The organism is Variovorax robiniae (assembly GCF_037889955.1).
Lineage (GTDB): Bacteria > Pseudomonadota > Gammaproteobacteria > Burkholderiales > Burkholderiaceae_C > Variovorax > Variovorax robiniae.
In genome coordinates this window covers 390,542-615,771 of record NZ_JBBKZS010000002.1, presented here as the reverse complement: position 1 = coordinate 615,771, position 225,230 = coordinate 390,542, and the positions used below count along the sequence as shown (strand labels likewise).

Annotated in this window: 219 protein-coding genes and 1 pseudogene (2 of these 220 running past the window's edge); 123 read left to right on the top strand and 97 right to left on the bottom strand. The window is 66.1% G+C overall.

What is annotated here, in order from left to right:
- On the bottom strand, positions 1-207 hold the beginning of the coding sequence (locus tag WKW79_RS07120) for a polyprenyl synthetase family protein (RefSeq protein ID WP_340334642.1). 723 nt of this gene lie to the left of the window's left edge; only the first 207 of its 930 coding nucleotides appear in the window; it begins with the start codon at positions 205-207; its stop codon lies off the left edge, out of view.
- A gap of 268 nt (positions 208-475) precedes the next feature.
- Between WKW79_RS07120 and rplU the strand changes: the two genes are divergently transcribed.
- The 4 genes from rplU to proB all read left to right on the top strand — a co-directional run bounded on the left by rplU (position 476) and on the right by proB (position 3,460).
- Positions 476-787 carry a 50S ribosomal protein L21 gene (rplU, locus tag WKW79_RS07115; RefSeq protein WP_213953195.1) on the top strand — a complete coding sequence of 104 codons (312 nt, stop codon included), beginning with the start codon at positions 476-478 and terminating at the stop codon, positions 785-787.
- Between the two features lie 9 nt (positions 788-796).
- Complete coding sequence (gene rpmA / locus WKW79_RS07110; RefSeq protein WP_007833244.1) at positions 797-1,057, top strand: 50S ribosomal protein L27; 261 nt, start codon at positions 797-799, stop codon at positions 1,055-1,057.
- Between the two features lie 93 nt (positions 1,058-1,150).
- Positions 1,151-2,248 (top strand): Obg family GTPase CgtA, encoded by a 1,098-nt coding sequence (gene cgtA, locus WKW79_RS07105; protein ID WP_340334397.1) that lies wholly within the window; start codon positions 1,151-1,153, stop codon positions 2,246-2,248.
- 69 nt (positions 2,249-2,317) lie between these two features.
- Positions 2,318-3,460, top strand: coding sequence for a glutamate 5-kinase (gene proB / locus WKW79_RS07100; protein WP_340334396.1), 1,143 nt, complete (start codon positions 2,318-2,320; stop codon positions 3,458-3,460).
- A gap of 220 nt (positions 3,461-3,680) precedes the next feature.
- Here proB and WKW79_RS07095 read toward each other — a convergent pair whose 3' ends face one another.
- Positions 3,681-4,112, bottom strand: coding sequence for a CNP1-like family protein (locus WKW79_RS07095; RefSeq protein WP_340334395.1), 432 nt, complete (start codon positions 4,110-4,112; stop codon positions 3,681-3,683).
- A 112-nt stretch (positions 4,113-4,224) separates the two neighbouring features.
- On the bottom strand, positions 4,225-4,890 hold the full coding sequence (locus WKW79_RS07090; protein ID WP_340334641.1) for an RNA pyrophosphohydrolase: 666 nt from the start codon (positions 4,888-4,890) through the stop codon (positions 4,225-4,227).
- Positions 4,891-5,009: 119 nt separating this feature from the next.
- On the opposite strand from WKW79_RS07090, the gene WKW79_RS07085 reads away from it, so the two are divergent.
- Positions 5,010-6,755, top strand: a complete 1,746-nt coding sequence (locus WKW79_RS07085; protein ID WP_340334394.1) for a proline--tRNA ligase — start codon at positions 5,010-5,012, stop codon at positions 6,753-6,755.
- 76 nt (positions 6,756-6,831) lie between these two features.
- A complete protein-coding gene (locus WKW79_RS07080) occupies positions 6,832-7,413 on the top strand; it encodes a lytic transglycosylase domain-containing protein (RefSeq protein ID WP_340334640.1) in 582 nt (193 codons plus the stop codon).
- Positions 7,414-7,442: 29 nt separating this feature from the next.
- Here the strand turns inward: WKW79_RS07080 and WKW79_RS07075 are convergent, their stop codons facing one another.
- From WKW79_RS07075 to hemA, 9 genes are all read right to left on the bottom strand, one after another.
- Positions 7,443-8,393: a glycosyltransferase family 2 protein gene (locus WKW79_RS07075; protein ID WP_340334393.1), complete on the bottom strand. Its 951-nt coding sequence runs from the start codon at positions 8,391-8,393 to the stop codon at positions 7,443-7,445.
- The gene (locus tag WKW79_RS07070; protein ID WP_340334392.1) at positions 8,387-9,574 is read right to left on the bottom strand and encodes a DegT/DnrJ/EryC1/StrS family aminotransferase; all 1,188 of its coding nucleotides are present in this window, start codon (positions 9,572-9,574) and stop codon (positions 8,387-8,389) included. Before WKW79_RS07070 ends, WKW79_RS07075 begins: the two co-directional genes overlap by 7 nt.
- Positions 9,575-10,208: 634 nt before the next feature.
- Entirely contained in the window at positions 10,209-11,504 is a 1,296-nt protein-coding gene (gene paeA, locus WKW79_RS07065; protein WP_340334391.1) for a polyamine export protein PaeA, read from the bottom strand.
- A gap of 102 nt (positions 11,505-11,606) precedes the next feature.
- The gene (locus tag WKW79_RS07060) at positions 11,607-12,602 is read right to left on the bottom strand and encodes an AAA family ATPase (protein ID WP_340334390.1); all 996 of its coding nucleotides are present in this window, start codon (positions 12,600-12,602) and stop codon (positions 11,607-11,609) included.
- A gap of 133 nt (positions 12,603-12,735) precedes the next feature.
- Entirely contained in the window at positions 12,736-13,239 is a 504-nt protein-coding gene (locus WKW79_RS07055; protein ID WP_340334389.1) for a cupin domain-containing protein, read from the bottom strand.
- A 13-nt stretch (positions 13,240-13,252) separates the two neighbouring features.
- Positions 13,253-13,576 (bottom strand): Grx4 family monothiol glutaredoxin, encoded by a 324-nt coding sequence (gene grxD / locus WKW79_RS07050; protein ID WP_340334388.1) that lies wholly within the window; start codon positions 13,574-13,576, stop codon positions 13,253-13,255.
- A 34-nt stretch (positions 13,577-13,610) separates the two neighbouring features.
- Positions 13,611-14,444, bottom strand: coding sequence for a peptide chain release factor N(5)-glutamine methyltransferase (gene prmC, locus WKW79_RS07045; RefSeq protein ID WP_340334387.1), 834 nt, complete (start codon positions 14,442-14,444; stop codon positions 13,611-13,613).
- Positions 14,444-15,535 (bottom strand): peptide chain release factor 1, encoded by a 1,092-nt coding sequence (gene prfA / locus WKW79_RS07040; protein ID WP_340334386.1) that lies wholly within the window; start codon positions 15,533-15,535, stop codon positions 14,444-14,446. Before prfA ends, prmC begins: the two co-directional genes overlap by 1 nt.
- A 180-nt stretch (positions 15,536-15,715) precedes the next feature.
- Positions 15,716-16,987 carry a glutamyl-tRNA reductase gene (gene hemA, locus WKW79_RS07035; protein ID WP_340334385.1) on the bottom strand — a complete coding sequence of 424 codons (1,272 nt, stop codon included), beginning with the start codon at positions 16,985-16,987 and terminating at the stop codon, positions 15,716-15,718.
- Positions 16,988-17,081: 94 nt separating this feature from the next.
- Here hemA and WKW79_RS07030 point away from each other — a divergent pair, with 94 nt between their 5' ends.
- A complete protein-coding gene (locus tag WKW79_RS07030; protein WP_340334384.1) occupies positions 17,082-17,360 on the top strand; it encodes a hypothetical protein in 279 nt (92 codons plus the stop codon).
- Positions 17,361-17,364: 4 nt separating this feature from the next.
- Here the strand turns inward: WKW79_RS07030 and WKW79_RS07025 are convergent, their stop codons facing one another.
- The 6 genes from WKW79_RS07025 to ugpB form a co-directional block, all read right to left on the bottom strand.
- On the bottom strand, positions 17,365-19,818 hold the full coding sequence (locus WKW79_RS07025) for a DUF3772 domain-containing protein (RefSeq protein ID WP_340334383.1): 2,454 nt from the start codon (positions 19,816-19,818) through the stop codon (positions 17,365-17,367).
- A gap of 43 nt (positions 19,819-19,861) precedes the next feature.
- Positions 19,862-20,596, bottom strand: a complete 735-nt coding sequence (gene ugpQ / locus WKW79_RS07020) for a glycerophosphodiester phosphodiesterase (protein WP_422823829.1) — start codon at positions 20,594-20,596, stop codon at positions 19,862-19,864.
- Positions 20,597-20,601: 5 nt separating this feature from the next.
- A complete protein-coding gene (gene ugpC / locus WKW79_RS07015; protein ID WP_340334382.1) occupies positions 20,602-21,609 on the bottom strand; it encodes a sn-glycerol-3-phosphate ABC transporter ATP-binding protein UgpC in 1,008 nt (335 codons plus the stop codon).
- A gap of 5 nt (positions 21,610-21,614) precedes the next feature.
- Positions 21,615-22,466 (bottom strand): sn-glycerol-3-phosphate ABC transporter permease UgpE, encoded by an 852-nt coding sequence (ugpE, locus tag WKW79_RS07010; protein ID WP_340334381.1) that lies wholly within the window; start codon positions 22,464-22,466, stop codon positions 21,615-21,617.
- A 26-nt stretch (positions 22,467-22,492) separates the two neighbouring features.
- The gene (ugpA, locus tag WKW79_RS07005) at positions 22,493-23,374 is read right to left on the bottom strand and encodes a sn-glycerol-3-phosphate ABC transporter permease UgpA (RefSeq protein ID WP_340334380.1); all 882 of its coding nucleotides are present in this window, start codon (positions 23,372-23,374) and stop codon (positions 22,493-22,495) included.
- Positions 23,375-23,436: 62 nt separating this feature from the next.
- A complete protein-coding gene (ugpB, locus tag WKW79_RS07000) occupies positions 23,437-24,747 on the bottom strand; it encodes a sn-glycerol-3-phosphate ABC transporter substrate-binding protein UgpB (RefSeq protein ID WP_340334379.1) in 1,311 nt (436 codons plus the stop codon).
- 179 nt (positions 24,748-24,926) lie between these two features.
- Between ugpB and serA the strand changes: the two genes are divergently transcribed.
- Both serA and WKW79_RS06990 read left to right on the top strand, forming a co-directional pair.
- Positions 24,927-26,156, top strand: coding sequence for a phosphoglycerate dehydrogenase (gene serA / locus WKW79_RS06995; RefSeq protein ID WP_340334378.1), 1,230 nt, complete (start codon positions 24,927-24,929; stop codon positions 26,154-26,156).
- A 742-nt stretch (positions 26,157-26,898) separates the two neighbouring features.
- Positions 26,899-30,783: a DUF3683 domain-containing protein gene (locus WKW79_RS06990; protein WP_340334377.1), complete on the top strand. Its 3,885-nt coding sequence runs from the start codon at positions 26,899-26,901 to the stop codon at positions 30,781-30,783.
- Positions 30,784-30,790: 7 nt separating this feature from the next.
- On the opposite strand, the gene WKW79_RS06985 is transcribed toward WKW79_RS06990, so the two are convergent.
- A complete protein-coding gene (locus tag WKW79_RS06985; protein WP_340334376.1) occupies positions 30,791-31,543 on the bottom strand; it encodes a TrbL/VirB6 family protein in 753 nt (250 codons plus the stop codon).
- 75 nt (positions 31,544-31,618) lie between these two features.
- Here WKW79_RS06985 and WKW79_RS06980 point away from each other — a divergent pair, with 75 nt between their 5' ends.
- The 17 genes from WKW79_RS06980 (at position 31,619) to WKW79_RS06900 (ending at position 45,574) form a co-directional block, all read left to right on the top strand.
- Positions 31,619-32,032 carry a gamma-butyrobetaine hydroxylase family protein gene (locus tag WKW79_RS06980; protein WP_340334375.1) on the top strand — a complete coding sequence of 138 codons (414 nt, stop codon included), beginning with the start codon at positions 31,619-31,621 and terminating at the stop codon, positions 32,030-32,032.
- Between the two features lie 87 nt (positions 32,033-32,119).
- Positions 32,120-32,851 (top strand): bifunctional demethylmenaquinone methyltransferase/2-methoxy-6-polyprenyl-1,4-benzoquinol methylase UbiE, encoded by a 732-nt coding sequence (gene ubiE, locus WKW79_RS06975; RefSeq protein WP_340334374.1) that lies wholly within the window; start codon positions 32,120-32,122, stop codon positions 32,849-32,851.
- A 38-nt stretch (positions 32,852-32,889) separates the two neighbouring features.
- Entirely contained in the window at positions 32,890-33,909 is a 1,020-nt protein-coding gene (locus WKW79_RS06970) for a Tim44 domain-containing protein (RefSeq protein ID WP_340334373.1), read from the top strand.
- Positions 33,910-34,017: 108 nt separating this feature from the next.
- Complete coding sequence (locus WKW79_RS06965) at positions 34,018-34,572, top strand: hypothetical protein (protein WP_340334372.1); 555 nt, start codon at positions 34,018-34,020, stop codon at positions 34,570-34,572.
- Positions 34,569-36,134, top strand: coding sequence for a ubiquinone biosynthesis regulatory protein kinase UbiB (ubiB, locus tag WKW79_RS06960; protein WP_340334371.1), 1,566 nt, complete (start codon positions 34,569-34,571; stop codon positions 36,132-36,134). The genes WKW79_RS06965 and ubiB overlap by 4 nt, the downstream gene beginning before the upstream one ends.
- A 39-nt stretch (positions 36,135-36,173) precedes the next feature.
- Entirely contained in the window at positions 36,174-37,622 is a 1,449-nt protein-coding gene (locus tag WKW79_RS06955) for a high affinity choline transporter 1 (RefSeq protein ID WP_340334370.1), read from the top strand.
- 80 nt (positions 37,623-37,702) lie between these two features.
- Positions 37,703-38,056: an FmdB family zinc ribbon protein gene (locus WKW79_RS06950; protein ID WP_340334638.1), complete on the top strand. Its 354-nt coding sequence runs from the start codon at positions 37,703-37,705 to the stop codon at positions 38,054-38,056.
- Positions 38,057-38,067: 11 nt separating this feature from the next.
- Positions 38,068-38,688 carry a DUF502 domain-containing protein gene (locus WKW79_RS06945; protein WP_340334369.1) on the top strand — a complete coding sequence of 207 codons (621 nt, stop codon included), beginning with the start codon at positions 38,068-38,070 and terminating at the stop codon, positions 38,686-38,688.
- A 34-nt stretch (positions 38,689-38,722) separates the two neighbouring features.
- Positions 38,723-40,528 (top strand): aspartate--tRNA ligase, encoded by a 1,806-nt coding sequence (gene aspS, locus WKW79_RS06940; protein ID WP_340334368.1) that lies wholly within the window; start codon positions 38,723-38,725, stop codon positions 40,526-40,528.
- 57 nt (positions 40,529-40,585) lie between these two features.
- Positions 40,586-41,047, top strand: a complete 462-nt coding sequence (gene nudB / locus WKW79_RS06935; RefSeq protein ID WP_340334367.1) for a dihydroneopterin triphosphate diphosphatase — start codon at positions 40,586-40,588, stop codon at positions 41,045-41,047.
- A gap of 2 nt (positions 41,048-41,049) precedes the next feature.
- Entirely contained in the window at positions 41,050-41,790 is a 741-nt protein-coding gene (locus tag WKW79_RS06930; protein ID WP_422823827.1) for an endonuclease/exonuclease/phosphatase family protein, read from the top strand.
- 42 nt (positions 41,791-41,832) lie between these two features.
- Positions 41,833-42,567: a GTP cyclohydrolase I gene (gene folE / locus WKW79_RS06925; RefSeq protein ID WP_340334365.1), complete on the top strand. Its 735-nt coding sequence runs from the start codon at positions 41,833-41,835 to the stop codon at positions 42,565-42,567.
- 2 nt (positions 42,568-42,569) lie between these two features.
- On the top strand, positions 42,570-42,992 hold the full coding sequence (locus WKW79_RS06920; protein ID WP_340334364.1) for a BLUF domain-containing protein: 423 nt from the start codon (positions 42,570-42,572) through the stop codon (positions 42,990-42,992).
- 3 nt (positions 42,993-42,995) lie between these two features.
- The gene (locus WKW79_RS06915; protein WP_340334363.1) at positions 42,996-43,877 is read left to right on the top strand and encodes an EamA family transporter; all 882 of its coding nucleotides are present in this window, start codon (positions 42,996-42,998) and stop codon (positions 43,875-43,877) included.
- The gene (locus WKW79_RS06910) at positions 43,878-44,702 is read left to right on the top strand and encodes a DUF429 domain-containing protein (RefSeq protein ID WP_340334362.1); all 825 of its coding nucleotides are present in this window, start codon (positions 43,878-43,880) and stop codon (positions 44,700-44,702) included.
- Between the two features lie 115 nt (positions 44,703-44,817).
- Positions 44,818-45,015, top strand: coding sequence for a CsbD family protein (locus tag WKW79_RS06905; protein ID WP_340334361.1), 198 nt, complete (start codon positions 44,818-44,820; stop codon positions 45,013-45,015).
- Between the two features lie 70 nt (positions 45,016-45,085).
- A complete protein-coding gene (locus tag WKW79_RS06900) occupies positions 45,086-45,574 on the top strand; it encodes a BON domain-containing protein (protein WP_340334360.1) in 489 nt (162 codons plus the stop codon).
- Positions 45,575-45,797: 223 nt separating this feature from the next.
- Here WKW79_RS06900 and WKW79_RS06895 read toward each other — a convergent pair whose 3' ends face one another.
- The 6 genes from WKW79_RS06895 to WKW79_RS06870 form a co-directional block, all read right to left on the bottom strand.
- Positions 45,798-46,343 (bottom strand): ferritin-like domain-containing protein, encoded by a 546-nt coding sequence (locus WKW79_RS06895; RefSeq protein ID WP_340334359.1) that lies wholly within the window; start codon positions 46,341-46,343, stop codon positions 45,798-45,800.
- Complete coding sequence (locus tag WKW79_RS06890; protein WP_340334358.1) at positions 46,340-46,795, bottom strand: hypothetical protein; 456 nt, start codon at positions 46,793-46,795, stop codon at positions 46,340-46,342. Before WKW79_RS06890 ends, WKW79_RS06895 begins: the two co-directional genes overlap by 4 nt.
- Entirely contained in the window at positions 46,785-47,168 is a 384-nt protein-coding gene (locus WKW79_RS06885) for a phage holin family protein (RefSeq protein WP_340334357.1), read from the bottom strand. Before WKW79_RS06885 ends, WKW79_RS06890 begins: the two co-directional genes overlap by 11 nt.
- A 62-nt stretch (positions 47,169-47,230) precedes the next feature.
- Positions 47,231-47,602, bottom strand: coding sequence for a hypothetical protein (locus WKW79_RS06880; RefSeq protein ID WP_340334356.1), 372 nt, complete (start codon positions 47,600-47,602; stop codon positions 47,231-47,233).
- Positions 47,603-47,665: 63 nt separating this feature from the next.
- Positions 47,666-47,830 carry a DUF1328 domain-containing protein gene (locus tag WKW79_RS06875; RefSeq protein ID WP_340334355.1) on the bottom strand — a complete coding sequence of 55 codons (165 nt, stop codon included), beginning with the start codon at positions 47,828-47,830 and terminating at the stop codon, positions 47,666-47,668.
- A gap of 157 nt (positions 47,831-47,987) precedes the next feature.
- Positions 47,988-49,328: a CHASE3 domain-containing protein gene (locus WKW79_RS06870; RefSeq protein ID WP_340334354.1), complete on the bottom strand. Its 1,341-nt coding sequence runs from the start codon at positions 49,326-49,328 to the stop codon at positions 47,988-47,990.
- Positions 49,329-49,435: 107 nt separating this feature from the next.
- Between WKW79_RS06870 and WKW79_RS06865 the strand changes: the two genes are divergently transcribed.
- A complete protein-coding gene (locus tag WKW79_RS06865; RefSeq protein ID WP_019656595.1) occupies positions 49,436-50,068 on the top strand; it encodes a response regulator in 633 nt (210 codons plus the stop codon).
- Between the two features lie 13 nt (positions 50,069-50,081).
- On the opposite strand, the gene WKW79_RS06860 is transcribed toward WKW79_RS06865, so the two are convergent.
- The gene (locus tag WKW79_RS06860; RefSeq protein ID WP_340334353.1) at positions 50,082-50,480 is read right to left on the bottom strand and encodes a response regulator; all 399 of its coding nucleotides are present in this window, start codon (positions 50,478-50,480) and stop codon (positions 50,082-50,084) included.
- Between the two features lie 221 nt (positions 50,481-50,701).
- On the opposite strand from WKW79_RS06860, the gene WKW79_RS06855 reads away from it, so the two are divergent.
- A complete protein-coding gene (locus tag WKW79_RS06855; protein ID WP_340334352.1) occupies positions 50,702-52,687 on the top strand; it encodes an AsmA family protein in 1,986 nt (661 codons plus the stop codon).
- Positions 52,688-52,697: 10 nt separating this feature from the next.
- Here WKW79_RS06855 and WKW79_RS06850 read toward each other — a convergent pair whose 3' ends face one another.
- The 3 genes from WKW79_RS06850 to gpmA form a co-directional block, all read right to left on the bottom strand.
- Positions 52,698-53,453 carry a HesA/MoeB/ThiF family protein gene (locus WKW79_RS06850; RefSeq protein ID WP_340334351.1) on the bottom strand — a complete coding sequence of 252 codons (756 nt, stop codon included), beginning with the start codon at positions 53,451-53,453 and terminating at the stop codon, positions 52,698-52,700.
- Positions 53,454-53,517: 64 nt separating this feature from the next.
- Positions 53,518-54,960 (bottom strand): S41 family peptidase, encoded by a 1,443-nt coding sequence (locus tag WKW79_RS06845; RefSeq protein WP_340334350.1) that lies wholly within the window; start codon positions 54,958-54,960, stop codon positions 53,518-53,520.
- Between the two features lie 110 nt (positions 54,961-55,070).
- Positions 55,071-55,814 (bottom strand): 2,3-diphosphoglycerate-dependent phosphoglycerate mutase, encoded by a 744-nt coding sequence (gene gpmA / locus WKW79_RS06840; protein WP_340334349.1) that lies wholly within the window; start codon positions 55,812-55,814, stop codon positions 55,071-55,073.
- 93 nt (positions 55,815-55,907) lie between these two features.
- Between gpmA and WKW79_RS06835 the strand changes: the two genes are divergently transcribed.
- From WKW79_RS06835 to WKW79_RS06815, 5 genes are all read left to right on the top strand, one after another.
- A complete protein-coding gene (locus tag WKW79_RS06835) occupies positions 55,908-56,315 on the top strand; it encodes a rhodanese-like domain-containing protein (protein WP_340334348.1) in 408 nt (135 codons plus the stop codon).
- Between the two features lie 8 nt (positions 56,316-56,323).
- Positions 56,324-56,584, top strand: a complete 261-nt coding sequence (grxC, locus tag WKW79_RS06830; RefSeq protein WP_340334347.1) for a glutaredoxin 3 — start codon at positions 56,324-56,326, stop codon at positions 56,582-56,584.
- Positions 56,585-56,697: 113 nt separating this feature from the next.
- Positions 56,698-57,153 carry a protein-export chaperone SecB gene (secB, locus tag WKW79_RS06825; protein WP_340334346.1) on the top strand — a complete coding sequence of 152 codons (456 nt, stop codon included), beginning with the start codon at positions 56,698-56,700 and terminating at the stop codon, positions 57,151-57,153.
- Between the two features lie 23 nt (positions 57,154-57,176).
- Positions 57,177-58,178 carry an NAD(P)H-dependent glycerol-3-phosphate dehydrogenase gene (locus tag WKW79_RS06820; protein WP_340334345.1) on the top strand — a complete coding sequence of 334 codons (1,002 nt, stop codon included), beginning with the start codon at positions 57,177-57,179 and terminating at the stop codon, positions 58,176-58,178.
- 179 nt (positions 58,179-58,357) lie between these two features.
- Positions 58,358-59,026: a hypothetical protein gene (locus WKW79_RS06815; RefSeq protein ID WP_340334344.1), complete on the top strand. Its 669-nt coding sequence runs from the start codon at positions 58,358-58,360 to the stop codon at positions 59,024-59,026.
- Between the two features lie 133 nt (positions 59,027-59,159).
- Here WKW79_RS06815 and WKW79_RS06810 read toward each other — a convergent pair whose 3' ends face one another.
- Positions 59,160-60,005 (bottom strand): segregation and condensation protein A, encoded by an 846-nt coding sequence (locus WKW79_RS06810; protein ID WP_340334343.1) that lies wholly within the window; start codon positions 60,003-60,005, stop codon positions 59,160-59,162.
- Between the two features lie 62 nt (positions 60,006-60,067).
- Positions 60,068-60,274, bottom strand: a complete 207-nt coding sequence (locus WKW79_RS06805) for a DUF3460 family protein (RefSeq protein ID WP_340334342.1) — start codon at positions 60,272-60,274, stop codon at positions 60,068-60,070.
- Between the two features lie 86 nt (positions 60,275-60,360).
- On the opposite strand from WKW79_RS06805, the gene WKW79_RS06800 reads away from it, so the two are divergent.
- Positions 60,361-60,834, top strand: coding sequence for an outer membrane protein assembly factor BamE (locus tag WKW79_RS06800; protein ID WP_340334341.1), 474 nt, complete (start codon positions 60,361-60,363; stop codon positions 60,832-60,834).
- 42 nt (positions 60,835-60,876) lie between these two features.
- Here WKW79_RS06800 and WKW79_RS06795 read toward each other — a convergent pair whose 3' ends face one another.
- From WKW79_RS06795 to metG, 3 genes are read right to left on the bottom strand one after another with little or no spacing between them, the layout of a single operon-like run.
- Positions 60,877-62,574: a SulP family inorganic anion transporter gene (locus WKW79_RS06795; protein ID WP_340334340.1), complete on the bottom strand. Its 1,698-nt coding sequence runs from the start codon at positions 62,572-62,574 to the stop codon at positions 60,877-60,879.
- Positions 62,575-62,610: 36 nt separating this feature from the next.
- Positions 62,611-62,826, bottom strand: coding sequence for a hypothetical protein (locus WKW79_RS06790; protein WP_340334339.1), 216 nt, complete (start codon positions 62,824-62,826; stop codon positions 62,611-62,613).
- A 16-nt stretch (positions 62,827-62,842) separates the two neighbouring features.
- Positions 62,843-64,981, bottom strand: a complete 2,139-nt coding sequence (metG, locus tag WKW79_RS06785; RefSeq protein WP_340334637.1) for a methionine--tRNA ligase — start codon at positions 64,979-64,981, stop codon at positions 62,843-62,845.
- 113 nt (positions 64,982-65,094) lie between these two features.
- Between metG and WKW79_RS06780 the strand changes: the two genes are divergently transcribed.
- The 4 genes from WKW79_RS06780 to WKW79_RS06765 all read left to right on the top strand — a co-directional run bounded on the left by WKW79_RS06780 (position 65,095) and on the right by WKW79_RS06765 (position 67,845).
- Positions 65,095-65,631 carry a DUF1697 domain-containing protein gene (locus tag WKW79_RS06780; RefSeq protein WP_340334338.1) on the top strand — a complete coding sequence of 179 codons (537 nt, stop codon included), beginning with the start codon at positions 65,095-65,097 and terminating at the stop codon, positions 65,629-65,631.
- Between the two features lie 84 nt (positions 65,632-65,715).
- Positions 65,716-66,747: an isocitrate/isopropylmalate dehydrogenase family protein gene (locus WKW79_RS06775; RefSeq protein WP_340334337.1), complete on the top strand. Its 1,032-nt coding sequence runs from the start codon at positions 65,716-65,718 to the stop codon at positions 66,745-66,747.
- A 7-nt stretch (positions 66,748-66,754) separates the two neighbouring features.
- Entirely contained in the window at positions 66,755-67,429 is a 675-nt protein-coding gene (locus WKW79_RS06770) for a YceH family protein (RefSeq protein WP_340334336.1), read from the top strand.
- Positions 67,426-67,845 carry a nuclear transport factor 2 family protein gene (locus tag WKW79_RS06765; protein ID WP_340334335.1) on the top strand — a complete coding sequence of 140 codons (420 nt, stop codon included), beginning with the start codon at positions 67,426-67,428 and terminating at the stop codon, positions 67,843-67,845. The genes WKW79_RS06770 and WKW79_RS06765 overlap by 4 nt, the downstream gene beginning before the upstream one ends.
- 9 nt (positions 67,846-67,854) lie before the next feature.
- Here the strand turns inward: WKW79_RS06765 and WKW79_RS06760 are convergent, their stop codons facing one another.
- Positions 67,855-69,345, bottom strand: a complete 1,491-nt coding sequence (locus WKW79_RS06760; RefSeq protein WP_340334334.1) for an extracellular catalytic domain type 2 short-chain-length polyhydroxyalkanoate depolymerase — start codon at positions 69,343-69,345, stop codon at positions 67,855-67,857.
- A 146-nt stretch (positions 69,346-69,491) separates the two neighbouring features.
- Between WKW79_RS06760 and WKW79_RS06755 the strand changes: the two genes are divergently transcribed.
- Positions 69,492-69,920, top strand: a complete 429-nt coding sequence (locus tag WKW79_RS06755; RefSeq protein ID WP_340334333.1) for a hypothetical protein — start codon at positions 69,492-69,494, stop codon at positions 69,918-69,920.
- Between the two features lie 26 nt (positions 69,921-69,946).
- Here the strand turns inward: WKW79_RS06755 and WKW79_RS06750 are convergent, their stop codons facing one another.
- From WKW79_RS06750 to WKW79_RS06740, 3 genes are read right to left on the bottom strand one after another with little or no spacing between them, the layout of a single operon-like run.
- Entirely contained in the window at positions 69,947-70,744 is a 798-nt protein-coding gene (locus WKW79_RS06750) for an SDR family NAD(P)-dependent oxidoreductase (RefSeq protein WP_340334332.1), read from the bottom strand.
- An 18-nt stretch (positions 70,745-70,762) separates the two neighbouring features.
- Entirely contained in the window at positions 70,763-71,185 is a 423-nt protein-coding gene (locus WKW79_RS06745) for a VOC family protein (protein ID WP_340334331.1), read from the bottom strand.
- A gap of 23 nt (positions 71,186-71,208) precedes the next feature.
- Positions 71,209-71,619, bottom strand: a complete 411-nt coding sequence (locus WKW79_RS06740; RefSeq protein ID WP_340334330.1) for a VOC family protein — start codon at positions 71,617-71,619, stop codon at positions 71,209-71,211.
- Positions 71,620-71,709: 90 nt separating this feature from the next.
- Between WKW79_RS06740 and WKW79_RS06735 the strand changes: the two genes are divergently transcribed.
- On the top strand, positions 71,710-72,360 hold the full coding sequence (locus WKW79_RS06735) for a TetR/AcrR family transcriptional regulator (RefSeq protein WP_340334329.1): 651 nt from the start codon (positions 71,710-71,712) through the stop codon (positions 72,358-72,360).
- 11 nt (positions 72,361-72,371) lie between these two features.
- Here the strand turns inward: WKW79_RS06735 and WKW79_RS06730 are convergent, their stop codons facing one another.
- Both WKW79_RS06730 and ppc read right to left on the bottom strand, forming a co-directional pair.
- The gene (locus tag WKW79_RS06730; RefSeq protein WP_340334328.1) at positions 72,372-80,621 is read right to left on the bottom strand and encodes a GH36-type glycosyl hydrolase domain-containing protein; all 8,250 of its coding nucleotides are present in this window, start codon (positions 80,619-80,621) and stop codon (positions 72,372-72,374) included.
- Positions 80,622-81,036: 415 nt separating this feature from the next.
- The gene (gene ppc, locus WKW79_RS06725; RefSeq protein WP_340334327.1) at positions 81,037-83,859 is read right to left on the bottom strand and encodes a phosphoenolpyruvate carboxylase; all 2,823 of its coding nucleotides are present in this window, start codon (positions 83,857-83,859) and stop codon (positions 81,037-81,039) included.
- A gap of 81 nt (positions 83,860-83,940) precedes the next feature.
- On the opposite strand from ppc, the gene hemC reads away from it, so the two are divergent.
- From hemC to WKW79_RS06690, 7 genes are all read left to right on the top strand, one after another.
- Positions 83,941-84,864, top strand: coding sequence for a hydroxymethylbilane synthase (gene hemC, locus WKW79_RS06720; protein ID WP_340334636.1), 924 nt, complete (start codon positions 83,941-83,943; stop codon positions 84,862-84,864).
- A 10-nt stretch (positions 84,865-84,874) separates the two neighbouring features.
- Complete coding sequence (locus tag WKW79_RS06715) at positions 84,875-85,636, top strand: uroporphyrinogen-III synthase (RefSeq protein WP_340334326.1); 762 nt, start codon at positions 84,875-84,877, stop codon at positions 85,634-85,636.
- Positions 85,633-86,700, top strand: coding sequence for a uroporphyrinogen-III C-methyltransferase (locus WKW79_RS06710; protein WP_340334325.1), 1,068 nt, complete (start codon positions 85,633-85,635; stop codon positions 86,698-86,700). The genes WKW79_RS06715 and WKW79_RS06710 overlap by 4 nt, the downstream gene beginning before the upstream one ends.
- 2 nt (positions 86,701-86,702) lie before the next feature.
- Positions 86,703-87,986: a heme biosynthesis HemY N-terminal domain-containing protein gene (locus WKW79_RS06705; protein ID WP_340334324.1), complete on the top strand. Its 1,284-nt coding sequence runs from the start codon at positions 86,703-86,705 to the stop codon at positions 87,984-87,986.
- Positions 87,987-88,275: 289 nt separating this feature from the next.
- Positions 88,276-89,439: a polysaccharide biosynthesis/export family protein gene (locus WKW79_RS06700; RefSeq protein ID WP_340334323.1), complete on the top strand. Its 1,164-nt coding sequence runs from the start codon at positions 88,276-88,278 to the stop codon at positions 89,437-89,439.
- Positions 89,440-89,453: 14 nt separating this feature from the next.
- Positions 89,454-89,894, top strand: coding sequence for a low molecular weight protein-tyrosine-phosphatase (locus WKW79_RS06695; RefSeq protein WP_340334635.1), 441 nt, complete (start codon positions 89,454-89,456; stop codon positions 89,892-89,894).
- Positions 89,895-89,932: 38 nt separating this feature from the next.
- Positions 89,933-92,158 (top strand): polysaccharide biosynthesis tyrosine autokinase, encoded by a 2,226-nt coding sequence (locus WKW79_RS06690; protein WP_340334322.1) that lies wholly within the window; start codon positions 89,933-89,935, stop codon positions 92,156-92,158.
- A 149-nt stretch (positions 92,159-92,307) separates the two neighbouring features.
- Here WKW79_RS06690 and WKW79_RS06685 read toward each other — a convergent pair whose 3' ends face one another.
- The 7 genes from WKW79_RS06685 to WKW79_RS06655 form a co-directional block, all read right to left on the bottom strand.
- On the bottom strand, positions 92,308-93,534 hold the full coding sequence (locus WKW79_RS06685) for a glycosyltransferase WbuB (protein WP_340334321.1): 1,227 nt from the start codon (positions 93,532-93,534) through the stop codon (positions 92,308-92,310).
- On the bottom strand, positions 93,531-94,730 hold the full coding sequence (locus WKW79_RS06680) for a glycosyltransferase (protein ID WP_340334320.1): 1,200 nt from the start codon (positions 94,728-94,730) through the stop codon (positions 93,531-93,533). Before WKW79_RS06680 ends, WKW79_RS06685 begins: the two co-directional genes overlap by 4 nt.
- Positions 94,727-96,079 carry a hypothetical protein gene (locus WKW79_RS06675; protein WP_340334319.1) on the bottom strand — a complete coding sequence of 451 codons (1,353 nt, stop codon included), beginning with the start codon at positions 96,077-96,079 and terminating at the stop codon, positions 94,727-94,729. Before WKW79_RS06675 ends, WKW79_RS06680 begins: the two co-directional genes overlap by 4 nt.
- A complete protein-coding gene (locus WKW79_RS06670; RefSeq protein ID WP_340334318.1) occupies positions 96,076-97,374 on the bottom strand; it encodes a glycosyltransferase family 4 protein in 1,299 nt (432 codons plus the stop codon). The genes WKW79_RS06675 and WKW79_RS06670 overlap by 4 nt, the downstream gene beginning before the upstream one ends.
- A 65-nt stretch (positions 97,375-97,439) precedes the next feature.
- The gene (gene fcl / locus WKW79_RS06665; protein WP_340334317.1) at positions 97,440-98,417 is read right to left on the bottom strand and encodes a GDP-L-fucose synthase; all 978 of its coding nucleotides are present in this window, start codon (positions 98,415-98,417) and stop codon (positions 97,440-97,442) included.
- 247 nt (positions 98,418-98,664) lie between these two features.
- Positions 98,665-99,267: a sugar transferase gene (locus WKW79_RS06660; protein ID WP_340334316.1), complete on the bottom strand. Its 603-nt coding sequence runs from the start codon at positions 99,265-99,267 to the stop codon at positions 98,665-98,667.
- A gap of 547 nt (positions 99,268-99,814) precedes the next feature.
- Positions 99,815-102,769, bottom strand: coding sequence for an Rne/Rng family ribonuclease (locus WKW79_RS06655; protein ID WP_340334315.1), 2,955 nt, complete (start codon positions 102,767-102,769; stop codon positions 99,815-99,817).
- 547 nt (positions 102,770-103,316) lie between these two features.
- Between WKW79_RS06655 and WKW79_RS06650 the strand changes: the two genes are divergently transcribed.
- The 4 genes from WKW79_RS06650 to WKW79_RS06635 are packed head-to-tail and all read left to right on the top strand — an operon-like array spanning position 103,317 to position 106,437.
- Positions 103,317-104,330 carry an RluA family pseudouridine synthase gene (locus WKW79_RS06650; protein ID WP_340334314.1) on the top strand — a complete coding sequence of 338 codons (1,014 nt, stop codon included), beginning with the start codon at positions 103,317-103,319 and terminating at the stop codon, positions 104,328-104,330.
- On the top strand, positions 104,323-104,991 hold the full coding sequence (locus WKW79_RS06645; protein ID WP_340334313.1) for an HAD family hydrolase: 669 nt from the start codon (positions 104,323-104,325) through the stop codon (positions 104,989-104,991). The genes WKW79_RS06650 and WKW79_RS06645 overlap by 8 nt, the downstream gene beginning before the upstream one ends.
- Positions 104,992-105,011: 20 nt before the next feature.
- Complete coding sequence (locus WKW79_RS06640; protein WP_340334312.1) at positions 105,012-105,380, top strand: Rieske (2Fe-2S) protein; 369 nt, start codon at positions 105,012-105,014, stop codon at positions 105,378-105,380.
- A 13-nt stretch (positions 105,381-105,393) separates the two neighbouring features.
- Complete coding sequence (locus WKW79_RS06635) at positions 105,394-106,437, top strand: S49 family peptidase (RefSeq protein WP_340334311.1); 1,044 nt, start codon at positions 105,394-105,396, stop codon at positions 106,435-106,437.
- Between the two features lie 3 nt (positions 106,438-106,440).
- Here the strand turns inward: WKW79_RS06635 and WKW79_RS06630 are convergent, their stop codons facing one another.
- The 3 genes from WKW79_RS06630 to WKW79_RS06620 are packed head-to-tail and all read right to left on the bottom strand — an operon-like array spanning position 106,441 to position 108,932.
- Positions 106,441-107,592: an MFS transporter gene (locus tag WKW79_RS06630; protein ID WP_340334310.1), complete on the bottom strand. Its 1,152-nt coding sequence runs from the start codon at positions 107,590-107,592 to the stop codon at positions 106,441-106,443.
- A gap of 3 nt (positions 107,593-107,595) precedes the next feature.
- Positions 107,596-108,354 (bottom strand): SAM-dependent methyltransferase, encoded by a 759-nt coding sequence (locus WKW79_RS06625; RefSeq protein ID WP_340334309.1) that lies wholly within the window; start codon positions 108,352-108,354, stop codon positions 107,596-107,598.
- A complete protein-coding gene (locus WKW79_RS06620) occupies positions 108,351-108,932 on the bottom strand; it encodes a Maf family protein (RefSeq protein ID WP_340334308.1) in 582 nt (193 codons plus the stop codon). Before WKW79_RS06620 ends, WKW79_RS06625 begins: the two co-directional genes overlap by 4 nt.
- Before the next feature lie 110 nt (positions 108,933-109,042).
- Between WKW79_RS06620 and WKW79_RS06615 the strand changes: the two genes are divergently transcribed.
- The 24 genes from WKW79_RS06615 to WKW79_RS06500 all read left to right on the top strand — a co-directional run bounded on the left by WKW79_RS06615 (position 109,043) and on the right by WKW79_RS06500 (position 130,515).
- A complete protein-coding gene (locus WKW79_RS06615) occupies positions 109,043-109,591 on the top strand; it encodes a YceD family protein (protein WP_340334634.1) in 549 nt (182 codons plus the stop codon).
- Positions 109,592-109,790: 199 nt separating this feature from the next.
- A complete protein-coding gene (gene rpmF, locus WKW79_RS06610) occupies positions 109,791-109,973 on the top strand; it encodes a 50S ribosomal protein L32 (RefSeq protein ID WP_213959550.1) in 183 nt (60 codons plus the stop codon).
- 61 nt (positions 109,974-110,034) lie between these two features.
- Entirely contained in the window at positions 110,035-111,123 is a 1,089-nt protein-coding gene (plsX, locus tag WKW79_RS06605) for a phosphate acyltransferase PlsX (protein ID WP_340334633.1), read from the top strand.
- Entirely contained in the window at positions 111,123-112,100 is a 978-nt protein-coding gene (locus WKW79_RS06600; RefSeq protein ID WP_340334307.1) for a beta-ketoacyl-ACP synthase III, read from the top strand. Before plsX ends, WKW79_RS06600 begins: the two co-directional genes overlap by 1 nt.
- Positions 112,101-112,149: 49 nt before the next feature.
- Entirely contained in the window at positions 112,150-113,109 is a 960-nt protein-coding gene (fabD, locus tag WKW79_RS06595) for an ACP S-malonyltransferase (protein WP_340334306.1), read from the top strand.
- A complete protein-coding gene (fabG, locus tag WKW79_RS06590; protein WP_340334305.1) occupies positions 113,106-113,849 on the top strand; it encodes a 3-oxoacyl-ACP reductase FabG in 744 nt (247 codons plus the stop codon). Before fabD ends, fabG begins: the two co-directional genes overlap by 4 nt.
- Positions 113,850-113,953: 104 nt before the next feature.
- The gene (acpP, locus tag WKW79_RS06585; RefSeq protein ID WP_140843300.1) at positions 113,954-114,193 is read left to right on the top strand and encodes an acyl carrier protein; all 240 of its coding nucleotides are present in this window, start codon (positions 113,954-113,956) and stop codon (positions 114,191-114,193) included.
- Positions 114,194-114,287: 94 nt separating this feature from the next.
- Positions 114,288-115,532, top strand: coding sequence for a beta-ketoacyl-ACP synthase II (gene fabF / locus WKW79_RS06580; RefSeq protein ID WP_340334304.1), 1,245 nt, complete (start codon positions 114,288-114,290; stop codon positions 115,530-115,532).
- Between the two features lie 157 nt (positions 115,533-115,689).
- Entirely contained in the window at positions 115,690-116,040 is a 351-nt protein-coding gene (locus WKW79_RS06575; protein ID WP_340334303.1) for a hypothetical protein, read from the top strand.
- Complete coding sequence (gene rpoE / locus WKW79_RS06570) at positions 116,037-116,714, top strand: RNA polymerase sigma factor RpoE (protein ID WP_340334302.1); 678 nt, start codon at positions 116,037-116,039, stop codon at positions 116,712-116,714. The genes WKW79_RS06575 and rpoE overlap by 4 nt, the downstream gene beginning before the upstream one ends.
- A gap of 14 nt (positions 116,715-116,728) precedes the next feature.
- Complete coding sequence (locus tag WKW79_RS06565) at positions 116,729-117,400, top strand: sigma-E factor negative regulatory protein (RefSeq protein ID WP_340334301.1); 672 nt, start codon at positions 116,729-116,731, stop codon at positions 117,398-117,400.
- 23 nt (positions 117,401-117,423) lie between these two features.
- A complete protein-coding gene (locus WKW79_RS06560; protein ID WP_340334300.1) occupies positions 117,424-118,491 on the top strand; it encodes a MucB/RseB C-terminal domain-containing protein in 1,068 nt (355 codons plus the stop codon).
- Between the two features lie 86 nt (positions 118,492-118,577).
- Complete coding sequence (locus WKW79_RS06555) at positions 118,578-120,062, top strand: DegQ family serine endoprotease (RefSeq protein WP_340334632.1); 1,485 nt, start codon at positions 118,578-118,580, stop codon at positions 120,060-120,062.
- 522 nt (positions 120,063-120,584) lie between these two features.
- Complete coding sequence (lepA, locus tag WKW79_RS06550) at positions 120,585-122,396, top strand: translation elongation factor 4 (RefSeq protein WP_340334299.1); 1,812 nt, start codon at positions 120,585-120,587, stop codon at positions 122,394-122,396.
- A gap of 10 nt (positions 122,397-122,406) precedes the next feature.
- Positions 122,407-123,396: a signal peptidase I gene (gene lepB, locus WKW79_RS06545; RefSeq protein WP_340334298.1), complete on the top strand. Its 990-nt coding sequence runs from the start codon at positions 122,407-122,409 to the stop codon at positions 123,394-123,396.
- Positions 123,397-123,554: 158 nt separating this feature from the next.
- Positions 123,555-123,914 carry a DUF4845 domain-containing protein gene (locus WKW79_RS06540; RefSeq protein ID WP_340334297.1) on the top strand — a complete coding sequence of 120 codons (360 nt, stop codon included), beginning with the start codon at positions 123,555-123,557 and terminating at the stop codon, positions 123,912-123,914.
- Between the two features lie 18 nt (positions 123,915-123,932).
- The gene (gene rnc / locus WKW79_RS06535) at positions 123,933-124,616 is read left to right on the top strand and encodes a ribonuclease III (RefSeq protein ID WP_340334296.1); all 684 of its coding nucleotides are present in this window, start codon (positions 123,933-123,935) and stop codon (positions 124,614-124,616) included.
- A 113-nt stretch (positions 124,617-124,729) separates the two neighbouring features.
- Positions 124,730-125,698, top strand: a complete 969-nt coding sequence (era, locus tag WKW79_RS06530) for a GTPase Era (RefSeq protein ID WP_340334295.1) — start codon at positions 124,730-124,732, stop codon at positions 125,696-125,698.
- 3 nt (positions 125,699-125,701) lie between these two features.
- The gene (gene recO / locus WKW79_RS06525; RefSeq protein WP_340334294.1) at positions 125,702-126,481 is read left to right on the top strand and encodes a DNA repair protein RecO; all 780 of its coding nucleotides are present in this window, start codon (positions 125,702-125,704) and stop codon (positions 126,479-126,481) included.
- A complete protein-coding gene (locus tag WKW79_RS06520; protein WP_340334293.1) occupies positions 126,478-127,251 on the top strand; it encodes a pyridoxine 5'-phosphate synthase in 774 nt (257 codons plus the stop codon). The genes recO and WKW79_RS06520 overlap by 4 nt, the downstream gene beginning before the upstream one ends.
- Positions 127,252-127,297: 46 nt before the next feature.
- Complete coding sequence (gene acpS / locus WKW79_RS06515; protein ID WP_340334292.1) at positions 127,298-127,690, top strand: holo-ACP synthase; 393 nt, start codon at positions 127,298-127,300, stop codon at positions 127,688-127,690.
- Positions 127,687-128,757 carry a beta-N-acetylhexosaminidase gene (gene nagZ, locus WKW79_RS06510; protein ID WP_340334291.1) on the top strand — a complete coding sequence of 357 codons (1,071 nt, stop codon included), beginning with the start codon at positions 127,687-127,689 and terminating at the stop codon, positions 128,755-128,757. Before acpS ends, nagZ begins: the two co-directional genes overlap by 4 nt.
- A 14-nt stretch (positions 128,758-128,771) precedes the next feature.
- Entirely contained in the window at positions 128,772-129,569 is a 798-nt protein-coding gene (locus WKW79_RS06505; protein WP_340334290.1) for a 2-keto-4-pentenoate hydratase, read from the top strand.
- 16 nt (positions 129,570-129,585) lie between these two features.
- Positions 129,586-130,515 carry a glycosyltransferase family 2 protein gene (locus WKW79_RS06500; RefSeq protein ID WP_340334289.1) on the top strand — a complete coding sequence of 310 codons (930 nt, stop codon included), beginning with the start codon at positions 129,586-129,588 and terminating at the stop codon, positions 130,513-130,515.
- A gap of 100 nt (positions 130,516-130,615) precedes the next feature.
- On the opposite strand, the gene WKW79_RS06495 is transcribed toward WKW79_RS06500, so the two are convergent.
- The 5 genes from WKW79_RS06495 to WKW79_RS06475 all read right to left on the bottom strand — a co-directional run bounded on the left by WKW79_RS06495 (position 130,616) and on the right by WKW79_RS06475 (position 135,620).
- Positions 130,616-131,413, bottom strand: coding sequence for a class I SAM-dependent methyltransferase (locus WKW79_RS06495; protein ID WP_340334288.1), 798 nt, complete (start codon positions 131,411-131,413; stop codon positions 130,616-130,618).
- Between the two features lie 43 nt (positions 131,414-131,456).
- Entirely contained in the window at positions 131,457-131,981 is a 525-nt protein-coding gene (locus WKW79_RS06490) for a YgjP-like metallopeptidase domain-containing protein (RefSeq protein WP_340334287.1), read from the bottom strand.
- Positions 131,982-133,253 carry an Hsp70 family protein gene (locus WKW79_RS06485; RefSeq protein WP_340334286.1) on the bottom strand — a complete coding sequence of 424 codons (1,272 nt, stop codon included), beginning with the start codon at positions 133,251-133,253 and terminating at the stop codon, positions 131,982-131,984.
- The gene (gene lysS / locus WKW79_RS06480; protein ID WP_340334285.1) at positions 133,253-134,812 is read right to left on the bottom strand and encodes a lysine--tRNA ligase; all 1,560 of its coding nucleotides are present in this window, start codon (positions 134,810-134,812) and stop codon (positions 133,253-133,255) included. The genes WKW79_RS06485 and lysS overlap by 1 nt, the downstream gene beginning before the upstream one ends.
- A gap of 154 nt (positions 134,813-134,966) precedes the next feature.
- Positions 134,967-135,620, bottom strand: a complete 654-nt coding sequence (locus WKW79_RS06475; RefSeq protein WP_340334284.1) for an LON peptidase substrate-binding domain-containing protein — start codon at positions 135,618-135,620, stop codon at positions 134,967-134,969.
- Between the two features lie 216 nt (positions 135,621-135,836).
- Between WKW79_RS06475 and WKW79_RS06470 the strand changes: the two genes are divergently transcribed.
- The 8 genes from WKW79_RS06470 (at position 135,837) to WKW79_RS06435 (ending at position 143,051) form a co-directional block, all read left to right on the top strand.
- Positions 135,837-136,388, top strand: coding sequence for a YggT family protein (locus WKW79_RS06470; RefSeq protein WP_340334283.1), 552 nt, complete (start codon positions 135,837-135,839; stop codon positions 136,386-136,388).
- Between the two features lie 134 nt (positions 136,389-136,522).
- A complete protein-coding gene (locus tag WKW79_RS06465; protein ID WP_340334282.1) occupies positions 136,523-137,437 on the top strand; it encodes a dihydrodipicolinate synthase family protein in 915 nt (304 codons plus the stop codon).
- A 42-nt stretch (positions 137,438-137,479) separates the two neighbouring features.
- Positions 137,480-138,610 carry a branched-chain amino acid ABC transporter substrate-binding protein gene (locus WKW79_RS06460; protein WP_340334281.1) on the top strand — a complete coding sequence of 377 codons (1,131 nt, stop codon included), beginning with the start codon at positions 137,480-137,482 and terminating at the stop codon, positions 138,608-138,610.
- Positions 138,611-138,615: 5 nt separating this feature from the next.
- Positions 138,616-139,560: a 4-hydroxyproline epimerase gene (locus WKW79_RS06455; RefSeq protein WP_340334631.1), complete on the top strand. Its 945-nt coding sequence runs from the start codon at positions 138,616-138,618 to the stop codon at positions 139,558-139,560.
- A gap of 132 nt (positions 139,561-139,692) precedes the next feature.
- A complete protein-coding gene (locus tag WKW79_RS06450) occupies positions 139,693-140,799 on the top strand; it encodes an NAD(P)/FAD-dependent oxidoreductase (protein WP_340334280.1) in 1,107 nt (368 codons plus the stop codon).
- Between the two features lie 5 nt (positions 140,800-140,804).
- Entirely contained in the window at positions 140,805-141,056 is a 252-nt protein-coding gene (locus WKW79_RS06445; protein ID WP_340334630.1) for a (2Fe-2S)-binding protein, read from the top strand.
- On the top strand, positions 141,053-142,357 hold the full coding sequence (locus tag WKW79_RS06440) for an FAD-dependent oxidoreductase (protein WP_340334279.1): 1,305 nt from the start codon (positions 141,053-141,055) through the stop codon (positions 142,355-142,357). Before WKW79_RS06445 ends, WKW79_RS06440 begins: the two co-directional genes overlap by 4 nt.
- Before the next feature lie 22 nt (positions 142,358-142,379).
- On the top strand, positions 142,380-143,051 hold the full coding sequence (locus tag WKW79_RS06435) for a GntR family transcriptional regulator (protein ID WP_340334278.1): 672 nt from the start codon (positions 142,380-142,382) through the stop codon (positions 143,049-143,051).
- Positions 143,052-143,070: 19 nt separating this feature from the next.
- Here the strand turns inward: WKW79_RS06435 and accD are convergent, their stop codons facing one another.
- The 20 genes from accD to WKW79_RS06335 all read right to left on the bottom strand — a co-directional run bounded on the left by accD (position 143,071) and on the right by WKW79_RS06335 (position 162,888).
- Complete coding sequence (gene accD / locus WKW79_RS06430; RefSeq protein WP_340334277.1) at positions 143,071-143,943, bottom strand: acetyl-CoA carboxylase, carboxyltransferase subunit beta; 873 nt, start codon at positions 143,941-143,943, stop codon at positions 143,071-143,073.
- Positions 143,944-144,083: 140 nt separating this feature from the next.
- Positions 144,084-144,929, bottom strand: coding sequence for a tryptophan synthase subunit alpha (gene trpA, locus WKW79_RS06425; protein WP_340334276.1), 846 nt, complete (start codon positions 144,927-144,929; stop codon positions 144,084-144,086).
- Positions 144,926-146,209, bottom strand: a complete 1,284-nt coding sequence (gene trpB, locus WKW79_RS06420; protein ID WP_340334275.1) for a tryptophan synthase subunit beta — start codon at positions 146,207-146,209, stop codon at positions 144,926-144,928. The genes trpA and trpB overlap by 4 nt, the downstream gene beginning before the upstream one ends.
- Before the next feature lie 56 nt (positions 146,210-146,265).
- Positions 146,266-146,937, bottom strand: coding sequence for a phosphoribosylanthranilate isomerase (locus WKW79_RS06415; RefSeq protein WP_340334274.1), 672 nt, complete (start codon positions 146,935-146,937; stop codon positions 146,266-146,268).
- Positions 146,934-147,746 carry a tRNA pseudouridine(38-40) synthase TruA gene (gene truA, locus WKW79_RS06410; protein WP_340334273.1) on the bottom strand — a complete coding sequence of 271 codons (813 nt, stop codon included), beginning with the start codon at positions 147,744-147,746 and terminating at the stop codon, positions 146,934-146,936. The genes WKW79_RS06415 and truA overlap by 4 nt, the downstream gene beginning before the upstream one ends.
- Before the next feature lie 28 nt (positions 147,747-147,774).
- Entirely contained in the window at positions 147,775-150,480 is a 2,706-nt protein-coding gene (locus tag WKW79_RS06405) for a motility hub landmark protein FimV (protein WP_340334272.1), read from the bottom strand.
- Positions 150,481-150,626: 146 nt separating this feature from the next.
- Positions 150,627-151,799 (bottom strand): aspartate-semialdehyde dehydrogenase, encoded by a 1,173-nt coding sequence (gene asd / locus WKW79_RS06400; protein ID WP_340334271.1) that lies wholly within the window; start codon positions 151,797-151,799, stop codon positions 150,627-150,629.
- A gap of 89 nt (positions 151,800-151,888) precedes the next feature.
- Positions 151,889-152,977, bottom strand: a complete 1,089-nt coding sequence (gene leuB, locus WKW79_RS06395; RefSeq protein WP_340334270.1) for a 3-isopropylmalate dehydrogenase — start codon at positions 152,975-152,977, stop codon at positions 151,889-151,891.
- A gap of 30 nt (positions 152,978-153,007) precedes the next feature.
- A complete protein-coding gene (locus WKW79_RS06390) occupies positions 153,008-153,289 on the bottom strand; it encodes a hypothetical protein (RefSeq protein WP_340334269.1) in 282 nt (93 codons plus the stop codon).
- Positions 153,290-153,303: 14 nt separating this feature from the next.
- A complete protein-coding gene (leuD, locus tag WKW79_RS06385) occupies positions 153,304-153,954 on the bottom strand; it encodes a 3-isopropylmalate dehydratase small subunit (RefSeq protein WP_340334268.1) in 651 nt (216 codons plus the stop codon).
- 16 nt (positions 153,955-153,970) lie between these two features.
- A complete protein-coding gene (gene leuC, locus WKW79_RS06380) occupies positions 153,971-155,392 on the bottom strand; it encodes a 3-isopropylmalate dehydratase large subunit (RefSeq protein WP_340334267.1) in 1,422 nt (473 codons plus the stop codon).
- Between the two features lie 35 nt (positions 155,393-155,427).
- A complete protein-coding gene (locus WKW79_RS06375; RefSeq protein ID WP_340334266.1) occupies positions 155,428-156,384 on the bottom strand; it encodes a LysR family transcriptional regulator in 957 nt (318 codons plus the stop codon).
- Positions 156,385-156,548: 164 nt separating this feature from the next.
- Positions 156,549-156,689 (bottom strand): entericidin A/B family lipoprotein, encoded by a 141-nt coding sequence (locus WKW79_RS06370; RefSeq protein ID WP_340334265.1) that lies wholly within the window; start codon positions 156,687-156,689, stop codon positions 156,549-156,551.
- Between the two features lie 157 nt (positions 156,690-156,846).
- Positions 156,847-158,157, bottom strand: a complete 1,311-nt coding sequence (gene gltA / locus WKW79_RS06365; protein ID WP_340334264.1) for a citrate synthase — start codon at positions 158,155-158,157, stop codon at positions 156,847-156,849.
- A gap of 46 nt (positions 158,158-158,203) precedes the next feature.
- Complete coding sequence (locus tag WKW79_RS06360) at positions 158,204-158,437, bottom strand: FAD assembly factor SdhE (protein ID WP_340334629.1); 234 nt, start codon at positions 158,435-158,437, stop codon at positions 158,204-158,206.
- Between the two features lie 136 nt (positions 158,438-158,573).
- Positions 158,574-159,275: a succinate dehydrogenase iron-sulfur subunit gene (locus tag WKW79_RS06355; RefSeq protein ID WP_340334263.1), complete on the bottom strand. Its 702-nt coding sequence runs from the start codon at positions 159,273-159,275 to the stop codon at positions 158,574-158,576.
- A 22-nt stretch (positions 159,276-159,297) separates the two neighbouring features.
- A complete protein-coding gene (gene sdhA / locus WKW79_RS06350) occupies positions 159,298-161,106 on the bottom strand; it encodes a succinate dehydrogenase flavoprotein subunit (protein WP_340334262.1) in 1,809 nt (602 codons plus the stop codon).
- A 43-nt stretch (positions 161,107-161,149) separates the two neighbouring features.
- Positions 161,150-161,515 carry a succinate dehydrogenase, hydrophobic membrane anchor protein gene (gene sdhD / locus WKW79_RS06345; protein WP_340334261.1) on the bottom strand — a complete coding sequence of 122 codons (366 nt, stop codon included), beginning with the start codon at positions 161,513-161,515 and terminating at the stop codon, positions 161,150-161,152.
- Positions 161,516-161,531: 16 nt separating this feature from the next.
- Positions 161,532-161,978 (bottom strand): succinate dehydrogenase, cytochrome b556 subunit, encoded by a 447-nt coding sequence (gene sdhC, locus WKW79_RS06340; RefSeq protein ID WP_340334260.1) that lies wholly within the window; start codon positions 161,976-161,978, stop codon positions 161,532-161,534.
- A 148-nt stretch (positions 161,979-162,126) separates the two neighbouring features.
- Positions 162,127-162,888 (bottom strand): GntR family transcriptional regulator, encoded by a 762-nt coding sequence (locus WKW79_RS06335; protein ID WP_340334259.1) that lies wholly within the window; start codon positions 162,886-162,888, stop codon positions 162,127-162,129.
- A gap of 199 nt (positions 162,889-163,087) precedes the next feature.
- Here WKW79_RS06335 and WKW79_RS06330 point away from each other — a divergent pair, with 199 nt between their 5' ends.
- The 5 genes from WKW79_RS06330 (at position 163,088) to WKW79_RS06310 (ending at position 169,102) form a co-directional block, all read left to right on the top strand.
- Complete coding sequence (locus WKW79_RS06330) at positions 163,088-164,074, top strand: malate dehydrogenase (protein WP_340334258.1); 987 nt, start codon at positions 163,088-163,090, stop codon at positions 164,072-164,074.
- 8 nt (positions 164,075-164,082) lie between these two features.
- Complete coding sequence (gene tam / locus WKW79_RS06325; protein WP_340334257.1) at positions 164,083-164,862, top strand: trans-aconitate 2-methyltransferase; 780 nt, start codon at positions 164,083-164,085, stop codon at positions 164,860-164,862.
- The gene (locus WKW79_RS06320; RefSeq protein ID WP_340334256.1) at positions 164,859-165,869 is read left to right on the top strand and encodes an HpcH/HpaI aldolase/citrate lyase family protein; all 1,011 of its coding nucleotides are present in this window, start codon (positions 164,859-164,861) and stop codon (positions 165,867-165,869) included. The genes tam and WKW79_RS06320 overlap by 4 nt, the downstream gene beginning before the upstream one ends.
- Positions 165,870-165,902: 33 nt before the next feature.
- Complete coding sequence (locus tag WKW79_RS06315) at positions 165,903-166,448, top strand: hypothetical protein (protein ID WP_340334255.1); 546 nt, start codon at positions 165,903-165,905, stop codon at positions 166,446-166,448.
- 68 nt (positions 166,449-166,516) lie between these two features.
- Entirely contained in the window at positions 166,517-169,102 is a 2,586-nt protein-coding gene (locus WKW79_RS06310) for a bifunctional aconitate hydratase 2/2-methylisocitrate dehydratase (protein WP_340334254.1), read from the top strand.
- A gap of 70 nt (positions 169,103-169,172) precedes the next feature.
- Here the strand turns inward: WKW79_RS06310 and argC are convergent, their stop codons facing one another.
- On the bottom strand, positions 169,173-170,087 hold the full coding sequence (argC, locus tag WKW79_RS06305; protein WP_340334253.1) for an N-acetyl-gamma-glutamyl-phosphate reductase: 915 nt from the start codon (positions 170,085-170,087) through the stop codon (positions 169,173-169,175).
- 82 nt (positions 170,088-170,169) lie between these two features.
- On the opposite strand from argC, the gene WKW79_RS06300 reads away from it, so the two are divergent.
- Positions 170,170-171,054 carry a LysR family transcriptional regulator gene (locus tag WKW79_RS06300; protein ID WP_340334252.1) on the top strand — a complete coding sequence of 295 codons (885 nt, stop codon included), beginning with the start codon at positions 170,170-170,172 and terminating at the stop codon, positions 171,052-171,054.
- 50 nt (positions 171,055-171,104) lie between these two features.
- On the opposite strand, the gene WKW79_RS06295 is transcribed toward WKW79_RS06300, so the two are convergent.
- On the bottom strand, positions 171,105-171,611 hold the full coding sequence (locus WKW79_RS06295) for a pyridoxamine 5'-phosphate oxidase family protein (RefSeq protein WP_340334251.1): 507 nt from the start codon (positions 171,609-171,611) through the stop codon (positions 171,105-171,107).
- Positions 171,612-171,733: 122 nt separating this feature from the next.
- Complete coding sequence (locus tag WKW79_RS06290; protein ID WP_340334250.1) at positions 171,734-172,888, bottom strand: DUF2827 domain-containing protein; 1,155 nt, start codon at positions 172,886-172,888, stop codon at positions 171,734-171,736.
- Between the two features lie 204 nt (positions 172,889-173,092).
- On the opposite strand from WKW79_RS06290, the pseudogene WKW79_RS37025 reads away from it, so the two are divergent.
- The 10 genes and pseudogenes from WKW79_RS37025 to WKW79_RS06245 form a co-directional block, all read left to right on the top strand.
- Positions 173,093-173,224 (top strand): annotated as a pseudogene (locus tag WKW79_RS37025) (ESPR domain-containing protein); the annotation flags it as partial.
- Complete coding sequence (locus WKW79_RS06285) at positions 173,225-177,409, top strand: beta strand repeat-containing protein (protein ID WP_340334249.1); 4,185 nt, start codon at positions 173,225-173,227, stop codon at positions 177,407-177,409.
- A gap of 40 nt (positions 177,410-177,449) precedes the next feature.
- A complete protein-coding gene (locus tag WKW79_RS06280) occupies positions 177,450-178,598 on the top strand; it encodes a DUF2827 domain-containing protein (protein WP_340334248.1) in 1,149 nt (382 codons plus the stop codon).
- Positions 178,595-179,740: a DUF2827 domain-containing protein gene (locus tag WKW79_RS06275; RefSeq protein ID WP_340334247.1), complete on the top strand. Its 1,146-nt coding sequence runs from the start codon at positions 178,595-178,597 to the stop codon at positions 179,738-179,740. The genes WKW79_RS06280 and WKW79_RS06275 overlap by 4 nt, the downstream gene beginning before the upstream one ends.
- Entirely contained in the window at positions 179,737-180,366 is a 630-nt protein-coding gene (locus WKW79_RS06270; RefSeq protein ID WP_340334246.1) for a hypothetical protein, read from the top strand. Before WKW79_RS06275 ends, WKW79_RS06270 begins: the two co-directional genes overlap by 4 nt.
- 26 nt (positions 180,367-180,392) lie before the next feature.
- A complete protein-coding gene (locus tag WKW79_RS06265; RefSeq protein WP_340334245.1) occupies positions 180,393-181,481 on the top strand; it encodes a mandelate racemase/muconate lactonizing enzyme family protein in 1,089 nt (362 codons plus the stop codon).
- A 163-nt stretch (positions 181,482-181,644) separates the two neighbouring features.
- Complete coding sequence (locus WKW79_RS06260) at positions 181,645-183,144, top strand: DUF4331 domain-containing protein (protein ID WP_340334244.1); 1,500 nt, start codon at positions 181,645-181,647, stop codon at positions 183,142-183,144.
- 13 nt (positions 183,145-183,157) lie between these two features.
- Positions 183,158-183,439, top strand: coding sequence for a hypothetical protein (locus tag WKW79_RS06255; RefSeq protein ID WP_340334243.1), 282 nt, complete (start codon positions 183,158-183,160; stop codon positions 183,437-183,439).
- A 74-nt stretch (positions 183,440-183,513) separates the two neighbouring features.
- Positions 183,514-184,695 (top strand): tetratricopeptide repeat protein, encoded by a 1,182-nt coding sequence (locus WKW79_RS06250; RefSeq protein WP_340334242.1) that lies wholly within the window; start codon positions 183,514-183,516, stop codon positions 184,693-184,695.
- Entirely contained in the window at positions 184,692-185,873 is a 1,182-nt protein-coding gene (locus tag WKW79_RS06245) for a HupE/UreJ family protein (RefSeq protein ID WP_340334241.1), read from the top strand. Before WKW79_RS06250 ends, WKW79_RS06245 begins: the two co-directional genes overlap by 4 nt.
- A 12-nt stretch (positions 185,874-185,885) precedes the next feature.
- Here WKW79_RS06245 and WKW79_RS06240 read toward each other — a convergent pair whose 3' ends face one another.
- Positions 185,886-186,716, bottom strand: coding sequence for a helix-turn-helix domain-containing protein (locus WKW79_RS06240; RefSeq protein WP_340334240.1), 831 nt, complete (start codon positions 186,714-186,716; stop codon positions 185,886-185,888).
- Between the two features lie 133 nt (positions 186,717-186,849).
- On the opposite strand from WKW79_RS06240, the gene acnA reads away from it, so the two are divergent.
- A complete protein-coding gene (gene acnA / locus WKW79_RS06235) occupies positions 186,850-189,585 on the top strand; it encodes an aconitate hydratase AcnA (RefSeq protein ID WP_340334239.1) in 2,736 nt (911 codons plus the stop codon).
- A gap of 94 nt (positions 189,586-189,679) precedes the next feature.
- Here the strand turns inward: acnA and WKW79_RS06230 are convergent, their stop codons facing one another.
- The gene (locus tag WKW79_RS06230) at positions 189,680-191,143 is read right to left on the bottom strand and encodes a C13 family peptidase (protein ID WP_340334238.1); all 1,464 of its coding nucleotides are present in this window, start codon (positions 191,141-191,143) and stop codon (positions 189,680-189,682) included.
- Positions 191,144-191,276: 133 nt separating this feature from the next.
- On the opposite strand from WKW79_RS06230, the gene WKW79_RS06225 reads away from it, so the two are divergent.
- The 5 genes from WKW79_RS06225 (at position 191,277) to WKW79_RS06205 (ending at position 195,322) form a co-directional block, all read left to right on the top strand.
- Entirely contained in the window at positions 191,277-191,534 is a 258-nt protein-coding gene (locus WKW79_RS06225) for a FeoA family protein (protein ID WP_340334237.1), read from the top strand.
- On the top strand, positions 191,527-193,428 hold the full coding sequence (gene feoB / locus WKW79_RS06220; protein ID WP_340334236.1) for a ferrous iron transporter B: 1,902 nt from the start codon (positions 191,527-191,529) through the stop codon (positions 193,426-193,428). The genes WKW79_RS06225 and feoB overlap by 8 nt, the downstream gene beginning before the upstream one ends.
- Positions 193,429-193,433: 5 nt before the next feature.
- Positions 193,434-193,712: a DUF6587 family protein gene (locus WKW79_RS06215; protein WP_340334235.1), complete on the top strand. Its 279-nt coding sequence runs from the start codon at positions 193,434-193,436 to the stop codon at positions 193,710-193,712.
- Between the two features lie 5 nt (positions 193,713-193,717).
- Positions 193,718-194,896 (top strand): FAD-dependent monooxygenase, encoded by a 1,179-nt coding sequence (locus tag WKW79_RS06210; protein ID WP_340334234.1) that lies wholly within the window; start codon positions 193,718-193,720, stop codon positions 194,894-194,896.
- Between the two features lie 81 nt (positions 194,897-194,977).
- The gene (locus WKW79_RS06205; protein ID WP_340334233.1) at positions 194,978-195,322 is read left to right on the top strand and encodes a hypothetical protein; all 345 of its coding nucleotides are present in this window, start codon (positions 194,978-194,980) and stop codon (positions 195,320-195,322) included.
- 13 nt (positions 195,323-195,335) lie between these two features.
- Here WKW79_RS06205 and kynA read toward each other — a convergent pair whose 3' ends face one another.
- The 6 genes from kynA to WKW79_RS06175 form a co-directional block, all read right to left on the bottom strand.
- Positions 195,336-196,172, bottom strand: a complete 837-nt coding sequence (kynA, locus tag WKW79_RS06200) for a tryptophan 2,3-dioxygenase (RefSeq protein ID WP_340334232.1) — start codon at positions 196,170-196,172, stop codon at positions 195,336-195,338.
- 2 nt (positions 196,173-196,174) lie between these two features.
- Positions 196,175-197,437 carry a kynureninase gene (gene kynU / locus WKW79_RS06195; RefSeq protein ID WP_340334231.1) on the bottom strand — a complete coding sequence of 421 codons (1,263 nt, stop codon included), beginning with the start codon at positions 197,435-197,437 and terminating at the stop codon, positions 196,175-196,177.
- Between the two features lie 13 nt (positions 197,438-197,450).
- Complete coding sequence (kynB, locus tag WKW79_RS06190; protein WP_340334230.1) at positions 197,451-198,089, bottom strand: arylformamidase; 639 nt, start codon at positions 198,087-198,089, stop codon at positions 197,451-197,453.
- Between the two features lie 155 nt (positions 198,090-198,244).
- Entirely contained in the window at positions 198,245-198,967 is a 723-nt protein-coding gene (locus WKW79_RS06185) for a DUF899 domain-containing protein (RefSeq protein ID WP_340334229.1), read from the bottom strand.
- Positions 198,968-199,172: 205 nt separating this feature from the next.
- Positions 199,173-200,093, bottom strand: coding sequence for an ornithine carbamoyltransferase (gene argF, locus WKW79_RS06180; RefSeq protein ID WP_340334228.1), 921 nt, complete (start codon positions 200,091-200,093; stop codon positions 199,173-199,175).
- The gene (locus tag WKW79_RS06175) at positions 200,090-201,295 is read right to left on the bottom strand and encodes an aspartate aminotransferase family protein (RefSeq protein WP_340334227.1); all 1,206 of its coding nucleotides are present in this window, start codon (positions 201,293-201,295) and stop codon (positions 200,090-200,092) included. Before WKW79_RS06175 ends, argF begins: the two co-directional genes overlap by 4 nt.
- Before the next feature lie 164 nt (positions 201,296-201,459).
- On the opposite strand from WKW79_RS06175, the gene WKW79_RS06170 reads away from it, so the two are divergent.
- The gene (locus WKW79_RS06170; protein ID WP_340334226.1) at positions 201,460-201,765 is read left to right on the top strand and encodes a DUF3579 domain-containing protein; all 306 of its coding nucleotides are present in this window, start codon (positions 201,460-201,462) and stop codon (positions 201,763-201,765) included.
- Positions 201,766-201,892: 127 nt separating this feature from the next.
- Here the strand turns inward: WKW79_RS06170 and rpsT are convergent, their stop codons facing one another.
- On the bottom strand, positions 201,893-202,204 hold the full coding sequence (gene rpsT / locus WKW79_RS06165; RefSeq protein WP_340334225.1) for a 30S ribosomal protein S20: 312 nt from the start codon (positions 202,202-202,204) through the stop codon (positions 201,893-201,895).
- Between the two features lie 90 nt (positions 202,205-202,294).
- Here rpsT and murJ point away from each other — a divergent pair, with 90 nt between their 5' ends.
- The 3 genes from murJ (at position 202,295) to WKW79_RS06150 (ending at position 205,319) form a co-directional block, all read left to right on the top strand.
- Positions 202,295-203,857 carry a murein biosynthesis integral membrane protein MurJ gene (gene murJ, locus WKW79_RS06160; RefSeq protein WP_340334224.1) on the top strand — a complete coding sequence of 521 codons (1,563 nt, stop codon included), beginning with the start codon at positions 202,295-202,297 and terminating at the stop codon, positions 203,855-203,857.
- A gap of 71 nt (positions 203,858-203,928) precedes the next feature.
- Positions 203,929-204,780 carry a SirB1 family protein gene (locus WKW79_RS06155; protein ID WP_340334223.1) on the top strand — a complete coding sequence of 284 codons (852 nt, stop codon included), beginning with the start codon at positions 203,929-203,931 and terminating at the stop codon, positions 204,778-204,780.
- The gene (locus WKW79_RS06150; protein WP_340334222.1) at positions 204,780-205,319 is read left to right on the top strand and encodes a VOC family protein; all 540 of its coding nucleotides are present in this window, start codon (positions 204,780-204,782) and stop codon (positions 205,317-205,319) included. The genes WKW79_RS06155 and WKW79_RS06150 overlap by 1 nt, the downstream gene beginning before the upstream one ends.
- A gap of 58 nt (positions 205,320-205,377) precedes the next feature.
- Here WKW79_RS06150 and WKW79_RS06145 read toward each other — a convergent pair whose 3' ends face one another.
- The 5 genes from WKW79_RS06145 to purM form a co-directional block, all read right to left on the bottom strand.
- Positions 205,378-206,379, bottom strand: a complete 1,002-nt coding sequence (locus WKW79_RS06145) for a GlxA family transcriptional regulator (protein WP_340334221.1) — start codon at positions 206,377-206,379, stop codon at positions 205,378-205,380.
- The gene (locus WKW79_RS06140; protein ID WP_340334220.1) at positions 206,346-206,975 is read right to left on the bottom strand and encodes a DJ-1/PfpI family protein; all 630 of its coding nucleotides are present in this window, start codon (positions 206,973-206,975) and stop codon (positions 206,346-206,348) included. The genes WKW79_RS06145 and WKW79_RS06140 overlap by 34 nt, the downstream gene beginning before the upstream one ends.
- Before the next feature lie 13 nt (positions 206,976-206,988).
- Positions 206,989-207,546, bottom strand: a complete 558-nt coding sequence (locus WKW79_RS06135) for a cysteine hydrolase family protein (RefSeq protein WP_340334219.1) — start codon at positions 207,544-207,546, stop codon at positions 206,989-206,991.
- Between the two features lie 189 nt (positions 207,547-207,735).
- Complete coding sequence (locus WKW79_RS06130; protein WP_340334628.1) at positions 207,736-208,803, bottom strand: AI-2E family transporter; 1,068 nt, start codon at positions 208,801-208,803, stop codon at positions 207,736-207,738.
- 64 nt (positions 208,804-208,867) lie between these two features.
- Entirely contained in the window at positions 208,868-209,908 is a 1,041-nt protein-coding gene (gene purM, locus WKW79_RS06125; protein WP_340334218.1) for a phosphoribosylformylglycinamidine cyclo-ligase, read from the bottom strand.
- Between the two features lie 190 nt (positions 209,909-210,098).
- On the opposite strand from purM, the gene hda reads away from it, so the two are divergent.
- From hda to WKW79_RS06100, 5 genes are all read left to right on the top strand, one after another.
- The gene (hda, locus tag WKW79_RS06120; protein WP_340334217.1) at positions 210,099-210,782 is read left to right on the top strand and encodes a DnaA regulatory inactivator Hda; all 684 of its coding nucleotides are present in this window, start codon (positions 210,099-210,101) and stop codon (positions 210,780-210,782) included.
- A gap of 26 nt (positions 210,783-210,808) precedes the next feature.
- Positions 210,809-212,398: a polynucleotide adenylyltransferase PcnB gene (gene pcnB / locus WKW79_RS06115; RefSeq protein WP_340334216.1), complete on the top strand. Its 1,590-nt coding sequence runs from the start codon at positions 210,809-210,811 to the stop codon at positions 212,396-212,398.
- A gap of 65 nt (positions 212,399-212,463) precedes the next feature.
- Positions 212,464-212,853: a 2-amino-4-hydroxy-6-hydroxymethyldihydropteridine diphosphokinase gene (gene folK, locus WKW79_RS06110; protein ID WP_340334215.1), complete on the top strand. Its 390-nt coding sequence runs from the start codon at positions 212,464-212,466 to the stop codon at positions 212,851-212,853.
- 145 nt (positions 212,854-212,998) lie between these two features.
- The gene (locus tag WKW79_RS06105; protein WP_340334214.1) at positions 212,999-213,643 is read left to right on the top strand and encodes a DUF47 domain-containing protein; all 645 of its coding nucleotides are present in this window, start codon (positions 212,999-213,001) and stop codon (positions 213,641-213,643) included.
- Positions 213,643-214,653, top strand: a complete 1,011-nt coding sequence (locus WKW79_RS06100) for an inorganic phosphate transporter (RefSeq protein WP_340334213.1) — start codon at positions 213,643-213,645, stop codon at positions 214,651-214,653. The genes WKW79_RS06105 and WKW79_RS06100 overlap by 1 nt, the downstream gene beginning before the upstream one ends.
- Before the next feature lie 15 nt (positions 214,654-214,668).
- Here the strand turns inward: WKW79_RS06100 and WKW79_RS06095 are convergent, their stop codons facing one another.
- Together WKW79_RS06095 and WKW79_RS06090 are read right to left on the bottom strand one after the other, a co-directional pair.
- Positions 214,669-215,115, bottom strand: a complete 447-nt coding sequence (locus tag WKW79_RS06095; RefSeq protein WP_340334212.1) for a TM2 domain-containing protein — start codon at positions 215,113-215,115, stop codon at positions 214,669-214,671.
- Positions 215,112-215,633 (bottom strand): GNAT family N-acetyltransferase, encoded by a 522-nt coding sequence (locus tag WKW79_RS06090; RefSeq protein WP_340334211.1) that lies wholly within the window; start codon positions 215,631-215,633, stop codon positions 215,112-215,114. Before WKW79_RS06090 ends, WKW79_RS06095 begins: the two co-directional genes overlap by 4 nt.
- Before the next feature lie 151 nt (positions 215,634-215,784).
- Here WKW79_RS06090 and rpsP point away from each other — a divergent pair, with 151 nt between their 5' ends.
- The 7 genes from rpsP (at position 215,785) to hisC (ending at position 220,869) form a co-directional block, all read left to right on the top strand.
- On the top strand, positions 215,785-216,048 hold the full coding sequence (gene rpsP, locus WKW79_RS06085; protein ID WP_213955549.1) for a 30S ribosomal protein S16: 264 nt from the start codon (positions 215,785-215,787) through the stop codon (positions 216,046-216,048).
- Positions 216,049-216,060: 12 nt separating this feature from the next.
- Positions 216,061-216,612: a ribosome maturation factor RimM gene (rimM, locus tag WKW79_RS06080; RefSeq protein WP_340334210.1), complete on the top strand. Its 552-nt coding sequence runs from the start codon at positions 216,061-216,063 to the stop codon at positions 216,610-216,612.
- A gap of 13 nt (positions 216,613-216,625) precedes the next feature.
- Positions 216,626-217,375 carry a tRNA (guanosine(37)-N1)-methyltransferase TrmD gene (gene trmD / locus WKW79_RS06075; protein WP_340334209.1) on the top strand — a complete coding sequence of 250 codons (750 nt, stop codon included), beginning with the start codon at positions 216,626-216,628 and terminating at the stop codon, positions 217,373-217,375.
- A 110-nt stretch (positions 217,376-217,485) separates the two neighbouring features.
- A complete protein-coding gene (gene rplS / locus WKW79_RS06070) occupies positions 217,486-217,869 on the top strand; it encodes a 50S ribosomal protein L19 (protein ID WP_340334208.1) in 384 nt (127 codons plus the stop codon).
- 93 nt (positions 217,870-217,962) lie between these two features.
- Entirely contained in the window at positions 217,963-218,703 is a 741-nt protein-coding gene (locus tag WKW79_RS06065; RefSeq protein WP_422823837.1) for a CoA pyrophosphatase, read from the top strand.
- Positions 218,704-218,778: 75 nt separating this feature from the next.
- The gene (locus WKW79_RS06060) at positions 218,779-219,780 is read left to right on the top strand and encodes a CobD/CbiB family protein (protein ID WP_340334207.1); all 1,002 of its coding nucleotides are present in this window, start codon (positions 218,779-218,781) and stop codon (positions 219,778-219,780) included.
- Between the two features lie 3 nt (positions 219,781-219,783).
- Entirely contained in the window at positions 219,784-220,869 is a 1,086-nt protein-coding gene (gene hisC / locus WKW79_RS06055) for a histidinol-phosphate transaminase (protein WP_340334206.1), read from the top strand.
- 27 nt (positions 220,870-220,896) lie between these two features.
- Here hisC and rsgA read toward each other — a convergent pair whose 3' ends face one another.
- From rsgA to WKW79_RS06040, 3 genes are read right to left on the bottom strand one after another with little or no spacing between them, the layout of a single operon-like run.
- On the bottom strand, positions 220,897-221,838 hold the full coding sequence (gene rsgA / locus WKW79_RS06050; RefSeq protein WP_422823824.1) for a ribosome small subunit-dependent GTPase A: 942 nt from the start codon (positions 221,836-221,838) through the stop codon (positions 220,897-220,899).
- A gap of 27 nt (positions 221,839-221,865) precedes the next feature.
- Complete coding sequence (locus WKW79_RS06045) at positions 221,866-222,210, bottom strand: 4a-hydroxytetrahydrobiopterin dehydratase (RefSeq protein WP_340334205.1); 345 nt, start codon at positions 222,208-222,210, stop codon at positions 221,866-221,868.
- Between the two features lie 20 nt (positions 222,211-222,230).
- On the bottom strand, positions 222,231-223,493 hold the full coding sequence (locus WKW79_RS06040) for a M48 family metallopeptidase (RefSeq protein WP_340334204.1): 1,263 nt from the start codon (positions 223,491-223,493) through the stop codon (positions 222,231-222,233).
- A 59-nt stretch (positions 223,494-223,552) separates the two neighbouring features.
- On the opposite strand from WKW79_RS06040, the gene orn reads away from it, so the two are divergent.
- Both orn and WKW79_RS06030 read left to right on the top strand, forming a co-directional pair.
- On the top strand, positions 223,553-224,134 hold the full coding sequence (gene orn, locus WKW79_RS06035; RefSeq protein ID WP_340334203.1) for an oligoribonuclease: 582 nt from the start codon (positions 223,553-223,555) through the stop codon (positions 224,132-224,134).
- A gap of 207 nt (positions 224,135-224,341) precedes the next feature.
- A protein-coding gene (locus tag WKW79_RS06030) for a DEAD/DEAH box helicase (RefSeq protein ID WP_340334202.1) crosses the window boundary here: on the top strand, positions 224,342-225,230 show its 5' portion. 974 nt of this gene lie beyond the right edge of the window; 889 of the gene's 1,863 nt are visible here — the first part of the coding sequence; the start codon lies at positions 224,342-224,344; the stop codon falls past the right edge of the window.

Here is a 225,230-nt window from a genome sequence, read left to right as displayed (position 1 = left end):
CAACAGCGTCGCGGTGTGGATGAACTCGACCACCGCCGCCAAATTGAAACGCTGCGCCCCGCGATACCCAAGCGCGCCGCTCATCAGGAGCAGCAGCGCGGGGCGCAGGCGCTTGCCGCCCGCCGAAATGATGTAGCGCGAAACCTCGCTGACCAGCGGCACGCCGGTGTCGAGTCGCGTGGCAATCACGCGGTCGACCTCGGCCATGTCTTCGGCGATCAGGTCAAGTACGGCGTTTGTGGAAGAAGCAGCAGAGGAGACTGACAAAGCGGAAGCGCAAGGCGCCGGGGAGGGGTGATTTCTGAGGGCGGCCTGCATGGCCGGGTTGGCCGGGATTATAGGGAGCGACCCACCCGCCTCCCCTGCGCGGAAAAGCCGGTTAGCGTTAGCTGACAATTCCGGGCTATAATCTTGGGCTCTGCGGAAATTCGTCCGTGGAGCCATCACCCCTTCACAGGGACAAAGAGGTCATTACATGTACGCGGTCATAAAAACCGGCGGCAAGCAGTATCGCGTTGCTTCCGGCGAAAAAATTAAAGTAGAACAGATTGCTGCGGACGTAGGCCAGGAAATCGTGATCGATCAGGTTCTCGCAGTCGGCAACGGCTCGGACATCAAGATCGGCGCGCCCCTGGTGTCCGGCGCAACGGTGACAGCCACGGTGCTGTCGCACGGCAAGCACGACAAGGTGCACATCTTCAAGATGCGCCGTCGCAAGCACTATCAGAAACGTCAAGGCCATCGCCAGCAGTTCACCGAACTGCAAATCGGCGCGATCGCCGGTTAAGGAGCTGAAATGGCACAGAAAAAAGGCGGCGGCTCAACGCGAAACGGGCGCGACTCCAAGCCCAAGATGCTCGGCGTGAAGGCCTTCGGCGGTGAACTGATCAGCGCAGGCTCGATCATCGTTCGCCAACGTGGCACGCAGTTCCACCCCGGCGTCAACGTCGGCGTGGGCAAGGATCACACCTTGTTCGCCCTGGTCGACGGCCACGTGTCGTTCGGTCACAAGGGTGCGCTGAACAAGCACACGGTCAACGTGACCCCTGCGGCTTAAGCCCAGGTCACTTCGACCCGCTTCGAAGCCCCGCTCGTCGGGGCTTTTTCGTTTTCCGCCCGGGCAGGGCGCCTCTCTATAGACTGATATCCCATGAAGTTCGTTGACGAAGCCTTCATCGACATCGCCGCCGGCGATGGCGGCAACGGCTGCGTGTCGTTCCGCCATGAGAAGTACAAGGAGTTCGGCGGCCCGAACGGCGGCGACGGCGGCCGTGGCGGCCACGTTTTCGCGGTGGCCGATCCCAATCTCAATACCTTGGTCGACTTCCGCTATTCGCGCCGGCACGATGCCAAGCGCGGCCAGCACGGCATGGGCTCCGACATGTTCGGCGCGGCCGGCGACGACATCACGCTGAAGATGCCGGTGGGCACCATCATCACCGACGCCGAGACCGGCGAGGTGCTCTACGAACTCCTGGTGCCGGGCGAGGTGATCACCATCGCCAAGGGTGGCGACGGCGGCTTCGGCAACATGCGCTTCAAGAGCGCGATCAACCGCGCGCCGCGGCAGAAGACGCCCGGCTGGCCCGGCGAGAAGAAAAGCCTCAAGCTCGAACTCAAGGTGCTGGCAGACGTCGGCTTGCTCGGCATGCCCAACGCTGGCAAGTCGACCCTGATCAGCGCCATCTCGAATGCGCGGCCGCGTATCGCCGACTACCCGTTCACGACCTTGCATCCGAACCTGGGTGTGGTTCGCGTCGGTCCGGAGCAAAGCTTCGTGGTCGCGGACCTGCCTGGCCTGATCGAGGGCGCGTCCGAAGGCGCGGGCCTCGGCCATCTGTTCCTTCGGCATCTGCAGCGCACCCGCCTGCTGCTGCACGTGATCGACATGGCGCCCTTCGACGATAGCGTCGACCCCGTGGCGCAGGCCAAGGCCATCGTTGGCGAGCTGAAGAAGTACGACGCGGCGCTGTATCAGAAGCCGCGCTGGCTGGTGCTCAACAAGCTCGACATGGTGCCCGAGGACGAACGTGGCGCGCTGGTGAAGGACTTCGTCAAGCGGCTGCGCTTCAAGGGGCCGGTGTTCGAGATTTCCGCGCTGACGCGGGAAGGTTGCGAGCCGCTGGTCAAGGCGATCTACCAGCATGTGAAGGCCGAGCAAGTCGCCGAGCAGGCACCGGCGGAGATCGATCCACGCTTTGCGCCCGAGCCTTCAGGTCCGGGCGCCGCTCCGACCGAATCCGCCTGAGTTCCTTCGCACCGTGCTGCCATCGAAAATGATGGCAACCCTCGCCCCAATTGACCGCTCCAGTCCGACATGACCCAACGCCCCCATTCCACCGCCCTGCGTGATGCACGTCGCATCGTGGTCAAGGTTGGCTCGAGCCTGGTCACCAACGAAGGCCGTGGCCTCGATGAGGCCGCGATCGGTGAATGGTGCCGTCAGCTCGCGGGACTGGTGCGCGACGGTCGCGAGGTGGTGATGGTGTCGAGTGGCGCCATTGCCGAGGGCATGAAGCGCCTTGGCTGGCGCACGCGGCCCCACGAGGTGCATGAACTGCAAGCGGCCGCTGCCGTCGGGCAGATGGGGCTCGCGCAGATGTACGAGACCAAGCTGCGCGAGAACAATCTTGGAAGCGCGCAGGTCCTGCTGACCCATGCCGACCTGGCCGACCGCGAGCGCTACCTCAATGCGCGCTCGACCCTGGTGACCCTGCTCGCGCACGGCGTGGTGCCGGTCATCAACGAGAACGACACGGTGGTCAACGACGAGATCAAGTTCGGCGACAACGACACGCTGGGCGCGTTGGTTGCCAACCTGGTGGAAGCCGATGCGCTCGTCATCCTGACTGACCAGAAAGGCTTGTTCACGGCGGATCCGCGCAAGGATGCGTCGGCCACCTTCGTGCATGAAGCCGTGGCCGGAGACCCGGCACTCGAAGTCATGGCCGGCGGTGCCGGTTCCAGCCTGGGGCGCGGCGGCATGATCACCAAGATTCTGGCCGCCAAGCGCGCCGCCGCTTCCGGCGCCTCGACAGTAATCGCCTGGGGCCGTGAGCAGGATGCCCTGCTGCGCTTGGCGGGCGGCGAGGCCATCGGCACTTTGCTGGTGGCGCAGACGGCCAAGCACCAGGCGCGCAAGCGCTGGATGGCCGATCACCTTCAGATGCGCGGCGCCGTCACGGTGGACAACGGTGCGGCGGCCAAGGTCCGGGCCGAAGGCAAGAGCCTGTTGCCGATCGGCATGACCGCGGTGGAGGGTGATTTCTCGCGCGGGGACGTGATCGCGGTACGCGACCCGGCGGGCGCCGAGTTGGCGCGCGGGCTGGCCAACTATTCCAGCGCCGAGGCGCGGTTGCTGTGCCGCAAGCCGTCTGGCCAGATCGAGCAACTGCTGGGATACGTGGCGGAGCCGGAGATGGTGCACCGCGACAACATGGTCCTCATGCCGAAGGCATGAATATTCCTACTGCGGACGCCGATCTCGGGTCTGCGGTGTTGGCTCCGGCATAACAAGCGCTGTCGCGCAGTTGTTAGCCTCTGCCGCAACTTCGTTGTCACCGCACGGGAGTGCGGTTCCGCTCCTCAACCCGACCTCGGCGCCCGCGCTACGGAATCTTCACGCCTTCTGCGCCCCTTATTCCCTAAGCCTCTGAGCCCTGGCGGCGCAGCAAGCTCGCCTACTCGACCTCGCGCACCGGCTTGCGCAGCAACTGCACCGTCTCTCTCACCGACACCTGGGGCCCGTGGCCTCGGCAAAGGCCTTGGTAGGTCAGCCGCGACACATAGCCCGACTTGATCTGCCGGTAGGGCTTCCACTCGGGATCCTTGGCTTCAACCCACTTGCCGTCGTTGAAACGGGCGTAGGTCTTGACCTCGTCGGTGGAACAGCGCACGCCCTCGTAGTAGGCGTTGAATGCGCCGCCTTGCTGGCTGCGGGACAACACCACATACCGGACGACGCCGTCATTCGTGATCACGATGGTCTCCGGATCGACGCTGAAGTTGAGCGCCGAGCGAGTGGGCATCTCGATGGGAATCGCCCGGCCCTCTGCGAAGGCGGGCGGCGGCGGCACGTCGGTTTCCTTCCATTCGACGTCGCTGGCGGTCACCGTCGGTGGCGGCGGCGATCCGGCCTGGGCCCAGTCCGGGTTGTCCCGGCTGCGACCGGCGGAGGAGGCGCATGCGCCAAGGAAACAGCAGGCGGCCAGCGCCAGCGCAAGCTCAGCGCTGCGTCGGCACGAAAGGCGCGTTGTGGGGAGAAGAAGACTCATCGCTCGCGGAAGATAGATTGGGGTTCGGATCGAATGTGCCGCCCGGCGGCAGATCCATGCCGACGGGTGCGCCGGCATCGAACGGATGGCGATCGAAGTCCCGCCCTCGCACGTTGCTGCGCAGGAAGCGGTTGCGGAAATCCTGGCGCGGCAGGTAGCGCGCCAGCTCTGTCAGGGCCATTTCATAGACGCCCCGCTTGAACTCGACGACGACATCGAGCGGCACCCAGTAGTCGTGCCAGCGCCAGGCGTCGAACTCCGGATGATCCGTCGCCCGAAGGTTCAGATCCCAGTCGTGCCCCGTCAATTGCAGCAAGTACCAGATCTGCTTCTGGCCTTTGTAGTGACCGCGTGCGTCACGGCGGATGAACCGATCCGGCACCTCGTAGCGCAACCAGTCGCGGGTACGGGCCACGATGCGCACATGCTCCGGATGAAGGCCCACTTCCTCATGCAGCTCGCGGAACATGGCTTGCTCGGGGCTTTCGCCGCGATCAATGCCGCCTTGCGGGAACTGCCAGGAGTGGGTGCGTATGCGCTTGCCCCAAAAAACCTGGTTTCTCTGGTTGAGCAGGATGATGCCGACGTTGGGCCTGAAGCCGTCCCGGTCGAGCATAATCAAACCCCAAATTTCTATGAACTGAGTCGATTATGCACGCCGTGTTACGCACGGCAAGCGGACCGGTTCGAAGGCCCCCGGGCCTGCACACCTCCTCACTGACCCAGCCGCGCAAGATGAAAGCATCCCGTTTTTTTGTCTCCACCCTCAAGGAAGCACCGACCGACGCCGAGGTGGCGAGCCATCGCCTCATGATGCGCGCGGGCATGATCAAGAAGCTCGGCGCGGGGGTCTACACCTACATGCCGATGGGCTTGCGCGTGATCCGCAAGGTCGAGGCGATCGTGCGCGAGGAGATGGACCGGGCCGGCGCGGTCGAGCTGACCATGCCGGTGGTGCAGCCGGCCGAGCTGTGGCAGGAGAGCGGCCGCTTCGACAAGATGGGCCCCGAACTGCTGCGCATCAAGGACCGCCATGAGCGCGACTACGTGGTGCAGCCGACCAGCGAAGAGGTCGTGACCGACATCGCCCGCCAGGAGATTCGCAGCTACAAGCAACTGCCGCGCAACTTCTACCAGATCCAGACCAAGTTCCGCGACGAGCGTCGCCCGCGCTTCGGCCTGATGCGTGGGCGCGAGTTCACGATGAAGGACGCGTACAGCTTCGACCGCGACCTGACGGCGGCCAAGGCGAGCTACCAGAACATGGCGCAGGCCTATCGCCGGATCTTCGACCGCTTTGGGCTGACCTACCGTGCGGTGGCGGCCGACAGCGGCGCCATCGGCGGCGACATGAGCGAGGAGTTCCAGGTGATCGCCGCGACCGGCGAAGACGCGATCGTCTACTGCCCGGACAGCGACTACGCGGCCAACATGGAAAAGGCCGAGGCCATGGCGCCGGCTGGCCCGCGGCCTGCGGCTTCCAACGCGCTGGCCAAGACGCCGACGCCCGGCAAGGCCACCTGCGAAGACGTGGCCGTGCTGCTCGGCGTGCCGCTGGCCACGACGGTCAAGTCGCTGGTGCTCGCAACCGACACGCTTGACGCCAAGGGCAACATCGTCGGCGCGCAGGTCTGGCTGCTGCTGCTGCGCGGCGACCACGACATGAACGAGATCAAGGTCAGCAAGGTCCCTGGCCTGGACGCGGGCTTCCGCTTTGCGTCCATCGGCGAAATCGATGAGCATTTCGGCTGCAAGCCCGGCTACCTCGGACCGCTGAACATGAAGAAGCCCGTCAAGCTCGTCGCCGACCGCGAAGTGGCAGTGATGGCCGACTGGATCACGGGCGCCAACGAGGTCGACTTCCACATGACCGGCGTGAACTGGGGGCGCGACCTGCCCGAGCCCGATCTCGTCGCCGACCTGCGCAATGTGGTCGCCGGCGACCCGTCGCCGGACGGCAAGGGCCTGCTCGCGATCGAACGCGGCATCGAGGTCGGCCATGTGTTCGTGCTGGGCACCAAGTACAGCCGGGACATGAACGCCACCTTCCTCGACGAGGGCGGGAAGCCGCAGTTCCTGGAAATGGGCTGCTATGGCATCGGCATCACGCGGCTGCCGGCCGCGGCCATCGAGCAGAACCATGACGAGCGCGGGATCATCTGGCCGGATGCGATCGCGCCTTTCACCGTCGTGGTCTGCCCGATCGGCATGGACCGCAGCGTGGACGTCAAGGCTGCGGCGGAGGCGCTCTACGAAGAACTGCGCGGCGCGGGCGTCGACGTGCTGCTGGACGATCGCGGCGAGCGCCCCGGCGCGATGTTCGCCGATTGGGAACTGATCGGCGTGCCGCATCGGATCGTGGTGTCCGACCGCGGCATCAAGGAAGGCCAGTACGAGTACCAGCATCGCCGCGACACGGCGGCGACCAAGGTGCCGGCGGCGAAGGCCGCGGCCCATATCCGGGCCCGGCTCGCGGCATGAACGTAGCGCCGGAGGCCAACCGGTGACACTCTCGCGGCGCGCTTGCCTGGGCGCCGCCGCGGGCGGTGCGTTGTCGATGGCGCTGCCTCGCGCAGCACTGGCCGGTGCACAACTCGAGGAGCCGATGATCGACGCAGTGCGCAATGCCTTGTCGGCATCGATACACAGCGCCGCGCCGCCGATCCCGGAGTTCAATGACACCGCGTCGCGCTTGGCCTACCTGCGGTGGCTCGGCGAGATGAGCGAACGGCTGAAGAAGAAGGTGCCGGAGCCCCAGCCGCGCATCGAGTTCCTGCAAACGGTCTGGTACGAAACCCGGCGCTCGGCGCTGGATGTGAGCCTGGTGCTGGGGCTGATCCAGGTGGAGAGCAACTTCCGGAAGTTCGCGGTGTCCAGCGCGGGGGCGCGCGGGCTGATGCAGGTGATGCCGTTCTGGACCCGCGTGATCGGCGACGGCGACGCGGGACAGTTGTTCCGCATGCAGACCAACCTGCGCTTTGGCTGCGTCATCCTTCGCCACTACCTGGGGCTGGAGAACGGCGACCTGTTCCTGGCGCTCGGTCGCTACAACGGCAGCCGGGGCAAGGCGCCGTATCCGAACGCCGTGTTCGCCAACCAGCGCAACTGGAAGTTCACGGACCGCCCGTCAGTTGATTGAACCGGTGCCGCGTGCGACGTGAGGCTTGCCTAATCCCGGTTGCGCAGCGCCCAGGTCCAGAGTGGCCGAGGCATCGACAACGCAACCAGGGCCATCATTCCTCTCCCGGAGAGGCGTTGGCGCCAGTTCCAGTCTGGCGAGACAAAGCATTTCCATGCACGGAGGCGCTCGCCGTCCCGCGCATAGCGCATCGTTGCCACCGGGGCGATGCGCGAGGCTCTTTTCTGCCGTAGCGCGATTCCCTCGGGCGGTACTCGGAGCTGCTTGGTGAATTCGTAGTACAGGTGGACATCCATGCCGCGGCCCGCATTTGTGACCGAGTCTGCCTGGACGCGATACGCCGAAACCTCCCGATCGATGTAGCGGGCCGACACGCCGCCGTTGGCAAGGCGCACGTGCATGGCCCAGTCGCCCACGTTGCCGTCACGCGGGCCCTGCATGTATTGCAGGTAGGTGTCTCTTTCAATCAGGAAGGCATCGGGCGGGACGGATTGGGTCAGGCACCATTGCCACATCGGCTGTGCGCGTGCGCTGCCGGTCTTGCCGTACACGCGATCGTTCTCGGCGCTGCGGACCAGGTCGACGCGACCGTCCTCGTCCATGATCAGGTTGCGGCCGAACCAGAGCTTGACCGAGTCGTCTGTCTCGCTCATGGAGGCATCGGCCAATACGCGCAGCGCGTCTGGGCAGAGCGTGTCGTCGTTGTGGAGATAGAGGAGGTGGCCAAACCTGGCTCGCATGCCCAGAAAACACTGGTTGGGGTACGTGCCCTTTGGCGGGTCGCTTGGCACGTAGTCGATCAGGTCGGCCAAGCCGCTCGCTGCAATCACTGCCCGGTTGCGTTCCCAATATTCGCGCGGGCTGTCGTCGCCGATGATGATCTCGCCGATCAGTGCGCGATCCTGTTGCGCAATGCTTGCGAGCGCTTCTCCCAACTGCTCTGGCCTGGCATAGGCCGGAATCAGTACCGAGATCAGCATGCCGTGGCCGCAGCGCGCATGTCTTGCGCATGCAGGGTCGAGCGCACCGCGCCGATCACGCGCGTGACGTCCGCATCGCTCAACTTCGCGGAGATCGGCAGCGACACGGTCTGGCGGCCGACCCGGTGTGCGTGCGGCGCATCCTCGGGCCGCCAGCCATAGGTCTCCTGGTAGTACGGGTGTTCGTTGAGCGAGAGGTAGTGCACGCCGACGCCGATGCCCTGCGCGGTCATGGCGTCCAGGAAGGCATCGCGCGAAATACCGCAGCGCTTCGCGTCGACATGTATGGTGAACAGGTGATGGCCATGGCGTGTGTGGGGCGCGACGCGCGCAGGCAATTCGAGGGGCAGGTCCGCCAGTTCGTCCATGTAGCGCGTCCAGATCGCCTCGCGCCGCCGCCAGTAGCGCTCGACACGCTCGAGTTGCTTCAGGCCGATGGCAGCCTGCAGGTCCATCATGTTGTATTTGAAGCCGGCGGCCACGACGTAGTAGTGCTTGTAGCCTTCGTCGCTGAAGCGCTTCCAGGCGTCCTTGCTCATGCCGTGCAGGCCGAGGATCTTGATGCGCGCCGCGTCTTCTTCCCGGCGCGCAAACACCATGCCGCCTTCGCCGGTGACGATGTTCTTGGTGACGTAGAAGGAGAAGCAGCCGAAGTCGCCGATGGTGCCGGCGCTGTGGCCGTGATACTCGGTCTCGATTGCGTGCGCGCAGTCCTCGATGACCTTGATGCCATGGTGGCCGGCGATCGCCATCAATGCGTCCATGTCGCAAGGGCGGCCGGCGAAATGCACCGGCACAATGGCGCGCGTGCGGGGCGTGATCTTCTGCAGCACCTGCGCTGGGTCGATGTTCAGCGTCTTGGGATCGATGTCGGCCAGGACCGGCTTGGCGCCTGCGTGAATGATGGCGTTGACGGTTGCGCAGAAAGTCATCGGTGTCGTGATGACTTCGTCGCCCGGCCCGACTCCGGAGGCGAGAAGCGAAAGATGCAATGCCGCAGTGCACGAATTCAGCGCCATCGAATGGCGCGCACCCCGATAGAGCGCGAACTCCCGCTCGAATTGCGCCACCTTTGGGCCGGTTCCGAGCCACCCCGACCGCAGCACGGACTCGACCGCGTCGATGTCGTCCTGCTCGATCTGCGGTGAACCGAACACCAGAAACTCTTCTTTTCTTTGCATGGTGATAAGACGTGTTGAAGGTTCGACGGATTGGTCTTGTAGCGTTGCGTGCCGGGCTACGAAACAATCCTACCCACAAAGAAAACATTAGTTAACAATTTCCTCCGTGCAACGGGCTTTTTTGGGCTTGGCTCAGCTTTGTTGGTCAGCTAGCGGTCAGGTCGTTCGGTGTATCGGGAGATACGCAATAAGTAGTAAGGAAATGTTTCAGAAAATCCAATGAAATCAATCACTTGAGCGTTCAGGCGAACCGGCGACCTCGACATTGCGCCGAATTTTTGAGAACGGGCCTTACCGTGGGAGGCGAAACTCAGCCGTCAAGTAGCGCAATGGCCAGGGCTCTGAGAGGGCATAGGCACCGTTCGAAACGGCTCTGCGAGGTTTTGGTTCAGCCCAAATTCCCGATGTGCGCTCCTGCGCTGGAGCCCGGATGCGTCTCGTTGTGTTGGCCGTGGCGTGCGAGATGGCTCACCGAGCGCGTGGCGCGCTCACATCTCAGTGATCAACGTGAGAAAGCGCTCGACCTGATCCGAGCCAAGTGCACCAGAGCGGCGAGCGCCGCGGGCTTGAGCCAAACAGCGTCCGCGTGCTGCGCAGCGACTTCGGTTGCGATATGGCGCATCGGAACCGCGCGTTACTCCTCGCGTATCCTGCTGACCATCACCTGGTCGATCCGATAGCTGTCCACGTCCATCACCTCGAAGGTGTAGCCGCCCGCCACGACTCGGTCGGTGCGACGTGGCACGCGGCGCAGCATGACCATCAGGAAGCCGGCCATCGTCTCGTATTCATCGGCATGGGGGAGTGCCTCGATGTCGAGTGCGCGCAGCACGTCCTGGATCGGCGTGACGCCATCGATGAGCCAGGAGTTATCGTCGCGGCGGATGATCTGTGGTTCTTCGTCCAGGCCGCTGACCAGGTCGCCCATCACGGTGCTCATCACGTCGTTGAGCGTGATGACCCCGACCACGAGGCTGTACTCGTTGACGATGACCGCGAAGTCCTCGTGCGCCTGCTGGAACTGTTCCAGAACTTCGGTCAGCGACAGGCGGTCGGGCACGACGAGCGCCTTGTGCAGCGGCACGCCCTGGTCGAGCGCGAGCGGCTGGCCGCTCAGCACGCGCTGGAACATGTCCTTGGCATCGACGTAGCCCAGCACGTGGTCGATGTCGCCATCGCAGACCGGATAGGCGGAGAAGGGCTCGGCCACGATGCGGGCGCGCAGCACGGACTCGGGGTCGTCCTTCTGGAACCAGGTGATGCGGTCGCGCGAGGTCATGACGCTGCTGACGAGGCGCGTGTCGAGTTCGAACACGTTGGCGATCACCTGCTGCTCGCGCACGGCCAGCACGCCGGCGCGGGCGCCGGCCTCGGTCATGGCGAGGATGTCGGCGGAGGTGATCTTCTCGTCGCGCTGCAGCGGCATGCCGAGCAGCTTGAAGAGCATGTCGGTGCTGTGCGTGAAGAGCCAGACCAGCGGCTTGAAGGTGGTGATGAGGACGTTCATCGGTCCGACCATGCGCACGGCCAGGCGCTCAGGATCGGCCATGCCCAGGCGCTTGGGGAACAGGTCGGCGAACACCAGAAACAGCGAGATCACCACGACGAAGGAGCAGGCGAAGGCCCAGCGCGCAGCTGCTTCCGGGCTGGTCCATTGCTCGAAGATCTGCACGAACGAGGGAGAGAAGGCGCCTTCGCCGACGACGCCGCCGAGGATCGCGACCGCGTTGAGGCCGATCTGCACGACGGTGAAGTAGTGGCCGGGCTGTTCCTGCACGCGCAGCACGCGGTCTGCGCGCGCATCGCCTTCATCGGCCATCTGCCGCAGGCGCAGGCGGCGCGATGCGGCGAGGGAAATCTCGGCAAGTGAGAAGAAAGCACTCGCCGCGATGAGGAGGGCGATGAGGATGAGGCTTTGGGTCAGGGACATGGCACGGTCTTTTCAGACCATGATGGTGCCATGACATGCGCGAGGCCCTGGACGAGTCCCGCGCGGAGCGCATCTCGCGGGACTTGCCCAGGGCATTCCCAGCTATTGCACGAAGCCCATGCGGCTCTTGTTTGCGGAGGCGCGGGGCAGGTCGTCGACGCGCACTTCATCCCGGTGCGCGAGACGTGCGTTGCCGAAGCCCGTCATCAGTGCGCGGCGCATCTCGCGTGGCGCCAGCGTGGCGAGGTGGTCGATGACGTCGTCGGCCGGCTCGGGGTTGAGCAGGCGGCCCCAATCGTGTTCGGCGCGGATCGACGCGTAGAGGCTGCGCGCGATCTGGCGCGACGCTTCCGGCGTGGGGACATCGATCTCGAACACGTTCATGCGGTTGAGGATCGGCTCGGGGATGTTGCGTTCGTCGTTGGCCGTGGTGATCCAGATGACCTGGCTGGCGTCGATGGGGATCTCGGCGAACTCGTCGATGAAGCTGTGGGCCGTGTCGTGCTCGAGCAGGTTGTAGAGCGCGCCGAGCGGGTCGTATTGGGCGTCGGCGCCGGCCTTGTCGATCTCGTCGACGACCATGACCGGGTTGGCATATTGGCCGTCGACCAGGGTCTCGAAGACCTTGCCCGGCTTGGCGCCCTTCCATTGCGAGGAGGAGCCCGAGAGCAGCCACCCGGCGGTCATCGAGTTCATCGGCACCAGCGACATTCCGGTGCCGAGCAGTTCGGCCAGCTTCTTCGCGAAATGGGTCTTGCCGATGCCGGGCGGGCCGAGCAGGAGCATCGGCGTGACCTCCAGGCCGTCGCGGCTGTCCTGCGCGAGCGCCACGTGGCGGCGCACGTCGTCGAGGACGTCGGTGAAGTTGGGAAGCTGCGCGTAGAGGGCGGCCATCTCGGGCACGCCGCTGGGCTTGACCTGGAAGCGCTCCGGGCCGCGTTCGAGCATGCGCTCGTAGGTGGTGCGGAGGTTTTCGTGGTCCCGGTCGGGCAGCTTGGCGAGCTTGCGCTCGACGTCGTGCGTCTGGAACACGCTGCGCAGGTTGGCCACCGGCAGCTGGAAGGCGGGGGAAGCGGGGACGAGACTGCGGGAATCCATGAGACACCTCCGGTTTCGAACACTTCGATACAGCAGCATAAGCCGTGCCCGAAGCCGGTGTCTGTCCAAGTTTTCTCGTTTTTGGCTTTTTGCTACAGACCGTCCACAGTCGGATGGAGGACGCGCGTTTCTCCTACACGCCGCCGTGCGGATGCGTGGGATCGACCCACAGCACGGTGTCTGGCTTCTCGACAGGCTCGATGTCGAGGTTGATGGCCACGGCCTGGCCGTCGCTGCGGCACAGGACGCAGTGCAGGGCCTCGGTCTCGCTGGCGTTGATTTCCTGGTGCGGCACGTAGGGCGGCACGTAGATGAAATCGCCGGGGCCGGCTTCGGCCGTGAATTCGAGATGCTCGCCCCAGCGCATGCGGGCCTTGCCGCTGACCACGTAGATCACCGATTCCAGGTGGCCGTGGTGATGGGCGCCGGTCTTGGCATTGGCATGGATGGTCACGGTGCCGGCCCACAACTTCTGCGCGCCGACGCGGGCGAAGTTGATGGCGGCCTTGCGGTCCATGCCCGGCGTCTGGGCGGTGTTGCCGTCGAGCTGGTTGCCGGGGATGACGCGCACGCCGTCGTGCTTCCAGGCGGGTTCGCCGCCGTCGCCGTGGGAATGATCGGCGTGGTCGTGGCTCATGCCGCTGAGCCGGTCAAGCTGTGGCGTTGATGACCTGCTGCAGCTCGCCGGATTCGTACATCTCCATCATGATGTCCGAGCCACCGATGAACTCGCCCTTGACGTAGAGCTGCGGAATGGTCGGCCATTGGCTGTATTCCTTGATGCCCTGGCGGATGCCGTCGTCTTCCAGCACGTTGACGGTCTTGAGCGACTTGGTGTCGACGCCGACGGCCTTGAGGATCTGGATCGCGCGGCCGGAGAAGCCGCACATGGGGAAGCTGGCATTGCCCTTCATGAAGAGCAGGATGTCGTTGGATTTGACGAGGTCGTCGATGCGTTGCTGGGCGTCGCTCATGGGCAGGCTCCTTGGATGAGTGGGTTGGGGCGGATTATTTCACCGTGCGCCAGATTCCGCCGGAACAGCGCGCGATGCCGGCGAGGTCGTCGCGGCTTTGCACGTCGGCGAAGCCGCGTTCGGTGAGCAGGGCGCGGACGGCGGGGGCCTGGTCGAAGCCGTGTTCGAGGAGGAGCCAGCCGCCGTCGGCGAGGTGGGCAGGGGCGTCCTGCACGATGCGGCGGATGTCGTCGAGGCCGTCGGGGCCGGAGGCGAGTGCGCTCAGGGGTTCGTGCTGAAGGGCGACGAGGTGGGCGTCATCGGCGGCGATATAGGGCGGATTGGAAACGATGAGGTCGTAGCCCATGGCCGCGCCGGCCAGCCAGTCGGCCTGGGTGAAATGGACCGGCAGGCCGAGGCGGGCGGCATTGGCGCGTGCGACCTCCAGCGCATCGGCGCTGTCATCGACGGCATCGACTTTCGCATCGGGGCGCGCGTGTTGGAGTGCCAGCGCGATGGCGCCGCTGCCGGTGCCGAGGTCGAGCACGCGCGATGCCATCGCGGGCGGCATGCGCGTGAGCGCCCATTCGACCAAGGTCTCCGTGTCCGGTCGGGGAACGAGGACGCGCGCATCGACTCGCAGCGCGAGGCCGTGGAACTCTTTCTCGCCGAGCAGGTAGGCGGCAGGCTCGCCGTTGGCGCGGCGCGCGCAGAGTGACTCGAAGGATTGCCGTGCGGCGGGCGGCAGTTTGTCGGTGTCGTGGGACAGTAGCCACGCACGCTCATGCACCGGCCGGCCCAGTGCATGCAGGAGCAACAGTTGCGCATCGAGCCGGTCGACGCCGCGCTTTGCGGCGGCGCGCAGCGCCTTCTGGATCGTCATCGGCATCAGGCAGGCAGCGCGGACGATTCCAGCTCGGCCAACTGCTCGGCCTCGCGCGCCGCCTTGAGGGCGTCCAGCACTTCGCCGAGGTCGCCTTCCATGATCATCAGCAGCTTGTAGAGCGTGAGGTTGATGCGGTGGTCGGTGAGCCGGCCTTGCGGGAAGTTGTAGGTGCGGATGCGGTCGGAGCGATCGCCGGTGCCGATCAGGCCCTTGCGTTCGGCCGCATCCTTGGCGGCACGCTCGCTGCGATCCTTTTCCTGGATGCGGGCGGACAGCACCTGCAGCGCCTTGGCCTTGTTGCGGTGCTGCGAGCGGTCGTCCTGGCATTCGGCCACGATGCCGGTCGGGATGTGCGTGATGCGCACCGCCGAATCGGTCTTGTTGATGTGCTGGCCACCGGCGCCGCTGGCGCGGTAGGTGTCGATGCGCAGGTCGGCCGGGTTGATCTGCACGGCTTGCGCCTCGTCCGGTTCAGCCAAGACGGCGACAGTGCAGGCGCTGGTGTGGATGCGGCCCTGGGTCTCGGTGGCCGGCACGCGTTGCACGCGGTGGCCGCCCGATTCAAAGCGCAGCCTGCCGAACACGTCATCACCGACCACACGGATCACCACTTCCTTGAAGCCTCCGAGTTCGCTGGGCGAGTCGCTCACGATTTCGCAGCGCCAGCCGGCGCGTTCGCAGTAGCGCGTATACATGCGCAGCAGGTCGCCGGCGAACAGGGCCGATTCGTCGCCGCCGGTGCCGGCCCGGATTTCTACGAAGGCGTTGCGGGCGTCGTCCGGGTCCTTGGGCAGCAGCAGGCGTTGCAGTTCATCTTCGAGCTTTTGCAACTCGTCCTCGGCGGAGGCGATCTCCTCCTTCGCCATCTCGGCCATGTCGGGGTCGTCCAGCATCTCGCGCGCGCCGGCCAGGTCGGCCTCGCGCTGCTTGAAGCGCAAGTAGCGGCCAGCGATCTGCGTGACCTGGGCATGCTCCTTCGACAGCACGCGGTACTGAGCCATGTCGGCCATGATGTCTTCACGCGAGAGCAGGAAGTCGAGTTCTTCGAGGCGCTGGGCGTAGCGGTCGAGTTGCTGGCGGAGGAAGGTTTTCATCGGAGATCGGGAATTCGGGAGCGAGAACCGAATGCAGAGGGCGCAAAGGTTTCGCGGAAGTCGCAAAAGGATGCAAAGAAATTTTTGGAGGTCCTTCTTGCGACCTTTGCGAAATCCTTGCGACTTCTGCGTTCGGCTGTCCGCATTCGGGGCGGCGGGCGAGCGGGGCGATGAGCGTCGCTAACGCTCTTTGCGCAGGAACAGGCGCGACAGGGTCTGCGCCGTCTGCTCGCGTGCGGCGTTGTCGCCGGCATGCAGTTCGGCCATGGCGCCGTGCAGCATCTTATGCGTAAGGCCGCGCGACAGGGCTTCGAGCACCGTTTCGATGTCCTCGCCCTTGGCCAGCAGCTTGCGTGCGCGCGCCAGTTCCAGCGACCGCCATTCGTCGGCCTGCGCATTGAGCTGCTGGATCAGCGGCACCGTGCCGCGCTGGGCCAGCCAGTGCATGAAGCTCTGAACGCCCGCGTCGATGATGACTTCGGCCTGGGCTACCGCGGCTTGGCGGCTGGCCTGGCCCTGCTGCACGACCTGCGCGAGGTCGTCCACGGTGTAGAGGTAGACGTCTTCCAGCTTCTGGACTTCCGGCTCGATGTCGCGCGGCACGGCCAGGTCGACCATGAACATCGGGCGGTGCTTGCGCTGCTTGAGCGCACGCTCCACGGCACCCAGGCCGATCAGGGGCAGGGTGCTCGCGGTGCAGCTGACGACGATGTCGAATTCGGCCAGGCGGCCCGGCAGTTCGGCCAGGCGCATCGCCTCGCCGCCGAAGCGGGTCGCCAGCTTCTCGCCCCGTTCCAACGTGCGGTTGGCGACGACGATGGATTTGGGGCGGCGCGCCGCGAAGTGCGTGGCGGCCAGGTCGATCATCTCGCCGGCACCGACGAACAGCACGCGGGTCTTGGCCAGATCCTCGAACAACTGGGACGCGAGCCGAACCGAAGCGGCGGCCATGCTGATGGAATGGGCGCCGATCTCGGTGGCAGTGCGGACTTCCTTGGCGACGGCGAAGGAGCGCTGGAACAACTGGTTGAGGGTGCTGCCCAGGGCGCCCGCGGTTTCGGCGGCGCGCACGGCGTCCTTCATCTGGCCCAGGATCTGCGCCTCGCCGAGGACCATCGAATCGAGCCCGCTGGCCACGCGAAAGGCATGGCGCGCGGCCGCGTCATCGTGCAGCGTGTAGGCATGCGAGCGCAGTAGCGCGGGCGCGACGCCACCGCTTTCGGCCAGCCAGCCCACGGTGTGGTCCAGCGCCATGTGCTCGGAGGCGCAATAGATCTCGGTGCGGTTGCAGGTGGAGATGATGGCCGCCTCGACCTGCGGGTGCCGGTGGCTGCCGAAGGAGTTGCGCAGGCTGTGCAGGGTGGGGGCGATCTGGTCGAGGGCGAACGCAAAACGACCGCGCAGGTCGAGTGGCGCGGTCGTGTGGTTCAACCCAAGGGCCCAGACAGACATCGCTCGATTATAAAATTTTGGCGCGAACCCCGGCGCGCAGTCCCCGCCAAGCCCTTCATCGAGCGGCTTGGAAACCCTTTTTCCAGCCTTTCCGATGTCCGCGCTCGACCTGCTGAACCATCTTCTGAACTTCGTCGCGCCGGCATTCTTCGTTGCGGCTGTGCTGGCGCTCCTGGCCGGCTTCCTGATGCCGAAGCGCGCCGAAGCGCCCGCCCGATGGGTGCAGTTTGCTATCAATCTGGTAGCAGGCATCGCCGTGCTGGCGGGCGGCCTCGCCTGGTTCGGGCACGACGGGATGATGGTGACCTATGCCGCGCTGGTGGTCGTCTGCGGCACCGGTCAGTGGTTGCTGGCGCAGGGCTGGCGCGGCTGAGTTTTCAAGTCTGCGCCGGCGGTGGCGGGCTTTCGGCGGGTGTGGCCATCGGCGTTGCCGCGCCGGACGTGACCATCATCGTCGGCACCGATAGCGGCAGTTCGGCCGTGCGCAAGGCGTCGAGGATCTCGAACATCAGGTCGCTGCGCACGCCGCCGGCCAAGCGCGGGCTGCCCACGAAGGCAATGGCCTGGAAGATCAGCGCGCCGCCTTCCACCCCTTCCAGCGTGACCGAGGGCGATGGCGTCGGCAGCACTTCGGTGTGGGTGTTGCAGGCGGCCAGCATGAGGGCGCGTACCTTCTTCGCATCGGTCGACAGAGGCATCGGCAGGCGGATCAGCACGCGGCCCTCGGCATTGGCCAGGGTCATGTTGCGCACGATCTTGGTGATGAATTCCGAGTTGGGCACGATCAGCGTCGACCGGTCGCCCAACTGGATCTCGGTGGCGCGCACGTTGATGCGCCGCACGTCGCCCTCCGAGGTGCCCAGGACCACCCAGTCGCCGACCTTGACCGGCCGCTCGGCCAGCAGGATCAGGCCCGAGATGAAGTTCTGCACGATCGCCTGCAAGCCGAAGCCGATGCCCACCGACAGCGCGCTCGCCACCCAGGCGATGCGATTGATGCCGATGCCCAGCGCCGAGAGCGAAAAGGCCACCACCAGCACGCCGCCCACGTAGCCGAGCAGCGTGGTGATCGAGCTTTGCATGCCGGGCTCGAGCGTGGTGCTCGGCAGGTAGCGTTGCGCGAGCCAGCGCTTGAGCACGCGCAATGCGATGAAGCCGGCCACCGCGACGCCGACCGCGCTGAAGATGGCGCCCGGCACCAGTTCGAATTCGCCGATCTTGAAGCCCGAGCCGAACTGCCCGCTGCGCTGAACCACCTCGCCCGGCCCGCTGCCCAGGGGCGCCATCAGGGCGATCAGCATGTAGAAGAAGACGGCGACGCGGCTCACGCCGGAGAGCAGCACGGCGGCCTGGTCCAGCGTCTGCGGCGCAAAGCCGAAGCTTTTCTGCAAACGCGCGCCGAATGGGCTCTTGGACGAGACGACAGCGGTGCACAGGTCGTCCGCGAACTTGAACATCACGTAGGACGCCGCTGCGACGATGCCGCCCCAGGTGAGTTGTCCGGCCAGGAAGCTGGCCATCGCGACATAGCCGATGGCCACCAGCACCCAGATCACGACGATCACCACCATCACCGCGCTGAGGAGTACGCCGACCCAGACCGGCCGTTCGACAGGCACCACCGGCGCGTCGGCCGTGGTTTCGTCATGCGGAATCGGTGGTGGCGCATGCTCCGGCCCCAGCCGCAGCACGATCGCCGCGATCAGCCCCGTGAGCGCCAGCGCGGTGAGCACATGCGTCGCCAGAACGGCGGCAAAGCTGGCATCGATCACGGCGTTGACCTGGGCCGGCGCCCACACCAGCACGCCGATCAGCCCGATGAGCCACGGATAGGGCGCGAGCCGCCGTGCCATGTCGTTCGACATCGGCGGCAGTCGCCAGGAGGGACGCCTGACCGACAGCAGCGCGCGTCCGAGCCCGACCACGAAGGCGATGAAGATGCTCGACGCCACCACCGCCTGCGCCACCTTGCGCGTCTGCTCGCCGAGGGCGCCGTTGGCATCCAGCACTGAATGCAGCCATTGCGCCGAGGCGCCGACCAGCACCACGTTGACGCCGACGACGGCAAGCACCAGCAGCGAGCGGCGCAGCCGCCCCGGCGGCAGCCATCGCTTGGCCAGTCGCAGCATCGCGCTTTCGGCCAGCAGGTTGCCGGCCACCGCGATCAGCAGCGCCGCCACCAGGGTGAGCAGCACCGGGACGCGATGGCCCGGCTCGCTGGCGACGATCGCGCCGCGACGCATCTCGTCCCACAAGGCCCGCAGCCGCGCGATGTCGTCGGGCCAGGCGTCGCGGATGTCGAGCCAGAAGGCGCCGGCCAGCGGCGACGGTGCGCGCTCGGTGAGTTGCGCTTCGAACAGCTTGCGCCGCTGGTTCACCAGGTCGGTGCCACGCTGCCGCGCGTCGATGGCGAGCAGCTTGGCCAGGCGCACGTCGGAATCGAGCGCATTGCGCTGCTTGGTGAGGGCCGCGCGTTGCCGGGTGATGTTGGCGTCTTCCGTATTGCCGGGCGTGGTCGGCGGCGCGCCGAGTTCGCCGAGCCGTGCGTTGAGGTCGGCCAGGGGTGCGCTGCGCGCATCGATGAAGGCGTCGACCTGCGCCGCGATCGCGTTGATCTGGGCGAGCAGCGTGCGCAGGTCCTCGTTGTTGTCGGCGGTGGCGGGGAGCTTGGCGAAGCGGGCGCGCAGCTCGGCGACGGTGGGACCGGGCATCTCCTGCGACGACGCGTCGCTTGCGGCCGACGCGCTGGCGGCGGGCGCCTGCGCGAGCGCCGGCCCCATCAGCAGCATGGCGAGCAGCAACGCGGCGCAGCAGCGTGAAATCAGGCTCATCGCCACATCATAGGAGGCGAGTCCCGGCGCGGGCGTAGGAGCGCTACGCCGTCGGGCTGAACAGGTCGACGCGGTCGGTGATGATGCCGTCGGTGCCGAGTGCGGTCAGCCGCTCGGCCGCCCACTCGTCGTTGACGGTGTAGCTCAGGGTGCGCAGGCCGGCGGCTTGCACGCGGGCGACGGTGGGGGCGTCCCACAGGGCATGGTTGCAGACGATGGCGACGCAGCCGAGTTGCTGCGCGATGTCGAGCCAGTTCGGATGCATGGCGTCGAGCAGCAGGCCGCGTGGCAGGTCCGGCGCGGCCTCCCGCGCGGCGGCCAGGGCGTCGGGCTCGAAGGAGGTCAGCAGCGGCGGCGTGTGCGCGTTCGCCCAGAGTTCGGCCGCGCGCTGCGCGACCACCTTGCCGGTGCGCCCGGCTGTTCCGGGCGTCGGCTTGATCTCGATGTTGAGCAGGTGGCCGTTGCGCAGGCAGTAGCGCGCGATGCTTTCGAACGAGGCCAGCGGCTCGCCGGCAAAGGCGCGCGAATGCCAGCCGCCCGCGTCGAGCAGCGACAGCTCGGACCACGGCTTGTCGCCGCCGGTGCCGTGGCCGTTGGTGGTGCGGTCCAGGGTCGCGTCATGCATCAGGAAGGGCACGTCGTCGGCGCTGAGCTTCACGTCGCATTCGAACATGCGGTAGCCGTGCGCGGCTCCGAGGCGGAACGCTGCGAGCGTGTTCTCGGGGGCCAGCTTGCCGGCGCCGCGGTGCGCGACCCAGCGGGGGTAGGGCCAATTCACCACGGTCAGGAGGCGCGCTTGCCGGACCCGGCATCGAACCAGTGCAGCTTGTCCTTGCGCGCCGCGATCTTCACCGTGTCGCCGGCGACGGGCGGATGGTCGGCCTCGTCGGTGCGCATGATGATCTGCTCCTCGCCGATGCGGCCGTAGACCAGGCGCTCGGCGCCCAGCAGTTCCACCGATTCCACCTGCACCGTCCAGCCGCTTTCGTCGAGCGACAGGTGCTCCGGCCGGATGCCCAGGATCTGGCCCGGACGCACGCCGGGCGCGTGCTGCAGCAGGTTCATCGGCGGCGAGCCGATGAAGCTGGCGACGAAGGTGGTGGCCGGGCGGTTGTAGACCTCCTCGGGCGTGGCGAACTGGTCCATCACGCCGCCGTTCATCACGATGATGCGTTGCGCCAGCGTCATCGCCTCCACCTGGTCGTGTGTGACGAACAGCGAGGTGATGCCCAGGTCATGGTGCAGCTTCTGGATCTCGATGCGGGTCTGCGCGCGCAGCTTGGCGTCCAGGTTGGACAGCGGCTCGTCGAAGAGGAACACCTGCGGCTGCCGCACGATGGCGCGTCCCATGGCCACGCGCTGGCGCTGCCCACCGGACAATTCGCGTGGCTTGCGCTTGAGCAGGTGGCCCAGCTCCAGGATCTTCGCGGCCTTGTCGACGCGCGTCTTGATCTCCGACACCGGCACCTTGGCGATCTTCAAGCCGTAGGCCATGTTGTCGAACACGCTCATGTGCGGATAGAGCGCGTAGTTCTGGAACACCATCGCGATGTCGCGTTCGGACGGTTCAAGGTTGTTCACCACGCGATCGCCGATGCGGATCTCGCCGCTGGAGATGTCCTCCAGCCCCGCCACCATGCGCAGCAGCGTGGACTTTCCGCAGCCCGAAGGCCCGACGATGACGATGAACTCGTGGTCGGCGATCTCGGCGCTGACGCCGTGGATGACCTGGTTGGCTTTCGGCCCGTGGCCGTAGCGCTTGATGACGTTGCGAAGGGAGAGGGCTGCCATGACGTTTATTTCTCGGTATCTACAAGGCCCTTGACGAACCACTTTTGCATCAGCACGACGACCAGCGCCGGCGGCAGCATCGCGAGGATGGCGGTGGCCATGACCACGTTCCATTCGTTCTGCGAATCGCCACCCGCGATCAGCCGCTTGATGCCGACCACGATCGGGTACATGTCCTCGCCGGTGGTCGCCAGCAGCGGCCAGAGGTACTGGTTCCAGCCGTAGATGAACTGGATCACGAACAGCGCCGCGATGGAGGTCTTCGACAGCGGCAGCAGCACGTCGAAGAAGAAGCGCATCGGGCTGGCGCCGTCCATGCGCGAGGCCTCGGTCAGCTCGTCCGGCACGGTCATGAAGAACTGGCGGAACAGGAAGGTCGCCGTGGCCGAGGCAATCAGCGGGATCGTGAGGCCCGCGTAGGTGTTGAGCATGTGCAGGTCCGACAGCACCTTGTAGGTCGGCAGGATGCGCACTTCCACCGGCAGCATCAGCGTCACGAAGATCATCCAGAAGCAGGTCTTCCGGAACGGGAACTTGAAGTAGACGATGGCAAAGGCCGACAGCAGCGAGATCGTGATCTTGCCGATCGAGATGACCAGCGCCGTCACCAGGCTCACCCACAGCATGTGGGCCACCGGCGCATTCGAGCCCGCACTGGTCGCACGCCCGAACAGCGCCGACTTGTAGCTCTCCAGCATGTTGTGGCCGGGCAAGAGCGGCATCGGCGCCTGCACGATGTCCTGCGCCGTGTGGGTCGAGGCCACGAAGGCCAGGTAGATCGGGAAGGCGACGATGAAGACGCCGAGCACCATCACGACGTGGGCCAGGATGCCCTTGGAGCCGCGTTTTTCAACCATGAAGAGTCTCCGGTCGATGCTTCATTTCAGTACTGAACCTTTTTCTCGACATAGCGGAACTGGACGATGGTCAAGACGATGACGATCGCCATCAGCACCACCGACTGCGCCGCCGAGCCACCCAGGTCCATCGCCTGGAAGCCGTCGTGGTAGACCTTGTAGACGAGGATCGAGGTGTCCTGGCCCGGCCCGCCGTTGGTGGCCGCGTGCACGATGGCGAAGGTGTCGAAGAAGGCGTAGACCACGTTCATCACCAGCAGGAAGAAGGTGGTGGGCGAGAGGAGCGGGAACTGCACCGTCCAGAAGCGCCGCCAGGGGCGCGCGCCATCGATGGCGGCGGCCTCGATCAGCGACTTGGGAATCGATTGCAGGCCGGCGAGAAAGAACAGGAAGTTGTAGGAAATCTGCTTCCAGATGGCGGCCATCACGATCAGCGTCATCGCGTGGTTCGAATTGAGCAGGTGGTTCCATTCGAAGCCCAGCTTGCCGAGCGCATAGGCCACCACGCCCAGCGAAGGCGAGAACATGAACACCCACAGCACGGCCGCCACGGCAGGCGCCACCGCATAGGGCAGGATCAGCATCGTCTTGTAGAACATGCCGCCATGCAGGATGCGGTCGGCGAACACCGCGAGAAACAGCGAAAAGCTGATCCCTATGCCGGCTACCAGCGCGGAGAAGATGGCCGTGGTCTTGAACGACGCGATGTAGGCCGGGTCCTCCATCAACTGCTTGAAGTTGTCCAGCCCGACGAAGTCGACCGATGTGCCGAAGGCATCCTGTTGCTGCATCGATTGCAGGATCGCCTGTCCGGCGGGCCAGAAGAAGAACACCACGATGACCGCCATCTGCGGCACGAGCAGTGCCCAGGGCAGCCAGCCGGATCGGAATGTGACGCGTTTTTCCATGGGGCCTCGAAATGAAAAAGCCCGCCGGCGCTTGTCGGCGGGCCGGGCGAGTCTACCGGGCGTCAGCCTTTGTTGGCCTTCTGGAAGCGCTCCAGTTGCTCGTTGCCGCGCTTCACGATTTCGGCCAGCGCTTCCTTGGCGCTCTTCTTGCCGTTCCAGACCTGTTCGAGTTCCTCGTCCTCGATGGCGCGAATCTGCACGTAGTTGCCCAGGCGGATGCCGCGGCTCTTGTCCGTGACCTTGCGGATCATCTGCGTCACGGCCACGTCGGTGCCCGGGTTCTCCTTGTAGAAGCCGGACTTCTCGGTCAACTGGTAGGCGGCGGTGGTGATCGGCAGGTAGCCGGTGCGCTTGTGGCTGGCGGACTGGACTTCAGGCGTCGAGATGAAGCTGAAGAACTTGGCCACGCCCTTGTACTCGGCCGGCTTCTTGCCCGACATCACCCAGAGGCTGGCGCCACCGATCACGGTGTTCTGAGGCGCGCCAGGCACGTCCTGGTAGTAGGGCAGGGGCGCCAGGCCATAGGCGAACTTGGCGTTCTTGGCGACGTTGCCGTAGAAGCCGGACGACGTGTTGATCATGGCGCACTCGCCCGACACGAAGGACGCCTCCGGCACGTTGCCGCGACCCTTGTAGATGAACAGGCCCTGCTTGGCCATGTTGGCCAGGTTCTCGATGTGGCGCAGGTGCAGCGGCGAGTCGACCTTCAGGCGCGCATCCAGGCCGGCCAGGCCGTTGCTCTTGGTGGCGTACTCCACGTTGTGCCAGGCCGAGAAGCTCTCCAACTGCGTCCAGCCCTGCCACGCTGTCGTGAACGGGCACTTGTGGCCAGCAGCCTTGAGCTTGGCGGCGGCGTTGACCACCTCGGGCCAGGTCGTCGGCGCCTTGTCGGTCGGCAGGCCGGCGGCCTTGAAGGCGTCCTTGTTGAAATAGAAGATGGTTGTCGAGCTGTTGAACGGGAAGCTCAGCATCTGGCCGTTGGGCGCCGTGTAGTACCCGGCCACGGCGGAGATGTAGGCGCTGGGGTCGAACTTCTCGCCCGCATCCTTCATGACCTGGCCGACCGGAACGACCGCGCCCTTGCTGGCCATCATGGTGGCGGTGCCCACTTCGAACACTTGCAGGATGTGCGGCGCGCTGCCGGCGCGGAAGGCGGCGACCGCCGCGGTCATGGACTCGTCGTAGGTGCCCTTGAAGGTCGGGATGATCTTGTATTCCTTCTGGCTCTCGTTGAACTGCTTGGCCAGGTCGTTCACCCACTCGTTGTTGACGGCGGTCATCGAGTGCCACCACTGGATCTCGGTCTGGGCCTGCGCGGTGCCTGCCACGGTGGCGGCCAGCAACGAGGCGACGGCGAGCGTCTTGAATCGCATGAAAAACTCCTGAGCGGGGTAGGGGAAAGGCGCGGATGTTAGGGCAACTGCATGACAGTGCCGAGGCGCGTTTGTCGCATGGGCAACGCGCCGGGTCCAAGCGGGGAAACCCTTCGGCACACTCTTGCGCAAGGCCGCACAACGTGAATGTTGCAGCGCACCATGCTAGCCTTTGGTGCATGACCAAGACCTCCCTGGACAAAAGCAAGATCAAGTTCCTGTTGCTCGAAGGCGTGCACCCGTCGGCGCTCGAGGTGATTCGCGGCGCGGGCTATTCGCAGATCGAGACCCTGCCCAAGGCATTGCAGGGCGAGGAGCTCAAGGCCAAGCTCGCCGACGTGCACTTCCTGGGCATCCGCTCGCAAAGCCAGCTCACGGCCGATGTGCTGGCGAGCGCGTCGAAGCTGGTGGCGGTCGGGTGCTTCTGCATCGGCACCAACCAGGTCGACCTGAACGCGGCGCGGGAGCGCGGCGTGGCGGTGTTCAACGCGCCGTATTCGAATACCCGCTCGGTGGCCGAATTGGTGCTGGCCGAGGCGATCCTGCTGATGCGCGGCATCCCCGAGAAGAACGCGATCTCGCACCGTGGCGGCTGGCTCAAGTCGGCGGCCAATTCCAACGAGATCCGCGGCAAGACGCTGGGCATCGTGGGCTATGGGTCGATCGGCACGCAGTTGTCGGTGATGGCCGAGGCGCTGGGCATGCAGGTGGCGTTCTATGACGTGGTGAGCAAGCTGCCGCTGGGCAATGCGCGCCAGGTGGCCGACCTGCACGAACTGCTGGGCCAGAGCGACGTGGTGACGCTGCATGTGCCGGAGCTGCCCTCGACGAAATGGATGATCGGCGCGGCCGAGATCGCGGCGATGAAGCCGGCCAGCGTGCTGATCAACGCGGCGCGCGGTTCGGTGGTGGTGATCGAGGCGCTGGCCGAGGCGATCAAGGCGAAGAAGCTGCGCGGCGCGGCGATCGACGTGTTCCCGGTCGAGCCGGGCAGCAACAACGAGGAGTTCCAGTCGCCGTTGCGCGGACTGGACAACGTGATCCTGACGCCGCATGTGGGCGGTTCGACGATGGAGGCCCAGGCCAACATCGGGCTGGAGGTGGCCGAGAAGCTCGTGAAGTACAGCGACAACGGCACCTCGACGTCTTCCGTGAACTTCCCCGAAGTCGCGTTGCCGGCGCACCCGGGCAAGCATCGCCTGCTGCACATCCATGCGAACGTGCCAGGCGTGCTGTCGGCGATCAACCAGGTGTTCGCGGATAACCAGATCAACATCGCCTCGCAATATTTGCAGACGAACGAGAAGGTGGGGTATGTGGTGATCGACATCGATGCGGAGTCGTCGGACCTGGCGTTGGAGAAGCTGGCGAAGGTGCCGGGGACGATTCGGAGTCGGGTGTTGTTCTGATTGTTCTCAGGTCCGGGGTGCGTCGGCGGTCGGCATGCGGTACGGGCCGGCCGACCCTACTGCGGCGGCCCCTTCGGGGCTCCCTTGCGGTGCTCGCGTTTGGCGGGGTCCACATGAACTCGCCTGCGGCTCAAACAGCATGTGGCCCTGATCCGCCAAACGCTGCGCTCCTCAGCGCCGCACAAGGGATCGACCAACCCGCACCGCATACCGCCCGCCGCCGTGGACACGATGGGGGCTTGCCAGCGCCATTCGTCGCCATGCACAGGGCTGTTGGTCTTCCAACCATCCATCGCAGCAGACGGGCTGTTGGTCGTTCTCCAACTATCCACCGCAGCAGAGCGGCTGTTGGTCTTCCTCCCTCTCCCTCTGGGAGAGGGCCGGGGTGAGGGCAGCAGCACCCCAAAAGGGGGCGAGGGCACCCGTCCACCCCCAAGCCCGGTAGGCGGTACGGGTCGGCCGATCCCTTCTGCGCCGCCGAAGCGCGCAGTCTTTTGCGGATCAGGGCCATGTGCTGTCTGAGCGAAGCGAGTTCACATGGACCCCGCAAAAGACGAGCACTGCAGGGCAGCCCCGAAGGGGCCGGTGCAGTAGGGTCGGCTGGCCCGTACCGCCTATCGGGCGCTTTCAGCAGAGGTTTTTCGGCTCTCAACCCCACCAAACCATAAGCCCAAGCCCCCTGACCTAAAATCATCGGCCCCCTGGTTGGTGGGCGCGCTGCGCCCGACCGAGGCGATCCCCGATGAATGCTCCGACCGCGTTGACCGCGTTGTTGTCGCAGGCCGAAGAGCCCGTGCGACTTCGCGAGATCCCGTACAACTACACCAGCTTCTCCGACCGCGAAATCGTGATCCGCCTGCTCGGCGCGCGCGGCTGGGAATTGCTGCAAGTGCTCCGCAGCGAGCGCCGCACCGGCCGCTCGGCCCGCATGCTCTATGAGGTGCTGGGCGACATCTGGGTCGTGCAGCGAAACCCCTACCTGGTCGACGACCTGCTCGACAACCCGCGCCGGCGCGGCCAACTGGTCGATGCGCTGAACCACCGGCTCACCGAGGTCGGCAAGCGCCGCACGCCGGATGTCGATGCGCAGCGCGATGCACTGGTCGGCGAACTGGCCGGCCTCGTCTCGCAGGCCATCGCGACCTTCGACGCCATGTTCCGCGACGTCGCCGCGCTGCGCCGCAAGGCCACGCGCGCCTTCCGCAAGCTGACGGCCAAGGACAACATCAAGTTCGACGGCCTCTCGCGCGTGTCTCACGTCACCGACGCCACCGACTGGCGCGTGGAATACCCCTTCGTCGTGCTCTGCCCCGATACCGAAGCCGAGATGGCCTTGCTGGTCAAGGGATGCATCGAGCTGGGCCTGACCATCATCCCGCGCGGCGGTGGCACCGGCTACACCGGCGGGGCGATCCCGTTGACCTGGAACAGCGCGGTCATCAACACCGAGAAGCTGGAGGCCATGACCGAGGTCGAGATGGTCTCGCTGCCGGGTCTCGAACAACCGGTGCCGACCATCTGGTCCGAGGCCGGTGTCGTGACCCAGCGCGTGGCCGATGCGGCTGAGCGCGCCGGCTTCGTCTTTGCAGTCGATCCGACCTCGGCCGAGGCCTCCTGTGTCGGCGGCAACGTTGCGATGAACGCCGGCGGCAAGAAGGCCGTGCTGTGGGGCACCGCCCTCGACAATCTCGCCTCCTGGCGGATGGTCACGCCGCAGGCCGAATGGCTCGAAGTCACGCGCATCGGCCACAACCTCGGCAAGATCCACGACGCCGAAAGCGCCGTGTTCGAACTGCAGTACTTCGCTGCCGACGGCAAGACGAAGCTGCGCACCGAGCGCCTGGAGATCCCTGGCAAGACCTTCCGCAAGGAAGGCCTCGGCAAGGACGTCACAGACAAGTTCCTCTCCGGCCTGCCCGGCATCCAAAAGGAAGGCTGCGACGGCCTGATCACCAGCTGCCGCTGGGTCGTGCACCGCATGCCGGCGCACACGCGCACCGTCTGCCTGGAGTTCTTCGGCAATGCCAAGGACGCAGTGCCGAGCATCGTCGAGATCAAGGACTTCATGTTCGCCGAGCAGAAGCGCTCGGGCGTGCTGCTGGCCGGCCTGGAGCACCTCGATGACCGCTACCTCAAGGCGGTCGGCTATGCCACCAAGTCGAAGAAGCACGGCGGCGGCCTGCCGAAGATGGTGCTGTTCGGCGACATCGCTGGCGACAATGCCGACGACGTGGCGCGCGCGACCTCGGAAGTGGTGCGCATCGCTAATTCGCGCAGCGGCGAAGGCTTCATCGCGATCAGCCCGGAAGCGCGCAAGAAATTCTGGCTCGACCGCAAGCGCACCGCCGCGATCAGCCGCCACACCAACGCCTTCAAGATCAACGAAGACGTGGTGATTCCGCTGCCGCGCATGGCCGAGTACACCGACGGCATCGAGCGCATCAACATCGAGCTGAGTCTTCAGAACAAGCTGGCCTTCGCCGAGGAACTGGAAGCCTTCTTCGCGCGCGGCAACCTGCCGCTGGGCAAGACGGACGATGCCAACGACATTCCCTCGGCCGAGCTGCTGGAAGACCGCGTGGCACAGGCCATCGCGCTGGTGCAGGAAGTGCGGGCGCTGTGGGCCGAATGGCTACGCGACGTCGACGCGCTGTTCCCGCAACTGCAGGACCACACGCTGCGTGCGAGCTGGAAGACGCAGATCCGCGCGCCGCTGCAGCAGATCTTCGCTGGGGCTGAATTCGCGCCGATCCTGGACGAAGTCAACGCCATCCACCAGCGCGTGCTCAAGGGTCGCGTCTGGGTCGCGCTGCACATGCATGCGGGCGACGGCAACGTGCACACCAACATTCCGGTCAACAGCGACAACTACGAGATGCTGCAGACGGCCCATGCGGCGGTGGTGCGGATCATGGCGCTGGCGCGCTCGCTGGACGGGGTGATCTCGGGCGAGCATGGCATCGGGATCACGAAGCTGGAGTTCCTGAGCGACGACGAGTTGCGGCCGTTCATGGACTACAAGAAGAAGGTCGATCCGGAAGGACGTTTCAACAAGGGCAAGCTGCTGCGGGAGGAGGGCGCGCCGGCCCAGGAGCGTCTGCACGCCGACCTCACCAACGCCTACACCCCCAGCTTCGGCCTGATGGGCCACGAGTCGCTCATCATGCAGCAGAGCGACATCGGCGCCATCGCCGACAGCGTCAAGGACTGCCTGCGCTGCGGCAAGTGCAAGCCGGTGTGTGCCACCCACGTGCCGCGCGCCAACCTGCTCTATTCGCCGCGCAACAAGATCCTCGCGACCTCGCTGCTCGTCGAGGCCTTCCTCTATGAGGAGCAGACGCGCCGCGGCATCAGCATCAAGCACTGGGAAGAGTTCGAGGACGTGGCCGACCACTGCACCGTCTGCCACAAGTGCCTCACGCCGTGCCCGGTCAAGATCGACTTTGGCGACGTGTCGATGAACATGCGCAACCTGCTGCGCAAGATGGGCCAAAAGTCCTTCCGCCCCGGCAACGCGGCGGCCATGCTGTTCCTCAACGCGACCAATCCGCAGACCATCAAGGCGATGCGCACCGGCATGGTCGACATCGGCTTCAAGGCGCAGCGCCTGGCCAACGACCTGCTGCGCGGCATGGCCAAGAAGCAGACCGCCGCCCCGCCCGCCACGCTGGGCCCGGCACCGATCAAGGAACAGGTCATCCACTTCATCAACAAGAAGATGCCCGGCGGCCTGCCGAAGAAGACGGCGCGCGCGCTGCTGGACATCGAGGATGCCGACTACGTGCCGATCATCCGCAACCCGAAGGCGACCACGTCCGAGACCGAGGCCGTCTTCTACTTCCCCGGTTGCGGCTCCGAGCGCCTGTTCTCGCAGGTCGGCCTGGCCACGCAAGCCATGCTCTGGCATGCCGGCGTCCAGACCGTGCTGCCGCCGGGCTACCTCTGCTGCGGCTATCCGCAGCGCGGCAGCGGCCAGTTCGACAAGGCCGAGAAGATGATCACCGACAACCGGGTGCTCTTCCACCGCGTCGCCAACACGCTGAACTACCTCGACATCAAGACCGTGGTGGTGAGCTGCGGCACCTGCTACGACCAGCTCCAGGGCTACCAGTTCGACAAGATCTTCCCCGGCTGCCGGATCATCGACATCCACGAATACCTGCTGGAGAAGGGCATCACGCTGGATGCGTCGCAAGGCGCGGGCTACCTCTACCACGACCCCTGCCACAGCCCGATGAAGCAACAGGATCCGATGAAGACCGTGAAGGCGCTGGTCGGCGACAACGTGCTCAAGAACGACCGCTGCTGCGGCGAGTCCGGCACGCTGGGCGTGACGCGGCCCGACATCTCGACGCAGATCCGCTTTCGCAAGGAGGAGGAACTGAAGAAGGGCGAGGCCGCCTTGCGCGAAACCGGCAAGGTCGGCGCCAAGGACAACGTCAAGATCCTCACCAGCTGCCCGAGCTGCCTGCAGGGCCTGAGCCGCTACGGCAACGACCTGAACAACGGCCTGCTTGAAGCCGATTACATCGTGGTCGAGATGGCCAACAAGATCCTGGGCGAGCAATGGTTGCCCGAGTACGTGGCGGCCGCCAACCACGGGGGTATCGAGCGGGTGCTGGTGTGAGGATGGCTCAGCGCTGAGCCTTTTGTGAGCGTGTCTCGCAGAGCTTCATGAATTCCGGGCTGAATCGAAGCTGAGCGGAGACGCGGTTGCCGGCCGGCGCACCCGGCGTGCAGATCGCGTCGAGCTCCCGCTGCGCTTCGCGATGTCCACTGCTGGCGGCATGCGCCAGCAGGCGAACGGCCTCGGGCGGCAATCCGCCTGAAGTTGGCGCGACGGTGGCGACGTTGGCACCGGCTGGGGCGACCATCGACGGCTTCTCGTTCAACGTCCGGCTGGTGCCCATGCTGTTCGGCGCCCGCTCGATGGTGGAGAAATCACCCGTGCGACCCGCGCGTTCCACCATCCGTTGGTACTCGCTCATCATGGCCGCCGTGTCGCGCGGCGTCAGGTCCTTGGCGGGCTTGTTCAGGTAGGCCGCGACCTCGGGCGGCAGTGCCGCATTCACGGCGCTGTATTCCCCGGCGCTTCGGCTGCCCATGCGCGCAGCGTCGTCGGCCAAGGTAGCCGTGGTTCCCGCGCCGCGCGCCGCGACCTGTGCGGCGCCTTCGGCTCCAAGGACCCCGACCGCCGCGCCCTTGCCGACGGTGCCTGCTGCCTTGCCCGCACCGCCGAGCTTGGCCAGCGCGCCCCAAAAGGCATGGGCCGGCGCGGGCAGCGCCAAGGCGCCCGCGAGCGCAAGCACAGCCAGCGGTGCGCGATGTGGGAAACGATTGGGAATGAGCATCAGCCAATCGTAGAAAGTCTTGGCGCGAACTCGCATGGGCCTTCCTGAGGCCGGATTCGACAATCGCGGCATACTGCTCGGGCCCTTCACTTTCGTCCACCGATCCATCTCATGGCAGGCCTTCAATCCGGCGCACCGACCCCGCAATCGATCACCGTGCATGGCGCATCGCGCGTGCTCGAAATCGGCTTCTCCGACGGCGCGACCTTCCGCATCCCCTTCGAACTGATGCGCATCAACTCGCCGTCCGCCGAGGTGAAAGGGCACGGCCCCGGCCAGGAAGTGCTGCAGACCGGCAAGCGCAACGTGACGCTGCTGGAACTGGAGCCGGTCGGCAACTACGCGGTCAAGCCGGTCTTCAGCGATGGCCACGACACCGGCATCTTCTCGTGGGACCTGCTCTATGAACTGGGCGCGAAGCAGGAGCAACTGTGGGCCGAATATGAATCGCGCCTGAAGGCGGCAGGCGTCGACCGCGATGCGCCAATGGTCGAAAAGGGCGGCCACGGATGCGCTTCGCATTGAGACTTCCGGGCCATCGCCAAGGCTAATTCCCGCCGGCTGGGCGGGTCGTTGGCTTGATATGGCCACTTACGCCCTAACATCGGGCGCATGAGTACAACCCATTTCGGCTTTGAATCGGTCGAAGAGAAGGACAAGGCGAAGCGCGTTCGTGGCGTGTTCGACTCGGTCGCGTCCCGCTATGACGTCATGAACGACCTCATGTCGGCGGGTCTGCATCGCGCCTGGAAGGCCTACACGGTCATGGTCGCCAACGTGGGCGAAGGCTCGAAGGTCCTGGACATTGCCGGCGGCACGGGCGACCTCGCCCTGGCCTTCGCGAAGAAGGTCGGCGCCAGCGGCCAGGTGGTCCATACGGACATCAACGAGGCCATGCTGCGCACCGGCCGCGACCGCCTGCTCGATGCCGGCGTCGCGCTGCCGACGATGGTCTGCGATGCGGAGAAGCTTCCTTTCCCCGACAACCACTTCGACGTGGTCACGGTCGCCTTCGGCCTGCGCAACATGACGCACAAGGACGTGGCGCTCAAGGAAATGAACCGGGTGCTCAAGCCCCGCGGCAAGTTGCTGGTGCTGGAATTCTCGAAAGTCGCCAAGCCGTTGGCCAAGGCCTACGACTGGTATTCGTTCAATGTGCTGCCGAAACTCGGCAAGCTCGTGGCGGGCGACGACGCCAGCTACCGCTACCTGGCCGAATCGATCCGCATGCATCCGGGGCAGGAGCAGTTGAAGTCCCTCATGAAAGAGGGCGGTTTCGGGCATGTGGACTATCACAACATGACGGGTGGCGTGGCCGCCCTGCATGTTGGAATCAAGTGTTGAACAAGCTGCCGTTGATCGGCATTTACAGAGGAGACGTCATGAGAAGAATTGGATCGGTCTTGCTGGTGTGCGCGATGGCGCTTGTCAGCGTGCAGGCCGACGCGGCCCGCATGGGTGGCGGCAAGTCGATGGGCCGCCAGTCGAACAACGTCACGCAACGCGAGGCTGCGGCACCGGCCGCGCCCGCGCAGAACGTGACCAACAACGCTGCTGCGGCAAAGCCTGCAACGCCGGCTGCAACGCCACCGGCCGCCGCGGCGCCGAAGCGTCCGTGGATGGGCATGCTGGGTGGCTTGGCTGCCGGCCTCGGCCTTGCATGGTTGGCGAGTTCACTGGGATTGAGCGCCGCCGTCGGCAACTTCCTGCTGATCGGCTTGCTGATCCTGGCTGCGGTGGTGGTGTGGCGCATCTTCGCGGCGCGCTCGCGCCCTGCGGCGGCCCGTTCGGGCGGTCTGGCCTTCGAAGGCGCAGGTGGTCCCGGCAATGCCGGTGCGCCAGTGCAATACAAGCCCGCGAACGTCGGCAACGACGCCTCGGCGCGCCCATGGGAACAGCCGCAAGGCGCCACCTTCGACACCACGCCCACGCATGGTTCCTCGATGGCCGGCGCGGCGGGTGCGGCCGGCGGCAGCATGATCGGTTCGGCGCTGGCAGGGTCGCAAAGCTGGGGCATCCCGGCCGGCTTCGACACCGACGGCTTCCTCACCGCGGCCAAGCGCAACTTCGTGACGCTGCAGGACGCCTGGGACCGCAATGACCTCGGCATGCTGCGCTCGATGATGACGGACACCATGCTGGGCGAGATCCGCATGCAGTTGGCCGAGCGCGAATCGCACACCGGCGGCCAGCCGAACAAGACCGAGGTGGTCATGCTCGACGCCAAGCTGCTCGGCATCGAGGAACTGCCGGACGTCTACCTCGCGAGCGTCGAGTTCTCCGGGATGATCCGCGAGGATGCGTCAGCGGGCCCGAGCCCGTTCCGCGAAGTGTGGAACATGAGCAAGCCCACGAGCGGCCAGGGTGGCTGGCTGGTGGCGGGCGTGCAAGCGCTCCAATAGGCGCATCTGCCGGCCTGACCGCCGGCGGCGTGGATCAATGACCGGCCGGGGTGCCGGTAGAACCGATCAATCGCCGGCTTGAATGCTGGCTCCACCGATAATGGGGACATGGCCACACCATCGTCCCCATTTGCCTTTCTCGGCGACCTGTTCAACCGCGTTGGCGAGCGCTTGCAGCCGCCGCCGTGGGTGGTTCACGAAATCCAGCATCGGGCAGTGCTGTTCCTCAATCACGTGCTCCAGCAGGAGCCGGAAGCCCAGCAGCGGCTGATCCGCCAGCAGGGCAACGTCGTGCGCTTCCAGTGGCGCTTCATCACCATGCAACTGGTCGCGACGCCCGCCGGCCTGCTCGACCTGGCCCCCGAAGGCGCGACCGCTGATCTCACGCTCACCGTCATGCAGGATTCCCCGTTCGACATCGTGCGCAGCGGCCTTCGCGGCGACAAGCCGGAGGTGCAGATCGTCGGTGACGTGCAGCTGGCCGCGGAGGTCAACTGGCTGGTCGATCACGTGCGTTGGGATGTCGAGGACGACCTGGCCCGCCTGATCGGCGACGTGCCGGCCCATGCCATTGGCAATGGTGCGCGTCGCGTGGTGGGCGCGCTGCGCCAGTTCGTCGGTGACCGCGCCGGTCGCGCCGCCTCGTCGGCGGGCCGCGAATGAGGCGTTTCTACCGCGGCATCTACATCGTCTGGATCGCGCTTCGCTACGGTCTGGACGAGCTGGTGCTGACCAGCTTCGACAAGCCCTGGCTGGTCCGCGTCGCCCGCCTGCTGGCCGTGGGCCGCAACCTCGAGGCCCCGCGCGGCCAGCGCCTGCGCGAGGCGCTGGAGGGCCTGGGCCCCATCTTCGTGAAGTTCGGCCAGGTGCTGTCGACCCGACGCGACCTGCTGCCGCCCGACATCGCCGACGAACTCGCGCGCCTGCAGGACCAGGTGCCGCCGTTTCCCTCCAGCGTGGCCATCGCGACCATAGAGCGCGCTTTCCGCCGGCCGGTCAGCGAGATCTTCGTGCAGTTCGAGGAAGAGCCCGTGGCCAGCGCGTCCATCGCGCAGGTGCATTTCGCCACCTTGCGCACGCGCGCCGGCGAGCTGCGCGATGTGGCGGTGAAGGTGCTGCGGCCCAACATGCGTGGCGTGATCGAGAAGGACCTGGCGCTGATGGCCATGATGGCCGGCTGGGTCGAGAAGCTGTCGCCGGACGGCAAGCGCCTGAAGCCGCGCGAGGTGGTCGCGGAGTTCGACAAGTACCTGCATGACGAGCTGGACCTGGTGCGCGAGGCGGCGAACGCGGCCCAGTTGCGCCGAAACATGGCCGAGCTGGACCTGGTGCTGATCCCCGAGATCTTCTGGGACTTCTGCCATCCGGACGTGATGGTGATGGAGCGCATGCGGGGCGTGCCGATCGCGCAAATCGAGCGCCTGCGCGCGGGCGGCGTCGACGTGCCGAAGCTCGCGCGCGACGGCGTCACGATCTTCTTCACCCAGGTGTTCCGCGACGGCTTCTTCCATGCCGACATGCACCCCGGCAACATCCAGGTGAGCCTGGAAGAGGCGACCTTCGGGCGCTACATCTCGCTGGACTTCGGCATCATCGGCACGCTCACCGAGGTCGACAAGGAATACCTGGCGCAGAACTTCGCGGCCTTCTTCCGGCGCGACTACAAGCGAGTGGCAGAGTTGCATGTGGAAAGCGGCTGGGTGCCCGTGACCACGCGGGTCGACGAACTGGAAGCCGCCATCCGCACCGTCTGCGAGCCGTACTTCGACCGGCCGCTGAAGGAAATCTCGCTGGGCATGGTGCTGCTGCGCCTGTTCCAGACCTCGCGCCGCTTCCAGGTCGAGATCCAGCCGCAACTGGTGCTGCTGCAGAAGACCCTGCTCAACATCGAGGGCCTGGGCCGCCAGCTCGACCCGGAACTGGACCTCTGGGCCACGGCCAAGCCCTTCCTTGAGAAGTGGATGGTCGACCAGATCGGCCCCAAGCGCCTGTTCGCGCAACTGCGGGCCGAGGCGCCGCGCTACGCCAAGCTGCTGCCGCAGCTGCCGCGCCTGCTGCACGACTTCATGGAAAATCGCCCCGCCGACCACCGGCGGGAACTGCTCGAATTGCTGGCCGCTCAGAAACGAACCAACAAGCTGCTGCAGGCAATCATCTACGGTGGCATAGGTTTTGTATTGGGTCTGCTTGCTTTCCAGTTCATCCTGCGCATTCGTCTTTTCTAGTTTTCATTCGCAACCTTCATCGCTTTCAGGAGAGCCGCCGTGTTGCTGACCCTGGTCATCGTCTACCTGCTGATCACCATCGCGATCGGCCTGATCGCGGCCCGCCGCGTCAAGAACACCACCGACTTCGCCATCGCCGGGCGGCACCTGCCGCTCTACATGATCGTCACCACCACCTTCGCGACCTGGTTCGGGTCGGAGACGGTGCTGGGCATTCCGGCCAAGTTCATCGGGGGCGGCCTCAACGGGGTGGTCGAGGACCCGTTCGGCGCCGGAACCTGCCTGATCCTGGTCGGCCTGTTCTTCGCCGGCAAGCTCTACCGCATGACGCTGCTGACCATCAGCGACTACTACCGCGAGCGCTATGGCCGCGTTGTGGAGGTCGCCTGCTCGCTGATCATCATGCTGAGCTACCTGGGCTGGGTGTCGGCCCAGGTCACGGCGCTGGGGCTGGTGTTCAACCTGCTGTCGGCGGGCGTCATCAGCATCCCGATGGGCATGACCATCGGCGTGGTCTCGATCCTGGCCTACACGCTGTTCGGCGGCATGTGGTCGGTGGCGGTGACCGACTTCATCCAGATGATCATCCTCGTGGTTGGCCTGGCGGTGATCGCGATGTTCGCGGGCAACATGGCCGGCGGCGCCGACAAGGTCATCGAATTGGCCGTGAGCAAGGACCTGTTCAAGTTCTGGCCCGAGCCGAGCTTCCACGACATCATCTTCTTCATGGCCGCCGCGATCACGATGATGCTGGGCTCGATCCCGCAGCAGGACGTGTTCCAGCGCGTGATGTCGGCCAACAGCGTCAAGTCGGCCACGCGTGGCCCGGTGATCGGCGGCGTGGCGTACATCCTGTTCGCCTTCGTGCCCATGTTCCTCGTGGCCAGTGCGCTGCTGATCATGCCGGAGCAGACCGCGACGCTGCTCAAGGAAGATCCGCAGAAGGTGCTGCCGACGCTGGTGCTCGAGAAGATGCCCTTCGTGATGCAGGTGCTGTTCTTCGGCGCGCTGCTGTCGGCGATCAAGTCGACCGCCTCGGCGACGCTGCTGGCCCCGAGCGTGACTTTCACCGAGAACATCTGGCGCCAGTTCCGGCCCGCCGGCACTGACCGCGAGAACCTGATGACCATGCGCATCACGGTGCTGCTGTTCAGCGCCGCCGTGCTGGGCTATGCGATCCGCATGCAGGGCACGTCGATCTACGAACTGGTCTCCGGCGCCTACCAGGTGCCGCTGGTCGGCGCCTTCGTGCCGCTGGTGGCGGGCCTGTACTGGAACCGGGCCAGCACGCAGGGTGCGGTGCTGGCCGTGGTGCTCGGCATCGGCGTGTGGCTGCTGTTCATGGTCATGCCCTGGGGCGAGGTGTTCCCGGGACAACTGGCCGGCGTGCTGGCGTCAGTGTTCGGCATGGTGGCAGGTTCGCTGGCACCGCAGTGGGTGGCGAACCAGCGCACGCCGCACCGGCCATTGGCTACCGCTTCTGCCTGAGGGCGGTTCGCAGGGGGCGGGCTCTATAATCGAGGGCTTTGCGAGCCGCCATGCTGGCGCTCGATTCGACCCCCAATTCCATGCCCATCTACGCCTACAAGTGCAGCGCCTGCGGCTTTGCCAAGGACGTGCTGCAGAAAATGTCTGACGCGCCCCTCTCGGTGTGCCCCCGTTGCGAGGCCAGCGCGTTCGAAAAGCAGCTCACCGCCGCCGGCTTCCACCTCAAGGGCTCGGGCTGGTACGTGACTGATTTCCGCGATGGCGGCAAGGCCGCGCCCGCAGCGGCCAACGCTGATGCAGCCAAGCCTGCGAGTGACACGGCGACCACTGCCGCGCCAACGACTGCCGCACCGGCCTCGGCCAACGCGCCTGCCGCTGCACCGGCCCCCGCTGCTGCAAGCCCGGCACCCGCTGCCGCCACCAAGACCGATTGAGGCCGCCCGCGATGCACGCCTTGCGCAAATGGCTGCTGTCCGGCTTGCTGGTCATCGTGCCGCTGTTCATCACGCTGGCGGTGCTCAAGTGGATCATCGACACGCTGGACCAGACGCTCTGGGTCCTGCCGGCGAGTTGGCAGGTCTGGCTGGCCGAACACAACGTGCGCGGCCTGGGCGTGCTGCTCACGCTGGCGATCCTGCTGGTGGTCGGCGCCGTCGCCAGCAATTTCATTGGCAAGCGCCTGCTGGGCTGGGGCGATGCCGTGGTGCGCCGCATACCGGTGGTGCGCTCGATCTATTCGAGCGTCAAGCAGGTGTCGGACACCCTGTTCTCCGAGAACGGCAATGCCTTCCGCACCGCGGTTCTCGTGCAATGGCCGCGTGAAAACGTCTGGACCATTGCCTTCGTCACCGGCGCGCCGGGCGGCGAGGTCATGGGGCACCTGGGCGGCGAGGAATACCTCAGCGTCTACGTGCCCACCACGCCGAACCCGACCGGCGGCTACTTCGTGATGCTCAAGCGCAGCGACTGCATCGAACTCAAGATGAGCGTGGACGAAGCGCTCAAATACATCGTCTCGATGGGCGTGGTCGCTCCCAGTGCCACCGCCCTCCCGGCGACCCGATAACAACATGCGCCACCAGGCGCAACGGAACATTCATATGGCCATGCGTACTCACTATTGCGGTCTCGTGACCGAAGCCCTCATGGGCGAAACCGTCACCCTCTGCGGCTGGGTCAACCGTCGCCGCGACCACGGTGGCGTGATCTTCATCGACGTGCGCGACCGCGAAGGCTATGTGCAGGTGGTGTGCGACCCGGATCGCGCCAGCACCTTCGCCGTGGCCGAAGGCCTGCGCAACGAGTTCTGCGTGCAGGTCAAGGGCCTCGTGCGCGCACGCCCCGAAGGCACCACCAACGAGAGCCTCAAGAGCGGCAAGATCGAAGTCCTCTGCCATGAACTGAAGGTGCTGAACCCGTCGGTCACGCCCCCGTTCCTGCTCGACGACGACAGCCTCAGCGAGACCACGCGCCTCACGCACCGTGTGCTGGACCTGCGCCGCCCGGTGATGCAGAAGAACATGATGCTGCGCTACAAGGTCACGATGGAAACGCGCAAGTTCCTCGATGCCAACGGCTTCATCGACATCGAGACGCCCATGCTCGGCAAATCCACGCCCGAAGGCGCGCGCGACTACCTGGTGCCCAGCCGCGTGCACGACGGCAGCTTCTTCGCGCTGCCGCAGTCGCCCCAGCTCTTCAAGCAACTGCTGATGGTGGCCGGCTACGACCGCTACTACCAGATCGTCAAGTGCTTCCGCGACGAAGACCTGCGCGCCGACCGCCAGCCTGAATTCACGCAGATCGACATCGAGACCTCCTTCCTCGCCGAGGAAGAGATCCGCGAGATGTTCGAAGGCATGATCCGCACCGTGTTCCGCAACGCGGCCGGTATCGACCTGCCCGTGTTTCCGACCATGAGCTATGGCGATGCCATGTTCAAGTACGGCTCCGACAAGCCCGACCTGCGCGTCAAGCTCGAGTTCACCGAACTCACCGAGATCATGAAGCGCGTCGAGTTCAAGGTGTTCTCGAACGCCGCCACGATGAAGGGCGGCCGAGTGGTCGCGCTGCGCGTGCCGGGCGGCGGCGCCGAGGGCGGCATGTCGCGCGGCGAGATCGACGCCTACCAGGAGTTCGTCAAGATCTACGGCGCCAAGGGCCTGGCCTACATCAAGGTCAATGACGCGGCGGCCGGCCGCGAAGGCCTGCAAAGCCCGATCGTCAAGAACCTCGACGACGCCGCGCTGGCCGAGATCATCGCCCGCACGGGCGCCCGCAATGGCGACATCCTGTTCTTCGGCGCAGACAAGGAAAAGGTCGTCAACGACGCCATGGGTGCGCTGCGCGTGAAGATCGGCCACAGCGCGTTCGGCAAGAAAGCTGGGCTGTTCGATGACCGCTGGGCGCCGCTGTGGGTGGTCGACTTTCCGATGTTCGAGTTCGACGAGGAAGGCCAGCGTTGGTCGGCCGTGCACCATCCGTTCACGGCACCCAAGGACGGCCATGAAGACCTCATGGACACCGCGCCCGAGAAGTGCATCGCCAAGGCCTACGACATGGTGCTCAACGGCATCGAGATGGGCGGCGGCTCGGTGCGTATCCACCGTGAGGAAGTGCAGAGCAAGGTGTTCCGCGCGCTGAAGATCAGCGCCGAGGACGCGCAGCTCAAATTCGGTTTCTTGCTGGATGCGCTGCAGTACGGCGCGCCCCCGCACGGCGGCATCGCCATCGGCCTGGACCGCTTGGTCATGCTGATGACCGGCGCCGAATCGATCCGCGACGTGATCGCCTTCCCCAAGACCCAGCGCGCGCAGGACCTGCTGACGCAGGCGCCGAGCCCGGTCGACGAGAAGCAACTGCGCGAGTTGCACATCCGCCTGCGGAACGTGCAGCAGCCGGCGTAAGCGGGCGGGCAGAATCAGGGGCGCCTCAGGGCGCCTTTTTTTCGCCTGACCTCCACGATGCGTCCCTACAAGATCCCCGAATCGGTGCTGGTCGTGATCCACACGCCGGCGCTCGACGTGCTGCTCATCCAGCGTGCCGACGCCGACAACTTCTGGCAATCCGTCACCGGCAGCAAGGACAGGGCGGAGGAGCCGCTGGCGCTCACCGCCTCGCGCGAGGTGGCCGAGGAAACCGGCATCGAGTGTGGCGAAGGCAGTGCGCTGGCCTCGCGACTGGTCGACTGGCAGCTGCGCAATGTCTACGAAATCTACCCCCGCTGGCGCGCCCGCTATGCCCCGGGGGTGACGCACAACACCGAGCACCTGTTCGGCCTGTGTGTCCCGCAGCGCATCGAGCCGCGGCTCAGTCCGCACGAGCACACCGCCTGGCAATGGCTGCCGTACCGCCAGGCCGCCGACGCCTGCTTTTCGCCGTCGAATGCAGAAGCCATTCTGTTGCTGCCACAATTTGCGGAATGAGCATGAACTTGCGGGTCGCGACCTACAACATCCACAAGGGGGTGCAAGGCATCGGGCCGGCGCGGCGACTGGAGATCCACAATCTCGGCCATGCCGTCGAGCAACTCGACGCCGACATCATCTGCCTTCAGGAAGTGCGCAAGATGAACCGCCAGGCGGCTGCGCGTTTCACGCGCTGGCCCGCGATGCCGCAGGCCGATTTCCTCGCGCCCGAAGGCTACACGGCGGTCTATGAAACCAATGCGATCACGCGGCATGGCGAGCACGGCAACGCCTTGCTCACGCGCTGGCCGGTGCTGCGCCAGGGTCACCAGGACATTTCCGACCATCGATTCGAACAGCGCGGCCTGCTGCATGTGGTGATCGACGTGGAAAGCACGCCGGTGCACGCCATCGTGGTGCACCTGGGCCTGATCAAGGGGAGCCGGGTGCGGCAAGTGGCACAGCTCAACGAGTTCATCGCGCGCGAGGTGCCGCGCGGCGAGCCGGTGATCGTGGCCGGTGATTTCAACGACTGGGGTGCGCGCATGCGCTCGGCCATGAACGCGATGGGCATGCGGGATTCGCACGACCTGCCCGGGCCGCGCATCCTGACCTATCCGTCGCGCCTGCCGGTGACGCAACTCGACTTCATCTATGGGCGCCACCTGTCGCCGGTGGCCTGCCATGTGCCGCGCGGGCCGATCTGGGCGCGCATGTCGGACCACCTGCCGTTGGTCACCGACTTTTCGCTATCGAATTGATAGCATATGCAGCCCTCGGAGTGGGGCGGTTAGGATGCGCAGATGCTGAAGAAAATCAACGTTGCCGAGCGCCCCGAAGGCGGGGAAGACGAGGACGAGGGGACACCGGTCTCCGTCAAGATCCGCGAGCGGCTTCTCGCGGCCCGCAAGCGCTTCCATGCCAACGACAACATCGCCGAGTTCATCGAGCCCGGCGAGCTCGAGACGCTGCTCGACGAGGTCGAGGTCAAGATGAAGGCCGTGCTCGAGAGCCTGGTCATCGACATCGAGAACGACCACAACACCGACAACACGGCGCGCCGCGTGGCCAAGATGTACCTCAACGAGGTGTTCAGGGGCCGCTATGTGCACCCGCCTTCGCTGACCGAATTCCCCAACGCCGAGCACCTGAACGAACTGATGATCGTCGGCCCGATCACCGTGCGCAGCGCCTGCTCCCATCACTTCTGCCCGATCATCGGCAAGCTGTGGATCGGCGTGATGCCCAACGAGCACACCAACGTGATCGGCCTGTCCAAGTACGCGCGCCTCGCGGAATGGACGATGGGCCGGCCGCAGATCCAGGAAGAGGCCGTGGTGCAACTGGCCGACCTCATCCAGGAAAAGACCCAGCCCGACGGCCTGGCCCTGGTCATGGAAGCCGAGCACTTCTGCATGCAGTGGCGCGGTGTGAAGGAGATGGACAGCAAGATGATCAATTCGGTCATGCGCGGCGTGTTCCTCAAGGACTCGTCCTTGCGGCGCGAATTCCTTTCGCTCCTTCCCCGGAAAGGCTGACCATGCTAGTTCGCCTTCTTTACGCCAGCCGCGCCGCCGACAGCAGCGCGCCCGCGGTCGACGCCATCCTCACGCAATCGCGCGCGCACAACACCTCCTGCGGCATCACCGGCATCCTTTGCTATGGCGCCGGCATCTTCCTGCAAGCGATCGAAGGCGGGCGGATGCAGGTCAGCGAACTCTATGGCCACATCCAGCGCGACCCGCGTCACAAGGACGTGATGCTGCTGGCTTTCGAGGAAATCGGCGAGCGCCGTTTCGGTGGCTGGACCATGGGGCAGGTGCAGCTCAGCAAGGTGCACCAGGCGACCTTGCTGCGCTACTTCGAGAAGCCGGAGCTGGACCCGTATTCCGTCCCCGGCAAGGCCTCGATGGCGCTGCTCGAAGAGCTGATGGCGACCGCCGCCATCGTCGGCCGGCCCTGAGGGTTGCCGCTCTCCGCCTTCGGCCTGATCCTGCTGGCCGGCGTCATCCACGCCAGCTGGAACATCGCGGCCAAGAAGGCCAATGGCGATGCGCGTTTTGCCTTGCAGAGCGGCGTATTCCTGATGATCGTCTGGGCGCCGCTCGGCATCGTGATGGGCTGGCACGTGGTGCCGCTGTGGGGCTGGACCGAATGGGGTTTCGTCACCGCCAGCGGCGTGTTGCACGTCGTCTACTACGTCACCCTGCTGCGCGGCTATCGCAAGAGCGACCTCACCGTGGTGTATCCGCTGGCGCGCGGCTCGGGGCCCTTGCTCTCGTCGCTGTTCGCGATCCTGTTCCTCGGTGAAAGCATCAGCTTCACCGGGCTGTTGGGGATCGTCGGCGTGGTGCTGGGCGTGTTCCTCGTCGCCGGCGGGCCGCAGCTCTGGCGCGCGACCCAGGACCCGGCGCGCCGCGCGCGCGTCCACAAGGGATTGCGCTATGGCGTGCTGACCGGCGCCTTCATCGCGGCGTACACGGTGACCGACAGCTACGCGGTCAAGGTGCTCGCCATGTCGCCGATCCTGGTGGACTACATGGGCGGTTTCGTGCGCGTGGTCCTGCTATTGCCGGCCGCGCTGCGCGATCGCGCCGAGGCGGCCCGGCTCTGGCGCCTGCAATGGAAGTACGCCCTGCTGGTGGCGGTGATCAGCCCGGTGTCCTATGTGCTGGTGCTGTACGCGGTGCAACAGGCGCCGATCTCCCATGTGGCGCCGGCGCGCGAGGTGTCGATGCTGTTCGCGGCGCTCATCGGCGGACATCTGCTGCGCGAGGGCGATCGGCTGCTGCGGCTGGCCGGGGCGGGATTCATCGCGGCCGGCGTGATCGCGCTGGCCTTGGGCTGAATGGAAACGCAATTGCTTTTGGGCTGCGACTTCTCGAGCGCCCCGACGAAGCGCAAGCCCATCGTGATTGCGCGGGGAGCGCTGGACGGCAACGCTGTCCGCCTGGTGCAGCTTCACGACTTCGCCACGCTCGACGCTTGGAGCGCATGGCTTGCAGAGGCGCCGACGTGGGTGGGAGGTTTCGACTTTCCGTTCGGCCTGCCGCGTGAACTGCTGGTGCACCTGGATTGGCCCCTGGATTGGGCGTCATCGATGGCGCACTACGCGGGCATGAGCCGCGCCGAGATCCGTGCCACATTCGCTGCCTTCTGTGCGGCTCGGCCGGATGGCGGCAAGTTCGCGCATCGGGCGACCGATGCTCCGGCGGGCTCCAGCCCGTCGATGAAATGGGTCAACCCGCCCGTGGCCTACATGCTGCATGCGGGCGTCCCTCGCTTGCTCGCGGCGGGTGCGTGCATGCCCGCCCACGGTCTGGCGGCGGAGGCGTTCGCCAATCGGGTCGCGCTCGAAGCCTACCCGGGCCTGCTGGCGCGTGAACTCATCGGGCGGCGCAGCTACAAGGCCGACGACTTGGCCAGGCAGACGCCCGAGCGCCGGTCCGCGCGTGCCGATGTGATCGATGCACTCTGCGGCGCCGGCAGTGACCGCCTTGGCATTCGCCTGGCGCTGGAAGCGTCCCAGCGCATCAGTTTGCTGGAGGACGCGCAGGGCGACCGCCTCGATGCCGTGCTTTGCCTGCTGCAGGCGGCATGGGCTTCGTCGCAGCCCGGGTGGGGCCTGCCGGTCGGCGTCGACCCGCTGGAAGGCTGGATCGTCAGCGCCTGAACCGTCCTACAGCAGGTCGGGCGATGCGCTCCTCCTGTGAACGTTCCTGAAGCCTAGATTGAGTTTGTGGCCCAAGCCGGGTCATGGACCCATTGAAACTTTGGAAGGAAACGCCATGAACAAGGACCAGGTTGCAGGACGCGTCGAGGACGCGAAGGGCAAGATCAAGGAAGCGGCAGGCAAGGTCGTCGGCAGCGAGAAGCTGAAATCCGAAGGCGTCGCCGATCAGGCCGCCGGCAAGGTGCAGAGCACCTATGGTGATGCCAAGGAAAAGGCCAAGGACGCCATCAAGTCGGGCGCAGACAAGCTTTGACATACCGCCGCCGGTCGTGCTGCAGCGTGCCTGCGACCGTCGGCGGCATTTGACTTTTGGAGATATCACCATGAACGCTTTGAACCAGCAAGCGACGCGAACGCGCACCGTGTTGGCCATCCTGGTCGCCGGTTGCGCGCTGGCCTTGGGTGGGTGCGACAACAAGGCGCCGAAGACCACGATGGGCGAGAAGGTCGACTCGGCCGTCGCCAGCACCAAGGATGCAGCCGCCGATGCCAAGGCCAAGACCGAGGCCGGTGCCTCGTCGGCGGGCGCAAGCATGAAGGAGGGCGCTGCCGACGCCTCTCAAACCGTCAAGAACGCCGGCTCGAAGGTGGCCGGCAAGGTGGACGACGCTGCAATTACCGCATCCGTCTCCGCGGGCTTGGCCAAGGACCCGGACCTGAGCGCCATCAAGATCAACGTCGACACCAAGGCCGGCATGGTCACACTCAACGGCCCGGCACCCAGTGCTGCCGCCAAGGCCCGCGCCGCGGACATCGCCAAGGGTGTGGAAGGCGTCAGTTCGGTCGACAACAAACTCGAAGTGAAGATGTAGTGTTGACGCTTCGCGCGACAGAAGAAGCCCGGTCGATGCCGGGCTTCTTTATGGGAGATCGGAGGACGAACGGAGCGCCAGCCACTTCGCACAACCAACCCGTGCACCGCAGCAAGCGCAGCGAACCTGTTCGTGGGCACCGCGTCCGGCTTCGCCGGGCCGCCGGGTGCGCCACCTCGAGGGGGTAGAGCCGGGTAGAGCCGCAGGCGCTTCGGGGGGGGGCCTATTCCAGCCAGTCCTTCAGCTCGTCGGCATGCTCTTCTTCCTGCGTCAGGATTTCCTCCAGCATGCGCCGCGTCGTCGGATCCTTGTCGCCGATCAGCACGATCATCTGCCGATAGGCTTCAATCGCGATGCGTTCGGCCACCAGGTTGGCCCGCACCATCGCCTGCAGGTCCTTCGAGTCGTCGTACTGCGCGTGGCTGCGACCTTGCAGCGAGTTGGGGCTGAAGTCGGGCTCGCCGCCAAGCTGCACGATTCGTTCCGCGATCCGGTCAGCATGCGCCGATTCTTCATTCGCATGCACCAGGAACTCGTCGGCAATCGCCGGCGACTGCACGCCGTCCGCAGTGAAGTAGTGGCGCTTGTAGCGCAGCACGCAGATGAGTTCCGTCGCCAGCGCGTCGTTCAGGAGCTTGACGATGTCGTCGCGCCAGGGGCCGTAGCTGGGCGTCACGGCACCGTCGTCGAGGCTGCGCGATGCGGCCTTCAGGGCCTTCTCGTCCAGCACCAGATGTTCGTTGGGGGCTTCCAGGGCAGTTGCAGTCATTGTTCGTCCTTTCGTGGAGAGGACGAGTCTTTCTGCATCAGCGTGGTCACCATGTCAGCAATATCGGACGACTTCAGTAGGGCAGTGACCACGGCGGTGACCGACAGCAGTCGCCACGGCCTGGCCAGCACGATCAACGCGCCGGTCGTGGCCGCGATGGCCACCAGCTTGACAGGCTGCTCCTTCGCATAGCGGTCGAGAAACGGACGCGCGAGCTGGCTCGCCGCATTGGCTGGATGGCGGCGCCACCAGCGCTCGACGACCTTGCGCCCGACCTTGGCCCAGGCAAAGTTTTCGAGGAAGCCGGCACCGCCCTCGGTGCCACCGCTTGCGCGCGCACTGGTCCGTAATGGCAGCTCCTGCGGCGCACCGCCGTTCATCTCCCGGACCAGCGCACGGCGCGAAACGGCAAGCCGCTGCTGCGCCGTCAGCGCATTGCGGTCAATGGTCATGGCGGTCTCCGGCCAGGTGCAGGGCGCGCACGTCGGCGTCGAGTTGCGCGCGCACTTCCTCGAAGGCCTTGGAGGAGGGCGAGGCGCGACCGGCGTACAACCCCGCGATCACGGCAATCACCACCGCAACCCCCGGCACGACGGCCAGCACCCAATGGAAGCTGCCATGCAAAACCCCGAGCATCACGGCGGTGCCGATCAGCCCGAGTGCCAGCATGGCGCTGACCGCCGCCAGAACGCCGGCCACGAGCCGCCCGACGATCGCCCGCCCCGCAACGGCGCCTTCCTCGCGCACCAGCGCGGCGTAGTTCGCCAGGTGATCCGCAACAAGTTCGGGGTGCCCGAGCACCGTGGAGAAAATCGGATGGAGCATGGTGCTGCGGATTGGGCTGGACGTTTCGGGTGCTGGGTTCGGGTCACCTCAATGAGAAGAAATCAATCGTCGCGGCGGCGGCTGGCCAGCACGATCAATGCCGTGATGGCCGCGCCGGCAGCGGCGGCCAGCAGCACCGAGCGCACCGGCTGGTCCGCGATGTAGCGGCCCGTCACATTGGCGGCCTGGTCCAGTTGGCGTTGTGCGCGGGCGCTCGTCTTGGAGGCCGATTCGAGCCCACGCTGCACGGCTTGCTGCACGCGGTTGGCGAGTTGCTCGACCGCCGGCTCCACCGAGCCGCGCAGGTCGCGCACCTTCTCGCCAGCGGCGTTGACGGCGTTCTGCGCATAGGCGCGAGTCGTTTCCACGGCATCGTTGGCGGTCTGGCGGGCGTCTTCGGCGAGTTGCGAGGGGGTCTTGGCAGTTGCGTTCATGGCGGGTTCCTATTCCTGGAGAGTGATAGTTTTTCGAGAAGCAGACTTTGAATCGTAGCGGTGCTAGCCCCTGCGTATCAAGCCGGCGATCATGCTTGCAATCGCCAGCACGAGGAAGACGACGAACAGTATCTTCGCGATACCCACGGCGCTGGCGGCAATCCCGCCAAAGCCGAACAGGGCGGCGACCAGGGCGATCACCAGAAATACGACGGCGTAGTGCAACATGCTGAACTCCTGACCGGGGGCTTTGCCCTCGAAGTGGGGATGAACACGTTCAAGGTTTGAACGGGCGAACATCCAGCGTAAGTTGCGGTCATGGCCCGACCTGTCAGCAGCCGCGGGTGGGGCGCGTAGGAGAGCGGCGACCATGGCGAAGTGCCCGTCAGCGCCGCGGCGCCGGCAGCATCGCGCTCAGTCGCGTGCCTGCGCCGACGGTCGAGGCCACCGTGAGTTTCCCGTTGGCCGCCTGCACCCGGTGCCGCATGCCGGCCAGTCCGTGCGTGGTCGGCCGTATGTTGTTCACATCGAAGCCCTTGCCGTTGTCGCTGACTTCGACGATGACGTGGTTGTCGTAGTTCTTCAGCACGATGGTCGCTTCGCTGGCCTGCGCGTACTTTCCGATGTTGGTCAGGCACTCCTGCACCATCCGGTAGATGGTGAGCTGCCGCGATTCGTCCAGCGTCACCGGCTCCAGCGCCATCTCGACCGGGATGCCCGACTGGTCGGCAAACTCGCGCCCCAGGATCTCGAGCGAGGCCACCAGCCCCAGGTTGGACAGCGAGGACGGGCGCAGGTCCTCGATGATTCGCCGCTTCAGCGCGATGCCGCTGTTGAGCAGTTCGGTCAGGTGCTGCAGGCGCTGCAAGGCGTCCGGGGAGTCCGCCAGGCGCGACTTGAGACGCGCCACGTCCAGCTTGGCCGCGGTCAGCAGGGAGCCGAGTTCGTCGTGCAACTCGCGGGCCAGGAAGCCGCGCTCCGACTCCCGCACGTTCTGGAGATGGGTGGCCAGCTCGGCCAGTGTCGCCGTGCGCTCGCTGACCTCGGCCTCGAGCGCGTTGCGCTCGTGCTGCAGCGCCTCCTGCTGCCGCTCGCCGGCCAGGCGCAGCGCGTGGGTCTGGCGCAGGTAGAGCCAGAACGCGAACAGCCCCGCCAAGGCCACCAGTGCGATGCCCGCCCGAGCCAGCCCGAGCGACTTGCCAATCTGCGCCTGGCCCACCACCAGGGAACGATTGCTGATGGCGACGAGTTCATTGGCCTCGGCGCGGATCGCGTTCATTTCCTCGCGTCCGACGTCGGTCGTCAGGACGAATTTCCACGCATCCTCGCTGCCCCGTTCGCGCAGCCGGATGCTCACATCCATCTCGGCCAGCTTGCGCGCCACGTGGTCGGCCAGCCGTTCGGTGCGCGCCAGCTCGTCGGGCCGTGCGGCATACAGCACGCGCAGGCGGGCCAGGTTGCCGCCGATTTCCGTGACAGCCTTGTCGTAGGGCTCGCGGTAGCGCGCCTCGCCGGTCAGCAGATAGCCGCGCTGGCCGGTTTCGGCATCGACCACGCCCTGCAGCAATTCATTGAGCGCCAGCCGCGCCCGCTGTGCCTCGCCGATGTCCTCCAGCGCGCGGTTCGATTCGCGATATCCGGCCTCGTTGATGCCGATCAGCACCAGCGCTGCCAGGGCGGCCAGCGCGAGGCCGAGGGCGATCCGCGGAAACGCTACCCAGCGCATCGGGACCCCGTGAAACGTTTCGCTGTCAAATTCGGGAATAATCGACGGCGTCCGGGGAGCGGCGAATGGCGGCGTACAAGTCCGCCAGAGAACCTCGAAAGTAAATGATGATCAAGATAGGCATCGTGGACGACCACGCCATCGTGCGCTCGGGCCTTCGGCAGTTCTTCTCGGAGCACGTCGATCTGCGCGTGGCGGGTGAAGCAGCCAGTGGCCGCGAAGCGATCGAACTCGTGCGCACCACCGAACTCGACGTCCTGGTGATGGACCTTTCCATGCCCGGCCAGAGCGGCATCGACGCGCTCGCCATGATCCGCGCCAAGGCGCCCGACGTCGGCATCCTGATCCTCAGCGGCTATCCGGAAGAGCACTACGCGATGAACCTGATCCGCCAGGGCGCGAGCGGCTACCTCAACAAGGAATGCGACCCGATCGAGATCGTCAACGCCATCCGCACCATCGCGCTGGGCCGCCGCTACATCACCCCGGCCGTGGCCGAACTGCTGGCCCGCCAACTCGACCGCAAGGACGACGCCGCGCCGCACGAACAGCTTTCCGAGCGCGAGTTCCAGGTCTTCCTGAAACTGGCCAAGGGCGAGACGGCCGGCGACATCGCCAAGACCCTGTCGCTCTCCGTCAAGACGGTCAGCACCTACCGCACGCGGCTGATGGAGAAGATGAACCTGTCGTCCAACAGCGACCTCACGTACTACGCGCTGAAGAACAAGCTGATCGATTGAGTTCGAGTCCAGGTCAGCCGCCCGGTGTGTTGATTCGCGCGGCTTGCGCAATGCAGTAGTCGACCAGGGCATCGATTTCATTGGATTTGTCGAAAACGGCATCCACGCCGAGGTCGGCGCAGCGCCTGCGTACTTCGGCGGTGGCGTAGTTGCTCAGCACCACCACCTCCTGCCAGGCCTGGCGCACCAGGACTTCCTGCAACACCCCGAGGCCGCTGCCCTGCTTCAGGAACAGGTCGACGATGGCCAGGTGCCATGCCTCGCGGTTCTCGCGCAGCCAGGCGCGTGCCTCGTTCTCGGTTGCGGCATATCCCACGGCGCATACCGCGGCCAGTTCCTCAAGCGTCCCCGCCAGGTTCTCGCGAATCGTCAGGTTGTCTTCGACGATGAAAGTCTTCAATGATTGGGGCATGGCGGCGTTGTCGATCCCCGCTTGTGGACTTTCACATCATGCAAGCTGGCGGCGACTTGGCCTGTAGGACCATTCCGACCATCGCGCGACCGTAGGCATCGCCTCACACCTTCTGACGCTGCGAGCCGACCGGTTCGGTCCACGCGTAGACCTAAGGTACTCGAATGGTCGCCGCGCCCCAGCCATCACCGTCAACGACGAGAATTTCGCCTTGGCTGCGCATGGCCGTCGCGTTCGCCGTGCTGCTGGGCGTACTCGTGCTGGTGCTGCTGTTCTTCCCGTGGGACATGCTGCGCCAGCCCTTGAACCGCTACGTCAGCGAGAAGACCGGGCGCCAGTTCGAGGTCACGCGGCATCTGGACGTCCACCCCGGCTGGCGCGGCGCCACCATCGTGTTCGACGGCGTCGACTTCGCCAATCCGCCGTGGGCCCGCGAGCCCTACCTGGTGCGCGCGAAGCGGGCCGAGTTCGAGATCCGGCTCTGGCCGCTGCTCTCGGGTCAAGTCGTGATACCGCGCCTGGCACTGGTCTCTCCCACGATCAGCCTGCAGATGGAAGAAGACGGCCGGCGAACCTGGGCGCTTGGCAAGGACACCGGCGATACCTCCACGGTTCCGACCATCGGCCTGCTGCAGGTCGATGGCGGCGGCGTCGATTTCCTGGCCGAGCACCTGGGCGTCGACATCCATGCCGACTTCACCTACGACACCCAACGCGGCGAACTGCCGCTCGATTTCCGCGTCAAGGGCAAGTACAAGCGCCAGCCGCTGACGGCCGAGGGCCGCACCGGCAACGTGATGCAACTCACCTCGACGGGCCAGCCGCCGTTCCCGCTCGAGATCAAGGCCGCCGCCGGCAAGACCCATCTATCCGCGCGGGGCACCGTGGCCGCGCTGGCTGACCTGGACGGGATCGACGCCAAGTTTCAAGTCAAGGGCCAGACCCTGGGCGACCTTTTCCCGCTGCTCGGCATCGCCCTGCCGCAAACCTCGCCTTATGCGCTCGCCGGCGACCTGCACAAGAACGGCAAGCAATGGGAAGTGAAGGGCATGCAAGGCCGCCTTGGCCTCTCCGACATCGCCGGCGACATGCGTTTCGACCAGGCGCCGAAGACGCCGCGCCTCGACGGTACGCTGCGCTCGAAGATCATGGACATGGATGACCTCGGCCCGTTGATCGGCCTGCCGCCGACCGAACGTTCGGCCAAGGCCATCGAAGGCGTCGAGCCCCCGCCCAGCATTGCCCAGGTCAAGCGCGCGCGCGGCGAGCCCGCCCGCAAGGTGCTGCCGACCGCCACGCTCGACTTCGAGCGCCTCCGCGCCATGAATGCCGACGTGCAATACACCGCCGACAAGATCCGCAACGTGCGCGACGTGCCGCTGGACCGCGGCAGCGTGCATGTGAAGCTGCTGGACAGCGTGCTGACGCTGGACCCGCTGGACCTCGGCGTGGCTAACGGCAAGGTGGCGGGCGCGATCCGGATCGACGCGCGCGACGACCCGGCGGACATCCGCGCCTCGCTCGACATCCGCGGCATGCAGATCAACCGGCTGATCCCGAAGGTGGACACGCTGAAGACCAGCTTCGGCAAGTTGGACGGCCGCATCAACCTGTCAGGCCGCGGCAAGTCGGTCGCGAGCTGGCTCGGCGGCGCCTCGGGTGACGTGGCGGCCATCACCGGACACGGCGAATTCAGCAATCTGCTGCTCGAGTTTGCCGGGCTCGACGGCGGCGAGGTGATCAAGTTCATCCTGCGCGGCGACAAGACCGTGACGCTGCGCTGCGCCGCCCTGGCCTTCGACGTGAACAAGGGCGTCGCGCAGGGACGCGGCCTGGTGTTCGACACCACGGACACGGTGTTCCATGCCACCGGGCAGGCCAACCTGGCCAACGAGACGATGCGCTTCGTCATCGACCAGAAGCCGAAGGACATGAGCATTCTTTCCGTCCGCACGCCGCTGATCGTGGGCGGCAGCTTCGGTTCGCCGACGTTCGGTGTGGAGCCAGGGCCACTGGCTGCCCGGGGCCTGGCGGCTCTGGCGCTGGGCGCGGTCTCGCCTTTGCTGTCGTTGGCGGCCACCTTCGAATCCGGGCCGGGTGTGGATGCGGACTGCAAAGCCGTGCTGGCCGAAGCTGGCAAGCCTACGACCGCGGAAGCCGCGAAGGGCGCCGCGAAGGCCACCGGCGCTCGCCAGCCGCAAAACTAGGCTGGGTGAATCAGGCCGGCCGGTGCGCGCAGACGCTGCAAGCAGGATCGCGTGCGGTCCGCAGTGTGTCGAACTGCGTGGCGCGTCCGTCGAACATCAAAAGTCGGCCTGTGAGCGAGCCACCGATTCCGGCCAACAGCTTGAGCGCCTCGTGGGCCTGCAAGGTGCCGATGGTGCCGACGACCGGTGCGAACACACCAAGCACGGCACAGCGCGTTTCCTCGAACTCGGCGTCTGGCGGGAACAGGCAGGCGTAGCAGGGCGAGGCGGCATCGCGCACGTCGTACACGCTGAGTTGGCCGTCGAACCGGATGGCCGCGCCGGCCACCAGCGGCCTGGCATGCGCCACGCAGGCGCGGTTGACGGCTTGGCGCGTCGCGAAGTTGTCACTGCAATCGAGCACCACGTCGGCGTCGGCCACGAGCCGCGACAGCGCATCGTCATCGGCGCGCTGGACCAGCGCTTCCACCACGATCGCCGGATTGATCGCCAGCATCGCCTCGGCCGCCGATGCCACCTTGGCCTGGCCTTCGCGCGCGGTCGTGTGCGCGATCTGGCGCTGCAGGTTGGTCAGGTCCACCGTGTCGTCGTCGACCAGCGTGATCTTCCCGACGCCCGCGGCCGCCAGGTACAGCGCCGCCGGCGAGCCGAGCCCGCCGGCGCCGATCACCAGCGCATGCGCGGCCGACACCTGGGCCTGGCCGTCGATGCCGAACTCTTCCAGCAGGATGTGGCGCGAATAGCGCAGCAGGTCGTGGTCTTCCATGCGGCCGGCAAGAAGCTGTCGCCCCAAGAAACATCGGCCTCCGAGGAGGCCGATGTGAGGGAGATCAGTTCTCTTTCTTCTCTTCCTTGTTCTCGACGATGGTCTGCGTCTTGCTCACCACCACGGCCTGCCCCTTGAGCTGGTTCAGGGCCTGCATCAACGGGAAGTCCTTGTCGGAGCCGAATTCGGGCACCTTGCGGTCCTGCGGCGGCTTCTTGGCTTCTTCCTCGAGACGCTTGCGGGCTTCGTCGCGGGCCTTTTCGCGCTCGGGGCTCTTGTCTTCAGGACCCTGGCCGCTGTTCAGGTGCTTGTCGAGATCGGCTTCGCGCATGCGCAGCGCGGCGAAGGGGCTGCCCTCGGCGCTTTCGTCGACCAGCACGTTCGGCACGATGCCCTTGGCCTGGATCGAGGTGCCGCTCGGCGTGTAGTAGCGCGCGGTGGTGATCTTCAATCCGGTGTCGGGGCCGAGCGGGCGCACCGTCTGCACCGAGCCCTTGCCGAAGGTCTGGCTGCCCATGACGGTGGCGCGCTTGTGATCCTGCAACGCGCCGGCCACGATCTCGCTGGCCGAGGCCGAGCCTTCGTTGACCAGCACCACCAGCGGCACGGTCTTCAAGGCGGCCGGGAGGCTGCGCAGCGGGTCGCTGCCGGCACGGCGCTGGTAGAACTCCGGCGCAGCCTTGTAGATGGACTTGCTTTCAGCGAGTTGCCCGTCGGTCGACACCACGGTGACGTTCTGCGGCAGGAAGGCAGCCGAGATGGCCACGGCCGCGTCGAGCAGGCCGCCCGGATCGTTGCGCAGGTCGAGCACGATGCCCTTGAGGTTCGGGTCCTGCTTGTAGATCTCGTCGACTTTCTTCACGAAGTCGTCGACCGTGCGTTCCTGGAACTGCGACAGGCGAATCCATGCGTAGCCCGGCTCGATGACCTTGCCGCGCACCGACTGCGTGCGGATTTCCTCGCGCGTGATCGTGACGGGGAAGGTGCGGTTCTCGTCCTTGCGGAAGATGGTGAGCAGCACCTTGGTATTGGCTTCCCCGCGCATGCGCTTGACGGCCTCGTTGAGGCTCAGGCCGCGCACCGCGGTGTCGTCGATCTTGGTGATCAGGTCGTTCGGCTTGAGGCCGGCGCGGAAGGCGGGCGAGCCTTCGATGGGCGACACCACCTTGATGAGCCCGTCTTCCTGCGAGATCTCGATGCCCACGCCGACGAAGCGGCCGCTGGTGCCTTCCTTGAATTCCTTGAAGGACTTCTTGTCGAAATACTGTGAATGCGGATCGAGCCCGGACACCATGCCGGAGATGGCGTCGGAGATGAGTTTCTTCTCGTCGACCGGCTCGACATAGTCGGACTTGACCATGCCGAAGACGGCGGCAAGTTGCTGGAGTTCTTCCAGCGGCAACGGGGCCAGCGAACCGCGTGCAACGGTTTGCAATGAAACGGTGGTGAGAACGCCGGCGACGACGCCCGCTGCGACCCAACCGGTGGTCTTGAGTTTTTGGCCCATGTGGAGCTTCCTGAGAGTGGCGGCGGTGAGTGCCTGACCAATATACACACCTTCGAACAAGATTGCCCGGTGTGGTTCCGTGCAACTGTCAATGGATGTGGCTTTATGCCTTAAGCCTTACCCTGCGAAGCGACCGCCGCCGCGGCCTTGGCGGCTGCTTCCGCATCGCCCAGGTAGTAGCTGCGCAGGGGCCGCAGTTCCTCGTCCAGTTCGTAGACCAGCGGAATGCCGTTCGGGATGTTGAGGCCGACGATGTCGCTGTCGGAGATGCCGTCGAGGTACTTGACCAGCGCCCGGATCGAGTTGCCATGCGCCGCCACCACGATGCGGCGGCCGCTGCGGATGGCCGGGGCCATCGACTCGTTCCAGAAGGGCAAAACGCGCGCCACCGTGTCTTTGAGGCATTCGGTCAGCGGAATCTGATCTGCGGCCAGCTTGGCGTAGCGGATGTCGCCACGCTCGCTGCGCGGATCGTCGGCTGCAAGCGGCGGCGGCGGCGTGTCGTAGCTGCGGCGCCAGACCAGGACCTGTGCGTCGCCGTATTTCTTCGCAGTTTCCGCCTTGTTCAGGCCTTGCAGGCCACCGTAGTGGCGTTCATTGAGGCGCCAGGAATGCACGACGGGGAGCCAAGTGCGGTCCAGTTCGTCGAGCGTGTGCCACAGCGTGCGGGTGGCGCGCTTGAGCACGCTGGTGTAGGCCACGTCGAATTCATAGCCCTCTGCCTTGAGCAGGCGGCCGGCCTGCTTGGCCTGCTCGACGCCGGTCTCGGTCAGGTCGACGTCAGTCCAGCCGGTGAAGCGATTTTCGAGATTCCAGGTCGACTCGCCATGGCGAATCAGTACCAGCTTGTGCATGTGGGAGGGCCTTTGGCGTTGGGGTGCGGGATGGGCGTAACCCGCCATTCTAAAATCTCAGGCTTTGCCAAATCCAATCTCCCAAGGAACATCGTGAAATTCATCGTCGACAACTGGATGCTGCTGCTGATCATGCTCAGCTCGGGCGGCATGCTGGCCTGGCCCATGCTGCGTGGCGCCAACACCGGCACGCTGACGGCGCAGGGCGCGGTGCAACTGATCAATCGCTCGCGTGCGCAGGTGGTGGACGTGCGCGACCCGGAAGAGTTCGCGGCCGGCCATGTCACCAACTCGAAGAACGTGCCGCTCAACCAGCTCGAGGAAAAGCTGCCCACCGCCGTCAAGAACAAGACGGTGCCGCTGATCCTGGTCTGCGCCACCGGCGCCCGCGCCAATCGCGCTGTGGCCACCGCCAAGAAACTGGGCTACGAACAGGCCCAAGCCATCGCCGGCGGACTCAAGGGCTGGAAAGACGCTAACCTGCCCATTGAAAAGACCTGAACCCGCACATGCAACCCGTCAAGATGTACACCACCGCCGTTTGCCCTTATTGCATTCGCGCGAAGCAGATCCTGAAGTCCAAGGGCGTCGCCCAGATCGAGGAAATCCGGATCGACATGGACCCTGCCGCACGCGCAACCATGATGGAAGTCACGCAGCGCCGCACGGTGCCGCAGATCTTCATCGGCGACACGCACGTGGGTGGCTGCGACGACCTCATCGCGCTGGACGGCAGAGGCGGACTAATACCTCTTTTGCAGGCTTCCTGACCGTTCGTCGAGCCTGACCGCCGCATGCGGCGGGCCATAATCCATCGCTCTTACAAGCAAGCCCGCAGGGGGACCTCCGCGGCGGGCGCCCATTTGAAAATCGAAAGCTCAGCATGGCCGACAACACCCAAGACCCCGTTTTCCAGATCCAACGCGTCTACCTCAAGGACCTGTCGCTGGAACAACCCAATTCGCCCGCCATCCTGCTCGACTCGGAACAGCCGACCGTGGACATCCAGCTCGGCGTGGACGCCCAGCCCGTGGCCGACGGCATCTATGAAGTGAGCGTTTCCGCCACCGTGCAGACCAAGATCAAGGACAAGACCGTGTTCCTGGTCGAGGCCAAGCAAGCCGGCATCTTCGAACTGCGCAACCTGCCGCAAGACCAGATGGGCCCCATCCTGGGCATCGCCTGCCCGCAAATCGTCTACCCGTACCTGCGTGGCAACGTGGCCGACGTGATCCAGCGCGGCGGCTTCCCGCCGGTGCACCTGGCGGAAATCAACTTCCAAGCGATGTACGAGCAGCAGCAGGCCGCCGCCCAGGCGACGCCCGCCGTCACGCAATAAGGCTTGAAGGGCCCCGTCGCCGCATGAAGATTTGCGTCCTCGGCGCAGGGGCCTGGGGCACCGCGCTCGCGGTGAACGCGGGCGCGCGCCACGGCGTCACGCTGTGGGCCCGCGACGCGGCGCAAGCCCGTCACATGAATGCCGCGCGCGAGAACGCGCGCTACCTGCCCGGCACATCCTTTCCGGAAAAGCTGTCGGTGCAATCGGGCGAGGCTGCGCTTGCATACGCAGGCGCCGACCTTGTCATCATCGCCACCCCCATGGCCGCCTTGCGCGGCCAACTGCACTTGTTGCGCGATCTGAAGGTGCCGGTGGCCTGGCTGTCCAAGGGCGTCGAGCCCGTGGTCGACGTGGCGCAGCCCTTTGGCCTGCTCGCGCATGAGATCCGGGCGCAGGTCGCGCCGGACCTGATGGCGGGCATTCTCAGTGGTCCGAGCTTTGCGCAAGAAGTGGCGCAGGGTCGGCCCACCGCGCTGGTGGCTGCCAGCTCGCATGCGCAGGTTCGCGATCTGCTGGTCGAGGCCTTTCATGGGCCGGCGCTGCGGGTCTACGGCAACGATGACATCGTAGGCGTGGAGGTCGGCGGGGCGGTGAAGAATGTGCTGGCGATTGCCACTGGCTTGTGCGATGGGCTGGCGCTGGGGCTTAATGCCCGCGCCGCGCTCATCACGCGTGGGCTGGCGGAGATGACGCGCTTCGGCGTCGCGCTGGGCGCAAAGGCGGAGACGTTCATGGGCCTGTCGGGCCTGGGCGACCTGGTGCTCACCGCCACCGGAGATCTGTCACGCAACCGGAAGGTCGGGCTGTTGCTGGCGCAAGGCCGCACGCTGGCCCAGGCCGTCGATTCGCTGGGCCATGTGGCCGAGGGCGTGTATTGCGCGCGTACGGTGGTGCAGCGGGCGCGCTTGCTGGGCATCGAGATGCCGATTGCCGAAGGCGTGGTCGCGCTGCTCGACGGGACGAGCAGCCCGGCGCAGGCGCTCGCGAACCTGATGGGGCGCGAACCTTCGGCCGAGCCAGGCTGATCAAGTTCTCCTCAGACCGCGTCCTCGTCCTGAGGGCTTGCGCGTGGCAGATCTTCCCGGCGCAGTCAAAGTCTCCTTGCGTTTATTTCACTGAAGTCAGGTGGTAGTCGGGTGATGGCTGATTGAAGCAAGCACCGGCATCGGTTAGCGTGGGCGCCTCATTCCCAAAGGAGACAGCCATGGCCCGTCGGCACACACTTTCGCTCGCACTTTCACTGGCCGCCGTCGCGGCGCTGGCGGGTTGCGGCTCCGGGGGACCAATGTCCTCCTCGGGCGCAAAGCCCATGAGTTTCTTCCTCACCAGCGTCAATCCCGGCCAGGGCGCCAACTTCGGCGGCCTTGCGGGCGCGGACAAGTATTGCCAGGACCTGGCCGCCAAGGCGGGTGCGGGCGGGCGTACATGGCGTGCCTACCTGAGCACCACCGGCAGCGGCGGCGTGAACGCGCGCGACCGCATCGGCAAGGGCCCCTGGTACAACGCCAAGGGCGTGATGGTGGCGGCCAATGTCGACGAGTTGCACGGCGCCAACATGCTGAACAAGCAATCGGCATTGACGGAAACGGGGCAGACGATCATGGGGCGCGGCGATGCGACCAACATGCATGACGTGCTGACCGGCTCGTCGCCCGACGGCCGTGCGATGCCGGGCGACAAGGACACCACCTGCGGCAACTGGACCAAGAGCGGCGACGGATCGGCGATCGTCGGCCACCATGACCGCACGGGGCTGGATGAATCGGCGCCGGCCAAGTCGTGGAACTCGTCGCATGGCACGCAGGGCTGCGGCATGGATGCGCTCAAGAGGACGGGTGGCGCGGGCTTGATGTACTGCTTCGCGAGTAACTGAGGCCTCCCGGCTTTTCACTTCGCTTCGCTACGTGTAATTCGCCACCTCCCGAGGAGGGTACCCCACCTGCGGCCCGGCGGAGCCGGTTCCGCGGTGCGTTGCTGGAAGGAAAAGGGGGCGGCGGGGCGCCTTGCTACACAGGCGCGTAGGCCAGGCGCACGTAGATCGGGGCGAAGGCCTCGGCCTGCGTGATCTCGATCAGCGTTTCCTTGCCCAGTTCGAGCATGGCGATGAAGGTCACGATCAGCACCGGCACGCCGAGTTCGACCTCGAACAGATTCTCGAACTCGATGAACTGGCGGCCCTGGAGCTTCCGCAGCACGATGCTCATGTGCTCGCGCACGCTGAGTTCCTCGCGCGAGATCTTGTGGTGCTGTACCAGCCTGGCGCGCTTGAGGATGTCGGCCCAGGCATCGCGCAGGTCGATCACGTTGACATCCGGGAAGCGCGGCTTGAGCGACTGCTCGATGTAGACCTGCCCCTTCCAGAAGTCGCGGCCATGCTGCGGCAGGGCGCTGATGGCGGCGGCCTGCATCTTGGTCTGCTCGTATTCGAGCAGGCGGCGCACCAGTTCGGCGCGCGGGTCTTCCGCTTCTTCGCCCTCGGCCGTCTTGCGCGGCGGCAGCAGCATGCGCGACTTGATCTCGATCAGCATGGCCGCCATCAGCAGGTACTCGGCCGCGAGCTCCAGGTTGGTGCGGCGCACTTCGTCGACATAGGTCAGGTACTGGCGGGTGAGGCCGGCCATCGGGATGTCGAGGATGTTGAAGTTCTGCTTGCGGATCAGGTAGAGCAGGAGGTCGAGCGGGCCTTCGAAGGCCTCGAGGAAGACCTGCAGCGCCTCGGGCGGGATGTAGAGGTCGTTCGGCAGGGCGAACAGCGGCTCGCCGTAAAGGCGTGCGAGCGCGACCTGGTCGACTACCTCAGGCATGGTGGCCACCAGCGTGGCGCCTTCGTCGTCGGCGATCTCGCTGTTCATGGAGTGCGTTTTGATGCGACAGCGCGCCGCGCATGAATGGCGGCGCCACGGACCGGATCGGCTTACTTGACCTGCGTCTGGTAGACGTAGGGTTGCTGGGGCACTTCGCCTTCGGCGTACTCGTCCTGCAGGCTGCGGTCGACATGCTTGTCCCACAGGAGGGCGCGTCCGGCGCGCTGCTCCGCCTCGAGGTTGGGCTTTTGCCGCTTCAACTCATCGATGAAGTTGGTGACGTCGGAGCGGTAGTGGGGTCGATTGAAGATGGACATAGACTGAGCCTTTGGTCGCGAATTTTACCGGGGACGGCATGGCAAAGGTGAGACAAGGCATTTTCAGGGCCGGGCGGACGCGCCTGATGGCCCTCGGGTTGGGCGCATTGCTCGCGCTTTCTGCGTGTGACAACAAGAACATCAGCGAGCTGGAAGAAGGTGTTGCCGCCGAATCCGACGTGCGCGCCAGGTTCGGCCAGCCGGAGAACATCTGGGACGGCCCCAACGGCGGCCGCATCCTCGAGTACAACCGCCAGCCCGCAGGCCAGAAGAACTACATGATCACCATCGGCGCCGACGGCAAGATGAGTGCGTTGCGCCAGGTGTTGACGCCCGAGAACTTCGCCAAGGTGCAGCCCGGCATGTCGATGGAGAACCTGCGCAAGATGCTCGGCAAGCCGGCCAAGGTGACGCCGTATCCACTGAAGAACGAATACGAATGGGAATGGCGCTGGATGCAGCCACCGAATTCGCCGATGGTGTTCACGGCGGTGCTCAACAGCGACCAGCGCGTGGTGCGCGGCGGGTCCTCGGCGGATCGGGGTGTGGAGAAACAGTAGCCAGACCTTCGCGCGATTCCTGCGTCCTCGGCACAAGGAGGTTCAGTGATCATCGTCCTCAGGCGCCGCCCGCAGCGGCTCGACCCTCGCCGCCGCCAGTTCCGCAGCAAAACCTGAGCGCTCGAACTCTTCGCGGGGCTGTCGCTGCAAGGATTCGATGCGCAGCAAGCCGTCGCGGGAAAGCACGGCCTTGTGCAACTGGCGCAAGGCATCGAGGCCGGTGGCATCGATGGAGATCAGGTGCATCGCGTCCAACACCACCGTCATGCCGCGGGGCGCGCGTTCCACCGAGCTGATGGTCTCGTCGAGCCGGGCCGCGGCGCCGAAGAACAGCGCGCCGTAGAGCCGGTAGGTGATGACTGGCGGCTGCATCGAGACCAGCTCGACCGAGAACAGCGAGTTCATGCGCCGGATGAACAGCGCGCAGGCCAGCACCACGCCGGCCTGCACTGCCACCGTGAGGTCGAACACGACCGTGAGGAAGAAGGTGCCGAGCATCAGCAGGCGGTAGTGGCGGCTGAAATGACGCAGGCGGTAGGGCGTGAACTCGCGCCACTCGCCCATGTTCCAGGCCACGAAGAGCAGGATGCCGGCGAGCACCGACAGCGGCACATGCACGGCCAGCGGCGCGAGCAGCAGCACCACGGCCAGCAACGTGAGCGCGTGCACGATGCCGGCGACGGGCGAACTGGCGCCCGAGCGCACATTGGTCACGGTGCGTGCGATGGTGCCGGTGGCCGGCATGCCGCCGAAGAAGGGCGAGACGACGTTGGCGATGCCCTGCGCCATCAGCTCCTGGTTGGGGTCGTGGCGCGGCTGGCCGCTGATCTGGTCGGCCACGCGCGCGCACAGCAGCGATTCGATCGCGCCCAGCAAGGCGATGGTCAGGGTCGGCGTGACGAGTTGCTTGACGGTCTCCCAACTGAAGGCGGGCAGCTCGAAAGCCGGCAGCCCTTGCGGAATGCCGCCGAAGCGCGTGCCGATGGTCTCGACCGGCAACTCGAAGGCCCACGCGGCCAGGCTCAGCGTGACGAGCGCGACGATTGGCCCCGGCATGCGCGCCCCCAACTGGACGGCCTTCGCTTCGAGCACGCGCCTGACCACCCGGTGCATTTTCTGGCCCAGCATCGATTCGCCACGCAGCAGCAACGGCCAGACGAACAGGCCGACAAGGCACGCGATGCCAAGCCCGAGCGCATACGGGTTGACCGTGTGGGCATGCGCGGCCAGGGTCTGCAGTTGCGAGAACATGTCGGCCGGCATCTTGTCGATGCGCAAGCCGAACCAGTCCCGCAGTTGCGAGATCAGGATCAGCATGGCGATCCCGTTGGTGAAGCCGACCACGATCGACACCGGCACATAGCGCACCAGCGTGCCGAGCTTGAAGAGTCCGAGCAGGAACAGCAGCACGCCGGCGCAGGCGGTGGCGATCAGCAGGTTGGCCAGCCCGTAGCGCTCCAGGATGCCGTAGACGATGACGATGAATGCGCCGGCCGGCCCGCCGATCTGCACGGCCGAGCCACCGAGCAGCGAGATGAGGAAGCCCGCGATGATCGCGGTCCACAGGCCGGCCTCGGGCTTGAGGCCGGAGCCGATGGCGAAGGCCATGGCGAGCGGCAAGGCCACGATGCCGACCGTCGCGCCGGCGCCGATGTCCTTGAAGAAGCGTGACCTGTCGTAGCTCGCCAGCGTGTCGATCAGCCGAGGGCGGAAGCGGGCGAGTTGGGGACGGGAAGGCATGCGCCTATTGTGTGCGCAGCCTTCCGATGAATGGGCCTACTTGCTGTCCGGCAACACCGCATCGGCGGCTGCGCCGATGACCTTGCCGCCGATCTTGGCGGTGCCGATGGCAGCGTCCGCCGCGAGGCCGACCGCGCCCGCGCCGACGCTGACCGCGGTGCTGGCAACAGTGACCACGGCGCAGCCGCCGAGCAAGCCAAGGAGTGCAGCAAGCACGGCAGCGATGACCAGGCGTTGAGATTGACGCGTCATGGCCCGATTCTGAACCTCAACGCACCCGCATGCCAGGGGTCGCGCCAGGCCACGGTTCGAGCACGTGAATGCCGGGGTGGGCCTTCTCGTCCGCATGGCTGGCGGCCAGCACCATGCCTTCGCTGATGCCGAACTTCATCTTGCGCGGGGCGAGGTTGGCGACCAGCACGGTGAGCTTGCCGACCAGTTGCTCGGGCTCGTACGCCGAAGCGATGCCGCTGAACACATTGCGAGTCTGCGGTTCGCCGGCATCCAGCGTCAGGCGCAGCAGCTTGGTCGAGCCCTCGACTTTTTCGCAGGCCAGGATCTTCGCGATGCGCAGGTCGATCTTCGCGAAGTCGTCGATGCTGATGGTCGGGGCCAGGGCTTCGCCGCCGGGAGCGTTGGGGTCGCTGGCGGGAGCGGCGGCAGCCTTCGCCGCTTTCTTGGCGGGCGCGGCGGCGGGGGCTGCTGCAGCGGGCTCATCCGACTCGAACAGCTTGTCCAGCATGGCCGGATCGACACGCTGCATCAGGTGCTTGTAGTCATTGATTGCATGGCCTGCGCCGAGCGCCTTCATCGCATCGGGCCATTGCAGCGCCTCGATCTTCAGGAAGGACTCGACGCTGCCGGCCAGCGCGGGCAGCACCGGCTTGAGGTACAGCGCGAGCAGGCGGAAGGCCTCGATGCAGACCGTGCACACATCGTGCAGGCGCGCCTCCATGTCCGGCTTCTTGGCCAGCTCCCAGGGCTTGTTGGCATCGACGTATTCGTTGACGCGGTCGGCCAGCGCCATCGTGTCGCGCAGGGCGCGGGCATAGTCGCGGCCGTCGTAGAGCGCGCGGATGTTGTCGGCTTCGGCGCGCAGCGTGGCCAGCAGGGCTTCGCCGTCCGCCGTCACCGCACCCAGCTTGCCGCCAAAGCGCTTGCCGATGAAGCCGGCGCTGCGGCTCGCGATGTTGATGAACTTGCCGACCAGGTCGCTGTTGACGCGGGCCACGAAGTCGTCGGGGTTGAAGTCGATGTCCTCGTTGCGGCCGCTGAGCTTGGCGGCGATGTAATAGCGCAGGTGCTCGGGGTTCAAGCCCACCGAGAGGTAGCGCAGCGGGTCGATGCCGGTGCCGCGACTCTTGCTCATCTTCTCGCCGCTCACCGTCAAGTGGCCGTGCACGAAGATGTGGTCGGGCGCCTTGCGGCCGCTGAAGTGCAGCATCGCCGGCCAGAACAGCGTGTGGAAGGTGATGATGTCCTTGCCGATGAAATGCACCTGCTCCAACTCGGGGTCGGCCATGTACTCGGTGTAGCTGATGCCGTCGCCGCCCAGCTCGACGCAGCGCTTGTCGAGCAGGTTCTTCAGCGAGGCGAGGTAGCCGATCGGTGCATCGAGCCAGACGTAGAAGTACTTGCCCGGCGCATCGGGAATCTCGATGCCGAAGTAGGGCGCGTCGCGGCTGATGTCCCAGTCGCCGAGGCCGCCCTTGCCTTCGTCGTCCTTGTAGAGCCATTCGCGGATCTTGTTCTGCACCTCGGGCTGCACGTGGCCGGCCGCGGCGGTCCACTCTTTCAGGTAGGCCTCGCAGCGCGGGTCGGACAGCTTGAAGAAGAAGTGCTCGGAGCTGCGCAGCTCGGGCTTGGCGCCGGACAGCGCGGAATAGGGCTCGATGAGTTCGGTTGGCGAGTAGACGGCGCCGCAGACTTCGCAGTTGTCGCCGTACTGGTCCTTCGCGTGGCAGTTGGGGCACTCGCCCTTGATGAAGCGGTCCGCGAGGAACATCTTCTTCTCGGGGTCGTAGAACTGCTCGACGCTGCGGGTCTCGATGAGCCCGGCCGCGTCGCGCAGGTCGCGGTAGATGGCTTGCGCGAGCTCGTGGTTCTCTGGCGCGTCGGTGGAATGCCAGTTGTCGAAGGCGATGTGGAAGCCGTCGAGGTACTGCTTGCGGCCGGCCGCGATGCCGGCGACGAACTGCTGCGGCGTGACGCCGGCCTTGTCGGCCGCGATGGTGATGGCCGCGCCGTGGGCGTCGTCGGCGCAGACGAAGTTGACCTCGGCGCCATTCATCCGCTGGAACCGCACCCAGATGTCGGCCTGGATGTATTCCATCATGTGGCCGATGTGGAACTTGCCGTTGGCGTAGGGCAGGGCGGTGGTGACGAAGAGCTTGCGCGGGGCGGTCATGGACAAGGGCGCTTTCCGGGGGAGGCAGACAGAAGACGGGGTGGTGCGGCCGCGGGCACGCTGGCCGGGCCGGACCCGCATTTTAGGTGGGCTGGCCGTGCGATGCTCTCGCCATGCGATATGCCGCTTTTTTCCGCAACCTGAACCTCGGGCGGCCGAATTGCCCGACGCGGGTGCAATTCGAGCAGGCCTTCATCGATGCAGGGGCAATGGCGGCGCAGTCCTTCCTGACCAACGGGACGATCGCGTTCGATGTGGGCGAGCGCGCGGTCGATGCCTTGCTGGACGAAGCTGCGCAGTTGCTGGCGACCCGATGCGGACTGCGCGAGCCGGGCTTCGTGCGCGAACTGTCGTACCTGGCCGCGCTGGCCAAGGTGGCGCCTTTCGAAGGCATCGACCGCTCGACGGTCTACGAGTTATGCATCACCTTCCTACACGCCGATGCGGTCGTGCCGCAGGACCTGCCCGTCATCTCGCCACGCGGCGACGTCCAGATCGTCCATGTGACGGACGCCGAGGTGCTGAGCGTTGCGCACAAGTTCGGCCAGAGCCCGGGCAGCCCGAACGCCTACCTGGAGAAGTCGTTGGGCCTGCCCGCCACCACGCGCGCCTGGAACACCGTGCTGCGCATGCTCGACAAGCACGGTTGAAGTGCGCAGTCCCGGCGTATGCTTTCGGACCTCGGCGGCCTTCGGCCCGCCCGACCCCATTCCTCGTTCCACGGAACCTCACCGATGACCACACCCATCCCCGCAACCCTCATCCCCGGCGACGGCATCGGCCCCGAGATCGTCGATGCCACGCTGGCCGCGCTCGATGCGCTGAAGGCGCCTTTCGAATGGGACCGGCAGATCGCCGGCCTCGGGGGCGTGCAGACCTCCGGCGACCCGCTGCCCAAGGCCACGCTGGACAGCATCCGTCGCACGCGCCTTGCCCTGAAGGGGCCGTTGGAAACGCCATCGGGCGGCGGCTATCGCTCGTCGAACGTGCGGCTGCGCGAAGAGTTCGGGCTGTATGCCAACCTGCGGCCGGCGCGCACCATCGTGCCCGGTGGTCGCTTCGACAAGATCGACCTGGTCGTGGTGCGCGAGAACCTCGAAGGCCTGTACATCGGCCACGAGCATTACGTGCCGATCGACGGCGACCCGCATGCGGTGGCGATGGCGACTGGCATCAACACGCGCCAGGGTAGCCGGCGCCTGCTCGAATACGCCTTCGAGACGGCCGTCGCGACGGGCCGCAAGAAGGTCACGATCGTGCACAAGGCCAACATCATGAAGGCGCTGACGGGCATCTTCCTGGAGACCGGCCTGGACCTCTACGAGCGCAAGTACAAGGGCCAATTCGAGCTTGACACGGTGATCATCGACGCCTGCGCGATGAAGCTGGTGCTCAATCCCTGGCAGTTCGACATGCTGGTGACGACCAACCTGTTCGGCGACATTCTGTCGGACCTGGTGGCGGGGCTCGTGGGCGGACTGGGCATGGCGCCGGGCGCGAACATCGGCGCCGATGCGGCCATCTTCGAGGCGGTGCACGGCTCGGCGCCGGACATCGCCGGCAAGGGCATCGCGAATCCGACCGCGCTGCTGCTGGCCGCTGCCTTGATGCTGGAGCATTGCAAGCTGCCGGAATTGGCCACGCGCCTGCGCCAGGCGATCGACGACACGCTCAACATCGACAAGGTGCGCACCGGCGACCTCGGCGGCAGCGCTGGCACGGCCGCGTTCACGAAGGCGCTGGTGAGCCGCATCGCGGGAGGTTGAAGACGCCATGTCGACCACCTTGCCCGTCCTTTCGCTGATCGAGACCCGCGTGCTCGGCGTGCTGGCCGAGAAGCAGCGCACTGTGCCCGACAGCTATCCGCTGACCGTCAATGCAGTGGTCGCCGGCTGCAACCAGAAGACCAGCCGCAACCCGGTGCTGGAGGTGACCGACACCCAGGCGCAGGCCGCGCTCGACAGCCTCAAGGGCTACAGCCTGGTGTCGGAGTCCAGCGGAGGCCGCGCCTTCCGCTACGCCCACAACGCGGACCGCGTGCTCAAGGTGCCGTCGCAGTCGATCGCACTGCTGACCGTGCTGATGCTGCGTGGCCCGCAGACGCCAGGGGAGTTGCGCATCGCTTGCGACCGCATGCACAACTTTGCTGACATCTCCTCGGTGGAGGCCTTCCTGGACGAACTGGCCGAGCGGCCGGCCGGCGCGCTGGTGGTCAAATTGGCGCGCCTGCCGGGCGCACGCGAGAACCGGTGGGCGCATCTGCTGAGCGGTCCGCCGTCGGAAGATGCCGCGGGGCCTGAGCCGGGGCGGGCGGAAGCTTCGCTGGGCGAAGTCGCCGCGCTCAAGGCCAACGTCGCCCGGCTGGAATCGGAGTTGGCCGAACTCAAGGCGCTGGTGGCACGCGTATGCACTGAACTTGGAATCGAAGGAACATCGTCAACATCATGAACAACAACTCAAGCGGTATCGGCCGCGAAGTCCTGGCCACCTGGCACCAACTGGTGCGCGAGCGCAATTCGAAGGGCCTGGAAGCCTTGCTGGCGAACGATGCGGTCTTTCATTCGCCGGTGGTCCACACGCCGCAGGTCGGCAAGGCGGTGACGCTGCAGTACCTCACGGCCGCCTTCCATGTGTTCTTCAATCCGAGCTTCCGCTACCTCCGCGAGACGGTGGCGGCCGACCATGCGGTGCTGGAGTTCCAGGTCGAGATGGACGGCATCGCCGTGAACGGCGTCGACATGATCACCTGGAACGACGTGGGCCAGATCGTCGAGTTCAAGGTCATGCTGCGCCCGCTCAAGGCCATCAACCTGATCCACCAGAAGATGGGGGCGATGCTGCAGGCCGGGCACCAGCAGCAGTGATCAACCGGGCTAGGGACAACTGCCGACCACGTAATAGCCCGGGCCTGTGTGCTTCAGCGTCGTCGAGAAGAAGATGTTCCACAGACCCATGTATTGGTTGGAACCGTTGGCGTAGGCGAGCCACATCACCACGTGAGCACGGCCGGCGCTGACGTGCGCGTAGTTCGAGGACGTGAAGCACGTGGTGGCAGTGCCACCGGTCGTGCTGCCGCTGATCGGAGTGGACGGCGAGCCTTCGAGCCCGCTGTCGTCAAGGGCGGCGACGGTCCATGAATAGGACGTGCCGGGTGCCAGGCCGGTGTCGGTGAAGGTCGTGGCGGCGACGGGCGATGCGGTTGCCTTGCTGCCGTTGCGGTAGACGTTGTAGCCGCTGGCGCCGCTCACGGCGGCCCAAGCGAGGGTCATGCTGCTCGATGTTGCTGCGGACAGCGTGACGCCCGTCGGTGCGGGCAGCGTCCCTGGTCCTGTGCTGCCAGAGGCGAGTTGGTCGACCATCGCCTTGATGGCGACCTGCTGGCTGCCGGCGCGCTGGGCGAAGTTGCTGCCATACCAGCCGATCCAGTCCCAGCAGCCGTTGCCATTGGGCAGCGATCCGCTGGCCGACGTGGGGCGTTGCGTGTTGTCGACGCGGGTCTGCGGGAACAGCACGACGATGCGGTTGGTATCGGCCCAGCGGGTGTAGCCGGTGTTCTTCAGGAACTTGTCGCCGACGGTGGCGTAGTTCTGCAGGCAGCCGTGCAGCGCCACATGCAACCGGCAAGCGGTGGCGCCACCCGCGCAGGCGGACGGCACGTAGACCCATCCGGTCGGCGCCATGCCGGGATTGCTGGTGAATGCGCTCTGGTCGAACTCGATGTAGTTGGCGGCGGCCGGCGTGTCGTTGCGGGCGTTGAGCGGGCCGTAGAAGCGCGTCAGCGCGGCCTTGGCGCCGTCGTAGCCGCAATTGCTGATGTACGGAGACGAGGCCGAATTGCAGTTGTTGTTGCCGGTGCCGTCGAAATCGGTCGGAAAGGTGTGGGCGGTGCTGGCGCGCTTCACGTAGTCCAGGTTGGCGACGGCCACGCCGTTGGCGGTGTACTGCGTCTGCACGGCGTTCATCGGGTTCGGGCCGACGGTGGTGTCGCTGTTGCCGACGAACAGGTAGATCTTCTGCTGCGCGACGCTGGCCTTGTCGTCGATCGCGGTGCTGCTCCAGTTGTTGATGTCGGCCTGCATCGTGTTCAGCATCTGGCTGCTGATCGAGGCGTTGTACATGCAGGCCGTGTAGTTGCTGTGGCCCGCGCACATGTAGGGCCCGCCGGCGAAGACGCCGACGCCATGGAATGTGGACGAGTAGGCATAGCCAAGCTGGTTGGCCATGAAGCCGCCGGACGACAGGCCGGACACGGTGGTCTGGCTGGCGTCGATGTTCAAGCGGGGCAGTGCGACTGCGGCATGTGCCGCGAGACCGGGAAGCATCATCGCCGTGACGGCGGCGAGAACGACGATTCGCTTGCGCATCGAGTGGTCTCCTTGGGCACGGTGCAGGGTGCACGGAACGCGGGGCCGGGGGCGTGCAGTGTAGCGAGAGGGTGCCTCTGTTCAAAGGGCGCCGCTTCGACGAACATGCGCGTGGCCGCGTAGGCCGACACCGCAGGAGCGAGCCCATGACCACCGATGCCATCCCCTTCGGAAACTGGAATCCCACGGATGTCTGGCGCCAATGGCTGCAGCTTGCGCCGAACTCGCTGGTCCAGCCGATATTGCCGGTGACGTTCAATATCAACAGCAACAACTCCACGGCGCCGCAGACCGAGGCCAACGTGGTCGCGGTGCACAGCTATGGTCGGCAGATCGGCCGCATCTCGGATGCGCTGCGTGCGTTGATCCTCGCGGAGCATCCGACGCCAGCCGAAAGGGAGCCGTTCGCGGATTTCCTGGCGATGTGGGACGAGATCGAGCAGGTCAAGACGGGCAGCGCGACTGCGCGGCTGGAACAGATCGCATCCGATCTCGCGCTGCTCAAGAAGAAGGATCGCGAGGAGTTCAAGCGCGTGCGCGACGCGATGCAGCAGGCGCTTGACGGGACGAAATGATCGCGAGCCGTTGAAGGCTTCGCATCTCAGTCGAGTACAGCCCCGCAACTCAGGTTGGCCACGGTGCCGGTCATCGCCGCTGCATGGTCCGAGGCAAGGAACACGGCCGTTTGCGCCACCTGCTCCAGCGTGGGCAGTCGCTTCAGCGCCGTGCCTTCCGCAGCGCCATCGAGCATCTGCGCGACGGTCAGCCCGCTGGCCTCGGCCATCGGCCGGAACACCTCGTGCGAATGCGAGCCTTGCGCGGACGCCTCGGGCGTGGCATGCGGTCGCAGGCACAGCACGCGAATGCCTTCGGGCCCGAGTTCAGCGGCGAGCACACGCGTGAACACTTCCACTGCGGCGCAGGTCATGCAGTAGCCGATGATCCCCGGTGCGGCCATGCGCGAACCCGGCGTGGACATCGTGAGGATGACGCCCGAGCGGTGCTTCACCATCTGCGCCGCGATGGACTTCGCGGTGATGAAGTTGCAGCGCGCATAGCTGTCGATGGGGTGGAGGTAGTCGGCGAGCGCAAGCTGAAGCACCGGTACGCCCTGCACGTGCGCGAAGCCCACGGTATTGAGTGCGATGTCGATGCGGCCCGCTTCGGCCACGACCGAAGCGGTATGCGCCTCGACCGCTTCGGTATCCAGCGCATCGACGACGGCCGTGGAAGCGGTGCCGCCCAGCGCGCGGATCTCCGTCGCGACCGCATCGAGCTTGACCGCCGTGCGGCCGGCCAGGAAGACACGCGCACCCTCGCGCGCAAACGCACGCGCCACGGCGCCACCCATCGCGCCACCGCCGCCGTGGATCACGGCCACCTTGTTCGAGAGCAGCATTGCAGCGCCTTCGTGCGATCAGTCGCTTTGCGTGATCACCATCCACGGCATGCCGAAGCGGTCCGCGACCATGCCGAAGGAGGAGGCGAAGAAGGTCTTGCCCAGCGGCATCTGAATCGTGCCACCCTTGGCGAGTGCGTCGAAGATGCGCTTCGTCTCGGCGTCGTCCTTGGTGGTGATCGATTGGCAGAAGCCCTTGAACTCCGGCTTGCCGTTCGCATAGCCATCGGAGGCCATCAGCAGTGATTCGCCGAGGGTGAACTCGGCATGCATGATCTTGTTCTCGTTGCCCGGTCCGCAGCCGGGGGCGCCGTCCTTCGGCGGTTCGGGGTTGTCCTTGAAGCGCATCACCATGCCGAGCTTCGCGCCGATGGCGGAGCGGTAGAACTCGAGCGCCTCTTCACAGCGGCCGTCGAAGAAAAGGTAGGGCTGTACTTTCATGATGTTTCTCCTTGGGGTGGGGGTCAGGGGGTGGCGGGCATGGCGGCCATGTCCATCCAGGCGAGTTCCCAGAGATGGCCGTCCAGGTCCTGGAAGCCATGCTGGTACATGAAGCCATGGTCGTTGGCCTTGTTGGGCGTGGTGCCACCAGCGGCCACGGCCTTGGCGACCATGTCGTCGACCTCGCCGCGGCTGTCGCATGACAGGCACACCAGCACTTCTGTGCTCTTGTGCGCGTCGCTGATCGGCTTGGGCGTGAAGGTCTTGAAGAAGGGCTCGACCAGCAGCATCACGAAAGCCTCGTCGCTGACGATCATGCAGGTCGCGTTCTTGTCGGTGAACTGGGGGTTGAACTTGAAGCCGAGGGCGGTGAAGAAGGCCACCGACTTGTCGAGGTCCTTGACGGGCAGGTTGACGAAGATCTTGGTGCTCATGCAGTTCCTTGTCAGATGAAATCGGGATGTTTGTGTACGCCGTCCACAAAAGATAGCAGACATAATGGACAGCGTCCACATTCGAAACAAATGCGCACACAAACGCCCCAGCCACCCGCCCGCAGCAGCTATCGGCATGGGGACCTGCGGCGTGCGTTGCTGGATGCGGGCATCGAACTCGCGCGTGGTGGCGGCCCGGAGGCGGTGGTGCTGCGCGAGGCGACGCGCCGGGCTGGCGTCGTGCCCAACGCGGCCTATCGCCACTTTGCGAGCCGGCTGGATCTGCTGCGGGAAGTCCGCGCGGCGGCGCTGTCGGCAGTGGCTGCGGCGATGGAAAAGGAATTGGCCGCGGTGCCGGCCAAGGGCAAGGCGGCCGACATTGCGCGGGCCGGCCTACGTGCCGTCGGCACGGGCTACCTGCGATTCGCTCGGGCCGAGACGGGGCTTTTTCGCACGGCCTTCTTCGCGGAGCCCGAAGTTTTCGGTGCGGTGTCGGCGGGGCCGGAGGCTCAGGGGCCGGGCGGTTTGAATCCCTTCCAACTGCTCGGCGCTGCGCTGGACCGCATGGTCGCCGCGCGCGTGCTGCCCGTGGCGCGGCGGCCGGGCGCAGAGTTCCTGGCGTGGGCATCGGTTCATGGCCTGGCCTTGCTCATCATCGACGGTCCCTTGCGGGGCGCGCTGGACAACCAGGTCGAGGCCTTGGGGCAGCGCTTGCTGGACATGGTGGAAGCGGGGATTTAGCGCGGCTTGCGTTATTCCCGTTGCGCAACGTGCAACACGGCGCCGGCGGGCAACGCGTGCCAGTCGATCCACGCGCCGGCATCGACCGGGATGGCTGCCGCATCGATGTCGTGATCTTCCGCTGGCGTGCCGGCCGCTGGCGACCCATCCCCAGCACGCAGTCGACCGATGTCGCCATAGCGCAGCGTGAGTTCATGCCCGTCGAGCCGCAGGGTGATCTCGAAGCCGGGCCAGTGCGCCGGCACACGCGGTGTCACGCGCAATTGCCGTCCGCGCAGCTCGAGTCCCAGCAGCGTCTCGATCGCGGCGCGATGCATCCAGGCCGCCGATCCGGTGTACCAACTCCAGCCCCCGCGCCCGACATAGGGAGCCGCGCCATAGGTGTCGCCGGGCATCACGTAGGGTTCGATCTCGTACACCGGACCGCGTTCGGAATGCTTCGCCCGGTGCGCAGGGCTCAGGCCCTCGAAGCTGCGCCACGCGGCCTCATGATCGCCCTGAAGCGCCTGCGCCATCATGGCCCACACGGCGCCGTGCGAATACTGCCCGCCGTTCTCGCGCACGCCCGGTGGATAGGCCTGGATGTAGCCAGGGCTGTTGGCCGAGTGTTCGAACGGCGGCGTCAACAGGCGCAACAGGCCAGCCTTCTCGTCGATGAGGTGCTGCTTCAACGACGCCATCGCCTTGTCGGTGAAGGCCGGCGTGGAGGCACCGGACAACACAGACCACGCCTGCGCGATCAGGTCGATGCGGCATTCGCCGTTGGCCGATGAACCGAGCGGCGCACCGTTGTCGAAGAAGGCGCGCCGGAACCAGGCGCCATCCCAGCCGGCATCGTGCAATGCATGGATCCAGCCGTCGCGTGCCGCGCGCCACTTCGCAGCGCGCTCATGTTCGCCGCGGGCTTCGGCCAGCGGCGCATAGTGCTCGACAACCGTGCAGAGGAACCAGCCCAGCCACACCGATTCGCCCTTGCCTTCGCTGCCCACGCGGTTCATGCCGTCGTTCCAGTCGCCGGTGCCCATCAGCGGGAGACCATGCGCCCCTTTCGTGAGGCTGCGGTCGATGGCGCGCGCGCCGTGTTCGTAGACCGTCGCGACCTGGCTGCTGGTCTGTGGCTCGTAGTAGGCGTCTTCGGCGCCGGGTGGAATCTGCGCGCCTTCGATGAAGGGCACCTGCTGGTCGAGCAGGCTCATGTCGGTCGTCACGTCGACATAGTGGGCACTGGCGAAGGGCAGCCACAGCAGGTCGTCGGAGAAATGCGTGCGCACGCCGGCGCCGCCGGGCATGTGCCACCAGTGCTGCACGTCGCCCTCGGGGAACTGGCGCGCGGCGTTGGTGAGGATCTGCTTGCGCAGGCGCGCCGGGTCGATGGCAGCGAAGGCCATCGCATCCTGCAACTGGTCGCGAAAGCCGAAGGCGCCTCCGGCCTGGTAGAAACCGGCGCGCGACCACAGCCGGCAGGCAAGCGTCTGGTAGAGGAGCCATCGGTTGACCAATACGTCGAAAAGCGGATCGGGTGTGCGCACCTGGATGCGGCCCAGCAACTCGTCCCAGAACCCGCGCGCTTGCGCCAGGGCTGCCGGCACGTCGCGTTGCTGCCAGTGCGAGGCGAGTTGCGCGGCGGCTGTCGCATCGGCTGCGTAGCCCAGCGCGAAAGTGAAACGCATCGCTTGCCCTGGTCCCAGCGTGAAGTCGCCACCGATGGCCGCGCAGGCATCCAGCCCGCTGCCCGCGCGCCGCCCGAATGCGCCGAGGATCTCGACACCGCCATGGCCGAAGAACTCGTTGCGGTCGCAGGTCCAGTGCGCCGCGTCCTGCAAACCCGCAATCATGAGGAAGGCCGTGCCGCCACCAAAGCCCGTGCTCGACTCGCGCTGCTGGCCGAACACGGCCGGCACATCGTCGGGCTTCCAGCAATGCACCGTGCGGCGCGTGCCGCGCGCAGGCCCGAGTTGCCATTCGGCCATTGCGAGCGCACGCAAGCTGCGCGCGGCAGTGCCCTCATTCCGGACCTCCACATGCACCAGCTTCACGCTGTCGTCACGGTCGACAAGGAAGGTGGTCACCAGCGCCAGGTCGCGGTGCGTGCACTCGAACACGGTGTAGCCCTGGCCGTGCCGAATGCGATGCACTGCGTCGTTGCCGGCGCCGCGCACCGCGGGAGTGAGCGGAATCAACTCGTGCGAGTCCAGGTCCTGCAGCAGGTAGTGCTCGAAGGCGGGGTCTTGCACGGGGTCGTTCGACCAGGGCGTGAGCTGGTGCATCTGGCTGTTGACGGCCCAGGTGTAGCCCGCGCCCGCCTCCGAGATCTGGAAGCCGAAGCTGGCATTGGCGATCACGTTGATCCAGGGCCGCGCGGGCCGGTGCTGCGCGTCCACTTCGAAGCGGAACTCGCCGGTGGCGGGATCGAAGTCGCCGATGGGCGCGCGGGGGGCTTCGGCCGGAGTGTCCGGACTTCGATGCGGCGCGAGCAGCGGCACGCTCGTCATTGCCACGCCGCCGCCCGGCACCTGCGCAACCGGCGCGAGTTCGCGCAACGCAGCCACCTGCACCTCCAGGGGCCGCCCATCGGCCGTGAACACCGCGCGCGCCAGGGTCGACAAGGCAGCCTTCTCCGACGGCGTCACCTCCTCGTCGCGCAAGAGGTAGAAGCCGGCCGAGTCGTTGCGCGGAAAGCTGTTCTGAGTTTCGTGGCTGATGCGGTCGCGCAGCGCCTCGATCTCGCGTTGCAGTGGCATCTGGTACGAAGCCGCCTCTGCATTCAGCACCACGAGGTCGCAGGCCACGCCGCCGAAGCCCCACCACGGCTGGGCGCGCAGCAGCGTATTGACAAGGCCCATGCCGATGCTGGAATGGATGTGCACCAGTACGATCGGCTTGTCGCCCGAGATGCCGAAGCGCCAGATCTGCCGCAGGTCGATGAGGCCGCGGTCGCCCATCACGCGCGGCGTGGTGTAGGTCAGGACGGTGGTCAGGTCCTGCAGCGCGAGGTTCTGTGCCGGCGCGATGTTGAGGTCGCGCAGCCGCACCTGCGCCAGCGTGGCAGCCATCCGGCTGGCGCGTTCCACCAGCGTGAACTGCAGGTAGCGGTCGATCACGGGGATCAGTGCGTCGGTGCTGTCGGCGGCGGCTGTCGCGAAGGTCACGCGCGCCGTGGCGCCGGCCTTGATCGACAGCCGCACGCGCAGGCAGGCGATCGGGTCGAGTCCGTTGATCGGCGCGCCGTCGGGCGTCATGGGCTGCGCATCCAGCGCAGGCATCGACAAGCGGCCGTTGCGCCCGATGAAGGCGCGGCGGTCCGCCATGCATTCGACCGAGAGCATGTGCGCATCGACCGCCGCGACGAAGTGCGCCGCAGCCACCACCGGATCACCTTGCAGCCGCGGCTTGCGCGTCATCAGCAGCGCGCGCCAGGCCGGCTCCCAGAGGGTCTCGACGAAGAGGTTGGTGAAAGCGGGATGCGTCTCGTCGGCCTTGGGCAAGGACAGCACGGGTTCGAAGCAGGAGATCAGTTCCAGCTCGCGGGTCTCTTCGCTGGTGTTGTGCAGCGTCACGGTGCGCAGTTCGGTGTCGTCCTCGGGGCTGATCAGCACGGTGGTGCGCGCCTGCAGGCCGGGGCCCTTGGCATCGAATTGCACCTGGTCGGCGAGGAAGCGCGTGCGGTAGCGCCAGTCCGGGCCCGGGGCCGGCAAGGCGGTGAGCGAGGACATGGCCTCGCCTTCGCGTACGTAGAAGAAGGTGCCATAACCGTCGCGCAGCGGATCGTCGCGCCAGCGGCTCACGCTGAAGGCATGCCAGCGGCTCACCCCCGCGCCGTTGGGCCGCAGCGCGACCGTGTAGCGGCCGTTGGAAAGCAAGTGCGTGGGCTGGAAGCCCGGCACCATCGGGTCGATCGTTCGCAGTTGGAATACCGGCGCGGCATCGCCATTCGCAGGCTCGGGCGGCGTCCGCGGGTCGGCGCTGCCGATGACCTGGCGCGGCGTTCGCTCCTGCAGCAGCGCCGCATAGGCCTCGGCCAGGGCCGTCCCGCCAAACCAGCGGCGCGGCGCCTCGGCGCAGAGCAGGTTGCACAGCGCCACCAGCGACATGCCCTGGTGGTGGGCCATGTGGTTACGCACCACGCTGAAGGGCTGGCCCTCGGCCTGCCGCGACACGGTGAAGTCGATGGCGTCGCAGAAGCCGAGTTCGCCTCGCGCGCCGAGCGACTCCAGCAGTCGGAGGTTGATCGCCGCATCGTGCGGCGCGAGCTGCGCGGCCATCAGGGTGGCATAGGGCGCGACGACCCGGTCGGTGAGCGGCGTGCGCCGCAATGCCAGCCGGGGTACGCCGTAAGGGGAGTACTGGTAGGCCAGCGAATGGTCCCGCGCGAAGTACGCCGACTCCGACACGCCCCACGGCAACTGCTGCGCCGCCCCGAAGGCCTGCTGCTCGCGAATGGCGGCGATGCTGGCCACCTGCAGCAAGCCGTCGTCCGGCTCCGGCATCACGAGGCCGGGCATGAGGTACTCGAACATCGATCCCGACCACGACTTCAGTCCCGGCCGGATGCCGACGGTGACGTACGGCCGTCCCAGCGCGCTCCAGTTGCGGCGCGGTATGTCGCCCTTGGCAATGGCGATGAAGCTCAGCAGGCGCGACTCCGAAGCCAGCAGGTCGTAGTAGCTCGCGTCGAGCACGTTCTCGTCCACGCGCAGGCCGATGTGGAAGAGGTTGCGCTTTGCGTCGTAGAGGCCGCTGAAGTTCATCGCGTCGGCCAACGCGTCGCAACGCAGCGCGAGTGCCTCGAGTGCTTCGAAGGCGGTATCGCCGTCGCGCGCATGGACCCTGCAGGCCTGCGCCACGGCCATCAGGTGGCCGGCCATGTTGCCGCTGTCCACGCTCGACACATAGGCCGGCCGCAGCACCTCCAGCGAGCGCGTCTCGTACCAGTTGAAGAGATGGCCCTCGTGCTTCGGCAAGCGATCCACGCTGTCGAGCGTGGCGCCGATGCGCTGGGCCAGCGCGGCGTTGTCGATCCATCCGAACTCGCGTGCGCAACAGGTGGCGAGCAGGTACATGCCGATGTTGGTCGGCGAGGTGCGATGGGCGACGGTGACTTCGGGTTCGAGCTGCAGGTTGTCCGGCGGCAGGTGGTTGTCCTCGGCGCCGACCACCTGCTCGAAGAAGCGCCAGGTGTCGCGCGCGACGTTGGCGAGGTAGTCGCGCTCGTCCGCGGGCAGTTCGGCCTCCGGGCCTGCCTGCGATGGCAGGCGGCTGCTCCACCAGGCCACCAGCGGCGCGCAGGCCCACAGCGCGAACAGCAGCGCTCCGGTCCAGGGATGCGAGCTGCCCAGCGCCAGCACGGCCAGTGCAACGCAGGCCGCGCTGGGCCAGGCGCCGGCACGCAGGAAGGCAGCTGGCGAATAGCGCGCCTGTGCCTCCGCCTGCTCCGCCGTGGTCCATTCAAGCAAGTGACGGCGGCTCACCAGCAGGCGCCATGCAGCGCGCAAGGTCGCGTTCATCAGCAGCCAGGCCTGCGCCCACAACTGGCTGAATTGCCAGGCTGCACCGGCCAGCGCCCGCAGCAAGTCACCCGATCCCACATCGAAGAAGTGGCGCAGTTCGATGCGCCGCCGTGTCGGCACCAGTCCTGCCAATGCGCCCAGCAGCGGTCCCAGGACAAGGGCGGCTGCCACGGCGACGAGCGCCAGGGCGATAGGCACCGCATCGGTGAAGAGGGCGAGGCCCAGCAACGCAGCCGATGCCGGCAGCACCATCGCGCGGCGCAGGTTGTCGCTCATCTTCCAGAGACCGAGTCCATCGATGCCGAAGCGCGCGGCGCGCCCCATCAACGGCAACAGTTGCCAGTCGCCGCGCGTCCAGCGGTGCATGCGCGAGGCAGCCACGCCGGCGTGCTGCGGATGGTCCTCCAGCAGCACCACGTCGCTCAGCAACGCGCAGCGGGCGACGGTGCCTTCGAGCAGGTCATGGCTCAGCACCGCGCCTTCGGGCATGCGGCCATCGAGCACGGCATGCACCGCGTGCACGTTGAGCAGGCCCTTGCCGGTGAAGGAGCCCGTGCCGAACAGGTCCTGGTAGATATCGGACGCGCCGCTGCTGTAGGGGTCGATGCCACAGGTTCCAGCAAACAGCCAGTGGAACATCGAGCGCTTCGAACGTGTCGGAAAGGGCGTGACGATGCGCGGCTGCAGGATGCCGTAGCCCGCCACCACGCGGCGCGTCTCGTTGTCGACCTGCGGCGCGTTCAGCGGATGCGCGGCCACGGCCACCAACTCACGCAAGGTGCCGGGCGGCAACGTGGTGTCGGCATCGAGCGTGACGACGTAGGGAATGCGCGCCGCGAGCAAGCTGCCCGAGCCGTCGGGCAAGAAGTCGCTCGACTCGCCCGTGGCCAGCAATCGCAGCACCATCTCCAGCTTGCCGCGCTTGCGCTCCCAGCCCATCCAGCGTTGCTCGGTCTCGCTCCAGGCGCGCGGTCGATGCAGCAGCAGGAAGCGGGCGAGCTTCTCGGGCTTGCGTGGATAGCGTGCGTTGAGCGCGGCGATGCGGCGGCGCGCATCGTGGAGCAACAGCGTGTCCTCGGGCAGGCTCTCCCGGTCCGCATCGGCCCAGTCGCCCAGCAACGCGAACTGGGCTTCGTCTTCCCGGTTCGCCAGCCAATGCAACTCCAGTTGGCGGACCAGGCGGGCGTTGCCATCGACCGACGTCAGAAGCGTCGGAATGACGACCAGCACACGATGCGCTGCAGGTATCCCGCTGGAGAAATCAAGCCGGGGCAGGGGCTCGATGCGCGCCGACTCGGCCACGATGCGGTGCACCAGCGCGACCACGCCTTCCGACAACGGCAGCGCCATCAGCAGCAGGCAGAGGCTGGTCAGCCATCCGCCCATTCCGGCGGCCGGCCAGTTGATGTGATCCAGGTGATGCGCCACGGCGACCATCAACAGTGCGGTGCTACCGAGGATTGCCACCAGATACAGCGGCAAGCGCCATGCCCGGTACGGCGGTTGCCAATCGGTCGGCTCGACGGACGGCTGTGCATCCCGATTGCGCAGTGCATCCAGCAACGCTTCACGCCCCGGGCCCAGCAGATGGAAGCCCGCGGTGCGCTCGGCCCGCGCATGAAGGTCGATCGCTGGCTCATCGACCGTGCTGCCCGCGTACTCCATGCGCGCACGCCGCACGACGACCTGCGCCACCCGGAGTTCCGACTTTCCGCTCTGGCGGGCCAACTGTTCCATCGCATGGGTGATCTGCTGGCGCGTGAGTTCGCTCTCGCGCGCAAAGCTCGGCAACTCTCGCAGGGTGCGCAGCGAATGACTCAGGGGCTCGATCAGGTCCGACCACACGATCTGGCCGATCACCCGCAGCGTCGTGATGATGTTGCCCACCGTGATGTTGGCCGCCACCGCCGCGGTCTGCGCGTCGTTGATGAGCGCCGGGCCGTTCGGGCAATGCGCTTCGGTCCAGTGCACCAGCGCGGGCGCCTTGTCGCCGCGTTCGACGGGCAGCCGCTGCCACAGTTGCAGCAGGTAGCTGTCGCTGAACTCCATGCGTCGCGCCAGCTCGCCCAGTTCATCGAGTTCCGCCATCGTCAGTTTGTCCGCGGCGTCCCAGACCGCATGCGCCACCTCGCGCGCCACCTTGTTGCGGGCAATGCGTTCGGCCACCCGGCGCAGGTTCTCAAGCAATACCACGCGCAAGGTCGTAGGCATGGCCCAGAGTTCGCCGAGCGTGAGTTCGTCCACCTCCTGGTAGGCGTTGACGAAGGCGCTGAACAGCTCCGCGTTGAGCACGCTGTCGGTATGGGCGACGTAGGCCCAGGCAATGCCGTAGACACGCGGCAGTCCGGCGAGCGGTTGCGCCGCGAGCTTGGGCAGGTGCGCGTAGTAGCGCCGCGGCACGCCTTCGCGGATCTGCTGCAACTGGTCCTCGATGAGGTGGAAGTTGTCGAGCAGCCATTCGGCCGCCGGCGAGACGTAGCGCCCGCTGCGCGAAGTCAGCGCGATGTAGTCGAAGGCTTCCCGCAGGGATGCGAGGTTCTCGTCGACGCGCGGAAAGAAGGGCGGGCTGCGCGACGGAACCGACGGATCCGACACCACCTGCGCGCGCGCCAAGCTGCGCCCATGCGCCTCGAAGCGCTGGATGCCGAACAGGTCGGAGCGGATCGCGGGTTCGATGTGCTCGCGCGGCGCCCGCAGGTATCGCCGCGCTTCCTCGCTCAGCGTAGGCAGCCGGTCGAGGATGTCGGCGGTCACGCCATCAGGCGACGGCGAGCGCCGCGATCACGATCCCGAATCCGATGCACGCCACCGTGACGATTCGGCTGGCCGCCGCGGACTGACCCGCCTGGAGAACGGATCGGAGGCCGAACATCGGACCTCGGCATCGCGCGCAATGCTGCATGTGGGCAGCGAGGGCAATCAAGTCCCCGTGGACGGAATCGACAGGAGCAGAGGTCAAGGCCCCGACAGAAGCGGGGGGCAGGAGAGGCGAGAAAGACATGGCAGCGCTTCCCGTGGCGTGTCCTGGATGGAGGGCAACATGCCTTCCATTCGGACCTTGGGGTCAGGCTACGCAGGAGCAGCGGGCGTCACCGCAGGGATGCGCGGATTGGGATGTAGGAGGGTGCCCCAACAGGCGCCCGTCCATGGCGCACCTTAACCGGTATTGCTAGCCGGTGTTGCGCAGACCGGCTGCGACCCCATTGATCGAGATGTGAATCCCGCGCTGCAGGCGCTCGCCGCCTTCGCCGGCCCGATAGCGACGCATCAGTTCCACCTGCAGGTGATGCAATGGATCGATGTACGGGAAGCGATGCCGCACCGAGCGCTGCATGTCCGCATTGCCTTCCAGTCGCTGCTTGGCGCCGGTGATCAGCGTCAGCGCTTCCGAGGTGCGATGCCATTCGCTCTCGATCATCGAGAACACTTTCTGGCGCAGCTTGCGGTCCGCCACCAGCTCCGCGTAGCGCGAGGCCAGCGCCAGGTCGCTCTTGGCCAGCACCATGTCCATGTTCGACAGCAGCGTGCGGAAGAAGGGCCACTGCGCATACATGCGCTGCAGCAGTGCCTGGCGTTCCTTGCGCACCGCCGGGCTCTTGGCCGAGCCGATGAACTGCTCGATCGCCGAGCCGAAGCCATACCAGCCCGGCAGCGTCAGCCGGCATTGCCCCCAGCTGAAGCTCCAGGGCACAGCGCGCAGGTCCTCGATCTTGTGGCTCGGATTGCGCGAGGCCGGGCGCGAGCCGATGTTGAGTTCGGCGATCTCGCGCAAGGGCGTGGCCGCGAAGAAATAGTCGCCGAAGTTCGGTGTCTCGTAGACCAGCTTGCGGTAGGCCGCCATGCTGGCCGTCGACAACGCATTGGCCGTCTCCATGAACGATGCCGGCGCCGCCTTGGCCGGCGGCAGCAGCGTGGCCTCCAGCGTGGCCGCGACCAGCGTCTCCAGGTTGCGCCGGCCGATCTCGCGGTTGGCGTACTTGGAGCCGATCACTTCGCCTTGCTCGGTCAGGCGGATCTGGCCGCGCACGGTGCCGGGCGGCTGCGCCAGGATCGCCTGGTAGCTCGGACCGCCGCCGCGTCCCACGGTGCCGCCGCGGCCATGGAACATGCGCAAACGAATGCCGAGGTCCAGTTCGTCGAACAGCGCCACCAGCGCGGTGCCGGTCCGGTACAGCTCCCAGTTGCTGGTGAAGATGCCGCCGTCCTTGTTGCTGTCGCTGTAGCCCAGCATCACGTCCTGCTCGGCGCCGGAGCGTTGTATCAGCGCGGCGATGCCGGGCAGGGCGTAGTAGGCGCGCACGATCGGCGCGGCATTGCGCAAGTCCTCGATGGTCTCGAACAGCGGCACCACGATCAGGTCGACCACCGCGTCGTTGCTCAGCGTGCCGCGCAGCAGGCCGACTTCCTTTTGCAGGACCAGTGCTTCCAGAAGGTCGCTCACCGTCTCGGTGTGGCTGATGATGTAGTGGCGGATGGCCGCGTTGCCGTAGGTGGCGCGCATGGTGCGACCGGCCGCGAAGATCGCCAGTTCCTTGGTGGTCAGCGGGTCGTAGCTGGCATCGGGCACGCGCAGCGGCCGGGCGTCGTCGAGCAGTTTCAATAGCAGCGCCTGCTTGGCTTCCTCGTCCAGCGACGAGTAATCCGCCTCGATGCGCGCGACCTTGAGCAGGTCCGCGACAACGGCTTCATGCTTGTCCGAACTCTGGCGCAGGTCGACCGTGGCCAGGTGAAAGCCGAACACCTCCACCGCGCGGATCAGCGGCCCCAGGCGCTGTTCGATCAACACCGCGCCATGCTTCTCGCGCAGCGAATCGGCGACGGTGCGCAGGTCGGCGAGGAATTCCTCGGCATTCGCGTAGGGGTTCTGCGGCGGCACCGCATGGCGCGCCGCATCGCCGCCGGTCAGCTTCTTCAGCGTGGCGGCAAGACGCGAATAAACGCCGGTCAGCGCGCGGCGATAGGGCTCGTCGACCCGGTGCTCGTTGGAATCCGGCGAGCGCTCGGCCAAGGCATTCATCTCGACCGACACATCCACCAGCGTGGCCGACAGCGACAGCTCACCGCCGAGGTAATGCACCTCCGTCAGGTAGTGCCGCAGGGCCAGTTCGGACTGGCGCTTGAGCGCGTACTCCAGCGTCTGCGCCGTCACGTTCGGATTGCCGTCGCGGTCGCCCCCGATCCACTGCCCCATGCGCAGGAAGGGCGCGATGTTGTCCTTGCCCAGCGACCTCTCCAATTCGGCATAGACCTTCGGGATCTCGCGCAGGAAGGTCGCCTCGTAGTAGCTCAGCGCGTTCTCGATCTCGTCGGCCACGGTGAGCTTCGAGAAGCGCAGCAGCCGGGTCTGCCAGATCTGCGTCACGCGGGTGCGGATCTGGTGCTCGTTCTCGGCCAATTCGATCGGCGTCAGCGCGTCCTTCTGGCCGGCGAAGAACTGCTGCCGCTGCAGGATGCCGTCGCGCACGGTGATCAGTTGCGCAATGCCACGTTCCGCGTCCAGGATGCTCTTGCGTTGCACTTCGGTCGGATGCGCGGTCAGCACCGGCGACACGTAGCTCTGGGCCAGGCTCTCGACCACCGCCGACGGCGTGATGCCCGCCTTGCGCACGCGCGCCAGCGCGGTCTCCAGGCTGCCCTCGACGCTCTCGCCGGCCCGGTCGATCTCGGTCCGGCGGCGGATCTGGTGCCGGTCTTCCGCCAGGTTGGCCAGGTGGCTGAAATAAGTGAAGGCGCGGATCACGCGCACCGTCTCGGCCGCGCTCAGGCCCTTGAGCACATTCTTCAACGCGCGTTCGGCACTGTGGTCGGCATCGCGCCGGAAGGCCACCGACAGGGTCCGGATCTTCTCGACCAGGTCGTAAGTCGCCTCGCCCTCCTGTTCACGGATCACGTCGCCGAGAATCCGGCCCAACAGCCGGATGTCGTCGATCAAGGGCTGGTCGTCGTTCTGGCGGCGCTTGGGCGCCGACGACTTCTTCTGGGCGGATTTCACTTCGACTTATCTCCTCGGGGTGGCGACTCGGAAGGGCGCATTGCTGCAGTGCAGCATGCTAGCATCCCGGCGGCCTTTTTGATTGATCGGAAAACAGCTTTGACCCATATCGTGATCGCCACGCGCGAAAGCCGCCTGGCCATGTGGCAGGCGCAACACGTGCAGGCACTGTTGCAAGAACGAGGCCACGTCGTCGAGTTGTTGGGCATGACCACCCGTGGCGACCAGATTCTGGACCGCTCGCTGAGCAAGGTCGGCGGCAAGGGCTTGTTCGTGAAGGAGCTCGAAGTCGCGCTGGAAGAAGGCCGCGCCGACATCGCCGTGCATTCGCTCAAGGACGTGCCGATGGACATGCCCGACGGCTTCACGCTCGCCTGCGTGCTGGAGCGCGAAGACCCGCGCGACGCGCTCGTCTCGCCCCGCCATGCTTCGCTCGACGACCTGCCCGAAGGCGCCGTGGTCGGCACCTCCAGCCTGCGCCGCGTGGTGCTGCTGCAGGAGCTGCGGCCCGACCTGCGCATCGAGCCCCTGCGCGGCAATCTCGACACACGGCTGCGCAAGCTCGACGAAGGCCAGTACGACGCGATCGTGCTGGCGGCCGCGGGCCTCAAGCGCCTCGGCCTGGAAAGCCGCATCCGCACCACCTTCGACCCCGACCTGATGCTGCCCGCGGCCGGGCAGGGCGCGCTCGGCATCGAGGTGCGCGCCGACCGGGCCGACCTGATCGAATGCCTCGCCCCGCTCGCGCACCAGGCCGACACCCTGGCCACCGCCGCCGAACGCGCCGTCAGCCGAACCATGGGCGGCAGTTGCTCGATGCCGCTCGCGGCCCACGCGCGCTGGCAGGCCAACGGCAAGCTGCGTATCGATGCGGCCTGGGGCGACTCCGCTGGCGTCGCCGAACTGCTGCGCGCGCAGCATGAGGCGGACGTGAGCAGCACCGCGCAAGCCGAGGCGCTCGGCCGCCAGGCCGCCGAGGCGCTGCGCCGGGCCGGCGCGCGCTGACGCATCTCAAATGCCCGTGCGCCGCGTGATCGTGACCCGCCCGGCGCGAGAGGCGCAGCGCTGGGTCGATGCACTCCGCACCGCCGGACTGGATGCCGTGGCGCTGCCTCTGATCATCATCGATGCCTGGCCGCAAGCGGTGGGCACGCCACCCGATCGTCATGACGCGCTGATGTTCGTCAGCGCCGCCGCCGTCCAGCACTTCTTCGCCGTCCATGCGGGTAGCGCCGATCAGGCGGGGATACCCCGCTGCTGGGCCACCGGCCCCGGCACCACACGCGCCTTGCTGGAGGCCGGCGTCCCCGCCGCCCGCATCGACGCCCCGCCCGAGGACGCCGCCCAATTCGACTCCGAAGCGCTGTGGACGCGTGTGCAGCCGCAAGTCCGTCCCGGTGCGCGTGTGCTGATCCTGCGCGGCGGGGACGCGGCCGGCCGTGCCACCGGCCGCGACTGGCTCGCCCGCCAGGTCGAGGCCGCCGGCGGCGTCGTCGACACGCAGGTCGTCTACCGACGCCTGCCGCCCACCTTCGATGCCGAAGGCACACGCCTCGCGATGGAAGGCGCGCGGGGCGAGGCCACCTGGCTCTTCAGCAGTTCCGAGGCCATCGCCAACCTGTGCCGCGCGTTGCCCGGCACGGCATGGCATGCGGCCCGCGCCGTCACCACCCATGCGCGCATCGCGCAGGCGGCGCAAGCGGCCGGCTTCGGCCTCGTGCACACTTCGGCGCCCACCATGGCCGCCCTGGTCGCGTCGATAGAATCCGCCGGATGAGCGCCACCGCCCTGCCCGATGAACCGACCCCCGAAGCCGCTGCGCCGGTGACGCGGGCCGTGTCGCCGGTCGAAGCCGCGCAACTCCTGTCGCGCATCGGCCTCGGCCTTCTTGCGTTGGTCGCGGTCGTAGCCTTGGTCATGGCGTTCACGCTGGGGCAAAAAATCGACAGCATGCAGGAGCAACTGGCCCGGCAGAGCGCCGATGCACTCGCGCAGTCGACCGAGGCCCGCGCGCTCGCGCGGCAGGCGCAGGAGACGGTCCGCGACACCGCCGCACGCCTCGCGCTCGCGGAAACCCGCATCGCCGAAGTCGCATTGCAGCGCTCGCAACTCGAAGAACTGATGCAGAGCCTGTCCCGCTCGCGCGACGAAAACCTGGTCGTCGACATCGATTCGGCCGTCCGCCTCGCGCTGCAGCAGGCCGAGGTCACCGGCAATGTGGAGCCTCTGCTCGCCGCATTGAAGGCCGGCGACCAGCGCATCGCCCGCGCCGCGCAACCCCGCCTGGCGCCCTTGCAGCGCGCCATGCAGCGCGATGCCGACCGCATCCGCACCATTGCCAGCGGCGACAACGGCGAGGGACTGCAAAAACTCGACGAGTTGATGCGCATGGTCGACGACCTGCCCACGCTCAATGCAGTCGCCGTGCGCGGCCTCAGTGTGAACACCACTTCCGCCGGCGTCATCCCGGCCGATGCACCCTGGTGGGAACGCGCCCTGTTGATGGTGCGCCAGGAAGCCGAATCCCTGCTGCGCGTCAGCCGGATCGACCGGCCGGAGGCCGTGCTCGTCGCACCCGAACAGACCTTCTTCCTGCGCGAGAACCTCAAACTCAAGTTGTTGAGCGTCCGGCTGGCCTTGCTGTCGCGGCAGGTGGACACGTCGCGCACCGAGCTGGCCGCAGTCTCTGCCACCCTCAACAAGTATTTCGACCCCACCTCCCGTCGCACGCAGGCCGCCGCCACCCTGCTTCAACAGTTGCAGGCCCAGGTCAAGTCGACCACGCCCCCGCGCGTGGACGACACCCTGGCCGCACTCGCGACCGCCGCCGCCGGACGATAGCCATGCGTGCCGCTCTCTGGCTCCTGGGGCTGTTCGGCATCGCAGCGGCGACCGCACTCTTTGCCGGCAACAACCAGGGCACGGTTACCGTCTACTGGCCGCCATGGCGCATCGACCTCTCGCTGAACCTCGTCCTGATGTTGCTGGCCGGCGCATTCATGCTGCTGCACGTGGCCTTGCGCGCGCTGGCGGCGCTGTTCCAGCTTCCGGTGCAGGCGCGCCAATGGCGCCTACAGCAAAAGGAGAGGGCCTTGCACGCGGCCCTGCTCGATTCGATCTCCCAGCTGTTGGCCGGGCGCTTTTCACGCTCGCGCAAGGCGGCCCAGGCCGCATTGGCGCAAGAACGCATGCTGGATGCGCTCGATGCCCAACTGCCCCAGGCCCAGCAGATCAAGGTCCTCTCGCACCTGTTGGCGGCCGAGAGTGCGCAATCGCTGCAGGATCGGGCGGCACGCGATGCGCACTTGCAACTGGCCCTCAACGAGAGCGCGGAACGCGGAACCCCGGCCGCCCTGGAAACGCGCGAGGGCGTTCAATTGCGCGCCGCCCGCTGGGCGCTGGAGGACCGCGACGCCCCCGGCGCACTGGCGCGGCTCGAGGAATTGCCGGTGGGCGCCCAGCGCCGGACCTTCGCACTGAGGTTGCGCCTGAAAGCAGCCCGCCTGGACCACCGGACGTTAGAGGCACTGGAGACCGCGCGCCTGCTGGCCAAGCACCGCGCCTTTTCGACCGCCGCTGCCCAAAGCATCGTGCGCGGCCTGGCCACAGAACTCATCTCCGATGCCCACGATCCCGCACAACTGGTCGGCGCCTGGACTGAACTTGAGCAGGGCGAGCGCGAGATGCCCGAGGTGGCGATCCATGCCGCACAGCGCATGGTGCAGCTGAACGGCGACCTGGAAATAGCGCGTGCCTGGCTGCTGCCGGCCTGGGAGCGCATGGTGGCGTCGCCCGACGGCCTGGGCGAAGCACTGAGGGTCAAGCTCGTGCGGGCGCTCGAGGCCGGACTCGATTCGGTCGACGCCGACTGGCTGTCGCGCATCGAACTGGCGCAGCGCAACAATCCGCGCGACCCCAACTTGCAATACATCGCGGGCATGGCCTGCATGCGGCGCCAACTCTGGGGCAAGGCCCAGCAGCTGCTGACCCAGGCCGCCCTCGGCCTCCGTGACGCGGACCTGCATCGCCGCGCATGGCAAGTGCTGGCGCTCCTGGCCGAGGCGCGCGACGACGCCGACCAGGCATCGGTTGCGTGGAAGCAAGCCGCGCAGGTCGAAAGCCCCTGATCGATCGATGGCGCCGCTCACTTTCCAGATGAAGATAAGTGGGTGAATAGTCACTCTGGTGAGATTCAAAGACCCTCACCGGGTGTCGGCCCACGCTGATTGACATTTGTATAGGAAGCAGTCCACAGTTGTTCGAACATGTGTCGCATGTAACCGGGACTTTTTCTCATCTCCGCCTCTACCAGAAGCCGTATACCGAACAAACCGTTGTAATTTCCGTTGCAACTGCGGTACATTGGGTAACTGTTAGCAAAAGTATTCATTTGAGTTACGCCGTTGGAGCTTGGTTTTGAAACGTATCCTCATAAATGCAGTTCTGCTCGCCTCCGTGGGTGCGCTGCTGGCTGGCTGCACGATCGCACCGAGCTTCGATTCGATGCGGTACGGCGAAAACCGCCCCGTCAACACGGAAATGAAGCTTGGTTCGGGTCCGGACGGAGACCAGCCGCCTGATGGCTACCTCACGGCGATCACGCCCGACCTGATTCGCATCCAGAACAAGGCGCGCGTCACGGCAGTGCCGGCCGACGTCCAGGCCCTGATCGGCGGCGAGCCCGAGCCCTACCGGATTGGCGCGGGCGACGTCATCGGCATCACGGTGTTCGATCACCCTGAACTGGTCTTCAGCGGCCAACCCGCCCTGGTCGGCGGCGGCCAGGATGCGGCCAGCGTGGCACCAGGCCCCGGTTTCGTCGTCAACGATGCGGGCAATCTCAGCTTTCCGTATGCGGGCACGCTGAAGGCAGCCGGCATGACGGTGGCGGAACTCGAAAGCACCTTGACGCAACGCCTGAGCAGGGTCTTCAAGACACCCCAGGTGAGCGTCCGCGTCGCGTCTTTCCGCAGCAAACGGGCGTACGTCGACGGCGAAGTGAAGAACACGGGCCTGCTGGTGTTCACGGACATCGCCATGACATTGCCCGAGGCCCTCAACCGGGCTGGCGGCCTGGCCACGACCGGGGACCGCTCCAACGTGATCCTGACGCGCAATGGCCGCAGCACCCGCATCGACATGAACATCCTGACGGACGCCGGCGTGGATCCGTCGCGCATCCTGCTTCGCAACAACGACATGATCACGGTCCGTGCCCGCGAAGAAAGCAAGGTCACGGTCATGGGCGAAGTGAACAACCAGGGCGGTGTGCTCATGCGCAATGGTCGCCTGACGCTCAACGACGCACTCACGGAAAGCGGCGGGCTCAACTTGGGTACGTCGGCCCCGCGCCAGATCTACGTGATCCGTGGCCTTCCGGATGGCGGCCAGACGGTTTTCCATCTCGACGCCCGGACCGCCTCGGCAATCCAGATGGCGGATGGTTTCGCACTCAAGGCCAAGGATGTCGTGTTCGTCGATCCGGTGCCGCTGGTGGTGTTCAGCCGCGTGGCCAACCTGGTCCTCGTTTCCACGAACACGGCAACGGCCATCCGCGATTTGCCGCGCAAGACACCTTGAGCGGCCCCATGGTGATCCAACACGTCCTCACGCTGTGCATCGGAAACATCTGCCGCAGTCCAATGGCCGAAGGGCTTCTTGCGCAAGCCCTGCCGGACTGCACGGTTTCCTCCGCCGGCCTCGGCGCGCTGATCGGCCATCCGGCCGACCCCATCGCCTGCGAACTGATGAAAGAGCGCGGGATCAGCATCGAGCACCATCGTGCGCGGCAGGTCAGCCTCGACCTTTGCCAGCGCGCCGACCTGATCCTGGTCATGGACCTCGAACAGCGTCGCGATCTCGAGCGGCGCTATCCCTTTGTCAGCGGCAAGGTGTTTCGGCTGTGCGAGCAAGGCAAGCAAGACGTACCTGACCCCTACAAAGCGGGACGCGCTGCGTTCCAGAACTCGCTGGCGCTGATCGAAGAAGGCGCAAAGCAGTGGGCCAACCGAATTTCCAGAGTGTCCAGCCGATGAATTCCACAGTTTCGCAATCCCCACATCAGCAGGCCATCATGGCCACGCCAGCACCAGAAGACGACCAGCTCGACTTCGGGCACTACTTCGAGGCGCTCGTCGCGCAGAAGTGGCTGATCGCTGCGATCACGGTGCTGGTGCTCGCGATCGGCGTGGCCTACGCGGTGCTGCAACGGCCCATCTATGAATCCAACCTGCTGATCCAGGTCGAGGACAGCGAAGGCGGCGCGGCCAAGTCCTTCCTGGCCGAAGCGAGCAGCGCGTTCAACGTGAAGACGCCGTCCACGGCCGAGATGGAAATCATCCGCTCGCGCACCGTGCTGTCCCAGGCGATCGATGCCACCAAGCTCGACGTCGTCTCATCGCCAAAGTATGTCCCCCTCATCGGCGGCTGGATGGCCCGGCGCGCCACCGGACTGTCCGACCCTGGATTCATGGGCTTCTTCGGCGGCGACGTCTCGGGTACCGAATCGATTACCGTCGACAAGTTCAACGTTCCGGCGAAGCTTGAGGCAACCGGCTTCACCGTCGTTGCCAAGGGCGGTGGCCAATACACGCTGCAACATCCGGCGTTGCCACAGCCGGCCACTGGCACGGTGGGCCAGCCCTTGAGGGCCGAGACCCAGTTTGGCCCGGTCGAGTTGACCATCAGCGCGCTCGCTGGCAAGCCCGGTGCCGAGTTCAGTGTTCTCAAGCGCTCGAAGCTGGCGACCATCGAAGGGCTCCAGAACTCGTTGACCCTGAGCGAACGCGGCAAACAGTCCGGCATCATCAATGTGCAGATGCAGGACGCCAATCCGTACCAGCTGTCCCGCGTGCTGAATGCGGTCGGTGCGCAGTACGTGCGCCAGAACATCGAGCGCAAGGCGGCCGAGGCGCAAAAGACATTGGCCTTCCTGGACGTCCAGTTGCCGTTGTTCAAGCGCCAACTCGAGCAATCGGAAGAGGTCTACAACCGCTACCGCAACCAGAAGGGCACTGTCGCGTTCACGGAAGAAGCGACCTTGATCCTGGGCACCGCGGTCGATCGCCAGACCAAACTGCTGGAAGCGCAACAACGCCGGCGTGAACTCGAAGCCCGCTTCACGGCCAACCATCCAAGCGTGCAAACGCTCGACGCCCAGATCGCCGCCTTGCAGCGCGACATTGGCGAGGTCCAGACGCGCATCAAGGGATTGCCGGCGTTGCAACAGGAAGCGGTGCGCATGGAGCGCGACGTCAAGGTCAACACCGAGCTCTATCAATCGCTGCTCAACAACGCGATGCAGTTGCGCCTCGTCAAGGAAGGCAAGGTCGGCAATGTGCGCGTGCTCGACGAAGCCAGCGTCGCCGAAGTCCCGGTCAAGCCGCAACGCCAGACCATCGTCGCCATTTCCCTGCTGCTGGGCCTGTTCCTCGGTGTCGTCGCCGCGCTGATCCGCAATGCGCTCATCGAGCAACGCATCAAGGATCCGCATGAGGTCGAGTCGCAAACGGCACTGCCGGTGTTCTCGACCATTCCGATCAGCCCGGCCCAAGCCGCGATCAGTCAGCGCCGCCTGACTGGCGCCACAGGCGTGCGTTTGCTGGCCATCGAACATCCCGATGACCTCGCGATCGAAAGCCTGCGCAGCCTGCGCACCGCGATGCAGTTCGCGATGCTCGAGGCGCAGAACAACCGCGTCATGATCACGGGTGCGACGCCTGGCGTCGGCAAGAGCTTCGTCACTTCGAATTTCGCCGCGCTCATGGCTGCGGCTGGCAAGCGCACGCTGTTGATCGATGCGGACTTGCGCCGCGGCCACTTGCACCAGTATCTGGGCCTGCAACGCCATGGCGGCCTGTCGGAATTGATCGCAGGCAGCTTGACGGTGCAGCAGACGGTTCACCGCCAAGTGGTGCCGAACCTGGACTTCCTGGCGACGGGCCAATTGCCGCCCAATCCGGCGGAACTGCTGACGTCGGAGTCCTTCACATCGACTCTCGATCGCCTGTCCGAGCAGTACGACATGGTGGTGATCGACACGCCGCCGGTGTTGGTCGCTTCCGACACCGCCGCCATCGCCACGCATGCGGGCACCGTGCTGCTGGTGGCACGCGCCAACCTGTCGAGCATGGGTGAACTGCGAGAAAGCACGCGGCGCCTGGCGCTGGGCGGCAAGGCGGCGACGGGTGTGCTGTTGAATGCGATGGACGCGAAGCGCCGTGCGTACGGCGGCTACAAGTACGGTCGCTATCGTTACACCAACTACAACTACGAAAGCATCCTGCCGGAAGAGCAGTGATGCAGTTGTGGCAGCGGGCTGGACGAATCCGCCGCTGCCGTGAACGCAACCCGGACCGCAAGTTGTCGGGTGAATGGGAAAGGGCTCCGAAGGGAGCCCTTTTTACTTTTGCGGAGCAGATCTTGCGGGGCGCGCCGGCCCGATGACGCTCAGGACGTCGCCAGGCAGTCCCGCACATCGATCTCGAACTGCTTGAGGACGGCGTCCTGCGCGATATAGCGCTCCGCAAAGGCGCGCGCGCTGGCGCCGAATTCAGCGCGCATGTCCGGATCGCCGGCCAGCGTCGCGATGGCGGCCGCCAACGCTTCCGGCTTCTCGGGCTCGACCACGAGGCCGCAGTTGCGTACCACGCGACCCAGTTCGGTGTCTGCGTGCGCCGTGGCCACCACGGGGCGACCGCTGCTGAGCATGCCGGTCAGCTTGGAGGGCATGACCAGGTCGGCGGCGTCCGCGCGTTGCGGCAACAGGTGAATGTCGGCAAGTCCGAGCAGATCGCCCAGGCGTTCCACCGGCTGCAAGTCCATGAAGCGAACGTTCGCCATTCCCTTGCAACGCTCTTCGAGCACGGCGCGGCCGGGGCCGAAACCGCAGTACACGAACTGGATCGCCGGGTTGTGCTGAAGCAGAAGCGCCACGTCGGAGAGGATCTCGAGGCCCTGTTTTGCGCCCATGTTTCCCGAGTAGAGCGCCACGACGGCGTCCTGCCGGATGCCGAGTTCGCTGCGGTACGGACTGGCGGCCTTGAGCGGTCGGATCGAAGAAACGTCAGCCCAATTGGGCAAGGACCGCAATCGTGCCGCGTCCACGCCCTTGCTCGCGGCACGCTCCAGCATGCGCTGGGAGATGGTCGACACGCGATCGAAACGGCGCAACAGCCAGCGTTCGACGCCAGTCACCCAGCCGCGCAGGCGTTCGCCGCGCAAGAGTCCCAGGTCGAATGCGGCATCGACTTCGAAATCCTGGATGTGCAGCCATGCACGGGCACCACGCATCTTGGCAAATGCCAAGGCGCCCGGGGCGCAAACCAAGGGTGGCGCAGTCATCCAGACGACTTCCGGACGCCAGCGCCATTGTGCGAACAGGCTGGGAAGGCTGGCCAACGCAAAGCTGCTCAGGTGCACCAGCCGCTTGACGCCCGAGACCTTGGCAGGCACCCAGACCGGGGTGCGGAACACCTCCACGCCACGCCAGGTCTCGCGCCGGAAGCGAGTGGCGCTGTAGCCTGGCCAGACGGCCCAGTCGGGATAGTAGGGCGGCGCCGTGACGACGCGAACCTCATGCCCGGCCGCGGCAAGCCAGGCTGCCATCTCGCCGGTGTACTTCCCAATGCCCGTCAGTTCCGGCGCGAAGTTGATGCCGTAGAGAAGGATTTTCAAGCGTGTCGAGTCTGATTGACGCTGCTGCCGGTCGTGGACGCATTCGCGCCCGAACCGACGATGCGCACAAGATTGGCAGCCACGGTTTCAATGCGGAAGCGTTGCTCGAAGCAACGGCGCGCATGGGTGCGCATCTCTTCGATCTCGGATGGAGATGTGGCGAGCCACCGCGCCAGCAGCCGTTCGGTGCCTTCCGGTGTGTCGGGCTCGACCTTGCCAGCGCCATCGGCGACGATCTCGCGCCAGATGTTGACCTTGTCCGAGATGAACGCCGGCCGCCCGCAGGCCAAGGCTTCCGCCACGGCCACGCCGAAGTTCTCCTGGTGCGAAGGCAGGGTGAACATCTCGCTCGCGTAGAAGGCTCCCCATTTGAGGTCGCCGGAGAGCATGCCGGTCCACGTCACGCGGTCGGAGATCCCCAGCTCGGCGACCCGCCGGCCCAGTTGCTCGGCCCAGCCGCCTTGGTCGGGCCCCGCCATCACGAGATGCGCGTCAGGCGAGTTTGCACAGGACTTTGCAAAGGCATCGATCAACAGGTCGCAGCCCTTCTTTTCGTGGATGCGTCCCAGGAAGAGGGCGAGCCGCTTTCCGCGCAGTTGCGGCCAAGCCGTCAGGAAGGCCTCCGACAACCGGGACTGCTCGTTGGCAGGCGGTTCCGACGTACCAAAGGAACTGATCGCCTCATTGCACTTGTAGAGCCAGAAAGACTCGCGAGCCAGCAAACGCTCGTCGTCGCAAGTGAACAGGACCGCCTTGGCATCCCGCAGCACGCGATACTCGCCCCAAGGCCAGTAGAGCCACTTCTTCAGGTGCTTGAGCGGATAGCGGCGCTTGAACCACGGGTCCAGCATCCCGTGGGTGAAGACATAGTAGCCAGGGGCGGTGTCTCGCAATGCGCGCCAGGCGGCCAGCCCGATGTACTGCCACAGCCCGTTGATGATCACCGCGTCATAGTTGCCGGCGTGCTGCCGCAACCAAGGCACAAGCGCCTCGCAGTAGCCGTACGTTCCCTTCACCGGTCCCAGGGCATGGATGCGGCCTGGATGTTTCAGTACAGGTTCGAAGTCGGGGGCATCGAGGCAGAGGATCTCGCCCTGGTGACCCAGGGCCTGCAACGCGCCATGGATGCGCAACAGCCCTTCGATCGGTCCGCCACCACGGGGGTCGACCGATGCAATGACATGAAGAAATCTCAATGAACCCTCCGGCTCGCAGCGGCTCGCGATGGGAATATTTCAAGCATCGGATACCGCAGTGCGGCGAGTGCATACGCCAAAGCAAAGCCCAGCAGGGCATTGGCTGTGAGCTGACCGATGGCCGACCAGCTCAACAAGGCGATACTGAGCGAAATCCACAGCAGGAGCGGAAAAATGACGCCACGGCGCACCGCGATGACGAAGCTCCGATACAGGCCCAGACCCATCACGATCAACTTCAGGGCGGTATAGAGACCGCCGAGCAGGCCGCCTTCGATCAATATGCGACCGGCTTCCGCCTCGGCGAGCTGGAATCCCGCAACCCCCGTACTGACGTACCCCGCCAGGTTGGACAACCGCCCAATGCCGACGCCGATCCAGGACAGGTAGTCCACAACGGTCGGTTCGCCCGCGAAGTAGACCAGAACCCGTTCCCAGAAATCTTCGACCTCGGCGGCTTCCCCGAATCGCTGCTGCGTGTTCTCGATCGCCGTCTGGAAGACCACGGCAAGTATCGCGAGCGCCATGACGGCGAGCAGCAGCGTGGCCAACGCCTTGCCCTTGTCGGCGGCCTTGGAGAAGACCAGGCGGCCGAGCAGGTAGATCGCAATCATGCCGCCGGAATAGATCACCGCGCTGCGCGCGCCACTCACCAGGGATTCCGCGACCACCGCGCCGAATGCAGCGACGGCGATGAACGCGTGCGTCAGGGTCCGCTTGCGAGCAGCCACCACCGCCAATGCGATCGGGATGACCAGTCCGAGGAAAGTGGAGAAGCCCGACGTGAAGCTGAAAGTGCCCGTGGTCCGCACGACGCCGGCGATCACGATGAACACCTCGTCCTCGACGCTGTCGACCTCGGTATTGATTCGCGCGCCGGGAGGCGATGCGTACTGAAGGATGACCAGGGGCGCCAGCAATATCAGCAGCCAAGTCGCGGTGCGCATCGCCGCACGAAAGTCGACTTCCGTCATGGACGAAGCGGCCGCGAAACCAAACCAGGTGTACAGCAGCCAGAAGCGCAGGCCGATCAGAAACACGATCGGGTTGCCGTCATTCACGATGACCTGCAGCATGCCCCATGCGATGACGCAACAACTCCAAGCCACCAACACGGACGTTTGGTTCTTGAAGGTCCGCAGATGCCCGCTCTTCCAAGCGTGAAAAATCAGGTAGCCGGCTATTGCGTCGCGCAGCAAGATCAGCGGCAACGAGGCCGCCGACGTCCCCCACTTGCGCACCGCGCCTTCAAACACCACGATGAGAAGCACCCAGATGAAGAGGCGGCCCGTGCGACTGAGGCCGGACCGCGTCACCGTGAGCGGCATTCGCGCCGTGAGAGCGTTCATTGCAAGTACTCCTGCAGCACGCGACCAGCTCGCGCGCGATATCGCTCCCATGTGAATTCTTTTGATGCAAGCAAGGCCGGTACCCGGGCGCGCTGCATGAGCGCGGGATCGGAGATCAGCTTGCGTAGCGCGTTATACAGCGCTTCGCCATCTGGCTCGACGATCCAGCCACTTTCGGGAAACGCTTCGACAATGGCTTTCGCGCCCGTCTGGCTCGACACCAGCGCTGGCGTCCCGCATGCCATGGCTTCCGCGACAACCATGCCGAACGAGTCGGACCGTGACGGCAACAGGAGGCAGTCGGCGGTCGCCATCAAGTCGAACAACTGGCTTTGGGGAACGCTGGGGTGATACACAGCGCCCGGCGCGTCTTGCACGGCACCCAGGAGTTCCTGATCGACGACGCCGCCAACGAAGTGCAACTCATACTGGAAGCCCTCCGCATTCAGGCGCGCGAATGCCGCGAGGATCAGGTCGACCGACTTTCTGAAACTCAGCGGCCCGGCGAACATGAATCGCGCGGGGCCGTCCCTGCGCGTGGAAGTGATGGGCGTGACGAGCTTGGGATCCGCACCCAGCAGCAGGGGCTGCAGCCTGGCGGGTTCGACCCCATTGGCCTGGTAGCTGTCTGCCGCGAGCGGCGAGCAGGTCAGGATCAGGTCCGCCATGGCGATCTCGGCGTCCTTGCGTCGATTGACTTCGGGCGTGTAGGGTGTGTCTGGCGGATTCAACTGCTCTGCCACCGTCTTGTGGTGGAAGGCCGCAGCGTCGAGGATGCAGCGTGCGCCGACTGCCTTTGCTGCCGCAAACGTGTGATACGCCGCGTTTTCGTAGGCAATCACGACCTTCGGGCGCGAAGCCATCACGCGCTTGGCCGCCCACGCATCGAACCAATGAAACAACCGATGAATGCGGTCGCCTCCCTGGCCTGCGTTCAGGCGCATGGAAGCTTGCAAGAGCAATTGAAAGCGAATGGGATGCACCCGAAGTGCTGAGGGGATGCCCACGCGACGCACGCGCTTCCTGAAGTGCTCTGGCAGCCACCATGGCAGGAGTTCGTCACCTTCAGCCACGAGGATGCCGGACCAAAAGCCCTGAAGCATGTTCTTCTCATGCAGGGCGAGCGCAAGTTGATGCGAATGCTGAAGTCCTGGATGCGTGACGAGTACGGAACGCGTCAAGCCGCTGCCCGAACGTGACTCCGCGGATTGTGGATTCTTGGGTGGGGCATCGACCTTGCCGAATTCAACCGGCAAGGCGTATCGCTGCTCGTTGCGGACGGCGCTCGTGCTCATCTGTGACTCGTGTGTCTGCTGGCTGGCTGCTGGGGCGGATGGTGCATGCGTCGTGGTGCCGCGCCTCAGGCGATGGCTTCCTCGCCATGAAGCGAGCGCTCGAAATCCAGGTAAGCGAGTTCGATCCCTGCGCGCAAGGACGTGGTGGCCTGCCAGCCCATCTGCCGGATCTTGGACACGTCGAGAAGCTTGCGCGGCGCGCCATCGGGCTTGCTGGGATCAGTCTGTATGCGTCCCTTGTAGCCGACGACGTCGCTGACCAGCGCCGCGAGTTCGGCGATGGTCAGGTCTTCGCCCGTTCCGACGTTGACATGGCTCTCCATCACCTGGGTGTGGCGACGGTACTCTTCGGCTGGCAGCTGCATGACATGGATCGAGGCGCTGGCCATGTCGTCGACATACAGGAATTCGCGTCGCGCGGAACCCGTTCCCCAGATCACGACTGCGGGTGCGTCGGCGAGCTTTGCCTCGTGGAAGCGGCGAAGCATGGCAGGCAGGACGTGGCTGTTCTGTGGGTGGTAGTTGTCGCCCGGACCATAGAGGTTCGTCGGCATCACGCTTCGGTAGTCCGTACCGTACTGCCGGTTGTAGCTTTCGCAAAGCTTGATGCCGGCAATCTTGGCGATGGCATAGGGCTCATTCGTGGGTTCCAGCTTTCCGGTCAGCAGGGCGGCTTCCGTCATCGGCTGCTCCGCCAGCTTCGGATAAATGCAACTTGAACCAAGGAACATCAATTGCCGCACACCCGAGCGCCAGGCTTCGTGCACCACGTTGGTTTGCACCATCAAGTTGGAATAGATGAATTCGGCGGGGTAGGTATTGTTCGCGTGGATGCCGCCAACGCGGGCAGCCGCCAGATAGACCTGGTCCGGTCGTTCCTCGGCGAAAAAGCGGCGAACCGAGGCCTGGTCGGTCAGGTCGAGTTCGTCATGGGTGCGGGTGATGATGGTCTTGTGGCCGCTGCCTTGGAGGTTTCGCACGATTGCGCTTCCGACCATTCCGCGATGGCCGGCGACATAGATGCGTTTTTGCAATTCGTTCATGGTGTGTCTTTCGGCAGGTGCCGCATGCAAAGATCAACGTCAGCCGCCGTCGTGGAAGCCGAGCCAAGGCATCTTGGCAGGCTACAGGCTTGGGCGAACTGCGTCTTCGTTATCAGGAAAGCACCCGGACGGAGGATCGATGACTTCCGGCACGGACGCTCGAGGTTTTCGAGCCGATGAATGGCAGCGAACGGAGTGGGCAAACGGCTGCGCACGCTTTCGACGGGCGGCGCGAACCGTCTGGCAATCAACGCGATCCGTCCCCGGTGACCACTGCACTGACCGTCTTCAACAGGATCTTGATGTCCAGCCAGAGCGACCAGTTGTCGACGTACTCCGCATCGAGTTCCACGCGCTTTGCGTAGGGCAAACGGTTACGGCCGCTGACCTGCCACAGGCCCGTGATGCCCGGACGCATCTGGCAATAATGCGCCCAGTTCTTGCCGTACAGGCTGCGTTGACGCTCCATGCAGGGACGCGGGCCGACGAGGCTCATGTCGCCCTTGAGCACATTCCAGAACTGGGGCAATTCATCGAGGCTCAATTTGCGGATGAACTGGCCAACCGGCGTAATCCGGGGATCCTTTTCCAGCTTCTGGAAAGTGTCCCACTCGGTGCGTGCCACGTCGTTGCGACTCAGGTACTCATCGAGCACATGCTCCGAGTTGCGCACCATCGAGCGAAATTTGTAGAAGCGAAAGCGTGCGCCACCGGCTCCGAGGCGGTTCTGCCAGAAGTGGATGGGCCGGCCCATGCTGATGAGCACGGCCATGGCAACGACGAGGTAGATCGGTCCGAACAGCGTAAAGAAGGTCAGCGCGCCAATGATGTCGAGCGTGCGCTTGGCCACGCGCTCCGTCCTGCTGAGGCAACGCGGCAGCGGGAGCGTCGTTTGTTGCGGCGAGCCACTCCCCCCTGGCAATAGGCGGGGGGCAACGGGGCCGTGGGCGGCGGAGTCGGAACGAAACATCAAAAAATCCCCTGATACGGCACTGCTTCGCTGGAGGTGGCAGTGTAACGCTTTACTACTATTCGCAAGAATTTGAACACATTTGAGCTATGCCGTCTTGTCGGCAAAAGTCGTAAGCCATCCGATGAAGAAGGCTACGTGCTCGCTCTCAATCGCCTGTTTGGCGCCTGCTCTTGTGCTGCAAAAACCGCTGATGGACTGTAAGCCTTTGGCCTGACACGTCCGTAACATTGCCTGCCGCTTATGTTGTCTTTACACGCCGGATTTCACGAAATCACACATGGAGCTTTGTCCAGTGTTTTTTTTGATCGTTTTTGGCGTCGCGGCGACCGCACTTGCACCGAAATTGGGCAAAAAAAAGCCCCTGGTGGCCGTCAGGGGCTCAGCAGGGGGCTTGGGTCAGGCCGAAAAACGGCCTGCATCCGGATCAGGCCAATGCGTTGCCCTGAGTCGACTTCTCTTCGAAGGGCAGGGTGACCTGGGAAAGATCCTTGCGCGTTTCGACCAGCACGAGTGGGCCCTCGTCGAGGACGACGGCCGGGGGGCGTTCCCGCGGGACGTGGATCTGCTTCGGCTCGGCGGCAATCGCCGCCTGGGCCTGCGCAATCCGCTGCGCGTCGGAATTGACCCATTGCAGGCCGGATCCCTCGGCGATCTGGGCCAATTGGGCGATGGGCAGTTCGAAAGGCGTGACCTTGGGCAGGCCGGTGCTGGGCGCTACCTTGGCCACGGGTGCCGCGACGACCGGTTCCACCGGTGCTGCTTCGGGCGCGACGGGCACGTGCTGCACGGGCGCTGCGACGGCTTCAACGGCTTCGACGACGCGAACCGGCCGTTCCTCAAGGTTGGCGGCCGCATCGGCGACAGGCGCCTCGACGACACCTTCGACGTTCTCGCGCGGGGCGCGGTCTCGCCGATCGCGGCCGTAACGGTCGCGTGAACGCGGGCGGCGCTCTTCGCCTTCGGATGCTTGCGCGACAACCGGTTCCTCGGCCGTCGGGCCTGCGGGCGCGGGCGACTGCGAACCATTGACTTGAGGCGCATCGTTGGCAGCCATTCCGTCGGGTCGACGGTCGCGGCGGCCTTCTCCGCGTTCACGGCCCTCACCGCGCTCGCCGCGCTCGCGACCGTCGCTTCGCTCACGGCGTTCGCCACGTTCGCCACGTTCGCCACGCGATCGGGGTTGCCGCTCGACCGGGGCCGAATTCTCTTCCCCCCCGACCAGGCCCATCGCTACTTGCTCGCCTTGCACGCCTTCAACGGCTGTTGCAACCGGCAGCGTGCGCGTGTCGGCTTCGCGCCGTTCGCCACGGCCACCGCGGCGCTCGCCGCCTTCACGCGGCGGACGCGGTTCGCGCTGTTGTTGCGGCTCACGCGGTTCGCGTGCCTCGCGCGCCGGTGCTTCCGGGCGCGCGCCTTCGGGTCGTCCTTCTCGACGCTCGCCTGGACGGCCATTGCGACGGTCACCGTCACGGCCACCACGACCGCCGCGGCGCTGTTCGCCGTCACGACCACCGCGCCCCTCGCCGCCTTGGCGGCCATCGCGGCCCTCTCGGCGCGGTTGCCGAGGCGTCTCTTCCGCTGCGACAGTTGGCGCGGGCGCGGGGGCTGGCACGGGTGCCGGCGCTGGCGCCGGCGAACCGCCAAAGAAGCTCTTGAGCCTGGCGAAGAACCCGGTCTCGGCAGGAGCCGGCGGTGCGACAGGCACGACGACCGGCGCGGCGGCGACCGGTGCCGGCGCACGCACGGGCTCGGGCTTCGGCACGGCGACCGGCGCCGGTGCGTCAGGCAGCACGCCCTTGATCACCGGCGTCTGCTTGTTGGTCGGCTCCTGCGAACGGCGCGTGACCGAGGTCGGGTCCTCGAACTCGTCGGCCATCTTGTAGCTGGCATCGATGTGGTCGAGGCGCGGATCGTCGTGCTTCAGGCGCTCGAGCTTGTAGTTGGGCGTCTCGAGCGTCTTGTTCGGCACCATCATCACGGTGACGCGCTGCTTGAGCTCGATCTTGGCGATTTCCGGGCGCTTTTCATTCAACAGGAACGAGGCCACCTCGACCGGCACCTGGACGTGCACCGCCGCCGTGTTGTCCTTCAGGCACTCCTCCTGGATGATGCGCAGGATCTGCAATGCGCTCGATTCCGTGTCGCGGATGTGGCCGGAGCCGCCGCAACGCGGGCAGGGGATCGAGGAGCCTTCGCTCAGCGCCGGCTTCAGGCGCTGGCGGCTCATTTCCATGAGGCCGAACTTGCTGATCGAGCCGAACTGCACGCGGGCGCGGTCCTGGCGGAGAGCGTCGCGCAGGCGGCTTTCGACTTCGCGGCGGTTCTTCGACTCGTCCATGTCGATGAAGTCGATGACGATCAGGCCGCCCAGATCGCGCAGGCGCATCTGGCGGGCCACTTCGTCGGCAGCTTCGAGGTTGGTGCGGGTGGCGGTCTCTTCGATGTCGCCGCCCTTGATGGCGCGGGCCGAGTTGACGTCGACCGAGACCAGCGCTTCAGTGTGGTCGATCACGATGGCGCCGCCGCTGGGCAGTTGCACCGTGCGGGCATAGGCCGATTCGATCTGGTGCTCGATCTGGAAGCGGCTGAACAGGGCCGCGTCGTCGCGGTAACGCTTCACCCGGGCGGCATGCTCGGGCATGACGTGCGCCATGAACTGCTGCGCCTGGTCATAGATGTCGTCCGTGTCGATCAGGATGTCGCCGATGTCGTGATTGAAGTAGTCACGGATGGCGCGGATGACGAGCGAAGATTCCTGGTAGATCAGGAAGGCGCCCTTGCCGCCCTTGGCCGCGCCGTCGATGGCGCTCCACAGCTTGAGCAGGTAGTTCAGGTCCCATTGCAACTCGGGTGCCGAACGGCCTATGCCGGCCGTACGAGCGATGATGCTGGCGCCCTTCGGGTACTCCAACTGGTCCATCGCTTCTTTGAGCTCGGCCCGGTCGTCGCCTTCGATGCGGCGGCTCACGCCACCGCCGCGCGGGTTGTTTGGCATCAGCACGACATAGCGGCCGGCCAGCGAGATGAAGGTGGTCAGCGCCGCGCCCTTGTTGCCGCGCTCTTCCTTCTCGACCTGCACGACCAGTTCCTGGCCTTCGCGGATCGCCTCGTTGATGCGTGCCGAACTGGCCGACACGCCTTCCGCGAAATATTGCTTGGAGATTTCCTTGAACGGCAGGAAGCCGTGGCGGTCTTCGCCGTAGTCGACGAAGCAGGCTTCCAGCGAAGGCTCGACGCGCGTGACTACGGCCTTGTAGATGTTGCCCTTGCGCTGTTCGCGCCCTTCGATTTCGATTTCGTAGTCGAGGAGCTTTTGTCCGTCGACGATGGCCAGGCGGCGTTCTTCGGCCTGCGTGGCATTGATCAGCATCCGCTTCATGATGCGTTGTCCTTGTTTCTATCGTTCTACCGGCCCATGACGGGCGCACGATGCACGGACGACGCTTGCGAAACGAGGGGGAATTGCCGCTTGATCCCGCTGATCCTGGCCGGAGGCGCAAAAGCGCGGGCGGCCCTCTATTTGAACGTCAGTCCAACAGAGACAGTGGGGGTGGGGGCGCGTGGATGGGCGCGAGCCAGATGCGGTGTTGAGGTGCTATCTTTTTGATAGCTGGGTGCGCAATGATGTCGCGCTCTGCGGGCGACTCAATGTTTGCGGGCGCGGGCATCAGCCAGCGCAAGCACATTTGAATCAGCAGCATCAACACTGGGGGACTCGCTTTGATCCGCAGACAGCCTGTGGGCCTGTCTGCTGGTATTCCGTATCGGTGTTTCGTTGGGCGTCGGCTTGACTTGGACGCTGCGCTTGCCGCCGCACGCTCTTGCGTTTTGGCCTGCAGGCGACGCGCCAAAGCGGCATCGACCTCACAGCGCAAACATGAGTGCTCTAAACTTCTGTCTTATCAAGCACTTACACGACCGCGCTGGTGAAAAACATTATAGGTGCGAAGCCCGACCCCGCGGCGGCAGAAGTCAGGTTTTTGACGGTTGATGACGAATCTGCCGGTCAGCGACTCGACAATTTTCTGTTCCGCCACCTGAAAGGCGTTCCCAAGACCCACGTCTACCGGATCATCCGGTCGGGGGAGGTGCGCATCAACAAGGGGCGCGTGCAGGCGGAGACGCGCATCGAGGCCGGCGACGTGCTTCGGTTGCCGCCGGTGCGCGTTTCGGCGCGGTCCGAGGAGGGCGCCACGCCGCCCGCGCCGGCGCGGGAATTTCCCCTGTTGTATGAGGACGACGCCCTGATCGCCATCGACAAGCCGGCCGGTGTCGCGGTCCACGGCGGCAGCGGTGTGAGCTTCGGCGTCATCGAGCAATTGCGGACCGCGCGGCCTGGCGCGAAGTTCCTCGAACTCGTGCATCGGCTCGACCGGGAAACTTCCGGCGTGTTGCTGGTGGCCAGGAAGCGCAGCGCGCTGGTCGCGTTGCAGGACCAGTTTCGCGATCGTGAGACCGGCAAGACCTACCTGGCATTGGTGGACGGCGAATGGCCGGCTTCCAAAAAGGTGCTCGACGCTTCCCTCGCGAAGTACCTGCTGCCCGACGGCGAGCGCCGCGTGCGCGTGGTCGCCAAGGACCATCCGGATGCCATGCGTTCCGTGACACTGGTCCGCGTGAAGGCGCGAATCACCCTCCCGGGCGAGAGCCAGCCGATGTCCTTGCTGGCCGTGACCATCAAGACCGGCCGCACCCACCAGATCCGTGTGCACCTCGCGTCGGAGGGCCATGCCATCGCGGGCGACGACAAGTACGGCAACTTCGAGCGCAACCGCGCGCTGCAGAAGGCCGGCTTGAAACGCATGTTCCTGCACGCCTGGCGCTTGCAATTCAATCACCCCTCCACCGGCGAGCGCATCGCAGTCCAGGCGACGCTCCCGCCGGAGCTGGCGCGGCTGCTGCCGCCGGCTACCGTTCTCGAGCTGTCCAGCCATGACTGAGCCCCGCAACCGCCGCTTTGACCTGATCGCCTTCGACTGGGATGGCACGCTGTACGACTCCACGCAACTGATCGTGCGCTGCATCCAGGCGGCCGTCGTGGACGTGGGCGGAGCCAGGCCGTCCGACAAGGATGCGGCCTGGGTCATCGGGCTCGGCCTGGCCGAGGCGCTGGCCAAGGCGGCGCCGGACGTGCCGCGGGAGAAATACGCCCAATTGGGCGCGCGTTACCGCCATCACTACATCGGCCATCACAACGACCTGGTGCTCTTCGATGGGGTGCTGCCCATGCTTGACGCTCTGCGCGCGCGCGGCCACAAGCTCGCGGTCGCCACCGGGAAGTCGCGCAGCGGTCTGGACGCCGCGCTCGCCACGGCCACCTTGCACGACCGCTTCGACAGTTCCCGTACCGCCGACGAGACCGCAGGCAAGCCGCATCCGCGCATGCTGCTCGAACTGATGGAAGAGTTGGCTGTCCCTCCCGAGCGCACGCTGATGATTGGCGACACCACGCACGACCTCCAACTGGCTATGAATGCAGGCTGTTCCAGCGTCGGCGTGAGCTACGGTGCGCATGAACCCGGCGACTTCGACGCGCTCAATCCGCTCTTCATCGCCCATTCCGTTCCGTCTTTGCAACACTGGTTGCTCTCCAACGGATAGGACGTCTGGAAGACCGCCCCATGACCGAGCAAGCGATTCCCCTGTGCAATGCTTCTGATCTGGCCGAAGGCGGGCGCGCCGTTCCCTTCGACGTGGTCTTCCGTGGTGAAACCTGCCGCGCCTTCGCCATCCGCTTCGAGAAGCGGCCGCACGCGTTTCTCAATCGCTGCAGCCATGTGGCGATGGAACTCGACTTCCAGCCGGATCGATTCTTCGACGACACCGGCCAATGGCTGCTCTGCGCCACGCACGGCGCCGTCTACAAGCCGGACACGGGAGAGTGCGCCGGTGGCCCTTGCCGCGGCGGGCTGGTGAAGATCGCCCTGAGCGAACGTGACGGCGTGGTGCACTGGCATACTGACTGGAACCTTCAACCCCTGGCCTTCTGAGCGGCCTTTGCACATGACCGACCCCACCCGCAAGGAGCCCGAAGGATTCGAGCCCTTTGAATCCACGGCACCCCTCACGGCATCGCAGGCCGCTGCCAAAAAGGCAGGCCAGGCCAATCCGACGCTTTCCACCGGATGGGAGCGCGCGACGCTCGAGAAGCTTGCTTTCGCCTCGCTCAACGAACAGAAGACGGCGCGCCGCTGGCGCACCTTCGTGCGGCTGAGCTGGCTGCTGTTCCTGGCGATCGTGCTCTGGTTCGGCCTGTCGCGCGGGACACCGACCACAGCCAAGGCGACGGCCCACACCGCGGTAATCGAGATCAAGGGAGAGATTGCCAACGGCTCCGATGCCAATGCCGAATCCGTCGTGGCCTCGATGAAGACGGCTTTCGAGGACGAGGGCGCCAAGGCTGTGGTGTTGCTGATCAATTCGCCCGGCGGCAGCCCGGTGCAGGCCGGCATCATCAATGACGAGATCAAGCGCATGCGGGCCAAGTACAACAAGCCGGTGTATGCGGTGGTCGAGGAGGCTTGCGCGTCCGCCGCCTATTACATTGCCGCGGCGACGGACAAGGTATTTGTCGACAAGGCCAGCATCGTCGGCAGCATCGGCGTGCTGATGGACGGATTCGGATTCACTGGCACGATGGAAAAGCTCGGTGTCGAGCGGCGCCTGATCATCTCGGGCGAGAACAAGGGCTTCCTCGACCCGTTCAGCCCGATGAACGACGCACAGCGCGCCCATGCGCAACAGATGATCGACCAGATCCACGACCAATTCATCAATGTCGTCAAGACCGGGCGCGGCGATCGACTCAAGACGCAGACGCCGGGCTTGTTCAGCGGACTGTTCTGGACCGGGCAGCAGGCCGTCGATCTCGGCCTGGCCGACCAGTTGGGCAACGTCGACTTCGTGGCGCGCGAGGTGGTCAAGGCCGAAGAGGTGATCGACTACACGCGGCGCGACAACGTGGCGGAAAAGCTGGCCAAGAAGTTCGGCGCCGCCATGGGCGATGCCACGGTTCGCGCGCTGCGCCTGTCGCCCGGCGTGCGCTGACCTTCAGCCGCGTGGCGCTTCCACGCGGCGCGCCGATATCGCCAGCGCAACCGCAAAGCCCACCACCAGCCACAGCGCCCACCCGAGCGAACTGACGCGGGCCACGAAGCCGATCACCGGCGGCCCGGCCATGAAGCCGAGGTAGGCAGCGGCCGAGACGGCCGCGATGCCGCGCGCCGGGTCCACGCCCGGCACCCGTGCAGCAGCCGAGAAAAGGATGGGCACCACGTTGGCAAATCCAATGCCCACGCCGGCAAATCCCACGAGTGCGAGCCAGGGCTGACGCGCGACGAGCACCAGTGCCATGGCCACCGCCGCCAGCACCGCACTGCCACGCAACAGCACGGCCGGCGCGAAGCGAGCCCGCATCGCATCGCCGCCGAAGCGGGCCGCAGCCATGGCTGCGGAGAAGCTCGCATAGGCGAGGGCGGCCTGGCCCTGCGGACTGCCGAGTTCCTGCTGCAGGTACAGCACGCTCCAGTCGTAGATCGCGCCTTCGGCGATCAGCCCCAACGCCGCCAGCACGCCGAGGATCACCAGCGCGCCGCGCGGCAAGCTGAATCCTTCGGCCGCTGGTGCAGCCGAGGAGGTTGCCGAACGAGGCAGCATGTATTGCGATGCCAGCAAGACCGCGAGCGCAGTCACGCCCGCCACCCAGATCAAGTGAGTTTGCGGTGCCATGCCGGCCGCGAGTGCGGCGCCACCGGTCACGGCGCCAGCCATGCCACCCAGGCTGAACATGCCGTGCATCCCGCTCATCAAGGTGCCGCCGTCCAGCAGTTCCAGCTTGGCCGCCTCGGTGTTGATGGCGACGTCGAACACGCTGGTCGCGATCCCGAACACGGCCAGCAACGCGAGCAGCGCGCCATAGCCTGGCATCACGATCAATGCGGCGATCAGCAAGGCATAGACCGTTCCGCAGATCCGTGCCGTATCGCGTGCGCCGTAGCGGCCGATCCAGTGGCCCGCGCGTGACAGGCCGGCCAGGGCGCCGAATCCCGCGGCCAGCAAGGCAAATCCCAGCTGCGCCTCGTCGACGTCGTAGTGCGCTTTCACCGTCGGGATGTGCACGCCCCAGGTCGCGAAGATGAAGCCCGAGGCGAAGAATTGCGCGCGCGAAGCCCAACTCGTGCCGGCGCTGATCCCGTTGCCCACCGGTCAGCGCCCGATCGCGAAGACGGCCGGCAGGCGATCCTCGGACTGCCCCGGGGTCGCACGCCAGCCTTTGACCGTATCGCTCCGCACCGTTGCGCTTGCCAGTGTCAGGCCTCGTGAAATGGCCATCCGCGTGTTGTGCTGCAAGGTCTGCAAGAGCGCTTGCTGGAGGGCGGCATTGCGATAAGGTGTCTCGATGAAAAGTTGGGTCTGGCCGGTTCGCAGCGCCAGCGTCTCGAGTTCGCGGATGCGCTGGCTGCGTGGGCCCGCCTCCTGCGGCAGGTAGCCGACGAACGCGAAATTCTGGCCGTTGAGCCCGCTTGCCGCCAGCGCCAGCAGCAGCGACACCGGCCCGGTCAACGGCACCACTGCGATGCCGAGCTCATGCGCCGCGCGCACAACGGACGACCCCGGGTCGGCCACGGCCGGCATCCCCGCTTCGCTCAGGAGGCCGATGTCATGGCCGTTCAGCGCGGCGGCCAGCATGGGGCGGGCGTCGAACTGGCCGGCGTGGTCGCCCTTCTTGTGCACATCGCGCGGCAATTCGGTGATCTCCTGGGCCTGCAGCGGTGCGGCTAGCGGCACGACCGCGTCGATGCGCTTGAGGTACGCGCGCGCGGACTTGGCGTTCTCGCAGATCCAGTGGGTGATGGCCGCCGCCTTCTGCAAGGTGCCCAGGGGCAGGGCGTCCTGCAGCGACGCCTGGACATCGCAGCCGAAGTCCAGCGGCGCCGGCACGAGGTAGAGCGTGCCCCGGGTCACAACAGATCCACGCCCGCGGCACGCAACATGCGACAGGTGCGAATCAGCGGCAGGCCGACCAGGGCACTGGGATCGTCGCTGTCGATCGCTTCGAGCAGGGCGATGCCCAGGCCCTCGCTCTTGGCGCTGCCGGCGCAGTCGTAGGGTTGCTCAAGGCGCAGGTAGCGCTCGATCGCGGCGTCGTTGAGGTCGCGGAACACCACGCGCACCGGAGCGATATCTTGCTGTGCGAAACCTGTGGCCTGGCATACCACCGCGACGGCGGTCTGAAAGACCAGCGTCTGGCCCCGCATGCGTCGCAGTTGCGCGGTTGCGCGTTCGTGATCACCCGGTTTGCCCAGCGATTCGCCGGCAAGGTCGGCGACCTGGTCGGAACCGATCACCACGGCCTCCGGAAAACGCCGGGCGACCGCACGCGCCTTCTCCAGCGCCAGGCGATTGGCAATCGCGGCGGGGCTTTCGCCGGGAAGCGGTGTTTCGTCGACGTCGGGCGCGTGCACTTCAAAGGGCAGGTGCAGTCGATTCATCAGTTCGCGCCGGTAGCGCGACGTGGAGGCAAGGATCACGGTGCGTTGCATAGCCCATGATTGTGGGGGACGGGGCCGCGCAGCGCCCGCACCCAAGGGTCGGCATGACGCTGCGTACGTCATCCCGGGGATTTGTCCTGCATTGGCTTAGACTGCCCGCGATGACCAGAGAATTCGCCCCCCAGCGCCTCGACGTGGCCGCCTTTGCGGAAGACGGCGCCACCCTGTCGGGCCGCACGCCCTTGCGCGACCTCACCCGCCTGGCGGCGGAAACCACCGGCGCATCGCCAGAAGCCGAGGTCAATTGGACGGCAGACGGCGAGCAACGCCCCGGCGTGACGGGTGCCCCGGTGCCGTGGCTGCATCTGGAGGCCGATGCGGTGGTGCCCCTCGTTTGCCAGCGCTGCCTCGCGCCGGTGGACGTCGATTTGACCGTGGATCGGTGGTTTCGCTTCGTGGCGGACGAGGAGACGGCCGTGATCGAGGACGAGGAGGCCGAGGAAGACATCCTCGTGACGAGTCGCGACTTCGATCTTCATGCGCTGATCGAGGACGAATTGCTGATGGAAATCCCCGTCACGCCTCGCCACGACACCTGTCCGGATGCGCCGCCGTTGTCGGCGGCGGATGCCGATTTCGACGCTGCCGAGGGGGCCAAACCCAACCCGTTCGCGGTGCTTGGCAAACTGCGCGGCGGCAAGCCGGAGTAGCCCTTTGGGCCGGCCACTTGGCTCAATGGTCGAGCTTGGGCTATAATCATGGGCTTCGCGCGCCGCGCCGCCTTTGGTTTACTGGCTTCCTGCCGGTTGCAGCAATTCTGGCGATCTCGGCTGCACCGGTTGCACCGGCGATTGATCGACAGTACGCCGGGCGCACCTTCACTAACCTTTTACCAGTCCAGGAGCCACCATGGCAGTCCAGCAAAACAAGAAGTCGCCTTCGAAGCGCGGCATGCACCGTTCACACAACGCGTTGGACGTGCCCGGCATCGCTGTCGAGCCGACCACCGGCGAAACCCACCTGCGTCACCACATCAGCCCCAACGGCTTCTATCGTGGCCGCAAGGTGCTGAAGACCAAGTCCGAAGCCTGACGCCCCGTTTCGACGCCAAGGCCCGAAGCTACTTTTGTTGTAGCGTCGGGCCTTTGTCTTGATGCATACGTCCGCTGCCCCCACGCCCGCGTCCGCCGCAATCACGCTTGCCGTCGATTGCATGGGCGGCGACCACGGCCCGCGCGTCACGCTCGCCGCCTGCCGTGCTTTCCTCGAGCGTCACCAGGACGCATCGCTGCTGCTCGTCGGGGCGCCTGCCGCGCTGGCGGGCCTGACCCATCCGCGGGCTCGCATCGTGCCGGCCAGCGAAGTCGTCGGCATGGACGACCCGATCGAGATCGCCCTGCGCAAGAAAAAAGATTCGTCGATGCGCATCGCCATCCAGCAAGTCAAGGATGGCGCGGCGCAAGCTGCCATCTCCGCTGGCAACACGGGCGCGTTGATGGCGATCGCCCGCTATCTGCTCAAGACACTGGAGGGCATCGATCGCCCCGCCATTGCGCCGCAAATGCCCAACAGCAAGGGCGGCGCCACGACGGTGCTCGACCTGGGCGCCAATGTGGACTGCGATGCCGAGGATCTGCTGCAGTTCGCGGTGCTGGGTTCTGCGCTGGTTTCCGCGCTGACAGGCAATGATTCGCCCACCGTCGGCTTGCTGAACATTGGCGAAGAGGCTATCAAGGGCAGCGAAGTCATCAAGAAGGCCGGCCAGTTGCTGAAGATGGCCGGTGATGCGGGTGACCTGAATTTCTACGGGAATGTCGAGGGCAACGACATTTTCAAGGGCACCACCGACATCGTGGTGTGCGACGGCTTCGTCGGAAACGTTGCGCTGAAGGCCACGGAGGGGGTCGCGGCGATGATCGTCGACTTCCTGCGGCAGGAATATTCCAACGGCATCTTCAGCAAACTTGCCGCGATCATCTCTTATCCGGTTCTGAAGTCACTCAAAAACCGGCTTGATCATCGGCGCTACAACGGCGCGGCCCTGCTAGGCTTGCGCGGCCTGGTGTTCAAGAGCCACGGGTCTGCCGATGAGGTGGCGTTCGGGCATGCGCTGGATCGCGCTTATGATGCCGCTCGCAACAACCTGCTCGAACGCGTGCGGGCCCGCATCGCCCACGCCGCCCCGCTTCTCGCGCGGCAAGAGCAGGCGGCGCCGGCCGAAGCCGCGGCAATCCACGTTTGATGACCTCTTATTCGCGTATCACCGGCACTGGCAGCTATCTACCACCCCGCCGGGTGACCAACGACGACCTCGCGAAGCAACTCGCTTCGCATGGCATTGAAACCTCTGACCAATGGATCATCGAGCGCACCGGCATCCGTGCGCGTCATTTCGCGGATCCCGGCGTCAACTCCAGCGACCTGGGCCTGGAGGCCGCACGCAAGGCGCTTGAAGCGGCGGGCCGGACTGCGAGTGACGTCGACCTCATCATCGTCGCGACTTCCACGCCGGACATGGTGTTCCCGTCGTCGGCCGCCATCCTGCAGAACAAACTCGGCATCGCCGGTTGTGCCGCTTTCGACGTGCAGGCCGTTTGCAGCGGCTTCGTCTACGCGCTGACCGTCGCCGATTCGCTGATTCGCACCGGCACGGCCAAGTGTGCCCTGGTCGTCGGCACTGAAGTCTTCTCCCGCATCCTGGATTTCAACGACCGCACCACTTGTGTCCTCTTCGGCGACGGCGCCGGCGCCGTCGTGCTCGAGGCCAGCGAAGAGCCCGGCATCCTGGCCAGCGACCTGCATGCCGATGGCAAGCATGTCGGCATCCTCTGCGTGCCGGGACATGTGTCGGGTGGCGAGGTGCTGGGCACACCGCTGCTGCACATGGACGGCCAGGCCGTCTTCAAGCTCGCGGTGCGCGTGCTGGAGGAATCGGCGCGGACGTCCCTGGCCAAGGCCGGCAAGACCGAAGCCGATATCGACTGGCTGATTCCGCACCAGGCGAACATCCGCATCATGGAAGGCACCGCGAAGAAGCTCAAGATGTCGCGCGACAAGCTCATCGTGACGGTGCACGAGCATGGCAACACCTCGGCCGCGTCGATTCCACTGGCACTCGATGATGCGGTGCGTAGCGGCAAGGTGAAGAAGGGCGATACCTGCATGCTGGAAGGCGTGGGTGGCGGCTTCACCTGGGGTTCGGTGCTATTGAATTACTAGGCGTGACGCGCCCGCCATGGATGGGGCGCACCGCTGGAGACTGACAACGATGACTTCCTTTGCATTTGTTTTTCCGGGCCAGGGTTCGCAGGCCGTCGGCATGCTCGACGCCTGGGGTGATCACCCGGCCATTCGCCAGACCCTCCAGGAGGCTTCCGATGCCTTGGGCGAAGACGTGGCCAAGCTGATCCATGAGGGCCCCAAGGAAGCGCTCGGCCTGACAACGAACACCCAGCCGGTGATGTTGGTGGCCGGCGTCGCGGCCTGGCGCGCCTGGCTTGCGGAGGGCGGCGCGCAGCCGTCCGTGGTCGCCGGCCATTCGCTGGGCGAGTATTCGGCGCTGGTTGCTGCCGGGGTGCTGAGCCTGGCCCAGGCCGCGCCGCTCGTGCGATTCCGCGCCGATGCGATGCAGAAGGCCGTGCCGGTCGGCACCGGCGCAATGGCGGCCATCCTCGGCATGGATTCGGCCAAGGTCATCGCGGGATGCGCCGAGGTGACGGCAGGCTTTGGCGCGGGCAGTGCCGAGGTCGTCGAAGCGGTCAACTTCAATGATCCGATGCAGACCGTGATTGCCGGCAGCAAGGCGGCGGTCGAGAAGGCCTGCGAAGTGCTCAAGGCCAACGGCGCCAAGCGCGCCTTGCCGCTGCCGGTGTCGGCGCCCTTCCATTCGAGCCTGATGAGGCCGGCGGCCGAGGCGCTGCGAGAGAAGTTGGCGACGATCGAGCTGGCCTCGCCGCAAATTCCGGTCCTCAACAACATCGATGTGTCGGTCGAGACCGAGCCGTCGCGCATTCGTGAAGCGCTGGTGCGCCAGGCGGCGGGCCCGGTGCGCTGGGTCGAGAGCGTGCAGGCGCTGAAGGCGCGCGGTGTCACGGCCCTCATCGAATGCGGGCCGGGCCGCGTGCTGGCCGGTATGGCCAAGCGAATCGCGCCCGACCTGGCGGCGGCCTCGGTCTACGATCCAGCAACGCTTGCCGAAACCAAAAACCTGTTGAGCACCACAGCATGAGCAACATTCAATTCGAAGGCCAGATCGCCCTCGTGACGGGCGCGTCGCGCGGCATTGGCGCCGCGATCGCGCTGGAACTGGCCCAACGTGGGCTCAAGGTGATCGGTACCGGCACCACGGAAGAGGGCGCCCAGAAGATCACCGCGGCGCTCGGCGCCTACGATGGCCGCGGCCGCGCGCTGGACGTGAACGACGGTCCGGCCGTCGATGCGCTGGTCGACGAGATCGTCAAGGCCTATGGAGGCTTGCACGTGCTGGTCAACAACGCAGGCATCACACGCGACATGCTGGCCGCGCGCCTCAAGGACGATGACTGGGACGCCGTGCTCAACACCAACCTGCGCTCCGTGTTCCGGATGTCGCGTGCCGTGATCAAGCCCATGATGAAGCAGCGCTATGGCCGCATCATCAGCATCACCAGCGTGGTCGGCGCCTCCGGCAATGCCGGCCAGGCCAACTACGCAGCTGCCAAGGCCGGTGTCGCGGGCATGACACGGGCGCTCGCGCGCGAGCTCGGCAGCCGTGCCATCACCGTCAACTGCGTGGCGCCCGGCTTCATCGAAACCGACATGACCGCCAAGCTTCCCGAGGCGGCGCAGCAGGCACTGCTGGGCCAGATCCCCCTGGGTCACCTGGGCAAGCCGGCCGACATTGCGAATGCAGTGGCCTTCCTCGCGTCGCCGCAGGCCGGCTACGTGACGGGGCAGGAACTGCATGTCAACGGCGGCATGCATATGTAAGCAAGGGCAAGAGCCCTTATTTTCACCGGACGGCCGCTGTGGCAAATGCCACAATTCGGCCGGCTAAAATCAAACGATTCTTTACAACCCTCAGAGGGAACCAAATGAGCGATATCGAAGCACGAGTCAAGAAAATCATTGCCGAACAACTCGGAGTCGAAGAGTCCCAAGTGACCAACGAGAAGGCCTTCGTGGCCGACCTCGGCGCCGATTCGCTCGACACTGTTGAACTCGTGATGGCCCTCGAAGACGAATTCGGCATCGAGATCCCCGACGAGGACGCCGAGAAGATCACGACGGTGCAGAACGCCGTCGACTACGCTTCCAAGAACCAAAAGGCCTGATCGGCCCCGCTGATAACCGTCCGGGCCCTCGGCGCACCTTCGCACCCTGCGCGCCCCGACACGGTTTCCAACGCTCCCAGAAAGGTTTGCCGGCATGACCAAACGCCGCGTCGTCGTGACCGGACTCGGTTGCATCGCTCCTGTCGGAAACACCGTTGCCGATTGCTGGTCCAACTTGTTGGCCGGCAACACGGGCATCGACACGATCACCAGTTTCGATGCGAGCCCCTTCGCCTGCAAGTTCGCGGGCGAGGTCAAGGGCTTCGACATCACCCAATACATTGCCGAGAAGGAAGCGCGTCACATGGACCGCTTCATCCATCTCGGCATGGCCGCCGCCATGCAGGCGGTGGTCGACAGCGGCCTGCCCACGGGCGATGCGCTGTCGCATGAAGAGGCCGTTCGCATCGGCTGCAACATCGGCTCGGGCATCGGCGGACTGCCTTTGATCGAGGAGACGCATGCGGAACTCGTGAACCGCGGCCCGCGCCGCGTCTCGCCCTTCTTCGTGCCGGCCTCGATCATCAACATGATCTCCGGTCACGTGTCGATCAAGTACGGCTTCAAGGGCCCGAACATCGCGGTCGTTACGGCCTGCACCACCGGCCTGCATGCGATCGGCCTGTCGGCCCGCATGATCGAGTACGGCGATGCCGACGTCATGATCGCCGGTGGCGCCGAGTCGACCGTGTCGCCGCTCGGCATTGGCGGCTTTGCGGCCGCACGAGCGCTCAGCACGCGCAACGACGACCCCAAGACCGCATCTCGTCCCTGGGACAAGGACCGCGACGGCTTCGTGCTGGGCGAGGGTGGCGGCGTGCTGGTGCTCGAGGAATACGAACGTGCGAAGGCACGCGGCGCCAAGATCTATGCCGAGGTGATCGGCTTCGGCATGAGCGCGGACGCGTACCACATGACCGCGCCCAACGTCGACGGGCCCAAGCGCTCGATGGACATGGCCCTGGCCAATGCCGGCGTGAACAGGGACGAGGTGCACTACCTCAATGCCCATGGCACCTCGACACCGCTCGGCGACCTGAACGAAACCAACGCGATCAAGAACTGCTTCGGCGATCACGCGAAGAAGCTGGTGGTGAACTCGACCAAGTCGATGACCGGCCACTTGCTGGGTGGTGCGGGCGGCATCGAGTCGGTGTTCACCGTGCTCGCGCTGCACCACCAGAAGAGCCCGCCGACGATCAACATCTTCAACCAGGACCCGGAGTGCGACCTGGACTACTGCGCCAACGAGGCGCGCGACATGAAGATCGACATCGCGGTGAAGAACAACTTCGGCTTCGGCGGCACCAACGGCACGCTGGTGTTCAAGCGGGCTTGAGTCTTCCGGGAATCCCATGCACAGCGCCCCATCGGTGAGCTATCCGATGGGGCGTTCGCGCATGGCGGCGCGCCTCTTGATCACAATCTGGGTGGCAGGCGCTTGCTGCGCGGGTTGGGTGTGCTGGCAGATTGGTTTCCTTGGGGGGCGCGGGGCCGTGCTCGCAAGCAGCGTGTTGCTGGCGGCGCTGGCCGCTGGGGCATTGCTGGGGCGCCAGCCTGCGGGCGAATTGCGCTTCGACGGGCGTGATTGGCGGCTCTCTGGCGCGGCAAGTGTTCGTGCCGCGCGCCTGACGCCGGCGCTTGATTTCCAATCTCTGATGCTGGTGCGCCTGTGGTTCCCGAAGCGGCGCAGTCGCTGGCTGTGGCTGGAGCGGCGCAGTGCCCCCGAGCGCTGGCTGGAACTGCGCCGTGCGGTATATTCGCGCGCCTCGCCGGCTGAACCCGACAGGCCAGCCGCTGCGCCGCAGCCATCGGTGCCCCAGGGCACCTCGCACGACTCTCCATGACCGCCTCCGCGCCTCCGCCCGTGCCACCCGAGACGGGTCCGATTGCCGACACCGCGGCGGGTCCACGTCCGGGGGAGGTCGACTTCCAACTGGTCCAGCGAACCGTCGCAGGCGACCAGAAGGCCTTTGAATTGCTGGTGATCAAGTACCAGCGACGGATCGAGCGGCTCATCGGCCGCATGGTGCGCGATGTCGACCTGGTGGAGGACATTGCCCAGGAGACCTTCATCCGGGCCTATCGCGCGCTGCACCAGTTCCGCGGCGAGGCCCAGTTCTACACCTGGCTCTACCGCATCGCCGTCAACACCGCCAAGAAGGCGCTGGTCGACATGAAGCGCGACCCGACCGTGTCCGAAGCCGCCTTGCGCACATCTTCCGAAGACGAAGATGAAACTTACCGGCCCACAAACGAACCAACCACCGACGAAACCCCCGAAACAGTGCTGGCAGCCCAGGAGATCGCAAGTGCGGTCGAGGCCGCCATGGATGCGCTGCCGGCCGAGTTGCGCCAGGCAGTCACGTTGCGCGAGATCGAGGGCATGAGTTACGAAGAGATTGCCGAGGTCATGAATTGTCCGATCGGCACTGTGCGCTCGCGGATCTTCCGTGCGCGCGAGGCGATATCGGCGCGGGTCAAACCGCTGCTCGACAACCAGTCCGGCAAACGTTGGTAAGCAGGGTGAAAGAGATGAACGATCCATCAGACAGTATTCGCGAGCAGGTGTCCGCCCTGGCGGACGGCCAGTTGAAGGGCCAGGCCTTCGCCGAGGCCGTGGGCCACATTGGCACGCACGAGGAATTGCAGGCCACCTGGCGCACCTGGCACCTGGTCGGCGACGTGCTGCGCTCGGGCGCGCATGCGCCGTGCAGCGACAGCAACGCATTCCTGGCCAAGTTGCAGCAACGCCTGGTGCATGAGCCGCCGGTGCGGGTTGCCGTGCCCGTGGCCCCGGCGGTGGAGTCACTGCCGAAGCGCGCCGAGCCGGCCAACGAACCGGTGTTCCGATGGAAGCTGGTGGCGGGCGCCGCCTCGCTGGTGGCGGTGGCTGCGATCGGCTGGAGCCTGGCCAACACGCTGGGCGGCGCGCCGACTGGCGCGCAATTGGCGCAAGTGCAGCCGCAGCCGGTACAGGTGGCGCAACAGCCGCCGGTGGGCTCCGTGCTGGCGGCGGCGGATCCGCATGCGACCAGCGCCGTCGCGGTGCCCACCCGCGTGCAGGTCGGCAGCGGCGCGCCGCAGGTGATGCTGCGGGATGCCCGGCTCGATGAATTGCTGGCCGCGCATCAGCAGGCGGGTGGCGGGTCGCAGATGCCGTCGACTTTCCTGCGCAATGCCACCTTCGAAGGACCGTCGCGCTGATCGTGCTGCCCCGTCTCGCCGCAATGCCAGCCCTATCACCGAGGGCCGCACGTCGGGTCGTGCTGGCGCTGGCCGTGCTTTGCCTGTGGCAGGCGGTCTCCGCGCAAACGCATGGGGCGCGACCCGCGGCCGCGCCTGCCGACAAGGGCGCGCCGGCGGCGGATCCGGCGCCCTCGATGGGCGTGGTCGAATGGCTTCAGCGCATGCGTTTGGCCTCGCGCCAACGCAGCTACATAGGGACCTTTGTGGTTTCGGCTGCCGTCGGCAACCTGTCGAGCGCACGTATCTGGCATGTCTGCGAGGGCGACCAGCAAATGGAGCGCATCGAGGCACTTTCGGGCGCGCCGCGCACCACGTTCCGCCGCAACGACCAGGTGATGACCTTCCTGCCCGAAAGCCGGGTCGCGAAGAGCGAGCGTCGCGAAAACCTCGAACTGTTCCCGAACCTGCTCGGCACGCCGGATTCATCCCTGGGCGACTTCTACAGCGCCCGCGTCACGGGCCGCGACCGCGTGGCCGGCTTCGATGCCGATGTGGTGCAACTGGTGCCGCGCGATACGCTGCGTTTCGGCTATCGCGTGTGGAGCGAGCGTCGTTCAGGCCTGGTCGTGAAGTTGCAGACGCTGGATGGCGAAGGCAATGTGGTCGAGCAGTCGGCGTTCTCGGAGCTGCAACTCGATGCGCCAATCAAGATGCACGCGCTGCAGCAGATGATGACCAGCACGGCCGGCTACAAGGTCGAGAAGTCCGAATTGCAGCGCACAACAGCCCAGTCCGAAGGATGGACCTTGAAGTCGCCGGTGGCAGGCTTCAAGCCGATCAGTTGCTATCGACGTGCGATGGGCGGCGGCACGAACCGTGAAAACACCCTCCAATGGACCTTCTCGGATGGCCTCGCGTCCGTCTCGTTGTTCCTGGAGCCGTACGATGCGCAGCGACGGTCGCAAGAAGTCGTGCTGACGCTCGGCGCCACTTACACGCTGACGCGCCGGCTCAGCGACAAGAATGGCGATTGGTGGCTGACGGCCGTGGGCGAGGTGCCGCCGCAGACACTGGACGCCTTCGCGCAGGGATTGGCACGAACGCGTTGAATGCGCCGCTTGCCGAACCTTTGCGACGCCCCATATTCACAGCATTGTCTCGTTGTATGTTGTTTGCCAAGTTGAAAGAAGACATGATGATTTTCAAGGTTGAGGGAAGTCGCATCCGCACAGCGCTGCTGGCATTCGCACTGGTGGGCACTGCCAGCGCCACCTTCCTACCGGTGACCGCCGCGCAGGCGCAGACCCGCACGCTGCCGGACTTCACCGATCTGGTCGACCAGGTCGGGCCGTCCGTGGTCAACATCCGCACCGTCGAAAAAGTGGCCCAGCGCGGCAGCAGCCCGGAGATGGACGAGGAAATGCAGGAGTTCTTCCGGCGCTTCTTCGGCCAGCCGATGCCCGGCGTGCCGCGCCAGGGCCCGCGCCAGAACCGGCCGCAGCAACCACAGGAAGAAGAGCGCCCGCGCGGCGTGGGCTCTGGCTTCATCCTGACGCCGGACGGCTATGTGATGACTAATGCGCACGTCGTCGAGGATGCCTCGGAAGTCCTAGTGACGCTGACCGACAAGCGCGAGTTCAAGGCCAAGCTGATCGGCGCTGACAAGCGCACCGACGTCGCCGTCGTGAAGATCGAGGCCACCGGCCTGCCCGCGGTGAAGATCGGCGACATCGGCAAGCTGCGCGTGGGTGAATGGGTGATGGCCATTGGCTCGCCCTTCGGCCTCGAGAACACCGTGACCGCCGGCATCGTCAGCGCCAAGCAGCGCGACACCGGCGACTACTTGCCCTTCATCCAGACCGACGTGGCGATCAACCCCGGCAACTCGGGCGGGCCTCTCATCAACATGCGCGGCGAGGTGGTCGGCATCAACAGCCAGATCTATTCACGCTCCGGCGGCTTCATGGGGATCTCCTTCTCGATCCCGATCGACGAAGCGATTCGCGTGAGCGAACAACTGCGCACCAATGGCCGCGTCTCGCGCGGACGCATCGGCGTGCAGATCGACCAGGTCACGAAGGACGTGGCCGAGTCGATTGGTCTTGGCAAGGCGCAAGGCGCGTTGGTACGCAGCGTCGAAGCGGGCTCGCCGGGCGAGAAGGGCGGCGTGGAGCCGGGCGACATCATCACCAAGTTCGACGGCAAGGCGATCGAGAAGCCGAGCGACCTGCCGCGCCTGGTGGGCAACACCAAGCCGGGCACGAAGAGCACGCTCACGGTGTTCCGCCGCGGGCAGTCGCGCGAGATCACCGTCGTCATCGCGGAGATCGAGCCCGACAAGCCGGCCAAGCGTGCGTCCAATGATCGCGAGGAGCCGACACCCAAGGCGACCGCCTCCGCCGCGGCCAAGTCGCTCGGCCTTGCCGTGACCGACCTGAATGATGCACAGAAGAAGGAACTCAAACTCAAGGGTGGTGTGAAGGTCGAGACCGCCACCGAAGGCGCGGCGCGCGCCGGTCTGCGTGAGGGCGACGTGATCCTGGCGGTGGCGAACACCGAGGTCGCGAACCTGAAGGAGTTCGACAGCGCCATCAACAAGGCAGACAAGTCCAAGGCCGTGAGCGTGCTGTTCCGGCGCGGTGAGTGGGCCCAATATGCGCTGATCCGGCCTGCGCGCTGAGCTTCGCCCGGCGTCAAGTGGCCCCAACCATTAGTCGGGATTGGGGCCTTTTTTTGCATCTTTCGGCTTACTCGCCACGTCCTCGGAAAATTTTTTTGACCTTGGAAACGCGCCAACTTTAGTTTGCACTCACTAACTTTGGAATGGGCTAATGATGTTTTTCGGTAGAATAGAGGCAGCTTTGGCGCGACTGCACGCATAAGCGTGGAGGGGCATCTCCACGATGCGAGATTCCAGCCATCCGTCCACCGGTGCTCCACAGATCACCCACAAGTTGTTAAGAGAGTGATGCACCCGGCCTGTGGATAACGTGTTTATAAAGTAGATGTTGCTGACCTGCAACGACCCGTCGAGAGCCCGTCCCCGCATGTACGCGACCCCCTTTTTGCCTACAATGAAGTTCCAACTACTGCAGTTGCCATTGCTTGTTGGTTCAGGGCGCGTCTCTCACAGACGCGCCCTTTTTTCTTGCCCCACCCCTTCTGCGTGCAAGGCAATTCAAGTACTTAAGCGTTCCCGTTGATGAATCACATCAGAAATTTCTCCATCATTGCGCACATCGACCACGGCAAGTCGACGCTCGCAGACCGCCTGATTCAACGTTGCGGTGGCCTCGCTGAACGCGAGATGGAAGCGCAAGTGCTCGACTCGATGGACATCGAGAAAGAGCGTGGGATAACCATCAAGGCACAGACCGCTGCGCTGCACTACAAGGCACGCGATGGCAAGGTCTACAACCTCAATCTGATCGACACACCAGGCCATGTCGACTTCTCATATGAAGTGAGTCGCTCGCTCTCTGCATGCGAAGGCGCTTTGCTCGTTGTCGATGCCTCGCAAGGTGTCGAAGCGCAGACGGTGGCCAACTGCTACACAGCACTCGACCTGCATGTCGAAGTGGTGCCCGTGCTCAACAAGATGGATCTGCCGAACGCGGACCCCGACAACGCGCGCACCGAGATCGAAGACGTGATCGGCATCGATGCGACCGATGCGATTCCCTGCTCGGCAAAGACGGGCATGGGCATTGAAGAGATTCTCGAAGCGGTGGTTGCGCGCGTGCCTCCGCCGAAGGGCAATCCGGATGCGGCGCTGCGCGCAATGATCATCGACAGTTGGTTCGATGCGTATGTCGGCGTGGTGATGCTGGTGCGCGTGGTCGATGGTCGCCTGGCCAAGGGTGATCGCATCAAGATGATGGCTTCGGGCGCGATGTACAACGCCGACAGCCTCGGCGTCTTCACGCCGAACAACGAGCCGCGTCAATCGCTCGAAGCGGGCGAGGTGGGCTACATCATCGCGGGCATCAAGGAGTTGCAAGCTGCGAAGGTCGGCGACACCGTGACGCTCATCAAGGCTGGCACCGGTGGTGCGGCCTTCACTGCGACCGAGCCGCTGCCGGGCTTCAAGGAAATCCAGCCGCAGGTCTTTGCCGGCCTGTACCCGACCGAGGCCAGCGAGTACGAGTCGCTGCGCGACGCGCTCGAGAAGCTCAAGCTCAACGACTCGTCGCTGCACTACGAGCCCGAGGTGAGCCAGGCGCTGGGCTTCGGCTTTCGCTGCGGCTTCCTCGGCCTGCTGCACATGGAGATCGTGCAGGAGCGCCTGGAGCGCGAGTTCGACCAGGACCTGATCACGACCGCGCCGAGCGTGGTCTACCAGGTGGTGAAGACCGGCGGCGAAGTGATCATGGTCGAGAACCCGTCGAAGATGCCCGACGTCGGCAAGATGATGGAGATCCGCGAGCCGATCGTGACGGTGCATCTCTACATGCCGCAGGAATACGTGGGCGTGGTGATGACGCTGGCCAACCAGAAGCGCGGCATCCAGATGAACATGGCCTACCACGGCCGCCAGGTGATGCTCACCTACGAGATGCCGCTCGGCGAGATCGTGCTGGACTTCTTCGACAAGCTGAAGTCGGTGAGCCGCGGCTACGCGTCGATGGACTACGAGTTCAAGGAGTACCGGGCGTCCGACGTCGTCAAGGTGGACATCCTGCTGAACGGCGAGAAGGTCGATGCGCTGTCGATCATCGTGCACCGCAGCCAGAGCCAGTACCGCGGCCGTGCCGTGGTGGGCAAGATGCGCGAGATCATTTCGCGGCAGATGTACGACGTTGCCATCCAGGCGGCGATCGGGGTCAACATCATTGCGCGTGAGACAATCAAGGCGCTGCGCAAGAACGTGCTCGCCAAGTGCTACGGCGGCGACGTGTCCCGCAAACGCAAGCTGCTCGAAAAGCAGAAGGCGGGCAAGAAGCGCATGAAGCAGATCGGCTCCGTGGAAGTCCCGCAAGAGGCCTTCCTCGCGATCCTGCAAGTCGAGGACTGATTTTTCCCCCATGGCCTTTCTCACTTCCCTGATCCTCGCCGCGTTCGTCGGCTACATCGGCGCCTGGTACTTCGGCGCGGTCGAAGGCAACTTCGCGCTGTTGCTGTTCCTGGCGAGCGTGGTCACCGGCATCTACTGGCTGGCCGAGCGCTTCTACTTCCTGCCGCAGCGCGTGAAGGCTGCGGCCGCCTATGAATCTTCGTTGGGCGCGCGCAATGCGCGGCTGGCGCAGCAAGGCATCACGAAAGTCGACACGGTGGATGACAAGGCGCACGAGCGCCTGTTGATGCAGCCCTGGTGGCTGGACTGGACGGCGGGGCTGTTCCCGGTGATCGTGGCGGTGTTCCTGCTGCGCTCCTTCCTGTTCGAGCCCTTCAAGATTCCGTCGGGCTCGATGATGCCGACGCTGCTGACCGGCGACCTGATCCTGGTCAACAAGTACACCTACGGCCTGCGCCTGCCGGTGATCAACACCAAGATCACCGAAGGCACGCCGCCAGCGCGCGGCGATGTGATGGTGTTCCGCTATCCGCCCAAGCCGAGCATGGACTACATCAAGCGCGTGGTGGGCATTCCGGGCGACGAGGTGGCCTATCTGAACAAGAAGCTGACGATCAACGGGCAACCGGTCAGCAAGACGCCGCTGGCGCCGTACTTCGGCGACAGCAGCGACGACAGGGACACCTACATGAAGGAAACGCCGCAGTTCGAGGAGGTGCTGGGCGGGAAGAAGCACAAGATCCTCAACAACGACAGTCGGCGTGCCGGCCTGACGGAGGCGGAGGTGATTCCGTTCGAGGACCAGGGCAACTGCCGCTACAACGTCGAGGGTGTGGTCTGCAAGGTGCCGCCGGGCATGTACTTCATGATGGGCGACAACCGGGACAACTCTGCCGACTCGCGCTACTGGGGTTTCGTGCCGGACAAGAACATCGTCGGGCGCGCGTTTTTCGTCTGGATGAACTTCGGCAACTGGAAGCGGATCGGCGGTTTCGAATAAGCCGTGGCTGCGAGGCGAACTGTGGCATCTCATTGCGACAGGCCGTCTGATCGATGCCGAATGGCGTATCAACTCGTTACCGAATCGTCACAATTGTCGTTACAGTGTCGACGGCTTCATCCTGCAAGCAAGCAACACCATTCGAAGGACAGAGGGCAATGAGGGCAAATCGGTCGACTTCCAGAAGCAATCAGCGTGGCATTTCGTTCATCGGACTGCTGTTCGTGGCCATCGTCCTGGCTTGCGTGGGCGTGGTGGTGGCACAAGTGATTCCGACGCTGGTCGAATACCAGGCCATCGACAAGGCGGCGAACAAGGCCAAGGAAGGCGTGACCGTGCCCGAGGTGCGCGCCATCTTCGATCGTGCCCAGGCCATCGACGACTTCAAGCTGAGCGGCAAGGACATCGTGGTGGAGAAGGTCGGCGAGAAGGTGGTCGTGTCGTATTCGTATGAGCGCGAGATCCATCTGTTCGGGCCCGCGTACCTGACGATGAAATACAAGGGCCAGTCGCGCTGAAGATCGTGAGCAATCGTCGTGAGTGAGGGAGGCCATGCTGCGCTGCAGGCGCGCCTGCAGCATCGATTCGCGGACGGGCGGCTGCTCCAGCTCGCGCTGACGCATCGCAGCTTTTCGGCCGACCACAACGAGCGCCTCGAGTTTCTCGGCGACTCGGTGCTCAACCTGGCGGTGGCGCATCTGTTGTACCGCCGGCTGGCGGCCTTGCCCGAGGGCGACCTTTCACGCGTGCGGGCAAACCTGGTCAAGCAGGACACGCTGCATCAGATCGCGCTGCGGCTGCAGCTTTCGCCCCTGCTGCGATTGGGCGAGGGCGAGGCGAAGTCCGGCGGACCGAACCGGCCGTCGATCCTGGCCGACGCACTGGAAGCCGTGATCGGCGCGGTGTACCTCGATGCCGGCTATGTGGCGGCGGAGGCGCTGGTACATCGGCTCTACGAGGCGGTGGAGATCAATCCGCGCATGGAAGCGGCGGCCAAGGATCCGAAGACTGAATTGCAGGAATGGCTGCAGGGCCACAAAATGAAGCTGCCGCTCTACCGCGTGGTCGACACGCTCGGGGCGGCGCACAAGCAAACTTTCGATGTCGTCTGCGAGGTGCCTGAGCTGGCGCTGAGCGAACGCGGCATTGGCGGTTCACGCCGCGCCGGGGAGCAGGCGGCTGCGGCGGCGATGTTGATCCGGCTCAAGTCGAAGAAGTAGCGCTCGCCTCCGGGCTCCGCGGCACTGCGTGTCGCTCTCCCTTTTCGCCCCCATCGGGGGCCGCACCCGTGGTCTGGCAAGGCCGGACCGCGGTGTTCCACGACAATGCCAACATGACCTCGGATCTTCCCATTCCCCCCACGCCTTCCGACGAGGGCGCGGGCGACGCCGGCCCCATCGGCTCCCAGCACTGCGGCCTGATCGCCATCGTCGGCAAGCCGAACGTCGGCAAGTCGACGCTGCTCAATGCCTTGGTCGGCCAGAAGATCAGCATCACCTCGCGCAAGGCGCAGACCACGCGGCACCGCATCACCGGCATGCGCACCATCGGCGCGACGCAGTTCGTGTTCGTCGATACGCCGGGCTTCCAGACGCTGCATGCCAACGCGCTGAACAAGTCGCTGAACAAGACGGTTCAGGGGGCGGTAGGCGACGTGGACCTGATCCTGTTCGTGGTCGAGGCCGGCAGCTTCACGCCGGCCGACGAGCGCGTGCTCAAGCTGCTGGGCAAGGGCATCCCGACGGTGCTGCTGGCCAACAAGCTGGACAACGTGCACCGCCGCGGCGACATCGCGCCGTGGCTCCAGACCATGCAGGCCAAGCACGACTTCGCCGAGATCGTGCCGATGTCGGCGAAGAACTCGAAGGACATCGAGCGCCTGTTCGGCATCTGCGAGAAGTACCTGCCCGAGCAACCCTGGTTCTACGGCGAGGACGAGCTGACCGACCGCAGCGAGAAGTTCCTCGCGAGCGAACTGGTGCGCGAAAAGCTGTTCCGACTGACCGGCGACGAACTGCCCTACACCTCGACCGTGATCATCGACAAGTTCGAGGAAGAGCCGCCGCAGAAGAAGGGCCAGAAGCGCCTTTTGCGCATCGCCGCGACCATCGTGGTCGAGCGCGACGGCCACAAGGCGATGGTGATCGGCGACAAGGGCGAGCGCATCAAGCGCATCGGCATGGAAACCCGCGTGGAGCTGGAGAAACTGGCCGATGCCAAGGTGTTCCTGGAGCTGTGGGTGAAGGTGCGCTCCGGCTGGGCCGATGACGAGGCGCGGGTTCGCAGCTTTGGGTACGAATAGGACGTGAGAGCGGCCACCCATCGCGTTTCCCATGAGCCGGCCTATGTGCTGCATCGCTATGACTGGAGCGAGTCGAGCCTGATCCTGGAGGTCTTCACGCGGCACCATGGGCGGATTGCGCTGGTGGCGAAGGGGGCCAAGCGGCCGAGCTCGAATTTTCGGCCGGTGCTGCTCCCGCTGCAGCCGCTGCAACTCAATTTCAGCGGGGACACCGAGATCCGCACGCTCAAGGGTGCGGAGTGGATGGGCGGGCACGTGATGCCGACGGGCGAGTCGCTGCTGTCGGGCTACTACGTCAACGAACTGATGATGCGGCTGCTGGCGCGCGACGATGCGCACGAGGCGCTGTTCGATGCCTATGCGGCGGTGGTGCAGGTGCTGGCCACCAACCATGGCGATGCGCAGGCGGCCACGCAGTCGTCGGCCTTGCGGGCCTTCGAGTTGCTGCTCTTGCGCGAGATCGGGCTGCTGCCGTCGTTGGAAGTCCAGACCTCGACGCTGGCGCCGCTCGACCCCGACGCGCGTTACACCCTGGCGGCCGAAGCCGGCTTGCGCGAGGCCGAGCCGGGCGAACTGGCCGCGCTGCGTGGCGCCGAATGGATGGCGCTGCAGCGCACGCTCGACGACCGCGCGCCGTTTTCGGCCACGGTGCACCATGTGGCGGGCATGGAAGCGGGGCTGGGGGCGGCGTTGCGCACCCAATTGCGCATGCTGCTCAACTACCATTGCGGCGTCACCACACTGCGCACCCGCCAAATGATCCGGGACCTGCAAGGCCTATGAATACCCACACCACTTCCAGGAAGCACACCGGGACGGCGCTCTCGGTGAACCTCAACAAGGTCGCGCTGGTGCGCAACACGCGCGAGCTCGGCATCCCGAGCGTGCTGTTTGCTGCGGCCACCTGCCTCGATGCCGGGGCACACGGCATCACCGTGCATCCGCGGCCCGATGCGCGCCACATCCGCGCCGAAGACGTGCACCAGCTGTCGGCGCTGATTGCCAAGGAGTGGCCGGGCGTGGAGTTCAACGTCGAGGGCAATCCGTTCCACAACCTGATGGATTTCGTGCGCGAACTGCGGCCACACCAGGCGACCTTCGTGCCGGACAGCGAAACTCAGTCGACCAGCGACCACGGCTGGACTTTCCCTGAGGATGCGGCGCGGCTGCGCCCGCTGATCGCCGAGGCGAAGGCGCTCGGCGTGCGCGTGAGCCTGTTCATGGACCCGGAGCCCGAGATGATGGCTGCGGCCAAGGCCGTGGGCGCGGACCGGGTCGAGCTCTACACAGAGGGCTATGCCGCCTCGCGCGGCACCTCGCGCGCCGATGCGGTGCTGGCACTTTATGCCGAGGCCGCGCGCGCGGCCCTGGCTGCGGGCCTCGAAGTCAACGCCGGCCACGACCTGAGCCGCGAGAACCTCACGGAATTCCTGCGCGCGGTGCCGGGCGTCCTGGAAGTCTCCATCGGTCACGCCTTTGTGGCGGATGCGCTGGAACTTGGATACGAGGCGACGACCAAGTCCTATCTGCAATGCATCGCCGAGGCGGGATGAGCGCCGCCGGGATCGAGGACACGCCGGTGCCGCGCGTGGGGGCTGCATGATCTACGGCATCGGCACCGACATCTGCGACGTGCGCCGCATTGCCCGCACCTTCGAGCGGCAGGGCGAGCGCTTTGCGCGAAAGGTCCTGAGCGATGCGGAGTTCGCGACCTGGCAGGCCCGCAGTGCGCGCTGGCCGAAGCGCGGCGTGAGCTACCTGGCGACGCGCTTTTCCGCCAAGGAGGCCTTCAGCAAGGCGATCGGCATGGGCATGCGCATGCCGATGACCTGGCGCTCCTGCGAGATCGCCAACCTGCCGAGCGGCAAGCCGACGATCGTGCTGCATGGCGAACTGAAGGAATGGTTCGAGGCGAAGGGCCTGGTCGCCCACGTCACCGTGACCGATGAAACCGACTACGCGGCGAGCTTTGTCGTCGTGGAAAAAGCATGAGTACCGAAGCCATCCACGCCCCGCTGATCATCGACATTGCGGGCGCCGAGCTGAGCGCTGCCGATCGCCGCCGCCTGGCCGATCCGCTCGTCGGCGGCATCATCCATTTCGCGCGCAACTGGGAAAGCCGCGCGCAGATCGCTGCGGTAAACGCGGAGGTCAAGAAGCTCCGGCCCGACATGCTGATCTGTGTCGACCACGAAGGCGGTCGCGTGCAGCGCTTTCGCACGGATGGCTTCACGCGATTGCCGTCGATGCGCTCGCTCGGCGAACGCTGGATGCAGGACCCGATGGAGGCCACCCGCGCCGCCACGGCGTGTGGCCTGGTGCTCGCATCGGAACTGCGCGCTTGCGGCGTGGACTTCAGCTTCACGCCGGTGCTCGATCTCGACTACGGCGGGAGCAGCGTCATCGGCGACCGCAGCTTCCATCGCGATCCGCGCGTGGCCTCCTTGCTGGCCAAGAGCCTGATGCAAGGCCTGCTGCAAGCTGGCGTGGGCAATTGCGGCAAGCACTTTCCGGGACATGGCTTCGTCAAGGCCGACTCGCACGTGGCCGTGCCGGTCGACCGGCGCAGTCTCAAGGCGATCCTCGCGGATGATGCGCGGCCTTATGACTGGCTGTCCAACACGCTCACCGCGGTCATGCCGGCCCATGTGGTCTATCCGAAGGTGGATGCGCGGCCGGCCGGCTTCTCGCCCAAATGGCTCGGCGACATCCTGCGTGCGCGGCTCGCCTTCGAAGGGGCGGTGTTCAGCGACGACCTGAGCATGGAGGCCGCACGCTGGATCGACGGCACGCTGCTGAGCCATGCCGATGCCGCACTGGCCGCGCTCGGCGCGGGCTGCGACCTGGCACTGCTGTGCAACCAGAGCGTGGGCGAGGGCGTGCCGCTCGATGACTTCCTGGCCGACATGGCCCGGGCGCGGACCGACGGACGCTGGATCCCGAGCGCGCAAAGCGAACGCCGCCGCCGCGCGCTCCTGCCGCGCGCGCCCGCACTGGCGTGGGAAGAATTGACCGCATCAGAACACTACCGGCGCGCCCTTGCGCTGCTGCAAACCTGAACTGGGGACATGCCATGACGCCCAATCAAATGAGCGAAGCGAGCAATGCGTTCTGGAGCGCATGGCAACTCGGCGCGGCCATTGATCACCTGCTGCCGGCCGACCGCCCGACCACGCGTGCGGAGGGCTATGCCGTCCAGGCACTGCTCGAAGGCCGCAGCGACAAGCCCGTCGCCGGCTGGAAGATCGCCGCGACCAGCGCGGCCGGGCAGAAGCACATCAACGTGAGCGGCCCGCTCGCTGGACGCATCATGGCCGAGCGCGTGCACCCCAGTGGAAGCAGCTTCTCGATGAAGGGCAACCGCATGGCGGTGGCCGAGGCCGAGTTCGTGTTTCGCATGGCGCGCGACATGGCGCCACGTGCACACGCGTGGAGCGTCGAGGAGACGATGGCGGCGGTGGGCGAGCTCTGCCTTGGCATCGAGGTGCCGAACTCCCGCTTTGCCGACTTCGTGACGGCGGGCGAGGCGCAGCTCATCGCCGACAACGCCTGCGCGCATGAGTTCGTGCTGGGTGGGGCGGTCACGGTCCCATGGCGCGATCTGGATCTGGCAGCGCACCGCGCGCATGCCACGGTGACGGGCGCCGCCCGCAGCTACGAGCGCGATGGCATCGGCGCGGCTGTGCTGGGTGATCCTCGGATTGCGCTGACATGGCTCGTCAACGAGTTGTCGCAGCACGGCGTGACCTTGCGCGCGGGTCAGTTCGTGACCACTGGCACCTGCCTGGTGCCGTTGGAAATCGTTGCGGGCGACGCGGTGCAGGTGGATTTCGGCGTGCTCGGCACGGTGTCGGCACGCTTCGTCGCCTGACCGGGGAACGCGCGCGGTGGCCGATGCGCAGCGCACGCCACTGGTGAGTTTCTACGTGCCGGTCTACAACGGCGCGGCGTACCTCCGTGAAGCGCTGGACTCGATCTCGGCGCAGACCTTCGACGATTGGGAGTGCCTGCTCATCGACGACTGCTCGACCGATGGCTCGCCGGGCATCCTGGAAGACGCCTGCCGCGATGCGCGCTTCCGGATGGTCCGGCAGCCGACCAACCTCAATGTCGCGAATGCCTCCAATCTGGCGATCCGGCTGGCGCGCGGCAAGTACCTGGCGCGCCTCGACCAGGACGACCTGGCCGAGCCGACCCGGCTTGCCGAGCAGGCGGGCTTCATGGAGTCGCATCCGGAGGTCGATGTCTGCGGCGGCGCCTTGCTGTACTTCGGCCTGCAGAACGGCCTTGTGCGCCTGCCCGCGGACGACGGGGCGATCAAGGCCAACCTTCTGACCGGCATGAACAACATCGGCAATCCGGCGAGTACGGTTCGGACGGACTTCCTGCGCGAGCATTCCATCGTGAACGACCCGCGCTATCCGCTGAGTTGCGACTACGGCATGTGGGTCGATTGCACGCTGGCCGGCGCGCGCTTCGCGAACCTGCCGGGCGTGATGACGCGCTACCGCACGCATGAGGGCCAGGCCTCGGTGGACATGGTGGCGCTGCAAGTGGGCGTGATCCATGCGAAGACGCGGCTGCTGCTGACCTGGTTTCCGGACCTGAGCTATGCCGAGGTGCAGGCGATGGAGCCGCTGTTGCGAGGCAATGCGGCGGTGTTCCTCGATCGCGAATCGGCCGCGCGCGGCGTGACGGCGTTGCGCAAGGCGATGGCGTCACCGCGGGCCAGCGTGTCTGGGGAGGACCGCACTGCCGTGGAAGCCTACCTGGCGCAGCGCTGCGCGATCTGGCAGGGGCATCTGGACGAGGCTTGATTTGAAGGGGGGAACCGAAGGCAGAAGTCGCAAAAGGAATACCAAAAGTTCTTTTGACTTCCTTCTGCGTCGGCTGTGCAATCCGGAATTCGGCAACGCGTCAATCGCCGCCGAACGCGAAGGTGTGAGGATAGGCCGCAGAGGCCATGGCGCGCTCCGTGTCGTCGAGCAGTTCGCCGTGGTGCGGCGTGATCAGGTAGAGGTTTTGGTCGGCGCACAGGCGCGACAGGTCATCGACCGACTGCACCTTGATCGAGAGTTCGCCCACGATCAAGCTCAGCGGAAAGCGTTCGCCACGATGGCGCTGGAAGATCGCGCCGCCTTCGCCGAGATACGTGACGCGATGGTCCAGCACGCGGTAGCCGGCCTGGTAGAACATCTTGCGCGCGTCGAAGTCGGTGAAGAAGCGCAGGTGGGTGAAGTCCAGCAGGCCCCAGCGGCGGTAGTGCCAGTGCCCGCGCAGGGCGTCGTAGAGCATCGGCAGGTTCGATGCGTTGGGCAGGCTCACGAGCACCTGCGCATCGGGTGCGACGATGCGCAGCAGGCCATGCAACAGTTGCCAGGGGTTGACCAGGTGTTCGAGCACGTCGAAGAGGCAGATCAGGTCGAAGGGCTTGCGCAATCCCAGCGCGTTGAAATCGACCGTCTCCACGTCATGCTCGACGACCTGGTCGAAGTGTTGGCGGGCCAGTTCAGCGGCCGTGGGGTCGAACTCGCAGCCCCACAGCGCGCAATGCGGGAAGCGCTGTCGCAGCGCCTGGCCGACAGCGCCAGAGCCGCAGCCGATGTCCAGCGCCACGGTCGGTTCGCGCTGGATCAGGGCCAGGCATTCGGGGCGGGGATTGAAGACGTACGCGTATTCGCGCTGGTCCCGGTCCTGCCAGAGGAACTGTGTCATCGCATCCCCAGGTGCTGGGTGGAGCGGACACTGTAGCGGTCGGCTATTGCGGTCGCAAATCGTCGGCCGACCACAGCCGCTCGCCGCCATGGTCCAGGTGCGTGAGGTACAGGCGGAGGTCGAATTCGAGCTGGTGGTAGGCCGGCTCCATGTGAGTGCAGAGGCTGTAGAAAGCCTTGTCGTGCTCGCGCTGCTTCATGTGCGCGAGCTCGTGCACGACGATCATGCGCAGCCACTCTTCCGGCACTTCCTTGAACAGGCTGGCCACCCGAATCTCGCGTTTGGTCTTGAGCTTGCTGCCCTGCACGCGCTGCACCGTGGTGTGCGTGCCGAGGGCGTTGCGGATGACGTGCAGCTTGCTGTCGAAGGCGACCTTGTGAAGCGGCTCGGCGTTGCGCATGAACTCGGACTTGAGGCCGTTCACGTAGTCGTACAGGGCGCGGTCGGTGCGGATCTCGTGCGCGGTGGCGTAGCGCTTGCGCAGCAGGCCGGCGAGGCCGCTCGGTGAATCGATCTGCTGCTTCACCTGCGCGAGCAGCGCGGGCGGATAGCCGGCCAGGTATTTCATCTACGCCTTGCCGCGCGCCGCGTAGGCGAGGCCGGCCGCGACACCGCCGAACAGGTCACCCTCGACCAGCGGCACACCGACGAAGCCATGGCGCAAGGCCTGCTGGAACGGGCGCAGCGCGGACGAACCGCCGGTCAGGTAGATCGCGTCGAGATCACCGCTGCGCAGGCCGGCGCGATGCACGCAGGCATGCGCGCAGGCGACGACGGATTCGAGTTGCGTGGCGAGTTGCTGCGCCATGTCTTGCGGCGTCAGCGTCGTGGCCAATCCGGGCTCGGCGCTGTCGAGTTCGATGGCGACTTCTGCATCGGAAACGGAGGCCTGGATCTTGGCCTGTTCGACTGCGTTGGCAATGCGATGGCCGTCGGCCTGCTTGAGCACGCGCATGAGCCGGTCGTGCATTCGCGTGTCGCTGTAATTGGTACGCAGCAGTTGCGTCTGGCGGATGGCCTTGGGCGTCTGCTGCCAGTGGATCAGGTGCCAGGTCGAGAGTTCGAAGAACACCGTGCTCGGCACTTCGCGGCCTTGCGGGCCGAGATGGCGGAAGCCCAGGTGCGGCATCACGCGCTCGAGGTTCAGGCGCTGGTCGAAGTCGGTGCCGCCGATGTGCACGCCGGTGGTGGCGAGCACGTCGTCGCTGCGGTCGGCGCGTGAGATGCGATCCGGGCCCACGCGCACCACGGTGAAGTCGGAGGTGCCACCGCCGATGTCGGCGATGAGGATCAGCGATTCCTTGGTCACGCGCTGCTCGTAGTCGAAGGCCGCGGCGATCGGCTCCAGCTGGAAACTCACTTCGCGGAAGCCCGCGACGCGCGCGGCCTGGCGCAGGCTGTCTTCGGCACGCTGGTCGCGCTTGCTGTCGTCATCGACGAAGTGCACGGGCCGCCCGATGACGGCACGCTCGGGCCGATGCCCCAGCTCGCGCTCGGCGCGCGTGGCCAGCTCGTGCAGGTAGCGCGCGATGATGTCCTCGTAGCTCAGCATGCCGTCGTACACGGCCGTCTGCTCCTGCATCAGCGCGCTGCCGAGCAGGCTCTTGAGCGAGCGCATCAGCCGGCCTTCGGTGCCGGCGAGGTAGAGCGCAACCGCCTCGCGCCCGAAGTGCGTGCTGCGATCCTCCGCATTGAAGAAGAGCGCGGTCGGCATCGCCGTGTAGTCGCCTTCGAGCGGCAACAGGCGCGCCGGCCCGTCGGCGACCGCCGAGGCGATGGCCGAATTGGAAGTGCCGAAGTCGATGCCGATCGCCGCGGCCGATGTGGCCTTGGCTCGCATCACGCCTCTCTGCGCAATGCCGGGAACAGGATCACGTCGCGGATGCTGGGCGAGTCGGTCAGCAGCATCATAAAGCGGTCGATGCCGATGCCGCAGCCGCCGGTGGGGGGCATGCCGTATTCGAGGGCGCGGACGAAGTCGTGGTCGTAGAACATGGCTTCGTCGTCGCCGCTGTCCTTGGCGGCGACCTGTGCGTTGAAGCGGGCGGCCTGGTCCTCGGCGTCGTTCAGTTCGCTGAACCCGTTGCCGAATTCGCGACCGGTGATGTAGAGCTCGAAGCGTTCGGTGACTTCCGGACGGTCGTCGTTGGCGCGGGCCAGCGGCGAGATCTCGGTCGGGTGTTCCATGATGAAGGTCGGCTGCCAGAGCTTCTCTTCGACGGTCTCCTCGAAATACATCACCTGCAGGGAAGCCAGGCTGCGTTGCGACAGCTTGTCCTTCTCCTCGCTCAGGCCGATCTTGCGCAGGGCGTTGATGAGCCAGGTGGTGTCATCGACGTTCGCGCCTGCATCGGTGTGCTTGAGGATGGCTTCGCGGATGGTCAGGCGCTCGAAGGGCTGGCTCAGGTCGACGGCCTTGCCCTGGTAGGTGAGCTGTTCGGTGCCGACGGTCTTCTTCGCGATCGTGCGAATGATCATCTCGGTGAAGTCCATCAGGTCCTGGTAGTTCCAGTAGGCCGCATAGAACTCCATCATCGTGAACTCGGGGTTGTGCCGCACCGAGATGCCTTCGTTGCGGTAGCTCCGGTTGATCTCGAACACGCGCTCGAAGCCGCCGACGATCAGGCGCTTCAGGTACAGCTCGGGCGCGATGCGCAGGAACATCTCCTGGTCGAGCGCGTTGTGGTGCGTCTTGAAGGGCTTGGCATTGGCGCCGCCGGGAATGGGATGCAGCATCGGCGTCTCGACCTCGAGGAAGTCGTTGGCGACCATGAATTCGCGCAGGGCGCTGACGGCGCGGCTGCGTGCGGCAAAGCGGGCGCGCGCGGTTTCGTCGGTGATGAGGTCGACGTAGCGCTGGCGGTACTTCTGTTCCTGGTCGGCCATGCCGTGGAACTTGTCGGGCAGCGGACGCAGGCTCTTGGTCAGCAGGCGCAGCTTCGTGACCTTGACCGACAGCTCGCCGGTCTTGGTCTTCATCAAGGTGCCTTCGGCGCCGAGGATGTCGCCCAAGTCCATCTTCTTGAAGTCGGCATAGGCCTCTTCGCCGATCGCGTCGCGCGTCACGTAGAGCTGGATGCGGCTGGTCGAGTCCTGCAGCGTGGCGAAGCTGGCCTTGCCCATCACGCGCTTGAGCATCATGCGGCCGGCGACGCTGACCGCCACGGCTTGCGCTTCGAGCGCTTCGGGCTCGGTCTCGCCATGCGCGGCGATCAGCGCGGCGGCACGGTGCGCCGGCTTGAAGTCGTTGGGGAACGCGACGCCCTTGCCGTTGGCCTGCGCCGTGCGCATGGCCTTGAGTTTCTCGCGACGCTCCGCAATGAGCTGGTTGTCGTCGACAGCGGGCGCGGCGGCGACGGTTGCGGGCGTGGGAACGGATGGCGTCAGGTGATCGGACATGGGTGCTGCTGCGAATCAGGTGAGGGGGAGGGCGCGGCGGGCGATTCGGAGGGTCGCGTTGCGCAAGGCGGGCATTTTAGCCCATAGGGTTCGCCCGGATTGGGGCTGGAGTGCCCGCCGATCCTGCATTGGTTGCTATCAAAAAAATAGCAAACTATTCAGCAATACCCGTATGTGCGAGCAGATCGCTGACCAACTCGAGCCGCATGAGCGGGCTGTCGAGTTCCAGCAATCGTTGCTTGGCGGGGGTCTGGATCGGCAGGAACTCGCACCAGCGGTTGGCGACCCAGCCGCAATCTTCGAAGCGATAGGGCTTGTAGATCGGCAGGTGCATGGCGTCCATGGCCTGCATGCTGCGCCGTTCCGCCAAGGTATCGATCACGCGTTTCAGCGCAACAGAGGCATGGCGCAGGTCGTCTGGAATGGACACGGCGACGTCGTCCTCAATGGACTCGACCTGCGCGGTCCACAGGCCGTACTGCTGCTGCGCGCTGCTGTGGATGCGAAAGCGCTGGCCGCCCACGCATTCGATCTGCAGCAGGCCCGCCTGCGGCGACTCGAACGAGCGGATCGTGGCCAGCGTGCCGACTTCCGCGAAGCGCTCGTCCTGCGCGCCGGCCCGGAGCACCTCGCTGCCTTGCGTGAGGCTCACCACACCGAAGGGTTCGCCGTTGCGGTAGCACTTGTTGATGAGGTCGAGGTAGCGCACTTCGAAGATGCGCAAGGGCATGAAGCCGCCGGGGAACAGCACGGTGCCCAGTGGGAAGAGCGGCAATGGCATGGTCGTCGGCGGAGGTGGCTGCGGCATGACGAGTTCCCTGGCAGGTGACTGGCTGGAAGTCGCGCGAGGATTCTGTGCTTCCACGCGGAAGGGATCGCCATTGTTGCCTGTTGTCGATCGGTTGACGTTTCGGGTTTCATGCGCATCGGGCATGGGGCGCCGCGACCAGCGAAAGTCTGCCGGCGCTAGGCGGGCGCGTGGGCAAGCCGTGGCTATCATCGCTGCACGTTCCTGTTAGCACCAATGACTCAGATTTTTTCGTACCTCCTGGAAGTGATCGTCGGCTTGCTCGGCGGGGCTTGCCTGCTGCGGCTCTACATGCAGTACCAGCGCGTGCCCTTCGGCAATCCGCTGGGGCGCTTCGTGTTCGCGGTGTCGGACTGGATCGTGGTGCCGCTGCGGCGGGTGGTGCCGCCGTTTCGCCGGTGGGACCTGTCCAGTGCGCTGGCGGCGTGGCTTCTGGTGCTGGTGAAGTGCCTGTTCCTGATGTTCATGGGCGAGCCGACGAGTTGGGCGACCTTGCCGCTGGTGGCGGTGGTCGACCTGCTCCGGCTGGCCGTGTCGGGGCTGATGGCACTGCTGATCGTCTATGCCGTGCTGTCGTGGGTGCCCGGCGCGTCCTCGATGCTGCAGGACCTGATCGCCCGGTTGTCCAAGCCGCTCGTTCGTCCGATTCGTCGCTATGTGCCCTTGATCGGCGGGGTGGACCTGACGCCGCTCATCGCGGTCGTGCTGCTGCAGGTCGTGGCATTCGTACTGGTCGATCTGCGCGGATGGGTCATGCACTTGGGGTAGTAGAGGGGAGCGCTCGGGGCGCGCGAGATTGCTACAGCCGGTAAATGGGGGTTGTAGATATCTTGCTAATATATTTACACTGACGCCAGGCCTCGCCATGGAGCGCGATGCCTCGAACCCAGGAGCGTCCCCCCATGAGCAACCCCCGCTGGCAAGGCATCTTCCCTGCCGTCACCACCAAGTTCCACGCCGATGAAAGCATCGATGCCGAAGGCACCGCGCGGCACATCGACTTCCAGATCCGCAACGGCATCCATGGCCTGGTGACCTGTGGCTCGCTCGGCGAGGCCAGCACGCTGATGCTGGAGGAAAAGCTGGAGGTGGCGCGCATCGCGCTGGAGGCGGCCAACGGCCGTATCCCGGTGCTCGCCAACGTCTCCGAGACCAGCACGCGCGAGGCGCTGCGCTACATCGACGGCGCCAACAAGCTCGGCGTGGCCGGGTTCATGGTGATGCCGTCGGTGATCTACGTGGCCGATGCGCGCGAGGCGATGCTGAACGTGCGCACCATGGCCGAGGCCGCGCAGAAGCCGGTCATGGTCTACAACAACCCGGTCGCCTACCGGGTCGACCTGAAGCCGGAGCACATGGTCGAACTGGCCGATTGCCAATGGATCGCGGCCATCAAGGAGAGCACGGACAACATCCGCCGCATCACCGACCTGCGCAATGTGCTGGGCGACCGCTACCAGTTGTTCCTCGGTGTCGACGACCTGGCCTATGAAGGCCTGGCGCTGGGCTGCGATGGCCTGCTGGCCGGCGTGGGCTGTGCGTTTCCGCGCGAGACCGTGGCGCTCTACGACCTCATGAAGGCCGGCCAGTTCGCCGAGGCACTCAAGTTGTATCAGTGGATGACACCCATGCTCCATCTGGATGTATCGACGAAACTGGTGCAGAACCTCAAGTTGATCGATGTGTTGGCCGGTGTCGGCACCGAGCACATGCGTCGTCCGCGCCTGCCGCTGATCGGCGAGGAGCGCAAGGCCGTCGAAGCCATCGTGCAGAAGGCGCTGGCGACACGGCCGGTTCAGTATCAATCGGTGGCCTGACGGCAGCCGGTTGCAATCTTCCAAAACTGAAGGAGACAAGGGATGAAGAACTACCGGAACATTTCGTGCGTGGCCCTCGCGGCCATGGCGTTCGCGGGCCACGCGATGGCGCAGGAGCAGGTCGTCAAGATCGGGCAGACGGGCCCGCTGTCCGGGCCCAACGCCTTTGCCGGCAAGGACAACGAGAACGGCGTGCGCCTGGCCATCGAGGAACTCAACGCGAAGAAGATCGTGGTCGGCGGCAAGACGCTGAAGTTCGTGCAGGTCTCCGAAGACGACCAGTGCGATGCCAAGGCCGGCGTCGCGGCGGCGCAGAAGTTGGTGGACGACAACGTCAAGTTCGTCATGGGCCCGTACTGCTCGGGCGTGGCCATTCCGGCATCGCGCGTCTACGCCCAAGGCGACACGCTGGTGTCGACGGTCGGCACCAATCCCAAGGTCACGCAGGGCGGCTACAAGAACCTGTTCCGCATCATCGCCAGCGACAACCAGATCGGCTCGGCGATGGCGGTCTATGCGGCCAAGGTGCTCAAGGCCACCAAGGTGGGCGTGATCGACGACCGCACCGCCTTCGGCCAGGGCGTGGCCGAGGAGTTCGTCAAGGAAGCGAAGAAGCAGGGCCTGACCGTGGTGGGGCAGGAGTTCACCACCGACAAGTCGGTCGACTTCCAGCCGATCCTCACGCGCCTGAAGGCGCAGGAGCCGCAGGCCATCTTCTTCGGCGGCTACGCGCCACAGGCCGCGCCGATGGTGCGGCAGATGAAGGGCCTGGGCATGTCGGCCAAGCTGCTGGGCGGCGACACCCTCTGCAGCCCTGAGATGGGCAAGATCGGCGGCGAAGCGGTCAACGACGTCGTGTACTGCGCTCAGGGCGGCACCATGCTCGACAAGGCGGCCGGCGGCGCAGCCTTCAAGGCCAAGTTCAAGAAGCAGTTCAACCTCGACCCCGACGCTTACGCTGCTTCTTTCTACGACCAGTTGATGTTCATCGGCGAGGCCATCCAGAAGACGGGCTCGCTCGACCCGAACAAGGTCGCGGGCTACCTCTACAAGAACAGCTACAAGGGCGCCGTCGGCACCTACAGCTATGACGACAAGGGCAACATGACGCAGGCGCCGATCACGGTGTCGACGTTCAAGAACGCCGCGCCGACGCCGCTCGCCAGCTACTGATGCCCATGCACCGCATCCAGGTCATCGACTCGCACACGGGCGGCGAGCCCACGCGTCTCGTCATCGGCGGGTTCCCTGACCTCGGAGGCGGCAGCATGGCCGAGCGCAAGGCGCTGCTGGCGCGCGACCACGACAAGTGGCGCGCGGCCACCGTGCTGGAGCCGCGCGGCAGCGACGTGATCGTCGGCGCCTTGCTGTGCGAGCCGGTCTCGGCGGAAGCTGCGGCCGGCGTCATCTTCTTCAATAACACCGGCTACCTCGGCATGTGCGGTCACGGCACCATCGGTCTGGTCGTGTCGCTGGCGCACATGGGGCGCATCGGCGTCGGCGAGCACAGGATCGAGACACCGGTCGGCACAGTCACGGCGACGCTGCATGACGACGGCTCGGTCAGTGTCCGCAACGTGCCGGCGTATCGGCATCTGGCGCAGGTCGCCGTCGAGGTGCCGGGCCATGGCCGCGTGCTTGGCGACGTGGCCTGGGGTGGCAACTGGTTCTTCCTGGTGAGCGAGCAGGAGCATGGGCAGCGCGTGGCCAGCGACAACCTGGCCGCGCTCACCCGCTACACCGCGACTCTGCGCGCGGCCCTGGCGGCGCAAGGCATCACGGGCGCCGAGGGCGCCGAGATCGACCACATCGAACTTTTCGCCGGCTCGACCGCCGATGCGGACAGCCGCAACTTCGTGCTGTGCCCCGGCGAGGCCTATGACCGTTCGCCTTGCGGCACGGGCACCAGCGCCAAGGTCGCCTGCCTCGCCGCCGACGGCAAGCTGGCGCCCGGCGAGGTGTGGCGCCAGGCCAGCGTGATCGGGAGCGTGTTCGAGGCCAGCTATGCGGTGGTGGACGGGCAGGTTGTTCCGACGTTGCGCGGTCGCGCGCACATCAGTGCCGAAAGCACGCTGTTGATCGATGACAGTGATCCCTTCGCCTGGGGCATCCGAAAGGTATGAATATTTCTACTGCGGCCACCGATCTCGGGTCTGCGGTGCTCACCGCACGAGAGTGCGGTTCCGCTCCTCAACCCGACTTCGGCGCCCTCGCTACGAAATCTTCACACCTTTGGACGCGTCGCCGATCGACCGATGCAAGCTGAAGTTCTTGTGATCGGCGCCGGCATCGTCGGCGCGGCCTGCGCCCACGCGTTGGCGAAGGCGGGGTTGCAGGTCCGTGTGCTCGATGCTGGCTTTGGCGGCGCAACCGGCGCCGGCATGGGCCACCTTGTCGTCATGGACGACAACCCGGCGGAGCTGGAGTTGAGCCGCCATTCGCTCGAACTGTGGCGCGGCCTCGCGCCCCTCATGGCTGCTGACTGCGCCTGGAGCCCCTGCGGCACGCTCTGGATCGCTTCTGACACAGCCGAGATGGCCGCCGCCGAAGACAAGCAGGTGCGGCTGGCGCAGCAGGGCGTCGCCTGCCGCCTGCTCGATGCCGCCTCGCTGACGCGCGCCGAGCCAGCATTGCGGCCCGGCTTGGCCGGCGCGCTTGAAGTCATGGGCGACGGCATCGTCTATGCGCCGAATGTCGCGCGCTGGCTGCTGGCGCAGGGCGGCGACCGCATCGAGGTCGAACATGCGCAAGTCCAGGCCATCGATGACCGTGGCGTGCGCCTGGTCGGCGGGGCTGTGCGTGAGGCGCCGCAGGTGCTGCTGGCCAACGGCATCCAGGCCACGCAACTGTGCCCGGGGCTTCCGATTCGCCCCAAGAAGGGCCACCTGGCCATCACCGACCGCTACCCGGGCACGGTGCACCATCAACTGGTCGAATTGGGCTACGTCACCAGCGCGCATCACAGCGAGCAACCCTCGGTCGCCTTCAACCTCCAGCCCCGGCCCACCGGCCAGTTGCTGCTGGGGTCGTCGCGCCAGTTCGACACGGTCGACCCGTGCGTGGAGCCGGACATGCTCGCCCGGATGCTCGGGCGCGCGATCGACTACGTGCCCGGCTTGGCCGCGCTCAACATCCTGCGCACCTGGACCGGCCTGCGCGCCGCCACGCCCGACAGCTTGCCGCTGCTCGGGCCGCATCCGATGCGCGAAGGCCTCTGGCTCGCCGTCGGTCACGAAGGCCTGGGCGTGACCACTGCCACCGGCACGGCAGCCTTGCTGGCTGCGCTGATGACGGGGCGTGTCCCGGCCTTCGATCCCGCGCCCTACGCGGCAGAGCGCTTTGCGCAGGCGACTGCCGCATGAAGCACATGTCATCCATCGTGCTCCAGATCAACGGCAAGCCGGTTGCCGTACCGGCCGGCAGTTCGGTGGCTGCGGCGCTGCGCAGCGCGGACGTGGCCGGATTGGGGGTCACGCGCCGCTCCGTCCTGGGCGAAGCGCGTGCGCCGTTCTGCGGCATGGGCATCTGCCAGGAATGCCGCGTGAGCATCGACGGTGCGCGCCGGCTGGCCTGCCAGACCGCCTGCGTCGCGGGCATGAAGGTGGAGACCGGGACGTGACCCAGCTCGCGCTCGACGACTGCGATGTGCTGGTCATCGGCGCCGGCCCGGCGGGCATGGCCGCGGCCGCAGCGGCAGCCTTCGGCGGCGGTTCGGTGGTCGTGATCGACGACAACCCGGCGCCGGGTGGCCAGATCTGGCGCGATGGCCCGGACGTGGACTTGCCCGAGGTCGCTCGCGAAGCCCGCAACACCATGGCCCAGCGCGCCAACATCCGCGTCCACTGCGGTACCCGCGTCGTCGCCGCGCCGCGCGCCCGGCAACTGTTGCTGGAAGACGCGGAACGCGGCTGGCTGCTGCAGTGGAAGAAGCTGATCCTGTGCACAGGTGCCCGCGAACTGCTGCTGCCCTTTCCCGGCTGGACCTTGCCCGGCGTGACCGGCGCCGGTGCGCTGCAGGCGCTGATCAAGGGCGGCATGCCGGTGAAGGGCGAACGCATCGTGGTCGCCGGCACCGGGCCCTTGCTGCTCGCCGCGACCGCGACCGCCACCCAGGCCGGCGCCGAGGTGCTGCGCGTCGCGGAGCAGGCCCCGTGGCGCGATGTGCTCGGCTTTGCGATGCAATTGGCGCGCTGGCCGGGCAAGGCGCGCCAGGCGCTGATGCTGATGCACTCGGGCTACCGCTGCGGCAGCCACGTGCTGTCGGCCCAGGGCGAGGGCCGACTCGCATCGGTGACGCTACGGCGCGGTCGTGTCGGGACCCAGGAACTGGCCTGTGATCGCCTGGCCTGCGGCTTCGGCCTGGTGCCGAACACCGAGCTGGGACGCTTGCTGGGTTGCGCGGTCACCGTGCAGCCGGGCGGACCGGCCCTCAACGTGAATGCCAACCAGGCGACCAGCGTGCCGAACATCTTCGCGGCTGGTGAATGCACCGGCATCGGCGGCAGCGAGCGGGCGCTGCTGCAGGGCGCGATCGCCGGGCATTCGGCGGTGGGGCGCAGCATTCCGGCGGAAGGCCAGCGCGAAGACCTCGCACATTGGGACGCCTTTGCCGCGCAGCTGAACCGATGCTTCTCACCCGGGGAGGGGCTGCGCAAGCTGGCACAAGCAGACACCGTCTTCTGCCGCTGCGAAGACGTGCCCTACGGCGCGTTGGCCGGTTGCGCGAATTGGACCGACGCCAAGCTGCACACGCGTTGCGGCATGGGGGCGTGCCAGGGGCGGGTCTGCGGGGCGGCTGCGCAGTTCCTGCTCGGCTGGACTTCGGCAACGCCGCGTCCGCCCTTGACCCCGGCGCGCGCTGCCACGCTGGCCGGTTTCGCGCCGTCGCTTCCGGACGCCCCCATGGCGCAGGGACAATGAGGCTCGCCAACCTGCCGTCGACATGCCTGCCACCACTCCTGCAACTTCCCTCGCCCCGTCCAAGCGCCGCGCCGCGGACGTGGCCTACGACGCCATCGAAGTCCTGATCGCCACGCTGCAACTCCAGCCGGGCAGCCCCGTCGTCGAGGGTGAACTGGTGGAAATGACGGGCCTGGGCCGCACGCCGGTGCGCGAGGCGCTGCTGCGCATGGTCTCCAACGGCCTCATCGTGCAGCAGCCCCGTCGCGGCCTGCTGGTGTCGGCCATCGACCTGGCCGATCACCTCGACGTGCTCCAGACCCGCCGCGTGCTGGAGTGCCTCATCGCAGGTTGTTCAGCGCGCCGGGCCACGGCCGAGCAGCGCAAGGCGATCGTGTTGCGCGCCGAGAAGATGATCAAGGCCGCGTCGCGCGGCAATCTCCACGACTACATGCAGGCCGACCACGAACTCGATGTGGTCAACCACCAGGCCAGCCACAACCAGTCCGCCGTGCAGTGCGTGGTGCCGCTGGTCGTGCAATGCCGGCGCTTCTGGTACGCCTACCAGCATGAAGGCGAGATCGGCGAAGCCGCGCGCATGCACATGAAGCTGGCCGAAGGCATCGCTACCGGCGACGAGGCCGCGGCCGTGGCCGGCGCCAACCAGTTGCTGGACTATCTCGAGGTATTTGCGCGGCGGGTGATCGACAAGTAGCCGAACCCGCGGCGGAAGATCAGCTCACCGCGTCAGCGGGCTGGCGCAGCAGCATCGCCAGCGTGTTGGCAATGGTCTTGCGCAACTCGCGGCGGTCGCTGATGAAGTCGATCGCGCCCTTGGTCTGGAGGAACTCGGCACGCTGGAAGCCTTCGGGCAAGGTCACGCGCACGGTCGATTCGATGACGCGCGGGCCGGCAAAGCCGATCAGCGCCTTGGGTTCCGCGATCACCACGTCGCCCACGAAGGCGAAGCCGGCCGAGACGCCACCCATGGTCGGGTCGGTCAGCACGCTGATGTAGGGCATGCCCTTCTTCGCGAGCCGCGTGAGCGCAGCATTGGTCTTGGCCATCTGCATCAGCGACAGCAGGCCTTCCTGCATGCGCGCGCCGCCGGTGGCGGTGAAGCAGATGAAGGGCACCTTCTGCTCGATCGCGGTCTCGACACCGCGCACGAAGCGCTCGCCGACCACGCTGCCCATGCTGCCGCCCATGAACTCGAACTCGAAGCAGGCGACCACCACGCTGATCGAATGCACGGAACCGCCCATGACCACCAAGGCATCGGTCTCGCCGGTGTTCTCCAGCGCTTCTTTCAGGCGCTCGGGGTACTTGCGGCTGTCCTTGAACTTGAGCGCGTCGACCGGCAGCACTTCCTGGCCGATCTCGTAGCGGCCTTCCGCGTCGAGGAAGGCGTTGAGCCGGGCGCGCGCGCCGATGCGATGGTGATGGCTGCAGCTCGGGCAGACGTTCTGGTTGTGCTCCAGGTCGGTCTTGTAGAGCACCGTCTCGCAGCTCGGGCATTTGATCCACAGGCCTTCGGGGACCTGCCGACGCTCGCTCGGGTCGGTCTGGACGATCTTGGACGGAAGCAGTTTTTCAAGCCAGCTCATGTGGGGAATCCTGAGTTCTCAAGAAGGAATGCCTTCTTGATTGTTCACTCCCTCTCCCGCCAGCGGGAGAGGTTTGGGGTGAGGGTCAATCGTTGCGCCACCGCCAACCCGGAGGGCCGGCGTGAGCGCAAAACGCTTAATTATCGACCAGCCGCGCCCTTGCCGGTAGCCGAAGGCAGCGCATCCAGCGCCTGGCGAATCCCCGCCAGGAATTCGCCCACCACGGGCACCACCTTGTCGCGCGGCTGCTCCTCGATCAACTGGATGATCTTGGTCCCGATGACGACGGCATCAGCCGCCGCGCCGACCGCCTGCGCCGTGCGCGCATCGCGGATGCCGAAGCCCACGCCCACCGGAATGCTCACATGCGTGCGGATGCGCGGCAGCATCTGCCCGACCGCATCGGTATCGAGGTGCCCGGCGCCCGTCACGCCCTTGAGCGACACGTAATAGACATACCCGCTGGCCAGTCGCGCCACCTGCGCCATGCGCTCGTCGGTGCTGGTCGGGGCCAGCAGGAAGATCAGGTCGATGTTCTTCGCGCGCAGTTCGGCCGCGAAGTCCTCGCATTCCTCCGGCGGATAGTCCACGATCAGCACGCCGTCGACGCCGGCCGCCGCCGCGTCGCGCACGAAGGCGCCCTTGCCGTGGATGCCGTCGTAGCGCTCGACCGGATTGGCATAGCCCATCAGCACGACCGGTGTCTTCGCGTCCGTCTTGCGGAACTCGCCGACCATCGCCAGCACCTGTTTCATGCCGATGCCCAGCGCCAGCGCCTTTTCACCGGCCTGCTGGATCACCGGGCCATCGGCCATCGGGTCGGAGAAGGGCACGCCGAGTTCGATGACGTCGGCGCCGGCTTTCACCATGCCGTGCATGAGTTCCGGCGTGATGTCGGCGAACGGGAATCCTGCCGTCACGTATGGAATCAGCGCGCGGCGGCCTTGGGCCTGGAGCGCCTCGAAGGTTGCACCAATGCGGCTCATGCCTTGCCTCCCTTCACTTGCAGACCGCGCATGGAAGGGCGGTCATAGAAATCGACGCCCGACAGGTCGGCCACTGTGCCGATGTCCTTGTCCCCACGCCCCGAGAGGTTCACGAGGATCGATTGATCGGGTCGCATGGTCTTCGCAAGCTTCATCGCATAGGCCATCGCGTGGCTCGATTCCAGGGCGGGAATGATGCCTTCGGTACGGCACAGGTAGTGGAAGGCATGCAGCGCTTCCTCGTCGGTGATGCCCACGTACTCGGCGCGGCCGATGTCGGCCAGGTACGCATGCTCGGGGCCGACGCCCGGGTAGTCCAGGCCCGCGCTGATGCTGTGCGTCTCGGTGATCTGTCCGTCCTCGTTCTGCAGCAGGTAGGTGCGATTGCCGTGCAGCACGCCCGAACTGCCGCGCAGGATCGAGGCCGAATGCTTGCCGCTGTCCAGCCCTTCACCGGCCGCTTCCACGCCGACCAGGCGCGTGTTCTTGAACGGGATGTAGGGGTAGAAGATGCCCATCGCATTGCTGCCGCCGCCCACGCAGGCGACCACCACATCAGGCTGCCGGCCTTCCGCCTCGCCGGTGATGCCTTGCGCCGCGAGCATCGCCGGCATCTGGTCGATCGCCTCGATGCCGATCACGCTCTGGAAGTCGCGCACCATGGTCGGGTACGGGTGCGGGCCGGCCACGGTGCCGATGATGTAGAAGGTGTTCTCGACGTTGGTGACCCAGTCGCGCATCGCTTCATTCAGTGCGTCCTTCAGCGTCTTGCTGCCCGATTCCACCGGCACCACGGTGGCGCCCAGCAGGTTCATGCGGTAGACGTTGGGGCTCTGGCGCTTGACGTCCTGGCTGCCCATGTAGACCACGCATTCGAGGCCGTAGCGGGCGCAGATCGTGGCCGTGGCCACGCCGTGCTGGCCCGCGCCGGTCTCGGCGATCACGCGCGGCTTGCCCATGCGCTTGGCGAGCATGGCCTGGCCGATCACGTTGTTGATCTTGTGGGCGCCGGTGTGGTTGAGGTCCTCGCGCTTCAGGTAGATCTGCGCGCCGCCCATTTCCTGGCTGGTGCGGGCCGCGTGGTAGACCGGGGAAGGGCGGCCGACGAAGTGCTTCAGCTCGTAGTGGAATTCGGCGAGGAAGGCCGGGTCGTCCTTGAAGCGCGCATAGGCATCGCGCAGCTCGTTGATCGCGTGGGTGAGCGTCTCGCTCGCGAAGGTGCCGCCGTAGGGGCCGAAATGGCCGCTGGCGTCGGGTTGCTGGTAGGTCTGGGTGTCCATGTTTCTCTCGTTCGTTGGCCGCAGCCCACGCCCGGAGGAGTCATGGGGTGCGACGGTCAGGTGGCGTTCGAATCCGCCGCGCGGACGGCGGCAATGAATTCGCGGATCTTGGCGGCGTCCTTGATGCCCTTGGAGGCTTCCACGCCGGAACTCACGTCAACGGCCAGCGTCTTGCAACGCGGGCGCAACGCACGGATGCCATCGCCGACGTTGGCAGGCGACAACCCACCAGACAAGACGAGGTGAGCGTTTGCGACGTGTGGAAGGAGTGACCAATCGAATGCCTTGCCGCCTCCGCCGAATCCGTCGACATGGGCGTCGAGCAGGATGGCCTGGGCGTTGGAGAAATCAGCCGCGTATTTTACGAGGTCGAAGGCCGCGCCGGCAGGGCCGATCGGAATGCGGGCGGCGCGCAGGTAACGAAAGCGGCCGTTGCCGGCGCCTTCGTCGCACTGGGCTGGGGTTTCGTCGCCGTGGAACTGGGCCATTGCGCCGGGCACCTTGGCCAGGGCGGCGGTGGTCGTCGGCGCGTCTTCATTGACGAACAGCAGCACGGGCGTGACGAAGGGCGGCAGGCGAGAGGCCAGTTCGGCCGCGCGTTCGGCGCTCACGGCGCGTGGGCTCTTGGGATAGAGGACGAAACCGATGGCGTCAGCGCCGGCTTCAATGGCGGCATCGACGTCCTGCTCGCGGGTCAGTCCGCATATCTTGATTCTTGTCTTGGTCATGCCCAGCCATCATAGGCAGGGCGCCCGGACTGCATCGTCGCCTCGGCCGGCAGGCCCCACTTGGCGTCGTACAAGGGGCCGAGGAAGTAGAGCCCGTCCGGCGAAAAAGTCGGCGCGGCAACCACGCGGCTGCGCGCTTGCAGGACTTCGCTGATCCATTCCGGCCGTTCGTCGCCATGGCCGATGCGCACCAGGCAGCCCATGATGTTGCGGATCATGTGGTGCAGGAAGGCGTCGGCCTCGAATTCGAATTGCCAGCGGCAGCGCTCGCCCTCGCCGATGCGCGTGATCTCGATGCGGCGCAGGTTCTTCACCGGCGACTTCGCCTGGCAGGCCGAGGCGCGGAAGGAACTGAAATCGTACTCGCCGACCAGCAGCGCCGCAGCTGCACGCATTGCATCGCCATCCAGTGCGCGCATCGACCAGCCGACCCGGCCCGCTTCAAGACTCGGCCGCACCGGCGATTGCGAGAGCAGGTAGATGTAGCGGCGCGCCAGCGCCTGGGCGCGGCAGTGGAATTCGTCGGGCACCGGCACCGCCCACTGCACCGCGATGTCGTCCGGCAGGAAGCGGTTGGTGCCGCGCACCCACGAGTTGGGCGTGCGCTCGATGTCGGTGTCGAAGTGGATGACTTGGAGGATGCCGTGCACGCCGGCATCGGTGCGGCCCGCACAGAGGGTGCCGATGCGCTTCCGGGCGAAGTCGGCGAGGGCCTTTTCCAGCTTGTCCTGCACCGTCTGGCCGGACAACTGGCTCTGCCAGCCCTGGTAGCCCTGACCGTTGTAGCGAATGCCGAGGGCCAGCCTCACAGCGCAACGGTCATGGGCGGGGCATGGTTCAGGCGAGCTGCGTCAGCAACTGCCTGGCTTCGGCCTTGAGGTCGCCGGTGGCTTCGGCCGCCACTTCCTCGACCAGCGAGCGGGCGCCTTCGGCATCGCCGATGGCTTGCAGTTCACGCGCCAGCGACAGCTTGATGGCGTGCGGGCTTTCGTGCGGGTCGTCGTGGCCTTCGAGGCTGCCGCGGCTGGTCTCGAGCGGTGCACGGCCGGTCATCGAGCTCATGTCGAATTCGATGAAGCCGGAATCGCCCGGCAGGCCGGCGCGCAAGGTGGCGGGCTGGGTGCGTTCCTCGTCATGCGCGGGCGCGCGGCGCATCGGTTCCAGCGCGGCGGGGGCCGTGTCGAAATCGTTCGCGAATTCGGTGTGGTCGTGGCCGTCGTCGAGCGGGGCGCGCACGGTGCGCTCGTAGTCGTCGATGTCCGGGATCGAAGGGCGCGCCTGCGGAAGGCTGGCGCTCGGCGGCGTCGGCATGGCAACGGCGACGGGTACCGGCACCGGCACGGGTTGCACCGGTACCTTGGCGGCGACAGGGGGCTTGCTCAGGTCGAGGTCGAAGTCCAGCGGCGCCACCGATGCCACGAAGGCGGGCGGCGATGCAATCGGTTCGCGCGCGGGCTCGCGCACGGTCGGCGTGGCCGTCGGCTCCATCGGGATCGTGACCGGGCCGTCGGCGAGGGTCGCCGCGCCTGCACCTGCTGCCAGCGAGCGCACGCCGGGTTGGTACAGCGGGTTGCCCGGGTCCAGTTCGCGACCCATCTCGACCACGCGATTCCATTCGGTACCGGTGCCGCCGGTCAGCTTGTGCACGTCGGCGGCCATCGCCTCGTAGGCGCGAAGGTCGCGGCGCTTGGCATGGATTTCGAGCAGCTTGAGGTGGATCGCGGTGCGCTCCGGCGTGATCCGCAAGGCTTCGCGCAGGATTTCCTCAGCTTGCAGGTCGCGGCCATAGGCCAGGTAGACGTCGGCTTCGGCCACCGGGTCCACGTCGCCGGCGTCGAGTTGGCTCGGCGAGTACGAGAGCGACGACGAGGCCGCGCCACGGTTCCTGGTGTCGACCGATTCGCCGCCGCTGGCGCCGAAGAAGGAATCCTTCGGGATGCGGCTTTCGAGGAAGACGCTGTCGCCCGCGTCCTGGCGCTTGCGGCCGAGCACGCGGTAGAGCAGGAAGCCGATGAGCAAGGCGATCAGCGCGGCGGCGCCGAGCATCAGCGGGTTGTCCATCAACTCCGCGAAGAAGCCGCGCTCGGCCGGCGTCGGGGTCTTCACCGGCGTGACCGCCGGGAGCTTGGCGGCAGGCGCAGGTGCGGGCGTGGCGGCCACGGGCGGTGCCGGCGGGGTCGTTTCAGCGGTGGGCGGAGTCGCGGGCGCCGCAGCGACGGGCACCGTCACGCCGGGCGTTGCAGGTGCTGCGGGCGTGGCGGCGGCCGGAGCTGCTGGCGCTGCGGCAGGGGCGGTTGCGGCCGGAGCGGCGGCGGGCGTCGCGGGCGCGGCGGCCGGTGCGCCGGGTGCCGTGGCGGCAGGCGCGGTCGCGCTCTGCAGCTTGTTCAGTTCCGAAATGTTCTTCGACAGTTCGGCCACGCGGGCGCTGGTGTCCTTGGCCTGGCGTTCCGCGGCCAGCTTTTCGTCGGCTGCCGCGGTTGGCCCGCCGGGCGACACGGTGAGCTTGTCGGGCGAGGCGGCGCCGGCATTGCGGTCCTGGACGTTGGTCTGGAGCTTGCCGCCGGCTTGCCGATCCGCGCGGGCGACCCGCGACGTCGGCGCGTTGCCGGCCAGGCGCTGGCGGTAGTCGGCGAAATCGCGGCTTTGTGCGGTGACCGTGCGACGGGCTTCGTCGGGCGGCGTCGCGGTGGCCTGTGCGGCGGTGGGCACGTTGATGACCGCGCCGGACTTCATGCGGTTGACGTTGCCGCCAAGGAAGGCATCCGGGCTGGTGCGCAGCATCGCCACCAGCATCTGGTCGAGCGACACCTCGGCCGGCTTGTAGGCGCCGGCGATCTTGCTGGCGGTGTCGCCGGGGCGCACCGCAACCTGTTGGCCATCGCCGGTGCCAGTGCGAACGCTCCGCTCGGCTGCGGGCATCGGCGCGGGCGAGGGTGCCGGCACCGGACGTGGGCGCGGCGGCGGGGCGACCTGCGCCACCGGCGGTGCAGCGGGAGACTGCGCCATGCGCGTCGGCGGCGCATTGCCGATCTGCATCTGCGGCCCGACGGGGTTGATCGGCACGGCGGCCTGGCGGCTGCGCGGCGGATCGAGCAGCACGGTGTAGTCGCGCACGACACGACCGCCGCCCCAGTTGGCTTCGAGCAGCAGATCGATGAACGGATCGTTGAGCGAGCGGTTGCCGGCCAGGCGCACGACGTAACGGCCATCGGCGCGGCGTTGCAGCTGCATGCGGACGTCGGCGAGGGCGGAGTTGTAGGCGACACCCGCGGCCTGGAAGGCTTCGGGCGACGCGATGTTGAGCTTCATGCTGTCGGCTTCGGCAGCACTGATCTCGGTGACGTCGATCTCGGCACGCAACGGTTCGCCGAGGGCCGATTGCACGTTGAGCCGGCCCAGTGCCAGCGCGCTGGCATCCATGCTCACCAGACCCAATGCGAGCGCAATGGCCGTGCTCAGCAATGAGAGTTGACCGCTGCCCGTTGAAGTGGGGGTGGGCCGGGTGACCGGATTCAGGTTCACGTGCAGCGGAGGTCTTGTCATGCTCATAGGGGGCAACATTGCCCAGAAGTGTAAGAGAACGTTAACACCATCACCCCCCAGTGACAAGGCAGCAGCTTAGACCAGACCAGTGCGTGCCAACTTCGGCCGCAAAAATCCGTGGCTGTTTCGCAACGTCACCCTCTGCATCAGGCGTCGAGCAGGATGCGCAGCATACGACGCAATGGCTCGGCCGCGCCCCAAAGCAGTTGGTCGCCGATGGTGAAGGCTCCCACATATTCCGGGCCCATGGCCAGCTTGCGGATGCGGCCGACAGGGATATTCATGGTGCCGGTGACCGTGACGGGCGTGAGGTCCTTGACGGTGGCTTCGCGGGTGTTGGGCACGACCTTGACCCAGGCGTTGTCGGCGGCGATGAGCGCCTCGATGTCGGCGACGGGCACGTTCTTCTTGAGCTTGAAGGTCAGCGCCTGGCTGTGGCAGCGCATCGCGCCGACGCGCACGCAGAAGCCGTCCACCGGCGTGGCGGCGGTGCCGAAGCCCGCGCCCTGGCCGAGGATCTTGTTGGTTTCGGCGCCGCCCTTCCACTCTTCCTTGGACACGCCCCAGTCGGCATCGTCATGCGACGCCGCGCCGATGCCGAGGTCCTTGTCGATCCAGGGGATCAGCGAGCCGCCCAGCGGTGCGCCGAAGTTGGCCGTCTCCGCCGCCGACAGGTTCTGCTGCTTGTGCAGCACCTTGCGGTCGATCTCCAGGATGGCGGACTTGGGATCGTCCAGCAGCGCCTTCACTTCGGAGTTGATCGTGCCGAACTGCGTCAGCAGCTCGCGCATGTGCTGCGCGCCGCCGCCCGATGCGGCCTGGTAGGTCATGCTGGTCATCCACTCGACCAGGCCGGCCTTGTACAGCGCGCCCACGCCCATCAGCATGCAGCTCACGGTGCAGTTGCCGCCGATCCAGTTCTTGCCGCCCTTGTTGAGGGCGTTCTGGATCACGGGCAGGTTGACCGGGTCCAGGATGATGATCGCGTCATCCTTCATGCGCAGCGTGGAGGCCGCGTCGATCCAGTGGCCGTTCCAGCCCGCGGCGCGCAGCTTGGGGAAGACTTCGGTCGTGTAGTCGCCGCCCTGGGCGGTGATGACGATGTCGCACTTCTTGAGCGACTCGATGTCGTACGCATCCTTCAGCGCGGTCTCGTTCTTGGCCATCGCAGGGGCCTTGCCGCCGGCGTTGGAAGTCGAGAAGAACATCGGCTCGATGAGACCGAAGTCGCCTTCGGCCTGCATGCGGTCCATCAGGACCGAGCCGACCATGCCACGCCAGCCCACGAGGCCGACCAGGGGTTGAGATGCGTACGCCATTTTGAAAAGTGCCCTATGTCAAAAAAGAAAAGTGGTTTCTCTTTGCGCCCGACTCGTCGAGCCGGGGGGCGTGACGAAGCGGGCTGCGGTTAGCCGGTAATCGTCTTTTTGGTGATTGCTGCAACAACCGCGTCACCCATTTCACGGGTGCCGACGCGCTTCGTGCCTTCCGACCAGATGTCGCCGGTGCGCAGCCCTGCGGCAAGCACCTGCTGAACCGCCGACTCGATACGAGCGGCAGCTTCGGGTTGGTTGAGGGAGAAACGGAGCATCATGGCAGCGGAGAGGATTGTAGCCAAAGGATTGGCAACACCCTTGCCGGCGATGTCCGGCGCGCTGCCGTGGCTTGGTTCATAGAGGCCCTGGTTGCTCGAATTGAGCGAGGCCGAGGGCAGCATGCCGATGGAGCCGGTGAGCATCGCGGCCTCGTCCGAGAGGATGTCGCCGAACATGTTGCCGGTGACGACCACGTCGAACTTCTTCGGTGCCTTGACCAGTTGCATGGCGGCGTTGTCGACGTAAATGTGGTCGAGTTCGACGTCCGGGTACTCCTTGCCGACTTCGGTGACGATGTCCTTCCAGAACTGGAAGGTCTCCAGCACGTTGGCCTTGTCGACGCTGGTCACGCGCTTGCTGCGCTTGCGGGCGGCTTCGAAGGCGACACGGGCGATGCGCTCGACCTCGGGGCGCGAATAGCGCATCGTGTCGAAGGCTTCTTCGGCGCCGGGGAAGTGGCCGTCGACGGCGGTGCGGCGGCCGCGCGGCTGGCCGAAGTAGATATCGCCGGTGAGTTCGCGAATGATGAGGATGTCGAGGCCTGCGATCAGCTCGGGCTTGAGGCTGGATGCGCCGACGAGTTGCTCGTAGCAGATGGCCGGGCGGAAGTTGGCGAACAGGCCGAGGTTCTTGCGCAGGCCGAGGATGGCCTGTTCCGGGCGCAGCGGGCGGTCGAGCTTGTCGTACTTCCAGTCGCCGACGGCGCCGAAGAGCACGGCGTCGGATTCCTTCGCGAGCTTGAGCGTGGACTCGGGCAGCGGATGGCCGTGCGCCTCGTAGGCGGCGCCGCCGACGAGGGCGGTTTCCATCTCGAACTTCAGGTCGAGGACGTCGAGCACGCGGACGGCTTCGGCGACGATTTCGGTGCCGATGCCATCACCGGGGAGGACTGCGATTTTCATGAGTGTCGAAGGTTGTGGTTGGTTGTTTTTTCAGTGCTCGTCGCCGAGCCAGTGCGACAGGCGATGCTCGCAGGTCTTGAAGATGACGTAGGCCACCATGCTCAGCGCGCCGTTCAGCACCAGGTGAAAGAGCTGGACCAGCGCGCCGTCCATGACGGCCTGCCATCCCTGTTCGGCCAGGAAGGTCGCATTGGCCTGGAACAGGTAGATGAGATTCAAGGTCCCGATGCCGAAGGCAAAGAAGCTCAGGCACAGGACGATGAAGGTCAGCCACAGCCGCGACAGCACCCAGCGCTGGAACAGGCGGCGCATGGCGGACCCGCGTCTCAGCTCACCATCGTGTGCGCAAGCCAGGGCTTGGTGGCGAGGCGTTCCTTCTCGAAGGCCTGGATCTTGTCCTTGTGGCGCAGCGTGAGGCCGATGTCGTCGAGGCCGTTGAGGAGGCAGTACTTGCGGAAGGCCTGCACGTCGAAGGCGAGTTCGGTGCCGTCGGGCTTGACCACGGCCTGGCGTTCCAGGTCGATGGTGAGCTGGTAGCCGGGGAAGGCGAAGACTTCATCGAACAGCTTGGCGACCTGCGCTTCGGGCAGCACGATCGGCAGCAGGCCGCTCTTGAAGCTGTTGTTGAAGAAGATGTCGGCGTAGCTCGGCGCGATGATGGCGCGGAAGCCGTACTGGTCCAGCGCCCACGGCGCGTGTTCGCGCGAGGAACCGCAGCCGAAGTTCTGGCGCGCGATCAGGATCGAGGCGCCGGCATAGCGCGGCTGGTTCAGCACGAAGTCCGGGTTCGGCTTGCGGCTGGCCGGGTCCTGGCCGGGTTCGCCGGTGTCCAGGTAGCGCCAGGCGTCGAACAGGTTCGGGCCGAAGCCGGTCTTGCGAATCGACTTCAGGAACTGCTTGGGAATGATCGCGTCGGTGTCGACGTTCTCGCGATCCATGGGGGCGACGAGGCCCTTGTGTACGGTGAATTTCTGCATGGTGTGGGTTCCCTGGTCAGGCGAAGGTACGGACGTCGACGAAGTGGCCATGCACCGCGGCCGCAGCGGCCATGGCGGGGCTCACGAGGTGGGTGCGGCCACCGGCGCCTTGGCGACCTTCGAAGTTGCGGTTGCTGGTCGATGCGCAGCGCTCGCCGGGTTCGAGGCGGTCGGCGTTCATGGCCAGGCACATCGAGCAGCCGGGTTCGCGCCATTCGAAGCCTGCGGCCTTGAAGATCTGGTCCAGGCCTTCGCGTTCGGCCTGTTCCTTCACGAGGCCGGAGCCCGGGACGACCATCGCGAGCTTCACGTTCTTCGCGACCTTCTGGCCGAGCTTCTTCACGACCGCTGCGGCTTCGCGCATGTCCTCGATGCGGCTGTTGGTGCAGGAGCCGATGAACACCTTGTCGACGAAGATGTCGTTCATCGCCTTGTTGGGCTCCAGGCCCATGTAGGTCAGCGCGCGTTCGATGGCGCCGCGCTTGTTGGCATCCTTTTCCTTGTCGGGATCGGGCACGCGGCCGTTGATCTCGGTGACCATCTCGGGCGAGGTGCCCCAGGTGACCTGCGGCGGGATCTTCGTCGCGTCGAGTTCGACGACGAGGTCGAAATGCGCGCCGGGGTCGGATTGCAGCGTCTTCCAGTAGCCGACGGCCTGGTCCCATTCGACGCCGGTGGGCGCGAGCGGGCGACCCTTCACATAGGTGATCGTCTTCTCGTCGACCGCCACCAGGCCCGCGCGTGCTCCGGCTTCGATGGCCATGTTGCAGACCGTCATGCGGCCTTCCATCGTCAGGTCCCGGATGGCGGAGCCTGCGAACTCGATGGTGTAGCCCGTGCCGCCAGCCGTGCCGATCTTGCCGATGATGGCCAGCACGATGTCCTTGGCCGTGCAGCCGAGCGGCAACTTGCCTTCGACCTTCACAAGCATGTTCTTCGCCTTCTTGCCGAGCAGGGTCTGCGTGGCCATGACGTGCTCGACTTCGCTGGTGCCGATGCCGTGCGCCAGCGCACCGAAGGCGCCGTGCGTGGAGGTGTGCGAATCGCCGCAGACGACGGTCATGCCCGGCAGCGTCGCGCCCGACTCGGGGCCGATCACGTGCACGATGCCCTGGCGCTTGCTCAGGAAGGGGAAGAACGCCGCTGCGCCGAATTCGGCGATGTTGTGGTCCAGCGTGGTGACCTGTTCCTTGCTGGTCGGGTCGGCGATGCCTTCGTAGCCGCGCTCCCAGCCGGTGGTCGGCGTGTTGTGGTCGGCGGTGGCGACGACCGAGCTGATGCGCCACAGCTTGCGGCCAGCTTCGCGCAGGCCCTCGAAGGCTTGCGGGCTGGTGACTTCGTGCACCAGGTGGCGGTCGATGTAGAGGATCGCGGTGCCGTCTTCCTCGGTGTGGACGACGTGTTCGTCCCAGATCTTGTCGTAGAGCGTGCGTGCCATGTCAGTCTTCTTTCGTGGGGTGATCGTTGGTGTGTTCAGGCGGCCAGTTCGGCCGGTTCGCGGGCAGCGGCTTCGCCCGAGGCTTGCAGGTGCGCGACCAGCGTGCGTGCGGCCACCGGAAGCGTGGAGAAGTCGCGGGCGACGAGACGGATCTCGCGTTGCGCCCAGGCGTCTTTCAATGCGACGCTGGTGAGTTGCCGGCCGACGCCGCCGCGCATGAGGTCGAAGGCCTGGCTCGGCATCACGCCGATGCCGAGGCCGTTCTCGATCATGCGGCACATGGCGTCCAGGCCGGTGACGTGGATGCGCAGCTTGATGGTGCGGCCGGCGTCGAGCGCGGCCTGCCGCGTGGCGACGTAGATCGAGCTGTTGGTGTGCAGGCCGACATGGTCGTATTCGAGCGAGTCGACGAAATCGATGGGGCCGGTGCCGGCCAGCGGATGCCCCGTGGGCACGATCAGCACGAGGTGGTCGTGCCGGTAGGGCAGGCTCTGCAATTCGGTGTCGTGGTCGGCCAGGTGGCAGATGCCGAGGTCCGACGCGCCTTCCTGCACCGCGCGCAGCACCTCGCTGCTGAGGTGTTCTTCGAGGTCGATCTTGATCGCCTCGTGGTCGCGGCGGAAGGCGCCGAGGTCTTCCGGCAGGAATTGCACGATGGCCGAGATGTTGGCATGTACGCGCACGTGGCCGCGCACGCCGTCGGCGTATTCGCTGAGCTCGCCCTGCATCTTCTCCAGGCTGTAGAGCACCGAGCGGGCATGGTGCAGCAGGCTTTCGCCGGCCGGCGTGAGGTCGACGCCGCGTGTGTGGCGGTAGAGCAAGGGGGTGTTGAGGGTGGCTTCCAGGTCCGACAGGCGCTTGCTGACGGCCGATGCGGCGATGAATTCGCGCTCCGCCGCACGGCCGATGCTGCCCAACTCGCAGACAGCTACGAAGAGCTGGAGCGAGGTCAGGTCGATGCGGCGGGCAAAGCTGCGTTCTGAGGTGTTCACGGGGCGCTGGCGTCATCGCGATAGGCGATGAAGCGGAGCGCTATTTTGCTAGGGAAATGACCCTTCCGTCATCGTGAAACACGATGACACTCTTGCTGGCTCAAGATGAAAAAAAGCGGGCACTCGGCCCGCTCGTTCCAGTTCGGCGCGCGAGGCGCGCCGGGTCACTTCGTCTTGTCAGCCGAGTTTTCGATCTTCTGGCCGGCCTTTTGAACATCCTGGCCTGCGCCCTTCATCGTGTTGCAGCCGGCCAGCGGGATGGCGAATGCGAAAGCGACGGCCATCATTGCAGCGATTTTCTTCATGGCTTAACTCCTGGTTGATTGAAACGGATTGCGAGGCGGTTTCCCTCCGCAACTGCAGGGTAAGAAGGCGCACAGCATCGTCGTGTCAGCCAAAACGCAAAAAGGCTGCCCGAAGGCAGCCTTTCCGAGGGTGAGGACTCGAGCCCTCGACCGATGCTCAGCGCGAGGCGATCGGTTGCACGTCGCGCTTGACCGAGCCTTCGAACAGCTGGCGCGGGCGGCCGATCTTGTACTCCGGGTCGCCGATCATCTCGTTCAGCTGGGCGATCCAGCCGACCGTGCGGGCCAGCGCGAAGATCGCGGTGAACAGCGGCACCGGGATGCCGATGGCGCGCTGCACGATGCCCGAGTAGAAGTCGACGTTCGGGTAGAGCTTGCGCGACACGAAGTACTCGTCTTCCAGGGCGATTTTTTCCAGCGCCATGGCCAGCTTGAACAGCGGGTCGTTTTCCAGGCCCAGTTCGCTCAGCACTTCCTTGCAGGTTTCCTGCATCAGCTTGGCGCGCGGGTCGTAGTTCTTGTACACGCGGTGACCGAAGCCCATCAGCTTGACGTTGGAGTTCTTGTCCTTGACCTGCTTGATGAACTCGCCGATCTTCTCGACGCCGCCAGCCTTCTGGATGTCGTAGAGCATGTTGAGCGCCGCTTCGTTGGCGCCGCCGTGGGCGGGGCCCCAGAGGCAGGCCACGCCGGCTGCGATGGCCGCGAAGGGGTTGGTGCCCGACGAGCCGCACAGGCGCACGGTCGAGGTCGACGCGTTCTGCTCGTGGTCTGCGTGCAGGATGAAGATGCGGTCGAGCGCGCGCTCGAGCACCGGGCTCACCTTGTACTCCTCGCACGGCGTGGCGAACATCATGTGCAGGAAGTTGCCGGCGTAGCTCAGGTCGTTCTTCGGGTACATGTACGGCTGGCCGATCGTGTACTTGTAGGCCATGGCGACCAGCGTCGGCATCTTCGCGATCAGGCGGATCGCGGCGATCTCGCGGTGCTTCGGATTGTTGATGTCCGTGCTGTCGTGATAGAAGGCCGACAGGGCGCCGACCAGGCCGGTCATGATGGCCATCGGGTGGGCATCACGGCGGAAGCCGCGCAGGAAGAACTGCATCTGCTCGTTGACCATCGTGTGGTTGGTCACGAGCTTGGTGAAGCCCTTCTTCTGTTCTTCATTGGGCAGCTCACCGTACAGCAGCAGGTGGCAGGTTTCCATGAAGTCGCAGTTGGTCGCGAGCTGTTCGATGGGATAGCCGCGGTAGAGCAGTTCGCCCTTGTCGCCATCGATGTAGGTGATGGCCGACTGGCACGACGCGGTTGACATGAAACCCGGGTCGTAGGTGAACATGCCGGTCTGGGCATAGAGCTTGCGGATGTCGATCACATCCGGGCCGATCGAGCCCTTGTAGATGGGTAGCTCGATGTTGTCGGTGCCGTTGCTGAACGACAGCGTGGCCTTGTTGTCAGAGGCTTTCATGAAGGCTTTCTTTCTGGAAATAAAAACTGGAAGTGGGCTCGCGCGCTCAGACGCGCATCAGACGCAACAAATCGACCACGCCCGGCCCGGCCAAGTCCGGTTCCGGCTCCTTGCGCTTGAGCAACAAGTCGAGGAGGTCATGGTCCGACAGGTCCATCAGGGCTTCCATTGCCTGCGCCTGTCCAACGGTCAAGCGAGATTCATGCCGCTCGAAGAAGCGGGCGATGAACAAATCGTTCTCCAGCAAGCCGCGCCGGCAACGCCATTTCAGCTTGCTCAGCGCAGCGGCGCCGAGAGGCTGATCCCCGTCATCAACGGAGGGCGTACCAAGCCGCTGCCGGGCCGCTCCCAAAGCGGCGGCCGCCCCCTCGGGGGGCAGCGACGACACGGAGTGCGGGAGCGTGGGGGCCATATTGCTAGATGGCGCGGCGGACCATCAATTCCTTGATCTTGCCGATGGCCTTGGTCGGGTTCAGGCCCTTCGGGCAGACGTCGACGCAGTTCATGATGGTGTGGCAGCGGAACAGGCGGTACGGGTCTTCGAGGTTGTCCAGGCGCTCGCCGGTGGCTTCGTCGCGGCTGTCGGCGATGAAGCGATAGGCTTGCAGCAGGCCGGCGGGGCCCACGAACTTGTCGGGGTTCCACCAGAAGCTGGGGCAGCTCGTGGAGCAGCTTGCGCACAGGATGCACTCGTAGAGGCCGTTCAGCTCGTCGCGTTCCTCGGGCGACTGCAGGCGTTCCTTCTCGGGCGGCACGGTGTCGTTCTGCAGGTACGGCTTGATCGAGTTGTACTGCTTGAAGAACTGCGTCATGTCGACGATCAGGTCGCGGATCACCGGCAGTCCGGGCAGTGGCTTCAACACGATCTCGCCCTTGAGCGTGAGCATGTTGGTCAGGCAGGCGAGGCCGTTCTTGCCGTTGATGTTCATCGCGTCCGAGCCGCAGACGCCTTCGCGGCAGGAGCGGCGGAAGGACAGCGTGGGGTCCTGCGCCTTGAGCTTCATCAGGGCGTCGAGCAGCATGCGTTCGTGGCCGTCGAGTTCGATCTCGACGGTCTGCATGTAGGGCTTGGCGTCCCGGTCCGGGTCGTAGCGGTAGATCTTGAAGGTGCGCTTCATCGTGAATTCCTGTTTTTGATCTTCAGAAGGTCCGGACCTTCGGGGGCACCGAGTCGACCGTGAGCGGCTGCATCTTGACCGGCTTGTACGAGAGGCGGTTGCCCTCGCTGTACCAGAGCGTGTGCTTCATCCAGTTGGCGTCGTCGCGGCCGAGCGGTGCGACCGGATCGTCCGCGGGACGCTCGTAGTCTTCCACCGTGTGGGCGCCGCGGCATTCGCGGCGGGCGGCGGCCGACACCATCGTGGCCTGCGCCACTTCGATCAGGTTGTCGACTTCCAGCGCCTCGATGCGCGCGGTGTTGAACACGCGCGACTTGTCCTTGAGCGTGACGGCGCGGACGCGCTCGCGCACGGCGGCGATCTTCTCGACGCCTTCGTCCATCGAGGCCTGCTTGCGGAACACGGCGGCGTGCTGCTGCATGACGGCGCGGATTTCGCCGGCCACGTCTTGCGCGTAAAGGCCGTCGGTCGACGCTTCCAGCTCGTTCAGGCGGGCCAGCGTGCGGTCGGCGGCGTCTTCCGGCAGCGGCTTGTGTTCCTTGTTCTTCTCGTTGAACTGCACGATGTGGTTGCCGGCCGCGCGGCCGAACACCAGCAGGTCGAGCAGCGAGTTGGTGCCGAGGCGATTGGCGCCGTGCACGCTCACGCAGGAGCATTCGCCGACGGCGTAGAGGCCGTTGACCACGGCGCTGTTGTCTTCACCCTGCTGGATGACGACCTGGCCGTTGATGTTGGTCGGGATGCCGCCCATCTGGTAGTGGATGGTCGGCACCACCGGAATCGGTTCCTTGGTGATGTCGACGTTGGCGAAGTTGACGCCGATCTCGTACACCGAGGGCAGGCGCTTGTGGATGGTCTCGGCACCCAGGTGGTCGAGCTTGAGCAGCACGTAGTCCTTGTTGGGACCGCAGCCGCGACCTTCCTTGATTTCCTGGTCCATCGAGCGGGACACGAAGTCGCGCGGTGCCAGGTCCTTCAGCGTGGGCGCATAGCGCTCCATGAAGCGTTCGCCGTTGCTGTTGAGCAGGATCGCGCCTTCGCCGCGGCAGCCTTCGGTCAGCAGCACGCCGGCGCCGGCCACGCCGGTCGGGTGGAACTGCCAGAACTCCATGTCCTGCAGCGGAATGCCCGAGCGCGCGGCCATGCCCAGGCCGTCGCCGGTGTTGATGAAGGCGTTGGTCGATGCGGCAAAGATGCGGCCGGCACCGCCGGTGGCCAGCAGCACAGTCTTGGCCTGCAGGATGTGCAGGTCGCCGGTTTCCATTTCCAGCGCGGTGACGCCGACGACGTCGCCTTCTTCGTCACGGATCAGGTCGAGCGCCATCCATTCGACGAAGAACTGCGTGCGGGCTTCCACGTTCTTTTGATAGAGCGTGTGCAGCATCGCGTGGCCGGTGCGGTCGGCTGCGGCGCAGGCGCGTTGCACGGGCTTCTCGCCGTAGTTGGCGGTGTGGCCGCCGAAGGGGCGCTGGTAGATGGTGCCGTCCGGGTTGCGGTCGAAGGGCATGCCGAAGTGTTCGAGCTCGTACACGACCTTCGGTGCTTCACGGCACATGAATTCGATCGCGTCCTGGTCGCCCAACCAATCGGAACCCTTGATGGTGTCGTAGAAGTGGTAGTGCCAGTTGTCCTCGCTCATGTTGCCGAGCGAGGCGCCCACGCCGCCTTGTGCGGCGACGGTGTGCGAACGGGTCGGGAACACTTTCGAGAGCACGGCCACGTTGAGGCCGGCGCGAGCGAGTTGCAGCGAGGCGCGCATGCCGGAGCCGCCGGCGCCGACGATGACGACGTCGAACTTGCGCTTGGTGATTTGGTCTTTGGTGTAGGTCATGGGGTCAGGGCGGCAAGGGGATGGGACTCGGAGGGTGAGGGCATCACAGCCGCCAGAGCACTTGAATGGCCCAACCCGCGCAACCCACCAGCCAGACCAGCGTGAAGATCTGGAGCAGGAGGCGGATGCTGACCGGTTGCACGTAGTCCATCCAGATGTCGCGCATGCCGACCCACACGTGGTACAGCAGCGAGACGATGACCGCGAAGGTCAGGACCTTCATCCATTGCGACGAGAAGATGCCGGCCCACTTGTCGTAGCCGATCTCGCCCGAGGTGAACAGCACCTGGCAGAGCAGGATGAGGGTGAAGAGGGCCATCAGGCCGCCCGTGATGCGCTGGCTGAGCCAGTCGCGAAGTCCGTAGTGCGCGCCGACGACGATGCGCTTGGAGCCGTAGTTCACTGCCATTTTTGTGTGCTCCCGATCAGTAGAGGCCGAACAGCTTGGCGCCGAGCACGACAGCCAGGAGGATGCTCAGGAACAGCGTGACCATCGCCGAGCTCTTGCCGAATTCCTTGCTCACGGCCGAATGGCTCACGTCCATCCAGAGGTGGCGCAGGCCGGCGATGAAGTGGTGCAGGTAGGCCCAGATGAGCGCCAGCGCCACCAGCTTGATCAGGAAGCCCGGAACGAAACCAAGGCCGACATTGAAGGCCGCCTTGAATTTTTCGAAGGAGATCTGCGAGCTGATCGAGGTGTCGAACATCCAGATGATGAACGGCAGCAGCAGGAACATCAGGAAGCCGCTGATGCGATGCAGGATCGACACGATGCCGGCAGGGGGCAGGCGATACGTGCGGAGATCGGTGAACGCGTTGATGTTGCGGAACTCGCGGCGCGGGGGCCGTGGGGTGGAGGCAAGCTCAGTCATGGGAGGCTTTCGTTGCTTTTTGTGGGGGACGGCTTGTATCTGGAGGCAAATGCAAACAACGAAAAATTGTATTGCAATGCACCATGACGCATCGGTGCGCCGTGCATCGACACAGTGCATCGGTCGGGCACTCTTGAATCGGGGCGGTTCATCCGAGTTCGTTCCGGTAATGGTGCGTGTCGGTGCGGTACAGCCCGCGCCGCAGCTCCATGGGGGTGTCGTGGTAGGTGTAGGCGACGCGCTCGACGCTCAGGAGCGGGGTTGCGCTGTTGACGTCGAGCAATGCCGCCTGTGCCTCGTCCGGCAGCACCGCCCGGATTTTCTCCTCGGCGCGGATCATGTGCACGCCGAATTCGGCTTCGAAGAGCGAATACATGGGGCCGCGCCAGGCCGTGAGGCGCTCGGCGGTCAGGCCCTTGAAGGGCGTGCCGGGCAGCCACAGGTCTTCCAGGATGGTCGGCACGCCGGCGTAGGCCAGCACCCGGCGCACCTGCAGCACGGCGTCGCCAGTGCGCAACGAGAGGGCGCGCGCCACGTCGGCGGCGGCGCGCAGGCGCTTGCAGTCCACGATGGTGCGTTCGGCCGGGCCCTCGGTGTTGAGGTCGCCGCTGTCGGGCACCAGCTTCAGGAAGCGGTACTGGACGTGGTGCTCGGTGTGCGTCGCGACGAAAGTGCCCTTGCCCTGGCGGCGCACCAGCAGGTTCTCGGCGGCCAGTTCGTCGATGGCCTTGCGCACCGTGCCCTGGCTCACCCGAAAACGCGCGGCCAGGTCCATTTCGCTGGGAATCGGCTCGCCGGGCTTCCATTCGCCGGCCTTCAGGCTCTGCAGGATCAGGGCCTTGATCTGCTGGTACAGCGGGCTGAACGCCGGCGTCGGCGTGTCTGGCAGGGCGGAAAGAGGCGTGTTCATGGCGTGGGCAAGCGCGGCGATGGCGCCGGAATGGCCCCTATCTTATATAAGACATAAGACATGCGCCATGAAATCACGGTTTGGGCCTAAAATGCCGGCCGGTTTTGCGCGCGGACCCCGGGTCCGGCGATGCCTGCGGCGTTCAAGAGACCAGTCGCGGGGCGAAGCCCTCTCTTTTCATCACTTCTGGAGTCTTCCCATGAGCAAAAAACCCGTCCGCGTTGCCGTCACTGGCGCCGCCGGCCAAATCGGCTACGCCCTGCTGTTCCGCATCGCCTCGGGCGAAATGCTCGGCAAGGACCAACCGGTCATCCTGAACCTGCTCGAAGTGCCGGTCGAAGGCCCGCAAAAGGCGCTCAAGGGCGTGATGATGGAACTCGACGACTGCGCTTTCCCGCTGCTGGTCGGCATGGAAGCCCACAGCGACCCGATGACGGCATTCAAGGACGCCGACTACGCGCTGCTGGTCGGTTCGCGTCCCCGCGGTCCCGGCATGGAACGTGCCGAACTGCTGGCCGTCAACGGCGCCATCTTCACGGCCCAGGGCAAGGCGCTCGACGCCGTCGCCAGCCGCAACGTCAAGGTGCTGGTCGTGGGCAACCCGGCCAACACCAACGCCTACATCGCCATGAAGAGCGCGCCCAGCCTGCCGCGCAAGAACTTCACCGCCATGCTGCGCCTGGACCACAACCGCGCCGCCAGCCAGATCGCTGCCAAGACCGGCAAGGCCGTGGCCGACATCGAGAAGCTGACCGTCTGGGGCAACCACTCGCCCACGATGTACGCCGACTACCGCTTCGCCACCATCAACGGCGAAAGCGTCGCCAAGATGATCAACGACCAGGAATGGAACGCCAACACCTTCCTGCCGACCGTCGGCAAGCGTGGCGCGGCGATCATCGAAGCGCGCGGCCTGTCGTCGGCCGCCTCGGCCGCCAACGCTGCCATCGACCACATGCGCGACTGGGCCCTGGGCACCAACGGCAAGTGGGTCACGATGGGCATCCCGTCGGACGGCCAGTACGGCATTCCGAAGGACACGATGTTCGGCTTCCCGGTCACCTGCGAAAACGGTGAGTACAAGGTCGTCGAAGGCCTGGACATCGACGCCTTCAGCCAGGAACGCATCAACAAGACCCTGGAAGAACTCCAGGGCGAGCAAGCCGGCGTCGCCCACCTGCTCTGATCCGCCGCATGCTCGACTGGAACCCCGCGCTCTATTCCCGCTTCGAGGATGAGCGCACGCGCCCCGCTCGCGACTTGCTCGCGCGCGTGGCGATGGATCCGGCGGGCGTCGCCAGCGTGGTCGACCTGGGCTGCGGCCCGGGCAACTCGACTGAACTGCTGGTCGAACGCTTCCCCCAGGCGTTCGTGACCGGCACCGACAATTCCGAGCCGATGCTGGTCAAGGCGCGCGAGCGCCTGCCATCGGCGACCTTTCTCCTGAGCGACATCGGTTCCTGGCAGCCTGAAGTGCCGCCGGACCTGATCTACGCCAATGCTTCGCTGCAGTGGGTGCCGGGCCACGAGACCCTGTTCCCTCGCCTGCTGGAGGCGCTCGCGCCCGGTGGCACGCTGGCGATCCAGATGCCGGACAACCGCGACGAGCCGACGCACCGCCTGATGCGCGAACTCGCGGCCAAGTCGCCGTGGGCCAAGGCCATCGGCGATTTCTCGCGCTTTCGCACCGAACTGCTGCCGCTGGACGGCTACTACGACCTGCTGGCGCCGCTGGCGGCGAACCTCGATGTCTGGCGCACGGCGTACCAGCACCCGATGGAGTCGCCCGCCGCCATCGTCGACTGGGTGCGCGGCACCGGGCTGAAGCCCTTTGCCGACCGCCTCTCGCCCGAGTTGCAGGAGAGCTACCTGGCCGCCTACGAAAAGCGCATCGGCCAGGCCTACCCCGAGCGTGCCGACGACAAGCGCCTGCTGGCCTTCCCGCGCATGTTCATCGTGGCGCGCAAGGCATGACAACCTCTCTCACCGACGCTATTCGCCCCGGCGACGTGCTGCGCGCCGCACAGGCCGGCTCCGTCGTGCTTCCGGTGTGCGATCACTACAGCGGCGTCGAAGCCCGCATGAAGAAGAGCCTCGCGCTCCAGGCCGAGATGGCCCAGGAGTTCGGCGCCTGCGTGTTCGACGTCACCCTCGATTGCGAGGACGGCGCCCCGGTCGGCGGCGAGTCCGAGCATGCCGCGCTCGTCACGGAACTGGCGCTGGCCGCGGCGCCGGGCATGCGTGTCGGCGTGCGCGTGCATCCGGTGGACCATGCGGCCTTCGATGCCGACGTGGCCACCATCGCCGGGCGTGCCGGCCAGAAGCTCAGCCACATCATGGTGCCGAAGGTCGAATCGCTGGCCGACGTGGTGCGTGCCGCCGCCGCGCTCGACGCGGCCGGCGCAAGGGACTTGCCGTTGCAGGTGCTGATCGAATCGCCGCTGGCGGTGCACAACGCCTTCGACATCGCCTCGCAACCGCGCGTGCAATCGCTGAGCTTCGGGCTGATGGACTTCGTGTCCGCCCATGCGGGCGCGATTCCGGCGGAAGGCATGGCCGCCGCAGGGCAGTTCACCCATCCGCTCGTGGTCCGCGCCAAGCTGGACATTGCATCTGCCGCGCATGCGTATGGCAAGGTGCCGTCTCATTGTGTTGTCACCGAATTCAACGATATTGACGCGATGCGCTCCGCGGCCCGGCGCGCGGCCGGCGAATTCGGCTACACCCGCATGTGGAGCATCCATCCCAACCAGATCCGCCCGATCCTCGATGCCTTCGCGCCCGGGGAACGGCAGATCGAAACGGCGACGAAGGTCGTCGCCGCCGCCGAGCGTGCCAACTGGGCACCCGTGAGTTTCGAAGGCGTGCTGCATGATCGCGCGAGCTACCGCCTCTATTGGCAGGTGCTCGAACGCGCGCACGCCACCGGCCGTGCCCTGCCTTCCGAGGCCAGGGCATGGTTTGCCGCCCCCAAGACCTGACCTGCTCAAAACACTCCCAAAAAGGAATCCACCATGAAGAAGATTGCACTCATCGCGGCACTCGCCCTGGCCCTGCCATTCGCCGCCTCGGCGCAGGATGCCCCCAAGGCCAAGCCCCTGTCGACGGGCAAGAAGGTCACGCAGAAAGTGGTCCCGAAGAAGGTCATCAAGAAGGTCGAGGAAAAGCAGCCCATCGCCGAGGATGTCGACGTCGTGCTGACGCCGGAGGACCAGGCGGTTGCGGCGAAGGTGCTGACGGGCACCATCAAGTGCGAACTCGGCGCCAGCGTGAACATCACGGCCGACGAGAAGAAGCCCGGCTATTTCACCCTCATGCACAGCAATGTGCGCTATCGCATGCACCCGGTGGAGAGCCGCACCGGCGCGGTTCGCCTGGAAGACCCGCGCCAGCAGGCGATGTGGTTGCAACTGGGCAACAAGTCGATGCTGATGAGCCAGAAGCAGGGCCTGCGCCTTGCCGATGAATGCCAGGCCGACTCGCAAGCGCTGCTTGCGGAAGAAATCAAGAAGAACCCGCCGAAGGCCCTGTTCGAAGGCGCCGACGAACCGAAGAAGTAAGTCCCTGCGGCGCGGCTCTTGCTTGAAGGCCGTGCCGCCCGCTGTTCCCACGCATCTGGAGAGAAAAAATGTTGCAAGCCTATGTTGAACACGTTGCCGAACGCGCCAAGCTCGGCATCCCCCCGCTGCCGCTGTCTGCCAAGCAGACCAGCGAACTGATCGAGCTGCTGAAGGTCGCCACCCTGAACGACGGCGAATTCCTGCTCAACCTGATCACCAACCGCGTGCCCGCCGGCGTCGACGACGCGGCCAAGGTCAAGGCCAGCTACCTGGCTGCCGTCGCGCACGGCACCGAGAAGAGCCTGCTGATCTCGCGCGCCCGCGCCACCGAACTGCTGGGCACCATGCTGGGCGGCTACAACATCAGCCCGCTGATCGACCTGCTCGACGACGCCGAAGTCGGCGCCGTGGCGGCCGATGCGCTCAAGAAGACGCTGCTGATGTTCGACCAGTTCCATGACGTCAAGGAAAAGGCCGACGCGGGCAACGCCAACGCCAAGGCCGTGCTGCAAAGCTGGGCTGATGCCGAATGGTTCACCAGCCGCCCCGAAGTGCCGCAAAGCATGACGCTGACCGTGTTCAAGGTCACCGGCGAAACCAACACCGACGACCTGTCGCCCGCGCCTGATGCGACGACCCGTCCCGACATTCCGATGCACGCCCTGGCGATGCTGAAGAACGCACGCCCCGGCATCACGCCGGAAGAAGACGGCAAGCGCGGCCCGGTCAAGTTCATCGAATCGCTGAAGGAAAAGGGCCACCTCGTGGCTTATGTGGGCGACGTGGTCGGCACCGGCTCCTCGCGCAAGTCGGCCACCAACAGCGTGCTGTGGTTCACTGGTGAAGACATTCCCTTCATCCCGAACAAGCGCTTCGGCGGCGTGTGCCTGGGCACCAAGATCGCCCCGATCTTCTACAACACGATGGAAGACGCCGGCGCACTGCCGATCGAACTCGACGTGAACCAGATGAACATGGGCGACGTGATCGAGCTGCGTCCCTACGAAGGCAAGGCCCTGAAGGACGGCCAGGTCATCGCCGAGTTCACCGTGAAGAGCGACGTGCTGTTCGACGAAGTGCGTGCTGGTGGCCGCATTCCGCTGATCATCGGCCGTGGCCTGACGACCAAGGCGCGTGAAGCGCTGGGCCTGCCGCCTTCGACGCTGTTCCGCCTGCCGCAATCGCCGGTCGACACCAAGAAGGGCTTCTCGCTCGCACAGAAGATGGTCGGTCGCGCCTGCGGCCTGCCCGAAGGCCAGGGCGTGCGCCCGGGCACGTACTGCGAACCCAAGATGACCTCGGTCGGCTCGCAAGATACGACCGGCCCGATGACCCGCGACGAGCTGAAGGACCTGGCTTGCCTGGGCTTCTCGGCCGACCTGGTCATGCAATCGTTCTGCCACACGGCGGCCTATCCGAAGAAGGTCGACGTGAAGATGCACCACGAGCTGCCGGACTTCATGGCCACCCGCGGCGGCGTCTCGCTGCGTCCGGGTGACGGCGTGATCCACAGCTGGCTCAACCGCCTGCTGACGCCGGACACCGTGGGCACCGGTGGCGACAGCCACACGCGCTTCCCGATCGGCATCAGCTTCCCGGCGGGTTCGGGCCTCGTGGCCTTTGCCGCAGCCACCGGCGTGATGCCGCTGGACATGCCGGAATCGGTTCTGGTGCGTTTCAAGGGCAAGATGCAACCGGGCGTCACGCTGCGTGACCTGGTGAACGCGATCCCGCTGTACGCCATCAAGGCCGGCCTGCTGACGGTCGAGAAGAAGGGCAAGAAGAACATCTTCTCGGGCCGCATCCTCGAGATCGAAGGCCTGCCGGACCTGAAGGTGGAACAAGCCTTCGAACTGAGCGACGCCTCGGCAGAACGCTCGGCCGCGGGCTGCACGGTGCACCTCGACAAGGCGCCGATCATCGAATACATCAACAGCAACATCACGCTGATGCGTTGGATGATTTCGGAAGGCTATGCCGACGCCCGCACGCTGGGCCGCCGCATCGCCGCGCAGGAAGCCTGGCTCAAGGACCCGCAACTGTTGCAACCCGATGCCGACGCCGAATACGCGGCCGTCATCGAGATCGACCTGGCCGACATCCACGAGCCGATCCTGGCCTGCCCGAACGACCCGGACGACGTGAAGACGCTGTCCGACGTCGCTGGCGTCAAGATCGACGAAGTGTTCATCGGTTCGTGCATGACCAACATCGGTCACTTCCGCGCCGCGTCGAAGCTGCTGGAAGGCAAGCGAGACATCCCGGTCAAGCTGTGGATCGCACCGCCGACCAAGATGGACGCGAACCAGCTGACCGAAGAAGGCCACTACGGCGTGTTCGGCAATGCCGGTGCGCGCACCGAGATGCCGGGCTGCTCGCTGTGCATGGGCAACCAGGCGCAGGTGCGTGAAGGCGCGACGGTCGTGTCGACCAGCACCCGCAACTTCCCGAACCGCCTGGGCAAGAACACCAACGTGTACCTGAGCAGCGCCGAACTCGCGTCGATCGCTTCCACGCTGGGCCGCATCCCGACGAAGGAAGAGTACATGGCCGGCATGGGCGTGCTCACGGCGGCGAGCGATCAGGTCTACCAGTACCTGAACTTCGACAAGATCGAGGAGTTCACCGAGGCTGCGGCGACGGTTCACGCCTGATCTGCGTCCCTGGCTCTCATTGAGAAGGCCCGCATTGCGGGCCTTTTCCTTTTTTCCCCTTACGCAATCGCTATGAGCTTGTCATCAGCCGCAGGTTCTGCACGGCCGCGCCTGCGGCACCTTTGCCGAGGTTGTCGAGCACTGCGCTCAGGACGACCTGGCCGGTGCGTTCATTGCAGGCCACTGCCAGGCTCATGTCATTGGTGCCGTTGTGGGTCTGCGGGTCGCGCTCGGTCATCGCCGCGGCGGCAGATATCGGCAGCACTTGCACATGCGCCGCATCGTGGTAGCGATCGCTCAGGCACTCGTAGATGCGTGCGCCAGAGGCATCGGCGGGAAGCATTCGCGTGTGCAATCCGATGGTGAGCACGATGCCTTGCCGGTAGCTGCCATAGGACGGCACGAAGATGGGCCGCTCCGCCAGGCCGGCGTAGGCCATGATCTCCGGCACATGCTTGTGCTCGAGCGCAAGACCGTAGACCTTCAGCGAATGCGCTCCCGCGACGGCCTCGTGCGCTTCCGCTCCGGCCCTGCCTTGACCCGAATAGCCTGAAGCGGCATGGATGACCAGCGGATAGTCGGCGGGTAGCAAGCCCGCATCCGTCAATGGCCGCAGCAGGGCGACCGCGGCCGTGGGATAGCAGCCCGGATTCGTGACCCGCGGTGCTGACGCGATGCGTTCGCCTTGCCGTGCATCGAGCTCCGGCAGGCCGTAGATCCAACCCGGGCTGGTGCGGTGCGCCGAACTGGCGTCGATGACCCGCACCGAAGGGTTCTCGATCATCGCCACCGCGTCCCGCGCCGCGGCATCCGGCAGGCAAAGGATGGCGATATCGCTCTCGTTGAGGGCGGCCCGGCGGGCAGCCACGTCCTTGCGCAGGCTCGCCGGCAATGTGCGGATGCGAAATTCACTGCCACGCAGTCGGTTCTGCAAATCGAGACCGGTGGTGCCCTGGTCGCCGTCGATGAAGATGTTGAGGTCCATGGCGCGCAATCGTAGGGACAGGGCGCCATTGGCTCCAGTTGAATATATGGAATGTGAAGTTAAGAAAAGGTAAATTGGCGCGATGCGGGAACTGAGCCTCGACCATCTGCGCACCCTCGTCGCCATCGCCGACCTCGGCTCGCTGGCCAATGCCGCGCGTGCCCTTCACCTGGCCGCCCCCACGGTCACTGTCCAGATCGCGGACCTGGAGTCGCGGCTGGGTGGCCAATTGCTCGTTCGCGGACGCGGGCCCGTACAAGCGACCGCCTTGGGCGAGCGCTTCATCGTGCGTGCCCGCAGGCTGCTGGCGGATGCGGATGACGCCGTGGAGGACGTTCGACGTCAGCTCGCAGGCAAGACGGGTCGTGTGCGAGTGGGCGCCTCGACAGGCGCCATCGCGCATCTGCTGCCGCCCGCCCTCGAACGCCTGGCCCGGGACCATCCCGGTATCGACGTGAACGTGCAAGTGCTGACCTCCAACGACAGCATGGCCCGGCTCGCCGCAGGGAGCCTGGACCTGGCGGTCGTGGCGTTGCCGCAGGCGGCTGTGCGCGGCGTCCATGTCACGGCACTGCGGCGCGAGGCGGTCGTCGCCTTCCTTCCGGCGTCCTGGAAAGCGCCGAAGAGGCTGAGTCCGCAATGGCTGGCCGATCGACCGCTGATCATGAACGACGCTTCGACGCGTCTCTACCGGCTGACCGCCGAATGGTTCTCCGCGGCGGGCCTGCATTGCCGTCCGCGCATCGAACTCAACTACAACGATGCGATCAGGACACTGGTGGCGGCCGGCTACGGCGCGGCACTACTGCCGGACGAATCGCATGACCCGGCGCGCGATCCACGCATCATCGTCCGCCCGCTTAGCCCGGCGCTGTGGCGGCAACTGGGCCTCGCGGTCAGCGAGGCAGGCGCCAGTGGCACGACGCGTACGGTCATGGAGGCCTTGCTGCCCGGGAGCCATTCGTAGCGTCTCGACAGCGCGCGCCACACGCCGCGCTTGCGCTGGATCGGAGTGCTTCAGTTCATCACGACGCGGCCATGCTCGCCAAGGTCCGTCGGCGGCTTGCCGGTGACGGCGGCGCGCGCCATCTTGAACAGTTGCGTGGCCTTGCTCTCGTCGACGTTCCAGTAGTCGGCGCTGCTGATCTCCACGGCGAGCAGGCCGAGGTTCGGGTCCTTCGCGCCTTCGGGAAACCAGGCCTTGGCCATGGTCGTGAAGAGCGACTCCTTCAGCGCGGGGTCCTCGATCAGCTTCGCATGGCCGGTGACCGAGACGTAGGTGTCGTCATCGGTGTTGGCATAGGCCACGTTGACCGAGGCGTCATGCACCAGGTGGCGTGCGATCTCGCCGTTCTTCGGCACGAAGAAGTAGAGCCGGCCATCGTCGTCGAGGTGCTTGTTCTGCGTGGTCAGCGGATGGCTGTGCAGGCCGTCTTCATGGCGGTGCGTGAGCATGCCGAAGCGCGTTCCCTTGATGAGGTCCCAGAGTTTCCCGGGGTCACGGGTGATGGGTGTTTGGGTCATGTGCGGATCTCCGTTCGTGGTGGGCTGGAAAGTCGCCACCGTAGGCTGGCCAGGCACAGCCCTGCGCGGAGCAAATCCGCAAGCGCGTGTCATCCAACGCCGACGCCGGGCTGGCCAGACCGTCAGCGCGCGGGCCGCGCCACGAGTTCGTCGAGCAACGCGGCGTAGCGCGTGACGAGCGTGGCGTCATCCGGCAGGTAGCGCGCAATCAGGGCGCGTTGCCGTTCGCGAAAGCCCAACGAGTCCGCGTCATGCCTGTCAATGACTTCCAGCAGGCGCGCCGCGCCCGCGCTCACGTCGTTGCCCGGGTAGTAGTAGCCCAGGTCCGGGCACAGCGCGGCGTTGTGCACCAGCGGAAAGCCCTGCCAGCAGACCTCCAGGTAGAAATAGTTGAGCGGGTTCTCCCATTGATGCGAGACCACGATGTCGGTGTTGTCGGCGAGGAACTGCGGCGTGTCGTGGCGGCCGAGGAACACCGCCTTGTGCTGTCGCACGATGTCGAGTTGGTGCATCAGCGTGATGAACTCCAGCCGCTCCTTGGCAATCGGTTCGGCATTGGTCACCTGCATCAGCGCGATGGCCTCGGGCCGCATGCGGTAGGCCAGTTCGCAGATGAAGATCGGGTACAGGCAGAACTTGACCACGTCGATGTTCGGCTCCATCACCGTGAGCCGGCGCGGGCCTTCACGCGGCGCTTGCAGGCCCTTGTTGGGCAAGGCAGCGCTGCGTTGATCGAGGAACACCGGGCTCCAGATGAAGGGCACCGCGCGCGCCTGCAAGCGGCGCAGCACCTCGAAGTACGGCTGGCTGATGTTGGCGACCTGCGGCACCATCCAGATGTCGTCGTAGCGCTGATTGACGAAGAGGTTGGCGCCCCACAAGGGCCTTGCGAAGAGCACCGCCTCCATCGAACTCACATACTCGGTGCCGCAGCAGTACGACACGAGCCGCGCGTTGCGTTGCTTGAGGTATTCCGTCTGGTCCGGTGATATCTGGCCGCCCAGTTCGATGAGCACGTCGACCGAATCCTTGGCCCCATCCCAGTCCACGGTGGGCCAGCGCTGGAGGTCCCAGGGCAGGGCGGCGGTGATGGGGATGGCGGTGGTGTTGACCAGCATCACGCGCTCGACGTTGGGGCAGTTCTTCAGTGCCTCGGCCAGGTACACCGCGTTCTGCTTGATGCCGTTGTTCCACAGCGTCTCGGCCGCGTGGTGCAGGCCGATGGTGATGCCGATGCGCAACCTGCCGATGGGTGTCCGGTTCGCGTGTTCGACCATGTGCGTTGACCTCGGTTGGAACTTTGGTTTGCGGCCATTGTGCGGGCCGCGCAGGCTACCGCCAACAGCCCACCTTCTATTACCAAAGTTACGCCGAACCGAACATCGGCGGTTATTTTTTGCAACCGTACACTGCGCGCGATCGGGGGGAACTTCGTAGATGCCCGCACCTCTTGGGTGCGCCATTGCGACAGGAGGCCTTCGATGAACAAGATATATCGGACCGTTTTCAACCAGCGCACGGCGACGTGGGTTGCGGTATCTGAAATCACAGCGGGGCGCGGGAGGCCTGGGGGGGCGCAAGTCACGGCCATTGCCGTGGCGACAGCGGTCGCAATGGGAGCCACCCTTCCGGATGCGGCATGGGGCGCCAACGCCGGGCTCAATGGCCAGAACAACATCGGTCAGAACCTCGGCGGTACGCAAGCCGGCACCAGCCATTTGTCCGTGACGCTGACGGGCGAGGACGATGGTTGCGGTTCTCCGTCGGTGCAGGGACGCACGGATGCGGCAGGCGCCTTCGGTTCGGGCACGACGACCGTTGGACTGCTCTACGCCAACATCCTGTCGAATGCGCCGGGCGCTGCGGGCATCAACACCGCCAACGTCACGGTCTGGGATACCTACACGTCGTCGCAGACCGGCGTCGGCAACGGCACCACCAGCGGGTCCGGCAAGGGTTATCCGAATGCCATCGGCAATGCTTCCCAGCCGCATGCCTACGGCATCGGCTCTTTTGCGGTGGGATGCGGCACCACTGCCACTGGCAACTATTCGCAGGCCATCGGTCTCGCGGCGACGGCCACTGCGCCGGCGGCCAATGCCTTTGGCGTGGCGGCGCTGGCATCGGGCATCGCGTCCATCGCCGTTGGCGTGGGCAGTGGCGCGACGGCGGAATCGGCCGTGGCCATCGGATCGCTGGCGACCGCCGGCGGCAGTTTTTCCGTGGCGCTGGGCGGCAAGGCGACCGTCGCGCCGACGGCCGCGGCCGGGGTCGCGATCGGGCAGAGCGCCACGGTCAACGGCAGCGATGGCATCGCGATCGGTAACGGGATCGTGACGGGCGCAACGGGCGCCAATGTGGCCATCGGTTCGACGGGCACGACCGCCAACAACCAGGGCGTGGCCATCGGCGCGGGCAGCACCGCCACGGTCGGCAATGGCGTGGCGATCGGATCGACCGCCGTGGCGGGCAGCGGCGCTATCGCACTGGGCTCCACCGCGAACGCCAACGTTGCCTCCGGCATTGCATTGGGTGGCTCGTCCTCCGTGACGGCCGCGCAGGGCGTGGCGGTCGGTGCGACCGCCAAGGTTTCGCTGGCGAATGCGGTGGCGCTGGGCTCGGGTTCCATCGCTTCCGCGGTGTCGCCGACCACCAACTGGACGACGCTCAGCGGCGTGACCAAGGGCAAGACCTTCACGGTCAACCAGGCGCCGACCAATGGCGTGGTGGCGATCGGCCTGCGGCAGATCCAGGGCGTGGCGGACGGCGAGGTGTCGGCAACGTCGACCGATGCGGTGACCGGCAGCCAGCTCTTTGCGGTGGCGCAGGCCGCGGGCGCCAGCACCTATTTCGCGTCCAGCAGCACGACAGGCCAGGCCGTAGCCTCCGGTGTCGACGCTCTCGCGATGGGCCAGGCCACGGCGATTGGCGACACCAGCGTGGCGGTGGGCTCCGGCGCGCAATCGCAGAGCGTCTCGTCGATCGCGATGGGCACGGGGGCCAGCGTGGCGGCGTTGTCGGCCAACGCGGTCGCGATCGGTAACGCGGCATCGGCGCAGGGCGCGGGCAGCATCGCGCTGGGCAATGGCGCGGTGACCAGCTACAAGGGCGCGGTCGCGCTGGGCGAGGGCAGCAAGGCCACCACCGCGCCCACGGGCACGGGCTTCCTGACCGGCACGGCGGCGCCGGCCTCGGCGGTGTCGATCGGCGCGGCGGGGACGGAGCGGCGCCTCCAGAACGTGTCCGATGGCTCGGCGCCGACGGATGCAGTCACCGTGTCGCAACTGAGCACCGGGCTGAGCACGGCGTCCAGCGACCTGACGGCCAGCGTGAGTTCCTTGTCGACATCGAGTTCCACCGGCATCGCCGGCCTGACCACCAGCGTCACCAGCCTGTCGACGAGTTCGAGCACCCTGTCCACGGGGCTGTCCAACCTGACGACCTCGACTTCCACGGGCATCAGCGGGCTGACCGCCGGCGTCTCCAGCCTGTCGACGTCAACCTCTACCGGCATCAGCGGGCTGACCAGCAGCGTCACGAGCCTGTCGACCTCGACCTCCACCAGCATCGATGGCCTGACCACCAGCGTCACCAGCCTGTCGACGGGATCGAGCACCTTGTCCACGGGGCTGTCGAACCTGACGACATCGACATCGACGGGCATCAGCGGATTGACCGCAGGCGTGTCCAGCCTGTCCACCTCGACCTCGGTCGGCATCAGCGGGCTGACCAGCAGCGTCACCAGCCTGTCGACGAGTACCGGCGCCTTGTCCACCGGCCTGTCGACCCTGTCCACATCGACCTCCACCGGCATCAGCGGGCTGACCAGCAACGTCACCAGCCTGTCGACCAGCACCAGCGCGCTGTCCACCGGCCTGACCACGCTGTCCTCGTCGACCTCGACAGGCATCAGTTCGCTGTCCACCGTGGTGTCAGGCTTCACGACATCCGCCTTGACGGGCATCAGTTCCCTGTCGACCAGCGTCAGCGACTTGACGACGGGCGTGAGCAGCCTGTCGACTTCCACCTCGGTCAACATCAGCAGCCTGTCGACCTCCACATCGCTCGGCTTCGGCTCGGTGTCGACGACGGTCAGCGCCTTGTCCACGTCGACCTCCACCGGCCTCAGTACGCTGACGACGAGCACGAGTTCGCTGTCCACCTCGACATCCCTGGGTTTCAGCTCGATGTCCACCGGCATCAGCGGCCTGACGAGCAGCGTCGGCAGCCTGTCGACCGGCGTGAGCGGCCTGTCCACGTCGACCTCGACGGCCGTCAGCGGGCTGGCGAGCACCACGATCTCGCTGTCCACGTCGACTTCGCTGGGCTTCAGTTCGATGTCCACCGGCATCAGCGGGCTGACGACCAACATCAGCAGCCTGTCGACCGGCGTGAGCGACCTGAGCACCGGCGTCACCAGCCTGTCGACCTCCACCTCCATCGGCATCAGCTCGCTGTCGAGCGGGGTCAGCACCATCCTGGGCAGCACCGCCTCGCTGTCGGCCTCCGCGAGTTCCCTGTCCTCGAGCTTCAGCAGCCTTTCGATCGGCGCCGGCGAACTGTCGACCACGGCGAATTCGCTGTCGACCAACTTCAGCAGCATCTCCAGCGGACTCAACAGCTTCACGAGCAGCCTGTCGGCGGGGGTCGGCAACGTGTCCACGGGCGTGAGCGCGCTCGTGACCAATGTGAGTTCGCTGTCGACCGGACTGAGCACGGTCGCCTCCAACGTCAGCAACGCCGGCAACAGCGCGGCCGCGGCCCTGGGCGGCGGCGCCGCCTACGACGCGGCGACGGGCACCCTCTCCGCGCCTTCGTACACGGTCTACAACAACGACGGCACCACGGCCACGGCCGGCAGCGTGGGCGACGCCATCGACGCGATCAATGCCAAGGGCACCAAGTACGGGCACGTCAACTCGACCATGGCCGATTCGCAGGCGACCGGCGCCAATTCGGTGGCGATCGGGCCGCTGGCCGTGGCCAGCGGCGTGAGCGCGGTGGCCCTGGGCATGGGCGCGCAGGCGACCGGCACCAATGCCATCGCCGTCGGCACCGGCGCCCTGGCCACGGGCTCGGTGGCGATCGGCGTGGACAGCCGCGCGGGCGGCGGCGGCACGGCCATCGGCGACAACGCCGATGCGGGCGGCACGCCGCTGAGCAAGGCGCCGGCCGTGGTGCAGGGCACTGCGGTGGGCTTCGGCGCGGTGGTGCAGGTCAACAATGGCGTGGCCATCGGCTCGGGGTCCGTGGCCAGCACCGCGGCGGGCGTGCCGGGCTTCGTGGGCAAGGGTGCGACACCGGCGCAAGCCGCGGCCATCGCCGCCACGACCAGCACGCAGGGCGCCGTGGCGGTGGGCGATCCGGCGACCGGCCAGTACCGGCAGATCACCGGCGTGGCCGCGGGTGCTGCGGACAGCGATGCCGTCAACGTATCGCAACTGAAGGCGACCAACAACGACGTGTCGCAGGTCACCAACCAGATCACCAACATGTCGAACCAGGTCAACGCCCTGGCCTTCCAGACCACCGCGATCCAGCAGAACGTGCAGAACGTGTCGCGCATCGCCTACTCCGGCGTGGCGATGGGCTTTGCCATGGCCAACACCTCCGGTGTGCCGTTGAAGCCGGGCGGTTCGACGATGGGCGTGGGCGTCGGCGGCTACCAGGGCTATGGAGCGGTCGCACTCAAATACCGCAAGCTCTCAAAGGACGGCACCTGGTCCTGGGGCGGCGGCGTCTCCACCACCGGGAAGTACTGGGGCATCAGCGCAGGCGTCGACTGGGCCTTCGACTGACAGTGGCGCTTTCAGGGGGTTTCGGGTCACACTCGGCCCCATGCACATCGGCATCTCGGTCATCTCGCACACGGGGCAGAACATCTGGGAAAACGGCATGGGCCAGAACGTGCTGTTCCTGGCCCAACTGCTGCAACGGCTGGAGTTCGTCGACAGGGTGCAACTGGTCGACATGGGCGACCAACCCAACGTGGCGCCGCAGGTCGACTTGAACGCGATGGGCCTGGAACTGGTCAAGCCGCAGGCGGTGACCGACACGCTCGACGTCATCATCGAGTTGGCCGGCGCACTCCCCGGCGAATGGCTCGCGCACTTCCGCGCCTGCGGCGGCAAGGCGGTCTACATGTGCGTGGGGCAGCCACACGTCGGGCTGGCCGAGCCGATCCTGTTCACCGACAAGGCCACCTTCGTGAAGGCCGAGCGCATGGACGAGGTCTGGCTGCTGCCCAAGGACGCCGGCTTCGCGCCGATGCTGCGCACCTTGCACCGGTGCCCGGTGCACGAGGTGCCCTACATCTGGTCGCCGCAGTTCCTCGAACAGCGCGTGAAGGAGGTGGAGGCCTCGGGCTATCGCTATGGCCACGAGAAGGGCCGTGCAGCGTGGCGCGTGGCCATCTTCGAGCCCAACATCTCGACGGTGAAGAGCTGCCTCATCCCGATGCTCGGCTGCGACATGGCCTACCGCACCGCGCCCGACAAGATTGCCTCGATGCAGGTGCTCAACACGCTGCACATGAAAGACCATCCGACCATGCTGTTCCTGGCCAACTCGCTCGACATCGTGCGCGACGGCAAGGCGATCTTCCATGGCCGGCACGACTTCGCCGGCTTCATGGTCCAGCATGCCGACGCGGTGATCTCGCACCAGTGGCAGAACGAGCAGAACTACAGCTACCTCGATGCGCTGCACGGCGACTACCCGCTGATCCACAACTCGCCCTGGCTCGGTGACGCGGGCTACTACTACCCGCGCTTCGACGCCCCCGCGGCGGGCGCGCAACTGTTGCATGCCCTGCGCGACCACGATGCGCAAATGGAGGGCTACCGGGCCCGCACGCGGCGTGTGTTCGACGCGGTGAGTCCCTTCGCCGTCGAGAACCTGGTCGGGTATGCGCGCCGACTGCTGCACCTGGTCGGCGGGGACGAGGGCTTCAAGGCGAGCGCAACCGTCGCGGGAGCGGTGGCTTGAACGGCCCGCTCGCCGGGCGCAAGCTGAAGGTCGGCGTCTCGATCTTCATCCGCAAGGGCGAGCAGAGCCTGTGGGAGAACGGCATCTTCCAGAATTGCATCTTCCTGGTGCTGCTGCTGATGCGCGCGCCCATCGTGGAAGACGTGGTGCTGGTGGCTGGCGGCGGCGATGGACAACCGCAGGACGCGTCGACTTTTCTCGTCGATTCGCCGGTGCCGATCATCGACATGGCGACCGCTTCGCAGCGGCTCGACCTCATGATCGAGATGAGCGCGCAGCTCGACAAGCAATGGATGATCGACTTCCGCGCCAGGGGCGGTCGCGTTGCGTCGATGCGCGTGGGCAACGACTACGTGATCGACGTCGAGCGCATGGTGTTCGACAAGCCGCATGGCCTGCTCATCACCGGCGCGCCGTACGACGAAGTCTGGACGCTGCCCGAATACGAGGACATCTGCGCGCCGTACTTCGCCGCCGCCTTTCGCGCGCCGGTGCGACTGATGCCGCACCTGTGGAGCCCGCTGGTGCTCGAGCGGGCGCGTGAGCGCACGAACGTCACCGTGCCTTTCGAATACGTGCCGGGCCGGCCCAAATGGCGCGTGGCCATCTTCGAACCCAACATCTGCATGGTGAAGACCAGCTTCACGCCGATGCTCGCCTGCGACGTGGCGCACCGCGCGCAGCCGCGGCTCATCGAGCACCTGTGGGTCTACAACAGCTTCCACCTGAAGGACAAGCCGGCCTTCATCGGCTTCGCGCAGAGCCTGGACGTGGTGCGGCACGGGCTGGCTTCCTTCGAAGGGCGCTTCCCGGTATTCCAGGTCATGCCGCAGAGCGTGGATGCGGTGTTCGCCCACCACTGGGAGAACAGCCAGAACTACCTCTACTACGAGGCGCTGCACGGCGGCTTTCCGCTCGTCCACAACTCGCACCTGATCGGCGATTGCGGCTACCGGTACCACGGCTTCGACTGCGAGGAGGGCGGCCAGGCCCTGCGCCGCGCCTTCGCGGAGCACGATGCCAACCTGCCGGCCTACCGCGCGGTAGCACGCCAATTCCTCGCCCGGCTCGATCCGGAACACGCAGACAACGTCCGCGCCTACACTGAGGCGATCGAGGCGATCTTCGAGCGCACATCATGAACAACCGCCTGCTGTCCGCCACTGCCGCGACCTTGAGCAAGGCGCTGGACGCGTCCCTGCGCCGCGGAGTGCTTGCCCTGTGCCTGCTGGGACTGGCGTGTGGCCTTGCGTGCGCACAAGGCGTGCTCGCGCCCCAAGCCGCGCTGCAGGACAAGCTGAGCACCGCTGCCAGCAGCGTGGGCATCAAGCGCTGCCTGCCGGCCATCCAGCGCCTTTCCGCATTGAGCCTGCAAGGCGCGCGTTCGCATGACCTGCTGCTCGACTGGGACCGCAAGCGCCCCGACGGCGGCGCGACCTTCGCCATGCTCGGCATCGAATACCCCAACGCCGGCGTGGCCGCGTCGATCATGACCCTGCCCGAGGCCGACGGCACCTGCACCGTCGCCGCCGAACGCATCTCGGTCGCGCCCTTCACCTGCGCCAGCATCGCGCAGCAGGAACTGGCCGGCTACCAGATGAGCAAGCTGCTGCCCGTCTACACCGTCTACGTCGACCCGAAGGAGCCCAACTCCTCGGTCTCGCTGATCGACTCGCCGCCGGGGTGCCTCGTCATCCGCAGGTTTGTCGAATACTCGTGGAAGAACCCGGCTGCGGCCCCCGCCGCCACGCCGCCGCCCAAGCGGTGAGTTCGTACAAAGAAAGGGAGACAAAGTTGAGCCGCCTTCAGACCGTCCAGACACTGCATTGCCGACTGGCACTGCCGCAGACCCTCTCCGATTCGATGCATGGCGACATGCGCGCCTTCGAGCTGAACCTCGTGCGCCTGCGCGACGAGGAGGGCGCCGAGGGCGTCGGCTACACCTACACCTGCGGGCGCAACGGCGCGGCCATCGACGCCGTGCTGGCGAAGGACTTCACCGAACTGCTGGTGGGCCAGGATGCCGATCGCATCGAGCACCTGTGGAACAAGCTGTGGTGGGCCTCGCACTACGGCGGTCGCGGCGGCCCGACGGTGCTGGCGCTCTCGGCGGTGGACATGGCGCTGTGGGATCTGAAGGCAAGGCGCTTGGGTCAACCGCTGTGGAAGCTGCTCGGCGGCAACGACCCGCGCGTGCCCTGCTACGCGGGCGGCATCGACCTGCAATTGCCGCTGGACGACCTGCTGGCCCAGACCGACCGCAACCTGGCCAAGGGCTTCCGCGCGATCAAGATGAAGGTCGGGCGCGAGAAGCTGTCGGAGGACGTGGCCCGCGTCGCGGCCATGCGCGAGCACCTCGGCGAGGGCTTTCCGCTGATGGTCGACGCCAACATGCGCTGGAGCGCCGACGAGGCCATCCGCGCGGCGCATGCCTTTCGCCCGTTTGACCTGACCTGGCTGGAAGAGCCGCTGATTCCCGACGACGTCGCCGGGCAGGCGCGCGTGGTGCGCGAGGGCGGCATCCCTATCGCCTCGGGCGAGAACCTGCGCACGCTGTGGGAGTTCAAGCAACTCATCGCAGCCGGTGGCGTGACCTTTCCGGAGCCCGACGTCACCAACTGCGGCGGCATCACGCCCTTCATGAAGATCGCCCACCTGGCCGAGGCCTTCAACTTGCCCGTGACCACGCATGGCGCGCATGACGTCACCGTGCACCTGCTGGGCGCGGTGCCGAATCGCTCGTACCTGGAGGCGCACGGCTTCGGGCTGGACCAGTACATCGCCGAGCCGCTGCGGATCAGCGAGGGCTTCGCGGTGGCGCCGGACCGGCCGGGGCATGGCATCGAGTTCGACTGGAAGGGGCTGGGGGCGATCCGGGCCTAGCGAATACGGGATCGGGCTTGGCCGTACGCCTTTGCGCGAGCCGCGCAGTCGCTTGCAGCATTCAGTAGCAACTTTCCTGAATCCACCGGAAATCTCGCCGCGTAGGTGATGTGCTCCGCCATGTCGGCGGAGATCACTCACTCCACACCAAGAGGTGACGCCCATGAGACTTTCCAGGTTCCCCGTCAGGCCCTGCGTGGCCGCGTTGTGCGCGGTCGTCGCGGGTGGCGCCTTTGCATCGAGCCACCGGGAGGCGCCGTCGATCGCCGGCAGCCCGAAGCTCGACGCGACGGACTTCTACATGTTCCGCAGCTACGACCCGGCCCGCAGCGACTACACCACGCTCATCGCCGACTACCAGCCCGACCAGAGCCCCTCCGGCGGCCCCAACTACTTCGCGATGGACCCGAGCGGGCTCTACGAGATCCACATCGACAACAACGGCGACGGCCGCGAAGACATCACCTTCCAGTTCCGCTTCAAGAACACGCTGCGCGATATCGCGCTGCCGATCGGCGGCAAGTCCACCTCGATCCCGCTGGTGCAGGCCGGCGGCATCACCGGCCCCAACCAGGACACCAGCAACCTGCGCGAGACCTACACGGTGAGCGTGGTGCGTGGCGACCGTCGCGGCAGCCAGGGCAGCCTGCTCACCAAGGCCGACGGCACCTCCGAACTCGACAAGCCCACCGACAACATCGGCGAGAAGACTTTCGGCACCGGCGGCGCGTATGCCGCCTACGCGGCCCAGCACATCCATGACGTCAACATCCCCGGGTGCGGTGCGCCGGCCAAGGTCTTCGTCGGCCAGCGCAAGGACCCGTTCGCGGTCGCACTCGGGCCGATCTTCGATCTCATCAACCTCAATCCGCTCGGCAACACCGACGTGCCCGGCGCCGACTACCTGGCCGGCAAGAACATCACTTCGCTGGAGCTGGAAGTGCCCACCGCCTGCCTGACCACCGGCGGCAGCACCATCATCGGCGGCTGGACCACGTCGAGCGTGCGCCAGGGCCGCCTGATCGCCAGCCCGCCCAAGAGCGGCTACCAGACCGCAGCGCTCAACGGCGGCCCGTGGGCGCAGGTGTCGCGCCTGGGCATGCCGCTGGTCAACGAGGTGGTGATCGGCCTGAAGGACAAGGACCGCTTCAACAACTCGCAGCCGAAGAACGACGGGCAGTTCCTCAGCTACGTGACCAATCCCGCGCTGCCGGCGCTGATCGAGAAGCTGTTCCCCTCCGCCAAGGCGCCGACCAACTTCCCGCGCACCGACCTCGTGGCCGCCTTCCTGACCGGCATCGAAGGACTGAACAAGCCGGCCAATGGCACGCCTTCCGAAATGCTGCGGCTGGAAACGAAGATTCCGCCGACGCCCAAGGACAAGCAGAGCAACTTCGGCGTGGCCGGCGGCGACCTGGCCGGCTTCCCGAACGGCCGCCGGCCCGGAGACGACATCGTCGACATCGAGTTGCGCGTGGCCATGGGCGCGCTGTGCGTGCTGACCGGGAACGAGGACAAGTTCAAGGTCGGATGCAGGCCTTCCGACGCACCGGCGGGCGCCGCGCCGCTGACCGATGGCGCGCTGCAAAGCCCGGCGCAGTTCCCGGCTGTGTTCCCGTACCTCAACACGCCGCTGCCGGGTGCCGTGTCGGCGGCACCGTGAGGAGATCGTCATCATGAAAGACACATCCTTTCGCTGGGCCATCCCGGTGGCCTTGTCGCTGACGACCGTGTTGCTGGTCTCGGGCTGTGGCGGGGGCGGGCACGGCGGCGGCTTCTTCCCGCCGACCACGAGCACCGGCAGCGGCGACGGCGGGACGGCCGACCCGTACGGCGGCTTCATCTCTTACATCATGGCCTTGCTCGGCGCGTCGCCCGAGGCGGGGGAGGCGGCCGACGTGTCGCAGTTCGATCCGCCTGGCACGTCGGAGACCAAGGAAGCCGTCGCGACGCCCTGACCGTGACCACGCATCGCACCGGCCCCATGGCCCATCGTCTCTCCAGTCGCATGGCTAGTGCGAGCGTCCTTTTCTTGCTGGCGATAGTGCTGGCCACCACCGCGGCGCGCGCCACGCCACGCATCCCCACCAGCGACAGCGAAATCGTCGAAACGCTGCCCGCCGTGGCCGGCTGGTCCCGCGAGGAGCGCCGCCTGCGCCGTGAACTCGTCGCGCGGCCACGCGACGAAGGCGTGGCACTGGCCGCGGCGCAGGCCTACCTCGACCTCGCCCGGGCGCAAGGCGATGCGCGCTACGCCGGCCATGCGTTGGGCGTGTTGCAGGCGTGGCAGCCGCTCTCGGCCAATACACCGAAGGCCATCCTCGTCATGCATGCGACGGTGGCGCAATACCTCCATGACTTCGACGGTGCGGAACGCACCTTGCGCATGGCGCTCGCTGGCCATCCCGACGACGCGCAAGGCTGGCTCACGCTGGCGACGATCCTGCGCGTGCGTGGCCGCTACGAGGAATCGGACACGGCCTGCCGCGCGCTGGTCCCCCTGCGGCAGCACCTCTACGCGGAACCCTGCCTCGCGGAGAACAACGGCCTGCGCGGCGACCACGAGGCCGCGCAGCGAGTTCTGCAGAACCTGCTCGACAGCCCCTTTCTGCAGGAAAAGCGGCTGGGCCCGTATCGACAATGGCTGCTGACGACCCAGGCCGGGATCGCCGAACTCGCCGGCCGCGATGCGCAGGCCGACGCGGCGTATCGGCGAGCGATCGACATGGGCGCTTCCGGCTACGACCTGCTGGCCTACAGCGACTTCCTGCTGCGGCGCAACCGCCCAGCGGAGGTATTGCCACTGTTGAAGCCAGAGGCGCGTAGCGATGCCGTGCTGCTGCGCATCGTCATGGCGCAAGAGAGGCTGGCGGCGCAGCACAAACAATCGCCATCGCAGCGGGAAGCCGCGCAGCGCGATGCCGAAGAACTGGCGGCGCGCTTCGATGCGGGGGGCCTGCGGCCTGGCAGCACGCAGTCGCATGCGCGGGAGCAGGCGATCTTTGCGCTCGAAGTGCAGGGCGATGCATCGAAGGCGTTGGCACTGGCGCGCCTCAACGTGCAGTTGCAACGCGAGCCGATCGACCTGCTGGTGTTCGCGCGCGCCGCCGCTGCTGCGCGTGACGAAGGCGCGCGGCAGGAAGTGAAGACGCTGATGCAGCAGATCGGCCTGCGCGACACGCGTGTCGACGCGGTGCTCGGGGGCGCCTCATGAAGCGCTGGATTGTCACGCTGTTCACGGCCGCGCTGGCCGTGCTCTGCACGCCGGCGCTCGCGCACAAGGCCAGCGACGCCTACCTGCAATTGAGCAGCGCCGACGGCATCCTGCACCTGCGCTGGGACGTGTCGCTGCGTGACCTCGACGCGGTGCTCGACCTCGACCGGAACGAAGACCAGAAGCTGAGCTGGGGCGAAGTCCGAGGCCGCATGGACGACATCCGCACCTACGCGCTGGCCCATCTGCGCCTGCAGGAGGGCCGCTGCACGCTCACCGAGGCACAGCCGACCGCGCTGGAAAGCCGCGTCGACGGAAGCTACCTCGTGCTGCAGTTGCGCAGCCCCTGTGAATTGGCTGGCGGCCTGCGCATCGACTACAGCCTGTTCCGCGAAGTCGACCCGACGCATCGCGGACTGCTGCGCATCGACAGAGGCGATGGCCAGGCGCTCGCGTTGCAGTCGCTCGACCCGGCGGCCGGCGCGGTCACGGTCTCGCTCGCGCTACCTGGCAGCGGCAGCCCGAACGGCGAGGGCAACGGCCATGGCGACTCGCCGTCCAGCAGATCGGGTGGCGCGACCTTCTTCCTCGACGGCATCCACCACATCCTGATCGGCTACGACCACATCCTGTTCCTCATCAGCCTGTTGCTCCCGGCCGTGCTGGTGCGCAGCGGTGGCAAGTGGCGGCCGGTGGCGCAGTGGCAGCAGGCGGTCTGGCCTATCGTGTCGACCGTCACGATGTTCACGCTCGGCCACTCGATCACGCTGGCGCTGGCGGGACTGCAGATCGTGTCGTTGTCGCCACGCCTGATCGAGCCGGCCATCGCGCTCACCATCATCGTGGCCGCGGTCGACAACATCGTGCCGCTGCTGCGTGGGCGCCGCCGCATCTTCACCTTCCTGTTCGGGCTGATCCACGGCTTCGGCTTTGCCAATGTGCTGGCCGAACTCGACCTGCCGGTGAAGCGCTTCGTGACGGCACTGCTCGAATTCAACCTCGGCGTCGAGGCTGGCCAGCTCATCGTGGTGTCGATCGCGCTGAGTGTCTTGCTGGCGCTGCGATGGCAGCCCCGCTATCCGCCGCTGGTGCTGCGCGGCGGATCGGCCTTCGCGATGGGCATTGCGGCCATCTGGTTCGTGGAGCGGGTGTTCGATCTGAAGGTCTTGCCTGTGTGACAGGACTTGCCTTCAACCGCGTAGCTGCGTTGCAGCAAGCCCCGACAGCGCCGCCGCCGTCTGCGCATCCGCAGGAAAGAACGATTCCACCGCCAGTTCCTGCAGCGTCACATCCACCGGCGTCCCGAAGATCGTCGTCGTGCTGATGAAGCTCAGCAGCCCGTTGGGCGTCACCAGCTGAAAAGGCACGACGACCCCAGCCAGTTCACCGCCCACCGCCGGCGCGTCATGCCCCGTCAAGCCGACCGGATACGCCGCGAGTTCATCGTGCAATGAAGCCAGCGTCGCATCCCCGGTGGCCGCGATCTGCTGCTGCAAGCGCTCCAGCAGGTGCGCCCGCCACTGCCCCAGGTTGGCGATGCGCGGCGCCAGGCCATCGGGATGCAGGCTCAGCCGCAGCACGTTGATCGGCGGCTGCAGCAATTCCGCCGACGCGCCCGCCATCAGCAGCGGCACGACCGCGTTATGCGCCACCAGGTTCCAGTGCCGGTCCACCGCCAGCGCGGGGAAGGGCTCGTGCCCCTTCAGCACCAGGTCGACCGCCCGCCGCGCCGGCCCCAGCGCGGGGTCGTCGAGCGAGCGCTGCCGGTACATCGGCGCGTAGCCCGCTGCCACCAGCAACGCGTTGCGCTCGCGCAGCGGCACGTCCAGCCGCTCGGCCAGCCGCAGCACCATCTCGCGGCTCGGCGCGGCGCGGCCGGTTTCGACATAGCTCAGGTGGCGGGTCGACACCTCGGCCTCCTGCGCCAGGTCGAGTTGGCTCAGGCGCCGGTGCTGGCGCCAGTGGCGCAGGTGGGTGCCGAAGGGATCGGCCGCGGTGGGCGATGCATTGCGAAGTGTCATGCGCCGATGCTAGGCCGTGCAGGTCATTCCGGACATGACCTCACACGTCATGTTTGAAGGGCAGGTCCCACAACCTGTTGGAGCGAACCCTGCTATGTTCAGAATCCGCCCCACGACTTCCACGGAGATGTTCATGACCAAGGATTCGGCCCACGCCTTTGCCTCCACGCTCAAGACCTTCAAGACGGCGTCAGGCAAGTCGGGCAAGTTCTACTCGCTGCGCGAACTGGCGAAGCAGTACCCCAACGTCGACAAGCTGCCGGTCTCGATCCGCATCGTGCTGGAGTCGGTGCTGCGCAACTGCGACGGCCAGAAGGTGACGCCCCAGCACATCGAGGAACTGGCCAACTGGGCGCCGAACGCCGAGCGCGTGGACGAGATTCCCTTCGTGGTCACGCGCGTGGTGCTGCAGGACTTCACCGGTGTCCCGCTGCTGGCCGACCTGGCGGCGATGCGATCCGTGGCGCAGTCGCTCGGCAAGTCGCCCAAGGCCATCGAGCCGCTGGTGCCGGTCGACCTGGTGGTCGACCACTCGGTGATGGTCGACCACTACGGCACGCCCAAGGCGCTCGACCTCAACATGAAGCTGGAATTCCAGCGCAACAACGAGCGCTACCAGTTCATGAAGTGGGGCATGCAGGCCTTCGACACCTTCGGCGTGGTGCCGCCGGGCTTCGGCATCGTGCACCAGGTCAACCTCGAGTACTTCGCGCGCGGCGTCTACAAGAGCCCGCATGACAAGGGCGACCCGCCCGTCTACTACCCCGATTCGCTGGTCGGCACCGACAGCCACACGACCATGATCAACGGCATCGGCGTGGTCGGCTGGGGCGTGGGCGGCATCGAGGCGGAAGCCGCGATGCTGGGCCAGCCGGTCTACTTCCTGACGCCCGACGTGGTCGGTTTCGAACTCACCGGCAAGCTGCGCGAAGGCGTGACGGCCACCGACCTGGTGCTCTACGTCACGGCGATCCTGCGCGGCGAAAAGGTGGTCGGCAAGTTCGTCGAATTCTTCGGCCCGGGCGCTGCGTCGATTGCCGTGCCGGACCGCGCGACCATCGGCAACATGGCCCCCGAATACGGCGCGACCATGGGCTTCTTCCCCGTCGACGAGATGACGGTCGCCTACTTCAAGGGGACAGGACGCACCGACGCCGAGATCGAGCGCTTCGAGGCCTACTACAAGGCGCAGGGCCTGTTCGGCATGCCGGGGGTCGGCGAACTCAACTACACCAAGATCGTCAAGCTGGACCTCGGCACCGTCACGCCCAGCCTGGCCGGCCCCAAGCGCCCGCAGGACCGCATCGACCTCGGCCACCTGTCGACGAAATTCTCCGAGCTCTACAGCAAGCCGCAGGAGGCCAACGGCTTCAACCAGCCGGCCGAGAAGCTCAAGGAACGCTACCCGCTGAAGGAGGCGGGGACCACCATCGGCAATGGCGACGTGCTGATCGCGGCCATCACCTCTTGCACCAACACCTCCAACCCGAGCGTGATGCTCGCCGCCGGCCTGCTCGCGAAGAAGGCAGTGGAGGCGGGGCTCAAGGTCAAGCCGCACGTCAAGACCTCGCTCGCGCCCGGCTCGCGCATCGTCACCGAATACCTGACCAAGGCCGGCCTGCTGCCGTACCTGGAAAAGCTTGGCTTCTACCTGGCCGGCTACGGTTGCACCACCTGCATCGGCAACGCGGGCGACCTGACGGCGGAGATCAACGAATCGATCTCGAAGAACGAGTTGGTCGGCGCCGCCGTGCTGTCGGGCAACCGCAATTTCGAAGCGCGCATCCATCCGAACATCAAGGCCAACTTCCTGGCCTCCCCGCCGCTGGTGGTGGCCTTCGCGATCGCCGGCAACGTGATGACCGACCTCATGACGCAGCCGGTCGGCAAGGGCAAGGGCGGCAAGGACGTCTACCTCGGCGACATCTGGCCGACGCCCAAGGAGATCGACGAGAACCTGCGCTTCGCGATGAACGCCAAATCCTTCCGCGCCAACTACGACAAGGTGAAGTCGGAACCCGGCAAGTTCTGGACAAGCATCAAGGGCACGACCGGCAATGTCTACGACTGGCCCCAGTCCACCTACATCGCCGAGCCGCCGTTCTTCGAGAACTTCAAGATGCAGCCGCACGCGACCGACGCCGGCTTCATCAATGCAAGGATCATGGCGCTCTTCGGCGACTCGATCACCACCGACCACATCTCGCCCGCCGGCGCCATCAAGGAAAGCTCCCCCGCCGGCATCTGGCTCAAGGCCCACGGCGTGGCCAAGGCCGACTTCAACAGCTACGGCTCGCGCCGCGGCCACCACGAGGTGATGATGCGCGGCACCTTCGCCAACGTGCGCATCAAGAACCTGATGATCCCGGCGGACGAGAACGGCACGCAGGAGGAGGGCGGCATCACGCGCTTCCAGCCCGGCAACGAGAAGATGTTCATCTACGACGCCGCGCAGAAGTACATGGCCGCGCGCGTGCCGACGGTGATCTTCGGCGGCGAGGAATACGGCACCGGCTCCTCGCGCGACTGGGCCGCCAAGGGCACGCAACTGCTGGGCATCAAGGCGGTGATCGCCCGCAGCTTCGAGCGCATCCACCGCGCCAACCTGGTCGGGATGGGCGTGCTGCCGCTTCAGTTCCGCGGGGCAGACTCATGGCAGACGCTGGGCCTCACCGGCGACGAGGAAGTGGACGTGGTGATCGGCGGCGAACTCAAGCCGCAGATGGACGTGAAGCTGGTGATCCGCCGCTTCGATGGCGTGCACCAGGAGGTGACGGTGCGGCTGCGCATCGATACGCCGATCGAGGTGGATTACTACAAGCATGGCGGCATCTTGCCGTTTGTGCTGCGGCAGTTGCTCGCGGCCTGACGGAATTCACGCCCTCTCTCCCCGGGAAGAGGGCTGGGGTGAGGGCACCGGACTTCAACCTTCGCGTCCCTGCGTCCGGTACCCGATCCCGCATTCAGTTGCGCCCCCCACCATCCAACCGTTCCGCCAGCCCATCCAGCACCGGCCGAACCTTCTCCCCCACCCGAATCTGCGGATTTGAGAATCCGTCATCCTTGCCCGCTTCCACCTCGCGCGCCTGGATCACCGGCACGGCGGCGGCAAAGGCCTTCTCGAACGAATGCGTCTTGCGCAATTCCTCATCGAACATCGCGCGCCCGAAGAAGGTCAGCTCCGACAGTCGCCCGCACCCATACGAGGTGTGCGTCGCATCCGCCGCGGTCATCAGCAGCGTGTCCTCATTGGCCAGCGCATCGATCCAGCCACCCGAGAAGCAGGCCGAGATCGCCACCACCCGGTGCTTCACGCCCGCATTGTCCAGCGCCTTGCGCAATTCCTCGGGCGTCAGCCACGGCACGGTCAGCGGCCAGTGCGATGCGGCCAGCTTGTGGTCGCTCGCGCCATGCGAGGTCATGTAGACGACGAGCACGTCCTCGTCGCGGTCCATGCGCCCGGCCAGCGCCGCGATGCCGCGTTGCAGGTTCAGCGGCGTGGCCCAAGGCAGTGTTTCGGTGGTCGTCGCATGATTGACCAGTTGCAGTACGCGCCCCTTGGCATCGAAGCGGTCTTCCAGCAGGTGCGTGACCATGTTGCTCTCGCGCAGGAACACGTCCTCGCTCGCATAGGGCGCGAACACCAGCGCATAGACGTTGGCATGGCCGGGCTGCCGCCCGGCCAGACCGTCGACGGTGCGCTGCCAGAGGGCTTGCTGCTGCTCGAAGGTCTCCTGGTAGAGGCGCAGCCTTGGCCGCTCGGATTCATTCGCCGTGGCCTGGGCGTCCTCGTTCCAGATGGATTGGCCGGCCTCCAGGCCTTGCCAGACGCTCAAGGCGAGCAGCGCCGCCACGCCGGGCACGAACAGCGCCAGTCGCAGCCGCGAAGCGACGTAATGCGCGGTCAGGCGAACCAGCGCGACGACCGTCCAGACGATCAGGGTGCCGTACATGATCCAGAAGGCATTCGCGCTGCTGAGCGACTTGGGCAGCCAGCCGCGCATCCAGGCGATCGACAACAGAACGGCCAGGAGGTTGCCGGGCACGTTGCACCAGCTCGCAAGCGCAAACCAGCGCGACAGTGTCTCGCCCGCCGTCGATGGCCCCCGCCCTGAAAAAGTCCACCAGCCGAGCCAGAGCAGGGCCGCCAGCGCCCACAGGAAGTTGAGCGCGGCAGGGGCGTTCAAGGTGGCCGCGCCAGCGATGGTGAAGCGCTGCGCGCCAAAGAACAGCAGGCTGGGCAGCAGCGCAAGTGCCAGCAATTGCCAGGGCGTCGGCGTGGCGGTGATGCGCGGCGCCAGCAGCACGGCACTGCGCAGGCCTTCGACAATCCACGTCAGAAGGTTGGCGCGGGGAAGTCGGGCGAAATCAGGCGGCGGAGTCAGACCCTGGTCGGCAACCAGGTCAGCGGGGAGTTCCTCTTTCATGCGGCGATCATGCCTTTGCGCAGGGCTACTTTCGCGCAGACCCGCCAGAGGCTGCAGTTTTCGAGAATAATTCTCATTTTGCAGATTCGGATTCCCCAGGGTGACTCAATTGAATGGAGCGGCATTGACCGCGATGAGCCTCGACCAGCTGCCCCGCAACCAGTGGGCCACGGTGGTCGACATGGTGCTGCCGGACGCAGCGGACGACCGCGAGCTGGTGCTGCGCCTGGCCGAGATCGGCTTCGTGCCCGGCGAGGCGGTGCGCGTCGTCGCCACCGGCGTGCCCGGTCGCGAGCCGTTGGCGGTGCGCCTGGGCCACACCACCTTCGCGCTGCGCCGCCATGAGGCCTCCTTCATTCGCGTGATCCCGGGAGCAACCCAACATGGTTGAAGCCACCCTCAGTTTCCAGCCCGGCGCCACCGGCACCGCGACCACGCCGCCGGCGCGCATCGCGCTGCTCGGCAATCCCAACTGCGGCAAGACCGCGCTGTTCAACCTGCTGACCGGCAGCCGGCAGAAGGTCGCCAACTATGCCGGCGTTACGGTCGAGCGCAAGGAAGGCATCCTGCGCACCGCTGCCGGCCGCCGCGTGTTCGTGCTCGACCTGCCGGGCGCCTACAGCCTCAACGCGCTCTCGGCCGACGAAGCCGTGACCCGCGACGTGGTCACCGGCAAGAGCAAGGAAGCGCTGCCCGACCTGCTGGTCTGCGTGACCGACGCGACCAACCTGCGCCTGAACTTGCGCCTCGTGCTGGAAGCCCGCCAGCTCGGCCTGCCGATGGTGGTCGCGTTGAACATGACCGACATGGCGAAGAAGCAGGGCATCGCGGTCGATGTGGCCGTGCTGTCGCGCGAACTCGGCGTGCCGGTGATCGAGACCGTCGGCGTGCATGCCGGTGGCGCGCAGGGACTGCTGGAGCAGCTCGACGCGCCGGTCGCCAGCGCCTCGCCGGTGCCGTGGCAGGCCCCGGCCTTCGCCGACGTGCTGGCCACCCAGCGCGAGGTGCGCCGCATCCTCGGCCTGGCTGTGCGCGAGCCGGTCGGCAGCCTGGCCACCAGCGACAAGATCGACCGCATGGTGCTGCATCCGCTGTGGGGCATGTTGGTGCTGGCCGTCACGCTGTTCCTGATGTTCCAGGCCGTGTTCAGCTGGGCGACTGTGCCGATGGACGCGATCAAGGCCGGCACCGAGGCGCTTGGCGGTCTGATCAAGACCATCGTGCCGGACGGCATGCTGCAAAGCCTGCTGGTCGACGGCATCGTGGCGGGCGTGGGCGGCGTGGTCGTGTTCCTGCCGCAGATCCTGATCCTGTTCTTCTTCATCCTTGCGCTGGAAGATTCGGGCTACCTGCCGCGCGCGGCCTTCCTGCTGGACCGCGTGATGGGTACCGTGGGCCTGTCGGGCCGTTCGTTCATCCCGCTGCTGTCCAGCTTTGCCTGCGCCATTCCCGGCGTGATGGCCACGCGCACGATCAGCAACTGGCGCGACCGGCTCACGACGATCATGATCGCGCCGCTCATGACCTGCTCGGCGCGCCTGCCGGTGTATGCGCTGCTCATTGCCGCCTTCATTCCCGAGAAGACCGTGGGCGGGCTGTTCAACCTGCAGGGCATCGTGCTGTTCGGGCTGTACGCTTTCGGCATCGTGTCGGCGATGGCGGTGGCCTGGGTCATGAAGCGCTTCCGCGACAACCAATCGCATTCGCCGCTGCTGATGGAGCTGCCGGCCTATCGCTGGCCCAACCCGCGCAACCTGGCGCTGGGGCTCTATGAACGTGCGTGGATCTTCCTGCAACGCGTGGGTACGATCATCCTGACGCTGACCATCCTGCTGTGGTTCCTGTCGACCTTCCCGTCGCCGCCCGAAGGCGCGACGGGCCCCGCGATCCAGTACAGCCTGGCCGGCATGCTGGGCCGCGGGCTGGAGCACATCTTCGCGCCGATCGGCTTCAACTGGCAGATCTCGATTGCGCTGGTGCCGGGCATGGCGGCGCGCGAGGTGGCGGTGGGTGCGCTAGGCACCGTGTATGCGCTGTCGGCCACCGGCGAGGAAGTCGCGGGCCAGTTGCAGCCGCTGATCGCGCAGAGCTGGTCGCTGGCGACGGCGATGTCGCTGCTGGTCTGGTACGTGTTCGCGCCGCAATGCATCTCGACGCTGGCGGCGGTCAAGCGCGAGACCAATTCCTGGAAGTACGTCTGGATCATGGCCGGCTACCTGTTCGGCCTGGCGTACCTCGCCTGCTTCGTCACCTACCGAATCGCACTTGCGCTGGGATGGGGTTGATCATCATGACGCAACAAATCATCGTGGGCCTGATCGTCGCTGCCGCTGCCATCTACGCGGCCTGGCGATGGATGCCGGCCGCGTGGCGCCGCGGCGCCGCGCAGAAGCTCGCGGCGGGCGGACAGCGCGCCGGGCTGGTCGATGAGGAACGTGCGAAGCAGCTGGCTGCGTCGCTGGCCAAGACCTCGGGCTGCGGCTCCTGCGACAGCTGCGGTGCATGCGGCTCGGGCGACGCGAAGTCGGCGGACAAGGCTGCGGGCAAGGGCGCCACGCCCGTACACTGAGCCGCATGGCGGCACACATCATCGTTGCCGGTGGCGGCATCGGCGGACTCGCGACCGCGCTCGCGCTGTCCAGGCAAGGCCACTCCATCGATCTGCTCGAGCAGGCACCCGCGTTTGCGGAGATCGGCGCCGGCGTGCAACTGGGTCCCAATGCGACGCGCCGGTTGCTGGCGCTTGGCCTCGGCAAGCCGCTGGCCGCCATCGCCGCCAAGCCCGACGCGCTGACCGTGCGCAGCGCCGACAGCAATGCCGTGCTGGCCCGGATGCAACTGGGCAGTGCCGTCGAGCACCGCTACCGCGCGCCGTACTACAGCGTGCACCGCGCCGACTTGCATGCGCTCCTGCTCAAGGCCGTGCGCGCACAGAAGAAAGTGGCGCTGAGCACCGGCGCACGCATCGTCGAAGCCCGGCGCGACGACGACTTCGTGTGCGTCGCCAGCGCCAACGCGCACGCATGGGAAGGCGATGCACTGGTCGGTGCCGACGGCCTCTGGAGCACCGTGCGGCAGCAGGTGATCGAGGCGGACACGCCGCCGCACGCCACCGGCCACATGGCCTGGCGCGCCATCATCGCGCAGCAGGCCTTGCCGGCGGCCATGCGCTGCAATGGCGTCGAAGTCTGGCTCGGTCCCAAGCTGCATGCCGTCGCCTACCCGGTGCGGGGCGGGCGCTTGCTCAACGTGGTCGTGATCGCGGAGTCGACCTCGACTGGCGATGTACGCGACTGGGATCAGGCCGGCAGCCTCGCCGCGCTGCAGAGCGCCACCGGCCGCAGCGGCGCCGGCTTGCAGAAGCTGCTGGAGGCGATGCCCGCATGGCGCACCTGGGCCCTGAGCGACCGGCCGCCGCTCAAGAATGCCGACCAGATGGCCAGCGGCCGAATCGCCTTGCTGGGGGACGCCGCGCATCCCATGCTGCCGTACTTGGCCCAGGGCGCCGGCATGGCGATCGAGGATGCGGTGGCGCTGGCGGAGGCGTTGGGCGGAGTCGATGCGGCCGGCGTGCCGCAAGCCTTTGCGCGCTACGCCGCAGCCCGCTGGCAGCGCAATGCGCGCGTGCAGGCGAGGGCGCATCGCAACGGCACGATCTTCCACGCGACCGGGCCGGTGCGGCTGGGGCGCGACGTGGCGATGCGCGTGCTGGGCGCGCTGCTGCTGGACCAGCCCTGGTTGTACGCGGGCTGAAGCCGGACGGGCACCCCCCATTCATGGGGAGGCGCTCGAGCGGCCAAAGCTGCAAACTCGGCTGAAATTCCGAACGCTGTCATGACCGATCCACGAACCTTCGGCCCCTTCGTGCACACCCTGAACAAGGGCGGGCTGCGCGAGATCGTCACCTCCGGCAAGCTGCGCGGTACCCCAGCCTCCAATCACCTGGCCAACGATCATCTGGCGGTCAGGGCCTATGCAGGCTCGTTCGAGCACCAGAAGCGCAACAAGAACTGGTCCGGACGGATCAGTCGCCACATCGAATTTGTCTCGCACGTGGCGCCGCGTCCGGGACTTCCCCCAGGCTACGCCGAGTGGACAGACGAGCAACTCATCGACGGTCACCTCCGCATCCAGATCCTGCGGGTGCTGGACGGCGAAGGCAGTATCGTCACGCCCTGAAACCCAGCGCCGATCAGAGATCCGTGCGCAGCTTCCAGATTTCCGGGAACAGCACCACGTCCAGCATCTTGCGCAGGTAACTCACGCCGCCGGTGCCGCCGGTGCCGCGCTTGAAGCCGATCACGCGCTCCACGGTCGTCACGTGGCGGAAGCGCCAGAGACGGAAGGCGTCCTCGATGTCGGTGAGCTTCTCGCCAAGCTGGTAGACCTCCCAATGCTTGTGCGGGTCGCGATAGGCCACCAGCCAGGCCTGCTCGACCTCGTCGTTGGCCTCGTAGGGCAAGGTCCAGTCACGCTCGAGGTGGTTCGCTGGCACCGGCAGGCCGCGGCGCGCCATCAGGCGCAAGGCTTCGTCGTAGAGCGAGGGCGAGCGATAAGCCGCGTCCACCAGCGCCAGCAGGTCCGGGCGATGCTCGTGCGGCTTGAGCATGGCCGCATTCTTGTTGCCGAGCGCAAACTCGATGCAGCGGTACTGCGCGCTCTGGAAGCCGCTGGACTTGGCCAGGTACGGCCGCATCGCGCTGTACTCGGGCGGCGTCATGGTCGACAGCACGGTCCAGGCGCTCACGAGCTGTTCCATGATGCGCGTCACGCGCGCCAGCATCTTGAAGGCGTCGGGCAATTGATCTGCCGCGACGCAGCGGATGGCCGCGTGCAGTTCGTGCAGCATAAGCTTCATCCACAACTCGCTGGTCTGGTGCTGCACGATGAACAGCATCTCGTCATGCGCGGGCGAGAGCGGATGCTGGGCATTGAGCACTTCGTCGAGGTGCAGGTAGTCGCCGTAGCTCATCGACTCGCTGAAGTCGAGCTGTGCGCCTTCCTGGTGAACGATTTTTTCCGTGCTCATCTTCAGGTCACTGCGCTCTTCGTGTTGAACTCCGCGCGCTTCCACTCGGCGGCTTCCAGCACCTGCAGCAGGTGCTCCACCGAGTTCCACACGTCCTCGAAACCCAGGTACAACGGCGTGAAGCCGAAGCGCAGGATGTCGGGCGCCTGGTCGTCGCCGGCGCGGTAGTCGCCGATGACGCCACGGGCGATCAGCGCCTGCACGATGGCATAGGCGCCTTCATCGCGGCTCAGGCAGACCTGCGAGCCGCGGTCCGCATGATCGCGTGGCGTGACCAGCGACAGGCCATGACCACCGCAGTGTTGTTCGACCAACTGGATGTACAGGTCGGTGAGCGCCAGCGACTTCTTGCGCAACGCCGCCATGCCGCCGAAGGGCTCGGCGGCCAGCACGGTGTCGAGTCCGCATTCGAGGCCGGCCAGCGCCACGATGGGTTGCGTGCCGCACAGGTAGCGCGACACGCCCGAAGCGGGGCGGTAGTGCGGCGTCATTTCGAAGGGCGCCGCATGACCCCACCAGCCGGACAAGGGTTGGATGAACTTGTCGGCGTGCCGCGCGTGCACCCACGCAAACGCGGGCGCCCCAGGGCCGCCATTGAGGTACTTGTAGCCGCAGCCGATCGCGTAGTCGGCATTGCTGTCGTTGAGCGCGACGGGCACGGCGCCCGCGCTGTGCGCCAGGTCCCAGACGGTGAGCACGCCAGCCGCATGCGCCGCTGCCGTGATGGCCTTCATGTCATGCATGGCGCCGGTGCGGTAGTTGACGTGCGTGAGCATCAGCACGGCGACTTCATCGGTCAGCACGGCGGGCAGTTCGCTGGCGTCGATGAGCTTCAGCGTGAACCCGCGTTCGCGGCACATCGACTCGGCGATGTAGAGATCGGTCGGGAAGTTGCTGCGTTCGCTGATCACCAGCTTGCGGCCCGTGGCGGCCTGCTGCGAGAGCGCCGCGAACAGCACCTTGTAGAGGTTGATCGAGGTGCTGTCGGTGCACACCACTTCACCCGGCGCGGCGCCGATGAGCCGTGCGACCTTGTCGCCCAGGCGCTGCGGCAGGTCGAACCATCCGGCGGTGTTCCAGGAGCGGATCAGGCCTTCGCCCCATTCCTTGGCCACCACCTCGGCAATGCGCGCGGGCGCGGCCTTGGGCAGCACGCCGAGCGAGTTGCCGTCGAGGTAGATCACGCCTTCGGGCAGGATGAACTGGTCGCGCAGTGCGGCCAGTGGGTCTTGCGCATCGAGCGCGCGGCAGTCGTCGAGAGTCATTTCGGTTTTCTTGTCAGATCTCGCGCAGGATCGCGCGGACGGGGGAGGCATCGGCGCTGACCAGCTTGAGCGGCAGCGCGATGAGTTCGTAGTCGCCTTCGGGCACCTCGTCGAGCACCAGGTTCTCCAGCACGCGCAGGCCGAGGCGGCGGATGACCTGGTGACTGTCCAGCGTCTTGCTGTCGGCGGGGTCGATGCTGGCGGTGTCGATGCCGATGAGCTTCACGCCGAGCGCGGCCAGGCGTTCGATGGTCGCGGGCGCATAGGCGGCGAGGGCGCCGTCCCATTGATGGACGGGCGCTTGTTCGTAGGTGCGAACGAGCACGCGCGGCGGCAGGTCGGCGACGGCGTGCTCGATATGCGCCCACTCGATCAAAGGGCCCTGCGCGATCGCATGGATGACGCGGCACAGGCCGAGGTAGGGCGAAAGGTCGACGTCGCCGATGGTGGCGCCTGCAGGGTCGTAGTGCAGCGGCGCATCCGCATGCGCGCCGACATGCGGCGACAGCGTGATCTCGCTCACGTTCACCGGGCAGCCGGGGCCGATGCTCGCGGCCCAGCGCTGCTGGTAGGGCGTGTCGCCCGGAAAGACCGGCGCGCCCACGTACACCGGTGGGGAGATGTCCCACAGGCGTGGGGAGGAAGAAGTCATGGGCGCAAAGGTAGCGCCGCGTGCGAGGTCGTGGTGTCGGTTAATTCCAACAGAAGGTTAAACGAGCTGTTGCGGGCGGTGTCGTGGTCGAAGGACTCCGCTGCGAATCGCCGGCGCAAGGCGAACGTCAACGCGCGCCGGCACCGCGCCGACGTTCACCCCGGCGTGACTTCCGCAGGCGCGCGCGTTGCCTGGCGAGTGAGTGCATCGTCCGGGTATTCGTCGTGCAGGCGCAGCCAGCCGTAGGTCGGCTCCTGCGGCCAGCCGGCGGGCGATTGCTCCCATTCTTCCTGGCGACCCCAAGGCGTCAGATCGAGCAGGCCGAAGGTGTTGCTCGCCTGCTCGACGCCGCGGCCGGACGTGAACCAGCTCTGGAACACGCGCTCGCCCTGGCGGATGAACACCGACAGCCCGAAGTACGCGTTGCTCTGCGCCGTCACCATGTCTTCATGGAAGCTCGTGCCATGGCAGGACACCCACGGAAAAGTCCACCCCATGCGCGCCTTCACCTGCTCGATCTGCGGCACCATGGCGCGCGCCACCATCGTGAAGGTGGTGCGCCGCGCATGCAGGTGCGCGAAGTTGTTCATCAGGTTGTCGCTGTACTTGGAGCAGCCCGGGCAGATGTGGTCCGAGCCGTGGTTCAGCATGTTGTGATAGACGATCAACTGGTCGCGGCCGTCGAACAGGTCGATGAGGCGCAGGTCGTTGCGCGTGGGGGAGGCGAAGCGGTAGTCGCGCACGATCTCCGTCATGGGCAGGCGTCGTCGCCGCGCGTTCAGCGCGTCGTGGGCGCGCATGAGTTCCTTCTCGGCCTTGAGCAGGTCGTCGCGCTGGGCTTGCCAGTCGGCGCGGGAGACGATCTCGGGGTAGTTCAATCGGACCTCCAGTCGGGAATGATGTGAACACTGTACACATCAGGACATCAGGCGCGATGGAAGCCTGCGTAGGCCCTTCAACCAGCGTGGAAATGAAGAATGGCAGCGACGCGACCCGCCGCCCTTGGTGACGTCACGCGCGCTGCGCGCACATGAGTCTTCACTGAAACAGCCTGCCGGCGCCGTCGCGCCAAAGGCTCGCGTCCTATGCGACCTTGCCCAACAACAGGAACTCCATGAGTGCCTTCTGCGCATGCATCCGGTTCTCCGCCTCGTCCCACACCACCGACTGCGGCCCGTCGATCACATCCGCCTCGACTTCCTCCCCGCGATGCGCCGGCAGGCAGTGCATGAACAGCGCATCGGGCTGCGCCACGGCCATCATCTCGCTGTCGACGCACCAGTCGGCGAAGGCCTTGCGGCGCGCCTCGTTCTCGGCCTCGTAGCCCATGCTGGTCCACACGTCGGTGGTCACCAGGTCGGCGCCGCGGCAGGCTTCCATCGGGTCCTTGAAGACCTTGTAGCTGTCGTTCGACCGGATGCCGGCCACAGACTGGTCCACCTCGTAGCCGCTCGGCGTGCTCACATGCACCTTGAAGCCGAGGATCTCGCTGGCCTGCAGCCAGGTGTTGGCCATGTTGTTGCCGTCGCCCACCCAGGCCACCGTCTTGCCCTTGATCGACCCGCGGTGCTCGATGTAGGTGAAGATGTCCGCCAGGATCTGGCAGGGGTGGAATTCATTGGTCAGGCCGTTGATCACCGGCACGCGCGAATGCTCGGCAAACTTTTCGATCTTGGTCTGTTCGTAGGTGCGGATCATCACCAGGTCGACCATGCGGCTAATGACCTTGGCGCTGTCGTCGATGGGCTCGGCGCGGCCCAGCTGGCTGTCGCCGGTGGTCAGGTGCACCACGCTGCCGCCGAGTTGGTACATGCCGGCCTCGAAGCTCACACGCGTGCGCGTCGAGGCCTTCTCGAAGATCATGGCCAGCGTGCGGTCCACCAGCGGCTGGTGCCGTTCGTAGGCCTTGAACTTCTTCTTGATGAAGGCGGCGCGCTCGAACAGGTGCGCGTACTCGTCGGCCGTGAAGTCGGAGAACTGCAGGTAGTGCCGGACTTCCGTCATGCCTTGGGCTCCGCGAGGAAGGCCTTCACGATCGGCGCCAGGATGGCGACGATCTCGTCGGCTTCCGCGATCGTCAGGATCAGCGGCGGCACCAGGCGGATCACGCTGTCGGCCGTCACGCTCAGCAGCAGGCCGGCCTCGCAGGCGCGGTTCAGGATCACGCCACACGGACGGTCCAGCTCGATGCCCAGCATCAGCCCCTGGCCGCGCACTTCCTTCACGCCCGACATGCGCGAGAACTCGCGCTCCAGCGCCGACTTGAGATGCGCGCCGACGGTAGCCGCGTTCTCCAGCAGCTTCTGCTCTTCCATGATGCGGATGGTCTCGATGCCCGCGCGCATGGCCAGCGGGTTGCCGCCGAAGGTGGTCCCGTGGTTGCCCGGCTGGAACAGGTTGGCTGCCTTCGGACCCGCGACGACGGCGCCGATCGGCACGCCCGAACCCAGGCCCTTGGCCAGCGGCATCACGTCCGGCTTGATGCCGGCCCACTGGTGCGCGAACCACTTGCCGGTGCGGCCCATGCCGCATTGCACCTCGTCGATCATCATGAGCCAGTCCTTCTGGTCGCAGAGCGCGCGCACCTGCTTCAGATAGTCCCAGCGCATCGGGTTGATGCCGCCTTCGCCCTGGATGGTCTCGAAGAACACGGCGACCACGTTCGGGTTGCCTTCGGTCGCCTTCTTCAGCGCCTCGATGTCGTTCAGCGGAACACGGATGAACCCCTCGACCAGCGGGCCGAAGCCGGCCTGGATCTTCGGATTGCCCGTGGCCGACAGCGTGGCGATCGAGCGGCCATGGAAGGCCTTCTCGTAGACCACGATCTCGGGCTTCTCGATGCCCTTCTCATGGCCGAACTTGCGCGCCAGCTTCAGCGCCGCCTCGTTGGCTTCGAGCCCGGTGCAGCAGAAGAAGGCGTTGGTCAGGCCCGACAGCTCGGTCAGCTTGGCGGCCAGCGCTTCCTGGCCCGGCACGTAGTAGTAGTTGGAGCTGTGGATCAGCTTGGTGAGCTGGTCTTGCAGGGCAGGCACCAGTTCGGGGTGGTTGTGGCCCAGCGTGTTGACGGCGATGCCGCCGAGGCCGTCGAGATAGGCCTTGCCATTCGTGTCCCAGACTCGGCAGCCTTGCCCGTGCGACATCGCGATCGGCAGGCGACCGTAGGTGTTCATGACGTGGGGCGACGTGGGCTGGGGAATGGCGCTCATTGTTCGAATCTCCGAAAAGGGAAGCGAATTCTAGGGCGGCCACCTTCGCGCTTTGCTGAGGATTGCGCATCACAGCAATGCCCTTGGCACGGCGCATGCGAGGCCGCCAGTTAAAATCGTTGTGCGCCGCAGCACAACGCCTCGCCGGCCGCCAACCCCGCCCCATGGACATTCCCAGCACCAAGAAACTTTTCATCCAGGGCGTCACCCACGACGGCCGGACTTTCCGTCCGAGCGACTGGGCCGAGCGCCTGGCCGGCGTGATGAGTTCGTTCCGCCCCGGCGGCGCCACGCCCGACAGCTACCTGAGCTACTCGCCCTGGTGCGTGCCCACGACCATCAACAACGTCAAGTGCGTGATCGTCAGCCCGGAACTGCGCGACCATGACGTGATGGCCTGGGATTTCGTCATGAACTTCGCCCGCGACAACGACTTGACCGTGGGCGAGGCCTGCGTCCTGCCCGAGTAAGACACAAAGCGATCGCCCATGAAAAAACCGCCCGAAGGCGGTTTTTTCACTTTTGCTGCAGCGCACCCCTGTCAAACGGCGGATGAAAGCGCTGTGGCGATCATCCGGGCTTGGCCCGACGTCAGTGTCAGGCGGCGGCTGCGGGGGCCAGGGCGAGTGCCTTGACCTTGGCCGACAGGCGGCTCTTGTCGCGAGCGGCCTTGTTCTTGTGGAAGATGCCCTTGTCGGCAACCAGGTCGACAATGCTCTGAGCCTTGGCGAACAGGTCCTTCGCCTTGGTCACGTCGCCGGCCAGCACGGCCTTTTCGACGTTCTTCACAGCGGTACGGTATTTGGAGCGCAGCGAGGTGTTCGCGGCGTTGAGCTTGATGTCCTGGCGGACGCGCTTGCGGCCCGACGCGAGGCGCGGGTTCTTTTTCTTCGGCTTGGCTGATGCCATGATTTAGTTCCTTGGTGTCTGGGGATGTTGCAGCAAAGCCGACCATTATAGCTCGCCCCGCACCGGGGTGCACCTACACTCCTCGGCGCCGTGTCCTTATTCAAATCCGCCTCCACCGTCTCGCTCCTCACGCTGGCCTCGCGCATCACGGGCCTCATCCGCGATGTGCTCTTCAGTTCCGTATTTGGCGTCAACGCGCTGACGGACGCCTACTACGTCGCCTTTCGCATACCCAACCTGTTTCGTCGGGTATTGGGGGAGGGCGCGTTCAGCCAGGCCTTCGTGCCCGTGCTGGCGGCCTGCAAGACGGAGGAGGGCGACGCCGGAGCGAAGAATCTCGTGGACCACGTCGGCACGCTGCTGACCTGGACGCTGGTCGTGCTTTGCATCGCGGGCGTGATCGGCGCGCCGCTCATGGTGTGGGCGATGGCGAGCGGGTTGCAGAAGTCGGGCGGCTTCGATGGCGCCGTGGTCATGACGCGCTGGATGTTCCCGTACATCGGCTTCATGTCGCTGGTGGCGCTGGCGGGCGGCATCCTGAACACCTGGCGCAAGTTCGTGGTGCCCGCGGCCTCGCCGGTGTTGCTGAACGTCGCGCTCATCACGTCGATCGTCATCGGCGCGCCGCTGTTCCAACGCTGGGGCATCGAGCCGATCTATGCGCAGTGCGTGGGCGTGATGGTCGGGGGCGTACTGCAACTGGCGCTGCAGATTCCGGCGTTGATGAAGATCGGCATGCTGCCGCGCATCGGCGTGCGCATCTCGGCCATTCGCGCGGCCCTGACCGACCCGACCACGCTCAAGATCCTGAAGTTGATGCTTCCCGCCATGATCGGCGTCAGCGGCGCGCAGATCTCGCTGCTGATCAACACGCAGATCGCCTCGCACCTGGCCGAGGGCAGCGTCACCTGGATCACCAATGCCGACCGGTTGATGGAGTTCCCCAGCGCCATGCTGGGCGTGGCGCTCGGCGTGGTGCTGATGCCGCAACTTGCCAGTGCCCGCGCCGCGAAGGACGAAACGCGCTTCTCCGCGATGCTCGACTGGGGCCTGCGCCTCATCGTGCTACTGACGGTGCCTTGCGCGCTGGCGCTGCTGGTGTTCGCCAAGCCGCTGGTGGCTGTGCTGTTCCACAACGGCGCATTCGACGACGCCAGCGTCCTGCGCACGGCCGAGGCGCTGGTCGGCTACGGCACCGGGTTGCTGGGCATCGTCTCGATCAAGGTGCTGGCCGCAGGTTTCTACGCGCGCCACGACATGCGCACGCCGATGCGCATCAGCCTGGGCACGTTGGTGCTCACTCAACTGCTGAACATCGCGCTGGTGCCGTACCTGCAGCACGCGGGGCTCACGCTGTCGATCGGCATCGCGCAACTGGTCAATGCCACGCTTCTGCTGGTGATGCTGCGCCGTGTCGGCAGTTACAAGCCGGCGGCGGGCTGGTGGCTCTTCATCGCGCAGGTGATGGCAGGCACGTTGCTGATGGGGGCATTGCTGGTTTGGGCGAACGGCCATTTCGACTGGATCGCCCTGCGCGAGCATCGCCTGCTGCGCATCGGCCTGTTGGCGGCGGTCATTGCGGGGGCTGGCGTGCTCTATTTCGGCGTGCTGGCGCTGGCCGGCGTCAAGCTGCGCAGCTTCATGCGGCGCTGATTTTCCGATAGGGCTGCGCCACCGGGCGTATGTCGCCTTGACGCTCCCCGCCCGCTCTACTACAAAGACACATGCCGTTGAGCCTTTCCGCTCCCACCGCCCTGGAGTATTTCCGTACCCTGGTGGAGAGCGACGACCATTTCCCGCTGCTCGAGGCCGCCGCCAGCCTGGCGCAGGACGAATATCCCGATCTCGACGTGCAGCAGGTGCTGGGCGACATCGACCAGCTGCTGGCGCGCCTCAAGCGCCGCCTGCCCGCCGATGCGGCGCCCTTGCAACGGTTGCGTCTTCTCAACCAATTCTTCTTCCACGACCTGAGCTTCGGCGGCAACGTCAACGACTACTACGACCCCGACAACAGCTACCTGAACGCCGTGTTGCGCACACGCCGAGGCATCCCGATTTCACTGGCCGTGCTGTGGATGGAATTGGCGCAGGGTCTCGGCCTGCAGGCGCGCGGCGTGGGCTTTCCGGGGCACTTCATGCTCAAGGTGACGCTGCCGAAGGGGCAGGTGGTGATCGATCCCTTCACCGGCCGTTCGCTCTCGCGCGAGGAACTCACCGAACGCCTGGAGCCCTACAAGCGCAGCAATGGCCTCGTCGGTGACTTCGACGTGCCGCTCGGCCTGTACCTGCAGCCCGCCACGCCGCGCGACATCATCGCGCGCATGCTGCGCAACCTGAAGGAAGTGCACCGCACGCAGGAAGACTGGCAGCGCGCCATCGCGGTGCAGGACCGGTTGGTCGTGCTCCTGCCCGAGGCCTGGGGTGAGCACCGGGACCGTGGGCTGGCGCATGCCGCGCAGGGCAATGCGTCGCTGGCCGTGCGCGACCTCGAAACCTACCTGGCCCATGTGGAAGACGCGCTGGACATTGACGCGATTGCCGAGCGTGTCGCGGCCCTGCGACGCGCCGAGAGCTGATGACCGCCGAAACGGACCACGGACCGCTCGGCTTGCCGCGCAGGACCGAGGCGGCGCCGGGCGTCGATGTCGCGAGAGACCTGGGCAAGCGGCATCAGTTCCATGGCATCCAGCCGGTGTTGCCCGTTGCGGACGTCTCGCGTGCGGCGCGCTACTTCCGGGACGTGCTGGGCTTCGAACTGGACTTCATCGCCGGCGAGCCGCCAAGCTATGCGCGTGTGCGGCATGTGCCCGGCTCGTTCGACGCGGACGTGCGGGGCGCGCGGCATGAACCCGGGCGGCCCGCCATCGTGCCGGACGGCCACAGCCAGGGCGATGCGGTCTACATCCGCCTGTGGCAATGCAATGCGCGGGAGACGCGCCAGTGGCGGGGCGAGATCGTCATCCACGTCGGCCACGACATCGATGGTTTGCATGCGGTCTACCTGAAGCGCGGCGTCGAGGTGATCGAGCCGCCCGTATCGCAGCCCTGGGGCCTGCGCGAGTTCGCGATTCGCGAACCCGACGGGCATGTGCTGCGTTTTTGCGGCTACCTTTAGCGCGCTCGCGCTCCCTGACAACTCGCTGCCCGCCGCGACTTGTGGGGCAGCACGTCGCTCACCGCTGTGCCGTCACGGCCTGCCGGGACGGTGAACCGGGCAACCCGAACTGCCGCCACGCCCGACGCAATTGCGTGTCCGAACTGAACCCCGCCCGCTCCGCCGCATGTGTGACCGTGGCGCCGGAGCCCAGTGCAAGCTGTGCGCTCGCCAGGCGAATGCGGCGCAGGTACTCCAGTGGCGGAATGCCCGCATGCTCGACGAAGAGGCGGGTCAGATGCCGCGGCGAAGTCAACGCGACACCGGCCATGCGCGGCACGTCCCAGTCGTCCCGGGGCTGCTCGCTCACCGCATCCTGCACGCGATGCAATGCCGCATGCATGTGGTTGCGGTAGGCGAGGAGGGGCGACAGCTCCGGGTCATGGGGGCCGCGCCGCAGCGCCACCACCATCGTCTGCGCGACCTGGGCCGCCAGTGCTTCGCCGCAGGTCTCACCGATGCGGTGCAGGATCAGGTCGATGCCGGTGGTCACGCCGGCGCTGCTGTAGACCGGCGGGTCCAGCACGAACACACGGTTGGCCACCACGTCGCAGCGTGGCTCGATGCGCTGCAACTCGTCGAGGTGATGGTGATGCGTGGTGGTGCGCCGGCCGGCCAGGTGCCCCGCATGCGCGGCAAGCACGGCGCCGGCGCACACCGTGACCAGTTCGAGCCTTCCCGCCTCCAGGCGCAGGCCGCGCAGCCAGTGCAGCAGCTCGCGGGCTTCGTCGTTCTGCACATCGATCCTGTTGCCCGGCAGCCCGACCAGCACCACCCAGGTGGGGTGGTCGTCCCACTGCGTCGGCAGCGGCGCCAGGCCCTGCAAGGCGACGCCCACCGACGTCACCGATGTCGGCGCCGCGCTCACGAACTCCAACGCGAACCGTGCCCGCTTGCCGCTGGCCATCCATTGCTGGTTGGCAATGCGCAAGGCCTCGGCCGGCCCGGCCCAGTCGAGCACCAGGCTGTGGGCCTGCAGCACGAAGACTACGCGGATGCTTCGGTCTCGTTCTGCGTCCATTCGAAGTCCATTTGTCGCGCCGTGCGCTCGGCCAGTGCTCGGCCGGCGAGCCGCTCGACCAGGTGCAGGCTCATGTCGATGCCCGCGCTGATGCCGGCCGACGTGACGACGCGCCCGTTGCCCACCCATCGCGGGCCCTCCTGCACGCGCAGCGCCGGAAAGCGCTCGCGCAGTTCCGCCACGTCTTCCCAGTGCGTCGTGACGAGGTCGCCACCGCCGACCACGCCAGCCGCGGCCAGCAGGAAGGCGCCGGTGCAGACGGAGGCCGTGATGCGCGCCGTGCCGGCCTGCCTGGCGATCCAGGCCAGCGTGGTCGCGCTCGCCATCGGCGCGTCGACGACACCGCCGGGCACGATCAGCACATCGGCCTGCGGGCTGTCGGCCAGCGTGTGGTCCGGCAGCAGGCGCAGGCCGGCGCGCGCGGCCACCGCCTGCCGTGCTTCGGCCAGGTCCGCCACCGCGGCCACCAAAAACAAGGGCGCAGAACCGGGATGCAGGCGCTGATGCATGCGCGTGGCCGTCGTGAACACCTCGAACGGTCCGGCGAAGTCCAGCGCCTCGACGCCGTCGAAAGCGAGGATCAGCACCTTGAACATTGGTGGCCGCCTGTCATCCCAGCCGGCCCAACGCTTCCGGCACCGAGCAGACATGCGCGAAGCGGCCCTCCAGCACGGTGGCCGTGCGCGCCCTGATGTCGGCGGCGGGCAAGGGCCGGCCATCCGGCTGCACCATGTCGTAGGTCAGCGTGGCGTCGAGCACGTAGTCGACCTCCCAGCCGGAATCCCAGGCATGGCGCGTGGTCGTCTCGCAGCATTGCTCGGTGCGGATCCCGCTGACGATGATCTTGCCGATGCCGTTCTGCGTGAGCCACACATGGAGGCCGGTGCCGACGAGCGCGCTGTGGCGGTGCTTGGTGAAAGTGGCGGCGGGAAGGAAATCCGCCAGCCCGTCCAGCGGTCGCACATGGCCCGAGGCCACTGCGAAGGGGTTGCCGGCGATCTCCGGGCCGTCCGAATGCAACACGCGGACGACCGGCACATCGGCCGCGACGCAACCCTCGATCAGCGCGTTCTGCGCCGCCAGGTACGGCGCCATGTCGCGCTCCGTGGAATAGGGGCGATGGCGGAACGACTCCTGGACGTCGATCACTATGAGACAGTTTTTCATGGGCGCGCCTTGCATGGCGAAGTGGATCGTGCGCCCGATCTTCCCTGTAGACAAGTCCGGCGTCCCGGCCCGGAAGGACAAGAACCGATCAATATCGGACATCAAGTGCGTCGATGTGGCTTTGACATCTCGGCTCGATCCCCCGCGCGAGGGGGGGGGCGGGTCGGGCGCGGCCCGGCGCCGGGCTGCTCAAACGAGCTTTGCCGCCTGAAGCTCTTTTTTCAGGTACGCGTAGAACAGCGGCGCCGCCACCAGCCCGGCCGGCCCGAACACCGCCTCGGCCACGAACATCACCGCCAGCAGTTCCCACACCGCCATGTGCGTGCGGCTGCCCACCACCTTGGCGTTGATCACGTATTCGGCCTTGTGGATCAGGATCAGGAAGGCCAGGCACGCGGCCGCCGCAATGGGAGACACCGACAGCCCCACCAGCGTGAGCACCACGTTGCAGAGCAGATTGCCCACGATCGGCACCAGCCCGGCCACGAAGGTCAGCGTGATCAGCGCCGGCACATAGGGCAGTTCCAGGCCCCATAGCGGCAGGATCAGGAGCAGGAACACGGCCGTCAGCATCGTGTTGAAGGCGGCAATCCAGAATTGCGCCGCGACGATCTGGCGGAAAGCCTCGCCGAACAGGCGGATGCGTCGGCGCAACTCATTGGCCAGCGGGCCTTGCAGCTTGCTGTCGCGCGCCAATCCGGCCAGCGAACCCACGATCAGGCCGACATAGGAGAACAGCAGTCCGCCCAGCCAGGCCCGTCCGGTGTTGGCCAATGCGCCGGCCTGCGCACGCAGGTAGTTGGCCACCATGCGCTGCACCTCGCCCACGCCTTCCGGCAGGTACACCGCCACTTCCATCGGCAACTTGAGCTTCAACTCGAGGATGGTACGGGCGATGTAGTCGAGCAGTTCCTGGTATTGCTCAGGCGCGTTGAGTACGAACTCGCGTGCCTCGGTATAGCCCAGCGCCAGCAGCCCGATCGGCGCCAGCATCACCAGCGTCGCGGCGATGCCGCCAGCCCACGAAGACTGCCTGGTGCCGTCGCCGGATGCCCACGTGCGACGCAGGGCGCCGTGGAACAGGCGTGTGAGACGCCGCGTGCCCAGGAAGCCGATGCAGACGAACAGCAAGCCCGGCAACAGGTTCTGCCACAGCACCAGCAGCAAGCCGCCGGCGATCAGCAGGTAGCTCGCGATCACGACGTTGCGCGAGGCCGGCTTGCCGCGGCCCGCCACTTCGCGCAATTCAGCGCTCATCGGCGGCGAGGCCGAGGTGCGCTTCTCCTTTGCGGTGGCGGGTTGCGGCCGGGGTTCGCTCACGTCAGCGGACCACCACCGCCGCGCCTTCGCCGCGTTCGGCGATCACGCCAATCTCGTGGACCGATTCGCCGGCCGCGCGCAGCGTCGCGGCACAGGCCGCCGCGTGCGCCGGGTCGATCACCACCACCATGCCGATGCCATTGTTGAAAGTACGATTCATCTCGATATCGTCGATGCCGGCCACCTTCTGCAGCCATGCGAAGAGCTCAGTTTGCGGCCAGCTTCCCTTTTGCAAGTGGGCGGCAGTGCCCTCGGGCAGCACGCGCGGGATGTTCTCCAGCAAACCGCCGCCGGTGATGTGGGCCAGTGCCTTGATCGGGTGCAGGCCGAGCGCTTCCAGTACCGGCTTCACGTACAGCCGCGTCGGCGCCATCACCGCCTGCTTGAAGGGCTGGCCGTCGAGCGTCGCGGGCAGATCGGCGCCGGCGCGTTCGATCACCTTGCGCACCAGGCTGAAACCGTTCGAGTGCACACCGGCCGAGGCAAGCCCCAGCACCACGTCGCCGGGCTTCACGCTCTGGCCGGTGAGGATCTTCGACTTCTCGACCGCGCCGACCGCGAAGCCCGCCAGGTCGTATTCGCCGGCCGGGTACATGCCGGGCATCTCCGCCGTCTCGCCGCCGATCAGCGCGCAGCCGCTCAGTTCGCAACCGCGCGCAATGCCGCCGATGACCGCCGCGGCCGTGTCGACTTCCAGCTTGCCGCAAGCGAAATAGTCGAGGAAGAACAACGGCTCGGCGCCTTGCACCAGCACGTCGTTCACGCTCATGGCGACCAGGTCGATGCCGACCGTGTCGTGCATGTTCCATTCGAAGGCCAGCTTGAGCTTGGTGCCGACACCGTCGGTGCCGCTCACCAGCACCGGTTCCTTGTAGCGCTTGGGCACCTCGAACAGCGCGCCGAAGCCGCCGATGCCGGCCAGTACGCCTTCGCGCATGGTTTTCTTCGCAAGCGGCTTGATGCGGTCGACCAGGGCATCGCCCGCGTCGATGTCGACTCCTGCATCCTTGTAGCTGAGAGGGGCGGGCGAGTTCGAGGTCATGGTATGAGCGGGGACGGCGCGTAGCCGAGGGAGTAGGGAGGCGGCGCCGGTCGCAATGCCCGGGCCGATAGAATTCGTCACGATTTTAAGGGCCGCCGGCCCGCGCCTCTCCCTTCCCCATGAACCTCAGTACAGCGCCCACGATTGAATTGGCCGGTCACGGCACGGTACAGCGCTGCCGCGACGAGGCATGAAACAGCTCGCGCTCGACATCGGCCTGGACACAGGCCCGACCCTGGCCGACTTCGTTGCCGGCCCGAACGAGGCTGCCGTGCGCCACCTGCAGGTCTGGGTCGGCGAGGGCGCGCAGGCCTTGCATTCCCCGGTGCCCACGTACCTGTGGGGCGATGGCGGCAGCGGCAAGACGCACCTGCTGGAGGCGGTGTCCGCGGCGCTGCACGAGCAGGGCGGCACCGTGGGCTGGCTGCATGCGGACCTCGCGGAGCCGCCGGACTTCGACGAACGCTGGGTCGCCGTGCTGATGGATGACGTGCACCTGTACTCGGCGGTGCAGCAGCACGCGGCCTTCAACTGGTTCGTCAATGCGCAGAGCCTGCAGCGCGGCGTGGTGGCGGCAGGCGCCTTGCCGCCCGCCGACCTCCCGCTGCGCGAGGACCTGCGCACCCGCCTGGGCTGGGGCCATGTGTTCCAGTTGCAACTGTTGAGCGAGCCCGAGCGCCGTGCGGTGTTGCGACGCGCGGCCGACGTGCGCGGCGTCATCCTGTCGGACGAGGTGCTCGACTACATGCTGCATCGCTTCAGCCGCGACCTGGGCAGCTTGATGGAGTTGCTCGACCAACTCGACGGCTTCGCCTTGCGCACCCAGCGTGCCATCACGATCCCGCTGATCCGCGCGATGCTAGAGAACGAATGAGCGGCGCGAGCCGCGAACAGAACCCAATGATCAAGAAATTCATCGACAAGCTCCTTGGCAAATCCGCCGGAGCCACGCGCTTCGGCAAACGCCAGGAAGTCCCCGCCAGCGTGCACGGCATCGATCCGGCGCTGGTCGACGAGCGCGCGAAGAACGTCGTCACCACGCTGCAACAGGCAGGCTTCGAGGCCTATGTGGTCGGTGGCGCGGTGCGCGACCTGCTGCTGGGGCTGCGACCGAAGGACTTCGACGTGGCCACGAATGCCACGCCGGAGCAGGTCAAGAACCTGTTCCGCCGTGCCTTCATCATCGGCCGTCGCTTTCGCATCGTGCACGTGGTGTACGGCCGCGGACGCGAGCATGAGGTCATCGAAGTCTCGACCTTCCGCGCCTACATGGACAACGCCGCGGCCGAGCAGGTCAAGGGCAACGAGCGCACCAGCAAGGGCGAGCTGGCGAGCATGAAGCATGCGGTGGATTCGTCCGGCCGCGTACTGCGCGACAACGTCTGGGGTCCGCAGGAGGAAGATGCCGCGCGCCGCGACTTCACCGTCAACGCGATGTATTACGACCCGGCGAACCAAGTCGTGGTCGACTATCACAACGGCATCAAGGACGCGAAGAAGCTCACCCTGCGCATGATCGGTGACCCGGCCACGCGCTACCGCGAAGACCCGGTGCGCATCATCCGCGCCATCCGTTTCTCGGCCAAGCTCGATGGGCTGGGCTTTTCTCTGGAGCCGAAGACCAAGGCCCCGCTGGTCGATTCGAGCAAGCTGCTGGCCGACGTGCCGCAGAGCCGTTTGTTCGATGAAATGCTCAAGCTGCTGCAGACCGGTCATTCGATCGCCACCATCGCGCAGCTCAAGAAGCTGGGCCTGAGCACCGGCATCTATCCGCTGCTCGACGTCGTGGTCGAGCGCGCGGACCAGCCCTTCGTCACCGCCGCCTTGCAGGACACCGACCGCCGCGTCGGCGAGGGCAAGCCGGTTGCGCCGAGCTTCCTGCTCGCCTGCGTGCTGTGGGCCGACGTGCGCGACGGCTGGGCCGCGCGCATTGCTGGCCAGCATGGACAGCGCGGACAACCTTCGTACCCGGCGCTCCAGGATGCCATCGACGACGTGTTCAATTCCCGCATCGGCGACGTGTCGGGTCGCGGCAAGCTGGCCGCCGACATGCGCGAGATCTGGATGATGCAGCCGCGTTTCGACAAGCGCAGCGGCGCCACGCCCTACGGCCTGGTCGAGCAGGCGCGCTTTCGTGCCGGCTTCGACTTCATGCGCCTGCGCGCCGACGTGGGAGAGGTCAGCGAGGAAATCGCCGAGTGGTGGCAGGAGTTCAGTACTGCCGATGACATGCGCCGGCAGGACCTGATGGACCAGGTGCGCGACGAGCAGAAGAAGGGGCCGCGCGTGCGCGTGCGCGCGCCGCAGGCGCAACAGCCGAAGCAAGCGCAGTCGCAGCCTCGTGCCGCGGCACCGGTGTCCATGCCGGAGACGGAGATGGCCGTGCCACCCGATGGCGAGGCCGTCGCGCCGCGCAAGCGTCGCCGCCGGCGCAAGCCGCGGCCGGAAGGCGGCGGTGGTGGCGATCAGGGCGCATCCTCGGGCGAGTGAGTGTGCGCGCCTACGTCGCCATCGGCGCGAACCTCGGCAATGCGAAGGCCACCGTGGAGCAGGCCATGGAAGTGCTGGACGGCCTTGCGCAGACGCGCGTCGTGTCGCGGTCGTCCGTGTACCGGAGCGCGCCCTTCGAGGCCACTGGGCCCGACTTCTTCAATGCCGTCGTCGCGCTTGAAACGGAGCTGGAACCGCTCGCATTGCTGGCCGAATTGCAGCGCCTGGAGCTGCAGGCCGGCCGCGAGCGCCCCTATCGCAACGCGCCGCGCACGCTCGATCTCGACCTGCTGCTGCACGGTGCCGCCGTGCTCGACACGCCCACGCTGACCCTGCCGCATCCCCGCATGTTGCAACGCGCATTCGTCTTGCTGCCCCTTGCGGAGATCGCGCCGGACCGGGTTACGCCAGAGCAGATCGCGGCAGTCGCAGGGCAGGTCATCGAGCGGATTTGAGGCTGCATGCAGCTCGAATCATTTCGTTACATCAAAATCGGTTCCTTGTCCAGTCCGAGGGCTCCGGCCTAACCCTATTACACTTGCGCGGTTTTTCACAGCGGCGTCACTGACGTTTGGTAGCCGCCCCACCCCAGGAGAGGCCATGTTCGGCAAGCTGCTGCCCCGCGAGGGGAATTTTTTCGAGATGTTCAACCAGCATGCCGAGCGCATCGTGGAAGCGGCCCGCGCTTTCGAGCAACTGGTTGCCAATTACAACGACGTGCACCTGCGTGAGCAGTACAACCGCGACGTCGACAACGCCGAGCGCGCTGCCGACCGCGTCACGCACGACGTCAACCGGCTGTTGCACAAGACCTTCATCACGCCGATCGATCGCGAGCAGATCCACAAGCTCATCAACACGATGGACGACGTGGCCGACCTGATCCAGGACTCGGCCGAGACCATGGCGCTGTACGACGTGCGCCACATGACCGACGAGATCGTGCGCCTCACCGCGCTGAGCGTGAAGTGCTGCGACAAGCTCAAGGACACCGTCAAGCATCTCGGCCGCATCGCCGAACCGGCCATCGCCGAGGCGGCGCTGAAGGGCTGCGAGGAGATCGACCGCATCGAATCCGACGCCGACCGCGTGATGCGCAGCGCCATGAGCAAGCTGTTCCGCGAAGAGCCCGATGTTCGCGAAGTGATCAAGCTCAAGGCAATCTACGAATTGCTGGAAACCATCACGGACAAGTGCGAGGACGTTGCCAACGTCATCGAAGGCATCATCCTCGAGAACTCCTGATGGAAGCGGTCCAGGTCGGTTTCTGGGTCGTGGCCTTGCTGGTCACGCTCGCCATCGCGTTCGACTTCATGAACGGGTTTCATGATGCGGCCAATTCGATTGCCACCGTGGTGTCCACCGGCGTGCTCCGGCCCGGGCAGGCGGTGGTGTTCGCGGCCTTCTTCAACCTCATCGCGATCTTCATCTTCCACCTGAGCGTGGCCGCGACGGTCGGCAAGGGCATTGCCGATCCCGGCGTGATCAACGTGCATGTGGTGTTCGGGGCGCTGGTCGGGGCGATCAGCTGGAACCTCGTCACCTGGTACTACGGCATCCCGAGCAGCTCGTCGCATGCGCTGATCGGCGGCATCGTCGGTGCGGTGATCGCCAAGTCCGGTTCGAGTGGCCTCGTGGCGGCAGGCATCTGGAAGACGGTGGCCTTCATCTTCGTGTCGCCGCTGCTGGGATTCTTCCTCGGCTCGATGATGATGGTGGTGGTGGCCTGGATTTTCCGCCGCGCGACGCCCTCGCGCGTGGATCGCTGGTTTCGCCGGTTGCAACTGGTTTCGGCCGGTGCCTACAGCCTGGGGCACGGCGGCAACGATGCGCAGAAGACCATCGGCATCATCTGGATGCTGCTGATCGCCACGGGTTATGCCAGCGCCAACGATGCCAACCCGCCCACCTGGACCATCGTGAGTTGCTACACCGCGATCGCGCTGGGCACCATGTTCGGCGGCTGGAGGATCGTGAAGACCATGGGCCAGAAGATCACCAAGCTCAAGCCGGTGGGCGGCTTCTGCGCCGAGACGGGCGGCGCGCTGACGCTGTTCCTGGCCACCTTCCTGGGCATCCCTGTGTCGACGACGCACACCATCACTGGCGCCATCGTCGGCGTGGGCGCGGCGCAGCGCATGAGTGCGGTGCGCTGGGGCGTGGCGGGCACCATCGTGTGGGCCTGGATCTTCACCATCCCGGCGTCGGCCTTCGTGGCCGCGATCGCCTATTGGGTCAGCCTGCAGTTGTTCTGACCGCCGTCACGGCGCTTACTGCGAGATCTTCCGGCCTTCCTCGACCTGGTATTCGAAGTAGCGCTGGAAGCTGAACGCGATGCTGGCCATCAGGATCGTGCTGCCGAACAGCAGGGCCAGCACCACCGCGCCGATCGTCAGCCACTGGGTGCGGCCCTGCGGCGCATCGAGCGGCGCGCCGGCGTTGTAGCGGGCATTCCATTTTTCCGGCGTCATCAGGCCGTAAATGATGGCTGTCAAGGCGCAGCCGGCGATGGTGAAGCCGAGCAGCGGCACCAGCACCCAGCTCCAGGCGTCGTCGAGCCCGTACATCCGGGCGCGTTCCAGGCCGTATACGCCCAGCGCGGTTGGGATGGGCAGCAGCCAGCCAGGCAGGCTGCCGAGGCCGCGCAGGTAGAAGCAGTGCAGGCCCAGCGGCCCGCCCAGGAAGGCGAGCCATGCGGCCACGGTCTTGTTCTTCATTCGGGGCTTGTCGTGCTGCCCTCGCCGATCACTTTTTCCATGAGCACGATGTCGCGCCATTGGCCGAATTTCCAGCCGCAATCCTTGAACACGCCGACGTGGCTGAAGCCCTGGGCGCGATGCACGCCGACCGAGCCAAGATTGGCGGAGTCGCCGATCACCGCCATCAACTTGCGCACGCCGACGGCCTCGGCCGCCTTCGTCAATTCGGCGAGCAGTTTCGCGCCCAGACCCTGACCCCGCGCTGAGTCGGCGATGTAGATCGAGTCTTCTGCCGAGAAGCGGTAGGCGGGACGCGGCTTGAACCAGTTGCAGTAGGCAAAGCCCAGCACTTCGCCGTCCTGTTCCGCGACGAGGTAGGGCAGGTTCCTGGCGAGCACATCGGCGCGGCGGCTGGCCATGTCGGCCTCGGTCGGCGGCTCTGTTTCGAAGGTGCCGGTGCCGTGCAGCACGTGGTGGGCGTAGATGGCGGTGATGGCTGCGACGTCTTCGTCGCGGCTCGGGCGAATGGTGGGCATGGGGAAGCGAGAAACGAGGGAAAAGGAGCCATTGGCCGGAGCCGGCTATAATAGAAGGCTTTTCAGCGTGTCGCTGGCCGGGTGGTCATTGCGCGTGTCTCAACGCTGAAAGAACTCGCTGGAAGAAATTCCACCACCCCAAGGATAAAACATGGTCGTCATTCGACTCTCCCGCGGCGGCTCCAAAGGCCGTCCGTTCTTCAACATCGTCGTGTCGGACAAGCGCGTTCGCCGCGATGGCCGTTTCATCGAGCGCCTGGGTTTCTACAACCCGATCGCCAAGGAAAACGAAGAAAGCATCCGCATTGCGCAAGACCGCCTGACCTACTGGAAGAGCGTCGGCGCCCAGGCTTCGCCCACCGTGGCACGCCTGATCAAGCAAGCCGCCGCTGCGGCTCCCGCGGCAGCAGCCTAAGCTGTCCAGGCGATGTTGCCGACACTCGAAGCCGCCGAATTGCCGGCGGACGCGATCGAGGTAGGGCGCATCGCCGATGCCTGGGGCATCAAGGGCTGGTTCAAGGTCCTGCCCCACAGCGCCCAACCCGAGGCGCTTTTTTCTTCCAAACGCTGGTTCCTGCAAGCCCCCGGTGCAGCCGCCGGCGTTTTCCGCTTGCCCATCCGGGAAGCGAAGGACCATTCCGACTGCATCGTCGCCTGCTCCGAAGACGTGGTGGACCGCACCGCGGCTGAGGCGCTGCGCGGCGCGCGCGTGTTCGTGCCGCGTTCGAGCTTTCCGACGGCGGGCACCGACGAGTACTACTGGGTCGACCTGATCGGCCTGCAAGTGGTCAACCGCGAAGGCATCCAGCTCGGCACGGTGCGCGAACTGCTCGCCGCCGGACCGCAGACCACGCTGGTGCTGGCGGCGGAAGAGGGCGGCGTCGCGATCGAGCGGCTGGTGCCCTTTGTCTCCGCATTCGTCGACAGCGTCGACCTGGCTGGCCGGACCATCACGGTCGACTGGCAGCCTGATTACTAGGCATCCGGCGCACATGCGCTTCGATGTCATCACGCTCTTCCCCGAACTGTTCGCGCCCTTCCTCGTGAGCGGCGTGACGCGTCGTGCCTACGAGTCGAAGCAGGTCGAAGTCGTGCTGTGGAATCCACGCGATTACGCCATGGGCAACTACAAGCGCGTGGACGATCGGCCTTTCGGCGGCGGCCCGGGCATGGTGATGATGGCCGAGCCGCTGTCCGCCTGCCTGGACGCTGTGCTGGCCGCGCGCGCTGATGCGTCGGTGCCCGTCGTGCTGTTCTCTCCCATTGGCGAGGCGTTGCAGCACGCGTCGGTCGAGCAATGGTCGGCCAGCGCGGGCGCGGTGCTCATCTGCGGGCGCTACGAGGGCATCGACCAGCGCTTCATCGACGCCCGCGTCACACACCAGATCAGCCTCGGCGACTTCGTGCTGTCGGGCGGCGAGATTCCCGCCATGGCCCTGCTCGACGCGGTGGCGCGACTGCAGCCCGGCGTGCTGGGGGACGAAGCCAGTCATGTACAGGACAGCTTCAATCCCGCGCTGGACGGCCTGCTCGACTGCCCCCACTACACCCGGCCCGAGCAATGGCAGGGCCAGTCGGTGCCGGCGCCGCTGATGTCGGGCCATCACGCCCAGATCGAGCGCTGGCGGCGCGATCAACGTTTGGGCATCACGGCGACGCATCGTCCCGAATTGATCGATGCGGCACGTGCCGCAGGCCGCCTGAACAAGGCCGATGAGGCCCTGCTCAAAAAAAAGCTATAATCTTTGGCTCTCCGATCCTCTGGCCGGCCGCGTCCGCATCAGTCCACATTGCTGGATTCGATCAGCGAACGCCTTTAGTGCAGCGCGGACAAGATCAAACACAGGAAATCATGAACCTCATCCAGACCCTCGAGCAGGAAGAAATCGCCCGGCTCAACAAGAAGATTCCCGATTTCATGCCTGGTGACACCGTCATCGTGAGCGTGAACGTCGTCGAAGGCTCGCGCAAGCGCGTCCAGGCCTATGAAGGCGTCGTCATTGCCAAGCGCAATCGCGGCCTCAACAGCGGCTTCACCGTGCGCAAGATCTCCAGCGGCGAAGGCGTGGAACGTACGTTCCAGACCTACAGCCCGCTGATCGCCGGTATCGAAGTCAAGCGTCGTGGCGATGTGCGCCGCGCCAAGCTGTACTACCTGCGCGAGCGCAGCGGCCGTTCGGCACGCATCAAGGAAAAGCTGCCGGGCAAGTCGAGCAACGCTGCTGCCGCCCAATAAGCTGCGCTTTCGTTGTGTCAAAAAGCCGCCGATCCGGGCGGCTTTTTGCTTTGGGCTCGCCATGCCCTGCCTTCAATCACCAAGGAGCCCCACCTGACCCATCGATCACCGACGCAAACCGCCGCTGTTGTCGAACCCGCCACCACGGTTGCGCCCGCCTCGCTGCTCTCCTTCGACCCGCGCGCCGTGCCGGTGGTTGCCGTCGACGGCCACCTGCCCGCAGTGGCGCGCACCGAACTCACGCCTTCGGCACTGCGGGCGCGCTTTGCATCGCCGCCCGAATGGGTGCCGGAGCTGCGCCGCGAGCCTCGCCTGATGGACCGCGCGCCGGCCCAGGCCGCGGTGCTGGTGCCGATCGTGCTGCATGACGGCGGGCCGACGGTGCTGCTGACCGAGCGCGCATCGCGCATGACGACGCACTCGGGCCAGGTCGCCTTTCCGGGGGGACGTGTCGATCCGGAAGATGCCAACGTCGCGGCCGCGGCGCTGCGCGAGGCCTGGGAAGAGGTGGGCCTGTCGGCCGGTTACGTCGAGATCCTGGGCAGCCTGCCGACCTACACCACGGTGACCTCGTTCATCGTCACCCCGGTGGTCGCGCTGGTGCAGCCGGGCTTCTCGCTGCAGCCGAACCCCGACGAAGTGGCCGATGCCTTCGAGGTGCCCCTCGCGTTCCTGATGAACCCGGCCAATCACCGCCGCCATGCGATGCCGGATCCCGAGCGCCAGTCGCGCGAGTGGTATTCGATGCCTTACCAGGACGGTGAGTACGAGCGCTTCGTGTGGGGTGCGACGGCAGGGATGCTGCGCAACCTCTATCGCTTCCTGATTGCCTGATCGCAAGCCCACGCGCGGGTTTGCGGGCCGCGGCGCCCGACCCGCAATCGAGCCGCGCTCGCTATCATCGAAATCATGAGCTTCTTCGCCATCCTGTGCGGCTTGCTGATCGAGCAGGTCCGCCCGCTTGCGTATCACAACCCGGTGTACGGCACCGTGTTGGCCTGGACGCGCTGGGTCAGCCGCAACTTCGACGCCGGCAAGCCGCACCACGGCTGGATCGCCTGGGGGCTGGCGGTCGGCTTGCCGACGCTGCTGTCATTCGGCATCTATTGGGGGTTGGTGCTCACATTGGGCCTGCCATTCGCGGTGGTCTGGAGCATCGCGGTGGTCTACACGACGCTGGGCTTCCGGCAGTTCAGCCATCACTTCACCGGCATTCGTGACGCGCTCGACAGCGGCGACGATCCGTTGGCGCGATCGCTGCTGGCCCAGTGGCAGCGCGTCGACGCCACCAACCTGTCGCGCAGCGAAGTCATCCGTCGGGTGATCGAGCATTCGGTGATCGCGGCGCATCGCCATGTGTTCGGTGTGCTGGCCTGGTTCTCGATCCTTGCGGCCTTCGGCCTGGGACCGGCGGGCGCGGTGTTCTACCGCATGAGCGAGTTCGTGGCGCGCTACTGGGCGCACAAGGATGGCGCTTCGGTGCAGCCGTCCAGCGTGTGGGTCCAGCGCTCGTCGGCGCGTGCCTGGCATGCGATCGATTGGGTACCGGCGCGCATCACGGCGTTGGGCTTCGCGGTGGTTGGCAGCTTCGAAGACGCGATCGACTGTTGGCGCAACGATGCGAGCCGCTTCCCGGACATCAACGACGGCGTGATTCTGGCCGCGACTTCGGGTGCGGTGAACGTGCGGCTCGGCGGCGGCGGGCTGCGTCCCGCGCCCGTCACTGACCCGCTCTCGCGCGCCCAGGCGGGCGAGTCAGTCGCGAGCATTCACGGGGTGGACAGCGGAAGCACGCCAGGCCGTGAACCCGAGCCTGGACACCTGCGCAGCGTGGTCGGGCTGGTCTGGCGCTCGGTCGTGATGTGGATGCTGTTGCTGGCATTGCTGACGCTGGCCCGCCTCCTGGGCTGATCGATGACCGCATCCCTGCCGAGCTTCTTCAGCCCGCGACTGGCCGCGCTCGAACCGTATGTGCCTGGCGAGCAACCGCGCATCGCGAATCTCGTCAAGCTCAACACCAACGAGAACCCGTATCCGCCGTCACCACTGGCGGTCGACGCCGTCCAGCGCGCCGCTGCAAGCGGGTTGGAGCGCTATCCGGATCCGGAGTCTCTGGCCTTGCGCGAAGCGGTCGCGCGGCGCCACGGTCTCAGCCCGGACGAGGTGTTCGCCGGCAACGGTTCGGACGAGGTGCTCGCGCATGCTTTCTTCGCGTTCTTTCGCCAGAGCGAGCCGCTGCTGTTCCCGGATGTGACCTACAGCTTCTATCGCGTCTATGCGCAGCGCTACGACATCCCATGCGAGCTGCTTTCCGTGGACGATCGGTTGCGTATCGATATCGACGCGTTGGCCGACCGAGCCGCGCGTGGTTGCGGCGGCATCGTGCTGGCCAATCCGAATGCGCCGACCGGCATCGGTCTGCCACTCGCGCAGATCGAGCGGCTGCTGCAAGCTTGCCCGCAACGCGTGGTGCTGGTCGACGAGGCGTATGTCGATTTCGGCGGCGCCAGCGCGCTGTCGCTGATTGCAACGTATCCGAATCTGCTGGTGGTGCAGACGCTGTCCAAGTCGCGCGCGCTGGCGGGGCTGCGCGTCGGTTTTGCCTGCGGTCAGGCGCATCTGATCGAGGCGATGACGCGCGGCAAGAACACCTTCAATTCGTACCCGTTGGGGCGGCCTGCGTTGGCCGGCGCCGTGGCCGCGTTGGAGGATGAGGCGTGGTTCGCCCAGACCTGCAAGGCCGTCATGGACACGCGCGAAGGCTTGAGCCTGGAGTTGGAGGACTTGGGTTTCGAGGTGCTGCCATCGCAGGCGAACTTCGTTTTCGCACGGCATCTGCAGCGCGATGCCGGTGAGCTTGCCGCTGCGCTGCGGGAGCGGGCCGTGCTGGTCCGACACTTTGGTTCGCCACGCATTGCGCAGTACTTGCGCATCAGCATCGGGACACGCGACCAGTGCAGCATGCTGGTCGATGCGCTGAACGACATCCTCGCGGGCTGAGTCACCGCCCAAGCCGGGGCACGCCCCTCAGGGAAAGCGCCGCTGGCTCAATTCGGCAAACAGCTCACCGTAGATCCGATAGCGCGTCGCGCTGATCGGACCGTCCTGGGTGGCCGTCTCGACTTGCGGAATCACGCCACACCCGGGCTCGTGCAGGTGCGTGCAGTTGTAGAACTTGCAGTTCGACGCATGCTCGCCAATGTCCGGCATCAGGCTGGCCAGCCGCATCGGCTCGATGTGGTTGAGGCCGAACTCCTGGAAGCCCGGCGAGTCGATCAACGCCGTCTCGCCGGCCTTGTCGACCCAGTACCAACTGGTGCTGGTGGTCGTGTGCTTGCCGGAGTTGAGCGCCTTGGAGATCTCGCCGGTCTGCGCGAGCGCGCCGGGCACCAGCAGGTTGATCAGCGTGCTCTTGCCCGCACCCGAGGGGCCGAGCACCAGCGTGGTCTTGCCGGCCAGCAGCTTTAGCAGCGAGGCGCGATCCACTTCGCCCGAGGCCTTCAGCGACAGCGGCAGCACGCCATGGTGCATGCGTCGGTACGGTGCCAACCTGGCCCACGCGCGTTCGAAGGGCCCGATCAGATCGCTCTTGTTGAGCGCGATGATCGGCGCGATGCGCTCGGCCTCGGCCGCGATGAGTGCACGCGCCAGTTGATGCTCGGAGAACTCAGGTTCGGCGGCGATCAGGATCAGCACATGGTCGAGGTTCGCCGCAAAGGACTTGGTGCGGATCTCGTCCTGTCGGTAGAAGAGGTTGCGCCGCGTCTCGACGCGCTCGATCGTGCCTTCGTCTTCGCTCGCCTGCCAGCGCACGCGGTCGCCGACGACGGCCTGGCTCTTCTTGCCACGCGGATGGCAGATCACCTGTTCGCCGTCCGGCGTCTCGACCACGCAGTGGCGGCCGTGGCTGGCGATCACGATGCCGACGTCCAGGTCGGCCATGGCCGGCGTGCTGTGCTGTTTAGCCACCGACGTGTTCCATGGTCGCGGCGGTGTTCAAGCGGCGAGCAGCGCGTCGGCTTGCGTGGCGCAGTCGAAGTCGCTGGCCGAGATGCCGCCGACGTCGTGCGTGTTGAAGCGGACCACGCAGCGGTTGTAGTGCACGGAGAGGTCGGGGTGATGGTCCTCGCGGTGCGCGATCATCGCGAGCGCATTGACGAAGGCGATCGTCTCGAAGTAGTTGGCGAAGGTGTAGGTCTTCTCGATGGCCACGTTGGCGCCGTCGCCGGTGAGCTTCCATCCGTCGAGGCGCGCGAGGCTGGCGACGACTTCGGTGGCGCTCAGCGCGCGCCGCGGCTGGCCCTTCCATTCCTTGGCCTTGAACATGCTGGTGCTGGACATTCCCGGGGGTTCCGTTCGGATCAGGTGGTAACGGCCATGCGCGCGAGGCGCTCGGACGCGGGGGGATGCGAGTAATAGAACTTCACGAACACCGGGTCGGGCGTCAGTGTGGCCTTGTTGTCGTCATAGAGCTTGAGCAGGGCGGCGCGCAGGTCGTTGCCGTTGGTCTGGGCCACGGCATAGGCATCCGCCTCGAACTCGTTGCGCCGCGAGAACTGTGCGAAGAGCGGCCCGATGAGGAAGGTGAAGACCGGAATCGCGAGCATGAAGAGCAGCAGCGCGAGGCCGTTGTTGGGTGCGCTCATGTTCGGCTGCACGCCCAGCCCCGTGTAGAACCAGGACTGTGCGCAGAGCCAGCCCAGAAGGGCGAAGCCGATCAGGCTCATCGTGAAGCTCAGCGCGAGCGCCTTGATGATGTGGTGCCGCTTGTAGTGGCCCAATTCATGGGCCAGCACGGCTTCCATCTCGCCGGCGCTGAGCTGGCGCAGCAGCGTGTCGTAGAACACCACGCGCTTGTTGGCGCCAAAGCCGGTGAAGTAGGCGTTGGAATGCGAGCTGCGCGTGCTGCCGTCCATCACGAACAGGCCCTTGGCGACAAAGCCGCAGCGCTTCATCAAGGCCGTGACGCGCGCCTTGATGGTCGGGTCGTCCAGCGGCTTGAACTTGTTGAACAGCGGGGCGATGACGTTGGGGTAGATCAGTTGCGCAAGCAGCATAAAGATCGCGACCGCGGCCCAGGCCCAGAACCACCATAACGCGCCGGTCGCGCCCATGAGCCACAGCACCAGCGCGGTGATCGGCAGCCCGAACACGATGAACAGGCCCGTCTTGATCAGCAAGTCCAGCACCCACCGCTTCAACGTCATCTTGTTGAATCCGAAGCGCTCCTCCAGCACGAAGGTGTGCCACAGCGCGAACGGCAGTTCGAGCAGGCTGCCGATGACCGTGAACGCGCCGAGCAATGCCAACTGCTGCACCATGCCGCCGCCGAGCCAGTCGAGCAGCACCCTGTTGAGCAGGTCGACACCGCCGAGCAGCGTCCAGGCCAGCAGCAGGGCAGCGCCCCAGGCCACTTCGATCAGGCCGAAGCGCGCCTTGGCGATGGTGTAGTCGGCCGCCTTCTGGTGCGACGCGAGCGAAATCGCCGAGGCATAGTCGGCGGGTACGACGTTTCGATGCTGCGCGACGTGGCGGATCTGCCGCGAAGCGAGCCAGAACTTCAGCAGCAGGTCGACCACCAGGGCGGCCGCGAAGGCGGAAGTGAAAACGAGTGAGGCATTCATGGGCCGCCGAGTTTAGTCGTCGCGCCCGGCGCCGGCGAGCCTTCGACGACAATCCCACGATGCCCGAATCGACTGAACAGACTCCCCTGACCCTGAAGAAGAGCGACCAGAACCTGGTCTGGCTCGACTGCGAAATGAGCGGGCTCGACCCCGAGAAGGAACGCCTCCTCGAAATCGCCGTGGTCGTCACCGGCCCCGACCTCACGCCGCGCATCGAAGGCCCCGTGCTCGTCATCCGCCAGACCGACGAGGTGCTCGACGGCATGGACGCCTGGAACAAGGGCACGCACGGTCGCAGCGGCCTGATCGACAAGGTCAAGGCCTCAACCATCGATGAAGCCGCGGCCGAGGAGCAGTTGCTGGAGTTCATCAAGGCCTACATTCCCAAGCAGGGCTCCCCGATGTGCGGCAACACCATCGGCCAGGACCGCCGCTTCCTGGTGAAGTTCATGCCCAAGCTGGAGGCCTACTTCCACTACCGCAACCTCGACGTCAGCACGCTCAAGGAAATCGCCAAGCGCTGGAAGCCGGCGGCCTACAACGGCTTCAAGAAACAGCAGGCGCACACGGCGCTGGCGGACGTCCACGAGTCGATTGATGAACTAGTTCACTATCGACAAACGTTACTGAAGCTTGATTGATTAGGTAAATACCCGGATTTGTGTCATAATCGAAGTCTTCGCTACACGTTGTAGCGACTTCTTGCATCTCCCCGTCTTGCACTAGCGCCCAAACGAATGGGCCCGGCCTTCGCGAAAGCGATCGCTGTATGTCGTTGGATGGTTGATGTTCTTAACCACCCGACGGGGCGCCGCCTACGGCAGCGCTCGCGTAGAGAAAAAAGTTACATGACTGACGCTTTTGAAGTGCAGGGCGAGTTCGCGCCTGTGCAATCCGCATCCGCTTCCATCAACGATTTCGCGCCCGCCGAATCGCATTCCGACATCACCTTGCTGGACACGCTCGACGTCGCCGCCGAAGAACAAGTCGAAACCGCGCCCAAGGCGCCCAACGGCTTCATCCGCCTCGGCCTGGCCCAGGAACTGATCGCCGCCGTCGCCGACCTCGGCTACGACCAGCCGACCACCGTGCAGGACAAGGTCATCCCCTTGGCCATGGGCAGCAACGACGGCGCCTCGAAGTTCATCGACCTGATGGTTTCGAGCCAGACCGGCAGCGGCAAGACCGCGGCCTTCCTGCTGCCCGTGCTGCACACCTTGCTGAAGCAGGAAGCCGAAGCCGCTGCCGCCGCGCAAGCCGAGTTCCAGCGCCAGTGCGACGAAGCCATCGCCCGCGGCGAAGCGCCCCCGAAGAAGGCCAAGCGCAAGGACCCGACCAGCCCGCGCAACTTCAAGGCCGCCACCCCCGGCGCCCTGATCCTGTGCCCGACGCGCGAACTCGCGCAGCAGGTCGCCCATGACGCCATCGACCTGGTTCGCCACTGCCGCGGCCTGCGCGTCGCCAGCGTGGTCGGCGGCATGCCGTACCAGCTGCAAATCGCCAAGCTGCAGAACGCCAACCTCGTGGTCGCCACGCCCGGCCGCCTGCTGGACCTGCAACGTTCGATGCAGATCAAGCTCGACCAGGTGCAATTCCTCGTCGTCGACGAAGCCGACCGCATGCTCGACCTGGGTTTCGCGGACGACCTCGCCGAAGTCAACCAGCTGACCATCGAGCGCAAGCAGACGATGATGTTCAGTGCGACCTTCGCGCCGCGCATCCAGCAACTGGCCGCCC

What these genes read in the sequence shown, in the direction of transcription:
- rplU (WP_213953195.1), top strand. Translation starts at nt 476, where the DNA reads ATGTACGCGGTCATAAAAACCGGCGGCAAGCAGTATCGCGTTGCTTCC.
- rpmA (WP_007833244.1), top strand. Translation starts at nt 797, where the DNA reads ATGGCACAGAAAAAAGGCGGCGGCTCAACGCGAAACGGGCGCGACTCC.
- cgtA (WP_340334397.1), top strand. Translation starts at nt 1,151, where the DNA reads ATGAAGTTCGTTGACGAAGCCTTCATCGACATCGCCGCCGGCGATGGC.
- proB (WP_340334396.1), top strand. Translation starts at nt 2,318, where the DNA reads ATGACCCAACGCCCCCATTCCACCGCCCTGCGTGATGCACGTCGCATC.
- WKW79_RS07090 (WP_340334641.1), bottom strand. Translation starts at nt 4,890, where the DNA reads ATGCTCGACCGGGACGGCTTCAGGCCCAACGTCGGCATCATCCTGCTC.
- WKW79_RS07085 (WP_340334394.1), top strand. Translation starts at nt 5,010, where the DNA reads ATGAAAGCATCCCGTTTTTTTGTCTCCACCCTCAAGGAAGCACCGACC.
- WKW79_RS07080 (WP_340334640.1), top strand. Translation starts at nt 6,832, where the DNA reads ATGGCGCTGCCTCGCGCAGCACTGGCCGGTGCACAACTCGAGGAGCCG.
- WKW79_RS07075 (WP_340334393.1), bottom strand. Translation starts at nt 8,393, where the DNA reads ATGCTGATCTCGGTACTGATTCCGGCCTATGCCAGGCCAGAGCAGTTG.
- WKW79_RS07070 (WP_340334392.1), bottom strand. Translation starts at nt 9,574, where the DNA reads ATGCAAAGAAAAGAAGAGTTTCTGGTGTTCGGTTCACCGCAGATCGAG.
- paeA (WP_340334391.1), bottom strand. Translation starts at nt 11,504, where the DNA reads ATGTCCCTGACCCAAAGCCTCATCCTCATCGCCCTCCTCATCGCGGCG.
- WKW79_RS07060 (WP_340334390.1), bottom strand. Translation starts at nt 12,602, where the DNA reads ATGGATTCCCGCAGTCTCGTCCCCGCTTCCCCCGCCTTCCAGCTGCCG.
- WKW79_RS07055 (WP_340334389.1), bottom strand. Translation starts at nt 13,239, where the DNA reads ATGAGCCACGACCACGCCGATCATTCCCACGGCGACGGCGGCGAACCC.
- grxD (WP_340334388.1), bottom strand. Translation starts at nt 13,576, where the DNA reads ATGAGCGACGCCCAGCAACGCATCGACGACCTCGTCAAATCCAACGAC.
- prmC (WP_340334387.1), bottom strand. Translation starts at nt 14,444, where the DNA reads ATGCCGATGACGATCCAGAAGGCGCTGCGCGCCGCCGCAAAGCGCGGC.
- prfA (WP_340334386.1), bottom strand. Translation starts at nt 15,535, where the DNA reads ATGAAAACCTTCCTCCGCCAGCAACTCGACCGCTACGCCCAGCGCCTC.
- hemA (WP_340334385.1), bottom strand. Translation starts at nt 16,987, where the DNA reads ATGTCTGTCTGGGCCCTTGGGTTGAACCACACGACCGCGCCACTCGAC.
- WKW79_RS07030 (WP_340334384.1), top strand. Translation starts at nt 17,082, where the DNA reads ATGTCCGCGCTCGACCTGCTGAACCATCTTCTGAACTTCGTCGCGCCG.
- WKW79_RS07025 (WP_340334383.1), bottom strand. Translation starts at nt 19,818, where the DNA reads ATGAGCCTGATTTCACGCTGCTGCGCCGCGTTGCTGCTCGCCATGCTG.
- ugpC (WP_340334382.1), bottom strand. Translation starts at nt 21,609, where the DNA reads ATGGCAGCCCTCTCCCTTCGCAACGTCATCAAGCGCTACGGCCACGGG.
- ugpE (WP_340334381.1), bottom strand. Translation starts at nt 22,466, where the DNA reads ATGGTTGAAAAACGCGGCTCCAAGGGCATCCTGGCCCACGTCGTGATG.
- ugpA (WP_340334380.1), bottom strand. Translation starts at nt 23,374, where the DNA reads ATGGAAAAACGCGTCACATTCCGATCCGGCTGGCTGCCCTGGGCACTG.
- ugpB (WP_340334379.1), bottom strand. Translation starts at nt 24,747, where the DNA reads ATGCGATTCAAGACGCTCGCCGTCGCCTCGTTGCTGGCCGCCACCGTG.
- serA (WP_340334378.1), top strand. Translation starts at nt 24,927, where the DNA reads ATGACCAAGACCTCCCTGGACAAAAGCAAGATCAAGTTCCTGTTGCTC.
- WKW79_RS06990 (WP_340334377.1), top strand. Translation starts at nt 26,899, where the DNA reads ATGAATGCTCCGACCGCGTTGACCGCGTTGTTGTCGCAGGCCGAAGAG.
- WKW79_RS06985 (WP_340334376.1), bottom strand. Translation starts at nt 31,543, where the DNA reads ATGCGAGTTCGCGCCAAGACTTTCTACGATTGGCTGATGCTCATTCCC.
- WKW79_RS06980 (WP_340334375.1), top strand. Translation starts at nt 31,619, where the DNA reads ATGGCAGGCCTTCAATCCGGCGCACCGACCCCGCAATCGATCACCGTG.
- ubiE (WP_340334374.1), top strand. Translation starts at nt 32,120, where the DNA reads ATGAGTACAACCCATTTCGGCTTTGAATCGGTCGAAGAGAAGGACAAG.
- WKW79_RS06970 (WP_340334373.1), top strand. Translation starts at nt 32,890, where the DNA reads ATGAGAAGAATTGGATCGGTCTTGCTGGTGTGCGCGATGGCGCTTGTC.
- WKW79_RS06965 (WP_340334372.1), top strand. Translation starts at nt 34,018, where the DNA reads ATGGCCACACCATCGTCCCCATTTGCCTTTCTCGGCGACCTGTTCAAC.
- ubiB (WP_340334371.1), top strand. Translation starts at nt 34,569, where the DNA reads ATGAGGCGTTTCTACCGCGGCATCTACATCGTCTGGATCGCGCTTCGC.
- WKW79_RS06950 (WP_340334638.1), top strand. Translation starts at nt 37,703, where the DNA reads ATGCCCATCTACGCCTACAAGTGCAGCGCCTGCGGCTTTGCCAAGGAC.
- WKW79_RS06945 (WP_340334369.1), top strand. Translation starts at nt 38,068, where the DNA reads ATGCACGCCTTGCGCAAATGGCTGCTGTCCGGCTTGCTGGTCATCGTG.
- aspS (WP_340334368.1), top strand. Translation starts at nt 38,723, where the DNA reads ATGGCCATGCGTACTCACTATTGCGGTCTCGTGACCGAAGCCCTCATG.
- nudB (WP_340334367.1), top strand. Translation starts at nt 40,586, where the DNA reads ATGCGTCCCTACAAGATCCCCGAATCGGTGCTGGTCGTGATCCACACG.
- WKW79_RS06930 (WP_422823827.1), top strand. Translation starts at nt 41,050, where the DNA reads ATGAACTTGCGGGTCGCGACCTACAACATCCACAAGGGGGTGCAAGGC.
- folE (WP_340334365.1), top strand. Translation starts at nt 41,833, where the DNA reads ATGCTGAAGAAAATCAACGTTGCCGAGCGCCCCGAAGGCGGGGAAGAC.
- WKW79_RS06920 (WP_340334364.1), top strand. Translation starts at nt 42,570, where the DNA reads ATGCTAGTTCGCCTTCTTTACGCCAGCCGCGCCGCCGACAGCAGCGCG.
- WKW79_RS06910 (WP_340334362.1), top strand. Translation starts at nt 43,878, where the DNA reads ATGGAAACGCAATTGCTTTTGGGCTGCGACTTCTCGAGCGCCCCGACG.
- WKW79_RS06905 (WP_340334361.1), top strand. Translation starts at nt 44,818, where the DNA reads ATGAACAAGGACCAGGTTGCAGGACGCGTCGAGGACGCGAAGGGCAAG.
- WKW79_RS06900 (WP_340334360.1), top strand. Translation starts at nt 45,086, where the DNA reads ATGAACGCTTTGAACCAGCAAGCGACGCGAACGCGCACCGTGTTGGCC.
- WKW79_RS06895 (WP_340334359.1), bottom strand. Translation starts at nt 46,343, where the DNA reads ATGACTGCAACTGCCCTGGAAGCCCCCAACGAACATCTGGTGCTGGAC.
- WKW79_RS06890 (WP_340334358.1), bottom strand. Translation starts at nt 46,795, where the DNA reads ATGACCATTGACCGCAATGCGCTGACGGCGCAGCAGCGGCTTGCCGTT.
- WKW79_RS06885 (WP_340334357.1), bottom strand. Translation starts at nt 47,168, where the DNA reads ATGCTCCATCCGATTTTCTCCACGGTGCTCGGGCACCCCGAACTTGTT.
- WKW79_RS06880 (WP_340334356.1), bottom strand. Translation starts at nt 47,602, where the DNA reads ATGAACGCAACTGCCAAGACCCCCTCGCAACTCGCCGAAGACGCCCGC.
- WKW79_RS06875 (WP_340334355.1), bottom strand. Translation starts at nt 47,830, where the DNA reads ATGTTGCACTACGCCGTCGTATTTCTGGTGATCGCCCTGGTCGCCGCC.
- WKW79_RS06870 (WP_340334354.1), bottom strand. Translation starts at nt 49,328, where the DNA reads ATGCGCTGGGTAGCGTTTCCGCGGATCGCCCTCGGCCTCGCGCTGGCC.
- WKW79_RS06865 (WP_019656595.1), top strand. Translation starts at nt 49,436, where the DNA reads ATGATCAAGATAGGCATCGTGGACGACCACGCCATCGTGCGCTCGGGC.
- WKW79_RS06860 (WP_340334353.1), bottom strand. Translation starts at nt 50,480, where the DNA reads ATGCCCCAATCATTGAAGACTTTCATCGTCGAAGACAACCTGACGATT.
- WKW79_RS06855 (WP_340334352.1), top strand. Translation starts at nt 50,702, where the DNA reads ATGGCCGTCGCGTTCGCCGTGCTGCTGGGCGTACTCGTGCTGGTGCTG.
- WKW79_RS06850 (WP_340334351.1), bottom strand. Translation starts at nt 53,453, where the DNA reads ATGGAAGACCACGACCTGCTGCGCTATTCGCGCCACATCCTGCTGGAA.
- WKW79_RS06845 (WP_340334350.1), bottom strand. Translation starts at nt 54,960, where the DNA reads ATGGGCCAAAAACTCAAGACCACCGGTTGGGTCGCAGCGGGCGTCGTC.
- gpmA (WP_340334349.1), bottom strand. Translation starts at nt 55,814, where the DNA reads ATGCACAAGCTGGTACTGATTCGCCATGGCGAGTCGACCTGGAATCTC.
- grxC (WP_340334347.1), top strand. Translation starts at nt 56,324, where the DNA reads ATGCAACCCGTCAAGATGTACACCACCGCCGTTTGCCCTTATTGCATT.
- secB (WP_340334346.1), top strand. Translation starts at nt 56,698, where the DNA reads ATGGCCGACAACACCCAAGACCCCGTTTTCCAGATCCAACGCGTCTAC.
- WKW79_RS06820 (WP_340334345.1), top strand. Translation starts at nt 57,177, where the DNA reads ATGAAGATTTGCGTCCTCGGCGCAGGGGCCTGGGGCACCGCGCTCGCG.
- WKW79_RS06815 (WP_340334344.1), top strand. Translation starts at nt 58,358, where the DNA reads ATGGCCCGTCGGCACACACTTTCGCTCGCACTTTCACTGGCCGCCGTC.
- WKW79_RS06810 (WP_340334343.1), bottom strand. Translation starts at nt 60,005, where the DNA reads ATGAACAGCGAGATCGCCGACGACGAAGGCGCCACGCTGGTGGCCACC.
- WKW79_RS06805 (WP_340334342.1), bottom strand. Translation starts at nt 60,274, where the DNA reads ATGTCCATCTTCAATCGACCCCACTACCGCTCCGACGTCACCAACTTC.
- WKW79_RS06800 (WP_340334341.1), top strand. Translation starts at nt 60,361, where the DNA reads ATGGCCCTCGGGTTGGGCGCATTGCTCGCGCTTTCTGCGTGTGACAAC.
- WKW79_RS06795 (WP_340334340.1), bottom strand. Translation starts at nt 62,574, where the DNA reads ATGCCTTCCCGTCCCCAACTCGCCCGCTTCCGCCCTCGGCTGATCGAC.
- WKW79_RS06790 (WP_340334339.1), bottom strand. Translation starts at nt 62,826, where the DNA reads ATGACGCGTCAATCTCAACGCCTGGTCATCGCTGCCGTGCTTGCTGCA.
- metG (WP_340334637.1), bottom strand. Translation starts at nt 64,981, where the DNA reads ATGACCGCCCCGCGCAAGCTCTTCGTCACCACCGCCCTGCCCTACGCC.
- WKW79_RS06780 (WP_340334338.1), top strand. Translation starts at nt 65,095, where the DNA reads ATGCGATATGCCGCTTTTTTCCGCAACCTGAACCTCGGGCGGCCGAAT.
- WKW79_RS06775 (WP_340334337.1), top strand. Translation starts at nt 65,716, where the DNA reads ATGACCACACCCATCCCCGCAACCCTCATCCCCGGCGACGGCATCGGC.
- WKW79_RS06770 (WP_340334336.1), top strand. Translation starts at nt 66,755, where the DNA reads ATGTCGACCACCTTGCCCGTCCTTTCGCTGATCGAGACCCGCGTGCTC.
- WKW79_RS06765 (WP_340334335.1), top strand. Translation starts at nt 67,426, where the DNA reads ATGAACAACAACTCAAGCGGTATCGGCCGCGAAGTCCTGGCCACCTGG.
- WKW79_RS06760 (WP_340334334.1), bottom strand. Translation starts at nt 69,345, where the DNA reads ATGCGCAAGCGAATCGTCGTTCTCGCCGCCGTCACGGCGATGATGCTT.
- WKW79_RS06755 (WP_340334333.1), top strand. Translation starts at nt 69,492, where the DNA reads ATGACCACCGATGCCATCCCCTTCGGAAACTGGAATCCCACGGATGTC.
- WKW79_RS06750 (WP_340334332.1), bottom strand. Translation starts at nt 70,744, where the DNA reads ATGCTGCTCTCGAACAAGGTGGCCGTGATCCACGGCGGCGGTGGCGCG.
- WKW79_RS06745 (WP_340334331.1), bottom strand. Translation starts at nt 71,185, where the DNA reads ATGAAAGTACAGCCCTACCTTTTCTTCGACGGCCGCTGTGAAGAGGCG.
- WKW79_RS06740 (WP_340334330.1), bottom strand. Translation starts at nt 71,619, where the DNA reads ATGAGCACCAAGATCTTCGTCAACCTGCCCGTCAAGGACCTCGACAAG.
- WKW79_RS06735 (WP_340334329.1), top strand. Translation starts at nt 71,710, where the DNA reads ATGCGCACACAAACGCCCCAGCCACCCGCCCGCAGCAGCTATCGGCAT.
- WKW79_RS06715 (WP_340334326.1), top strand. Translation starts at nt 84,875, where the DNA reads ATGCCCGTGCGCCGCGTGATCGTGACCCGCCCGGCGCGAGAGGCGCAG.
- WKW79_RS06710 (WP_340334325.1), top strand. Translation starts at nt 85,633, where the DNA reads ATGAGCGCCACCGCCCTGCCCGATGAACCGACCCCCGAAGCCGCTGCG.
- WKW79_RS06705 (WP_340334324.1), top strand. Translation starts at nt 86,703, where the DNA reads ATGCGTGCCGCTCTCTGGCTCCTGGGGCTGTTCGGCATCGCAGCGGCG.
- WKW79_RS06690 (WP_340334322.1), top strand. Translation starts at nt 89,933, where the DNA reads ATGGCCACGCCAGCACCAGAAGACGACCAGCTCGACTTCGGGCACTAC.
- WKW79_RS06675 (WP_340334319.1), bottom strand. Translation starts at nt 96,079, where the DNA reads ATGAACGCTCTCACGGCGCGAATGCCGCTCACGGTGACGCGGTCCGGC.
- WKW79_RS06670 (WP_340334318.1), bottom strand. Translation starts at nt 97,374, where the DNA reads ATGAGCACGAGCGCCGTCCGCAACGAGCAGCGATACGCCTTGCCGGTT.
- fcl (WP_340334317.1), bottom strand. Translation starts at nt 98,417, where the DNA reads ATGAACGAATTGCAAAAACGCATCTATGTCGCCGGCCATCGCGGAATG.
- WKW79_RS06655 (WP_340334315.1), bottom strand. Translation starts at nt 102,769, where the DNA reads ATGAAGCGGATGCTGATCAATGCCACGCAGGCCGAAGAACGCCGCCTG.
- WKW79_RS06645 (WP_340334313.1), top strand. Translation starts at nt 104,323, where the DNA reads ATGACTGAGCCCCGCAACCGCCGCTTTGACCTGATCGCCTTCGACTGG.
- WKW79_RS06640 (WP_340334312.1), top strand. Translation starts at nt 105,012, where the DNA reads ATGACCGAGCAAGCGATTCCCCTGTGCAATGCTTCTGATCTGGCCGAA.
- WKW79_RS06635 (WP_340334311.1), top strand. Translation starts at nt 105,394, where the DNA reads ATGACCGACCCCACCCGCAAGGAGCCCGAAGGATTCGAGCCCTTTGAA.
- WKW79_RS06620 (WP_340334308.1), bottom strand. Translation starts at nt 108,932, where the DNA reads ATGCAACGCACCGTGATCCTTGCCTCCACGTCGCGCTACCGGCGCGAA.
- WKW79_RS06615 (WP_340334634.1), top strand. Translation starts at nt 109,043, where the DNA reads ATGACCAGAGAATTCGCCCCCCAGCGCCTCGACGTGGCCGCCTTTGCG.
- rpmF (WP_213959550.1), top strand. Translation starts at nt 109,791, where the DNA reads ATGGCAGTCCAGCAAAACAAGAAGTCGCCTTCGAAGCGCGGCATGCAC.
- plsX (WP_340334633.1), top strand. Translation starts at nt 110,035, where the DNA reads ATGCATACGTCCGCTGCCCCCACGCCCGCGTCCGCCGCAATCACGCTT.
- WKW79_RS06600 (WP_340334307.1), top strand. Translation starts at nt 111,123, where the DNA reads ATGACCTCTTATTCGCGTATCACCGGCACTGGCAGCTATCTACCACCC.
- fabD (WP_340334306.1), top strand. Translation starts at nt 112,150, where the DNA reads ATGACTTCCTTTGCATTTGTTTTTCCGGGCCAGGGTTCGCAGGCCGTC.
- fabG (WP_340334305.1), top strand. Translation starts at nt 113,106, where the DNA reads ATGAGCAACATTCAATTCGAAGGCCAGATCGCCCTCGTGACGGGCGCG.
- acpP (WP_140843300.1), top strand. Translation starts at nt 113,954, where the DNA reads ATGAGCGATATCGAAGCACGAGTCAAGAAAATCATTGCCGAACAACTC.
- fabF (WP_340334304.1), top strand. Translation starts at nt 114,288, where the DNA reads ATGACCAAACGCCGCGTCGTCGTGACCGGACTCGGTTGCATCGCTCCT.
- rpoE (WP_340334302.1), top strand. Translation starts at nt 116,037, where the DNA reads ATGACCGCCTCCGCGCCTCCGCCCGTGCCACCCGAGACGGGTCCGATT.
- WKW79_RS06565 (WP_340334301.1), top strand. Translation starts at nt 116,729, where the DNA reads ATGAACGATCCATCAGACAGTATTCGCGAGCAGGTGTCCGCCCTGGCG.
- WKW79_RS06560 (WP_340334300.1), top strand. Translation starts at nt 117,424, where the DNA reads ATGCCAGCCCTATCACCGAGGGCCGCACGTCGGGTCGTGCTGGCGCTG.
- WKW79_RS06555 (WP_340334632.1), top strand. Translation starts at nt 118,578, where the DNA reads ATGATTTTCAAGGTTGAGGGAAGTCGCATCCGCACAGCGCTGCTGGCA.
- lepA (WP_340334299.1), top strand. Translation starts at nt 120,585, where the DNA reads ATGAATCACATCAGAAATTTCTCCATCATTGCGCACATCGACCACGGC.
- lepB (WP_340334298.1), top strand. Translation starts at nt 122,407, where the DNA reads ATGGCCTTTCTCACTTCCCTGATCCTCGCCGCGTTCGTCGGCTACATC.
- WKW79_RS06540 (WP_340334297.1), top strand. Translation starts at nt 123,555, where the DNA reads ATGAGGGCAAATCGGTCGACTTCCAGAAGCAATCAGCGTGGCATTTCG.
- era (WP_340334295.1), top strand. Translation starts at nt 124,730, where the DNA reads ATGACCTCGGATCTTCCCATTCCCCCCACGCCTTCCGACGAGGGCGCG.
- WKW79_RS06520 (WP_340334293.1), top strand. Translation starts at nt 126,478, where the DNA reads ATGAATACCCACACCACTTCCAGGAAGCACACCGGGACGGCGCTCTCG.
- acpS (WP_340334292.1), top strand. Translation starts at nt 127,298, where the DNA reads ATGATCTACGGCATCGGCACCGACATCTGCGACGTGCGCCGCATTGCC.
- nagZ (WP_340334291.1), top strand. Translation starts at nt 127,687, where the DNA reads ATGAGTACCGAAGCCATCCACGCCCCGCTGATCATCGACATTGCGGGC.
- WKW79_RS06505 (WP_340334290.1), top strand. Translation starts at nt 128,772, where the DNA reads ATGACGCCCAATCAAATGAGCGAAGCGAGCAATGCGTTCTGGAGCGCA.
- WKW79_RS06495 (WP_340334288.1), bottom strand. Translation starts at nt 131,413, where the DNA reads ATGACACAGTTCCTCTGGCAGGACCGGGACCAGCGCGAATACGCGTAC.
- WKW79_RS06490 (WP_340334287.1), bottom strand. Translation starts at nt 131,981, where the DNA reads ATGAAATACCTGGCCGGCTATCCGCCCGCGCTGCTCGCGCAGGTGAAG.
- WKW79_RS06485 (WP_340334286.1), bottom strand. Translation starts at nt 133,253, where the DNA reads ATGCGAGCCAAGGCCACATCGGCCGCGGCGATCGGCATCGACTTCGGC.
- lysS (WP_340334285.1), bottom strand. Translation starts at nt 134,812, where the DNA reads ATGTCCGATCACCTGACGCCATCCGTTCCCACGCCCGCAACCGTCGCC.
- WKW79_RS06475 (WP_340334284.1), bottom strand. Translation starts at nt 135,620, where the DNA reads ATGCCGCAGCCACCTCCGCCGACGACCATGCCATTGCCGCTCTTCCCA.
- WKW79_RS06470 (WP_340334283.1), top strand. Translation starts at nt 135,837, where the DNA reads ATGACTCAGATTTTTTCGTACCTCCTGGAAGTGATCGTCGGCTTGCTC.
- WKW79_RS06465 (WP_340334282.1), top strand. Translation starts at nt 136,523, where the DNA reads ATGAGCAACCCCCGCTGGCAAGGCATCTTCCCTGCCGTCACCACCAAG.
- WKW79_RS06460 (WP_340334281.1), top strand. Translation starts at nt 137,480, where the DNA reads ATGAAGAACTACCGGAACATTTCGTGCGTGGCCCTCGCGGCCATGGCG.
- WKW79_RS06455 (WP_340334631.1), top strand. Translation starts at nt 138,616, where the DNA reads ATGCACCGCATCCAGGTCATCGACTCGCACACGGGCGGCGAGCCCACG.
- WKW79_RS06450 (WP_340334280.1), top strand. Translation starts at nt 139,693, where the DNA reads ATGCAAGCTGAAGTTCTTGTGATCGGCGCCGGCATCGTCGGCGCGGCC.
- WKW79_RS06445 (WP_340334630.1), top strand. Translation starts at nt 140,805, where the DNA reads ATGTCATCCATCGTGCTCCAGATCAACGGCAAGCCGGTTGCCGTACCG.
- WKW79_RS06435 (WP_340334278.1), top strand. Translation starts at nt 142,380, where the DNA reads ATGCCTGCCACCACTCCTGCAACTTCCCTCGCCCCGTCCAAGCGCCGC.
- accD (WP_340334277.1), bottom strand. Translation starts at nt 143,943, where the DNA reads ATGAGCTGGCTTGAAAAACTGCTTCCGTCCAAGATCGTCCAGACCGAC.
- trpA (WP_340334276.1), bottom strand. Translation starts at nt 144,929, where the DNA reads ATGAGCCGCATTGGTGCAACCTTCGAGGCGCTCCAGGCCCAAGGCCGC.
- trpB (WP_340334275.1), bottom strand. Translation starts at nt 146,209, where the DNA reads ATGGACACCCAGACCTACCAGCAACCCGACGCCAGCGGCCATTTCGGC.
- WKW79_RS06415 (WP_340334274.1), bottom strand. Translation starts at nt 146,937, where the DNA reads ATGACCAAGACAAGAATCAAGATATGCGGACTGACCCGCGAGCAGGAC.
- WKW79_RS06405 (WP_340334272.1), bottom strand. Translation starts at nt 150,480, where the DNA reads ATGACAAGACCTCCGCTGCACGTGAACCTGAATCCGGTCACCCGGCCC.
- asd (WP_340334271.1), bottom strand. Translation starts at nt 151,799, where the DNA reads ATGGCGTACGCATCTCAACCCCTGGTCGGCCTCGTGGGCTGGCGTGGC.
- leuB (WP_340334270.1), bottom strand. Translation starts at nt 152,977, where the DNA reads ATGAAAATCGCAGTCCTCCCCGGTGATGGCATCGGCACCGAAATCGTC.
- WKW79_RS06390 (WP_340334269.1), bottom strand. Translation starts at nt 153,289, where the DNA reads ATGCGCCGCCTGTTCCAGCGCTGGGTGCTGTCGCGGCTGTGGCTGACC.
- leuD (WP_340334268.1), bottom strand. Translation starts at nt 153,954, where the DNA reads ATGCAGAAATTCACCGTACACAAGGGCCTCGTCGCCCCCATGGATCGC.
- leuC (WP_340334267.1), bottom strand. Translation starts at nt 155,392, where the DNA reads ATGGCACGCACGCTCTACGACAAGATCTGGGACGAACACGTCGTCCAC.
- WKW79_RS06370 (WP_340334265.1), bottom strand. Translation starts at nt 156,689, where the DNA reads ATGAAGAAAATCGCTGCAATGATGGCCGTCGCTTTCGCATTCGCCATC.
- gltA (WP_340334264.1), bottom strand. Translation starts at nt 158,157, where the DNA reads ATGAAAGCCTCTGACAACAAGGCCACGCTGTCGTTCAGCAACGGCACC.
- WKW79_RS06355 (WP_340334263.1), bottom strand. Translation starts at nt 159,275, where the DNA reads ATGAAGCGCACCTTCAAGATCTACCGCTACGACCCGGACCGGGACGCC.
- sdhA (WP_340334262.1), bottom strand. Translation starts at nt 161,106, where the DNA reads ATGACCTACACCAAAGACCAAATCACCAAGCGCAAGTTCGACGTCGTC.
- sdhD (WP_340334261.1), bottom strand. Translation starts at nt 161,515, where the DNA reads ATGGCAGTGAACTACGGCTCCAAGCGCATCGTCGTCGGCGCGCACTAC.
- sdhC (WP_340334260.1), bottom strand. Translation starts at nt 161,978, where the DNA reads ATGACTGAGCTTGCCTCCACCCCACGGCCCCCGCGCCGCGAGTTCCGC.
- WKW79_RS06335 (WP_340334259.1), bottom strand. Translation starts at nt 162,888, where the DNA reads ATGAACACGCCTCTTTCCGCCCTGCCAGACACGCCGACGCCGGCGTTC.
- WKW79_RS06330 (WP_340334258.1), top strand. Translation starts at nt 163,088, where the DNA reads ATGAGCAAAAAACCCGTCCGCGTTGCCGTCACTGGCGCCGCCGGCCAA.
- tam (WP_340334257.1), top strand. Translation starts at nt 164,083, where the DNA reads ATGCTCGACTGGAACCCCGCGCTCTATTCCCGCTTCGAGGATGAGCGC.
- WKW79_RS06320 (WP_340334256.1), top strand. Translation starts at nt 164,859, where the DNA reads ATGACAACCTCTCTCACCGACGCTATTCGCCCCGGCGACGTGCTGCGC.
- WKW79_RS06315 (WP_340334255.1), top strand. Translation starts at nt 165,903, where the DNA reads ATGAAGAAGATTGCACTCATCGCGGCACTCGCCCTGGCCCTGCCATTC.
- WKW79_RS06310 (WP_340334254.1), top strand. Translation starts at nt 166,517, where the DNA reads ATGTTGCAAGCCTATGTTGAACACGTTGCCGAACGCGCCAAGCTCGGC.
- argC (WP_340334253.1), bottom strand. Translation starts at nt 170,087, where the DNA reads ATGGACCTCAACATCTTCATCGACGGCGACCAGGGCACCACCGGTCTC.
- WKW79_RS06300 (WP_340334252.1), top strand. Translation starts at nt 170,170, where the DNA reads ATGCGGGAACTGAGCCTCGACCATCTGCGCACCCTCGTCGCCATCGCC.
- WKW79_RS06295 (WP_340334251.1), bottom strand. Translation starts at nt 171,611, where the DNA reads ATGACCCAAACACCCATCACCCGTGACCCCGGGAAACTCTGGGACCTC.
- WKW79_RS06290 (WP_340334250.1), bottom strand. Translation starts at nt 172,888, where the DNA reads ATGGTCGAACACGCGAACCGGACACCCATCGGCAGGTTGCGCATCGGC.
- WKW79_RS06285 (WP_340334249.1), top strand. Translation starts at nt 173,225, where the DNA reads ATGGGAGCCACCCTTCCGGATGCGGCATGGGGCGCCAACGCCGGGCTC.
- WKW79_RS06280 (WP_340334248.1), top strand. Translation starts at nt 177,450, where the DNA reads ATGCACATCGGCATCTCGGTCATCTCGCACACGGGGCAGAACATCTGG.
- WKW79_RS06270 (WP_340334246.1), top strand. Translation starts at nt 179,737, where the DNA reads ATGAACAACCGCCTGCTGTCCGCCACTGCCGCGACCTTGAGCAAGGCG.
- WKW79_RS06260 (WP_340334244.1), top strand. Translation starts at nt 181,645, where the DNA reads ATGAGACTTTCCAGGTTCCCCGTCAGGCCCTGCGTGGCCGCGTTGTGC.
- WKW79_RS06255 (WP_340334243.1), top strand. Translation starts at nt 183,158, where the DNA reads ATGAAAGACACATCCTTTCGCTGGGCCATCCCGGTGGCCTTGTCGCTG.
- WKW79_RS06245 (WP_340334241.1), top strand. Translation starts at nt 184,692, where the DNA reads ATGAAGCGCTGGATTGTCACGCTGTTCACGGCCGCGCTGGCCGTGCTC.
- WKW79_RS06240 (WP_340334240.1), bottom strand. Translation starts at nt 186,716, where the DNA reads ATGACACTTCGCAATGCATCGCCCACCGCGGCCGATCCCTTCGGCACC.
- acnA (WP_340334239.1), top strand. Translation starts at nt 186,850, where the DNA reads ATGACCAAGGATTCGGCCCACGCCTTTGCCTCCACGCTCAAGACCTTC.
- WKW79_RS06230 (WP_340334238.1), bottom strand. Translation starts at nt 191,143, where the DNA reads ATGAAAGAGGAACTCCCCGCTGACCTGGTTGCCGACCAGGGTCTGACT.
- WKW79_RS06225 (WP_340334237.1), top strand. Translation starts at nt 191,277, where the DNA reads ATGAGCCTCGACCAGCTGCCCCGCAACCAGTGGGCCACGGTGGTCGAC.
- feoB (WP_340334236.1), top strand. Translation starts at nt 191,527, where the DNA reads ATGGTTGAAGCCACCCTCAGTTTCCAGCCCGGCGCCACCGGCACCGCG.
- WKW79_RS06215 (WP_340334235.1), top strand. Translation starts at nt 193,434, where the DNA reads ATGACGCAACAAATCATCGTGGGCCTGATCGTCGCTGCCGCTGCCATC.
- WKW79_RS06210 (WP_340334234.1), top strand. Translation starts at nt 193,718, where the DNA reads ATGGCGGCACACATCATCGTTGCCGGTGGCGGCATCGGCGGACTCGCG.
- WKW79_RS06205 (WP_340334233.1), top strand. Translation starts at nt 194,978, where the DNA reads ATGACCGATCCACGAACCTTCGGCCCCTTCGTGCACACCCTGAACAAG.
- kynA (WP_340334232.1), bottom strand. Translation starts at nt 196,172, where the DNA reads ATGAGCACGGAAAAAATCGTTCACCAGGAAGGCGCACAGCTCGACTTC.
- kynU (WP_340334231.1), bottom strand. Translation starts at nt 197,437, where the DNA reads ATGACTCTCGACGACTGCCGCGCGCTCGATGCGCAAGACCCACTGGCC.
- kynB (WP_340334230.1), bottom strand. Translation starts at nt 198,089, where the DNA reads ATGACTTCTTCCTCCCCACGCCTGTGGGACATCTCCCCACCGGTGTAC.
- argF (WP_340334228.1), bottom strand. Translation starts at nt 200,093, where the DNA reads ATGACGGAAGTCCGGCACTACCTGCAGTTCTCCGACTTCACGGCCGAC.
- WKW79_RS06175 (WP_340334227.1), bottom strand. Translation starts at nt 201,295, where the DNA reads ATGAGCGCCATTCCCCAGCCCACGTCGCCCCACGTCATGAACACCTAC.
- WKW79_RS06170 (WP_340334226.1), top strand. Translation starts at nt 201,460, where the DNA reads ATGGACATTCCCAGCACCAAGAAACTTTTCATCCAGGGCGTCACCCAC.
- rpsT (WP_340334225.1), bottom strand. Translation starts at nt 202,204, where the DNA reads ATGGCATCAGCCAAGCCGAAGAAAAAGAACCCGCGCCTCGCGTCGGGC.
- WKW79_RS06155 (WP_340334223.1), top strand. Translation starts at nt 203,929, where the DNA reads ATGCCGTTGAGCCTTTCCGCTCCCACCGCCCTGGAGTATTTCCGTACC.
- WKW79_RS06150 (WP_340334222.1), top strand. Translation starts at nt 204,780, where the DNA reads ATGACCGCCGAAACGGACCACGGACCGCTCGGCTTGCCGCGCAGGACC.
- WKW79_RS06145 (WP_340334221.1), bottom strand. Translation starts at nt 206,379, where the DNA reads ATGGACGCAGAACGAGACCGAAGCATCCGCGTAGTCTTCGTGCTGCAG.
- WKW79_RS06140 (WP_340334220.1), bottom strand. Translation starts at nt 206,975, where the DNA reads ATGTTCAAGGTGCTGATCCTCGCTTTCGACGGCGTCGAGGCGCTGGAC.
- WKW79_RS06135 (WP_340334219.1), bottom strand. Translation starts at nt 207,546, where the DNA reads ATGAAAAACTGTCTCATAGTGATCGACGTCCAGGAGTCGTTCCGCCAT.
- WKW79_RS06130 (WP_340334628.1), bottom strand. Translation starts at nt 208,803, where the DNA reads ATGAGCGCTGAATTGCGCGAAGTGGCGGGCCGCGGCAAGCCGGCCTCG.
- purM (WP_340334218.1), bottom strand. Translation starts at nt 209,908, where the DNA reads ATGACCTCGAACTCGCCCGCCCCTCTCAGCTACAAGGATGCAGGAGTC.
- hda (WP_340334217.1), top strand. Translation starts at nt 210,099, where the DNA reads ATGAAACAGCTCGCGCTCGACATCGGCCTGGACACAGGCCCGACCCTG.
- pcnB (WP_340334216.1), top strand. Translation starts at nt 210,809, where the DNA reads ATGATCAAGAAATTCATCGACAAGCTCCTTGGCAAATCCGCCGGAGCC.
- folK (WP_340334215.1), top strand. Translation starts at nt 212,464, where the DNA reads ATGGAAGTGCTGGACGGCCTTGCGCAGACGCGCGTCGTGTCGCGGTCG.
- WKW79_RS06105 (WP_340334214.1), top strand. Translation starts at nt 212,999, where the DNA reads ATGTTCGGCAAGCTGCTGCCCCGCGAGGGGAATTTTTTCGAGATGTTC.
- WKW79_RS06100 (WP_340334213.1), top strand. Translation starts at nt 213,643, where the DNA reads ATGGAAGCGGTCCAGGTCGGTTTCTGGGTCGTGGCCTTGCTGGTCACG.
- WKW79_RS06095 (WP_340334212.1), bottom strand. Translation starts at nt 215,115, where the DNA reads ATGAAGAACAAGACCGTGGCCGCATGGCTCGCCTTCCTGGGCGGGCCG.
- WKW79_RS06090 (WP_340334211.1), bottom strand. Translation starts at nt 215,633, where the DNA reads ATGCCCACCATTCGCCCGAGCCGCGACGAAGACGTCGCAGCCATCACC.
- rpsP (WP_213955549.1), top strand. Translation starts at nt 215,785, where the DNA reads ATGGTCGTCATTCGACTCTCCCGCGGCGGCTCCAAAGGCCGTCCGTTC.
- rimM (WP_340334210.1), top strand. Translation starts at nt 216,061, where the DNA reads ATGTTGCCGACACTCGAAGCCGCCGAATTGCCGGCGGACGCGATCGAG.
- trmD (WP_340334209.1), top strand. Translation starts at nt 216,626, where the DNA reads ATGCGCTTCGATGTCATCACGCTCTTCCCCGAACTGTTCGCGCCCTTC.
- rplS (WP_340334208.1), top strand. Translation starts at nt 217,486, where the DNA reads ATGAACCTCATCCAGACCCTCGAGCAGGAAGAAATCGCCCGGCTCAAC.
- WKW79_RS06060 (WP_340334207.1), top strand. Translation starts at nt 218,779, where the DNA reads ATGAGCTTCTTCGCCATCCTGTGCGGCTTGCTGATCGAGCAGGTCCGC.
- hisC (WP_340334206.1), top strand. Translation starts at nt 219,784, where the DNA reads ATGACCGCATCCCTGCCGAGCTTCTTCAGCCCGCGACTGGCCGCGCTC.
- WKW79_RS06045 (WP_340334205.1), bottom strand. Translation starts at nt 222,210, where the DNA reads ATGTCCAGCACCAGCATGTTCAAGGCCAAGGAATGGAAGGGCCAGCCG.
- WKW79_RS06040 (WP_340334204.1), bottom strand. Translation starts at nt 223,493, where the DNA reads ATGAATGCCTCACTCGTTTTCACTTCCGCCTTCGCGGCCGCCCTGGTG.
- orn (WP_340334203.1), top strand. Translation starts at nt 223,553, where the DNA reads ATGCCCGAATCGACTGAACAGACTCCCCTGACCCTGAAGAAGAGCGAC.